The sequence below is a fragment of the Hymenobacter sp. DG25A genome (genome assembly GCF_001280305.1).
GTDB lineage: Bacteria > Bacteroidota > Bacteroidia > Cytophagales > Hymenobacteraceae > Hymenobacter.
The window spans coordinates 865,071-1,095,756 of record NZ_CP012623.1 but is presented as its reverse complement, the minus strand read 5'-3'; the positions used below and the strand labels follow the sequence as shown (position 1 = coordinate 1,095,756).

Below are 230,686 nucleotides of genomic sequence, written 5' to 3'. Positions count from 1 at the left end.
CTTCTTCCAGCATTTGCGGGGTTACTTCTACCGTGAATACCCCAAAGGGCTCCACCTTCTGCACGCCCACCAGCAGAAACCGCTCGGCCTGCAGGGCATCGGAATAAAAGGCGGCCTGCCGGTCGTAATCATAACCGGTGCAGGTAGCCCGGAAGTGCTCATAGTCGCGGGCCATGGTGGTTTTAAAATCCACGATGGTGTAGGGCTGGTGCGGCTGGTCTACTACCAGATCAGCGCGCAGCTTGCAGAGCGTGCCGGTGGTGGGCTCCGTGAACAGGCAGCTGGGCTCGGGAATGCCGGCTTCCAGCAGCTGGCGCAGGGCCGGCTGCATTTTCACGCCTTCCACCAGCCACCACACCAGGGTATCGTTAATGCCCGGCTCGCCGGGCACATAGTCTTCGGGCTCCAGCAGGGCGGTATGAAAGGCGGTGCCAAAACTCAGGGCGCCGTTATTGCTAAGAGTGCGGGGCAGGCGGCCATTCAGCGCATCGCGCAGGCGCGAGAGGTCAGAGTTGGCGATGGCCGGCAGGGCCCGGTAGTCGTCATAGGGTACACGCAGCAGGTCGGGGCGGCGGTTCTCGGGATAGGTATCAGTCACGGAATTCAAACAGCAATACAACTAAAAAGCTTCCTCCAGCAGCGGCAAAGGTGCCACTAATATTTGGGGCAGCGGCACCGGGGAATTTCTCTCTTGTAACGGCTACAGGAACTGCCGGGCTGCCTCTTTTGCGAAATTATCTTGCCCGGCCAGCCGATATTCAACCAACCTGATCCTGATCTTCTGCCAGTTAGCAGATAGCCCGTGGCCGGCGGCCGGTTTACGGCAGGCCAACTATTTCACCGAGTCCGGGGCCTGCTGCTTTTCGGCGCGGGCCTTTTTCTTCTGCTGCCGCTTGAAGAAGCCCTTCAGCAGGAAGTTGTGCTGCAGGGCTTCCATGCTCTGGTTGAAGCGCGCCGTGCCCTGTTCCAAGTTACCCATAGACTGCTGCAGGCGGCCGGCCATGGTGGTATCTACCAGCAGCGTGCCCAGGGGCCCCTGCCCGGCCTGCACCCGGCGGGTTATGGTGTTCAGGGTGGTGGTCATGGTATCGGCGGTGGCGCTCAGGCGGCTGGCGCGGCCCATGGTATGCTTCATCTGGCCGGCAAACGAGGTATCGGTGAACAAGTAGCCCACCACGCCGCGGCCGCGGCGGGCATCCCGGGCCAGGGTCTGCACGTCGCGGGAGGCCGCATCCATGCGGGCCATGGTGCCTTCTGCGTGCTTCACGGAGGCCCGCAGACTGTTGGCCACTTTTTTGTCGCCAATCAGCTCCCACATGGCGGAGCTGTTGTTGAGCTTGCCCGTCACCTCTTTCATGTCTTCGGTAATGCCCACCAGGTTTTGGTTGGTGCGCTGCAGCGTGTTCAGCATGGCTTCTATGCGGACGGGCTGCCGGGAGCGCAGCTTATCTCCGTTGGCTACGGGCGGGGCCGGCTCGGGCATGGCCGTAATGTTTACGATGGTGTTGCCCATGAGCCCATCTGTGCCGATGGAGGCTATGGCACTTTTCTTGATGAAGGGCTGCACCTCGCGCCGCAGCGACATGCGCACGCGCACGGTGGTATCTCCTACAATATCAATCCCTTCCACCGTACCCACCATAATGCCGGCAAAGCGCACGTTGTTGCCCGTCAGCAGGCCATTTACGGCGCGGAAGTCGGCATTAATGTCCAGGGTATTACTGAACATATTCTGCTTGCGCCCCAGCATATAGAGCAGCAGAATAAGACACACCAGCCCGGCCAGTACAAAGACACCTAGGCGGACGTTGTTGGCGGCGGTTCGCTGGCTCATGGCTATGGGAGGAAAAGAACGGCGAAAAAACAGGTTGAGAAAAGTCAGGTGCGGGGCACTGCCCCCTCAAAGAATTCGTGCACTACCGGGTCTGTGGAGAGGCGCAGCTCCTCGTAGGTGCCTTGCTGGTAGCAGCGGCCATCAACCAGCAGGGCCACGCGGTTGGCCGTGATGCGTACGCAGTTCATATCGTGGGAAATAATGATGGACGAGGTGGTATAGCGGGCCTGCACATCCAGAATCAGCTGGCTTATCTCGCGGGCCGTTACGGGGTCCAGGCCGGTGGTGGGCTCATCGTAGAGAATGATATCGGGCTTGAGGATGAGCGTGCGGGCCAGCCCGATGCGCTTGCGCATACCCCCCGACAGCTCGGCGGGCATCATGTTCTGGGTGTGCTCCAGGCCCACGCTGGCCAGGGCCTCCTCTACCATGGCCTGCTCCTCTTCCCGGGTTTTGTTCATCCAATGGCGGCGCAGCGGGAAAAGCAGGTTTTCGCGCACCGTCATGGAGTCGTACAGAGCATTGCTCTGAAACAGAAAGCCCACCCGGGCGCGCAGCTCATCCAGCTGCTGGTGGTCGAACTCATTGATTTCCTCCCCGAATACCCGAATGCTGCCCGCATCGGGCTGCAGCAGGCCTATGATGCACTTAATCAGCACCGATTTGCCCGAGCCCGACTTGCCCAGCACCACCACGTTTTCGCCGCGGTGCAGCGTCAGGCTGAAATCCCGGAGTACATGGTTGTCGCCGAATGATTTAAAGAGATGCTCCACCTCCAGCACCACTTCGGCCCCGGCCGCTGGGGTGGGCGTTGGTGCTTCCTGTACCTGTGGGCTGGCGGGCTGCATGGCACAGGCTAGTTAAGACCCAGCAGGCCGGTTATCTGCACGGCCAGCAAATCAAGCACAAAGATGACCAGCGACGATACCACCACCGCCGAGTTTGCCGACTGCCCTACGCCTTCGGTGCCTTTCTGGGAATGGTAGCCCTTGTAGCACCCAATTATGCCAATGGCAAAGCCGAAGAAGAAAGTTTTGATGAAAGCCGGCAGCACATCACTGAATTCCAGCCGGTTCAGGATGTTGTTCACGAACAGCGACATGCTGGTTACGCCCTTCATGTTTATGCCGATGTAGGAGGCATACAGGGCAATCAGATCGGCCAGAATCACCAGCACCGGTATCATCAGGGTGGTGGCCATTACCCGCGTGACTACCAGGTATTTAAACGGATTGGTGCCCGATACTTCCATGGCATCAATCTGCTCCGTCACGTTCATGGAGCCCAGCTCGGCGCCAATGCTGGAGCCTATTTTGCCGGCGCAGATGAGGGCCGTGATAATGGGGCCCATTTCGCGGATGATGGACAGCGCTACCATGGCCGGAATCCAGGCCTCGGCGCCAAACTTGGCCATGGTGGGGCGCGCCTGCAGCGTGAGCACAATGCCCATAATAAACCCCGTAATGCCCACCAGCGGCAACGACTTGTAGCCCACTACATAGCACTGATGCAGGAATTCCTGCACCTCGTAGCGCGGCCGAAATCCTTCGCTGAAAAACCGCCCTGTAAACCGGGAAATAGCACCGGCTTCTGCCAAAAACTCGCTGGCCTGCATAGTAGGCGGTTTAGCAATACCCTGTAAGAAAAACTCCTTCTGAACTCATCTAACCAGATGAATACCAGCAAAATATACTTAATACAAAAGACCCTCCGCCTCGCCGCCCAGGTCGGTGCGCTCGTTGGTGGCCTCAGAAACCGGAACATCCACGGCGGGCAACAGCAGCACGGGCACTGTGCTGTGCTCCAACATCTTAGCTGTTACGCTCCTATGAAACAGCTCGCCCAAGTAGCTGCGCTGCCGGGCCAGCAGCACAATAAGCCCGGCCCGGGTAGCATGTGCCGCCTCCAGAATGCCGGCGGAGGCATGCGCATGCTGAAAGCAGCGTAAATCCGCGTGCTGATTCCGGTCTACCAGACCGCTGTTATGCACGGCCTGCAGGGCGGCGGCACAGGCATCATCATCCTCTACTTCAGAAACGTGCGCCACGGTAACCGGGCACCCCAGCTCCGTTAGAAACTGCTGCGCAAAGCGGCCCTTTTCTTCCAGCCGGAAGCCATCCGCATCGGCCGCAATAATAATATGGTGAGGTGGCGCGGTGGCCGTACTGCCAACGGGTACCAGCAGCAAAGGGAAATGGGCGGCCCGCAGCAAATCCAGCGCGGCCCCGCTTACCTGGTCGCCGGAGGCGGCTTCTTCTGTTGGGCGGCCCAGCACAAACAAGGCCGGCTGATAGCGCGCCATCAGGGACTGTGCCATGGTGGGCAGCAGATCGGTGGCCATTTCTACTGTGGCCGGCACCGGAAGCTGGTCTACCAGCTCCCTCATCACCTCGGCCGTGGGGGCTTCGGCATCCAGCTCCGCCTGGCGCCAGTTGTCGCCGGCAAACACATAGGGGTCGAACAGGGACGCGCGCTTTACGTGCAGCAGTACCAGCTGGGCCTGCATCTTATGCGCCAGCCCGGCTGCATACTGCATAGCCTGGTTGGCCGCCGGGTAAAAGTTAGTGAGAACGATGAAGGTGAAGGACATGGCAGAGCAGAAGAAGGAAGCTTACATCAGGAGGCCGGACCGGCAGCAAGAACTCGGGCTCACATAACCGGCAGCACCAATACCGGCACGGGGCTGCGCTGCAACACCTGGGCCGTTACGCTCCGGTGAAACAGGCCACCCAGCAGGCTTCTTTCCCGGGCCATAAGAACCAGCAGCTCGGCCTGGGTATCGGCGGCGGCCTGCAGAATACCGGTGGCCGGGCTGGTATGGTGCACGGTGTACAGGCTATCCGGCGACAAATCCTTTACTAGGTGGTTGTGCCGCAATGAGTTGACGGCGGTGCGGGCGCGGTCATACTGCTCCTCGGTTTCTACGTGCAGCACGGAAAAGGTGGCGCGCAGTGCCTCCCAAAGGGGGTGCATATCCATGGCATTATCCCGGAAGGTAAACGGCTCACCATCGGCGGCCAGCGCTACGCGGGTGGGCGTGCCCGGCATCGGGGAGCCCTCGGGCACCATTAGCAGCGGGTAGCGCAGGTGGCGCAGTACGGGCAGGGCTTGGTCGCCCAGCAGCTGATCCAGGAAATCGGGGGTGGCGGCGCGGCCGCATATCAGCACCAGCGGGTGGTAGCGCGCAATGGCATCGGCCAGGGTTTCGGCCAGGGTGTTCACCGAAAGCTCCACCGCAGCCGGCACAGGCAGCTCTTCCGCCATCTTCTCCAGGGCGTTGCGCGTTTCCCGCTGGCTGCGGATGGCCGCGGCGGCCGGAATCATGACGTACTCCGGATCCAGCAGCACATCCTGATACAGATGCAGCAGCACTACCTTGCTTTGCAGCGGCTGCGCCAGGGCCGCTGCATAAGCCAAGGCCTGCCGCGAGGACTCGGAAAAATCAGTTAGTACTACCAGATTAGGTCCCATATCGAAGAAATAAAAAGGGTAGGAATAATCATTCAGCAGGCAGCAGGGCCGGCTTAATCCGGGGAGGGCAGCACCAGTATAGGCAACATGCTGTCCCGGATAACCTGGGCGGTTACGCTGCGGTGAAACAGGCTTCCCAGCAGGCTGTGCCGCCGGGCAATGAGGACCAGCATATCGGCCCGCAGCTCGGTGCCGGCCTGCAGAATACCTTCCGCTACTGATGGGTACTTCAGCTCGTGTACATCGGCGGAGGTAAGGTCAGAGGCCAGACCGCTGGCGCACACGCTCCACACCGTTTCGCGCGACATAGGTGGCTGCGGATCGGTGGGACTGGTGATGTGCGCTACGGAAAGCCGCGCTCCAAATGCCGCGCGCAGCTTTTCCACCACGCCGGCGTGAGTTCCCAGGGTAAACTCCTGCCCATCTACCGCCAGCAGCAGGTGCGTGGGCGGCTGTACTTCCCAGCCCATGGTGGGCACAATCAGCAACGGGTAGGGCGCCGTGCGCAGCAGGTCCATTACCGTAACGCTGATCAGCTCTGTGGGCGAGGTGGCGGTGCCGGGGCGGCCCAGCACCAGCATCAGCGGGTGGTGATGATGCACGGTATCGGTCACGGCATCGGGCAAAAACTCTTCGGAAATCTCTACTTCGGCCGGCACGGCCAGGGTATTCACCAGCTTGCCCAGGGCCTGCTCCAGCTGCTTCTCACCCTGTGGCGAGTGCTGCCGGCTGTACTCCTCGGGGGAAAGCAGTCCATCGTGGCGCAGGTGTAGCAGTACCAGGTGGGCATGCAGGGGCACGGCCAGCGTGGCCGCATACGACAGGGCGCAGTTAGATACCGCCAGAAAATCGGTTAAAACAACTAAGGAGGCACTCATGGCACGGGAAAGGAAACAAGGAAAGCGCAAGCAAAACCCGGAATAAAACCACCCTGCTACTCCGCTCCGGCGGCTAAGCAACGCAGACACTGCCACCGGCCCAAGGTGGCCCCAACGCGCAAGGTCTGCCCAAGGCAAAACCCTGACAAAACATTGTGAATATCGTTGATTTTATTGTACATTAAGCAAGGTTACCAGCACTAATTTCGCTACACTCTTCGCCCGCTTCCATTCGGGCCATTGGCTATAAAAAGCATGCATCGATTGTGAGTTTCTCCCGGGCCCCAGTTGGCCTTTGCAGCTTTAGGTTATGAAACGCTTTGTTCCACCTTCCTGCCCAGAATGCCCCAGCCGTCATAGTTGCCCCATGTCCTGCTGCCAGCCGGAGGAGTTGGAGATGCTTTCCCTGGTAAAAACGGCACAGGTGTATCAGCGGGGACAGGTTATTTTTCAGGAGAATGGCCGCCCAATGGGGCTGTACTGCATTCATTCGGGCAAGATTAAGGTGATGAAAGTGGGCGGCGATGGTAAGGAGCAGATTATCCGGCTGGCCCGGGAGGGTGATTTGCTGGGGTATCGGGGGCTGCTGGCCGGCAACAGCCACTCCGCCTCGGCGGTGGCGCTGGAAGAGTCGGTGGTGTGCTGCATTCCGCGCGCGGAGTTCTTCCGGTTGATTGAGCAGAATGTGCGCTTTGCCACCTCCCTCATGCAGCTGCTATCCAGAGCCCTGGGCGATGCCGAAGAGCGGATGCTGCACCTGGCCTACAAGCCCGTGCGGGAGCGGCTGGCCGAAGCCCTGCTCCTGCTGGCCCGCACGTATCAGCAGCAAAACCAGGAGCCCGTGAGCATTCCTATTTCCCGCGACGACCTGGCCTCACTGGTGGGTACGGCCAAGGAAACTACTAGCCGGTTTGTGTCGGAATTTCGGGATGAAGGCGTGCTGCAGGCGCGCGGCAGCCTGATTACCATCCTGAACCCGGCCCGCCTGGCCGAGATTTCTACTCGCTACGATTAACCAGACGGGCCTCAGGTTTACCAGGCTCCTATGGCCCTCTTTCCGGGTGGCAAACCACAGCTATCCGCACCGGATGAGGTACGGGCAGCGAGGAGCGCAGGGAACAGGGCGTTTTCATGGAGCGGTACTTCCAGAGAGGTAAAAGCCCGCCGGCCGGCAACCCCAATTTAGCCACGCAGCCAAACCGAAGCAGCCGGGCAAAGCTTGGGGTATAACCAGCTGGTGCTGTGTAACGAAGATGCTTATTCCTTATATATTATGTATTGATAACTATCACCTTACAGCGTGATATTCATCAGCTTTTCCGTTGCCGCCAGCAGCAGAAATTAGGGCCCTGTTTGTATATCTGCCGTGCCCGGGCAGCAGCTGGTTTCTGCTGAGCAGAACCTTTCCGGGTGCAGTTCCACCGCCCCCTACCCATCTGGCGCATGTTGCTCCCCTGGCTTCCTCTTCCACGCATGAACCCGCAGCGCCTGGTTTGCGCGGCCGGCCACCGCCTTTACCGCGCCGGCGAGCCGGCCCGCCATGTGTACTGGCTGGAGCGGGGCACGGTGGGTATCTGGTCCCGGAGCCCGGCGGGGCTGTTCCAGGTGATTTCGGCGCCGGCGCTGCTGGGCAGCGAGCATGTGGTGGCCAGCCGGTGCCGGTACACGGTGCTGGCCCTGCAGCCCTGCCAGCTCACGCTGCTCAGCCAGAATAGCTTCCGCAAACTAACCCGGGAGCACCCGCGGCTGCTCTGCTGGCTGCTCTGCCAGTTCAGCCAGGAAACCCTGCTTACTCTCCCGCACTATGAATAGCCCTGCTCCGCTTCTGCCACCGCCCGTGGTACAGCCCGCTTCCGACCAGCTGCACCTGCGCCGCATGGGCATCGATACCCGCAACGAGCACGTGGTGTTTCTGCGCTCCGATTCGCCGGTATGCCACGCGGAAGGCTTTCAGGCCCTATCGCGCCTGAAGGTGATGGCCAACGGGCACACCATTATTGCCTCCCTGAACACCATTATCGGCAACACGCTGCTGGAGCCGCACGAAGTAGGCGTGTCGGAGGTGGTGTGGGAGCACCTGCACGCCCGCCCCGGCGACGAAGTGCACCTGATGCACTTACCGCCGCTGGAAACCATGCACCGGGTGCGCGCCAAAATGTACGGCCGCCGCCTGCTGCCCGAAGACTACCACGCTATTATGCGTGATATTGCCGCCGAGCGGTATTCCAACGTAGAGCTGGCCGCTTTTGTAACTGCCTGCGTGCGCGACTTCTCCACCGAAGAAACCATTGGCCTCACGCAGGCCATGATTGCGGCCGGGCGGCAGCTGCATTGGCCGGCCCACGTCGTAGCCGATAAGCATTCCATTGGCGGGCTGCCCGGCAACCGCACCACGCCCATTGTAGTGGCTATTGTGGCGGCGGCCGGGCTGCTCATGCCCAAAACATCTTCCCGGGCCATTACCTCGCCGGCCGGCACCGCCGATGCCATGGAAGTGCTAACTTCCGTAAACCTGACGCTGCGCCAGATGCGCCGCGTGGTAGCCCACCACGGCGCCTGCCTGGCCTGGGGCGGGGCCATGCAGTTGAGTCCCGCCGATGATATTCTGATTCGGGTGGAGCGCGCCCTGGATATTGATAGTCCGGCCCAGGTGGTGGCCTCCGTGCTGTCCAAGAAAGTGGCCGCCGGGGCTACCCATGTGGTAATTGATGTACCCGTGGGCCCCACCGCCAAGGTGCGCAGCCTGGAGGAAGCGCAGGATATGGTGGCCCTGTTCCGGCAGGTAGGGCAGGCTGTGGGGCTGAAAGTAGAAGTGATGCTGACCGATGGCAGCCAGCCCGTGGGGCGCGGCATTGGCCCGGCCCTGGAAGCCCGCGACGTGCTGGCCGTGCTCCAGAACAGCCCCGATGCACCGCCGGACCTACGCGAAAAATCCCTGCACCTGGCGGCCACCCTGCTGGAGCTTACCGGGCACGCCGCCGCTGGCACCGGCGCCGCGGAGGCGGCCATGCTGCTTTCCTCGGGCAAAGCCTGGCAGAAGTTTCAGGACATTTGCCAGGCCCAGGGCGGCCTGCACTTTCCTAAGCCTGCGGCGCTGCACTGGGATATGGTAGCCACCCGCCCGGGCCTGGTGCTCACCATTGACAACCGCCGCCTGGCTACGCTGGCCAAGCTGGCCGGTGCCCCCTGGAAGGCCAGCGCCGGTATTGATCTGCACGTGCGGCTGCGCCAGCCGGTGCAGGCCGGGCAGGTGCTGTTTACGCTGTATGCAGAAAGCCCCGGCGAGCTAACCTACGCCCGCGACTATCTGCACGACTCCACAGAACCTATCATTGCCTACTAATGCGGCCGCTGCTACTTGCTCTGCCCGGCAACGAAGCCCTCACCCAAGAGCTGGCCTACCAACTGGGCACCTCCCTGGCCGACTACACCCTGCGCAGCTTCCCCGATGGCGAAACCTATGTGCAGTTGCACACCCCGGTAGCCGGCCGCACGCTGGTGCTGGTGTGCACGCTGGCGCAGCCAAATCCGCAGCTGGTGCCGCTGTATTTTCTGGCTGAAACTGCCCGCGACCTGGGGGCGCGCCGCGTGTATCTGCTGGCGCCTTATTTGGCCTATATGCGGCAGGATGCGCGCTTTCAGCCGGGTGAAGGCATTACCTCCGCCTACTTTGCCCGGCTGCTTTCCGGTTTTCTGGATGGCCTACTGACGGTAGCGCCCCATCTGCACCGCTGGCACCAGCTGCGGGATATTTACTCTATGCCTACCCAGGCCCTGCACGCCACGGGCCCGTTAGCGCAGTATGTACGCATGCAAGTAACCCAGCCGGTTTTAATAGGCCCCGACAGTGAAAGCAAGCAATGGGTAGCGGCCATAGCCCGGGAGGCCGGTTGCCCCTTCCTCGTGCTCAACAAACAGCGCCACGGCGACCGAAGCGTGAAAATAGCCCCGCCGGATGTAGCCCGCTTTCAGCACCACACGCCGGTAGTGGTAGATGACATTATTTCCACGGCGCGCACCATGATAGCCACCGTGCAGCACCTGCGCCGGGCCGGGCTGCCTGCCCCGGTATGCCTGGGCATTCACGCGCTGTTTGTGGGTGCGTCCTATCAGGAGCTGATGGCGGCCGGCGCCGGGCCCGTGGTAACGTGCAACACCGTGCCGCATCCTTCCAACGCCATCAATCTGGCTCCTTTATTAGCGGATGCCTTAGCCAGGCTGCCCGGGTAATTACTCCTCGATAGCGGGCACTATCAGCACGGGAAGCGGGCTTTGCAGCAGCACCTGCGCGGTTACGCTCCGGTGAAACAGCTTTCCCAGAAAGCTACGCGGGCGGGCTACCATCATCACCATATCATAGTCCTCCGGTTTGGCGGCCTGCAGAATGCCCTCGGCGGGGTCGTGGTTGCGAATGGCTTTGGTTTGCACGGGGGCCAGGTCAATGGTGAGGCCGGTCTGGGTTAAGGTATTGAGGGCCCGGGCCGCGGTTTCATTCTGCGTGACAATGTGCAGCACGGTGAGCTCCGCGTGCAGCGCCTTGAAGAGCTGGCGCAGCAGGTCGTTGCAGTCGCCCAGTTGGAAAGAGTCCCCGTCCAGGGCTACCAGCACGCGGCGCGGGCGCTCAGTAGTGGCCACATGGGCCGGCAGCACCAGCATGGGATAGGGCCTGGTCCGTAGAATTTCCAGCGAGGTGGTGGTCACCAGCTCTTCGGGCACATTTTCTACATCAGGGCGGCCCAGCACCAGCAGGCTGGGCTGGTGCTGCTCAATAGCCTCGGCTACCTCCTCTGCCACGCGCCCCTTGCGCACCTCCGTAACGGCGGGCACCGGCAGCTCCTCGGCCAACCGGCTCAGCGCCACCCGCGCCGACTCCTGCGTCTGGCCGGAAACCGCGCCGGTAAAGAACTCGGCATCCAGCAGTGAAGTGCGGCGCACGTGCAGTAAAATCAGATTGGCATGCAGCGCGCTGGCCACATTGGCGGCATAGTCCAAGGCGCGGTTGGCCGCCGGATAAAAATCAGTTAGTACCAGCAGAGAATCAGCCATATGCAGCAGAGAGAAAATGATAACACAAAGAAGGAGGTTTTCCTTCACCCTCAGTATGATAACAAATTAATATATGATGATGAATATCATAGAAATTCCCCTCCCCCACTGCTTACCTTCCGGCGGCCACCTTAGCTGACGCCGGCCTGCGGGCAGTGGCGGACAGGTTAGCCAGGGGCCCATAACCAGCCGCTATGAACGTTAGCATCCAATTCCTGGGCGCCGCCCAAACCGTAACGGGCTCCAAGTATGTCCTCACGTTCAGCCACGGCCCGCTTCAGCAGCAGCTTATGGTAGACTGCGGCCTGTTCCAGGGCCTGAAGGAGCTGCGCCTCCGCAACTGGGATACCCTGCCCATCAGCCCCAGCCAGGTGGATACCCTGGTGCTCACCCACGCCCACATCGACCACAGCGGCTACCTGCCCCGCCTGGTAAAAGAGGGCTTCCGGGGCCGCATTCTCTGCACCGAAGCTACCCGCGACCTGCTGGAAATTATGCTGCTGGACTCCGCCAAGCTGCAGGAGGAAGAAGCCGCCTTTGCCAATGCCAAAGGCTACTCCAAGCATCACCCCGCGCTGCCGCTCTACACCACCGAGGACGTACAGCAGGTGCTACCCCTATTGGTGAGTTGCCCCTATAATATGCCCGTGCAGGCCCTCAACCAGGTTTCCGTGCTCTTCCGGGAGGCGGGTCACATTCTGGGCGCGGCTATTGTGGAGACGCTGGTGCAGGGCGAGCAGCAGGAGAAAAAGCTGGTATTTTCCGGCGACCTGGGCCGCTACGACGACCCCGTAATGTTTGACCCCACCGCTATTACCCAGGCCGATGTGCTGCTGGTAGAATCCACCTACGGCGACCGGAATAACCGCGTGCCGGACCCGGAGGAAGAGCTGGCGGCCGTGGTAAACCAGGCGCTGGGGCGGGGCGGGGTGCTGGTTATTGCGGCCTTTGCCGTGGGCCGCACCCAAACCATGCTGTATTACCTCAAGCGCCTGCGCCAGCAAAACCGGGTGCCCCACGTGCCGGTGTATGTTGATAGCCCCATGGGCATTCGGGTATCGGGGCTGTACCCGCGGTATCCGGGGCAGCACCGGCTGGGCCACGGCAATATTTTTGATTTTGACGGGCTGCGTTTTGTAACTGATGTGCCCGAGTCGAAGAGCCTGAATCTGCTGGAGCAGGGCGCCATCATTATTTCCGCCAGCGGCATGTGCACCGGCGGGCGCATTGTGCACCACCTGCACCACCGCCTGCCCCGCCCCCAGGATACGGTTTTGCTTATCGGCTTTCAGGCCGAGGGCACCCGGGGCCGCCGCCTGCTGGAAGGCGAGCCGCAGATTAAGATGTACGGCGACATGGTGCCCGTGCTCTGCCAGGTGCAGCAGCTCAACGGCTTCTCGGCCCACGCCGACCGCGACGAACTACTGCGCTGGCTGGGAAACTTTGAGCAGGCTCCCAAGCGTACTTTCATTGTGCATGGGGAGCCCCTGAGCTCCGCCGCGCTGGCCCAGGGCATACAGGACCAGCTGGGCTGGCCGGCCCCCATTCAGCCCCGGTACCTGGAAACCTATTCGCTTTTTGAAGGCATTTGATTTCGCTTCCTGCCCCCAGAACGTAGCCGTTGCTCTGCCATGCCTCCTGCTCCCACGTTCATCAGTGACTGCTCCGGCCGGGAGTTTCCCGAGGCCGACCGCATCAGTGGGCGTACCATACGGCAGCCTATTCTGGAGCTTATTCAAAAGGACCAGCCCCATTTTTCCGAGGACGACTACCTGGCCCTGACGGAGCTAAACGAGTACCGGCGCAAGTACATCCAGAATTATCTACTGAAAGAGGTGGGCCAGCTTTCCGAGCTGGAGCAAACCGTGCTCAGCAACCTGCAGGCCCAGGCCACCCTCACCGATAAGCTGGAGGACGACGTAGAGCCCCTGACGCTGGGCCAGCGCCTGGCCGATGGCATGGCTTCGTTTGGCGGGAGCTGGACGTTTATCCTCTCCTTTCTGTTTTTTCTGCTGTGCTGGATTGTGCTGAACGGCTTCTGGATGGCCAACCGCGGCTTCGACCCCTACCCTTTTATTCTGCTGAATCTGCTGCTCTCGTGCGTGGCCGCTATGCAGGCGCCCATTATCATGATGAGCCAGAACCGCCAGGAGGACAAGGACCGGCAGCGCGCCCGCAAAGACTATATGATTAATCTGAAATCGGAGCTGGAAATCCGGATGCTGCACGAAAAGCTGGATCACCTGATTATGCATCAACAGCAGGATATGCTGGAAATTCAGCAGATTCAGGTAGAAATTATGAATGATATCCTGACGAAAATAGAAGGGTCTAAGCTGGTAACCTGACGGCCTTTCCTGCCCTTCTTCTGTTCTTTCTGATGCTATGATACCGGCCAGCGTCCCCACGGCTTCGTTCCCGCCCCCGCCCACTGATTTACAGCAGGGGCTGACCACGGCCGAGGCCCAGCGCCGGCGGCAGCTGCATGGCCCCAATATCCTGTCTGCCAACGTCAATGAGCCCATCTGGCTGCTGGTGTGGCGGCAGTTCCGGAGCCTGACGGTGCTGGTGCTCATTGCCGCGGCCATATTTTCCTGGGTGATGGGCGACATGGCTGAGAGCATAGCTATTGCAGCCGTCGTGCTCATCAATTCCCTTATCGGGCTGGGGCTGGAGTGGCAGGCCCGGGTTTCGATGGCGGCGCTGCACCAGCTGGACGTACCCAAAGCCCGCGTAGTGCGCAACGGGCAGCAGCAAACCATTCCCGCCCCTGACCTCACCATTGGGGATGTGCTGCTGGTAGAAGCCGGCGACATGCTGCCCGCCGATGCCGAGGTACACATAGCCCGGCAGCTCAACGTAAACGAATCGGCCCTGACGGGGGAATCTATGCCGGTAGCCAAGCAGCCCGGGGCCTTGCCTGCTCCCGGCCAGGTAGCCGATGCCCCTACCAGCCTGCTCTACAAAGGCACGGCCGTGGTGAATGGCAACGGCCGCGCTATTGTAACGGGCATTGGCATGAACACCGAGCTGGGCCGCATTGCGCAGCTGGTGCAAACCGCCGGGCGCACCACTACCCCGCTTGAAATCAAAATAAACCAGCTGGCCCGGCAGCTCATTCTGCTTACGCTGGGCCTGGCGCTGCTATACCTGCTGATTGGCCTGCTGCAGGGCCGGGATGCCGTAATGATGGTGAAAATGGCCATTATTCTGGCTATTGCGGCCATTCCGGAGGGCCTTTCCATTGTGGCTACGCTGGCCCTGGCGCATGGCATGCTGCGCCTGGCCCGGCAGCATGTGATTGTGAAGCAGCTGGCGGCAGTGGAAACGCTGGGCAGCACCAGCGTCATCTTCACTGATAAAACCGGCACGCTCACCCATAATCAGATAGCTGTAAACACCATCTGGCTGCCGGCCGGCCGTGCTGAGGTGCACTTCTCCGAAACCCACCCTCTGACCGTAGCCGACGGCAACGAGACTGTGCTCGTCTCACCCCAGTTCAAGCAGCTGCTGCGCGTGGCTGTTTCCTGCAACAATGCCCCCTACGCACCCGGGCAGCGCCCCAAAACGGGCGTGGGCGACCCGGTGGAAATTGCCCTGAATGAGCTGGTCTTCTCCTCATCGCTGCCCGAGCTGAGCGCCTGCCCCCGCCTGGATGAAAAGGCCTTCAGCTCGGAAACCCGCCTGATGGCCACCCTGCACCAGGAGCTGGATGGCCAGTATTTTGTGGCCGTGAAAGGGGCCGCCGAGGACGTTCTGAACCACTGCCGCTACCGCTGGGATGCCGCCGGGCCGCTGCCCCTATCGGAAACCGAAAAGCAGGAGTGGATTGCCCGAGCGGAGCAGCTGGCCCAAACCGGCCTGCGCACCCTGGGCTTTGCCTGTTCCCTGGGCGAAACCCACCCCGGCGCTGATTTTGTGCACAACCTGGCCTGGGTGGGGCTGATTGGCTTTCTGGATCCGCCCCGACTGGAGGTGCTGCCCGCGCTACAGGCCTGCCGGCAGGCAGGCATCCGGGTGATTATGGTAACCGGCGACCACCCGGCCACGGCCCGCACGGTGGCGGCCAAAGTAGGGCTGGTCACCACAGAAGAGCCCGTTGTTGTAAGTGGCCCCACCCTGAAACCCCTTGACCAGCTGACTACGGACGAAAAAGAGGAGTTGTATGAGTGCACCATATTTGCCCGCGTCAGCCCGGCCCAAAAGCTGGATTTGATTACGCTGTACCAGCAGCGTGGCGATATTGTGGGCATGACCGGCGACGGGGTAAATGATGCCCCCGCCCTGCGCAAAGCAGATATTGGCATTGCCATGGGCCTGCGCGGCACGCAGGTAGCCGGGGAGGCTGCGGATATGGTGCTGCAGGATGATGCCTTTGCCTCCATAGTGGCGGCCATTGGGCAGGGGCGCGTTATTTTCGCCAACATCCGCACCTTCATTCTGTACCTGACTTCCTGCAACCTGAGCGAAATTCTGCTGGTGACGGGCGTGGGGCTGCTGCATAAGTCGGTGCCGCTGCTGCCCCTGCAAATTCTGTTTCTGAATATGATTACGGATGTGTTTCCGGCGCTTGCGCTGGCCGTGGGCACGGGCCACCCCCACCTCATGCAGCAGCCTCCGCGCCCCACCCAACTGCCCCTGCTCACCAGCACCGACTGGAAAACCGGCCTGTTGTATGCCGCAGCCCTTATGCTGGGCCCGGTGGCTGTATATTACTACAGCTGGGAGGTGCTCGGGCTTTCGCCGGCGGTGTGCAACAATATTATGTTTTATAGCATGGCCCTGGGCCAGCTGCTGCACGTGTTCAACTTTTCTACTGACCCCCGCAGCTTTTTCCGGTCTGAGGTCACCCGCAACCCATATATCTGGCTGGCCCTAGGCATATGCATGGCCCTGTTTGCGGCCTCTTATTACGTGCCGGCGTTGCGGCGGCTGCTGGCCGTGCAGCCCTTCACCCCCCTGATTGTTGGGCTGATTGTAGCCGCCGGCCTTATCCCCGTGCTGCTGGTGCGGCTGGGGTATGGCCTTCTGGCGCTGGCCAAGCCCGCCAATCCGGATAAAGCAACTTCCTCCTGATGCGGTATCTGTTTTTTTGCCTGCTGGGGTTACTGCTGACTCTGCGCCTGTGTTCCTCATCACCAGGCACCCAGGGGCAGCCAGCAGCCACTACAGAGGCCGCTGCTTCCGCCCACGCCCAGCAGCCCGAGCCGATTGGGCCCTACATTCAGGCCCTGCTGGATACCACGGCCGCCGGCAGCGCCACGGCCGCCGATGCCCGCCTGCACCTGCTGGCCGGCCCGGACGTGCGCCTCTTTTACGCCGATGCCCAACCCGCCTGGACTCTTCCTGCCGACAGCCTGGCCCCGCCGGCCCGTCCGGCCCTGCAGCTCCTGGCCCACGCCGATGACTTTGGCCTGCTCCGCACCGACTACCACTGGCCCCGGCTGCAGGCCCTGCGCGATTCGTTGGCCCGCCACAGCACCGCCCGCCAGCAGGCCCGTCTGGAGCTTTATCTCACCGATGCCCTGCTGCACCTGATGCGCGACCTGCACCGCGGCAAGCTGCATCCCTACACGCTTTCGGCCCGGGAAAAAGCCGCTAAAAAAGCCCTGCCGGTAGCGGATCTATTGCGCCAGGGGGTACAGAATCAGAAGGTGCGGGAAGTGGTAGCAGCCTGCCAGCCCCGCAACCGGGAGTACCGGCAGCTGCAGCGGGCCCTACAGGCCTGGCTGCGGCGCCCGGTTTCCTCAAATCCGGATTCGGCGGCGCTCCAACAAAGCCAGTTCCGGCAGGCAGCAATTAATTTGGAGCGCTGGCGCTGGGGCACCTTCCCCGACTCTGAGTACGTGCTGATTAATCTGCCGGCCTATGAGCTGTATCTGGTGCGGCAGGACAGCCTTCGGCAGCGCCATAAGGTTATTGTAGGCAAGCCTGTTACGCCCTCCCCCACGCTCAGCAGCCGCATCACGTACTTCACCCTTGCCCCCGACTGGCACGTGCCCAACTCCATTGCTACCAAGGAGCTGCTGCCGATGCTGCGCCGAAACCCCGCCTCCTTCGTCAACAACAACTACAGCATTTACACCCGCCAGGGCACGCCCGTCAACCCCTACCGGGTGAATTGGCATCGGGTATCGGCCCAAAATTTCCCGTATACCATCCGGCAGTCGGCGGGCTGTGATAATGCACTGGGCAACATCGTGTTTCGCTTTCCAAGTCCTTATTCCATTTACTTGCATGATACGCCCATGCGTGAAGCGTTTACCTTGCCGGTGCGGGCGCTCAGCCACGGCTGCATCCGGCTGGCGCAGCCCATGCAGTTGGCCGCCTACCTCCTACGCCGCGACGGCAAGTCCGTGCGCCTGCCATCAGAAAGTGAGTGTGCGCGCCAGAATACATCCAAAGACATCTGGCTGCGGCGCTCCATGCCTATCCACGTGCGCTACCTGACCTGCGCCGCCGAGCAGGGCCAGCTGCGCTTTTACCCCGACATCTACCACCGCGACGCCACTATGCTGAAGGCATTCTTTGGACAGTAAATCCAGCAATACGCTGTGTTTGCAGGGCCACAAAAAAGCCCCGGCGGCTGCCGGGGCTTTTTCTATCCTAACGGCGCATTACGCATGCGCTTTTGGTTTATATTCCCTAGAAATGGGTGGTAGAGTAGTGCTCATCAATGGCCATATCCATGGCTTGCTTGAAAGAAGCCAGGAGCTTGCTGCGCTCCGCATCGGGCATGTTCTGGAGCACATGCTCAAAGGTGGTGCGGTACACGTGGGCCATGAAATTTGCGCCGTAGGTGGCGAAAAAATCGTCGTGAATTTTATTGAAGGATATCTTTTCCGCCGATGAGATGGATAGCGAAAGTGCCAGCCATTCTTTGGCGTTATTAGCCAGGCTGAATTGTAGGTCTTTGTCCATGAAGGCTACAGAGTGATGGGTGTATGCTTAGCGGGCCCGGCGATAGGGCCGGAAGGTAGAGGGCTCGAAAGGAGGAATAAGGGAGCCCTGGCCGCCGTGGGCAGCATAAAACTGCTGGATGGCGCCTTCCAGGGCGGGGAGGTCGTTCAGAGGCACTGTGGCAAACACATCCTGTGGGTTTAGCGGGGCCGTGAGGTTGCTCAGGCGGCAGCTGTCGATGCCCAAGGGATGCTCAATGAACAGCGAAGTGCCATCCTGAGCCAGGTAGTCGTGCTGGTAGCGCCAGGCCCGGTTGAAATCAGGGCGGCTGTTATTGCGACCCTGGTCGGTGGGCGTAAAGCCAAGGCTACGCAGGTAGGTATCGGTCATGGGAATCGGAAAAAGAAATCAGAGAGAAGAAGCTGGTTCAGCAGCCCAGTTGACCTGCCGGAGCAGGACGCGGAATTCGGCCTCAGAAGCCACCCGGCCCTGGAAGCTGTAGAGCATCTGGCCGTTCACCACTTCCAGCAGCGTGAGCTCGTCATCATCATACAGCACAATGGTTTCCTGCCCGCAGGCACTGTCACGACTGTAGCGCGCCTGGCGGGGTGGGGCACTGTAGGAAGAAAAGCCAAGCGCCTGCAGTAGCTCGGCAGATGGCTGATAGTAAGAAGGCATAGGGGAAGGCCCGTGAATGGGGCGCACAGCCAGTGGGCCATGCGGTAAGCTAAGCGGTGCAAGGCGGTAGCGCTGCAAAAGAAGTAGAGCGGCCCTGCTACGGCCGGTACTTCAGGTAAGAGATGCCGGGCGGGTTAAGTTCATTCGTGGCCCGGACGGAAAAAGCAAAGACACTCTTTGTCAGGCTGATAACACCCCCGCTCAAGAAACGCTTTTTTACTCACATAAAGTGGTAGCAGGGCACTATTGGCTCAAATATACCAAACTCTATCTGTAGGCAGGGAAACGGCTACGGAATTACCCACCAAAATGCCGCTTTCCCCGGTTATAACCGTGATGCTGCTGCCCAGCAGGCTTATATTAATTTCGGAATAGCTGCCAAAGAATTTAACCCCGGTTACGGTGCCATTTACTCCGTTTCGGGCATCAGGAGCCAGCTTTACATCCTCGGGGCGCACGAGCAGTTGCCTGCCTTTTTTGGGCCTTGCCCCGAGCGGTTGGGTTAATGCCTTCAGCAGCGGCCCCGTCAGCAGATTGTAGTCGCCGAAAAGGGCGGCGGCGTAGGCGGAAACCGGCTGCTGGTAAATCTGGGCCGGGGTGCCCCGCTGGATAAGCTTCCCGGCCTGCATCACCAGAATTTCATCGGCCCAGGAAAGGGTATCCAGGGGGTCGTGAGAAATTAAGGTGCAGGTGATGCTCAGCTCTTCGGCTATATCCCGGATAACCGATTTTAAAACCTGCTTGTGCCCCAGGTCCAGGTTGGAGAAAGGCTCATCCAGCAAAAGCATTTTAGGCGAGGTGAGCAGCAGCCGGGCCAGGGCAATGCGCTGCCGCTCGCCCCCCGAAAGCTGGTTGGTTTGCCGCTGCGCCAGGTGGCGAATGCGGCAAATGTCATACAGCCTATCCAGCTCTTCCACCGAGAGCTTGTTGGCATAGCGCAGCACCTGCTCTACCCGCAGAAACTTAGGCAGCTCAAACTGCTGCGACAAATAGGCCACGCCCGGCGTGCCCGGCACCAGCTTTTCCGTAGGCCCTTTTACCCGGTTCTCCTCCAGCCACACCTCTCCAGCCGTGGGCTGCACCAGCCCGGCAATAGTTTGCAACAGGGTACTTTTCCCCGAGCCCGTTTCGCCGGCAATGGCTATTTTCTGGAACTGCTGCTGCGTGAAGCTGATATTCTGCAGCACCGCATTTCCACGCTCCTGCAGGGTTATTCCGGAAACTTCTAAAAAACGCATATAGGCAGGTGGAGTGGCAGGCAGAAGGCAGGGTGCCCGGCCCATCAGAAAGCAAAGTTCTGCAATACGCCAGGAGCCGGACGGCAGGCAAAGATACGGGCCTTACTCCGCCGTTGTGCCTTGCGGGGCATACACCAGCACATACGCAGGCGGAATATTCAGCAGCACGTGGGCATTGCTGAGCAACTGAAAGAAGCGCGCAAACAGCTTTTTATTGCGCAGGGAATACTGGAAGAGAATGAGCCGGCCCGCGGGCCGCAGCGCTTGTCTGGTATCCTCCAGAATACGCCAGCCCAGGCGCCGGGGCAGCGAGGAAAACGGCAGACCACACACCACATAGTCGGCGGGTGGCAGGCTTAGCTGCTGCAAATATTCGGAGGTTTTATCGGCGGAGCCGTGGATGATGTGCACGTGGGCATGGCCGGCGTAGCGCTGCTGCAAAAGCGTGCAGAACCGGCGGTTTACTTCTATCAGCACAATGGCCGTTTCGGGCTGGCGGCGCTGCATCAGCACATCGGTAAAAACACCCGTCCCGGGTCCGTATTCCACAATACAGCGGGCACGGGTAAAATCTATCGGCTCCATTACTTTCTCCGTCAGCTCGCGGGAGCTGGGCACCATGGAGCCTACTGTAGCCGGGTTGCGGAAGAACTCTTCCAGAAAGGAGGACATAGAATAGCTTTAAGCAGGGAAACGAATAATTTCGGATAGAGGAAAACAGCGGCTTCTCGCCAGTTGCAAAGGGCTGTGGTTTGTGATTTTGGCTTAGTTTGCTTTGCCGATAAACCCCTCCAGATACGGCGCCGTCCGGCTGTCCTTCGATTTTGACACGACAGCCGGCGTTCCGGCTATTACTACCTGCCCGCCTTCGTCGCCGGCGCCGGGGCCCATGTCCAGCACCCAGTCGCTGCCGGCTACCACGCGCATGTCGTGCTCCACTACGATGACGGTATTACCGGCATCTACCAGTCCGTTGAGCTGAGTGAGCAGTTTCTCTACATCAGAGGGGTGCAGGCCGGTGGTGGGCTCATCGAGGACGTAGAGCGAGTTGCCGCGCTGGGCCTTTTGCAGCTCCGTGGCCAGCTTAATGCGCTGGGCTTCCCCGCCGGAAAGCTCGGTAGCGGGCTGGCCCAGGCGTAGATAGCCCAGGCCCACTTCCCGCAGCACGGTGAGGGCGCGGTGCACGGCGGGCTCCTCGCGGAAGAATGCCCAGGCAGCATCTACCGTCAGGCCCAGCACCTCGGCAATGTTTTTATCCTGGTAGGTGATTTCCAGGGTTTTGGCGTTGTAGCGCGCGCCGTGGCACACGGGGCAGGGCGCGTACACGCTGGGCAGAAACAGCAGCTCCACCATCACAAAGCCTTCGCCTTGGCAATTCTCGCAGCGGCCTTTGGCCACGTTAAAGGAAAAGCGGCCAGCATCGTAGCGGCGTTTTTTAGCCGCGGGCGTGGCTGCGAACAGCCGCCGCACATGGTCGAACAGGCCGGTATAGGTTGCCATGTTGGAGCGCGGCGTGCGCCCAATGGGCTTCTGGTCTACGCGCACCAGACGCTTGATGTGCTCCATGCCCCCGGCAATCTCCCCGCCGGTTGCAATGGGCGCGGCTCGTTCCAGCGGGTCGCCTTCCTCCTCTTCCGTGGGCAGTTGATGCCCGAGGTGCTCCGCCACCAGCTCTACCAGCACCTGGCTAACCAGGCTGGACTTGCCGGAGCCCGACACGCCCGTGACGGTGGTGAACACGCCCAGCGGAAATTCCACGTTCAGGCCCTGCAGGTTGTTGCGCGTTACGCCCTGCAGCCGGAGCCAGCCGTTTGGCTGGCGCGCCGGGTTCTCCGGCCGGGTTTCTTCATTAAATAAATAACGGCGCGTCTGCGAGGCAGCTACGGCTGCCAGCCCGGCGGGCGGGCCGCTGTAGAGGATTTCGCCGCCCAGCTCGCCGGCCGCGGGGCCTACATCTACCAGCCAATCGGCCTGCCGCACTACGTCCAGGTTATGCTCTACCACGAACAGGGAATTGCCGGCCTTTTTCAAGCCGGCCAGTGCCTTCAGCAGGGCGGCAGTATCGGAAGGATGCAGGCCTGCCGAGGGCTCATCGAGCACATATACTACCCCAAAAAGGTTGGAATACAGCTGGGTGGCCAGGCGCAGCCGCTGCAGCTCCCCCGGCGACAACGTAGGCGTGCTGCGCTCCAGGGAAAGATACCCCAGCCCCAGATCCAGCAGCACCGAGAGGCGGGCGCACAAATCCTCAGCAATGCGCTGCGCTACAATCACCTGCTCGGGGTGCTCCGCGTTGTGCTTTTTGCTGCCGGTGTTGGAGCCATCGGCATAAGGCTTGAGCAGCGCGGCCATCCGCTTCAGCGGCAACCCGGACATATCGGCAATGTCCAGCCCTGCAAACGTAACGGCCAACGACTCCGGCCGCAGGCGCTTGCCGTGGCAGGTGGGGCAGGCGGTGCTCAGCATGTACTGCAGGGCCCGTTTTTTCATGAGCGGGCTTTGCGTGGTGGCAAAGGTGTGCAGCACGTGCCGCCGCACGCCCGTGAAGGTGCCCATGTAGTTTGGCGGCTCCCGGCGCTTGAGGGCGCGCTGGGTTTCGGCGGGCGTGTAGCCGGGGTACACCGGCACCACGGGCTGCTCTTCGGTGAACAGAATCCAGTCGCGCTGCTCCTGGGGTAGTTCCTGCCAGGGGCGGTCAATGTCGTAGCCGAGCGTTACCAGGATGTCGCGCTGGTTCTGGCCGCCCCAGGCCTGGGGCCACGCCGCAATGGCCCGCTCCCGGATGGTGAGCGTGGGGTCGGGCACCATGGTTTCTTCCGTCACTTCGTAGATGCGTCCCAGACCGTGGCAGGTGGGGCAGGCGCCTTCCGGTGTATTAGGCGAGAAGCCTTCGGCATACACAATACTCTGGCCCGCCGGATAATTGCCTGCCCGCGAGTACAGCATGCGTACCAGGTTGGAAAGCGTGGTAACAGAGCCGACCGAAGAACGCGTGGTAGGGGTGCCGCGCTGCTGCTGCAAAGCCACCGCCGGCGGAAGACCCTCAATGGATTCCACTTCCGGCACGGCCATCTGATGAAACAGCCGCCGCGCGTACGGCGACACCGACTCCAGATACCGCCGCTGCGCCTCGGCGTAGAGCGTACCAAACGCCAAGGAGGATTTGCCGGAACCCGACACGCCTGTAAACACCACCAGCGCATCGCGCGGAATGTCTACATCAATGTTGCGGAGGTTGTGCTCCCGGGCCCCACGCACGCGCACAAAGCCAGATAAAGGGTGGTCCGGAAGGTCAGCAGCAGAAGTCGCCATGAAGTAGCAGAAGTTCAGGTTGGATGCAACAGCATACGTAACTGCATTCCGCGCTGCCTATTCTGCTTCAAAAAATTAGCCGCAAGGCCCGTAAAAACCGGCGGTTTCTGCGCCTTGTTTTTCTCATCCCACTAATCCGCTATGCGTTCCTGCGCCTGCTTTTTCTGCTGATGCAGGGCACGCTCGATGCGCTGATCAGGCACCAGCCAGATGAAGGCTACCAGCACGTAAAAGAAACCTCCGGCCCACGCATTCCAGAAGCTGGCGCCAATGCCAAGGCAATAGAGTATTGCCGTAGCCTTGCCTTTCAGGTCGCGCCCAATGGCATAAGCCAGCACGGAATTAGGCCCTTCTGATTTTATAATGCTGTACTGCAGGATAAAGTAGGCAATGGCCGACATCAGGAGCACAAAGCCGTAGGCGGCCATGGGCACTTGGGCAAAATGATTTTCTCCCACCCAGCCGGTTGAAAACGGAATCAGGGAAAGCCAGAATAGCAGATGCAGGTTGGCCCACAGCGTGCGGCCGCTGATTATGTTGGTCCCCATGAGCATCATGTGATGGTTATTCCAGTAAATGCCCACGTAGATAAAGCTCAGTACATAGCTCAGAAATACGAGCAGTAACGGCACCAACGCAGTGAAATCCTGCCCGTGCGGCACCTTAATTTCCAGCACCATAATGGTGATAATGATGGCCAGTACTCCATCACTGAAGGCTTCGAGTCGTCCTTTATGCATAGGGGTCCGCGTTGGTAGTAAATTTGAAAAGTTATAAGAAACCATTGCCCACTTACAAACCAGAGCATCTTCTCACTCTTTTCTTCCATATGCCTTGGCCGAAGACAGTGAGAATGGCATAAGGATAGCTAATTTTGAAGGATAACGGCATTCCTGCTTTCGGTTATTATGAGGTTTTTGCTGACGTTGGTTCTGGCCCTATGCTGCGTGAAGCTGCAGGCGCAAGACCCAGCGGATCTGCGCGAGTATATCAGTCCCTACGCGGGGTACCGGCTGGCTTATCCGGCAGGTTGGCAGGTGCGTTCCAGCGAAGATCTGCTGACGGTGGATTTCTGGGCGCCAAAGTCCCCGCTTGCTACCCCCGTGCTGGTGGAGCTGCGCATTCGGCCGGTTCCGGAGCGGCAGAAGGATATTAACCTTCTCAACCACGGCCAGCTGGACTCCCTGTGGCTGGTTATTCGCAGCTACCCTCAGGTGCGGCTTTTTGAATTGCACCAGCGGGATGCTGGCAGCTTCCAGGAGATTCGCTACGATTATTCCTACAAAGTTTCCCTCACGGACACGGTGCGCACCCGCGTCATCGGGCGGCGGGTATGGCGGGGCGGGTATGAGTTTCGGTTGGAATACCGGGCTCTGGCCAGCTATACCCGGCAGTACTACGCTGTAGGAAAGCAGCTGCTCAATTCCTTCGCGCTGCTGCCGGCCGGCCTGCCCAGCAGGCGCTACGCCGAGCAAACCTGCGACGACAAGATGTATGGCATTGCAGCCCTGCAAGTGCAGGACGGGCTGTGGGAAGATGACTGCCGCACCATTCACGAGTTTTCCGTGCAGGACCCTTCTGAGGCACCCAAGATTCATCGGCAGGTGCTGCCTTTTCAGTCCTACGCCCTGGCTAAGGGTTTCGATAACTGTCTGTATTCGGTCACGAAGGCGCCCACCAACGCGCCCGAATATGTTTACCGCTACGACCCGGCGGCGCAGGAAGGCCGCTACACCGCCTGGCAGCTCCCGGCCCAGGGCCCCGAAAACATCTGGATTTCTGCCGCCACCGATGAGCGCGGCGACCTGCTGTTCATCACCTCTGATGCCAGCAAGCTGGTGAAAGTGAGCCCGACGGATAATACCGTGACGATGGTGTGGGAAAAGGACCCCGTGCGCCAGGCTGCTTACTATCCGGCCATTGGGTTTGCGGGCGCGGGAACACATGCTAATTTCTGTATTGATGACACCCAGACCCTCTACCAGATTTATAGCACCGATGGCGCCCTGCTGCGGGTAAATCTGGCTACTAAACAGCCAGCCCCCGACCTGCTGCCGATGGACGGCCTTCCGGAGCAGGGCGGCTACAGTGACCTGCTGCTGCAATACGACGTGGACGGCAACCGGGTGTTCTACCTGGCCGGCCCCAAAGCCCTGTACCAGGCCGACCAGAGCAAACGCCAGGCTACCCGCGTGCGGCGCGGCGTGTATACAGATCTGGCCGGCTGCAATCTGTTCCGCACGGCGCCGCGGCCCGCGCCTGCTTCCTCCATTCCGCCCACCACCTGGCGGGGTCGTGTGCTTGATGCCGTCACGTATCAGCCCCTGCCCCAGGCCCGGCTGCAACTGCTGCAGGACAGTAGCCCTCTGCCGTTGCCCCTCACGCCCGAGGGGGCTTTTCTGGTTTCGGCCCGGCCCGGCAAGGACTACACCGTACGCGCCCATCTGGAGGGCTATGTGCTAACCGATTCCCTGTATACGCCCCGTTCCGGCCCTTACGGGCAGGATATTCTGCTGCAGCCCTTGTCCGTGGGCACTACACTGCGCCTGGAAAAAGTTCAGTTTGAGCAGGGCAAAGCCGTGCTGCTCCCCGCCTCCTACCCTGATCTGGAATACCTGCTGGCCCTGCTCCTGAAATACCCGCAGCTAACCATTGAGCTGCGCGGGCACACCGATAATATAGGCGACCCGCAGAAAAACATCCAGCTAAGTGAGCAGCGGGTGGAGGTGGTAAAAGGCTACCTCGTGAGTCATGGTATTTCGGCAGACCGTATCACGGGCATTGGCCTGGGTGGCGCCGAGCCGATTGCCAGCAACGCGCAGGAAGCCACCCGCCAGCTTAACCGCCGGGTAGAGTTTAGAGTAACAGGAATGCAGAAGGGTGATAAAAAGAAGTGAAGGGCAGGGTAAGCAGTTATCACATCGAGAGCAATACACACATTCGGCCTACGTGCTAAAATTGACCACCGCGTAGCAACGCCAGGAGTAGCAAGACTCCCACTATGATGGTGGAAAGCGTTGCGCCGCAAAGACTCACAATCGTAATCAGCCGCCAGAGCCAGCACCACAGGCTGCCCTGCAGGCTGAGTATTTTTGCTATCCGGTTTGCCGTTTGAGCCACCAGCCACGGCACCAAAAACGCGCAAATTGCCAGCAGAACCACCAATACCGGCTCTGCCCTGGGCGTGTTGGGCCATACTTCTTTCAATAACAGAAGATTCAGGAAGCACCCTATCCCCACCACTACCGCCCACCAGAGCAGTACTGGCACCAACCGAAGCACCCGCCCTGCAAAATTCAGTAGCCGTTCCATAATAGCTTTATAAGCGAGCCAGCAGCTTCGTGCCGCCCGGCGACCAGACTACCATCAGCAGAAAGAACAACCCCAGCAGGATACCCACCACGCCGCCTGCCACGGGCAGAACGCCGGTGAGCAGGCGCCGTTGGCGCTCGTGGGCGGAAGCACCCCGCTCCTGCCAAGTGAGCATGAAGGCCAGGAGCACAATGCCGCCCACACAGGCCAGCAGCACCAGCAAGCTAAAAGCGACTTGCAGCAACATGGTTCTGGGCCTGGCGGGTTAAAGGATGCTGTGGTTCGAAAAAGCGGGCGGCCTGCCAATCGGCCCAGGTACAGCTGGGCCAGTGGCGGCGGGCTTCCAGCGCCCGGAACGCCTGGATTCGTTGCGTCAGCAGCTGCCCCGCTGTTTCCGGCGCCATGGGTTGCCACTTGCCGTATTCGTCTTCCGTCGTAAGATGCCGCCCGGCCAGGGTATGGGCACGTAGGGCCAATTCCGGCAGCACCCGGTCGGGCATATCAAGCAGAAACCCATAGTCCACCCGCTGAAACCGGGGCTGCAGATTGAAGCGCACCATCCAGATTTCCCAGTTGCCGCCCGCCAGCAGCAACAGCACCGCATAAGCGGCCAGCGCATTCAGCCGCACCAGCGCGTAAGCGGAGCGCCGCTGCCAGATTTTGAGCAGAATAGTGGCCAGCCCAAACAAAGTCAGCAGCAGAAACCCGTACACACCAATGCGCTTGTAGGCCAGCCCACTGTGCTGGATATAGTAGTAGTTGCGCAGCGCCACCGAGATGGCCAGCACGGCATTTTGCAGCACCCAGATAGTGGCCCCCACCCGCAGCGCCCGCAGGCCGGGCTGGTAGAAATTGAGGTTGCGGCGGAAAAACCACAGCAGAATACCCATGGCTACCAGAATGCTAAGAATCAGCACATAGGTCCCTTCGTGCACAAACTGTGTCAGGTCGAACCCCGGCGCAGGGTGAAAGCCAAACCATATCCAGTTGATGTCAATGGCATTAACAACCAGCAGCAGCAGATTCACCAGCGCCAGCAGCCCCAGGGCCATCAGGTATTCCTTGCGCAAATCAAGCGGGCGAAATGTGCGGGTCCCAAAATCAGGCTGCCGCACGGCAAAAGAGGCCACGCGGTTGCGCTGCCGCAGCACAAACTCCCCCAGGCGCGACTCCCGATCGGCCAGATAATGCACCGGAATAATAAACAGGCAGCCGGCCGTGAGGACGAGTCCCAACAGGAAGAACAGCAGGTGCGGCACCGAAAGCTGCTCAAACAACACGTTCAAGGCCTCACCCAACGCCGTCCACAGCTGATTGGTCAGCGCGCTGTAGCGAGGGTTGGCCACCGCAAACAGCACGTGGAAGATGCCCAGGGCCGCGAGAGGCAACAGCAGCAGACGGCAGTAGTACCACAGCCTGTTCAGGCTACTCTCCATATTAGCGGGCACTCGCAGGAGCTGCAGCATGCGCTCCACCGCGGGAAACAGGTTGTATAAGCCAGTCAATAAAGCAAACAGCACCAGCTTCAGGTGCGGCTGGTTCATGTACCCCAGCCAGATGGCTAACGAGGCCACGCACGCCAGTCGGGCGGCCCCTGAGCCATACACCGCCACCATCACCGCACTAAACAATGTGCCTAGCAACGACACCCAGAAATACCCCGAGCGCCACACGGCCGCGTGCCGGGGCGTGCCCGCCAGCACCGCCCCTACTACAAACACCGTGTAAAGCAATAGGCTCAGGGCGGCACGCTCCTGCCAGAACAGTACATCAAACAGAATGGCCCCCACGGGCAGCAACAGCTTCTGCACCAGGGTCAGCGGAAACAAGGAAATTGCTGCCCTGTGGGGCCGTAGTGGGACGGATGAGGCAATGGTATTCATAGTGGTGGGAATGGGTGTTATATAATTTAAAAGAACTTTGAATTACAAAGTTTAAACGCAAAAAAAAGGTCACGACTGACCGCGCAACAATTTTTCCAGCGCATTGAGATGCTCCTGAAAGGCCGTTTTTCCTGCTTTTGATACGGTATAAGTGGTATTGGGCTTCTTCCCCACAAACTGCTTGGACACCTCCACATAGCCGGCTTTTTCCAGGGCCCCTACGTGGCTGGCCAGGTTGCCGTCGGTGAGGTCCAGCGCCTCTTTCAGCTCATTGAAGCTCACGGCATCGTTTGCCAGGAGCACAGCCATCACGCCCAACCGTACTCGATTGTCGAAAGCCTTGTTCAGCGTATGAATGACGTGTTTCACAGGGCTGGTTGTGAAGCGCGTTCATAGCGGTTGTACATAAGCAGCCCGTAGCCAATGTGGCCCAGCCCAAACCCCGCCGCAAAGAAGATAAGTCCCCAGCCCGGCAACAACAGGGCCAGTAGCCCCAGCGCCAGTTGGGTAAGCCCTAACAGCCGGATTTCGTCCAGCGTGTACTTGCTGGCGTTCAGCAGGGCCAAGCCATAAAAAATCAGCATCCCGGGCACTACAAAGGAAGCCGCGCCGCGCAGGTACAGAGCCAGGCAAAACAAACCGCCCACCACCAGCGGCACTGCCAGGCTCAGCAACAACCGCCGGGCTGGCGCATCCCACAGCGGGCGCCCATCGTGCGCGGCCCGTCGCCGAGTGAAATACCAAGCCACCCCCAACGTAAGGCAAATAACCACCACCGCCAAACCCAATAGAAAAGGCAGCGCTTGCAGGCGCTCTTCCGCCGAGGCATCTACTAACCGCAGAAACCCTTCCGGGCCGTATTGTTGCTGCAGGTAGAAATGTCCCACCCCTGCTCCCACCAGGGCCACAATACCAGCCCCTACCCCAGATAAGCCACTGAGGGAGAGAAAACGCGAAGAACGCTCCATGATGGCACGAATCTCCGTGAGTTGGGCAAGCGGGTCAGTAGCAGGCTTCATATCTTTCAGAGCACTTTGTAATGCAAAGCAAGTGAATAATTACTGTTTTCCAATTCTGGCTGTAAAAATGTTCTGGGGATATAGGAAAGATAAGCCGCTATAATTTGGCCGCTGCCAGCCCCGTTTAATAGAAAACAGATAGTGCTATGGCAGCGTTTTGTATGCTTTCCCACTGTGTCCGGCTTAGCTGGACTACCTCAGTCTATAGGAGCCCTGACCTAAGCCGCTTGTTTGACTCTAGTACCCAACTTTAACCGCAGTTTAGTGCGCCAACCGGTCCGAAACGCTTCCGCATAGCGCTTAAACCAAAGGTTCTTTACTCGTTTGTAAGTGATACGATTCGCCCTAACGGAAATTCTTGCCTGACATACGCAAAGGATCCGTAACAATGCCGTAGCTTTGCCCCATGCTTCAACCAAAAAACTTGTTGATGAAGCGCGGGACCCTGCTCTTCAGGAAACCGCGAGTGGACCGGAAGGTCTTCGCTACCATCGGTTTTCCCGATTTTGCCTTTGGCATTTCCGTTGTTTTTTCTGGGTTTTGCCCCGCCACCGTTTCGGATTCCGAAACGGTTTTTTTATGTCCATCGAGTTCGTCGGCTGCCGCCCATTCACAGGTCAAATGGACGCCTACATTCTCACCGCCAACCGTGGCGGCTGCCGCCAGCTCCTCAGCCCAGACCGGTAGCCAGTTTCTCCCTTATGGGTAGTGGCAGATAAGACTTTACACTGTTTGTTTTAGCTAGACGACCTCACTTTTCCTCCACTCCGGTATGGCACGTAAAGACCTGCTCGACATTGCATCCCTTCACCGCGAGGAAATCGAGTTCTTGCTCGACCAATCCACGTCCTTTAAAAAATTGTTCACCCGCTCGGTGAAGAAAATCCCCGCCCTCGAGGGCAAGTCTGTGCTCATGCTGTTCTACGAGGCCAGCACCCGGACGCACTCCTCCTTCGAGGTCGCCGCCAAACGCCTCTCGGCGGAGGTGACGAACTTCGACGTCGCCCACTCCTCCATCACCAAGGGCGAGTCGGTGCGCGAGACGATTGAGACGCTGCAGGCCATGCGCACCGACTACATCGTCGTCCGCCATGGTCACCCCGGCCTGCCCGCCATGATAGCCCGCCAAACCACGGCATCGGTCATCAATGCCGGCGACGGGGCGCACGAGCACCCCACCCAGGCTCTGCTGGACGCCTTCACCATCAAGGAAAAATTTCCCGACCCCCGGGGCAAAAAAGTCCTTATCATCGGGGATATTCTCCACTCCCGTGTCGCGCGCTCCACCAGCACCCTGCTGCAAAAGCTGGGCGTTGAGGTAGCTTACCTGGGGCCGGGCTCATTGGTGCCCAAGTATGTTCCGGAAAGCATCCGCCGCTTCACCGACTATGAGGCGGCCATGGCCTGGGCGCCCGATGTGGTGTACCTGCTCCGCGTGCAACTGGAGCGTCAGGACGTGCAGTTTTTCCCCAGCGTCCGCGAATACCACCGGGTATACGGCATCACCACCGCCCGGCTGGCGGAAATCCGCGACCGGGGCCTCTACATCATGCACCCGGGCCCCGTGAACCGGGGGGTTGAGCTGTGCGACGCCGTCATGGACTACGAGCGCAGCCTCATCACCAACCAGGTCGAAAATGGCATCTCCATCCGCATGGCCGTGCTCGACTGGCTCACGCCGGGCGGGGACTTCCCGCGGCAGGAATCGTATGCCGCGCGGCAGCGAGCTGGTTCAACGGTGATTATGCCTTAAATACAGAACGTGGCGGCTGTTTCCGCTCGTGTACTTTCTTCTTCAACAGCCCGAATACCTACACCACTTGCCGGTTTACAGCAATCTTCCACCCATGCTCCTCCTCCAAAACGTCCGCATCGCCTCCGAAAATTCACCCGTGCTTGTCGAGAGTGATGTTCTGATTGTCGAAGGAATAATCCAGCAAATCGGCAAAAGCCTAGCCATTCCCGAGGGGGGCCGCGTCATCGACGCGCGCGGCCGGGTTCTGATGCCGGCCATGTTTGATGCTCACGTCCATTTCCGTGCCCCGGGATTTGAGAACAAGGAAACCATCACCACAGGGAGCGAAGCGGCTATCAATGGCGGCATTACCGGCGTGGTCATGATGCCCAACACCCGCCCCGCTCTCGACTCTGCTACCGCGGTGGCCACCGTGCTGGAAAATGCAAAGGACCGATCCCGCATTCCGGTGTACACCTCCGGCTGCGTCACCAAGAACCGCGAGGGCAAGGAGCTGGCGGAAATCGAGGGCATGCGCGGACTCGGGGTGAAAATGCTCACTGACGACGGAGATACCACCGCCGACCCGGCGGTGCTGCTGCGGGCCATGCAGTACGCCACCGAGTTTGGGATGTTTTTCGCCAGCCACTGCGAGGTACCGGAGTTGGCCGGGCCGCGCGCCCTGAACGAAGGGGTGATGAGCTATCGGCTCGGCATCAAGGGCTCGCCGGCTTGCGCGGAGGAAATCATCATCGACCGCGACATCCGCCTGGCCCGGGCGGCGGGCGCGCACGTGCACATCCAGCACGTTTCGAGCAAGCTTGGCATGGAAACCATCCGCTGGTGGAAATCGCGCGGCGATGTAAAGGTGACGGCGGAAGTGATGCCGCACCACCTGCTGTTCACCGACGAGCACATCGGGGACTACGACACGAACTACAAGATGAACCCGCCGCTGCGGACGCAGGTCGATTGTGATGCGCTGCTGGAAGGGCTCAAGGAAGGCGTCTTCGACATCATTGCCACGGACCACGCGCCGCACACGCCGTTCGAAAAAGCCCAGGATTTCATCAGCGCGCCCAATGGCATCACCGGCCTGGATACGGCCCTGGTGTCGCTCTATCACTTCTTCGTCGAGCCTGGAAAATTCGGGTGGGACCTGGTGGTGAAGCGCTATTCGGCGGAGCCCCGTCGCCTGATGGGCCTGCCGGTAGCTGCCATCGAAGTCGGCCAGCAAGTCAACTGTGTCTTATTCGATACCGAAGCGGAAACAACCTTCACGAAGGAATTCATGAAATCCAAATCCCAGAATACGCCCTTCATTGACCAGACGCTGAAAGGCCGGGTAGACCTGGTGATTTTAGGTACGGAAATCCTGCTGGAGCGTTAATAGAACGCGGCTTCTAGCCCGCGACCCCGCCCCAAATCACGTTTTTTCGACCACCCGGGGCTGCCCAGCCCACTCTACAAGGCCCACCATGAGTACCCTTACCACCTCCGACACCCCCACCTCCCCGGGCAAGCCACTGGTTGGCGTTGTGATGGGCTCCAGCAGCGACTGGACCACCATGCAGCATACCGTGCAGATGCTCGCGCACTTTGGCGTGGCGCACGAAGCGCGTGTAGTGTCGGCCCACCGCATGCCCGACGACTTGTTTGCCTACGCTGAACAAGCCGGCCCGCGCGGCTTGCAAGTCATTATCGCCGGTGCCGGGGGCGCCGCCCACCTGCCAGGCATGCTGGCAGCCAAAACCACGCTGCCCGTGCTGGGGGTACCAGTGGCCAGTCGCCATTTGCAGGGGGTAGACTCCCTGCACAGCATCGTGCAAATGCCCAAAGGGGTGCCCGTCGCCACGTTTGCTATTGGCGACGCCGGAGCGGCCAATGCCGCGCTGTTCGCCGTCAGCCTGCTGGCCTTGCACGATCCGGGCCTGGCGACCAGGCTGCAGGCGTTTCGCGCCGAACAAACCGAAGCTGCTCGCGCCATGACGCTGCCCGTATGAAGGAAGGTATTCACATTGCAGCCATGACCCCGGTTTTCCCGGGCAGTGAAGACGCCGCGGGCCAGCCAGCCACCCTGGGGGTGATGGGGGGCGGCCAGCTGGGCCGCATGTTTGTGCATGCCGCTCAGCGCCTGGGTTACTTCACCGCCGTGCTGGATCCGGACGCGCAAAGCCCGGCCGGGCGGGTGAGTCACTACCACATCCAGACTGACTACAACGACCCGGCGGGGCTGTCGCAGCTGGCCCAGCTGTGCCAGGCCATCACCACCGAGTTTGAAAATGTGCCGGCCCAGTCCCTGCAAACGCTGGCGCTGACCCGGCCCGTGGCGCCGGGCGCGGCCGTGGTGGGGATTGCCCAAAACCGCATCGAGGAAAAAGCCCACTTCGCGGCCTGCGCTGACCTCTCGGGGGTGGGTTGCGCGCCCTATGCGGTGATTGAAACGCCCGCCCAGCTGCAGGCCATTCAGGCCGACCGGGCGGATTTGCTGCCCGGCATCCTGAAAACCGCGCGTATGGGCTACGACGGCAAGGGCCAGGTCCGCGTCAGGACCGCCGGTGAGCTGACAGCCGCCTGGGCGGAGTTAGGCAGCGTCGCCTGCGTGCTGGAAAAGATGCTGCCGCTAACCGCCGAGTGTTCGGTGCTAGTGGCGCGCGGTTGGGACGGGCAGGTCGTCAGCTTCGCCCCCCAGCGCAACGTGCACGTCGATGGAATTTTGGCCGTGACCCATGCATACGAAGGGAATATGCCGTCCGCCCTGGCAATCAGGGCCCGCGAGGCGGCCGTTTCCATCGCGCATCATCTCAGCTATGTCGGGGTACTATGCGTCGAGTTTTTTGTGGTGGACGACGGCAGTGCACACGGCGGACTGGTAGTCAATGAAATGGCCCCGCGCCCGCACAACAGCGGCCACTACACCCTGGACGCCTGTGACGCGTCGCAGTTTGACCTGCAGGTGCATGCCATGGCGGGCTTGCCCTTGCCGCCGCCGCGCCAGCATTCCCCGGCCATCATGCTCAACCTGCTGGGCGAGGTGTGGTTTGACGCCCGCGGGCAACGGCAGGAGCCGGACTGGACCGCCGTACTGAGCCTGCCCGGCACGCACCTGCACCTGTACGGCAAGCTGGAGGCGCGCGCAGGCCGCAAGATGGGCCACCTGACCATCACCGGCCCGGATGTGGCCAGTGTCAAAACCGTGGCGCGGCACGCCGCGAGTCTGCTCGGCTTGCCGGGGCTAGACGCCATCTAGAGGCTATTAATCATTTCCAGTCGTACAGCCCTGGCTCCCCTCTTCACCATGTCGCGCATCAAGCGAGGAAAGGGGGCCGGGTGTGAGGCGAACCAACAGAACATGACCCAAACAGTAAAACTCATTCTGGAAGACGGCACCGAACTCGAGGGCCAATCGTTCGGGGCCTTTACCTCGGCCGCGGGCGAGGTGGTGTTCAGCACGGCCATGACCGGCTACCCGGAAAACCTGACCGACCCCTCCTTTGCCGGCCAGATTCTGGTGCTCACCTACCCGATGGTCGGCAACTACGGCGTGCCCGGCGAGGAGCTCTACGAGTCGATTTCCCGGATCTTCGAGTCGGACAAGGTGCACATTGCCGGCCTGGTCGTCAACTACTACTCCCAGGAGCACAGCCACTGGAACGCGGCCAAGAGCCTGGGCGACTGGCTCAAAGAGTATAACATCCCCGGCATCTTCGGCGTCGATACCCGCATGCTCACCAAGAAGCTGCGGGAGAAAGGCGCGATGCTGGGCAAAATTGTAGCGGAGGAAGATGTGCCCTTCCACGACCCCAACCTCGATAACCTGGTGGCCCAGGTCAGCCCCACCCAGGTCACCCGCTACGGCCACGGCCAGCATAAAATCGTGCTGGTGGACTGCGGCACCAAGACCAACATCATCCGCTGCTTTCTCGAGCGCGACGTGGAGCTCATCCGCGTGCCCTGGGACTACGACTTCACCACCCTGGAATACGACGGCCTGTTCCTCAGCAACGGCCCGGGCGACCCGAAGATGTGCACCGCTACCATCCAGCATCTGCAGCAAGCCCTGCAGCAGGACAAGCCCATCTTCGGCATCTGCCTGGGCTCCCAGCTCATGGGCCTGGCCGCGGGCGGGGACACGTTCAAGCTCAAGTACGGCCACCGCAGCCATAACCAGCCCGTCAGGCTCACCGGCACGCAGCACTGCTACATCACCAGCCAGAACCACGGCTTCGCCGTCGACCCGGCCACGCTGCCGGCCGAGTGGCGCGTGCTGTTCGAGAACCTGAACGACGGCACCTGCGAAGGCATCCGGCACGTGTCGAAACCGTTTTTTTCGACGCAGTTTCACCCTGAAGCCGCCGGCGGCCCCCAGGACACGGAGTTTCTGTTCGATGACTTCCTGAAGGCAGTGGCCGAGTATAAAGCCGGTAAATAGCCGCTCTAACAGGCCGGTCGAATTTTTTAAAGATTAGTCTTCTGCTCCCAAAAAAGCATGGGGCAAACCCCACGCGCACCTAGCATGAACAAACCCACCAAAGTGCTTATCCTCGGTTCCGGCGCGCTGAAAATCGGCGAGGCCGGCGAGTTCGACTACTCCGGCTCGCAGGCCCTCAAGGCGCTCAAAGAGGAAGGCATCCGCACCATCCTGATCAACCCCAACATTGCCACCGTGCAGACCTCGGAGGGCCTGGCCGACGACGTGTACTTTCTGCCCGTGACGCCCTACTTCGTGGAGGAAGTCATCAAAAAGGAGCAGCCCGACGGCATTCTGGTGGCCTTTGGCGGGCAGACGGCGCTGAACTGCGCCGTGGCCCTGTACCGGGCCGGCGTGTTCGAGCAGTACAACGTGCGCGTGCTGGGCACGCCCGTGCAGAGCATCATCGACACGGAGGACCGGGACATCTTCAAGGAAAAGCTCGCGCAGATTGGCGTGCTCTCGGCCCGCAGCGTGGCCGTCACGACGCTGGAGGACGCGCTGGCCGCCGGTGCGCAGATCGGTTTCCCCATTATCGTGCGGGCCGCCTTTGCCCTGGGCGGGCTGGGCAGCGGCTTTGCCAATAACTTGGATGAGCTGCGGGCCCTGGCCCAGAAAGCCTTCACCACCTCGGACCAGATTCTGGTGGAGGAGTCGCTGAAGGGCTGGAAGGAAGTGGAGTACGAAGTGGTGCGCGATGCCTATGATAACTGCATCACGGTCTGCAACATGGAGAACTTCGACCCTATCGGCATTCACACCGGGGAGAGCATCGTGGTGGCCCCCTCGCAGACGCTCTCCAACCGGGAGTACCACAAGCTGCGCCGCATTGGCATTCAGACCATCCGCCACCTGGGCATCGTGGGCGAGTGCAACATCCAGTACGCGCTGGACCCGAAATCCGAGGACTACCGCGTCATTGAGGTGAATGCGCGCCTCTCGCGCTCCTCGGCCCTGGCCTCCAAAGCCACGGGCTACCCGCTGGCCTTCGTGGCGGCCAAGCTCAGCCTGGGCTACTCACTGGCCGAGCTCAAGAACAGCGTGACGCAGACCACCTCGGCCTTCTTTGAGCCGGCCCTGGACTACGTGGTGGTGAAGCTGCCGCGCTGGGATCTGGGCAAGTTCGCGGGCGTGAACCGGCAGATCGGCTCGGCCATGAAGAGCGTGGGCGAGGTGATGGCCATCGGCAAAAGCTTCGAGGAAGCCATCCAGAAAGGCCTGCGCATGCTCGACACGGGCAAGCGCGGCTTCGTAGCCAACCGCCCGGAGGACGAGCTGGATAATGCCGCCATCGACCAGCTGCTCAGCGAGCCCAACGAGGAGCGCATCTTCGCCATCAATCATGCTTTCGAGGCGGGCTACACCTTGGACCAGGTGCATGCGCTGACGAAGATTGACCACTGGTTTCTGCAGCGCCTGTCCACCATCTTTGAGCTGGGCCAAAAGCTGGCCGAAGGCCGTACCAACGGCGGCCTCGACGGGCTGGACACCGCGCTGCTGCGCGACGTCAAAAAAGCCGGCTTCTCGGATCAGCAAATAGCGGTCAAACTCTTAGGCGAAGGCGACGTGAAAGCCGATGAGCTGCGCGTGCGCGCCCGCCGCAAGGCCCTGGGTGTGCTGCCCGTCATCAAGCAGATTGACACGCTGGCGGCCGAGTTCCCGGCCCAGACCAACTACCTCTACACCACCTACCACGGCACGGAACACGACCTGGCGCCGGAAACCGACCAGTCCGTGCTGGTGCTGGGCTCGGGCGTGTACCGCATCGGCTCCTCCGTGGAGTTTGACTGGTGCGGGGTGCAGGCCGTGCAGACGGCGGCGGCCGAAGGCTACAAAACCATTCTCATCAACTACAACCCCGAAACCGTCTCCACCGACTACGACGTCTCCGACCGGCTCTACTTTGAGGAGCTGAGCTTTGAGCGGGTCATGGACATTCTGGACTTCGAGCAGCCCAATGGCGTGATTCTGAGTACGGGCGGGCAGATTCCCAACAACCTGGCCACCCGCCTGGCCGACGCGCAGGCCCCCATCCTGGGCACCAGCGCGGCCATGATTGACCAGGCCGAAAACCGCCACAAGTTCTCCTCCATCCTGGATGAGCTGGGCATTGCCCAGCCCCGCTGGCAGGAGCTGACCTCGCTGCAGGCCATGCTGGCCTTCGTGGGTGAGGTGGGCTACCCCGTGCTGATCCGGCCCAGCTACGTGCTCTCAGGCGCGGCCATGAATGTGGTGTCCAATGCCTTCGAGCTGGAAGAATTCCTCAAAGCTGCGAAGCAGGTCAGTGCCGAGTACCCGGTGGTGGTCTCCGAGTTCATCCAGGAGGCCAAGGAAATCGAGCTGGACGCGGTAGCTGATAAGGGCGAGATTGTCTCGTACGCCATTTCCGAGCACGTGGAGTTTGCCGGCGTGCACTCCGGCGACGCGACCATGTACTACCCGCCCCAGCGCGTGTACGTGGGCACGGTGCGCAAGCTCAAAATCATTGCCGAGAAGATTGCGAAACGGTTTGAAATCAGCGGGCCCTTCAACATCCAGTTCCTGGAGAAAAACCGCGAAATCCGCGTCATTGAGTGCAACATCCGCGCCTCGCGCTCCTTCCCCTTCGTGAGCAAGGTCTCGGGCCACAACCTGATTCAGAAGGCCACGCAGGTGCTGCTGGGCAAGAAGGTCACGCGCGACGCCAGCGAGCTGGTCTACGACCTGCCCTTCGTGGGGGTAAAGGCCCCGCAGTTCTCCTTCACCCGCCTGCCCGGCGCCGACCCGGTGCTGCGCGTGGACATGACCAGCACGGGCGAGGTGGGCTGCCTGGGCGACACGGCCGAGGAGGCCCTGCTCAAGGCCATGCTCAGCGTGGGCTATAAGATTCCGCAAAAGTCGGTGCTGATGTCCAGCGGCCCGCTGCTCTCCAAGCTGGTGCTGCTGGACTCGGCCCGCCTGCTGGTGCAGCAGGGCTTCGTGCTCTACGCCACGGGGGGCACGCACCGCTTCCTGGCCGAGCACCAGGTGCCCAGCACGCTGGTCTTCTGGCCCGACGAGCGGCAGGAACCCAACGTGCTGACCTGTCTGAAGGAGAAGAAGATTGAGCTGGTGCTCAACATCCCCAAGAACCTGAGCAAGGGCGAGCTGGACAACGACTACACCATCCGCCGCACGGCCGTGGACTTCGGCATTCCGCTGCTGACCAACGCGAGGCTGGCCAAGGCCTTCATTCAGGCCTTCTGCACCCTGGACATGCAGGACCTGAAGATCAAAAGCTGGAAGGAATATAAGGCCATGTAAGGCAAAGCTTCTACTTCGCGTATCGTTGCACCATCATGCGTAGTGCCGACTTGCCCGAGCGCTGGAAACGGAAGCTCCAGGAATATCTGATTGCAAAAACAAGCAGTGAGAGCTTGTTAAAATTTAGGACTTCTAAATGCTTGCTCCGCTCAAGAGGCCTGTGAAAAACAGCTTTTTTTCACAGGTCTCTTGAGCTGGTGTGCAGATTGAGGTTGTCTAGGAATGGAGGAAAGAAGAAGGACACATATTTCTTCTGTTGTGGCAGCAAAACCCAGCGGGACGTCGTCCGACAAAGGGCGTAAATACGACGAGGCTTTTAAGGCGGAGACCCTGCACTTGGCCGGCGAGAGCCGCAGCAAGCCGTGTCCCGGCAGTTGGGCAGCAGCCCTAAACTACTCTACTGCTATCAGCAGGCCCAGATGGTGGCCTAAGTGGGCAGTATAGAAGTGTCCCGCGACACGGAGGTGCGTGCCCGCTTCCAAAGGACTGAGTAGGAGCTCGGTATTTTAATAAAACCTTGGTCATATTCGCCCAGCCAACCCTCTTCCCTACCCACTAAATAAAAAACCCTCTCAGCGTGATGCTAAGAGGGTTTGTGTGATCCCGCTGGGATTCGAACCCAGGACCCATACATTAAAAGTGTATTGCTCTACCAGCTGAGCTACAGAATCCTTTACTTTGCAATCGGCGTGTGTTATTCGCTGATTGTGGCACAAAAGTAGAGGGCCGATCCTTATCCTGCAAACGTTTTGCTCAAAAAAACTCACTTTTTTTTATTTCTGGGCCTGTTTTTCTGCCAAACCGTTCTGGCCCAAAACGATAGCAAAGCCCTTATAAAAGCAGATTCCTTGTTTGAGGTGGGTGCATTGCTGCCTGCCTACAAGCTCTACCGTCAAACCCTGCGCCAGGGCCAGCAGCACAGCCCCCGGTTGCTGGTGCGCATGGCCTACATTCAGGAGCAAATAGGCCATTACCCGGCTGCGCTGTACTACTTAAATGTATTGCAGACGCATGCTCCCTCGCAGGCTACCTGGAATAAAATGGTGGAGTTAGCCCAAAACAACCGCCTCGATGGCTATACTGCTTCCTGGCCCCAGCGCTTACTGATTCCTTTCCGGCGCTATTACAACCAGCTTCTACAGGCCGCCTTTATAGTAGCGGTGGTAGCGGGCACTGTTCTTCTGATTCGGTTGCTGAAGCGGCGCCGTATTGTGCGGGAATGGTGGGTGCTTTATGGTATGTACCTGCTGCTGGCTGGGGTGTTGCTCAATCTGCTTCGCCCGGAAAAAGTGGGGCTGGTGTGTCAGCCGCGGGCGGCTCTGATGAGTGGCCCCGCCGCTGGGGCCAACTGGCTGACGGTGGTAGCAGCCGGCGACCGGCTGCAGGTAGAAGGCGTGCAGGATATCTGGTATCAGGTAGAATGGCATGGGCGCACCGCCTTTATCCGGAAGCAGAACCTCTTATTGGTTGAATAAAGCTTATGCCAGTGCAAGGAAGGACTAGCCCCCTTGTGTATGTGCTATATAGTCCTAGCGACAGGCTACCTGGAAGTAGGCTTAAGCAGAAACCCGACCAACCCAGGCAGAAAGCTACTGCGGGGCTGGTCGGGTTTTTCAATATGGGATTTGAAGGCTATTACGGTTCGGAACTCTTAGCGCAGCGGTGAATCTTTTTCTTTGCGGAAATGATTCAGCACCAGCTTATCGGTGAGTCCGGGCATCCATTTGTTCAGAAAAACGGTGAGTTTGCCCTGGCTGGTGAGCACCATGTCGCGGCGGCGGTGCTGCACGGCTTTCAGGATATGAGCTGCTACTTCCTCGCTGCTCATGATATTGCCCTCATCCAGCGGCGACTCCCCCTGCTGGGAGCCATCGGCGGCCAGGGCCACGTTGCGGATGTTGGAGGAGGTGAAACCCGGGCAGGCCACCAGCACGTGCACGCCCTGCGGCAGCAGCTCCGTGCGGAGCGCTTCCAAGAAACCCTGCATAGCAAACTTGGAAGCCGAGTACCCTGTGCGCCCGGGCAGGCCGCGGTAGCCGGCAATGCTGCTGATGCCTACAATAGAACCTTTGGTAGCCACAATATGCGGCAGCGCAAACTTGGTGGTGTATACCGTGCCGAAGAAGTTGGTCTGCATCAACTGCCGGATTACGTCCAGGTCGGCATCCTGAAACAGGGCCCGCATAGAAATGCCGGCGTTATTCAGCAATACATCCAGGCGGCCAAAAGCGGCAATGGTTTCCTCTACTGCCCGGCGCGAGTCTTCTTCGTTGCCCACATCGGCGCGCACGGTGCGGTGCTCAATGCCCTGGCGCTGCAGCTCAGCGCTGGTTTCCCGCAGGCGGGCTTCATTACGGCCCGTGATAACCACTTTGGCGCCGGCCTGGCCGAACACCTCGGCACAGGCGCGGCCGATACCTGAGGTACCACCGGTAATCAGTACAACTTTTCCTTTCATAGGGTCTTAGCAGAATTCAGGCCCCAGTTCAGCAGGCCGGGAAAGGCAAAACTACGGTTTTTCTAAGCGCGGCTACGCCATCTTGTCCTCCACAAAATCCGCATCGCCTCGTAAATCCGGTCAAATCCGTGGTTACCTTTGCGCTTGTGAGGAAATCAGTAAAAAACATCCCCGCGGAGCTGCTTCGCGAAGTCGAAATCACCGACATGGTGGCCGAAGGCAAGTGCCTGGTGCGCCGCGAGAATCTGGTCATTTTTGTAACCCAAGTGGCCCCCGGCGACGTGGTAGACCTGCGGGTAACCAAAGCCAAAAAGAACTTTCTGGAAGCCGTGCCTACGCACTTCCATAAATACTCTGAGCTGCGCGTGCAGCCTTTCTGCGAGCATTTTGGCACCTGCGGTGGCTGCAAGTGGCAGCACCTGGGCTACGAAACCCAGCTTAAATTCAAGCACCAGCAGGTTACTGATACCCTGCAGCGTATTGGCAAAGTGGAGCTGCCCGAGATTCAGCCCATTCTCCCCTCTCCGGCCCAGACGTATTACCGCAACAAGCTGGAATACACCTTCAGTCACAACGGCTGGCTCACCAATGAGCAGATTGCCAGCGGCCACGACTACGACCGGCGCGTGCTGGGCTTCCACACGCCTGCCCGCTTCGATAAGATTCTGGACGTGAACCACTGCTGGCTGCAGCCCGACCCCAGCAACCAGATCCGGCTGGCCGTGCGCGACTACGCCCACGAGCACGACCTGCCCTTTAATAACCTGGTTACGCAGGAGGGCTTCCTGCGCAACCTCATCATTCGCACGGCCAATTCCGGTGACCTGATGGTGATTCTGCAGTGCTACTACGCCCACGACGCGCTGTTTCCGCTGCTGGATTACATCTACGAGCGGTTCCCGCAAATCACCTCCCTCAACTACGTCCTCAACGACAAGGGCAACGAAACCTTCCACGACCTGGACGTGGTGTGCTACAAAGGCGAGCCGTACATCCATGAGGAAATGGAAGGCCTGCGCTTCCGTGTGGGCCCAAAATCCTTCTACCAGACCAATTCCGAAGGCGCCTACAACCTCTACAAAGTCACCCGCGACTTCGCCCAGCTCACCGGCTCGGAGCTGGTGTATGACCTCTACACCGGCGCCGGTACCATTGCGAACTTTGTGGCCCGTCAGGCCCGGCACGTAGTGGGCGTGGAATATGTGGAGTCAGCCGTAAAGGATGCTTACATCAACTCCGAAATCAACGGCACCACCAACACCGAGTTTTACGCCGGCGACATGAAGGACGTGCTCAACGCCGAGTTCATTCAGCAGCACGGCCGCCCCGATGTCATTATCACCGACCCGCCCCGCGCCGGCATGCATCCCGACGTAGTGGCCCGCCTGCTCGAAATGCGCGCCCCCCGCATCGTGTATGTCAGCTGCAACCCCGGCACCCAAGCCCGGGATTTGGAACTGCTGGATGATGCGTATAAAGTGACGAAAGTGCAGCCCGTGGATATGTTCCCACACACCCACCATGTGGAGAATGTGGTATTGCTGGAGTTGAGGTAGGTTTGCAGGAACTTTATGTCTTACAAAGCACCCGTTTTCTGGAAGCTCTTTTTTGGAATGTTATTCACTATAATCCTTTGCTTTAGCACATTATATCGAAACCAAAAACAAAAGGTCGACTTCCTTCATCTGACAAGTAGGCTAACTTACATATCTAATTCATTACCTATACAAGGTCATTTAAAATTAGACGATGAGCCAGTACGCTACTTGAAAATTGAGGCTTATCCTAAATACTTCAAATTATTTGTTGGCGAAGATATTGACGGTTCGAAACCAAATTTTCAACAAGTTGACAGGCTTAAAACTGGCGATATTATCACTATCTACTATGACGAAAATCTATTAAGCAGTGATAAGAATGTTTCTCGTTTAGCCTATTTCATTGACAAAGATGGCAAGCCCTACTTTATCCGGGGCAAACAGAATACTATGGGCTACTACTTAATTGGCATTTGCTTATCTGTAATTGCCATTTCGTACTTGTTAAAGAAAGCTGGCAGAATAGCATAAACTCACATGGACTACACCAACGACCCCGAACTGAACGGCAAGTACCTCGGCACCATCACCAAGGATTTTGCTACCGTTTCCGATACGCTGAGCGAGGCGTCCTCGCAGATCCGCAAGCGGGATATTTCCAAGTACCCCATCTTCGTGTTTGCCCGCCAGGAGGTGCCGCTGGGCGGCCTGCTGGTGAATGCCGACGAGCTGAACCTGGAGTGGCACGTTTTCGCCAGCTACCTGGAGTTGTTTGTGCAGCAGGGCATCGTGGGCCAGGAGGGTGTTGAAGCCTTCCAAAGCACCTACCGCGACGCGGATGAATACTGCTGCCTGTTCGTGCTGGATGAGGAGTTCACCAACTTCGTGTACATCCCCTACCCGGAAGACTAAATCACGGATTTGTCGGATGTAGAACGGATTCGGCGGATTTTGTGGACGATTACTTTTCATCAAAAAAGCCTCGCAAACTGCGAGGCTTTTTTGATAGTCTGACCCGGTGTTAAATTAGTTTAACTCTATGCAAATCAGTTGAATATAAAGCCAGTAAAATCCGTCCAATATGAGGTCTACTAAATCCGCCGAATCCGTTCTACATCCGATAAATCCGTGATTTAGAAGTGCTGCCAGCCTTGGGCGCGCAGGGGCACCGGCTGACCGGCTTTGGTAATGAGGTTAGCGCCTTCGCTCTTGTCTACCATGTGGCCGATGATGGTGATATCGGGGTGGTTTTTGAGCTTGTCGTGGGCGGAGAGCGGTACAGTGAATAGTAGTTCGTAGTCCTCGCCGCCGTTAAGCATACACATAATGGGGTCGAGGTTGAATTCCTCGGCTACTTCCAGCGTGGGGTTGGCAATGGGCAGGTTCTCGGAGAAGATGCGGGCACCGGTGCCGCTGGCCTGGCAGAGGTGCAGGGTTTCAGAGGCCAGTCCATCGGATATATCAATCATGCTGGTGGGCACCACGCCCAGGTCGCGCAGTTCGTGGATGATGTCCATGCGGGCTTCGGGGCGGAGCTGGCGCTGCAGCACGTAGGGATATTTGCTGAGCTCAGGCTGGGTTTCGGGGTCGGCCTGCCAGGCTTGCTTTTCGCGCTCCAGCACCTGCAGGCCCAGGAAAGCACCGCCCAGGTCGCCGGTTACGCACAGCAGGTCGTTGGGGCCGGCACCGCTGCGGCGCACCGCTTTACCATGTTCCACCTGCCCCAAAGCAGTAATGTTGATAGTAAGTCCACCCCGGCTGGCCGTAGTGTCGCCGCCCACCAAGTCCACATTATAAGCTTCACAGGCCAGGCGCATGCCTTCATACAGCTCCTCAATAGCCTCCACCGAAAAACGGGCACCAATAGAAATCGACACCACAATTTGCGTGGGCGTGGCGTTCATAGCGGCAATATCCGACACATTCACGGCCACCGCTTTATAGCCTACATGCTTCAGCGGACAGAATGTGAGGTCGAAGTGGATGCCTTCTACCAGCATATCCGTGCTCACCACCACGTCGTGGTTAGCGGCCGGGGCAATAATGGCGGCATCATCCCCAATTCCTAAAACCGTGCTGGGCTGATGGAGCGTGATGGTATTCTGAATGCGGTGAATAAGACCGAACTCCCCTACTTTATCGAGTGGCGTGATGTCGCTCATGGAATCTAAATGAATGAGGATGCAAAAGTACGATTGTCTACGGGCTGGCCGAAATACGGGTAGAAGTTCGTGTTAAGCTATAGGCAGAATGTCATGTCGAGCGAAGTCGAGGCATCTCGCGTGCTGATGTTGCCAAAGTAATTGTCATGCTGAGCGCAGCCGAAGCATCTCGCTAGTGTGGTATTTAGTAATGCAACGTCAGCACGCGAGATGTCTCGACTTCGCTCGACATGACGTTCTATAGATATCCTTGTTTCCAAGGACTAGCACCGGCAACAATCGTTTGCTAACGAACGTTAGGAACCATATCTTTGTTGAACCCATATGGAACCGGCTACTCTCTCCCGCAAAGCACAGATTGACCAGACCGCTACGGCGCTGTTTCGGTCGCGGGGCTTTGCGGCTACCAGCATGCGGGAGTTGGCATCGGCTTTAGGTATTGAAGCAGGCAGTATTTACTCTCATATTCGGAGCAAAGAGGAGATTTTGAACCGTATTTGCTTCCGACTGGCGGATGCTTTTTTTGCCGGATTCGAAGCATCGACTTACGACAAAGCGCAAACGATTGCAGAGCAGCTGCGCCGGGCCATTGAAAGCCATGTGCGCGTGCTTACCCAGGACGTGGCCGCTTCGGCGGTGTTTCTGCACGAGTGGCGCCACCTCTCGGAGCCGGCTCGCACGGAGTTTCTCACCCTGCGCGAGCGGTACGAAGCTTGTTTTCGCGAGTTAATTCAGCAGGGCCTTACTACTGGAGAGCTGCATGCTCCCGATGCCGGCTTTGCCACGCTTACGCTTCTGGCCAGCCTGAACTGGCTGTCTACCTGGTACAAACCCAACGGCAAACTCAGCCCCGATGACATAGCACACCGCCTGGCGGAACAGCTGTTGCGCGGACTGGCCGGCCCCACCCAATAATTTACTTCCCACCATTTACCCCAGCGCATTATGTACGGCGGAGGAAACACTTTTGAAGCACCGGTTAAGGCCGATGGCTTAGAAAACGAAGACCCGATTCTGTTGGCCGAATTTGAGGCACGCATTGCCCGGGGCGAGAAGATTGAGCCCTCGGACTGGATGCCGGCCCTGTACCGCAAGCAGCTCATCCGTATGATTGAGCAGCACGCACACTCGGAAATTATTGGCTCCCTGCCCGAAGGCACCTGGATTACCCGCGCGCCCGGCTTCCGCCGCAAAATGGCCCAGATGGCCAAAGTGCAGGATGAGGTAGGCCACGCCCAGCTGCTGTACTCGGCCGCCGAGACCCTGGGTAAAACCCGGGAGCAGATGTTGTCTGACCTCATCAACGGCAAGTCGAAGTACAGCAACGTCTTCAACTACCCTACTCCTACCTGGGCCGATTCCAACGTTATTTCCTGGCTGATTGACGCCGGCGCCATCGTAAACCAGCTGGCCAACGCCAAGGGCAGCTACGGCCCTTACTGCCGGGCCCTGGACCGGATTTGCGCCGAAGAAGCTTTCCACCTGAAGTATGGCCACGATGCCGTAACGCACATGGCCACCGGCACGCCCACCCAGCGCCGCATGATGCAGGAGGCCCTAAACCGCTGGTGGCCCGCCATCATGACGTTCTTCGGCCCCGCCGACAAAATGAGCACGCACACGGAAATCCTGATGCGTTGGAAGGTGAAGATGGCCACCAACGACGACTGCCGCCAGCAGTTCCTGGATATGTACGTGCCCAAAATCTGGGAGCTGGGCCTCACCCTGCCCGACCCCAACCTGCACAAAAACGAAGAAACCGGCCAGTGGGAATTCACCGAACCCGACTGGGAGGACTTCAAGCGCGTGATTAACGGCGACGGCCCCTGCAACAAGGAGCGCCTGGCCGTGCGCCGTGCCGCCGAAGAAAACGGGGCCTGGGTACGCCGCGCCCTGCTCTCGCCCCAGGCCAAATATGTAAAGCCGCTGGCTTAACCCGCAGGCAGCTCTTTAAAGCGTTGAAATATGGGTTCTGAGTTGTAGAGCAAGCGTCCCACCCCGCCCCACCCCTCGGCATTCAGAATTCATATTTCATAATTTTCCCTCCCGTGCTCCATTCCCTCGATCCGCGCATTAACCGTTTGGGTTTGCCGGATGCTCCCCCGCCCCCACCCGATAAGGCTCTGCTGGACCAGTTTGAGACCTACGAAGTCTTTCACCAGAAAAAGGAAGGCACTGCCTACGTGTATGTAGGCCCGGTGCACGCGCCCTCGGCTGATGTAGCCTTTCTCTTCGCCAAGGAGCAGTACAGCCGCCGCTTTCCCTGCACGGGCATGTGGGTAGTACCCACCGCTAGCATTCAGTTGACTGGCTATGTCAACGACACGGAATCGGTTTACGACACGCTGCCCGCCGACCGGGGTGAGGTTCCGGCAAACGTTCCTTCTGAGGAAGCGCAGGATGCCGCCGCGTTTGCGGCCGGCGAGGAAGACTTCGACATCTTCCACCTGAAAAAGCGCGGCAAAGCGCACACACATGCAGGCAAGGTACGCGCCACTACGCCCGGCCAGGCGCTGCAGGTAGCCAAGGCAGTATTTGGTGAGCAGCGCCCCGTGGTAAACGTGTGGGTTGTGCGCTCTGCTGATGTGCTGCACTCCGAGGAAGAAGACAAGGATATGTGGGCCACCAACCCGGAGAAAAAATACCGCGAAGCCATGGCTTACCGCGTGCAGGACCGCATTGAGCGCTTCAAACAAGAACAACAGCAAAACGCCCCCCAAGCCTGAACGTCGTGAACCAAGCCGCCCTCAAAGACCTCCTGTACCGCCTCGCCGACGACCAGCTGATTCTGGGTCACCGCAACTCCGAATGGAATGGCCTGGGCCCCATCTTGGAGGAAGACATTGCCTTTTCCTCCATGGCACAGGATAAGCTGGGCCATAGCCTGCAGATGTACCTGCTGCTGAACCAGTTGGGCGAAGCAGAGCCGGATACGGTGGCTTTTACCCGCAACGCGCCCCAATTCCATTGCTGCCAGTTGGTAGAGTTGCCTATCGGCGAGTATGATTTCAGCCTGATCCGGCACTTTCTCTATGACCATGCCGAGCTGCTGCGCTTTGAGGCCCTGGGCCAGAGCAGCTACGAGCCCCTGGCCCAGGTTGCCCGCAAGCTGAAAGGTGAGCTGAAATACCACGTACTGCACGCCAATACCTGGGTAAAGCGCCTGGGCGCCAGCACCGACGAAGCCATTGAGCGCCTGCAGCAGTCCCTGGACTACACGCTGCCCTATGCGCTGGGTCTGTTCGAGAAAACAGAGCAGGAAGACGCCATCATAGCCGAAGGTATTTTTATTGGCGAAGATGCCCTGAAGGCCCGTTGGGAAGAAAGCATCCGGGCTATCCTAAGCCAGACTGCCTTACAAATGCCCGACATGCGCACCCTAACACCTGTGTATGGCGGCCGCACCGGAGAGCACACCGAATACCTACAGCCCCTGCTGGACGAAATGGCCGAAGTATTCCGCCTCGACCCAACAGCTGACTGGTAAGCTATTGGCAGTCATGTCGAGCGCAGCCGAGACATCTCGCTAGTGTGGTATACCCAGATAACGAAGCGGTAGAGATGCTTCGACAGGCTCAGCATGACAAGTAGCATTACAACATCAGCACGCGAGATGTCTCGGCTGCGCTCGACATGACGTCTACGTGTTTCTAAGCCTTCTAAAGTGCAACTCCCATGGACAAGCCCACGATACTGACCTGGCTGGAAGAAGTGAAGGACCCCGAAATACCGGTCCTTTCCCTGGTAGACTTGGGCGTTATTCGGGACGTGGTGCTGCAGGAAAACGGTGGCGTATTGGTGAAGATGACCCCCACCTTCTCCGGCTGCCCGGCCATGGACTATATGCAGCGCGACGTGGAGCGGGTGTTGCATGCGCACGGCATAGAGGATGTGCAGATAGAAATGAGTTTCGAGGAGCCCTGGAATACCAACATGGTGAGCGAGAAGGGCCGGTTGGCCCTGAAGAACTTTGGGCTGGCTCCGCCGCCGGTGTATAATCAAGTGCTGGATCTGGATATTCTGGAATACGCTACCTGCCCTTACTGCAACGGTCAGAACACGGAAATGCGCACGCCCTTTGGCGCCACGCTTTGCCGCTCCATGCACTACTGCCACAATTGCCGGCAGATGTTTGAGCAGTTTAAGCCCTTATAATTTTATTCGCCGTTATCTCACTATTTCGCCGTTTGCGGCGTTATTGCTGTCATGAAAAAAATCCTGCCGCTGGCCCTATTCCTGCTCATGGCCGGCCTCGATGCCTGTAACCGCACACCTGCACCAATTGATCCGGCCTCGCCGGCAGCAGCCAAAGCCCAACTTAGTGTGCTGCAAGACACGGTAGAAGCCCGCTGGACGGAAATGATTACCAGCGACAACGCCAAGCATAGCGCCACCCGCCAGGTTATCCGGGAACTGGAAGGCCAGCCCGGCTCCGACCGCACCCTGCTGAAAGGGCTTTTGAAAGCCAACAACCGCCTGAAAGGTCTGCGCTATGATCAGCAAAGCATGCAGGAGTCTGCGCGGATTGATGCCTATGATGCCGCGCAGGATTCGGTGTTGCGGGCAGTATACGCCGTAGCCATGCCGGAAGCGGGGCAGAAAAGCGAGTTGGTGCGCAACCTCACCGAAGGCATTCAGCAATACGATGCAGAAGTAGTAGCGTACCGACTGCGCTACGACCAGGCCGCCAAACGCTTCAACGACTACCTTCAGGTTCATCAACCTGAGCTAACCCAACTGGGTGGCAAATACACCAAGTTGAAACCCCTACCGCTGTTCACCATTCAGCAATAAATCATCAGGCTAAAACATACCAATGCCCTGCTTCCGGCAAATAAGCTGGAGGCAGGGCATTGCTATGCAACCTTATGGCTATGCAGTAAATCTTCTATATAGATAAACCGCACTTACCTATAGCAACATGCATACTTTACTCCGCCCTCTGCTGCTCTTAACGTTAGCCGCTACCCTCTTGGCCAGCTGTAACCATGAGGAGGCCATTCCCGATTGCTCCACCCCAGTAACCGTGCGCGACCTGACCGGGTTAGACGGCTGCCGCATGGTACTGGAGCTAAGCAATGGAAAGCGCCTGGAGCCCCTGGGTCCGGTCTGGCAGGCCTACACTCCACATGATGGGGAGAAGCTGTATATAGCCTATGAACTGGAGTCGGCCGTTAGTATTTGCATGGTGGGCGAAACGGTACGTCTAACCTGTATCCAGCCGGTTTCACCATCTGATCAGAACTAGGGTTTGCACCGTTTTACTCATTAAAAAAGCCGCTGTAGTAATACAGCGGCTTTTTTAATATCAAGGAATTAAAGGCTAAAGCTTGGCCATTTCATCGTGCACAAAATCAGCCAACGTACGCAGGTACTCCGTGCTGAAATCAAAGCGAATGCCGGCGGCGGCATATATCTCCCCGATGGGGGCTGTGTAGCCCAGAGCTAAGGCGCGTTTGTAGGCTGCCAATCCCTGTTGCGGGTTCTGGCGGAAGTTGCGCCACACCGCTATGGCACCCAGCTGGGCCATGGCATATTCTATGTAGTAGAACGGCACTTCGTAGAGGTGCAGCTGCTTTTGCCAGAGGTACGGCTTATACTTCTCCAGGCCCTGCCAGCTGACGGTACGCTGGTTGAACTCATTGAAGATGGTAATCCAGCTCTGGTGCCGCTCCTGCTCCGAGTGCTGCGGATTCTCATACACCCAGTGCTGAAACTTATCGATAGTGGCTACCCAGGGGAAGGTTTCCAGCACGCTTTCCAGGTGCGTTTTCTTGGCCCGGCGCAGCTCCTCCGGGTCGGAGAAAAACACGTCCCAGTGGTCCATGCTCATCAGCTCCATGCTCATCGAAGCCAGCTCAGCTACTTCGGATGGCGGATGCTTGTCCGCCGACAGCGGCAGGCGCCGCGTGAGGAAGCTATGCACCGCGTGGCCACCCTCGTGCAGCATCGTCACCACATCGCGCAGCGAAGACGTAGCATTCATGAAAATGAAGGGCACGCCGGTTTCATCCAGCGGGTAGTTGTAGCCGCCCGGCGCTTTTCCTTTGCGCGACTCCAGATCCAGGTTGCCCATCTGGCGCATGGTGCGCAGACAGTCGCTCAGGAAGGGGTCGAGGCGCTCGAATACGGTAATGGTTTTCTCCAGCAGCTCTTCGCCGGTTTCAAACGGGTGCAGCGGCGCTTTGCCGCTCACGTCCACATCCAAATCCCAGGGGCGCAACTCCGGCAGGGCCAGATCCTGACGGCGGGCCAGGTCCAGATCATCAATCAGCGGCACTACGGTTTCGCGGATGGCCTGGTGGAAATGCTTGCAGTCCTGCGGGGTGTAGTCGAAGCGGCCCAGGGCCGCGAACATGTAGTCGCGGAAGTTGGGGAAGTCGGCGTTGAGAGCCATCTGGTGGCGTAGCTGCACCAGCTCCGTGAAGAGCGTATCCAGAGGCACCGCATCCTGCAGGCGGCGCTCCTGCACGGCCCGGTAAGCCTCCTCGCGCACGGCGCGGTTGGGATTCTTCAGCCGGTCGGCGGCGCGGGGCAGGGTCATTTCTTCCCCATCCAGCGTTACCGTCATGGCGCCCACGGTGGCGGCATACTGCTGCTGCTTGGTGCTGATTTCGGTTTTGAGCGGAATGTTTGCCTCGCGGTAGATTGCCAAGGCCTGGCGCACGGAGCGGATAAACACGCGGTAGCGCTGCTGATCCAGCTGCCCCAGATATTCCGAGGCCATCATCTTTTCGTTGAGGGCGTGGTCGTAGGGCGCTACTTTGGGCTCAATCTCGCTTACAAAGTATTGGAACGCCTCCGCCCGGCCGGCATCCTGCGTGTCGCAGGTCATGCGAATATAGCGCCAGGCCATGTCCTCGCTCAGCACGCTTTCCAGCTCGCTCCTATCCAGCAGCCAGCGTTCCAGCTCGGCAGCAGAATGCAGGGCCCGTTCTCGCAGCTCAATAAAATAAGGCTCGAGGGTAGCCCAGTCACTTACCAGAAAACTCTCGGGCAAGTAATGACGGGGTGGGCGCTGGGTATCGGTAGCCAGGGCGGCTTCGGAGGTGTGTACCATTGCAAAAGAGTTTTCGCGGAAGAATACCCTATGGGAAAATTAGCCGATTTCGATTACAACGTCACTGGTAAGGGGGTGACCCACGCATACCAGTACATAACCTTGTTTCATTTCGGCGTCAGATAATCCTTCGCGCTCATCCAAATGTACTTTGCCGGACAGGCATTTCCCACGACAAGCCGTACATAAACCGGCCTGGCAGGAATAAGGCAAGTCAATATCCTGATCCAGAGCCGCTTCCAGAATAGTTTGATTGGCGGCTACAGCTACGGAGTACTCCGATCCTTCATACTGAATGGTAACGGTCCGGGGCTGATTAGCATCATCTTCAGGAGCTACTGAAACATCTCCGTGCCCGTTGGGCTGGTTGGCGGCTACTTCACTGGAGTCGGCGGCGGCCATGAAGCTTTCCCGGTGAATGTTGGCGGCCGGCACGCCCAGCAGCTCCAGAGCCGCTTTGGCCTCCAACATCATGCCATCAGGGCCACAAAGGAAATACTCGGCCTGCTCGGCCGGGAACTGGTGGCGCTGCTCCAGAATACGCAGCAGCATGGTGCGGTTGAGGCGCCCTGTATGCTGGTGCGCCGCTACGGGCTGCTTGGGCTGGGTGTAAATATGCTCTACCTGTAGGCGGCCGGCATAGCGGGCTTCCAGCTGCGCCAGCTGCTGCCGGAAAATAACAGATTCCTCATTGCGGTTGCCATACACCAGCAGCACGTGGCTCTGGGGCTCCTCCTGAAGCACGGCTTTCAGCATGCTCATGAGAGGCGTAATACCGCTGCCGGCCCCTACCAGCACCAACGAGCGGGCCGTTTTAGCGCCGGTTTTGAGCGTAAAATTGCCCAATGGAGCCATTACCTCCATTTGCTGGCCTACCTTCACCGTGTCCAGCAGATAGTTGCTGACCAGCCCTCCGGGCACCCGCTTTACCGTAACCGAGAGACGCGGCGCTTCGTTAGGCGTGCTGCTAAGCGAATACGAGCGGCGTTCTTTCTTTCCTCCGGCACCACAAGGCAGAATCAGGGTCAGAAACTGACCCGGCTGACAAGCAATGTTTTGGCGCTCAGGATGCTCTAGGTGGATGGTAACGGCGTCGGGGGTTTCCTGGGTGAGTTCAACGACGTTAAGGGTAAGGTAAGGAGAGCTCATTCGGGTGGTGAACTGACTAAAAAAAGGTTTACGTAGACTGAGAGCCCACGGATTTTAAGCGGGCTGCAAAGTACGGGATTCTGCACCGTTCGTTTTAGCTTGGTGCCCGCATTTTACACTGGTACATCTCCAAATTTTACATCTCCCGGGCTTCGGCCGCACTTTCTTCCATTTATGTCTGCACTTGCTCAGCTGCTGGAACGCCATCAGCACGAATTTGGTCCGGTACTCCCCGTTGATCTGAATGCCCCCGAAGTCACCCATCTGGATTTTACCGCCGCTAATCCGGTAGTAGCTCAGGCCGACCTGCGCGACACTGCTTCTTTTGAAGAGCTGGTGCAACAGCTCCTGGCTGAAAAAGACGCGGCCATCGGGGTAGGTGGCTACCTGGAGGATCGGGTGATATACCGCCGGAGCCCGGAGTTGTTTGGTGATGCTGCCCGGCCCCGCTCCCTGCATCTGGGCGTAGATATCTGGCTGCGGGCCGGAACGCCCGTGCTGGCCCCACTGGATGCCGTGGTGCATAGTGTGGAAGACAACGAAGGCTTTGGCAACTACGGCCCTACCGTGATTCTGCAACATCAGCTGGAAGACACTACCTTCTATACCCTCTACGGCCACCTGACCCGCCGGGAAACTGCGCTGCTGCGCCCCGGCATGACGGTGGAACAGGGCGTAGCCTTCACCGAAGTGGGTCCCGCGCCCGAAAACGGCGACTGGCCGCCGCACCTGCACTTTCAGATCATTGCCGATATGCAGGACTACGTAGGCGACTACCCCGGCGTGGCGCTACCCGAAGAGCGGGAAAAGTATGCAGCGCTCTGCCCCGACCCTAACCTGATTCTCCAGAGCCAGTGGCTTTAAGTAAACATTCCACTAACAACCAAGCAAAAACAAAGGACCTTCTCCTGCTGAAACAAGTCGTTGCTACGACAGGCGTTTCAGCAGGAGAAGGTCCTTCGTTTTAGTAAGAAGGGCAGCTTACTCAGTTAGTCAAACTTGATGGCGACAACCGGCTTGATGCGGGAAATCAGGAAGGTAGGAATGAGTACGGCCAGCAGGGACATCAGGAACGTAGCCACGTTCAGGAGCACAATGATGAGCGGGTCCCAGTGAATCGGCACCCGATCCATGTAGTAGTTCTCGGGGTCGAGGGGGATAATGTGGAAGAAATACTGAATGGCGCAGAATCCCAGGCCAATGAGGTTGCCATAGAGAATGCCTTTGATGGTCAGATTCAGGCCCCGGAAAAAGAACATGCTCCGGATCTGGTTATCGGTGGCCCCAATGGCCTTCAGCACGCCAATCATGTTGGTGCGCTCCAGAATCATGATGAAGATGGTGGCTACCATGTTAAAGGTGGCCACAAACACAATCAGCAGCAGGAAAATAACCACGTTACGGTTGAGCAGCTGCAGCCAGTCGAACAGTTGGGCGTATTCTTCCGTGATTTTGTCCAGCTTCAGATCGTAGCGCAGGTTCTCGTACAGCTCATCGGCTACGGGGTCCAGTTGGTTGAAGTCCTTTAGCACCACTTCCATGCCGCCTACCAGGGAGTCGGGCCAGGCATTCAGGTCCCGGATCTGGCGGATGTCGCCGATGACGTAGACTTCATCAAACTCATCCAAACCCGTCTGATAGATGCCGCTCACGGTAAAGCGCCGGATGCGGGGCGGATTCTGAATAAAGTAGAACAGCGCATCATCGCCCACTTTCAGGCGCAGCTTGTCGGCTACTTTGCGGGAAAGCAGAACTTCATCGGAAGCAGCCGTATCAGGGAAGGTAATAAAGCGGCCGGCCACCAGATTCTGGCGCATGAGCGAGGGGCTCTGCCGCTCATCAATGCCTTTCAATACCACGCCCAAAACCTCTTCCCTTGTTTTGATAATGGCCGTTTTCCTAGCGAAAGGCTGCGTGGACTTAATCTGCGGAAAATGCTTTAAGTCTCTCTGCAGCTGCAGATTACCAATAGGCTCTACCTCCAGCGAGTTATTATTGTCGTACTTGCTGATGGTAAGGTGTGCCCCGAACGAGAATATCTTGCTTTGAATCTCGTTTCGGAAACCTTCCAGAATAGCAAACGACACAATCATCACCGCCACCCCAAGGGCAATGCTGATGATTGCTATTTTTGTCACCGTCGAGGTGAAAGACCCCGAATCGGCGCCGTCTATTTTGTGGGATATGTACCGCGCAACATTCACTGCCGTAAAGCTACGCGTCTGTCACCAGTTTTCCAGTTGTCATTTTTCGGATGCACTCCCTCCTTCTTTCCGGCCTCTGTAGCCTCTCCTCGCTGTTTATTTCCGGTTGTGCTACCGCGCCGGTAGTCACCGCTCCCACAACTACCCGCGCGCCAGCGCCCAAATTTCCTGCAACCGCGGTTACTACTGCTGCTGCCCCCCTGCAGGTTGGGGCCGAGCAGTTTGCTAAATACCTTCCCCAGCTGCGCGGCAAGCGCGTGGGGCTGGTGGTCAATCAAACCTCCCGCGTGGGCGCCTCTCACCTGGTAGATACCCTCCTGGCGCAGGGCGTGCAGGTGCGCAGCATTTTTGCGCCGGAGCACGGTTTCCGCGGCGAAGCGGCCGATGGGGCCACCATTAAGGATGGGCGCGATACCCGCAGCGGCCTGCCCGTGCGCTCTTTGTATGGCGCCACCAAAAAGCCCACGCCGGAAATGCTGCAGGACCTGGACGTGCTGGTGTTCGACATTCAGGACGTTGGCGTGCGCTTCTATACTTTCATCAGCACCCTGCATTATGTGATGGAGGCCGCGGCCGAGCAAGGCAAAGAAGTAATAGTGTTAGACCGCCCCAATCCCAACGGGTATTACGTGGATGGTCCCGTGCTGGAGCCCGCCCACAAGTCGTTCGTGGGCATGCACCCCATTCCTATTGTGCATGGGCTGACGGTGGGTGAGCTGGCCCGCATGATAAACGGACAGAAGTGGCTGGCCGGCGGCCGCCAGGCCCGCCTCACGGTAGTGCCGGTAGCGCATTATACCCATGCTACCCGGTACGTGCTGCCCGTGCGCCCCTCGCCCAACCTGCCTACTGCCCGGGCCGTGCAGCTATATCCTTCTGTGTGCTTGTTTGAGGGCACGGATGTGAGCGTAGGCCGTGGTACGGATATGCCGTTTGAAGTCATTGGCAGCCCTATGCAGCCAGCCACGCGGCCCTATCAATTTACGCCCCGTCCTAACGTAGGCTCGCCCTTGCCGCCACAAAACGGCAAGCTGTGCTATGGCCTCAACCTGCACCAGCCAACCGCCGACGACTCCACCGGCTTCACGCTGAAATACCTGCTCGATTTTTACCGTCAGAGCACTGCCAAGGAGAAGTTTTTCGGCAAGTATTTCGAGCAGCTAAGCGGCACGCTGAGTTTGCGCCAACAGATTATAGCCGGCAAATCGGAAGGCGAAATCCGGCAGTCCTGGGAGCCAGCGCTGGGGCAGTATAAGCTGATGCGCAAACAGTATCTGCTCTATCCTGATTTTAAATAACTCTTCCTCTACTGCCCCAAACGGCCATTAAAAACTGTGTTTGGCAGTGTTTAATCAAATGACTGAAAATCCTCTCCGCCTGATTTTTATGGGCACGCCGGAATTTGCGGTGCCCACCTTGGAAGCCTTACTCAGCTGGCCGGGCTGCCGGGTGGTAGCCGTGGTAACAGCCCCCGACAAACCCGCCGGGCGCGGACGGCAGCTGGCCGAGTCGGCGGTGAAACAGGCGGCCGTGCGGCACGGGCTGCCCGTGCTGCAGCCTACTAACCTGAAGTCGCCGGAGTTTCAGGCGGAGCTGCAGGCATTTGCTGCTGATCTGCAGGTGGTGGTAGCTTTCCGGATGCTGCCCGAAGCCGTGTGGAATATGCCGCACCTGGGCTCCATCAATATTCACGCGTCCTTACTGCCGCAATACCGCGGCGCGGCCCCCATCAACTGGGCCCTTATGCACGGCGACACGCAAACCGGCGTCACTTCCTTCTTCCTGCAACACGAAATAGATACCGGCAACCTGATTTTTCAGGATGTGGTGGCCATTGCGCCTTCCGATGATTTTGGCTCTTTGTATGAGAAGCTGAAAGAAGCCGGCGCGGCCCTGGCATTGCGTACCGTGCGGGCTATAGCCTCCGGCACTGCGCCCAGCGTTCCGCAGCAGATTTCGTCGGAATTACGCACCGCCCCCAAAATTCAGAAAGAAACCGGCCGCCTCGATTTCTCGCGCACAGCTCCGGAGCTGGTCAATTGGGTGCGGGGCCTCTCGCCTATCCCCACGGCTTTCACGCAGCTACCGGATGGGCGTACACTAAAGGTATTCCGGGCGGAAGCGCTGGCCGATGAAGACGCCAGCGGCCCGCAACCGTCAACTGCCCCCGGCACCTGGCTCACCGATGGCCGCACCTATCTGCGCGTTCAGACTGCCGATGGCCTCCTGGATTTGCTGGATGTGCAGTTGGAAGGCAAAAAGCGGATGCTGATTGCTGATTTTCTGCGTGGCTTCAACACGGCCGCGCTCAACCCCTCTGCTGTATGATTGAACTTATTGTTGCCGTCGCTGAAAACAACGTCATCGGCCATAACAACCAACTGCTCTGGCACCTGCCCGACGACCTGAAGCACTTTAAGAGGCTTACGCTGGGGCACCCTATTATTATGGGGCGCCGCACGTTTGAAAGCATTGGGCATCCGCTGCCGGGCCGCACCAACATTGTAGTTACCCGCCAAACCGATTGGCAAGCGCCCGGCTGCACTACCGCTTACTCGGTGCCGGAAGCACTGGAAGTAGCCGGAAAGCTGGACGAAGAGGTATTTATTATTGGTGGCGGCGAGGTGTATAAGCAGGCCCTACCGGCCGTGGATGTGATATACCTGACGGAAGTACACCACACTTTTGAAGGAGATACGCACTTCCCGGAGCTGGACCTTGCGGTGTGGCAGGAGGAAACCCGGGAGCGACACGAGCCGGACGAGAAGCATGCCTTCCCCTTTAGCTTTGTAACGCTACGCCGCCGCTAGGCTGCAGCTTAAAACACCACTGTACCACCGGGTACATAAAAACAAGGCAGGCAGCACATTTTACTGCTGAAGGCCAGCTGCAGAAACCGGACATAAAAAAGCCGCCCATGAGGCGGTTTTTTTATGAAAATATCTACCGGTATTCACACTTAACGCAGCAGCACCAGCTTGCCCCAGTCCTTTTTAAAGGCCTTATCACCGGCTGTGCGGCGGCGCTCAAACTGACCAGGCTGATCCATGATAACGCGGTACAGGTAGGTGCCATTGGCCAGTCGGTCACCAAACTCGTCGGTACCATCCCAGGCAAACTGGCTGATGTTGTTGCCGATATGCAAGGGACCCAGCTCAGCCATCATAATTTCGCGCACTACCTTACCCGTCAGCGTCATAATCTGAATCTTCATGTCGCGGGGCAGCTCGGCACCCGTCATAGTGAAGACGAAGCGGGTTTTGTTGGTTACCGGGTTCGGGTAGGGGTAAATATTGGTGATGGTAGAAGCATTGATTACTTCAAACGATACCTCGTACCGCTCTACCGCAGCCTGCGTCCCGTTGACATCGGTGCCCTGTACCTGCAGCTTATATACGCCATCGGCAAGCTTTTCCGGACGATATTCTACCTGCGCGGTGCCTTTGGCGGCGTCAGTCCGGAACGTTACGGCGGGGCTGTTCATGTCAATTCTTTCGGCCACGGTGCCCCCGGGGCGGGTGAGCAGCAGCTGGAAGTTGTTGGGGTCTTTCACCGCCCGCACTTTGTCTTCATCATGGAGCACAGCCGTGATAATTGGCGAGGGCGACACAATGTCTCCGTTCAGGATGTGCTGACCATCGAATGCGACATCCAATGTAGGAGGCAGGTTTTTGTCGGCGGCGTTAAAGGTCAGATCCAGCTGGTTATTGAAATAATAAAGCTCCGGCAGCAGCTTGGGGTTTACATCCACATGCACTGAGGTAGCCCCCGTTAAGCCCGCCACATCTAGCTTAAACAAGTACGTTACGGTGGAATCGGCCTTGAGAATACGGGGTGAGGTGAGAGTTACTTCCGGGCTGACGGTATTGCCGTTGCGCACTGTAGCTACGGCCTTCACTTTATCCGAAAAGTCAAGGGTAGAAACGTTCTGGAAGACAACGGGCACCGTGATAGAACCACTTGCCGCCTGCTTTTCCAGCGTGGCAGCCTCATAGCTACCCGCCGTTGCCAGGTCACGCCGAACCAGTCCTTCGGGGAAGCCCTGATAGGTTACCAGCCATTGTTTGAGTTGCGGCGCCTTCCGGCTTTGCTCGTCCTGCACTTGCAGTTCCAGTTGCAGATAGGGATAATCCTTGGCTGATACTTCGCTTAGATTGAACTGCTTGCCCTGCACTTTCTCATATAGTACCTGGCTGGCACCTTCAGCATTAACCCCCAGCACTTTCAGCGTGTATGTTCCCGTAGCAGTGGTGCTAATTTCGTGGAATAGGGTACCCCAATCCTGCGCCGGACCAATACGGGTGGAGGTTAGCACACCGCTCGTCCCCAGGGTTTTAATGGGTGCGCTCAGCGTTATAACCTGATCATAGCGGGGAGTAGCGCTGGTTAAGTCAGCCATAATTTCCTGCGCCTTACCAGCCGCCAAGCCTTTTTGACCAAGCAATACAAATGGGTCGCTATCCTGCAGGTTATCAATCAGCGCAGAGCCTACCGTTGCGAAAGCCGCTTTGAGCGTAGCCGGGAAGGTGGAGAACTTTACCCGGTTCAGGCTCACTGCCGCTACGTAATAGCCTTCTGGGATATTATTCAAGAAAGTAGTGAGCTGAGTACGGCGGGCAGTGGTGTTTACATCCCCAAAATGGTAATACATATCTGGGTCCTTGCCGCACTGCAGGTAGGGGCCGCCGGCAATATCCATCACCCGCTCCAGCGTAGTAGGATTGAATATGGCAATCAGAATATTGGCCTGATTCGTACCGCAGTTAGCGTTATAAGTTGGTTCATCTCCTACCTGAATTCCGAAAATGGATTTAAAGGTTATGCCGTTGCCGGTAGTGCTGCCCCCCCCACCGGTTTTCAGTGTTAGCGTCTTTTTAATTTCTTCAAACTTCCATTCCGATGCCGGCGCTATTACGCGCAGCCCTTGGGCGTCATTGCGCGCAAACTGCCCATAATGGCTCTGTGACCAGCCTTGGGGGCTATTCTCAATTACCCGGAAAGAGCTGACAGCCCATTCCTGGGTTTCATCACCCTGCGGATCTTTAAAGCGCAAACGCCAGTAATAAACCACGCTGTCTTTGGCAGAGCCGGATAAGGTTGGACGCCATTCTGGCGCTACACTGGCAGTAACACTGGTACGCTGCACAGCCGGGCTGTTGAAGGTGGGAACCGTGTCCAGTTCAAATTCGAAAGCGCGGGGCGCGGCTAAGGGGTCATTGTTCTGCGCTACTAAATGCACTGAATTCGAGGGCACAATGGCAAACTCAATTGGAGAAAGCAAGGTTACGCCGCCTTGCAGGAAGTTGTAGGTGAGAGAAGCCTGATTGTTGCCTTCGTTCAGCTCATCTACTTTGCCCGGATAATCCAACAGGACGGTGAAGCGGTTCTGGCCAAATACGTTGCCGGTGTTGGCAATCTCAACAGTCAGGACGGAGTCGCGGCTGAGTGGGCGGAATACGCGCGTGATAACATCATTGGCCCGACCGTTGGCGGAGGGGTATTCGCGGGTAATGGAAATATGCAGCGAGTCGCGCGTGAGTTTGCCCAGATTACTAGCCCCAATTTTCAACAGGAAAGAGGAGGAAGTAGCCTGCACTTTGGTCTGGCCGGTCACTGGTGCCACTTCTAACCGCGTATCATCGGTGGCATAGTCTGGCTTATCAGGAGCATATAGGGACAACGTAGGATCACCCTGCCAGATGGTATTCATGGCCAGCGACACAGCGTGCGGGTCGCCGGGGAATTGCTCCAGCACCTGCCTGGCTACTTCCCGGAACACCACCGGAATAGGCTTGCCATACCACGCCGGGTCATTGAAAAGTGCTTTGTACAGGTTGTCGCAGTAATAATCCAACTGATGCTCATAACCGAAATCAGAATCAGCCAGAAAGCCAATAGCCCCGCGTTCAGGCGCCAGTGTCCATACTTCTCCCACAGAGTTAGGGGATGCAGAAAAAGCCTGACCGGCTGCGCAGCCATTTATAATGAATACGGGGTATTTGCCTTTGTTATTATAGTTATTGACCGGGTCGTTCGGGTTGCCAACGTTCAAATCAAATACAGTGGGCGAGCCATGGCCGAAATAGGTAATTAGAGAAAGGCCAGCATTTAATTCTGCTGCTATATTAACGAACACCGGAAAACGCTGATAATCCCCTTCAAGTGTTCTAGTAATGGTACGTACTACTTTGCCTCCAAACAGAGGAGCCTCTACCCGCTTCTTGTACTTATTCATATAGGCCAGGAATTGGGCCTGTTGGGCTTTATCCTCCCCCCCCGCCATATGCAATACGTTCTTGCGCCAAGCCTCATTGCCTAAAGCCTCATGTTCCTTCACCTTATTCAGGTAATTCAGTACATCCGTCGAGGTACGGGCTGCTATTCGCCCGGTTGGAATTTTAGCTAGGTAGGAGCCTGTTTCCCAATCAGCTGAGAAGAAAATATCGGATGCCGCCCGCGTAGTGGTAGGTACCAGGTTCTTTTCTGGCAAATTAGCTTCATTCTGCCGGTATAATACTCCGCCACTTCTTTCACCAGGTATCAGCCCACGCCCCAACATTAACATATAGCGGGTGGTATTGGGTGCACCTGCTATAAGCCACTTGGCAAAGTGGCGAATGGCTAGCGGTGAAGTTTCCCCATAGTGAAACTGGTCATAGAGTTGCTGACTGGTGACAACTAGGGTATCATACTTGCCACCAGCTGCTGATGCCCGATATTCAGCATATGCTCTGACCGGATTATTGACTCCCGCAGCAGGCTGCATAAGCACTGGGTGGCTGATAATTAGAAAGCCTACTTTAGCAGGGTCAATTGTACGGAATTCAATTTTTCGAGCTGGACTTGGCACCAATGCTTTGGCGACATCTGCTACTACTAAACTTCTTGTTTGCCCAGTAGCAGCAGGAAATACAAATCCCCGTTTGCTACCACTCAGTGCTTGCCCCTCAATGCGTTCAATAGCCCCTGGATTAGTAATGTCATACCCATGTGTTGTAGCCGGAATACTATCCAGAACATAATAGGCAGGGCCAGCTAGAGTAGAGTCATTTTCGAATGTTACTGAAAGGGAGGTATTCCAACGAGGCAACTGGGGGTAACGCAGACGAAAGAATCCCCATCTAAACCTGTCACCAGGATCTGTAGTCAGACTGTGTATTGAGTAAGTTGATTTAAACTTACCGTTTGTCCCTATATCAGAAGCCTTGACTCCAAGTGTTTGGGTTGACGTTTCAAAGCCCTTGAATTTGATTGAGGTAAGTAGACTAGGCGTAGTACTCCCTTGAGGAAAGAACCTTACATCGGCTGTGTGGGCCACATTTGTACTTCCTACCAGCGCGAAGGTGAGCCTAGGAGATGGCCCAGTACGCACGAAATTGAAAATACTATCCAAGTCAAATCCAATTCCTGGATCCTCTTTGTTGATATCTCCAGACAAATAAGCCTCCCCGGGTTCAGCCCATGAAGCGAATGCTAAAAGCCCATTATCACCAGATAAGTAGCTATTAGTAGGAATTCTCCACCGGCTCTGCCACCAATAGGCATGCGGATTCGAACCCACCTGATTGGACTCAGCCATGCGCTTCCCTGCCGTTCCTGTCTTCCAGGTAAGAAAGTAAGCAGCTGTATCCGAAAACATGCTATAGTACTGATGCGGCTGGTCCTTAGCCTTGAGGTACATATCCCGGTCCAACTGGCCATCATTGCGCTGGCCGTAGAATTCCAGATAAGTAGTCTGATCCAGGGAAGAGGTATTGCCTCCTACATAGATAGCCACTTCCTTGCCGCGCCGGTACAGTTGGAAATCCTGTGGATTGACGCCTGTAATACCGGCCTTGGTCAGATATTGGTAATCCAGATGGTAGATGCCATCGCGCACCACGTTTATCTTATAGTAAGGCTGGCCGGCTACAATCCACTCGTTGCCATAAGGGCCCGACTGAGCGGCAAGCGGTAAGCCAGACAGTAACAAGACCAGCAGGGCGCACCACTGCAAGCTATTACGCCATTTAGTTAACATGTATCGGTGATTCATATAGCAATTGATGAAATGCTCGGCAAAAGGGACTGAGAGTTTTCAGGCAATGGGGTTATTGAAAGCTGTAGCCAAGCGAAACAATAATGGAGTTGGTTTGGGAGCGTTGCCCTACCTTTTCTACTGCTAGGCGTGACAAGGCAACATCTAGGCGCAGGCCGCTGGTAGTAAACCCCACGCCGAGGCTGGGCTGGGCGCGCCATTCTTCCTTGCCGGTGCCCACTGCTTTCACTTTTTGAAAGTTGCTGACCCCACCACGTAAAAAAGCAACATTATGGTAGCCAACTTCCAGGCCCACATGCGGATCCACGCTCACGAAGCTGGTGGAAATGGGAGTATTGCGCTTGCCATCCGTGGTGAGCTCCAGATCTGTAGCGAGCAAGGCCGTGAACTGGCCCGGCAGTTTGATAGTGCGGGCGGCGCCCAATACAAAGCGGGGCAGGGTTACCTCGGCACTGCTTTTAGGTATGGCCAGGGTATCCTGCGTGCTGGTTTTAAACTTCTCGCTGTTGATGGACCACGCCGTAACGGTAGTAGTTATATCCCGGGCCATCAGGCCAAACTGCCAGTCGCCGCGCCGCAGCTGGGCACCGGCATCAACGCCAAAGCCCCAGGCCGTGGCAAAGCTGCCCACATTGCGGTAAATGATTTTACCATTGGCGCCTACCTGCAGGCCCTCCACCATGTCCAGCTTGCGGGCATAGGAAAGCAGCAGCGCATAGTCGGCCACGGAGAAGTAGTTAATACGGTTGTAGTCTATCTGGCCGTACTCGTTTACCAGGGCGCGGGTATCGGCAATATCATCTACCCCTAGGCGGATGATGCTGGCGCCAATAGCGCTGCGCTCATCCAGCGGCATCGAGAAGGCGGCATAGTCGTTTTTCACAATGCCGGAGAAGAGCTCAGAGTGCATGAGCACGGCATCGTACTTGGTTTTCTGCGCCAGCAGGCCGGCCGGGTTCCAATAGCCGGCCGTGGCATCCTGGGCCAGGCTTACCTGCGTGTTGCCCATGGAAAGGGCGCGCCCCCCTACCCCGATGTTCAGAAATTCATTGGCATACTTGGGCGTGCGGTCTTCGCTCTGTGCCAAAGCCGTTGATACCGAGGCCCATCCAAGGCCACTAAAAATCAGAAACCGGGCAAGACGGGAAAAGTGCGGCATAGAGTAAGGGGCAGAGAGGCGTAGAATTCGTTGCACAACGCAAATATCCGGGTAATAGTGCGACTATACTATTAGAAATAAAACAGGCTAAAAAGTGCCCAGGTTCTCAGGTTTCCGGCATTGACAGCAAAGACCTGTAAAACCGGGGGTGATGTTCTAAACCCCTAAGAAACGAGGCCTGCGCATGGTACTAATATAGGAGAAACTGGACTTATTCCAACAAAAATTTATAAAACGCATTATTCCTGAAAAATATTTCTACAAGTACCTTGTGTTGCATAGTACCTTTTACTATCTTTGTCTCATTCTTCATCCACTACCACGCGTCAGCCCTATGAAAGTAGAGAACACCCAAGTGCAGATGCGGAAGGGAATTCTGGAGTTCTGCATCCTGGAAATCATTGCCCGGGGCGAGGTTTACGCTTCCGACATGCTCGAAGAGCTGACGGCGGCCCGCATGATTGTGGTAGAGGGCACCCTCTACCCGCTGCTCACTCGCCTGAAAAATGCCGGTTTGCTGGACTATACCTGGAAAGAATCCACTTCCGGTCCGCCCCGCAAGTATTACACGCTCACGGCCATTGGGCAGGATTTCCTGCACCAGCTGCGCCTGACGTGGGAGGAAATCGAGGATTCTATCCAGATTATCCGCACCCACCCTTCCACCTCCGCCGCCGAATAACGGCCGGCAGTTTCTGACCAGTATTTTCTGAACCGCAGCACCAGATGAAAAAGAACATCAGTATTAACCTGCAGGGCCTGATCTTCCACATTGAGGAAGATGGCTACGAAGTACTCGGCCGCTATCTGGCCGAAGTACGAGCGCACTTCTCGGGCTACCCAGGGCACGATGAAATCGTGTCGGATATTGAGGGGCGTATTGCCGAGCTCTTTGCCGCCCGCCTATCCTCCACCAAGCAGGTGATTACGCTGGGGGATGTAGAAGAAATGACCGCCAAAATGGGCCGCGTCAGTGAGTTTCAGAGTGCCGATGAACTGGATGAGGACGAACTGCACGAGGCCGTAGTAAATGGCCGCATGCCCGCAGCCAGCAATGCCGCAGGCACCACCGCCGAAGAGCCCCATCGCCTCTACCGCGACATGGCTAACCGCAAAATTGCGGGGGTAGCCGCTGGCATTGCCCGCTACTTTTCCATCAATCCGCTGTGGGTACGCCTTATCTTCCTGGCTCTGTTCTTCATCAGACCGCTCGTAATGGGCGTGTTGGATTTCAACGACAATGATTTCCATGTGGAAGGCTTCAACCTCGGGGGCTTTGCCCTTATCACTTACATCGTGCTCTGGATTGCGCTGCCCAAGCGCTACGACCTCACCCCCACTGAGGAGGACCCCACCTTCAAAAAGCTTTATCGGGATACCGACAACGGCAAAATAGGCGGTGTTTCGGCGGGCCTGGCAGCCTACTTTAAGTACGATGTGGTGTTGTTCCGCCTGCTGTTTGTGCTTGGCATCTTCGTAGGCTTTGGTATTCCGCTCTATATTATTCTCTGGATTCTACTGCCGGAGGCCAAAACGGCCTCCGACAGACTCCGGATGCGCGGTGATGCCGTAACGCTTTCGGGCATTGACACCAACCTGCGCAACCAGGCCTTTGAGGCGGGCGCTACCACAGGCACCAACCGCCCGGTAGGTACCTTTCTGGAAGAGTTGTTCCGTAACCTGCGTCCTTTATTAAATCTGATTGGCTCCGCTATCCGGATTTTTGTAGCGGTTATGCTGATTATCTTAGGTTTCAGCCTGCTGATTGGCACACTGGTAGGCTTAGGCGCTGGCTTGGGCATTCTGACCTCCGAAAATATTCATCTGGATGGCGTACCGGTATATACCATGTTTGGTGACCTGCCCTGGTGGTTCCTGCTAAGTGCCTTCCTCGCGGCAGCCATTCCCGCCCTGGCCATGTTGCTCACGGGAGTTGGCCTGCTGCTCCGCCGCACCATTCTGCGCCGCTCGGCTGCTCTTACTCTGCTGGGTCTCTGGATGCTGGGTATTGTAGGCTCCGTATTTGGCGGCATTAAAATCAGCAGCAACTACCAGGAAGATGGCGAGCATACTCAGGAAATAAAGTTTCCGACCCTCACCAAAAACCCGGTTAAGTTGGATCTGCACTACGTCAGCCAGGGCCATTTTGCGGGCTCTGAGTTGGTAGCCGCCGACAGTGGCCAGGCCATTAGTGTGCTGCAGGAGGTAACGGCCAAAGGCCCTACCGAAGCGGAGGCTAACCGCACAGCCGCCAGCAGCGTGGTATACCGCATGCGCGCCGCCAACGATTCTACCCTCATCTTCGACAACCATTTCCGGTATGCCCCCGGAGCCCGCCTGCGCGAACAGCATCTGATGCTCACGCTCCGCCTGCCCCGTGGCCGCCAGTACCGCATGACCCGCGAATTTGCCGACTGGCTGGGCAGCGAGTTCTTTGTGAACTCTACCATTCCTTCCGATGTGGAGCGTTACACCTTCCGCATGAACGGCAACCTGCTGGAATGCATCAACTGCCCCGCCAGTGCCCTGGAAAACTTTGATGCGGACGAGGACAATAACAATGAGGGTGATTTTAATGTAAGTGTTGACTCCGATGACGAGGACCGCAACGTGAACATTGAAATAGGCAACCTGGATTTCCCCACCAATCTCGACGCGTACGAGGGCGGCCGCCGCTCCTTCAGCAACAAGGATTTCAGCCAGATAGAAGTAAGCGGTGCTTACCGGGTATATGTGCGCCGCGGCGACACCTATAAGATTGAGGCGGCCGGCAATGAGCGCGACCTGCGCAACCTGCGCGTAGAAACCACTGGCGACCGTGTTTCCATTTTCTCCCGCCGCGGTGGCCTCTTTGGTCTTTCTGATATGAAAGACGCCATTCTCATTCGTATACAGCTACCCACCCTGCGCCACATTGAGCTAAGTGGTGCCAGCTTGGGCGACATAGCCGGTTTCTCCGGCGAGCCCCTGCAAGTAGAGCAAAGCGGCGCCAGCGCGGCCAAGCTGAATGTGAATGTACCCCGCCTGGAGCTGGAGCTGAGCGGCGCCTGCAAAACCGCCGTGCGCGGCGAAGCTCGGGAGCTGAAAGTAGATGAGTCCGGCTTGTGTAGTGTTGAGGCCCTGAATCTGCGGACCAACCGCGCTTCCCTGGACCTTTCCGGTGCCAGCAAGGCCCGGGTGCGTGTGTCAGAACGTCTTCAGGCTGAAGTAACTGGCTCCAGCAACGTATACTATGCCGGCAACCCTAACAGCGTAGAAAAGGATGAATCGGGCGACTCCCACGTACGCCCACTCAATAAGGAGCAAGCGGAATAACTTATTGAAACCTTAATACGCGTTTTCACGAACTACCTAATAATAGCCGCACCTTTGCGGCACTTTTATACGGTTTTACTACTGCCCAAAAAATAAAAGGCCGGCCGGGCAACCCTCGGGCCCCGACCGGCCTCTATTGGCAGGATGAGATTGAGAAAGGGGTCTATTTGGTGAGTGAATGATGACCCTGAGGAAGACCCTTCGCCTTACCGAGCTGCAACAGGAAGGCGAAGGCTTCCTCAAACTCATTCCTGATCTGGCCCTCCAGAATAGCTTCCAGTACCGCCTCCTTTAGTTCGCCCACGGCGCGGGAAGGCTTCAGATTAAACGTCTGCATAATGATTTCGCCCGTGATAACCGGCTTGAAATTGCGCAGATGGTCCTTCTCCTCTACTTCTTTCAGCTTCTCTTCCACCCGCTCGAAGTTGCGCAGATAACGCGCCACGCGCTGGTGGTCTTTGCTGGTTATATCGGCCTTGCAGAGCTGCATCAGGCGGTCAATATCGTCGCCGGTTTCAAACAGCAGGCGGCGTACGGCGGAGTCGGTTACGGTTTCCTTTACCAGCGCAATAGGCCGCAGGTGCAGGCGCACCAGCTTTTGCACCTGGCGCATTTCCTCGCCCAGGGGCAGCTTCAGCTCTGTGAAAATGTGCGGCACCCAACGGGCGCCTTTGTCTTCGTGGCCATGAAACGTCCAGCCCACTTTGGGGTCGTAGCGCTTGGTGGCGGGTTTGGCAATGTCGTGCAGAATGGCGGCCCAGCGTAGCCACAGGTCGCCGCCGGTGGCTACCACATTATCCAGCACCTGCAGGGTGTGATAGAAGTTGTCTTTGTGGGCGTGCTGGCCTACTTTCTCCACGCCGTGCAGCTGTGCCATACGGGGAAAAATCAGCGGCAGCAGTCCGCTATGAAACAGCAGCTTAAACCCATAGCTGGGTTTCGGCGTCATAATAATCTTGTTGAGTTCGTCCGTAATCCGCTCCTGCGATACAATGCGGATGCGCTCCTTATTGCGTGCAATGGCATCAAAGGTTTCCGGCTCAATATCGAAATCAAGCAGAGTGGCAAAGCGCACGGCGCGCATCATGCGCAGCGGGTCGTCGGAGAAGGTAATATCGGGGTCGAGGGGCGTGCGGATGATTTTCCGCTTTAGGTCGCCTATGCCGTCGTAGCGGTCAATCAGAGTACCAAAGTCCTGGGGGTTCAGGCTCAGGCCCAAGGCATTGATGGTGAAGTCTCGGCGGGCCAGGTCTTCTTCCAGCGTGCCGGCCTCCACTTCCGGCTTGCGCGACTCGGCCCGGTAGCTTTCCCGGCGGGCCCCCACAAACTCAATTTCCACCTCCGGCGTGGGCAGCATGGCCGTGCCAAAGTTGCGGAATACCGTTACGCGGGGCTGGGAAGGCAGGCGGCGGCCTACCTCCTGCGCCAGCCGGATACCGTCTCCCACGCACACCACATCTACGTCCTTGCTGGGGCGCTCCAAAGCCAGGTCACGCACAAAGCCCCCGATGACGTAGGCCGGGTAGCCCAGTTCGCCGGCGGCTTGCGCTATTGTCTGGAATAAAGGAAGATCAGGAAGCTGGGGAATTTTCATGGGACAGCAGCAGAGCGCGTAGAAGCTACAAAGGTAACAACTCCCGGCCGGGCCGTTTGTGCTTTCTACTGCTGCTTAGTCGCGCAGCACTTCTAAAGAGCCATCAGCCTGCACGCGCACCACGCGGGAAGGAGCAGCCGTGGTAGAATCATCCTGCCGCCAGTTCACCACATAATCCACCCCTTTTTTCAGCTCCTGTTCTATTTCGGAGAAGGTAGCCGGCGTGGGCTTGCCGCTGAGATTGGCCGAGGTGGAAACCACGCCATGCCCCAGCCGGCGCACAATTTTATGGCTGAACTCATCATCCTTTACCACCCGCAGGCCAATGGTGCCGTCGGGGGCCACTAGGTTTTTGGCTACTATGGGGCTGGCCGGCACTACGTAGGTGGTGGGCTTCTCCTGCTTTTGGATAAGCTCAGATAGGTTGGGCGGCACCACGGAAGCGTACTTGGCAAACATCTGCTCGTCGGCCACCAGCACAATGCTGGGCTTATCCAGAGCCCGCTTTTTCAGGGCATAGAGCTTTTCTACGGCGGGGGGCACTTCGGCGTCGCAACCCAAGCCCCACACGGTATCGGTGGGGTACAGAATAACCTGCTGCAGCAACAGGGCATCTACTGCTGATTCTACTTCCTGAAGGAAAAACTTGCTCATGGCGGGGAGATTAAGAGCGCACACCGACGCGTACCAACATTATATATAAGGACCGGAGGGGACAGAAGTTACAAGCCTGGGGCTTCACCTACTATTTCCTGACACAACTCTACCAATACGCCGGCGGCGCTTTTCGGATGCACAAAACATACTAGCTTATTATCAGCACCCCGCTTGGGCTCCTCATTCAGCAGCGTGAAGCCTTCGGCCCGCAGCCGCGCCATTTCGGCGTAAATGTCTTGCACCTCAAACGCTACGTGGTGAATGCCCTCCCCTTTCTTGCTGAGGTATTTGGTGATGGCGCTTTCCGGGGTGGTGCCGGCCAGCAGCTCAATCTTGGAGCCGCCCACCCGGAAGAAAACCGTGTCAACCCCTTCGCTGGCTACATGCTCCTGCTTATAGGGTGGCGTGCCCAATAAGGCAGTATATAAGGTTGTGGCCGCGGCCAGGTCCTGCACGGCCAGGCCCAGGTGTTCCAGGTTAGTGAACATACTAGTAATTGTGTGGAAGAAGCGGGTACAGCTTGTTTGGAATATGTCTACTTTTGTGCAGCAAAGTAAAACCTGTTTGCCGGTTTCCGTGTTCTACCGGCGAATCATTCTCCGCTGACAACCTATTTAGGCCATGCTTAAATTACCCATTTACCTCGATAATAACGCCACTACTCCCATGGATCCGCGGGTGTTGGAGGCTATGTTGCCCTACATGACTGAAATGTTCGGCAACGCGGCTTCCCGTAACCACGCATTCGGCTGGCAGGCAGAGGAAGCGGTAGATTATTCTCGGGAGCAGATTGCCAAGCTAATCAACTGCGACCCCAAAGAAATCATCTTTACCTCGGGTGCTACCGAGTCTGATAACCTGGGTATCAAAGGTGTATATGAGATGTATGCCCAGCGCGGCAACCATATCATTACCGCTACCACGGAGCATAAAGCCGTACTGGATACGTGCAAGCACCTGGAAAAGCAGGGTGCCCGCGTTACTTATCTACCCGTTAACTCCGAAGGCCTCATCAGCCTGCAGGAGCTAGAAGCGGCCATGACGCCCCAGACCATTCTGGTGTGCATTATGTACGCCAACAACGAAACCGGCACCATTCAGCCCGTCCGCGAAATTGCCGCCATTGCCCACAAGCACGGCGCCCTGTTCATGACGGATGCTACCCAGGCGGTAGGCAAAATTCCGGTAGACGTTATTGCTGACGGCATTGACCTGATGGCCTTCTCGGGCCACAAAATGTACGGCCCCAAAGGCGTAGGTGCATTGTATGTGCGTCGCAAAAACCCACGGGTGAAAGTTACCGCCCAGATGGACGGTGGTGGCCACGAGCGCGGCATGCGTTCCGGTACCCTCAACGTACCCGGCATTGTAGGCCTGGGCAAAGCCGCCGAGCTGTCCCGCCTGGACATGGAGAGCGACAACGCCCGGATTTCTACCATGCGTGACCGGCTTGAAAAAGAGCTGCTTACGCTGGAAGAAAGCTACGTGAATGGCTCGCGCGAGCACCGCCTGCCGCATACCACCAACATCAGCTTTAAGTACGTAGAAGGCGAAGGCCTGATGATGGGCGTGAAAGACTTGGCGGTTTCGTCGGGCTCGGCCTGTACGTCGGCTTCCCTGGAGCCCAGCTACGTGCTGAAGGCCCAGGGCCTGAGCGACGACCTGGCGCACTCTTCCCTGCGCTTTGGCCTGAGCCGCTTTACCACTGATGAGCAGGTTGATTACGCCATTGGCCACGTGATAGAAGCCGTGACCAAGCTCCGCGAAATGTCCCCGCTGTGGGAGATGTTCAAGGAAGGCATCGACCTCGACAAAATTGAGTGGGCCGAACATTAAGAAACCTCAGTTGCCCTTTCCGAGTCGCCAGTATCCGGAATCCATACAAGCAACCATAACATAACTGGCAACCCGCAACTGACAACCAGTAACTGAAAAAAAGCCATGGCTTATTCCGATAAAGTTATCGACCATTACAGCAACCCACGCAACGTAGGCACGCTGGACAAAAGCAAAAAGAACGTAGGTACCGGCCTGGTAGGCGCTCCTGAGTGCGGCGACGTAATGCGCCTGCAGATTGAGGTAGACGAAACCACCAACACCATCACCGACGCCAAATTCAAGACGTTCGGCTGTGGTTCGGCTATTGCTTCCTCTTCCCTGGCTACGGAGTGGCTGAAAGGCAAAACCGTGGACGAGGCCTTGGCCATCGACAACATGGAAATTGTGGAAGAGCTGGCCCTGCCGCCCGTAAAAATCCACTGCTCGGTACTGGCCGAAGATGCCATTAAGTCGGCTATCAACGACTACCGGGTAAAGAATGGTTTGCCTGAGCTGGAAGTAGCCAAGTCACACCATTAATAGGGTATTAGGAACTTAGGGCTTAGTTTTTAGGGCAGTATGGAGAGTTTCCTGCTGCGATGAAACCTAAGCCCTATTACCTAAAACACTAAGACCTACACAATGGAAGTCTCCAACGACGTACACGTAGAAAGTGCCCGTATTCAACGCCAGATAGAAGACCATCTGGGCATGGGGCCGGGCAATCTATTGTTTGAGTTTCGGCAGTTGGATGGGCAGGTACGCCTGGATTTGATAACCGTCAATCCGCGCCACCAGCAAAGCTTCCTGTTCCGCTACGAAGAAGGCTACGATAAGCTGGATGCGTTGCGGAAAATGCTGGCTTACGTACAGCGCTTCCGCGACACCGAAAGCTCCTATACCATTCAGTGGCGTGCCCGCGGCGAAAAAGAGCTACAAACCTCCTACTTCCGGGCCCACAACGCCTATGAAGCCCTGGACAAGCTCTACTACGGCCGCGACCTGAACACCATTACCGTGTTCAGTGTAGTGTTGAATCCTTCTTCTTAATTGATTGTTGATTGAAAGTTACTGGTGTTTAAGAGCCTTTTAGGCAAACGAAACCAGCAACCCATAAGCAGCATACAACCTTCAATAAGCCATGATTACTGTTTCAGATAAAGCCAAGGAAAAAATTGAGCATCTCATTGCTGATGCTCACCTTGACCCTACCTTCCGCCTGCGCGCTTCGGTGGCCGGTGGCGGCTGCTCTGGCCTCTCCTACAAGCTCGACTTCGATAACGAAGTAAAGCCCATGGACCAGGAGTTTGAAGACAAAGGCGTGCGCGTGGTGGTAGATATGAAAAGCTTTCTGTATCTGGCCGGCACTGAGCTTAACTTCTCCGACGGCTTGAATGGAAAAGGCTTTTACTTCGATAACCCCAATGCCTCCCGCACCTGCGGTTGCGGCGAGAGTTTCTCGGTATAATTCTGCTGATCAGAATGCCATAATGCAGAAAGGCCGCTCTTTGGAGCGGCCTTTCTGGTTGTATAGCTCCCTTGCGGAATTCGGCGCAGCTGGAAGATTTATGTAAGGCAGCCATGATCTGAGAAGAATATGGAAGCACGAAAATCCTAAGCATTTTTGAGGCGCCACCTGCTTTTTAAGGAGTCTTTCGCCTCCATTTCTGGTTATTGCTCTATGGAACACTTTGTGCCCCAGCATTCAGTGGTGCGTGCCATCTGGGGGAAAGCCGATACCGTGCTATTCATTTTTGCGGGTGCGGCAGCCGAATTTGCCCTGAATAAGGCCGTAGATTGGCTGTACTTTACCGGGCGCCTGCCCGCCGACCCACTGGCCCGCTTGTTTTCTACCGTTGCCTATGCCCGGCAGATTGTGTTTGCCGAGCGCGCAGGTGCAGAACGGGCCATTGATACCATTGCAGCCATTCATGGCGCCGTGGAAGCCAAGCGCGGCATGGCCATCCCGGACTGGGCCTACCGGGACGTGTTGTTTATGCTGATTGACTATTCCATCCGCTCGTTTGAAGTGCTGGAACGCTCGCTGACAACGACAGAAAAAGAAGACGTTTTCGACGTATTCACCCGCGTGGGTCAGCGCATGGGCATCCAGGAGTTGCCGGCTACATATTCGGACTGGCTTATAGCCCGGCAGCAGCATCTGGCCGCCGACCTGGAAAACAGCGGCTTTACCGTAGACCTGTATCAGCAGTACCGGCGGCACCTGGGGCCCTTGCGGTACTGGCTTCTGCTCCAGGCGCAACGCCTGGTAGTGCCCCCTACGGTAAGCCAACTGCTCCACCTAAGTTCCCGCTCCTGGCTGACTCCTTTGCTGCCTTTGTACCACCAAGCGCAACACCTGCGGGTGGGCCGGTGGGCGAAAGCAGCCCTATTGCCACCCGCTTACAAAGCCCGGATCCTGGCCCTGGATAACTAGCCCGCCCACTCGAACCCTAAAGCCGAAGCGGTAACCTCAGAACGATAAGCCCGACAAGTTTAATTGCCGGGCTTACTCTCACTCTAGGAGCTGCAGGAGAGCGTAGCACTACCGGGCTTGAAGCGCGCCCACTCCGGCCGCTTAGCCGCCAGCTCGTCGTGCTCAGGCTGCTCTGCAAAGGGAGTCTTCAGAACTTGCATAAGCCGGTTGAGTTTCGATAAGTCCCCTATCTCGGCGGCTTCAATGGCCTGTTGTGCCAAGTAATTGCGCAGCACATACTTGGGGTTTGCTGCCAGCATTCCTTCCCGGATAACTTCTCCGGAGGCAGTTTCCTGCCGTAGTCGCTGAGTATAGCGCCGCAGCCAGCCTAATAGCGAGTCATGTACTGCAGATGGATCGGGGGTGTAGGAGGCCTTGTCAATAAGCTCAATGAAGAGTGGCTCTTCATCCTCCATACCGGTCTGTAAGGCTGGGGCTACGTGGGAAAGCTGGCGAAAGAACAGCGTCATGTCCATTTCCGAAGTAGTCAGCGCCTGGTACAGATCTTCCAGCAGGGCATTGTCCTCGGGCTGGGTAATGGTAGTAAGGCCCAGCTTGCGGCGCATCATCTCCTGTCGCGTGGCCGTGAAAGTGGTGCGATAATGCTCCAGTGCCTGGTTTAGACTTTCAATAGCGGGCACCAGAGGGGTTAAAGCCCGGCCTAGCTGCACCAGATTCCAAAGCGCCACCTGGGGCTGCTGGGCAAAAGCGTAGCGGTGGTGGCTGAAGTCGGTGGTGTTGGGCGTCCAGGTGGTGTCATAGGGCTCCAGCCAGCCGTAGGGGCCATAGTCAATGGTGAGCCCCAGAATGGACATGTTATCCGTGTTCATCACGCCATGCACAAAGCCCACGGACATCCAGTGCGCCACCATAACGGCCGTGCGGCGGCAGACTTCCTCAAACCACCGCACATATACCGCCTCCGATGGCTCACCCAGTTCCGGGTAGAAGCGACGGATGACGTAGTCGGCGAGGGCACGCAGGTTATCCAGCTCATTAGCGGCCGTCATGAGCTGAAAGTTGCCAAACCGCACGAACGTAGGCGCCACCCGGGCTACAATGGCCCCCGGCTCGGGCTGGGGGTTGCCGTTGTAAAACATGTCGCGCACTACCAGGTCGCCGGTGCTTACCAGGCTTAGGGCCCGTGTGGTAGGCACACCCAGCGCGTGCATAGCCTCGCTGCACAGAAACTCCCGCACAGAGGAGCGCAGAACGGCCCGCCCATCGGCCCGGCGCGAGTAAGGTGTGGGGCCGGCGCCTTTCAACTGAATTTCCCAGGCAGCACCATCCCGGGCAGTGAGCTCACCCAGGGAAATAGCCCGGCCGTCGCCCAGCTGCCCGGCCCAGTTGCCAAACTGGTGCCCGCCATAGCGCGCCGCAAAAGGCTTCATGGTATCGGTTACCAGATTGCCGGCCAGAGCATCTACTGCCGGACTTTGTTCTGGTGGTCGGCTTAAGCCTAAAAAGGCAGCCAACTCCTCTGACCAGGCCAGAAGGCGCGGCTCGCGCACGGGGGTTGGCTTTACCTGCGAATAGCAGTAACCGAGCACTTGCCGGGGCCTGGTATCCGTAGAGATTTCACCAGAAAGCTCCTCCACAAAGGAGTTCTGAAATTGGACCTGATCGAAGTGAGCATCATTCTGCGGCATAAACCAAAATAAGCAGACTTAAAAAATTGCGCTTAGCTGAAGGGTAAACTCTAGTCTAAGAGCTTTTGATTCCGGACTTTCTTAAACCAGAGCATACCCGGTTAGCCATATGGCCCCGGATACTGGCTCATTGCTTTTTCAAGCATTATAAAAAAAGCCCTTCTGCATCTGCAGAAGGGCTTTTTAACAGTAGATGAGAGCTTAATTGGTCTTTACCAATTTATGCGTGGAGTGAACCTGCTGTCCTTCCAGCATCAGCAAATAACTTCCCTGCGGTAACTGGTGCAGATCTATTTGATGAGAGGATGGTACGATAGTGCGGTACACCTCGCGCCCTACCAGGTCGGTGATGATAGCCTGCACACTGCCGTTAGTAGCCGCCATTTCTACGTGCAGCACGTTCTGCACAGGGTTGGGATAAATACCAGCCTGCAATGGCCGGCCCTGCACGGTGCGTACCACGGAGAGCTGCGCGGTACCATCCTGGTCCAACTGCCGTAGACGGTAGTAAGCCAGTCCGCTCAGGGACTTGCCATCGGTGAACTGGTAGCTGTGGTGCGTGGTGGAAGTACCCTGCGCCGCTACCCGGCCAATGGCCTGGAAGGTAAGCCCATCAGCAGAACGCTCAACGAGAAAGGATGCGCTGTTCCGCTCAGAGGCCGTAGCCCATTTGATTTGAACATCTGTTCCCTGGCGCTCGGCGGTGAAGGCAGTTAGCTCCACGGGCAGCGGGTTGATCTTAATATCTGCAATGGTGCTGGCCAGTACAAAGTCGCCGAAAGTGGTAAAATTATCGGAGGTGATGGTGGTGCTGGAATTAGAGCTATGTCCAATATTCTCCCAGGCGCCACTGCCATTCGATTTGGCTACTACCAGCGTTGGGGCACCCGCATCGGTTACTCCATCCTCTGCCGGATCAAACGAGAGAGTGATGTTACCCAGAAACTGCCCGGTCGTTGGCTCTGGAGAAGAGGATACAGTATAATAACGCATCTTCGATACTCGCTTAATATTACTGCCGGCGAAGTTCTGGTTAGCCGGAGCACCATCCTGCTGGGAGGCAGTGTAGGTGGTAGGCTGAGTTTGCGTGGTAATATTCAGGGCCAGAGGGCGGTAAGCGAAGTCCTGGCCTACTGGGAATACAATGCCGCTGGTGGGCGTCGCTACTGCTGAAATATAGCGCTTTACCGGACCATTTACATAACTACTGGCCGAGCCACCACTCACTGTGGCTTTGCGGGAGTTGGTCTGGTATAAGGTCAGGCTATTGGTAGTGGTTGTGTTGATCAATCCGCTGGTCAGGGTCAGGTTGCCTTCGATGTTTACTGCACCGGCTGGCGTAAGCGTACCCTCGTTGTTGATACCGACTTCATAGTAATTACCCGCTGCAATACCGGCATTGTAATAGGTAGCCGTTACGCGACCCACCGTACTGCCCCAGTCACCACCAACCCGAATTCCATCAACCGTCAATGTAGGAGCAGATGCCCCTCCCTGGCGCAGGCCAATACCGCTGAGGCTTGCATATGAATCGATGCCAGTAGCCGTAACTTCGGCCGTTGCGGGTTCTGCAGCGGAGGCACCGGCTTCGTTCATCACGTAAAGCTTCGCCTGATCCAAACCAGAGGCCACCACATCATAGCGCAGCACAAAAAGGTAATTCTGGTTGATAGAGTACGGTGTAGTAGAATATACGATAGGGGTGTTGGAATCACTACCTACCCGCAATCCTACCAAAAAGGTACTTGCCGAAGAGCCAGCCTTTACATAAACCTTTCCACGGGCAGTAGAGGCCGATGGTTCATTGTTAAAGTGCAGGAAATAGTCGCCGGTATTGGTGGCAGTTGATACTCTTACAACGGCCGCAGCATAGAGCGAAGTAGCGCCTGTAGCAGCCGAAAATGCTCGGTGATAATCCATTCCCTCACTCAGCTTTACCCGGCGCGAAGTGGTGGAATCAGTTACACCAAGGGGGTATTGCTGGAAGAAGTTGTTACCTGTAACCACCAGAACAGCGTTGCCTGTGTTATCGGTGGTCCAGTTGTTGTCTTTCAGATCCTGCCCTATTGGGTAGTTAAAGTCATCTTCCAGCCAGAGGCCGCCGGCAATCAGCGCGTCGTCATTTGTCAGAACTAAGGTAGCCGGAGAGCTGACCACCGTCGCGGAGCCGGCATTTATAGCCAGTCCCAGCTTTACTGTTTCGTTGCTTTCATCCGTTTTATCGCCCATCACGGTTACCGTTACGGTTTGGGTTCCGGCCTGCGTGAAGGTCAGCGTCTGGGGAGTAAAGGTATAGTCCGTGCCGGCAGTGGCAGTGCCCGTACCGGCATCGGTGATAGATACTTCCAGCGGCGTGCTGGGCGTATTTACTACCGTTACATTCAGCGTCACAGTTTTAGTGCCGGTGTTGCCTTCGGCTACGGCCACCGTCTGGGGGTTGAAACCCACGTACACATCACAGGTGAGCGGTGCATCCAGGGAAGTAAACACCAGCGGCTTGCTACCACCTGTTGGTGATGCCGTTACGGTTCCACTGGCCCAGGTGCCATCAGCATCAGTAGCCGCGCAGCCCGTTAGTGCGCCAGTTGATAACGCATATTGAGCGATGCGCCGAATACCATTGGCATTATTGTTTGGGGTAAGTACGCCCCAGGCACCGGTTTTACCTTCCACATTAGTAAGGTAGAAGGCAGCATAGTCAGTATTATTAGTGCCTTCACTTTCTACAAATGTGCCCGCCAGGGGGCGGCCGGTTCCGGCCGTATTATCATAGGTAAAAACAAAATTAGAGGACGTGGCAAAAGACTCCCCACTAACGGCGGTGGCCTGTGTACTGGCTGAACCAAGCGTACGAACCTCCACCGATTCCGGGGTTGTCAGGAAATATACCGCGTTGGTACCATCGTAGCCATCATTAAGCACGATGCGCATGTACACCTGGTTTCCGGCATCAAAGGTTGCACTGGCAGTAGGATCCATCACAAACCAACCCGTATATGCCCCACTGGCATCGGTAGTGAAGGTGGAATAGTTACCAGCAGTATTTAAGCTGCGGTTGGTAGCGCGGGTAAAGGTGCCGGCTCCTTTGGGGAATACACTGATGCCTGATCCGGTGCTGGTGGCGCCATCAGAAGCTAACACGGCAGAGTTATAATACCGATAGGTTCTGGAAGGCTCCAGTCCGCTGAGGGTAGTACGATAGGCAAATGGCAGCCGGTCAGTATGCGTGGTGCCTGTACGGCCTACCAGGTATTGTGGCAGCAGCACGGAGGTAACGGTTACATTCTGTACCGGGGTAGCCGATGTATTGGTACCGTCGCTGTAGCCATCACCGTTGGTAACGTAAGCGGTAAAGTTATACGTCGTGAGGTTGGTCAGGCCCGTTACCGTAACGCTGGTGCCGGTGCCATCATATACCACAAACTGGCCAGGGGTAGCCGCAGTGCCTAAGTCGGTTCCACTCCCGAAAACGGAATTGGCCGTGAAAGTACCGGAAGGCTTTACCGTAACGGAATTGTTTGCCCGGGCTATAATTGTTACTTTCTGAAAACAGCTGGTTGGATTAGTCCAGCTTAGCGTTACCTGTTGCGCACCATAGGTAGCAGTGAAAGGCGCTACTTCATTGGTTTTGTAACTCACAATGGTCAGGTCAGTGGTGTTGGCCGTGCCGGTTGTACCATTTGGCGCGGGCGTATCAGCATCAACCCGGATTCGGTAAGTGGTACCGGAAGCAACGGTGCTGGGCAGTTTGGCGGCAATAGTACCGCTGGTAGTGCCTGTGAGAGTGCCAATGGCCGTTTTGGTCACGAAACCGTCCTTGCTCAAGTAGGCCGTAAACTTGGTACCAACTGCAAAGGGACCGTTGCTAACGGAAAAGGGTACGTTAATGGCTACATCGGAAATACCCACGCAGAATGAGGTAGTAGCGGTAGCTCCTACTGCAATGGTGCCGGTAGTAATCGAAGTAGCAGTCGAAATACAGCTTACTGCTGTAGTAGCTGAATTTCGGGGTACAGCTACAGTATTAGCCGTAAAATCAGCCGAGTTATTGTCAGTATCGGTGCAGCCAGCTCCTTTACGGATTACAGCATTTGCATTACCACTTGGTCCTGAAGCAGCGGCAGTACCTTCGAATAGCAGATTTGTTCCACTTCCAAAGCCAACCCGGTCAATCAGATTTCCTGATAGTGTTAGATCTACCCGGCCAGCACTGGCGGCTATACTATACAGGCTCGTCGGCGTAAGGTCAGGGGTTGGTAACTCAGCACCAACAGTTCCACCTGAACCCTCCTTTATCAGATAATATCCGCCGGCTGGAATAGTGCCACTCAGTGCCTGTATTTGGCTACCCGAACCACTAGAAGTGAAGTATTGAACAGAATAGTTGCTGAGGGAAATACTACCAGCACTAACGTTATGTAACTCTATGAAATCGTTCAAATAGGATGCACTTGCATTACCCCCGCCGCCATATACTTGGCTAATCACAAGAGTTGAACTCTGACCCCACACCAACAGCGGAAGCAAAAGCATTACTAACGACAAAAAGAAGCCCCTTACGTGAAGTGAAGGGGCTCTTAAACAATGAAGTAAAAGTGTGTGCATAGGGGCAGTGTGTGAAAAAGAGAAGAACAGGAGCGAATCGGGCCACAAAGATAATGTAACTTCCCCCAGTTCGAAAGCTAATATCCTGTTAATGAATCATTATGAAATGGTTCAAAACAAAGAAAGGCCTCCTGGAAATCCAGGAGGCCTTTCTTAATCAGGTGAAATTGCAGGAGCAACTATTGCTTTACAATTTTCTGAGTAAAGCGCTGGCCACCGTTCACCACGGTAACCACATATATGCCAGGCTTAAGGCTATTCATATTCAGACGGCCTTCAGTTGAAAGGGTCTTGGTGAACTGCACACGGCCAGTGAGGTCAGATACAGTAACTACAGCACCTTTTGTATTACCTGGCAGCTGAATCATCAGCTGGTCACGCACTGGGTTAGGATACATGGCCACCCCACCGTTGCCTACATTGTTCACAGTGACTACGCCTGAATAAGCAAACTTACCATCTGTGTCAACCTGCTTCAGGCGGTAGTAGGAAACACCTACCAAAGGCTGTGCATCAACAGAAGCATACTCATGACGGGTAGTGGTATTGCCTTGGCCTGCTACTGACTGTAGCTTCTGGAAGTTGATACCATCTGCGGAACGCTCTACTTCAAACGCTTTGCTGTTCTTCTCCGAAGCCGTAACCCAGTTCAGATCCACCCGCTTATTGTTCAGTTTAGCCGTGAAGTTGGCCAGCTGAACAGGCAGAATTACCGGGTTGCCGGGAATAATGTAGCCAGGAATTGGCGAGAAGTCCGTGGGCGTTTTGAAGTTATAAGCAACACCGTTAATGGCATTCTGACCGGGGTTGTTGGCATTGTAGTCAAACACATAAACGTAGTATGTTTTGGCAGCATCCAGACCTGTGAAGGTAGCTACAGTGCCGGAACCGCTTGCTACAACATAGAAGCCTGGGCTAATCTGGTCACCTGTCTGGTAGCCATTAGAGCCTGGGTTATAGGCAATACCATCTTTAGGATTATCCTGAGGCGGCAGCAACGTTGATTTTTCGCTGATAACTACCAAGCGGAAGCGGCCGAACCCATTTGCTTCGTAAGAGTCGCCATCATAAGCAGGAATGTATGTTACCGTCGCGCCAGTAAAATCTGTGCTGCGTACAGCCTTGTACTCTGTTTGCTTGGTAGGCTCAATGGCCAAAGCCCAGCCTTTCAAACGGTCATCCAGTACTTTATAGATCTGGTTACCATTTGAATCCGTGGTGTACAGTTCCGTGCTCTTATAGCGAACTTCTGCTACTGGCAAGCCAACGCGGGTAGGCACAAAGCGAACATAAATTTTTCTGTCTACAGAGTAGGTAGTAGCGCTTGGCTGTACATCAATGAAGGTATGGAAGTCATCCTCAGCACCTGATAGTGAGATTTCAAACTGCTGCTTGTTTGTAGTGTTATAATTAGCAGGATCTTCATCCGGTGAAACTGAAATACGGATGATTTCACGTGCCCGCAAGGCCGTCAATGTCAATTCCCGAATTTCCGATTTCTGGTTAATGACGATTGGAGTCTTAAAATCGAGAAGTGAAGCAGGAGTTATGCTCAAGAAAGGACGGCTATTACCGACTACTGTTACGTTTACGGTGGTAGCAGGCTGACTTACATGGCTAATATCCCGGCTTTCCAGGTCAGCAACTATTGGCAGGTAACGCACATATACGCGAGTAGGGGCAACTGCTCCTGCTGCGTTAGGCGTCAATGAGAAGGATTTGAAGCCATTTGAAGCAACATCCTGAGTGAAGAGCGAATCAAGCGCAATCTGGAAGTTATTGGGTGCTGTAATAACTATCGGGCGCACTAGGAATTCGCCAGTCACTTTATAAGAGCGCGACTCAGATGGCTGGCCCGGAACTGTAGAGAAGATTGGAAGCTTGCTGGCACCCAAAGCAGTAACCGACGACTGGGCTGAAGTACCGCTCGTGAAAGGGTTGTTTGCCAGAACACGTACTACCTTAGATGGCAGAGTTGTATTGGTAACAGACACTGTGATGTTATGATCAAAAGCACCCTGTGAAACTGAACGCAGACGTACTTCGATAATAGTCTCTGCAACTTGGCCATTTATAGGATTGATGTCAATGGGGTTGTTGCTAAAAGCAGCACCACTGTCCTTAATCCGAAATTGAATGCTAGTATTATCTACAACCAAATGAATAGGATTGTTGGTTGCCAGATTACCACCACTCACACTGAAGTACAAGGACTGAGCCGAGCCAGTACCTGATACGTCGCCAAAATTGATAGTGGTTGGATCAACAGTGAAGTAAGGCTGGGTGTTCTGCAACCCTTTTCCACTCAAAGCTGCAACCAGTGAAGTTGCACCAGTAGATGATACTGTGAGGTTGCCTGTGCTGTTACCAGTACTGGTAGGCTTGAAGCGTACCTGAATAGTAGTTGCTACAGTACCTGTGGCAGACTTAGCTAAGGAAAGAGTGCTACCATAAATATTAGTAGCTGGATCCAGAATTAGGTACTCGCCATTGCTGGATGTAACCGTAACATTACCGGTCAAATTCTGACCTGTCACATTAAAAGTAGCATCCGAGGACACGGATCCAATTTCAGTATTATCAAAAGTATAAGAGCTAGGGGTTATACTTAATACTGGTGCTAGAGCAATTCCACGTCCACTTATATTAAAAGTACGTGAGGTTGCGCCCGGAGACGAAACAATAATCTGGCCAGTGTATAGCTTTGCTTCAGTTGGAGAGAATCGGACTATTACAGAACCACTTGCATTACCACCATTATTAGCATTAACAGTTACCGAACTGCTGTATGACCCTATGTTATTAGCATTGGTGAAATTAGCAACAGCAAAGACACCTCCCGTAACAGAAACCGTTACGTTACCTGTTAGGTCTTGCCCATCTACATTTACCCGAACTCTAATGGCCGGCGAACTATTATCATAAACAGTGCTACTTCCAACTTCAGTATTTGCAAAAGTAGGATTAGTTGTTGTAGTAATTGATGAGCCCGAAAGATCCTGCGCCTGAACAATAGCAGGCAACGCAAATAAGACCAGGAAGAACATCCATAAGGCAGCCCATTGGACTGGCTTTGGGGTACGCATGTACGTGTGTTTCATATGAAAAATGGAAAGTGCAGAATGAAAGTTTTTATTATCAATGGATTATTGACCTATACCGCTCGAGCCAACAGGTAAATTTACGGACAAATCGGTTTTACGTTGTTTGATTTTTTATACATATTTTATCACTATTTCAACCAACATCAAGACCCAACATGCATTTAAGAATTGGACGCAATTTCGCATATTTCATGCCAATATCCCGGCATTGTATCAAAAAAATAGACTCATTCTGATCTTTTAAAGCCAGTACCTTACCTAAGGCCCATTTTGGCTTGCAGACAGGAAGCAGTCAGTAATAGTTCCCGCTGCTTCAAATATTCGCTATATTGTATTTAACAAAGTTGTCTTATTACTCAAGAAATATCTGTTTTTGCACTCATAAGACTTCCTGTATATATAAGCCCTTATGTTTATGTATATATTCCTATCACATTTTATATATCTATTTTTATAAAATCATTCTTCTCAATTCAATTTATAACTGGATTTATATATAAACGGAATTCTACTTAATGGGTTATTTACTTGGCTCCTAATGTTTGCTATAAACCACTTCACCCCGAAGCCCAGAACCTAATTGGTTCTGGGCTTCGGGGTGAAGTGGGCACTTAAAACTAACTATCCTCTACTACTTCCAGTCTGGATGGTCCGCATTATCGAAGAGCTTAGTGCGGGCGGCACCGTTTTCTTCACTGCCTACGGTCCACACCTCGGGCGGAGTCTGGCCATCGTTGGCCTGGTTAATAAAAATGACGGATGCGCCATCGGGGGAAAAGCGTGGCTCCATATCGTTGGTCCCCGCTTGCTTGCCGGTAGAGAGGTCTACTAAGTTGGTACCATCCAGCTTCATCTTATAGATGTGGGTATTCAACTGCCGACCTGCATTGGATTCAAATCCGGCAGCGTCGTGCGTATACAGCATTTCTGTACCGTCTATACTGAAAGAGGGCGAATCGACACGGCCGGGCAGATTTTTAACCACGAGGCGGGGGCTGGTTCCATCGGCATTGTAGAGGTATATCTCCGAGTCGTAGGGCTTGGCTCCAATGGTTTGCACCAGCAACAGGTTGCCTTGCACGGTCCAGTCGCACTGACGGAAGTGGCGGCCGGCGGGAGCCGTTGCCAGTAGCGTAAGGCCGGTACCGTCGCGGTTGATGCGGTAGAGCTGGTCGTAATGGCTATAGACAAGTTGCGCGCCATCCGGCGACCAGCAATAGCCGATGCCGCTGTTCTGGTAGCCTTCTACTGAGAGCATGGTGATGCGGCGCTGCCCGGACCCATCCCGGTTCATAGTGTAAAGCTGGTATTGGCCGGTTTCGTTGGAGGTGTAGGCTATTTTGTCGCGGGTGGGGCTAATCTGGGGGGCGGTTTCAGTGAAGGCAGCAGTGGTGAGGCGCTGCAAAGTGCTGCCATCGGCATTAGCCGAATAGATATCCGTGTTTCCCTCTACCGTGCGGGCAAATACGTAGCGGTTTAACGGAAAAGAAGCCGTCCGAAACGACCAGACTTCACTGCGCGCTGTCAAGCCGTCCTGGTCGCGGGCCGTAATCTGCCAGAAATAAGCCGTGTTATACTTGAGGTTATTGACGGTATAAAACGTGTCCCGGATAGAAGTTGCCAGGATATTGCGGTCGGTGGAGTTGCCTTCGTACAGCAATACATCATAGCGCAGACTGTCGCCTTTGTCGGGGTCTTTGCCCTGCCAGCGGAGCGTAAGAGAAACGGGCTGATCAACGGCGCCGGGAGCGGGCGAAGGGTTGAAAGGCGCATTAGGTCCCTGATTCGAAACGGCGTGCTCCAGCGCCAGGGTTACTTCCGTAAGCTGCTCCTCTCCTACTGTAATACTGCTGGTTTCTCCCTTATACCCTATTTTATGGGCTGAGATGGAATACTTGCCGGCCGCAATGTTGGGCAGTGAAAAGCGGCCTTCTTCATCAGTAGCAAAGGAGGAAGTGGCGGGATTGGTGGTGATGATGACGTTGGCCAGGGGTGTATTGTCACTCGCATCTAATACCACGCCCTCTACCGAGCCATATAAAGTGGGGGTAATCGTGTCTTCCTTGCAGCCTGATAGCAACAAAACAACAAGCAGAAGCCATAGCCAGGGTTGCCGGCCAGGGAGGAAACGAAGCATAAGCATAGGGCGGACGGTGGGAAGAAGCGGCAGGCAGAACCAGATGGTCAGGCCTTATCGCCCGGCGGAGGCAGGAGAATACCGGAGCGAGTCATCGGAGATGGGCGAGCCTTGGTCGTCGAGCAGGCGCAGCCACACCTGGTAGGCGTCCTGGGGCCCGGCCATAATAGTGGTTTTGGAAAGAATAATATCCTGCTCCGCCGGAACCAGCATGCGCCCCGCCTGAGCATTGTGTGAGGAGCCGGATGAGCCACGCCGGTCGGTGCGCAACTCGTAGCGCACCCACACCGGCACCGGGCTGGCGTTGTGGCAATGGCCCAGAATAACCAGGAATTTCCCTTCCTTTCGCATCTCCACTTTTGCTTCGCAGGAAGAAGGATTAGAATTGCCATTGCGGCGCGGTATTGCCGTACCCAGAATTGGCTGAAACAGGACCCCAAATGCGGCCAAAGGAAGAACAGAAAGTCTCATAGCTGATAACAGTAGAAGTAGTAAATACAGAATTCAGAAAATCATACCAGTACCCAGAACCGGGCAACGCGGCAGCCTGGGCCAGTGGCCATTAAGGTACCGCCTGCCCCTGCACAATGGTCATGCGGATGCCATTGCCGCGTTGGTGCACCTCATAGCCCCGATTGGTAGAAGTAGTTTCTACCTGGCGCAGCTCATTACCAACGCCATCCTGCTGAATTACATAGCGTTGGTCGTTGCCCTGCACCTGCTGCTGCACCAGGTTATCTTCTCCATTCTGCTGAATCAGGCTTTCCAGGTTTTCACCTCGCAGCTCCGATTCTGCCACGTTACCCGTACCGCGCTGCTGCACAGTAGTGCGCAGCCCATTGCCCTGCTGGCTTACTTGGGTAATATTGGCGGCGCCGGCCTGCTCAATCATCACCAGATTTGATGCACCGCCAGCACCATAGCGCTGTGTTGCCGTTGCTTCGTTGGCAGCGCCATGTTGCATAATAATAGCCTGATCCTGAGATGCCGCTGGCATAACAGGTGCCGCGGCATTGGTTATTTCCAGGGCCAGACGCTGCTCCATGGCAGCAGCTCCCTGCGCCCTGGCAGAGCTGAAAAAGGCCGGTAGAATAAGCCCCAAAATGAAGGGCATAACTTGAAAAGGTATTTTCATAGCGTAGAAGCGCGTGAAAGCAGCGTTTAAGAATAAAGCAAGATTATGTTGTTTTTATAGCGGGTAAGAGTGGTTCAATTATAGAGTTGAGTTTACGATTATCCACTTATAAAAACAAATTATTAGCAAATAAATTATACTATTCACCTCCTACATGTGTCTACGGCCAGTACAGGATGACATCAGCAGCAATTAGTAGGGGTGGTCCTGCTTCACTACGGCAGAGTTGCTACTGCCCTCCTGTTGCATGTCACTAACATTACCCAAGGAGCCTTGCTGGGTAATGGCGCTGTTACTATTGCCCAACTGCGTTTGGGTGGCAACGTTTCCGCTCCTATCCTGATCAATAGCGACGTAGTTCTTATCCCCGGCCTGGTACTGCACCGTTTGGTTTTCCACGCCGTCCTGCGCAATAGTCGCGGTGTTTTTGTTTCCATATTGTATCTGGACAGCGGAGTTAAGGAAACCTAGCTGGGAAATGGCCGCGGTGTTCTGGTTACCTATCTGCCACTGACCCGTGTAGTTGCCATCACCGTACTGGGTGGTGGTTACCGTATTGTGGTTCCCGAACTGATACTGCGCGGCAAAATGGTCGAAGCGGGCCTGGCTGATGCTGGCGGTATTCTGGTTGCCATACTGCACTTGCGTAGCCCAGCTGCCTAAGCTAAAGGTGTTTGACTGGGAAATACCGGCTGCATTATGGTCGCCCATCTGAAACTGTCCAGCGTAGCTACTGGCACCGCTCTGGTATACCTGGGCCGAGTTACTTTCGCCTTCCTGAAAGGCTTCCGTCTGGTTCTCCCGCCCTTCCTGCACCTGGGAGGCCACGTTTTTATTCCCTATCTGCTGAATAAAGGCGTCATTCAGGGTTCCGCTTTGCTGCTGCGAAGCACTATTGCTATTCCCCGTTTGCCCGATGTAGGCCGTTTGGGCAGACCCGGTCTGGACAATAGAGGAGGTATTCAGGTTGCCTGTCTGCTCTACTTCATTGGAATTTACCTGGGCGTGGGCTGCAGCGGCAGCAAGCATACAGGCTGCAAATACGGGTAGCTTTTTCATGGCATATACGGGTATAGGAAATAGTAAGAAGAAGAAGTTTATTCCATTTATTATAAGAATAGTGAATATACATAAAAAAATTATCCTACCCTACATACCAATAGGTATGCGGGGTAGGATATACTGGTTACGGTTGAGGTTAGGTATAAGCGGGAAGCAACGGGTGGAATTGGGTGAATAAGAGCGATTTGCCGTTATCCAGCCACCGTATCGGGCTTATACCCAGGGCCGCTTAGGGATGGTCCTGATGCACAATGGCGGAGTTGCCATTGCCAACCTGAAGCACCGTGCTCACCTGGCCATAAGAGCCTTGCTTGGTAATGGCGCTGTTGCCATCACCCAACTGCAGTTGGGTAGCATAGTGGTACCCATCATCATCCTGATCAATATGGGCATAGTTGTCATCACCGGCCTGTGCCTGACCAGCAAAGCTCTCTTCCCCTTCCTGAGAAATTTCGGCCGTGTTGCGGTTGCCACTCTGCAGTTGAATAGCCTCGTTCAGAATTCCATCCTGCACAATAGAAGCTGAGTTGCGGCGGCCTTCCTGCATCTGGATGGCATAGTTGCCCCCACCGGACTGGTCTACCGTAGCCTCGTTGCGGTACCCGGACTGGTATTGCTCAGAGCTGTTCAACAAGCCATACTGTGTGGAAGAGGCCATATTATGGCCACCGGATTGCTCCTGATACGCACCGTTTAACAGACCTACCTGCTCTACTGAGGCTTCGTTGCGGTGACCATCCTGATTTTGCACGGAATAGTTACCTCCACCTGCCTGAGTGGCTTCGGCCATATTACGCCGGCCAATCTGATCCTGATACGCCGTGTTGGCTACCCCAACCTGCAGAATACTAGCTTCGTTACGCCGGCCTTCCTGCATCTGAGATGCCTCGTTTTCCTCACCTAGTTGTACAATATAGGCTTCGTTATGCCGGCCATATTGTGCTTGAGAAGCTTTGTTATCATATCCTCCTTGGCCTATATATGCTTCATTCCTATAACCTGCCTGATCAACAGTGGCCTCGTTCATATCACCATACTGCTCCACAGCACTGCTGTTCTCCTGAGCAAAGGCTCCTCCGGCCGTAAATACTAAAGCAACAATTAGATTTAGCTTTTTCATCGTTTGTTTTGTTTTGGGTAGACTGAGATAACAAAAAGGACTATTCCCTCCGGAGGAATAGTCCAAATATATGTTTATAAAATTATAAATCAAGTGCAATTTATCTTTTTATTATAAATTTTTATTCGTTTTATTATAGGTTTATTTTACTTCTTCGGTGTTGCTTGGCTTTTAACCCGATTTAAGGTTCCTCCAATGTAGAAGGTGACTCCTCCCAGAGCGCCCCAGTAATAGTCATTATACTTTCCCTGTTTGGTATCATCCAGATTATCAGATAGTACATAGTGCGAGTTCAGCACGGCGCTCAGGCCTACCCTGTTTGTGAGCATATATTCCATGCCCACGCCGGCTACCAGATGCGGCAGGTAGTTGGATCCTTTACTTATCGTCCGGCGCTCCAGAGCATCTTTCACAATAAACCCAGCGCCGGCCAGCAGATAAGGCGTGTACTTGTCGCGCGGGAGTAAGCGGTATAAGCCACATAGCTCGGCGTAGTACAGGGTTTGCTTGTAATAGTCAGACGCAGCCAGCTGGCTTTGGCCGATGTTCACGGCTACGGAGAACTTATTATCCAGGGGTCCCGTGTAGCGCAGGGTTACTTCGGCGCCGGGGCGGGTAAGAGCCCCTTTATAGTCGCCGGCATAGCGCTGCCCACCCACCAGCAGCCCCGCGCCCAGGTGGCCGCGCCGGTCAGATAAGGTGCGGTCCAGGAAGTCGATGTTCAGGTTTTCTTTTTTCTCATTCAGGTACGCCTGCAGAGCCGGGCCGTTCTGGTCTTGGGGGTTGCGCGTGCTCCAGAGCCCCTCATGGATGCCTTCCAGAATCAGAGACTGGACTGATTTCTCAATGGCATCTTTCACGGCCATTTCGGTGGGCTCATTGTAGGTAAAGCCGGTTTCGGTTTCCAGCAGGCGCTTAAACTTGACAAACCGGAACAAGCTGGCATCTACCTGCTGCGAGAGAATGGTCTTGGTGGTGTACACCGTTTTCAGAATCTTACCATTGCTGGTAGATATGGCGCGCAGGTATACCGTTACGCGGTCCTGGCGGTACTGCCCGGAGGCACCGGCGCCAAAGTAGCGCAGGCCGGCTCCCCCCGTAATGACGTTGGCATCATAGGAAATAATACCGCCTTCCAGCAGCACGCCCGCAAACAGCAGGGGCGGCAGCAGCGGCTGCTGCTGTTTGCCGCCACCCTGGTCGGAGTATTCGGCCCGGCTGGAGCGAATGATTTTCCGCTCGTTGAGCAGGTTGCCCAGGTTTTCCCGCTCAATAGGATCAAACCACTGCGACTCTTCCAGTGCCCGCAACAGAATAGAAGTAGCGCCCTGGGTTAGGGCTGTAGAAAAGCTGGAGCCGTTGGCTGAGGGTTTATACTGCCCGGTCTGATCCCGAAACTTATACACGGCCACCACCACCCGCTGCTGGGCCGCCGGCAGAGATTTAAAATCACTGTTGGCACGCAGCTCAGCCCCCAGCCGGGCCGGGGTAGAGGCAAAGGGTTGGTGAAAATAAGGCGCACAGCTGGCCAGCAAGCCCACCCCGACCATTAGGCCAGTGCGCAGCCACCGCATTAGATAAGTCATAGAATAGAAGGAGAAGGCCAGGGTTTAATAGAAGGGAATCACCACCGTGGTTTGGTCGCCGGTGCCGGTGTCGGTTACCTGCACTGAAACCCCATCAGAGCTGGGGGCAACCACAATTTCATATACCCCAATGATGTAAGTGCCTTCCTGCAGCTCCGACTCGCCGAACTGGGAGGCTACCAGCTTGCGCGCCAGGTTACTAAGAATCTGCTGGTTCAGATTCTCCTCAAAGTCCTTCAGCGGGTCGCGCTCAAACCCTTTCCGCTGGTCCTGGTCTTCCAGCTTGTTCTGCGACTGGGCCGAGCTCAGCAGCCAGGAATAGTTGAAAGTATTGCCGCCCCCAAAAGCAGGGTTCTTGGGCTCATAAATTAGGTCCTGGGCCTGCACCAGCTGTTGACTACCCAGAAATAGCAACGAGCCAACCAGCCAAAGACGCCATGTAAAGAAGTTTTTCATAGGGGGAAGCAATAGCGTCAGAAACAATTCCTTTAGTAAATACCGTTGCCCACCTGGTCGGCGTGCTCTTCCAGCTGGCTTTGCGTCACCAGCTGATTGACCAGATATTCCTGCGCCACTGCTACGGCACTAAAGGCGCTGGCTTCTATCTGGTCGAACTTGGGCTGAATGGGCATCTCCAGGAGGTCGGTATCATTAATCTGCACCGATATCATGGCGCCCAGGCCCCGGGAAGGCTTTTCGCGGATTACAATCATAAAATCATTGGCACCCGCCGGGGCTTCCCATTGGGCATAGAACACGTCGTAGAAGTCGTGGCCAACTTTGCTGATGGTTTGGTCTACCACCATGCTGCCTACTTCCAGGCCGGCCATTCGTTTGGCATGGGTACTATCGGCGGGCAAAGGCAATTCCTGCCTGGTTGCCGGGGCTTCTTTAGGCGTAGCGGGCACTTTTTCCTGGGCCTGCGCCGGGTGCTGCAGGTACATCAGTCCGGCCAGGCTGCTCAGGGCCATGGTCCAGGGGCGCCACCACAGAGGTGGGAGAACCGGCTTGGTAGCTTTAGTGGTGGATTTAGCCATAGGAGTAGAGAATACTAAGGGATAATCCTTCTGCCTTTCAAAGGACAAAAGCAATAAACTCAATAGCTGTAACTGGCCCCACTGGCTATTTCCAGTAGCTTATCCAGCCCCTAAACCTAGTTATTTAAACTAATAATGCAAAATTATTTTGGTATTATTATATTAATCCAATACACTAAAGCCTTGCATGCATTCTATTCAATAGAATATTATTTAAATCATATCTACACAGCAAACGCAAGAAGCACTCATAGACATATGGTTGCCTATGGGTGCTTTGGCTCTTTTATGGCGCTACTCCCACAATGGATAGTGCTCCAGCTGAACTTCCTGCCCAAAGAAGATGCGGGTGCTCTGCTCAAATGAGCTGGTAAAGTCCGACACATAGAAATGATGTACCGGCGCCGGCCCTCCGGCCTTGGCGGCCAGATGGTTTTCCTTGAGGTAGTGCCGCACGTGCTCTGCTACCACATCAGAAGCATCCAGCACATCTGCTTTCCCCTGGTAAAAATCGGCTATCTGCTCCTTAATCAGCGGATAGTGGGTGCAGGCCAGCACCAAGGCCTCAATGTTTTCCAGCACGGGGTTGGTGAGGTACGTGCGGATGATGTTATCAGAAATGGTATTGTTGAAGAAGCCTTCCTCAATCATGGGAACCAGCAGCGGCGTGGCCAGGGAGTGCAGGTCTACGTTCACATCCAGGTCGTCTATCTTTTTGCGGTAGACGTTGCTGTTCACGGTTTGCTTGGTACCAATGAGGCCCACCGTGCGGTTGGCGTAAGTAGCTCCTACATGGGCCACAATGGGGTCTATTACATTCAGCACCCGCGCCTTGCTACCCACATATTCCCGCACCAACTCATAAGCCGCCGCCGAGGCTGAGTTGCAGGCAATAAGAATCACCTTGCAATGCTGCTTGAGCAGTAAGTCGCAGATTTTCACGGAGTAGGCCTGAATGGCGGCCGTACTTTTGTCGCCGTACGGCAGGTGGGCCGTGTCGCCGAAGTAAACGAGGCGCTCATGCGGGAGCACGCGGCTAACGGCGCGGGCCACGGTCAGGCCGCCAATGCCACTATCAAAAAGCCCGATGGGACAGGCGCTGAGGTCGGGAGCAGATGATGCCATAGGGCCGCAAGGTAGCGCTTTTCAGTGGCCGGCATCCGCGGAAACGCACCGCCGGATGCTGATATTTTTAGCAAAATACTATCTTAGCCCACCATTCCATTCGAAAATACTGTCCATGAGTACCATCCTGGAAGAAATTGACCGCGCCCTGGCCGCCTTCGATTCCCATCTTGGGCGCCCCATTGCCATTGAGCTGGGCGAGCGGAAATACACACAGCTAGTACTCGATGTGGCTTACCTGCACCGCGACGGGGGCGAGCTGACCACCAACACCGGCCGCCCCCTGGCCTATAAGGGGCTGGAGATTCTGCGGGACGAGCTGAATATGGACCGGGTGCAGGTGATCTGAAAGCTGAGGTAGTGAGAGGGGTACTCGGCTGGTGATACTGGCAGGGTTTAAAGGGTAAAACGCACCATTACACCACTTCACAATTTCACCTCTCGTACCTTTGTGGTATGAATTTGCTTTCTGCTGAGAATCTCTCCAAAAATTACACCGACCGGTGGCTGTTTAAAGACTTAAACTTTGGCTTGCAACAGGGCCAGCGGGTGGCCTTCGTGGGCATCAATGGCACCGGCAAAACCACGTTGCTGCGCATTCTGGCGGGCCTGGAAACGCCTGACACCGGCCTGGTCAGCACCCGCAAGGGCATCCGGGTTACGTACCTGGGCCAGCAGCCCGTGTTTGATGAATCCCTGACGGTGGAAGAAACCATCTTCGCCAGCCAGAACGATACGCTCAAGGCCATTCAGGAGTACGAGCACGTCGTAAACGACCCCAACCACAAATCCGACGACCTGCAGCGCGTGCTGGAGCGCATGGATTCCCTCAACGCCTGGGACTACGAAGCGCAGGTGCAGCAAATCCTGGCCCGCCTGGGCATTCTGGGCGAGCTGCTGACGCGCAACGTGAGCCAGCTTTCCGGCGGGCAGCGCAAGCGCGTAGCCTTGGCCCGCGTGCTGATTGAGGAGCCCGATGTGCTGCTGCTGGACGAACCTACCAACCATCTGGACCTGGCCACCATTGAGTGGCTGGAAAACCGCCTGTCCTCCCCCACCCTCACCCTGCTGATGGTGACCCACGACCGCTACTTCCTAGACAAAGTGGCAAACGAAATTGTGGAGCTGGACAAAGGCAACATGTACCGCTACCAGGGCAACTACGCCTACTTTGTGGAGAAGAAGGCTGACCGCGAAATGCGCGAATCCGTGGAAGTAGAAAAGGCCCGGCAGCTGTTCAAAAAGGAGCTGGACTGGATGCGCCGCATGCCCCAGGCCCGTGGTACCAAGCAAAAAGCCCGCATCGATGCCTTCTACGTAACCAAGGAGAAGGCCAGCACCAACCTGAGCAAGCAGCAGATTGAGCTAAGCGTAAAAACCACCCGCCAGGGCGGCAAAATCATTGAAGCCAGCCACCTGAACAAGCAGTTTGGGGGTAATGTGGTGCTGGATGACTTCAGCTACGTGTTCAAAAAGAAGGACCGCATTGGGCTGGTAGGCCCCAACGGCGCCGGCAAATCCACGCTGCTGAACATGCTCACGGGCAAGCTGCAGCCCGATTCCGGCACCATTGATGTGGGCCAGACCACCGTGTTTGGCTACTACACCCAAACAGAGCTGGAGTTCGACCCCGAGCAGCGCGTGATTGACATTGTAAAGGAAGTGGCCGAAGTGGTGGAGCTGGCCAACGGCGACGTGCTCACGGCCAGTCAGTTCCTGAACCTGTTCCTGTTTCCGCCGGCCCAGCAGTATACGCTGGTCAACAAGCTGAGCGGGGGCGAAAAGCGCCGTTTGCAGCTGCTGCGGGTGCTCATCAAAAACCCCAACTTCCTGATTCTTGACGAGCCAACCAACGACCTGGACCTGGCCACGCTCAACATTCTGGAAGACTTCCTACTGCACTTCACCGGCTGTCTGCTCATCGTGAGCCACGACCGGTACTTCCTCGACCACCTGGCCGAGCACCTGTTTGTGCTGGAGCCCGGCGGAGCCGTCCTGAACTTCCCCGGCAACTACACCGACTACCGCGAGTGGCTGGCAGAAAAGGAGGCCGATACCGCAGCCAGCGAAGCCCAAAAGGCGCAGAAAGCAGTGGCCGCCCCGGCGCCTAAGCCCGTGTCCGTGGCTGCTCCCGTTGAAGCGGCTCCTGCCAAGCGTAAAGCTTCTTTCACCGAGAAAAAGGAGTACGATAACCTGGAAAAGGAGCTCGCGCAGCTGGAAACTCAAAAGCAGCAGTTCATCGAAAAGCTGAACTCCGGCGCCGGCTCGCACCAGGAACTGGCCGACTGGGCGGCCCAGCTCAAGCGCACCGATGCGGAGCTGGACGCCAAAGGCGAGCGGTGGCTGGAACTGGCTGATCTGCTATAACCCTCGCTTATCTTAACAAACACAAAAAGGCCGCTGCATATGCAGCGGCCTTTTTGTGTTCTATTCTTAAAAATCAGATAAGCTCTAACTCCTCAGGAAGCTGGAGTTCACCCGCGGCGGTAGCTTCAAAAGGCCACGTCCGAAGAATGCCTTCTACAGGCACTGGCGCAAAAATGTGCGGGAAATATTCCTGGCGGCTTTCGGCCCACTCCCGCTCTACCAGAATGCCAGCGGCGGCCAGGGCAGCCTCTTCAATTTCCAGCAGAACCAAGTCTTCGCGCCCCAGGTAATAGCGGCGTGCGGTTTCCAGAATCTGGTGGCGCTCGGAGGCGTGAATAAAGCCTTCGGCCTCCAGATCAAAGCTGGCGAAAAAGCCGGTTTCCCGGGCCTGCTGCCAGTCAGAAGATTCCGCTATGCGGTAGAGCATGGGTTTATGCCGTCCAGACTTCTTTGCGTACTTTCTTGCCTACTGACAGGATGATGCGCGTGGGGTTGGGCACCAGCACCAGGCGGGCTTCCTTGCCGGGGAATTCATCTGAGTCAACCCAAACGCCTTCTTTATGCGAAGGTAGGTAGTCGGTGTCGCCGCCAATGTCGTTGGGCAGGTAGGCGGTGGGCAGCAGCACGTCGGTATCGGGGCACAGCTTCTCGTGCACTTTCTCCAGTACTTCCTCCAGGTAAGGGCCGTATTCGTCGTTGAAGTCGTCTTCGAGGTCGTGCAGCTCTTCCTCAATATCATCGTAGCGCGGGTTGTCGTAGGAGAGCTTGTGCAGCGCCTGCTTCTTCTCGATCAGGGTAATAAGGGCGCGGTTGAGGTCCTCTTTGTTCATAGCCACAGACATAGTTGGGTTTACTGCAAAGGTGCGTAGGATTCGGGAATTCTGCCGCACAACCCGGGCCAAAAGCGCCGGCCTTTGGTGGGGCCCGTACCTTTCTGCGGAACGTTTTACCACAAACGTGTATTTTTACCCCACACAACTGCATTATCTCCACCCGAACCCACTCTAGCCGTTTCTGCCATGCAAACCATGACCTCGCCGGAAGTGCAGGCCCACCCCGCCCACGATTTCCTCCCCCTCAACGGTACCGACCACGTAGAATTCTACGTGGGCAACGCCAAGCAATCGGCCTACTACTACCAGGCCGCTTTCGGCTATGAGTTGGTGGCCTACGCCGGCCCCGAAACCGGCCTGCGCGACCGTGCCAGCTACGTGCTGCAGCAGGGCAAAATCCGCATCGTCCTCACCACTTCCCTGCTGCCCGATTCCGACATTACCAACCATGTGCGCCAGCACGGCGACGGCGTGAAGGTAATGGCCCTGTGGGTGGATGACGCCCGCAAATCATTCGAGGAAACCACCAAGCGCGGCGCCAAGCCTGCCTTCGAGCCCTACTCCATTTCCGATGAGTTTGGTGAAGTAACCCTCGCCGGCATTTACACCTACGGCGAAACCATTCACACTTTTGTGGAGCGCAGCAAGTACAGCGGGCCTTTCCTGCCCGGCTTCGTGGCTAAGAAAAGCCTGGTACCGCAGGGTGCCCCCGTCGGCCTGCTCCATATTGACCATTGCGTAGGCAATGTGGGCTGGGGCGAGATGAACCAGTGGGTGAAATTCTACGAGGACGTAATGGGCTTTAAGCTGCTGATTACCTTCGATGATGATGACATCAGCACGGAGTATTCGGCCCTGATGTCGAAGGTGGTCAGCAATGGCAACGGCTACGTGAAGTTCCCCATCAACGAGCCAGCCGAAGGCAAGAGAAAGTCGCAGATTGAGGAGTACCTCGATTACTACCACTCGGCCGGCGTGCAGCACATTGCTATTGCCACTAATGATATTCGCCACACCGTGAGCGAGCTGCGCCGCCGCGGCGTGGAGTTCCTCTCGGTGCCCGCCACGTACTACGACGACCTGCTGGACCGCATCGGCCACATCGACGAAGACATGGAATCGGTGAAGGAGCTGAATCTGCTGGTAGACCGCGACGAAGAAGGCTACCTGCTGCAGATCTTCACCAAACCCGTAGAAGACCGCCCCACTGTATTCTATGAAATCATTCAGCGCAAAGGCGCCAAGAGCTTCGGCAAAGGCAACTTCAAGGCACTGTTTGAAGCCATTGAGCGCGAGCAGGCGCTGCGCGGCAACCTGTAACACCAGAGCTAAAAAACACGTCTGTCATCCTGAGCCCCGCGAAGGACCTTGTCACGTCGAAACGAGTTGTCACAACCAGTATCGTTCTGACGTAATAAGGTTCTTCGCGGGGCTCAGGATGACAGATTTTTTCTGATGTTTACCCTCTTCCCTGACTCTCTCCTATTCTCCCCTATTTATGGCCTTAACACCCAGCGTTCAGCAGAAAATAAACACGTGGCTAAACGGCAGCTACGATGCCGAAACCAAAGCCAACATCCAGCAGCTTCTTGATACTGACCAGGAAGAGGCGCTGAACGATGCATTTTACCGGGACCTGGAGTTTGGCACCGGCGGCCTGCGCGGTATTATGGGCGCGGGCTCCAACCGCATGAACCGCTACACGCTGGGCATGGCCACACAGGGCCTGTGCAACTACCTGCTGAAATCGTTTCGCGGCCAGGATATTAAGGTGGCGCTGGCCCACGACTCGCGCAACAACAGCCGCGAGTTTGCGCGCATTGCGGCCGGCATTTTTTCCGCCAATGATATTACAGTGTATCTGTTTGAGGATCTGCGGCCCACGCCCGAGCTTTCCTTCGCCATCCGGCACCTGGGCTGCCAGAGCGGCTGCGTAATTACCGCCTCGCACAACCCCAAGGAGTACAACGGCTACAAAGTGTACTGGAATGATGGCGCGCAGGTGGTAGCCCCGCACGATGCCAACATTATCAACGAAGTAAACGCCATTCAGAGCGTGGACGAGGTGCATTTCAAGCCCGTAGAGTCGCGCATTCATATAATTGGCGCCGAGCTGGATGCCGCCTACTTGGCCAAGGTAAAAGAGCTCAGCATCAACCCCGAGGCTATTCAGCGCCAGCACGATTTAAAAATTGTGTACACGCCGCTGCACGGCACGGGCATAACCATGGTTCCCAAGGCGCTGGCACAGTTGGGCTTTACCAACGTGCACATTGTAGATGCCCAGGCCACGCCGGATGGCAACTTCCCCACGGTGCTCTCCCCCAACCCCGAGGAAAAAGTAGCCATGCAAATGGCCCTCGACCAGGCAAAAGCCATTGATGCGGATCTGGTGCTGGCCACCGACCCCGACGCGGACCGTGTGGGCATTGGCGTAAAAAACACCGACGGTGAATGGGTATTGGTAAACGGCAACCAGACGGCCGCCCTGCTCACCCACTACCTGCTCTCGGCCCGCCATAAGGCCGGCAAAATGACGGATAAGGATTTCATCGTCTACACCATTGTAACCAGCGACGTGCTGGGCGACGTGGCCCGGGCCTACGACGTGAAAGCCTACCAGACGCTGACCGGCTTCAAGTACATTGCCGGCATCATTCGTGACCTGGAGGGCGAGGCCAACTACATCGGCGGCGGCGAGGAAAGCTACGGCTACATGATAGGTGACTTTGTGCGCGACAAAGATGCCATTTCCGCCTGCGCCCTGCTGGCCGAAATGGCCGCCGTGGCCAAAGACAATGGCCACACCCTGTATCAGGAAATGATGCAGATGTACGCCACCTACGGCTTCTACAAGGAAAACCTCATTTCCCTGACCAAAAAAGGCCAGCGCGGTGCCGAGGATATTCAGGAAATGATGCGCGACCTGCGCGCCACCCCCCCCGCACCATTGCCGGCCTGCAGGTAGTAGAGTTGCGCGACTACAAAACCGGTATCATCCGCAACCTGCAAACCGACCAAGAAACCACCACCGGTCTGGAAAGCTCCAACGTGCTCCAGTTTATTCTGGAAGACGGCAGCAAAATCTCGGCCCGCCCTTCCGGCACCGAGCCCAAAATCAAGTTCTACTTCAGCGTGAAGCAACCCCTGAAATCAGTAGTGGATTTCAAGCTGGCGGAGAAATTAGCCGATGAGAAAATAGCGGCTATCATTGAGGATATGCAGTTGAAATAGGATTTCTTTGCATCATGACGAAAGACCGGGTCATTGGCCCGGTCTTTTTTTTATGCTTGTCTCATATCCTTTGTTTGAATTCATTTTACTCTACTTTCTCTTCCCACTATATGATTCGATTTTACGGCTTCATATTAACCTTATTTTGTAGCCTATCTGCTTATGGACAGGGATTACCAGGCTATATTATTACCATGCAGGGAGACACAATACGTGGTGATGTGGCGGAGAAAAGCGGCCAGCGTCTCTACTTATACACATCCTCTGAAAATCAACCTAAGATCCTGGAAGCAGATCAGGTTCTTGGGTATGGACTAGAGGGAAATGTTCCCATTTTTAGCAGAAGGGTGAGAATGGGGTCTGGGTCTATTGTCTCTTGCTTTGTGCTGCCACAGCAAATTGGGCCCGCTAGCCTCTATTCATTTGCAAACGACTTTGGTATGCTGTTACTCCCTGCGGCCACTGATACCCTTTATGAACTGACTGCTACGAACTGGCATGTAGTGCTAAATAAATACCTCCGCGCTTGCCCCACGCTTCAGCACACCAGCTCCGAAATATTGGCGCTATCCTTCTCAGAGGCTAACATGCAAAAAGTATTGACCCAGTATAACCAGTGCATAGAGCCAGATTGGAAACCACAGTATCAGTCAAATAAATCGGCATGGAAACAAGCAATAGGAGTCAGCACTAATGCTCTTCGGGTTCCACTTGGGGAAGAAGGCTTTTATGGCCAAAAACCTTCCGGATGGGGTGGACAATTCGGTGTGGAGTGGCTGGCTTTTCGGGCTAGTGGCCTTCAAACCATAGTTAAATTAGATTACAGCGCCCTTTTCGAGTCTACGCCTCCTTATCAGGTTATAAGCAATGGAGGAACTAGTATAGATATAGAAGAAAGGTTACGTGCACGATTACAGTTTCTTTCAGCAACTCTTCTCATTGGAAAGCAAATTTGGCCTGCCCGCCGTCCTAATTTAATTGTGGGCGGTGGTACAGGTATTGATTTAATTTCATTGGGAGAGGTAGAAACGGAACAAAGGGCGCTTGGGAGCACAGCTTCGTTTAAAGTTGTTTCAACTTCCAATAACCCAGGAGAATTAAGATTTCACCTGGACGCCTATGCAGGTGTAAGCATACCTCTGTCACCCCGACGAGAGGTACGATTAAATGCTGTGTATCGGCACTATATACCCGATTTTGGTCTTCCAGGTATTCAGTTAGCCTATTATTGGACTCTGCAATAGGTGGGTTTACTCTCTCTTTCTCTCCTGCTTCGTCCCCAAAATCAGCAGCACCAAGAACAGAAAACCGGTAATGCCTAGGCTCCACCACGTGAGCACCGGAATCCCATTCACGTAGCGCATTTCCGGGGAGTAATGCCCCAACAGGCTTAGCCCGGAAAACAGTAGAAACGCCACCGCAATCAGGGCAATGATGGTGCGGGATACCAGCTGGTCGGCTTTTCGCAGGAGTAGTTGGTAGCCGCTGAGTTCTACCCGTACGCGCAGGTCGCCGCGGGAGATTTTGCGCACAATCTGGCGCAAGTCAGCCGGCAGGGTTTGGATGAGCGCCAGCAGTTGGGTGCCGGTGTACTGGGCTTCGCTGAGGATGTTTTCCGGCGAATACTGTTCGGCCATGATGCGCGCCCCGTAGGGCCGCACAAACTCAAAGGTGTTGAAGGACGGATGCAGCACTTTGCCAATGCCTTCCAGAATCACCAAAGCCCGCAGAATCAGAAACACCGCGCCCGGCACCTGCAGCTTATACTTGTAGATAATGCCCTGCAGACAATCGGCCAGGTCACTCATGCTCATCTCCTTCACATCCAGCGTGGCGAAGTCCTCAATCAGGTCGTTGAGGTCCGCCTCGAAGGCGCGCATGTCGGGAATGTCGCTGGTGATGGACAGGCGGCGAAAGTTCAGGGCCATGGCGCGCGGATCCTGCTGAGCCATGCTGATAAACACGCCCGCAAAGGCATATTTCTGCTGCTTGGTGAGCTTGCCCACCATCCCAAAGTCGATGAGCACCAGGGTGCCATCGGGGCGCACCAGCACGTTGCCGGGGTGCGGGTCGGCGTGGAAGCGGCCAAACTCGAATATCTGGGTGAGGTAGATATCCATGCCGGTTTCGGCTACCTTCTCAGGGTTGAGATTCCAGGCTTTCAGCTGGGCTTTATCCGTGATTTTGCAGCCGCTTACGTATTCAATCACCAGCACGCGGGAGGTGCTTAGCTCCCGGAAGGGCTTGGGAATGTAGAACGTCTCGTAGTCGGCGTAGAGCTTGCGGAACTGGTCCATGCTGCGGGCCTCGGAGGTGTAGTCCATCTCCTTCATCATGCTCCGCTCAAAAGCATCCACAATGTCCTGGGGGTTGGAGAGGCCATGCTTGCGCAGGAAGCCACCGGTAAGGCGCACCAGCTCGTGGAGCAGGCTCAGGTCGGTGCGCACTTTTTCCTGCACGTTGGGGCGCTGCACTTTCACCACCACCTCCTCGCCGGTGTACAGGCGGGCGCGGTGCACCTGCCCAATGCTGGCCGAGCCCAGCGTGACCTCATCAAACTCGCTGAACAGCTCTTCTACCGGCTTGCCCAGCTCCTGCTCAATAATCTGGCGGGCAATGCGCACATCAAACGGGGGCACATTGCTCTGCAGCTTTTCAAACTCATCAATCAGCCCCTGCGGAAGCAGGTCGGCGCGGTTGCTCAGAGCCTGGGCCAGCTTAATAAAGGTGGGGCCCAACTCCTCAATAATCATCCGGACACGCTCCCAGCGCGTGGTTTCAAACACGGCCTGCTCAGAGTTACGCCAGGACAGGCGCTGTTTCTGCGGCACCAGGCGGCGCAACGGCGTGGTGGTCACCACATCGGCAAACCCGTAGCGCACCAGCACCTCCGCTACCTGCCGAATGCGGCCCAGATTTGAAATGGTATTCTTAAACATGCGCGAGGGGCCGGCGTGAGCGAATTGAAACTGCAAAATAGCGACTGAATGCCACTAAAAAGGAAAAAGCCAGTGTCCTCGCAGCGCGGGGAACTGGCTTTTTCTCAGATACTGATCAGTAAACGACTAGGAAGCCGAAGAACCGGTGGAATCGGAAGCTTTAGGGGCGCTTTTGGGGGCCGATTTGGCTGCACCGCCCGCTTTAGAGGCTGAGGCTTTGGGAGCCGCTTTGCTGGCCGATGAGCTGCCGGACTTAGCCGCCGGGCTCTTGGCCGCACCAGCCGTTCTGCTGGCACCCGCAGCTTTAGCGGCAGGCTTAGCGGCCGCGCCGGATTTGCTGCCGGAAGTCGAAGATTTGGAGCCGCCTTTCACCGTGCGCTTCAGCTCTTCCACTTCGCTGCTGGTAGCCAGACCCACGCTCTTCATCATGCGGGAGGTGATGCTGTTGAACTGCTTTTCCAGCTCCTTGCGCTTGGTGTCGGTGTTTTTGCGCAGCTCCTCCATAATCTTCTCCCCCTCCTTCTCCGACAGTTTGCTTTCTTTCACCAGCATATCGATGGTGCTCTGAACCCGGTCACTGGTGAGCGACACGAAGCCGACACCGGCGTTGATGAACTTCTTAAACAGATCTTCCATAAACGGTAGAGGTAGAAAAATGTGGATGAAAACAGCGACGCAACCCGCCCGCCAGTAAAAAGTAGTATGCAAGCCGACTACCTAACACAAACCTACGAAAAGCGCACTATATAGTTGAATATGAGGATAAAGATTTTTTTTCAGACTTTCTCAATGTTTTTTCTTCTGTTTAACCCTATCAGCAATTGGCTAGGCCCATTTTCTAAGCTGCACAGTACTTGTTGCCGCGGATACTTTTACCTTTTTGCGGGCCGCTTCTATCAACCGGGCTGCCTCGGCCTGCGCTACCCAAATGCCCTGCACAAATTCCGCGGCCAGGTCCAGGGCCTGCCGGCCTTCCGGCAAATACCGCCAGAACAGGTGCCACCAGTGTACCAGGCCCTCAAACTGCTGCAGCGTAACGGCTACGCCCGCGGCCTGGGCTTTCTGCACAAAGCATAACCCGTCTTCACAGAGCACTTCGGAATCAGAGAGCTGAATCAGGAGTGGGGGCAAGTCATGCAAAGCAGCTTTGGAAGGCGAGAGCAGCGGGTTTTCCGGCGCGGTGCCGGCCGCGTACATTGCGCCCCAGCTCCGGATTTCAAGGGCCTCCAGTACCTGCGTTTCTTCCCGCCCCAACCGATGCAATGTGCCGGCGGGCAAGGCCAGATCCATCCAGGGAGAAAGGCCGATGGCCGCCGCGGGCTGGGCCTCGCCTGCGTCGCGCAGTGCCAGCAGCAGAGCCAGCGCCAGGCCACCACCGGCTGAGTCACCGGCCACGATGATGTTGTTGGGTTGGAAGCCTTCCTGCAGCAGCCAGCGGTAGGCCATCAGGGCATCCTGGAGGGCGGCCGGGAACGGGTACTCCGGTGCTTTGCGGTAATTGATGCTAAGGGCCGGCATCTGGCAGCGTTGGGCCAGGGCGCCAATCAGGCTGCGGTGCGTGTTGGGCGAGCCAAGCACGTAGCCGCCACCATGCAGATACAGCAAAACCCGATGCGCGGGTGCTCCCTGCGGCCGCAGCCATTCGGCTTCCATGCCTTCAATGGAGATTTCTTCGAGAAATACGTTCCAGGGCAGAAACTGAAAAAGACCACCTAATTCGCTCGCCAGCCGCAGTTTACTTAAAGAAGGACGCTGCCGGGCCAACGGCCCCGTAGCGGCCGTGAGAAACTGCTTCAGCAGTAAATGTTGGGAAGAAGGCATGGCTGGAAACGGTGGGCGATACTATGATAGTTATACGCAGAAAAGGCGCAATAGTGTTAGCTAAAACACTGATTTACAAGAAGAATTTCCTCTTTCATCAACCAAAAAAACTACAACAAGCGCAGGCCGATGTAAGCCTGCTCCTGCGCTTATTGCTTGATGGTATTTCCGCGGTAGCCACGAATGGCAATGGGAATCCAGCCCAGAATGGGAATGAAGAAACTTATGGTGAAGGGGTTGCGCCAGATCATGCGCAGCCAGGCTCCGGGGCTGGTGAGCTTGAGCTGAATATTGCGGCGCCCTTCTTTCACATACTGCCGCTCAAACTCAGTGAATAAGGCGGGCCAGGCAAAGGGCAGGAAGAAAGGGAAATACCGGCGGTTTTCCTTCATGCGCTGCCACAGATCCTTCCAGCGGTATGGTTGCTGGCCGTATTGCTGCACGGCAGCATCCATCTCCGTCTGCATGAGCCGGCGTACCTGCTCGCTCAGGTCCAGATAATCGTCCCGGGTGAGCTCGTCGTGCGATTTGGATGTTAGCTCGTAGGGTTTAATGCGCTTACCCAGCACGTAGGTGAGATTGGCCGGAAAAGCCATGTAGAAACACCAGGGCTGCAGCAGCACCAGCAGCAGGATAGGCCCCAGCGGCAGGAAGGGAATACCTATTTTTTTGGTCAGGCGGTTTATCCAATCCCAGCTATAGGCATAGGGGTTCAGGTATTCGCCGTTGATGGTGTAAAAGGGAACAATATCGGTGCGGTGCTGAATGCCCAGGCGCAGCATGCTGGTGGCCAGGCGCTGCAACTGGTACTTGCGGTTGAAGCCTTTACCAATGCCCGGCACGCCCTCCGGATACAGCATCAGGTTATGCTCCTGGTAGTACATCATCGTCTCAAAATTGAGCGTGGTAGCATCTACGCAGCCGCACTTGCGCCAAAAGTTCTGCACCAGAAACGGGTTCATGAGCGTGGACTTGGAGAGCAGCGGGGCCGAGAGCGGGCGGGGCAGATCATCCGGCTTGGGGAGGCTGCGCATGAGGTGCGCCAGGGCCACCATGGCATCCCATGGGAAAGCCATGCCGGAGTGGTTGGAGGCAAAAATCAGGGGCCGGTCGGGATTGTTGCGCTGCGGAAAGTCCTCGAAGCCAACCAGCCTGGAGCGAAACCACACCCGGTCAAGCAATTGCAGAATGTTCTCATCCAGCTCCCGGGCAAACTCTTCATCAAAGTAATCAGCATAGATATGCTGATTAGCAAGAATGGTGGGCGGCAGCTGGGGCAGCGCAGATGAGGTAGCCGAGGGCATTGGGGGAGAATAGGGCGGAAATGACGGGTAGTAAGGTATGGGTTTTCGCCTAACCCGGCTTATATCTGCCGCCGGAGCCTGACCATAGCGGTATGCAGCTCGCCATCGGGGCGGCGAACTACAAACAGTATGCTGCGCCCGTCGGCTGAATGAAGCAGACGACTGAGCTGGGTTAGGCTGTAGGAGCTGGCAGGCAACAGATTAATGGCTACCAGCTGGTCGCCGGGCTGCAGCTCCGCTTCGGCAGCCGGAGAAGCCGGCTGAATTTTTACCACAATAAATGAGCGAAAATCAGGACCGGTAGCTACCAGATCCAGGCCGCACATATCATGCTCAAAGGGGTCATGATACAGGGAGTTGGGCTTTAGCAACAGTCGGTTGTGTGGATAATCGATAACGAGCGAGAAGCGCTTCAGGAGCTCCAGACCAATGTTGCCGTTGCGGAAGGTTTCTGTACGCAGACGCACATCGGCATCATCAGGAAAAGACGTTAGCAGGTTATTCAAATGATATTTCCCTAGCTGCATGGAGGAAATCCGCCCCATATAACCGTTGATATATCCGCTTAGTCCCCGGCCCAGCTGGGTGCGCAAAACTTTAGGCGGCAGCGTCAGGCGTTTGTCAGAGCCGGTTTCCAAGGAAAGTGCATGCCCGGCCCCAGTGTCCAGAATCAGCTTTAGAGGCAGGGTCAGTGAATCGTGCAGGGTGACGTTGGTTGTAATGTATGCCTTGTCACCCTCCATTTCCAGGGGCAAAGTAGCCCAGCGGCTGCCTCGTGGGTGCTTGTATTTATCAGGATCAAATAATACCAAATGGCCGTCACTAGGCTGCACTTCCACCACAAAACTCCTGAAAATATCTCGGCCCAGAATGCCATGAATAGGCACGCCCACATAGCTGGAAAGGTCCAAGACATCATCCGAAAATACCAGCATGCTCAGTGCGGGGGCCACCACCCCGGGTAGCTCTACCCGAACACTTTCCGTCATGAAGGCTTCCAGTGCGGTTTCTTCACCTACGCCTGCCACCCGAAACCGCTGTCCCTGCGCTAATTGTAGCTGCTGCTGCAACTGCGGATCAGTGATGAGCGAAGTGCCTACCCCGGTATCCAGCATAAAGTTGAACGGACCTTTGCCGTTGAGCTTTGCGCTGAGGATAATAAGGTTGCGCTGCAGGTCAAAAGGTATTTCTACCCGGTGCTTTCGCGCTTTGGTAAATTGAAACGGAGCCGGCTGGCTGAAACCTGATACAGTAAAAAGCACTAACAGAGTACCCAACAACGCGCTGCGCCAACCCCGCAGCAGGCGAGAAGCACGAGAATAGGTGGGTGGAGAGCCAAACATCAGAGCGACATAGATATCGTGTAATATAAGAAAAATGCACTCCTGAATCCAGTCCTTTTATGGGCCTCAGTCCGGCGTTTCCCAGGCACCGCCAGCGGCGTAATGCAGGTACCCGTGCTGAATGTGCAGCGGGCTCGCTACGTTGTTGTGATACAGCTGACCCGTGCCCAGGCCCTGCGGAAAACTACCTACCCCCAGGGTCGCGGTAAGCTGGCTCACGGCATTCAACCCAATATTTGACTCTAGGGCCGATGTAAGCCACCAGCCAATGCCCCGCTCGGTGGCTAGTTTCACCCAATGGCGGGTGGCAGCCACCCCGCCCAGCAGAGTCGGCTTCAGAATAATATACGCCGGCCGCAGGGCATCCAGCAGCTGGGCCTGCGCCTGAGCATCCGCTACGCCAATCAGCTCCTCATCCAGAGCAATGGGTACGGGCGAGGTCTGGCATAGGGCCGCCATGAGGGCCGGCTGCCCCGGCTGCACGGGCTGCTCAATGGAGTGGAGGCTGAACCGGGCCAACTGCTCCAGCCTCTGCGCGGCATTTTCCAAAGTAAAAGCGCCGTTGGCGTCTACCCGGAGAGTAAGCTTTTGGGGGCTGGCTACCGCGCGGATTTCGGCCAGCAATTCCAGCTCCGTGGCAAAATCAAGGCTGCCGATTTTCAGCTTCAGGCAGGAATACCCTTCGGAGAGCTTGCGGCTGATTTGCTCCCGCATAAAAGCGGCATCTCCCATCCAGATAAGGCCATTGATGGGCAGGCCGGCTTCTCCGCGGCTGAAAGCCGTATCAAAAAGAATCCGGCGCCCCCCGTGCTGCCAATCCAGGGTGGCAGTTTCCAGCGCAAAGCGCACGGCCGGCCATTCCGCCCCTACCAGTGCGGGCACGTCTTCCGGGGTAAACGTCTGGTAACCGGCGGCATTAAACCGGCGGCACAGCTCTGCCAGATAATCTTCTATATCAGGGCGAAAGTCGGGGCTGAGGCCAGCCAGCGGGGCCGCTTCTCCTATTCCCTGCAGGCGGGGCTGGTGCTCATCCGAGAGGTGCAGATACCAGGCCATGTGCTCAGTAAGGGCCCCGCGGGAGGTGCGGGCCGGAAAGTTAAACTGCAAAGCACGTCGGGTGTAGCGCAGGTGTAAAGCCATATAGTACTTCGGAGGAAAAGCGGGTATAAAAGACAAATAAAGGTGGGATAGGCCATATCCCCCATCAACCGGCCGGCCCGCTACGTATTTACCATTAACAGTCCGGGTACCCCGGCTTGGTCAGAAAACCCAATACCGACTTCATCAGTTATCGATTTACCTACCTTTCCCGCTCAACTCTACCTCGCCATGCCTGAAGTACTGACTCCTCCTGCCCGCCCCGGCGAAGCCCTGGTAGCTCGCTACGCCCTGGTGCGGGCCCAAACGGAGGCCATTTGCCAGCCGCTGCTGCCCGAGGATACCGTGGTGCAGCCGATGTTGGACGTGAGCCCGCCCAAGTGGCACCTAGCGCATACCACCTGGTTTTTCGAAACGTTCCTGCTGGGCGAGTACCTGCCCGGCTACACCGTGTTTCACCCGGAATACGCTTACCTGTTCAACTCCTATTACAACTCGCTGGGCAGCCGCGTAAACCGCGCCGACCGGGGCACCATTTCCCGCCCGGCCCTTGCCGATGTGTATGCTTACCGCGCCGCCGTGGACGTAGCCATGCGCCACCTGCTGAATACCCACGCCACCGAGCTACCGGACGTATTTTTTGAGCTGTTTGAGCTGGGCCTGCAGCACGAGCAGCAACACCAGGAGTTGCTGCTTACCGATATTAAATACATTCTGAGTACCAGCCCCCTGGCCCCGGCCTACCGGGCAGCACCGGCAAAAACTGCCGAATCTCTGCTGCCTCCGCCGGCCCCCTGGCTGCCGGTGGTGGGCGGCGTCTATACCATTGGCCAACAGGAGTCGGGCTTTTGCTTTGATAATGAGCTGCCCAGTCACCCAACCTACGTAGCTGATTTCAGCCTGCAAAACCGGCTGGTAACCAACGCGGAGTACCTGGCCTTTATGGAAGCCGGCGGCTACAAAGACTTCCGCTTCTGGCTGGGCGAAGGCTGGGACCTGGCGCAGCAGCAAAGCTGGCAGGCGCCGCTCTACTGGGTGCAGCGGCCCGAAGGCTGGTTTCAGTTTACCATGCGCGGCCTGCAGCCCGTGGAAATGGCCGCCCCCGTTACGCATGTGAGCTTTTATGAGGCTGATGCCTACGCCAACTGGGCGGGAGCCCGCCTGCCCACCGAAGCAGAATGGGAAATAGCGGCCCGCCAGTTTGCCCCTACTACGCCCAGCGGCAATTTTCAGGAAAGCGGTTTGTTTCACCCCCGGCCGCTGCCGGCCAATGCCTCGCCCACGGAATGTCATCAGCTGTGGGGCGATGTCTGGGAATGGACCTACTCGGCCTATCACCCCTACCCCGGCTACCACAAAGCCGCCGGGGCGCTGGGCGAGTACAACGGCAAGTTTATGGTTAACCAGCTGGTGCTGCGCGGGGGCTCCTGCGCTACGCCTGCCAGCCATATCCGCCTGAGCTACCGCAACTTTTTCCACGCTGATAAGCGCTGGCAGTTCACCGGCATCCGGCTGGCCCGCTAGTCCGGCTTCCGGTTTTCTTCTGCATTCTTCACTCCTGCTTCATTTATGCCTGCTTCTTCCTCCGCGCCTGCACCTGCTATTGATTCGGCCCTGGCCAACCACGTACGACAAGGCCTGAGCCGTACGCCCAAAACCCTGTCATCGATGTATTTCTACGATGATGAGGGCAGCCGGCTCTTTCAGCAGATTATGCAGCTGCCGGAATACTACCCCACGCGCACCGAGCTGGGCATTTTTACAACGCAGCAGGCCGCTATTACCAAGGCCCTCCGCCCGGCGGGCAACCAGCCGTTCCGGCTGCTGGAGCTGGGCGCCGGCGACGGCCTGAAAACCAAAGTATTGCTGCGGCATTTGCTGGAAGAAAAGGCCCGCTTCACCTATGAGCCGGTTGATATTTCAAGCGGGGCTCTGAGTGGGCTGGCGGAAAGTCTGCAAAAGGAACTCCCCCAGCTGCAGGTTGAGCCAATTGAGGCTGATTATTTCTCGGCCCTGGCGCAGGTACGGCAGGATGCTGCCCCCAAAGCAGTGCTGTTTCTGGGCTCCAACATTGGCAACTTTCTACCCGATGACCGCCAGAAGTTTCTGCAACAGCTTTCCAGTTACCTTGCCCCCGCCGACCGGCTGCTCATCGGCTTTGACCTGCAGAAAGACCCGCGCCTGATCCGGGCGGCCTACGACGACACTCAGGGCGTAACGGCTGCCTTCAACCTGAACCTGCTCACCCGCCTGAACCGGGAACTGGGCGCCGATTTTGACCTGGAACACTGGTCCCACTACACCGATTATGATCCGCTGTACGGTGCCGTGCGATCATTCCTGGTCAGCCGCCGCGCCCAAACCGTGCATTTTGCCGATCTGAACCTGCGCGTGCCTTTTGCCGCCTGGGAAATCATTCATACCGAAAATTCCTACAAATTTACCCGCCCCCAGATCGAGGAGCTGGCCGCCGCCGCCGACCTGCGGGTGGTGTCCTTCTTCACCGATGAGCGGCAGTACTTTGCTGATGTGGTGCTGGCTCCGGTTCAATAAGCCCTACTGAGCACCGCTATGTCTTCTGCTACTGCTGTAATCAGCCTGGCTTCGGGCTACTCTCATTTTCCTACACCGCCATTGGTGCTGGAGTATCTGCAGCCTTATCTGCAGGGCACCAGGCTTCCGGATAGCCCGGCCGCCGGGCTGCCCGAGCTGCGGCATGCTCTGGCCCAGCAGTATGCGCCGGCCCAGATAAATCCGGAACAGGTAGTGGTTACCACCAGCACCAAAACGGCGCTGTTTGCTATCCTCAGGGCCGCGCTTAACCCCGGCGACGAAGTGCTTCTACCAACGCCCAATTGGTTTGGCTTTGATGCCCTGGTAGCCGAAGCCGGAGGAATTTTATGCCCCTTACCCCTCTCTCCCAACGATAACTACACCCTCACGCCTGCCGCGCTGGAAGCGGCCCTGACGCCTCACACCCGGGTTGTCCTGCTCACCAACCCCTGCAACCCGACGGGGCGCATCTACAGCCACCAGGAAATAGAGGCGCTGCTGCACGTTACGCGCCAGCATCCTAACCTACTGGTGGTCAGCGACGAAATCTACAACCTGGTCACCTTTGGCTCTCAGGTGCCTTCTTTGCTCGATTTTCCTGATCCGCATCAGCAACATGTGGTCGTGAATGGGTTTTCCAAGTCGCTGGCGCTTATTAACTGGGGGCTGGGATACCTAGTGGCTCCGCTGGCGCTGGCGCAGGAGTGCGCGCGCTGGCAGCACATTACCAGCGGCGCCGTAGCCAGCCTGAACCAGTTGGCCGGACTGGCCGCCGCCCAGAGCGCCAACACTATTGCTACGGATCTGGTAGCGCAGCTGCAGCCCTTGCGCCAGTTGCTGCTCCGTACTCTGCAGGATATTCCCGGCCTACGCCTGACGCCTAATGAGGGTACGTATTACGCCTTTCCGGATTTACGCGCTTTTCTCGACCCTAGTCTCTCCCCCGAGGCGGCTTCCTGTGCCCTCATCGGCCGGCTGCGGGCCGCGGGTGTGGAGGTGGTGGACGGATCCGGCTGTCATGCACCGGGGTTTGTGCGCATTTCCTGCGCCGTGCCGGAACCGGAGCTGCGCACAGGACTGGCCCGACTGCGGGACGCTTTGCTGACCCAGTAGACCAAGATTTTCGATGAGCGGCCCGCGGCAGGGTTGTACCTTTGCGGCTGATTCGTTTCCTCTGCTGCCATGCCACTTACCGCTATCCGCCCGCACATCAAACCCACCTTATTGCTGGCTTACCCGGTGGTGCTAAGCCAGCTGGGTCACATTATGGTGAGCGTTTGTGATAGTATCATGGTGGGTCAGACGGGGACCATTCCGCTGGCCGCCGTGTCGCTAGGCGTGAGCGTCAGTACCGTGGTTATGGTGTTTGGCTTGGGGCTTTCCATGAGCATTACGCCGCTGGTAGCTACCGCCGATGGGCAGCGGGACATTCCACGCATTGGCCAGCTGCTGATAAATGGGGTGATGCTTTGCACGGTAGCGGGCTTGGTGCTGGCCGCTTTTGGGCTGATTGTCCCCAATTTGCTCCGCTACCTGAATCAGCCGGCGGAGGTGGTGCGCCTGGCGGCACCGTGGGTGCGCGTGCTGTTCGCCTCCATGATTCCGCTGATGATTTTTCAGGGATTTAAGCAGTTTGCCGAAGGGCTTGGCCTCACCCGGCAGGCCATGTTTCTGTCCATTATGGCCAACGTGGTAAATGCCCTGTTGTGCTACGCGCTGATCTTTGGTCATTGGGGCGCCCCGCACATGGGCATGATGGGTGCCGCCTGGGCCACGCTCATTGCGCGGGTGCTGATGGCGGCCCTCATGGCGGTCTACGTTTTACGGGCCGACCGCCTGAAGCCTTACCGCGAAGCCGCAGGCAGCTGGCTCACGGTTTCCAGCGGCACCATGCGCCGGCTATTGGGCCTGGGCATGCCCATTGGGGTGCAGATGATGTTTGAAATGGGCGCCTTCAGCTTCTCGGCCATTATGATTGGCTGGCTAGGCGCCACGGCCCTAGCCGCGCATCAGATTGCCATTAACGTAGCGTCGGTTACCTACATGGCGGCCAGCGGCATTGCGGCGGCGGCCACTATTCGAGTGGGCAACCAGCGCGGCCTGGGCAGCGCCCACAATACCCGGCAGGCCGGCCTTACGGCCTACTTCCTCACCTTTCTCTTCATGAGCACCATGGGCCTGCTGCTGATTCTAGGGCGCCATTTTGTACCCACGCTCTACAACCACGACCCCGCCGTGCTGGCCCAGGCGGCTACGCTGCTGCTGGTGGCCGCCCTATTTCAGGTCTCCGATGGTCTGCAGGTGGTAGGGCTGGGCGCGCTGCGGGGTCTGGAAGATGTGAAAGTGCCCTCAGTGGTAGCCTTGCTGGCTTATTGGGCTATTGCCCTCCCGCTGGGCTATGGGCTGGGCTTCGGACTGAAAATGGGCGCCACCGGGGTATGGATTGGCCTGCTCACCGGACTTACGCTGGTAGCCGGGGTACTTTTGTGGCGTTTTCGCCGACTTAGTGCCTTTGCCGTGAACCAACAAATAGCAATAGCGCGTTAACCAAAAAAGTCCTATTTTTGGTTATGACAAACTTTACGCTCTTCCCCATGCTGGTTTGGTTGTCAGCCCTGCTCCCAACCTCCCAGCAAACCACTCCGGCGCCAGCTACGCTGGAGTGGCAGCCTAACCGCCCCCTGACCTGGACTGATTTTCAGGCCCGACCCACGCTGCCTGCTGAGCTGGCGGCCCTTACTTCTGCTAATCTGGATGTGCGCGTAAACTGCGTTAACTATCAGGTTACAACAACAGTACGGGCCGTTTTCACGCCCAGCGAATCGTGGGTACGTAATGCTTCCAAGGCCAAACCTGAACTGCTGCGACATGAGCAGATTCATTTTGACCTAACAGAATTGCATGCCCGCCGTGTAAGACAGAAGATTACCTTGGCAAAGTTCAATTGCGACCGACTCCAGCCGGCTCTCAATAATTTCACCCGCATTGCTTTCAACGACTGGCGCCGGGAAGAAGCCCGCTACGACATGGAAACCAACCATGGCCTGAATGCGGCCAAGCAGCTGGCCTGGGAACAGAACGTGCAGCAGCGCCTGCAGGAGCTTTCGGCGTTTGCGGCAGCAAACTAAACCTCTCCTTTACTCCACATCATTCGGGTGGCTGGCTGTGTGCCGGTCACCCGTTTTTTGTAACCTGAACCCCGCATTTGGTAGCTTGCCGGCAAAAGCCAGCTATGGATTCTGCTAATCTTATTACCTGGGATGATTTTGCCCGCGTGGATCTGCGCATCGGCACCATTGTGGAGGCGCGCGAATTTCCCGAGGCCCGTAAGCCCGCTTATCAGCTATTAGTAGATCTGGGCCCTGAAATTGGACTGAAGCGGTCCAGCGCCCAGATTACAAGCCGGTATCAGCCTCAGGAGCTGGTGGGCCGGCAGGTGCTGTGCGTGGTGAACTTCCCGCCGCGCCGCATCGGTCCGTTCAGCTCCGAAATACTGGTAACCGGCGTGGCCGATGAGCACGGCGACATTGTGCTGACTACAGTAGATGCTCCCGTCCCGAACGGGGCGCGGCTGGCTTAGCCGACTTCCCCTGAAGCCGCACGCCCCGCAGGTTCAGCGAGTCAATTACCACGTCGTACACCTCCTGCAGGTCTTTGCCGTGGATGCTGTAGTAACGGTACGTTTGCTGGAAGGCCGAATCCGTGGTCTGGTGGCGACGCAGCAGGCTGTCTTTCACCTGTTCAAACAGGGCCACCGAGGAGTCCCGCGAGAGGCGGGCGGCATCCACGCGGCTTTCCATCAGATGCAGCTCTATCAGCAGGTGCGCAAACTCGGGTTTGGACAGCAGCTTTTGCGGCGGTACGGGCTCTTCGGGCCGTTGGCAGGCCGCCAGAAACACACTTAGGGCCACAAGTGCCCGCATGGAGAGACTTTTCACGCTGTAAAGTTAGGAAGATGCGTTAGTTTAGCCGGAATGAATACGCCTGAGGCCACGCCACTACAACAGCTGCTGCGCAAACTACGGCAATTCGAAATCCGGATTCGCCAGGCCGTGGACGCGCAATTGCAGGGCGACTTCCACTCCGTATTCAAAGGCACGGGCCTGGAGTTCGACGATGTGCGCCTATATCAGTACGGCGACGAGGTGCGCGCCATTGACTGGGCCGTTTCCAGCAAAGGCCACGGCACCTTTGTTAAAACCTACAAAGAAGAGCGGGAACAGCAGGTTTTGCTTTTGCTGGATGTCAGCGCGTCCCAGCGTGTGGGCGCCGAAGGCCGGCGCAAGCTGGACGTGGGCCGCGAAATATGCGGCATTCTGGCCCTCACGGCCGCCCGCCAGTCGGCGCAGCTGGGTATTCTGGCTTTTTCCAATCAGAAAGAGCTGTATATGCCGCCGGGCAAAGGCATCCGGCACGCCTATGCCCTCATCAAATCCTTGTTTGATCTGGAGCCCCGCTCGCCCAGCACGGCCGTGGCCGCCGGCATAAAGCAGGCACTGGGACTCCTGAAGCGGCGCACGGTGGTGGTGCTGATTTCTGATTTTATTGATACCGCCTACGAGCGGGAGCTGACCATGCTGGCCCGCAAGCACGACTTGGTGGTGGTACAGCTGTTGGACCGCCGTGAGCGGGAGTTTCCGTCCCTGGGCATTGTGCCCCTGCACGACCAGGAAACCAACCGCACGGTGTGGGTGAATACGTCCTCGGCCACCTTCCGGGCGCGCTACCGGGCCACCTATGAGCAAAACCGTGAGCAGATCAGCCAGATCTGCCGCCGCCACCGCACCGAGTTTTTATCCATCACCACCGACGCCGACTACCTACCGCAGCTAGTCAACCTGTTTCGGCGGCGCAATCAGCGTGGCAACCGTGGGTAAAGTATTTGGCTTACTGTCAGGATGGCTGCTGCTGGGCCTGCCAGCGCTGGCGCAGTCCGATGCGCTGCCCCAAGGGCGTTTTCTGCGCCCCAGCACCCGCGTGGGAGAAATAGTAGAGTATGAGCTCCGCCTGACGCATGCGCCCAGCCTGGAAGTTGTTTTTCCGGACTCAGTGGCTGATTTCAGCCCGTTTGAATACCTGGGCCAGCGCTACTACCCTACCCGCACCCGCCAGGGCCGCAGCCTGGACAGAACTGTATACCGGCTGCGTACCTTTTCCCTGGACTCCGTGCAGCATCTCCGCCTGCCCGTAACCGTGCTGCGCGGCCGCGATACGCTCACGTTGCTTTCTGAGCCCGCTGTGCTGCGGCTGCGGTATACGGCGCCTCAAAACGTACCCGCCCAGCTGCCAGCCCTGCGTCAAACCACTGCCCTGGCCCCGGTACCCGAGCTTTTTAACTACCCTTACTGGCTGGCGGGCCTGGCCAGCGTGCTACTTCTGAGCGGCGGTTTGGTACTGGCCTTCCGCCAGGCCTTGCGCCGCCGGTACCAGCGCTACAAGCTGCGGAAAAACCACGCCTACTTCTTAGCGCAGTATGCGCGCCATATTGAGCGGTTTGAGCTGTCGCGCTCCACCACCAACATGGAGCGGGCCATCACGCTCTGGAAAAACTACCTCACCCTGCTCGAGAGCAACAACCTCAACACCCTCACCACCCGCGAAATTGAAGCGCATTACAACCACGCCCCGTCCGTAAGCACGGCGCTGCGCATCGTGGATCAGGTGATTTATGGCCATATGCTGACCGAGGACACCCAGGAAATTAACCGGGCGTTTGAGTTGCTGCGGCAGTTTGCCGAAGAGCGGTACCAGCTGGCCGATTACCGGGGCCGCTCCCGATATGTGCCTTCATAGTACCCTGAACCCACCGGAGCCGGCCGGCAAAGTGGTTTTTGCGCCCGGTTTGGGCCATATTGCACGCTTGAATGCCATGATGCCTCTTCTCTTTTCGGCCCGCCCTGCATGATGACCTTTCTGGAAGGGCTTCGGTATAGCACGCTCACGGGATATACCTGGGAGTGGGCGCGGGTGCTGCTGTTGCTGCCGCTGGTACCCCTGCTGTTTGGTATCCGGTGGCTGCTGGCGTACCGCAACCGGCGCCGGCTGGGAGTGGCCTTTGTGGCGGGCCGGCTCCGCACCGACTGGAGCGCAGTGCTGCGGTTTCTGCCCGATTTAATGCTGGCCCTCAGCCTTATGTTTGGCCTGCTGGCCCTGGCCCGCCCCCAGCGCACCGATGAGCGGGTGGCGCAGACCGGGGAAGGCATTGATATTCTGCTGGTGCTGGATGTGTCGGGCTCCATGGAGCTGCAGGACCTGCAGCCCAACCGCCTAGAAGCCGCCAAGCGCGTAGCCCGGGAGTTTGTGGATGGCCGCTCCGGCGACCGGATCGGGCTGGTGGCCTTTGCCGGCGATGCGTACTCCCTGGCCCCCCTCACCACCGACTATGACCTGTTGCGCGAAAGCCTGAATGAGCTGCGACTGGGCATGATTGCCAACGATGGCACGGCCATTGGCACAGCCTTGGGCGTAGCCACCAACCGCATGCGCGACTCGCCGAGCAGCACCAAAGTGTGCATTCTGCTTTCTGATGGAGAAAACACGGCCGGCAACCTCGACCCGCTCTTGGCTGCCCAGCTGGCCCATGCCTACGGCCTGCGCCTGTACACCATCGGGCTGGGGCAGGATGGCACCATTCCCTTCGGCACCGATGAGTTTGGCCGCCCCCGCTACGTAGAAACCCGCCTGGATGAAAGCACTATGCGCCAGCTGGCAGCGGCCGGCGGCGGGCAGTTTTTCCGGGCCACCGACACCAAAGTTCTCCGGCAGATTTTCCGGCAGATAGACCGCCTCGAAAAATCCGAAATCCGCCAGACCCGCTTCCGCAATACCCGCGACTACTACCGGTATTACCTCTATTGGTGCGTGGGTTTGTGGGTGCTTTGGCTGGGCCTGAAGAATACTTTTCTTACTAATTCGATGGAAGACTAAGCCAGGTTCCTGTTGTTGAGGTGGCAGGAGGCAGTTACCCCTCACTCCCGTTCACCTTCCATCCAACCTACCTCTAGCCTTCCATCATTCCCTTACATGAGCATAGCCGAAAATATTCAGCAGTTTGAGCAAGAGCTGGCCGGTACCAACTGCCGGCTGGTGGTGGTAACCAAAACCCACCCCGTGGAGCGCCTGCGCGAAGCCTACGCGGCGGGCAGCCGCCTGTTTGGCGAAAACCGGGTGCAGGAAATGGCGGCCAAACAGCCGGAGCTGCCCGCTGATATTGAGTGGCACCTGATTGGGCATCTGCAGACCAACAAGGTAAAGTACATTGCCCCGTTTGTGCACACGGTAGAAAGCATCGACAGCCTGAAGCTGCTGGTAGAGTTGGATAAACAGGCCGCCCGGCATAACCGCGTCATTCATGGCCTGTTGCAGTTTTATATTGCGGAGGAGGAAGCCAAAACTGGCCTTTCGCTGGAAGAAGCTGAGGCTATTCTGCAATCGGCAGAGTATAAAGCCATGCGCCACGTGCAGCTGACCGGGGTGATGGGTGTGGCTACTTTCACGAAGGATGAAGACCAGCTGCGGCGGGAATTTCAGGAGCTGAAAGGCTATTTCGACCTGCTGAAAACCCGCTACTTCGCTGATCAGCCCGCTTTTCGGGAAATATCAATGGGCATGAGCTCCGACTATCGGCTGGCTATTGCTGAAGGCAGCACGCTCATTCGGGTGGGCAGCGCTATTTTTGGGGCCCGCGGGTAGCCTGTTGCCAAGTGTAGCGAGTAGCAAACCTGGCACTCACCAGTCCATATCCGCTAGTCCCATTTGAAAATCGAACCCTCTATAAACTGCTTATGTCTGCTCGTCTGATTCTGCAACTTGCTGCTTTCCTAGGTGCGCTGGGCGTAGGCATTGGCGCGTTTGGCGCGCACGGACTGCGGCCCATGCTGGAAGCCGCCGGCCGCTTCGATACGTTTGAAACCGCTGTGCGCTATCAGTTTTACCACACGCTGGCCCTGGCCGCCGTGGGCGTGTTGCTGGCTGCCCGCCCCGAGCTGCGCGGCCTGGGCCTCACTGCTGGCCTGTGGCTGGGCGGCATGGTGCTGTTCTGCGGCTCCCTTTTCGCGCTGTGCTTTACGGGCTACACCAAGCTGGGCGCCGTGGCCCCTATTGGCGGCCTGCTGTTTATTGCAGGCTGGATTAGCCTGCTGATAGCCGCCCGCCAGCTGTAGTCCTTTCCGCTAGCGCGGCTGGAGCATACCCCCAATTACGACACTGTGCACCGGGTTTTCGCCCAGCCAGTAGGGTATTTCTTCATAGTCGGCTACGTCCAGCACCAGGATATCGGCGCGTTTGCCGGGCTCTAGGCTCCCGATGCTTTCCTGCCGATTGATGGCCCAGGCGGCGTTCAGCGTAACGGCGGCCAGGGCTTCGCGAGGCGTGAGGCCCATATTCAGGCAGGCCACCGACAGCGCTAGCCACAGGTTTTTGCTGGGGCAGGAACCGGGGTTGAAATCAGTGCTGATGGCAATGGGCACTCCTTGCCGAATAAGCTCCCGGCCCGGCGCGTACTGCTGCTGGCGTAGAAACAGCGGCACCAATGGCAGCAGCACCGCTACCGTGTTGCCCGTAGCCGCCACATGGGCCGCATCCTCTGCGGAAAGAAAGTCGCAGTGGTCTACGCTGGTGGCGCCCAGCGCGGCAGCCATGGCACAGCCGCCCAGGTTGTGCAGCTGCTCGGCATGGATTTTCAGCTGAAAGCCCATCTGCTTTGCCTGCGCCAGATACGCCTGCGAATCCATAAGGCTGAAGGCGCCTTCCTCGCAGAAAATATCCACGAACTCGGCCTCGCCCCGCAGCTCCGGCAATACTTCCGCTACCAGATAATCGAGGTAAGCGGCGGGCTGCCCTTTAAACTCCGGCGGCACCACGTGGGCGCCCAGAAACGTGCAAACCACCTGGGCTGGCTGCTGGCGACCGGCTTCGCGGGCCACGCGCACCAGACGCAACTCCGTTTCCTTATCCAGGCCGTAGCCGCTTTTGGCTTCAATTGTAGTTATTCCGTAGCGCCGAAAGCCCTCCAGATGGTGCAGGGCCTGGGTGAGCAGCTCAACTTCCGTGGCGGCCCGGGTGGCCCGCACGGTGCTTAGAATGCCGCCGCCGGAGGCCAGAATATCCAGGTAAGACTCGCCGCGCAGCTTGCGCTGAAACTCATGGGCCCGGTTACCGGCAAACACCAGGTGGGTGTGGCACTCCACCAGCCCGGGCATAACCACGCGCCCGGCCGCATCTATCACGGTGGTTTCTGGTGTTATCTGCCTGGCATCCAGCTCTGCCATGGGGCCCAGGGCTACAATCGTATCCCCGTCACAGGCTATATAAGCATCGGGAATTATCACCCAATCTGCTAGCGCCTCTCTGCTCAGGGGTTGCGGAGCGGCACCGGTTTCGCTGGCAATGGTCAGGAGCTGGCGGCAATTCTGGATGAGAAGCGAAAAGGGCATGGAGAGAAATCGAAAGGAAGATTTGATAATATTATTATATAAAAATTTATTAAAGTCCTATATTTAGCCTCCTAAAGGGTGAGTATAGCAGGTATCGGGAACGGTTGAATTAACCGGGTGCAGGGCAGGAGTTGGAGTAAGTGGACCAGTAAGCGGAGCGCAAAATGAAGAAATTATTACTTACCGTGGCTTTGGCTTTTATTGGCCGCGAGCTACTCGCTCAGCTCCCTACCAATAGCTTTGCCGTTATCTCCCCGTGTCCGGCCAGCGCCGGGAATCCCTCCATCCTGAAGAAGATAAATACGGATGGTACGCTGACCACTGTGGGCACCATCAAGGACGGCGCTACTTCGCTTATTATCAATGCGCTGGGCTATGACAATAACCCGGATGCCAGCCAACGAGCGGCATACGGCATGCAGGTGGTGCAGCCTATCACCATTAATAATTTTCAGACGCCGCCTAACCTCTACAAAATCAACCTGACTACGGCGCAGGCTACCAAAATAGGAGCCATAGCTCCCCCACCAGTTCCCCGGTCCACCTTCACCACCATATACTTAAGCCAGACACTGAATTTTGTGGGCGATGGCAGCCCCTCCTCCACCTACTACGTGGGGGCCGCCACCTTCCGCTACGGGGTGTTTACAGGCCTGATAGATATGGTGAAGCTGTACGTGGGCACGGTGCCCCTGCTCCCGGTGCCCAGCGCGCAGGCTACCTGGCGGGTGCTGGATATTAGCGAGCCTAATACGGCTGCAGTAGTGGAGAATTTCCGCCTGCAGGTGCAGGCATTTATCAGCTCCGGGGGCAGTGGCCCCACGCCGGAGGGCGGCATTCAGGATTGGGTGTACGACCCTTTTTCCGGCAACCTGGTCAGCTACCTGGGGCAGGAATTTAAGTATCTGACCATTAAAAATCCGGGCACTGCTCCCGTTGCTACCACTATTATTATTCCCCCGGCCAACCGGATACCTACCCCCACCGCGCAGGATATCGGCTCTATGTTCACGGATAAAGTGGGCAACATCTACGTGGTAACGGCCAACAGCGGCAGCATTTATCGGGTAGACCGCACCACTGGCTACTATACCGGCCTGGAATATAACGGGAAGTTTGGGTGCTCCCGGGGTGATGCCGTTAGCTTTGCCGGCGCCTTACCGCTGCCGGTTGAGTTGATCAGCTTTTCTGCCCGCCCAGGCACCGGCCAGGTAGAGCTGCAGTGGGAAACCGCTTCCGAAGAAAATATGCGGCAGTTTACCGTGCAGCGCAGCCAGGATGGGCTGGGCTGGACGGCAGTAGCCACGGTTCCGGCCACCAATAACCCGCACGGCGCCCGCTACCAGGCCCGGGATACTGCGCCGCCCACGGGCCAGCTGTTCTACCGGCTGGCCATGGAGGATCTGGATGGCACGCGGGCCTATTCTCCGGTAGAAACCCTAACCTATCAGCCGCAGACGGCCTGGGCGGCTTACCCCAACCCGGCCCACGATTTTCTGGTGGTAGAAGGCGCAGGCAGGGCAAGGGAGGTTCTGCTGCTTAACGGGCTGGGACAGGTAGTGCGGCGGCTTGCGGGGCCGGCACAGCACACCCCGTTGCGCGTGGCTACGGCTGGCCTGCCGGCTGGCTTATATTACCTCACCACTAAAGATGAGGCGGGGCGGCCGTTTTCTCAGAAGATTGAGGTGCGTTAGCGGCTCTGCGCACGATGCACATACCAGCCGTAGGCGTAGTGTCCGGCTATGCCCAGCACTACTACCCATAAGGCCAGAATAATGCCGCCGGCCAGCCAGTTGGGCTTTTTCTCCAGCGCCTCCTCCTGGGCGCGCAGGCGGGCCTGCACCATTACTTCGGCCGGAATCAGGCGGATGCTCAGGGCAATGCAGGCGGGCACAATCAACAGGTCATCCAGGTAGCCCAGCACCGGTATAAAGTCCGGAATCAGGTCGATGGGGCTCATGGCGTAGGCAATGGTAAAACCCATCAGGGCCTTGGCGTACCAGGGAGTGCGGGCATCCTGCGCGGCATAATACAGGGCGTACAGCTCGGCCTTAAGGGCTTTGGCCTGCGCTTTCAGATGAGCAAACATAGAACGGGGGAGCGTGACCGGGGTGGCGATACCTGCGCGGCACAGGTACGGTTGCGGCTCCTACGTACGCGCATCGGCAGAAGATGCCAAGCCCGCTAGCGCGGACGTACTTCCTGCAGGCCGGTCAGGCGGGCAATGGGCCGCAGCACGGCAAAAAGCATCCACCACAGCCAGCGGGCCGGTGCTGCCAGCCGATACTCCTGCCGGTACTCACGCATCAGCAACGCAAACTGCAATAGCGTAGGGTTGCCGGCCGCGGAAACCTGCCCATCCTGCGCCAGTTGAAATACCGAGGTCAGAAACTCCTCGCTGCGCAGGGCGGGCGTGGCGGTCCAGCGCAAAATGGTGGGCAGGTCGGTGGCATTCCACAGGGTGTGGGGCTGGCCGGCCGCAATCAGCAGCTTCTCCCCTTTTTTCAGCACCTGTTCGGTATGGTTTAGCCGCAGGTGCAGCTCCCCCTGCGTTACCTCCAGGCAGGTTTCCTGCAACGGATGGTAGTAAAGCAGCGGCTGAATAGTGCTTTTGGGATAGATGACCTCTATCTCCACCTTTTTACCGCCGGAGTCTTTCGCCGTTTCAATAAAACGAATACTCTGCCCCGTTACCGGGTTTTCGATAACCTTGCCCTTATAAATCATGAAGGTGTATTCTGTTTCTAAATAGTCAACCTATCCAACCCAAACACGGTATTGCTAGCTGCCGGTATCCAATAGTGCGTTGCGGCACAAAGGTAGACCACCTTTTATACCCTAACCACCACATATACATGTGGTTCGACAAGATATAGCAAATCTTTAATAATTTGTTTGAGTGGGAGCCGGATAGCTCAGCTGACTGTGGCCGATGGTGTATTTCCCCGGGCCGGTGACAAACTGCTTTCTTTCCTGTTTGTAGTGTTTTTGGCGTTATTCACCCTCTTTTCTTTCTCTGGATTCTCTGCTATGAAGGCCCTGTTGCTGATAGATATTCAAAACGATTTTGTGCCCGGCGGGGCGCTGGCCGTGCCCGAGGGCGACGCTATTATTCCGCTGGTGAATGCCCTGCAGCCGCAGTTTGAGTTGGTGGTGGCCACCCAGGACTGGCACCCCGGCGGGCACAAAAGCTTTGCCTCCGCACACGCCGGGCAGGCCGTGTTTTCCACCATTGAGCTGCACGGCCAGCCTCAGGTGCTGTGGCCCGACCACTGCGTGCAGGATACTGCCGGCACTGAGTTGCACCCGGCCCTGGATACCCGCCGCATAGAGGCCATTTTCCGCAAAGGCATGAACCCCGAAATTGACAGCTACAGCGGCTTCTATGATAATGGGCACCTGAAGTCAACCGGGCTGGCGCACTACCTGCGCGGCAAAGGCGTAACGCAGGTATACATTGCCGGCCTGGCCGCCGATTATTGCGTTTACTTCACGGCCAAGGATGCCCTGGCCGAAGGCTTTGAAACGGTGGTGCTGGCAGATGCCACCCGGGCTATTTCGGAAGAAGGCTCTGCGCAGGCCACGGCCGATATTATCCGGCGCGGCGGGCAGGTTCTCACCAGCGTAGAGGCCCTGGCCGCCCTGCAGAAAGCGTAGCATGCAGACCACCGCAGATGCTCCCCTGATTCTGACGCTGCAGCTGGATGCGGTTTCCACCGCTTTTTTCAACCAGCTGCGCCTGCAGCATTTCCCGCCCGCGCGCAATTACCTCGCCGCTCACCTCACCCTGTTTCATCATTTACCGGGCGCTGATCTGGGCCTGATTGTCCATCATCTAAAAGCTGAAAGCGCCCGGCTGCAGCCCATTCCGCTGCAGGTAACCGGGGTGCGGTTTCTGGGGCAGGGCGTGGCCTATGCTTTGGAAAGCCCTACCGTAGATGCCCTGCACCGCCGCCTGCAGCTGCACTGGCAAGCCTCCCTCACGGCCCAGGACTTGCAGCGGCGCCGGCCGCACGTTACCATTCAAAACAAGGTGGCGCCCGCCACCGCCCGCGCCTTATTTGAGCAGCTGCAGAGCCAGTTTACTCCCTTTGAGGCTACCGGCACCGGGCTGCGTTTATGGGCCTACCGAGGCGGGCCATGGGAGCTGCTACATTGCTTTGAATTTCAAACAGATGACTCCTCCGGCCATGGCGTTTTGCCGGGACAGGCACCGGCCACAGACTAAATTACCGGAACCCCTTTACCGGCTTTCGTCGTAACCTGTACGCATCGATATTTCCTTATGAGTACTACTGACACCTCCGCACCGCTCACCGCCGATATTGTATTGATTGGGGCGGGCATAATGAGCGCTACTTTGGGCATGATGCTCAAGGAATTGCGCCCCGAGCTAACCATTGCCATTTTTGAGCGCCTGGATGTGGCTGCCGCCGAAAGCTCCGACGCCTGGAACAATGCCGGCACCGGCCACTCCGCCTTCTGCGAGCTGAACTACACCCCGGAGCAGGCCGATGGCAGCATTGATATATCCAAGGCCATTAAAATTGCCGAGCAGTTTGAGCAGTCAAAGCAGTTCTGGGCGTATCTGGCGGAGCAATACCAGGTAAAAGAGCTCACCCGCTTTATCAATCATATTCCCCACATGAGCTTTGTGTGGGGCGATAAAAACGTGGATTTCCTGCGCAAGCGCCACACGGCGCTAATACAGTCGCCGCTGTTCCAGGGTATGCTGTACTCAGAAAACCGCGACGAGCTGGCGCAGTGGATGCCCCTGATTATGGAAGGCCGCGACCCGCAGCAGCCCGTAGCCGCCACCCGAATGGACCTGGGTACCGACGTAAACTTTGGCTCCCTCACCCGCGGCATGTTTACGCTGCTGCAGGCTAAGCCGGGTGTATCCTTCTACTTCCACCACGAGGTGGAAAAGCTCAAGCAGAAAGAAGACGGCCTCTGGCGCATCAAAGCCAAAAACCTGGCTTCTGAGGCCGAAGTGAAGATCCGGGCGCCGTTTGTTTTCATTGGCGCTGGTGGCGGCTCGCTGCCTCTGCTCATCAAATCCGGCATTCCGGAAGGCACGGGCTTTGGCGGCTTCCCGGTAAGCGGGCAGTGGCTGAAGTGCGTGAACCCCGACGTTATAGCCCGCCACCACGCCAAAGTATACGGCAAAGCGGCCGTAGGCTCACCGCCGATGTCGGTGCCGCACCTGGATACGCGGGTTATCAATGGCAAGCAGGAGCTGCTGTTCGGCCCTTATGCGGGCTTCAGCACCAAGTTTCTGAAGCAGGGCTCCTACCTGGACCTGCCCCTGTCCGTGAAGCTCAGCAACATGCGGCCCATGATTATTGCGGGCCTCAAGAACATGTCGCTGACCAAATACCTGATTGACCAGGTGCGCCAGTCGCCGGAAGACCGGCTGGAAGCGCTGCGGGAATATATGCCCACCGCCCAGGGCCCCGATTGGGAGCTGGAAATAGCCGGTCAGCGCGTGCAGGTTATCAAGAAAGACGCCAAGGAAGGCGGGGTGCTGGAATTCGGCACCGAAGTAGTCGCCGCTTCCGATGGCTCTATTGCTGCTCTGCTGGGTGCTTCGCCGGGGGCATCTACGGCCGTCAGCATCATGATTGGCCTCACGCAACGGTGCTTTCCGCAGCAGGCTGCCACGCCGGAATGGCAGGCCAAAATGCGCGAGATGATTCCTTCTTATGGGCAGGAGCTGAACGATAACCCCCAGCTGGTGGAAGAGTTACGGGCGCATACCAGCGCTGTGCTGGGCCTGAACCAGATGCCCGCCGCTGTTCAATAGCAGGAAGCCCGCTTCGCTGCTTTCCCTCACTTTACATGCCGCCACGACTGGTTGTTGTGGCGGCATTCTTGTGTAGAAAATCTATGACTTCTTCGTCGCTGACCTGCTCAAAATCGACGTAAAACTGCCCTACCGCCATAAAGCCCTCCGGCTGCGACAGGCAGACATACTCATCTACCAGCGGCCGGAGCTGGTGGGCGGCATGGGGCGGCGCCACCGGCACGGCTACAATCAGCTTGCCGGGCTGGCTTTTGCGAATAGCCTGCACAATGCTGACCATGGTGTGCCCGGTGGCAATGCCATCATCTACCACAATTACTGTTTTGCCCTTGAGCTTGGTAGGGGTGTGGCCGCCCATGAACAGCCGGAAATTCTCGCGCAGCTTGGCCTGAATGCGCGCTGTTTCTTCTTCAATATATCGCATCGAAATGCCAGCGGCATTTTCATTCACCACTGCCCCATCCAGCGTAACCGAGCCAATGGCATACTCCGGGTTGGCGGGGTGGCCTATTTTTTTGGACAGCGCTACCTCCAGCGGAAAGCCCAACGTCTGCGCTATTACATAGCCCAGGGGCACCCCGCCGCGGGGAATAGCCAGCACAATGCCATCCTGCCCGCGGTACTTGGTCAGCTTTGCAGCCAGTTGGGTTGCAGCATCATGACGGTTCAGGAACATGGCGGGCGGGTTAAGAGGTGGGTTGTGGCACCGGGTGCAGGTATTTGCTGAACCAGTCGGCGGCCAGCTCCGCCACCCGGTTTAGGGCGCCGGGCTCCTCAAACAGGTGCGTGGCGCTGGGAACAATGGCCAGCCGCTTGATGCCGGGCAGAACAGCCAGCGCCTTCTCATTCAGGGCCAGCACCTCCACATCCAGGCCGCCCACAATCAGGAGCGTGGCGGCATGCACGTGGCCCAGGCCGGGGCCGGTAATATCGGGGCGGCCCCCACGGGATACTACCGCGCTGATGCGGTCAGGCAGTATGGCTGCCGCGCCCAGAGCCGAGGCAGCGCCGGTGCTGGCGCCAAAATAGCCAAAGGGCAGGCCGGCGGCCGGCGGCAGCGTATCCAGGAATTTGGTGGCGGCAACCAGCCGTTGGGTCAGCAACGGAATATCAAACCGGTTGGCGTAAATCGTGTCTTCAATTCTGGTGAGCAAATCGAAGAGGAAGGTGCCGATGCCGTGCTGGTGCAGAACGGAGGCTACAAAGTTATTGCGCGAGCTTAGCCGGCTGCTGCCACTGCCGTGGGAGAATATGACCAGGGCACGGGCATTGGTCGGCAGGATCAGCTCTCCCGTCAGCGTGGGCCCATTGGCCGGCACTTCTACCAGCTTATGAAAATCGTACGTCATGTCCGTTTTTGGCCTGCGTATATCCGAAAACCGCGGTTCCTTCGCCCTCTTCCTTTGGCCTGCCGCCCGGTATATAATTTACTGAAAACTCCTGAAACCTAAAAGCATATCCACAATAAGCTGGCCTCCTGCTGAGGAGCAACCGCTTTTTTAATAATAACAGGCTGAGAAGCCGGTTTAGGAAACCGGGGCCGGCAGGGCCGGCAAATACACTTCGGCCAGCATGCACCGGGCGCTGCCGCCCCCAATGGTTTCAATGGTAGGAATAGGCAGCGGCACTAGCTTGCAGTACCGGCCTAGGGCCTCTCGTTGCGCGGGCAGCAGCGCATCAAACGCCTGCTGAGACATGGCCAGCAGTTCAGGACCAGCATCCGGCTGCAGCGTGAGCATGTTGCCGGCAAAGCTGGCTACCTGCGCCAGGGAAATAGGCACCAGCTCGTGGCCGGTAGCCGTAAGCGAGACCACGACCAGAGCCTGCTCCTGGGCATCGGTAATGCTTTCCAGACACACCACGGCAAAGCCGGCGCCAATACACATCATCACGTTAGTGTGGTAGATTTCCTGGTGCCGGGCATCATAAGCATGGAAAGCTACCGGCTGGTACCCCAGGTGGGCGCATACTTCCTGCAGCAAGCCCGCATTGGTGCGGGGCGAGAGGCAGGCGTAGGCCAGGCGGTGCACGTGGTCGAAGATGATGCTGCCGGTACCTTCCAGGAAACGGCCCTGCTGCTCGTGGGCCGAGAAGTCGAGAATTTCTTTGATGGCGAACTGCTGCCCCAGGCTTGCCAGAATATCGGGGCGGCGCTCCGGGCGGCGGTTGGGTGCGCACATGGGGTAAAGCAGCACGCGGCCGTCGGGGTGCAGGGTAAGCCAGTTGTTGGGAAATACGGCATCGGGCTTGGGCGGCACGGCCGTATCCTCAAACACCAGTACCTGCATGCCGTGGGCGCGCAGGGTGGTCACCATGGCATCAAACTCCGCAAAAGCCTGTTCCTGCACCTCTTCGGCACTCAGGCCGGCCATTGTCTGCTGAAAGTAATTGGAGGCGGCCGTTTCCGGGTTGAAGCCAAAACGGGTGGGACGAACGAGGAAAACAGTGCGGGCAGACTGCATAGGAAGCAAGGCCAGAAGTGGGCACAAAGAAAGAAGCTTCCCGGACAAAAGCCGACTATCCGCTTCGCGCTTCTTTTACAGCTGTTGGGTTATCAGCAGGCCCCCGTAGGAATAGCCATTCACATTCAGCCCCTGCATTGGAAGGATGGAAAGGCCGGTGCGGCCGGCAGTTTTGTGCAGCTGCGGCACTACTACCCCTATGGTGGCCCCCAGGGCATAGCCCACCAGGTTATCGGTCAGGAAATGCTTGCCGGCTTCGATGCGGGCGTAGCCTACGGCCGCCGGAATGATGGCCGCGGCACCCCACACCAAAGGCTCGGCCGGGGAGTCGGGGTGGAAATCATGAAATACTTTGGCGGCAAAAAAGGTGGCCGTGGCCGCGTGGGCCGTGTGGCCGGCAAAAAACGAGTTGGTGGCAATGTGGCTCTTACGCTTATTGGCCGGCCCTTCGGGCCCATACAGGAACGGGCGGTTGCGGTATACCGTGCCGGCCGTCATGGTAAAAATGGCCGCCGTGGCACTCATCGATTCCAGATACAAACCGGCCACTTGCCCGAACCGGTCGTGAATGTCAGAGTTAAGGGCCAGCACGCCCGGCGCCACGGCTAATGAGCCATAACAAAGTATGTTACTGGCCAGGATGGCATCCTCATTATAGTTGCCGGCAGCAAACCGGTCCATGCGGGGCAAATCGTTTTTGTCTAACGCGGCCAGCTCGGCATCGGAGCGGCCGTGCTTTTGGGATATGAGGTACAGCCCCAGGCCACTCACCGCGCCCAGGCCCGCGGTAATGGGTGCATCAACTCCAAAGCGGGTATGATACGGGGACCGGGACTGCTGGGCAGTGGCGGCAGGGCTGCCGGCCAGTAGCAGAGAGCCGGAGAGGAAGAGCGTAGCAAGCAGCTTCATAGCGAAAGGGGTTAGCTATGAAGTTGAAACGGGGAAGAATCCGGCGGGGTTGAGGCCTTCTAAACCAGTAGCTTACTTACCAGATCCTGTACCTGTATATGGAGATGCTACGGGCAGAGCGGGCACAAAAAAAGAAGCATGCCCGGGGGCATGCTTCTTTACTTCTTTAAGGAAGTTCGCGTTAATTAAGCGCGACGCACTTTAACAGCGCTCAGACCTTTACGGCCTTCTTCCACTTCGAATTCAACTTTATCGTTGTCACGAATTTCGTCGATGAGGCCCGTTACGTGGACAAATACGTCTTGGCCGGTAGCGGCGTCGTTGATGAAACCAAAGCCTTTGGTTTCATTGAAGAATTTTACGGTTCCTGTTGACATGATGCTTAGGAAAGTGGTGAAAATGAAGCAACTGGCAACGGAACTCTACTATTTTTCAACACGGAAGGAATGGTAGTGACACGAGGCATTTTGCCTTTAACAATGTAAACGTACGCCTTTTTTTGGTCTGCCCGGCTTAAGGAGCAGCGTTAGAAGCCAGCGTCGATAGACATGAGGGTAACGGGCGAGCCTCGCTTTAGGTTCATCCTGTGCCAGGTATAGCCCTTATCTCCTACCCGAATTGGCCTTAATCAGCATCATATAATCCTGAATATCAATATATTATACCTTGTATATTTTAAATCAGATTTTCTGTAAATAATTCACCCGGGCAGCGCTGCACCTGCTCTAAAAAACTTTGGCCAGTACCCAATAATAAAAGTGACAGACAGCACGGCCGGTCTAAAGCTGGCTGCTTTCATCCTCCACGAAGGACTTGAGCATTTCCAGCATGCCCTCTTCCATGGCGGGCAGGTGAGCATCCAAAAAGTTAGTGCGGTAAGGATTAATGTAGCCGGCGATACGCTCAAAGTCTGCCCCCGACAGCGGCTGAAATCCCATGGTCCAGTCCTGAAAGGTGCGCCGCGGAATAGGGCCATCGGAAAGGGTATGCACGCGGGTGTGCCGGTAATCTTCCTGAATTTTGCCGTACACCTGCCGCACGGCCTCCTCCTCTCCTTCCAGCACCTGCACAAAGCTTCCGTTGCCGTACAGCAGCAACCCCGTAATGCCGAGCCGGGCGTTGTTGGCCCGGGCCTGCTGCAGGATAAAGGCGAGGTCGGCGGCTGTTTGCTGCCCCACGGCGCTGCTATGATAAACGATATGATGCATAATCTATAGCCTTTGTTCCGGGTATATGCAGCAGGCAGTCTGACCGGTTTTTGTACCCTCCAAGCTTTTCAGTCCGCCCTTTATAAGGTATCAACCCAAGGCCGAAAAACCTAGCAAAACTGCTCCGGATACTCTGTCCCCCTCTTTCCCTCGCTACGGTTCAGTGCACGGCAAACATAACCGGCGCCTCCTGATAACTGGCAGGCTTACAACTGGTTTACCGGAAAATGATTTTTTTCGGGCGCATCCAACGCCAGCCGCAGACTCAATAGAAAAAGCACCAGCGTTAAGGGCGTGAAAAACCCTTGTTCCACCGGGTTTGTGGACAGCAGATTTCCCACCGTATTCAGCAGGAAGAGGCCGGCCATCAGCCCCAGCAGAATTTGCCCGACGAGGGGCTGCAAGCGCACCCGCAGCAGCCCGGCCCTAAGTGCCACCACGGCCAGCATCAGAATATTCACCAGCACGGATACGGTTTCAAAGCGCACCATCTGCGCTTTATTCTGCAGCCGTCCGCCCCACACCATGGCATAGGGAATAATACCGGCCAGGATCAGCAGATGCATTATGACTACCAAGGCTAGAATCAGCAATAGGCTGCGGACAGCGGCACGCTCAGAAAGAAGCTTTTTCATGTGGAGTAGACAGATAACGGGGCTGGGCCGGCCTCAAGGTAAGCAGACAAGCGCTATATTTTGTAGTGCCTCCCCTGCCCCGCCGGCCCTTCACTTGCCTGATCTGCAAGCAACCAGACACCTCTGTGCGGTCATTCTCAAAAGAAACAGGCATCGGCAGCAACCCTGGCCGCTGGCCTCGGTTATACACTACCATTATTCATTCATCTCAACACTACATGGAATCACTTACCGGGAAAGTAGCACTGGTTACGGGCGCGGGCAAAGGCATTGGCCGGGCCGTGGCTATTGCGCTGGCGCAGGAAGGCGTGCACATGGGCCTGCTGGCCCGCACCGAAAGCCAGCTTAAAGAAGTGGCGAAGGAAATAGGAGCCTTAGGCGTGAAAGCAGCCGTAGTAACCGCCGATGTAGCCAACCGCGAGGCAGTGGAAGCCGCCGTAGCGCAGGTGAAGGCCGAGTTGGGGCCCATTGATATTCTTATCAATAATGCCGGCATTGGCACCTTTGCCAAGCTAGTAGATATGCCGCCCGCAGAGTGGGAGCATATTGTGCAGGTAAACCTGATGGGCACCTACTACGCCACCCGCGCCGTGCTGCCGGACATGATTGCCCGCGAAACCGGCGACATCATTAACATAGCCTCTACAGCCGGCCAGCGCGGCGCCGCTACCACCAGTGCGTACAGCGCCTCCAAGTTCGCTATTCTGGGTCTCACTGAGTCCCTGATGCAGGAAGTGCGCAAGCAGAACATACGAGTATCGGCCCTCACGCCCAGCACCGTGGCTACGGAGCTGGCCATCAGCAACAACCTGACCGATGGCAACCCCGAGAAAGTGATGCAGCCGGAAGACCTGGCCGAGTTCATGATTGCCCAGCTAAAGCTCAACCGCCGCATCTTTATTAAAGAAGCGGGCATGTGGTCTACCAATCCGTAGCAAACCCTTGAGCCATTGCCGGCAAAAGCCGGCCACCGTTTGAGTGACGGTGGCCGGCTTTTCCGTTTCAGCAGGACTTTCCCGGCTTTGGGGCAGTCGGGAAAATGGCTCCGGTTATTTTTTCCGGCAGCACCGGGGGCTTTCGGCTCATCATGAGCTTGTTATGTAAGTTAGAGTTACTGAACTTCTACGGCGTAGCGTAGCCTCATTCCCTGCTCTGTATGGACATCCGCCCCCGCGAACAAGCTGCTAAGTGGCAGCAAAACGCTTTCCGCATCATCTTTGAATCGGATACGCCGGCCGGCCGCGCTTTCGATATTCTCCTGCTGCTGGCCATTGTGCTGAGCGTGCTGGCCGTGATGCTGGAAAGTGTAGCCAGCATTGCGGCCCGGTACGGGCATTATCTGCAGGCCGTGGAATGGTTTTTCACGGCGCTGTTTCTCGTAGAATATATTATTCGGCTGGTGGTGGTGCGGCGGCCGCTCTCCTACGCCCTGAGCTGGCTGGGTATTATTGATTTTCTGGCCATTGCGCCCACCCTGGTGTCCTTGCTGCTGCCGGGCAGCCGCTACCTGCTGGTAATCCGTACGCTGCGGCTGCTGCGAGTATTCCGCATTTTTAAGCTCGGCCGCTTTATGGGCGAGGGCGAGTTTATAGCGGCCGCCCTCAAGGCCAGCCGCTATAAAATACTGGTGTTCCTGACGGCGGTGTTTACCCTGATTATAGTGATAGGCACCCTGATGTATGTGATAGAGGGCGGGCGGCATGGCTTCACCAGTATTCCCATGAGTATTTACTGGGCCATTTTAACCGTGACTACGGTAGGCGGCGGGGATGCTTCGCCCGCAACCGTGCTGGGCCAGAGCCTGGCCTCCGTGCTCATGATTGTGGGCTACGCTATTATAGCCGTACCCACGGGCATCGTCTCAACCCATATGAGCTTATTGGCCCCCGCCTTGGCGAAGTTCAAGCAGCAACGGTGCCACGTGTGCCGGGCTGATGGGCACCGCCCCGACGCCAGGTACTGCTGGCACTGCGGCGAGAAACTTTAAGGGGTGCAGGGAAAGTCCTCCGCCTGGCGTTCAAGTAGTCTCATCCAGACTTTCCCGGCACCAGCCCAACTAAGAGGCTACGGCTTCTCTGAACTTGCGAAGCTCGGCCGTGCGTTGGGCATTTTCGCCGATGGCCGTGCGCACGGCCAGGCGCAGCTCTATTTCATCCATTACAATGGCAGCCATATCCTGCAGCATCAGCTTCTGGGCATCGGTGAGGTAGCGCGGTTTTTGGTCGATGATGCAGAACGTGCCCAGGTTGTGGCCATCGTGGGTAGTGAGCGGGGCCGCGGCATAAAAGCCCAGCCCCAGTTCGCCGACCACCAGCGGGTTGGCCAAAGCACGAGGATCCTGGCGCGCATCCTCTACTATATAAAGCTCATGAGAGAGAACTGCGGAGGAGCACAAGCCGGGCACCCGGTCAATCTGCTGCACCTCTACCCCGTAATGCGACTTAAACCAGATGCGGTCGGTATCGACGAGGCTGATGATGACGATGGGCATGTTGAACACCTTCGCGGCCAGTGCCGTCATGCGGTCAAAGGTGCCATCGGCGGGTGTATCCAGGATATCGTAGCGTTTGAGCGCGGTAATACGGGCGGTTTCCGTTTGTGCGTTATTCATACCAATGGGTGTATAGTGCGGGTTTCATAGCAGGGTTAATATACCAAATCTAAATCTTTCAAACACACAACTAACGGTATATTACTATATGTAAACCCAATATTAAAAGCACTACAGACGAGCTTGTTAGCGGTTAAAAATACGCTTTACAACCCCGGGGCCGCCATTGCGGTGTAGGATTGCCCCAGTAAAAAATAAGCCACCAAAGCTGCTACAAAAACCAGATAAAGGCCGGCTGCCCACCGGCGCGGCGCGCCCAGCAACAGAGCCAGTGAAATGACCGGAATGAGGACGCCCATCAGCAGTGAAACGGCCACGTAGCCCAAGCCCGTAGTCCGGCCCATCTTTTCCAGTACGGTGATGTTGTAGTTGTAAAAATGCTGACCGGCCGCGCCCAGCCGGAAATGCCGCAGCAGAAACAGGAAAACCAGCAGCTGCGCCAACAATACCGGCCAGAACCGTTTATCCCGCCACACTACCAGCAGTATCCAGCTGAGTGGCACCAGCGCGCAGTATACCAGAATATTCAGCTCGGCGTAAGAAAGCCCCGTTGCCTGGCAAGCGAGGAGAAACAAGGCCACAATGCCCTGGAAAAGCTGATTCATACCCGCGGTTAGCCCCTCGCGCCAAAGCCCGCCCGCAGAGCCAATGGCTTAAACAGGTACTTCGGTAAAAGTCAGCCGGTTGCCGAAGGGGTCTATGACTTCCATTTCCAGGGCCCGGGCATTCCAGGCGGGCACGTGCAGGCCGGGGCGGTTGTAGCGGTAATCTTTTGCCAGCAGCTGTTGGTGATACTCGGCCAGCCCCGCAAAGTCAATTACCCGAATCCGGGCGCCGGGGCTACAGTCGCCGTGGTGCTCCGAGAGGTTCAGCGCCACGCCTGCTAACGATACCTGTACATAGGCCGGAGCATTGGTCGGCTGATCGGCCCAGTCTACTGCGAAGCCGAGCCAATCGACGTAGAATTCCAGGGCTTTGGCGTAATCAAAAATGCGCAGAATGGGAACGAGGGTAGGCATAGCGCCCAAAGTAAAGAACTCTTTTTTAAGTGAGCCGGCCGCCGGAATGAATTGAGAAAGGATAAGTTCGGGGAACAAAGGTCTTTTGGCTGGCCCCAATCATAAAGCCGGTGTACAATTTTACAAAAGGCCCTAACTTTTACGGGGGTGCTAAGTTGAACTGGCCAATGGAGCATCAACTCCTCCGCCCCGACAAACAGATATATATCTCAAATTTTTAAAGCTCCGATTTTGGCCGAACCGCAACCCGCGTCTCCCAACACCCTACAAGCAGCACCCGCCACCGTTGTCCTGGCCGGCGCTACCGGCGCCCTGGGCCTGCTGATTGCGCACTTCCTCCGGCAGCGCGGAGCCACTGTGCGGGCGCTGGTGCGCCCGGAATCCAGCGCCACGGCCGAAGCCACTTCATTGCGGCTGCAGGGTGTTTCGGTGGTGGAAGTAGATTACCACAACGTAACGCAGCTGACGCAGGCGTGCGCGGGTGCCAGTTGCGTGGTATCGGCGTTATCCGGGCTGCGCGACGTGATTTTGGACGCGCAGACGCGGCTGCTGGAAGCGGCGGTGGCGGCGGGCGTACCGCGCTTCATTCCCTCCGATTACAGCATCGATTTCACCAAGCTCCCCGAAGGCTCCAACCGCAACCTCGACCTGCGCCGGGAGTTTCAGCGGCACCTGGATAAAGCCCCGATTCAGGCCACTTCCATCCTCAACGGCATGTTTACGGACCTGCTCACGGGCCAGGCTCCGGTTATTCTGTTTGGGCCGAAGCGGGTGGTGTATTGGGGCAATGCCGACCAGCCCCTGGATTTCACTACCATGCAGAACACCGCCGAGTTTACGGCCGCGGCTGCCCTGGATGCCTCCACGCCCCGCTACCTGCGCGTGGCCGGCGAAGTAGCCAGCATCCGCGGGCTGCAAGCGGCCGCCAGTGCGGTAACGGGTCATGAGTTTAAGCTGTTTCGCGTAGGCAGCCTGGGGGCTTTTGGCACCGTCATCAAAATAACTAAAGCCCTTATGCCCGCCAGCAACGACGTATTTCCGCCGTGGCAGGGTATGCAATACCTGCACAACATGTTCAGCGGCCTGCCCAAACTGGAGCCACTGGATAACGCCCGCTACCCGGAAATCCGGTGGACATCGGTGCGGGAGGTGCTGGCGAAAAAGTAACGCCCGCGCGGTTCTTTCACGGCTACTTTTTCTCCCTTGCCCTACTGCATCAAGCATGGATATACCAAAGCTGTGAGCAATTGAAAAGGCCCGCCTGCATCAATTATGCGGGCGGGCCTTTTCAATTGCTCAACAACCTAGTTCTTGCTTACGGCAGGTCGTTATAGGTGCTCACGCGCACGTTAGGCATGTTTCGCAGCAGACGCTGCATCACCATGGTGTGCGCTGAACCTACGGCCACTACCACCCGGCTGGCCCCCTGCTCCCGCGCCTGGCGGACGATATTGTCGCACATGCCCTGGTTACGCAGCTCCCACTGGGCTTTCATAGCGCGCACGGCCTGCGTAGGAAAGCCGGGCGCTGCATAGAGAGGCTCGTCGCCAAAGAAATTCAGCTTATCAGAGAGTGTCCCCATTTCGGGCATATTCATGGCCCGGTAGGTAGCCTCCTGGGTGGCTGGGGCTTCCAGGTAGGCGAAGTACGCTGGCTTGATAGCAGCAATCTGGCGGAAGGTAGCGGCCTGCGCCGTGGTAGAATCCTGCTTGAAGCCGGCCTGCAGGGCAATGTACTGCGTGTAGGCCTCGCTTGACGCTTTATCCCAGGCCGCACTGTAGCGCTGGCAATCCATAGCGTAAATCTGGTCCTGCCCCAGCTCCTGCAGCAACGGGAAGAAAATTTTATGGTACTCGGTGAGCGGGCGCACCATCTTCGCGGCTTTCCGCAGGGAGTCAGCTGAGCCAAATGCCTGTAAGTAATAAGTCTGGTCGGCAGGACTTAGGTTTTTCTTGAAGGTTTCCTCCAGCAGAAAAAGCTGATACTCGGTATTGCCCCGGTCGTAGGTGTAGGCGTAGTGCCGGGCCAGGTCAATGCGCTGGTGATGCAGCTGCGGTTTTTTGCGCAGTTTGCGCCGCGCGGTAGCAGCAGCCTTGGCCGTGAGCGGCGCAGTGGTCAGCGCCTGGCGCTTCATGTATTGCAGGCGCCGCTGGAAAGGCACCCCTACCGATTCGCCGGCTGGCATCTGCCGCGCATCGGCAGCGGTGAGGTACTCCCCAAATACCATGTCAGGACGGTAAACTTTCAGCTTGTCGATAATGGGCCGGTACAGGGAATCGGGCCCGCCGTTGTAGTGCGAAGTTCCCACAATTACTACCTCCAGGGGCTTTTGGGCTGATACCGAGTGGGCCGCTCCGCACAGGACTAACCAAAGGAGAAAAAGACGTTTATGCATGAATAGTGATGATGGGAATGAGATTCTAAACACTAATAATGTGGCAATGATAAGGATATAATTTGCCTCTTACCTCAGTTAGCGTACTTCGCAATACGAGCCTTCCCGCCTCTTATTGCTGGTGAGTCTGTTCACACCTTGCAGGCGCGTAATGAGGAAGATTAATTACGGAGATGCATTGTCCGTAACAGGGCAGCAATCTTTCGGGCTTTTATCTAACACCCCTATCCTTTTACTGAGATAATCGACTACATTTCCGCTACTTATTTCCCTTATCTCATTCTCTATTTATGAAAAAACTACTGCTGGGCTTTATAGTAGCCATTCCATTCCTGACCCAGGCCCAAAGCCCCATTCCCTACACCCTCAAAGGCAAGATTAGCAAGCTCACAGCGCCGGCCAAAATCTACCTGCTGCGCGGAGATTTAGTCATGGATTCCACCACCCTGAAAAATGGGGCGTTTGAATTGAAAGGCACCACTGATGTTCCCAAAGAAGCGGAGCTGGTGTTGCAGCGGGATGGGCGGCTTAAGAATGCCTATTCCGGCTCTACAGATCGGAAGCGGGTGTTTTTGGAGCCAGACCCTATTAAGCTTTCCAGCCCCGATTCCCTGATTAATGCCACCGTAACGGGAGGCACGGCTACCCAGGACTATCTGCGGCTGCAAGCCAGCCTCAAACCGCTAACCAGCAGAATAAAGGCTATAGGAGCCGAGTTTGGGAAGGCCTCGGAGCAGCAGCGGCAGACGCCGGAGTTTCAGGCGCGGATGCAGGCGCAGGGAGAGGCCGTTACGAAAGAATACGCCCAACGCTACCTAGCCTTCATCAAAGCCAACCCCAACTCCTGGGTGAGCCTGGACGCCCTGAGCAATATGCGCATGATGGTGCTGCCGCAATACGCGGAAGTGGCTCCGCTCTACGATGCCTTCAGCCCCGCCCTCAAGAACAGTGTAACGGGCCGGGAGTATGGTAAGCTGGTGCAGGCGTTAAAAGACGTGGCCATTGGCGCGCAGGCACCCAACTTCACCCAGACTACCCCCGACGGCAAAACCGTTTCACTGGCCGACTACCGCGGCAAATACGTGCTGGTAGATTTCTGGGCCTCCTGGTGCGGCCCCTGCCGCGCCGAAAACCCGGCAGTTACCAAGGTGTACCAGGAGTTCAAAGGCCGCAACTTCGACATCCTGGGTGTATCGCTCGACAAAGAAAATGCCCGCGACAAATGGGTAAAGGCTATTGCCGACGACCAACTAACCTGGACGCAGGTTTCGGACCTGAAAGGCTGGCAGAACGAAGTGGCCCAGCGCTACCACGTGCAAAGCATTCCGCAGAACTTCCTGATTGACCCCACCGGCAAAATTGTGGCCGCCAACCTGAGAGGTGCTGATTTGAAGACTACCTTGGCAAAGTTTATTAAGTAAGCCATACTACCTGAAGTAACAGGCATCTACCACACAAAACGGGCCTGCCGAACTGGATTCGGCAGGCCCGTTTTGGTGGGCTGACTATGGTAAGCTACTACAACAATATCCACTTAAACACGATGCCTTGTGCCGCATCGGGTGTCACATCCCGCTGCCGGGATTCGGATTTGGCAGACGCCGGCGGCAGGTAAGGCTGTAGGGTACCATCGGCGGATACCACGCGCAGGTTCTTGTAGGGAATGAAGACGTAGACATAGTCGCCGGACCGGGAATGGGGCATGAAGCCCCGCAAATCTGCCTGGGGTTGCTTTACGAGCAGTGTGGGTAAAAGGGGCCGTCCGCCGCGCACCAACGTTATTTCGGCGGCCGTAACCCGGTAGCTTACCTTCTCCCGGCATTCCGGATCAGACGTGATTTGCAGCCGTATGCCGGGAGCCATGGCGCTGCCCGTGGCGGGTATTTCCACGCCGTTGCGCAAGACCTTTAGTACCGGTTTGGGGCAGCCCCCGGCTTGGGCGGCTGCTACAGAGGCGGTGGTCAGAAAAAGGAGCGGTAGTAATAGGTTTCTTAACATGATAGGAATGGAGATAAACGGTATAAAGTAAGCCGAAATCTGCTTTACCGCAGAAACTCCATTCCCGTAATCTCATCGGATTACAGCACCCCGAAAATGCGCCAGCGGAATAGCACACATTTTCCCGGGCTACGCTCTGGCCAGCTCTGCCGGCTGGGGTGCAGTGTAGGTGCGGTGCAGGGCCAGCGCCGAGCACACCACGCCGGCCGCTACCAGCACCGTCCGGAACCAGTTGGTGGTGCTCCACTCCTGCCACACGTTTTTCAGCATTTGCTGATCCGTGGTGCCCGATTCAAACATGATGGCATTGCGGGGGTAGAAATACTGGAACGTGAGGCCTTCGGCCAGGAAATACAGCAGAAAGGCTCCGATGAGAAACTGACGGGTCTTGCGCCCGCTTGTCCAGAACAGCACCACGCACAGTAGCCCCAGCCCCTGGTTGAGCGGAGAGAATATCCGGAAGAAATTGCCGGGGTTGGAAGCCTTGTAGTACTCCCGGGCCACGTCCATGGAATAGGGAATATTATTTCCCCAGGAGGGCGCGTCTACAATGGAGCTGTAGATGTTGGTGAGCATCAGGCCCGAGGCCACCACGAGCGAGGCGAAAAGGAAGGTGCGTTTCATAGCGGTAGGTTGTTTGTTTCTACAAATATCCTGCGCCCTGAAACCGGGAAATTGTATATATCGGACAACTTTAGTGGAACAGGTGCCCGGGCCGCTGGCTGCGCTGGTGCCGGTAGTGGCCCGGCGGCATATTGGTGTAGTGCCGGAACTCCCGGATAAAGTGCGCCTGATCGTAAAAGCCACTCTCCAGCCCCACATCCGTCAGGCTTTTGTTGGGTTGATGCAGGGCCTGCAGCGCACTCAGGTAGCGCCGGTACCCCAGCAAAGCCTCCGCCGACATGCCAAACAACTCGTGCGCCTTCCGGCTGAGCTGCCGCGGCGAGTAGCAAGCCCGGGCCGCCAGCTCCGTAACCGAGGCCGCGGCCGCCGCACTGCTGAGGTACCCGGAAACCACCGCATCCGACACGGGCACGGCCTTAAGCTGGCGCTGCACCCAGGCCTCTATGAGGGCCCGCCGCCGGGCAAAGGTGCCGGCCTCCGCCAGCTGGCTCGTCAGCGCCTCAAAGTCCGGGCTTAGCAACCGCAGATCGGTAATGCTGTTGAGAAACTCGCCGGCGGGCACCTTCAGCAGCTTTCTGACGGCCAGCGGCGTGAGCTGCACCCCAAACAGCGCCTGCGCTGGTGGCGCCTGCAGCTGCAGCGGCCGGGTGGTAAGCCCACTGATAAAGCACGCAGATGTGGGCTGGGCCTGGGCTTCCGGCCCCACCGCCACCTGCAGGGTGCCTGCAAAGCTGAAAATCAGCTCAATAATTCCTTTCGGCAGAATGGTTTCCTGCCGATGCGCGGGCAAGCCCTCCACCTGCCACATGGCCGTTACGTAGGGCCCCACGCTGGTATGGGCGCAGGCATAGTGCTGGGCTTCCATGAGGTAGTAGGCTAGTGGACTTGGAATATATCTGGTAGCAATTTCAAGTATATAGTGCAATATAAATATAATCAATACCAGAAGTCAATGCCCGGTTAAGATGGCTTTACCCTAACGTAAAGCGCCGCCCACGTTTCCATGGGCGGCGCAAAATTGGTTAGCCGCTGGTGCGGCAAGAGAGGTACAACCTCCCACGTAAGGCCGGGCACGAGCTATACACCCGCGCCAGTTGGGGGTTTCCGGCAGCCGGCTATTGCAGCTTGATGCCTTGCGCCGCCATGGCCTGTTCCTGCTGAGCGTGGTTGGCCAGGTATTCGCCGTGCTGGGCCTCTGTGCGCTCAGTACCCAGGCTAGCCAGGTTCTCGCGCAGCTTGTCGGCGGGCATATCGGCGCCGTACGAGGGGGTGCCGGGCTGCTGCCGCCACGACTGGTGCAGGGTGCCGGCGTCCACGGCGTCGAAGCCTAGTTCCTCTACCAAGGCCATTACTTTCTGCTTGGCGGCGGCATCGTCGCCGGCTACGGGCAGGGAAATGCGGCCGGGCGTGCCGGCGGGCTGGCCCTTCTCCACAATGTGGTGGGCGTAGATGTTGTTGAACACCTTCACCACCGGGCGGCCCAGGTGCTGCTGCACCCATTCGCTTTCAGTCAGGCTGCCGCTTTCCAGCTCCGGCATCTTGCCGTCGCGCAGCATGGGGTAGTAGTTGCTCGTGTCGATAACGGGCACGTCGGCGGCCACGCCCTCGAACAGTTCTTTGGGCAGGTCGGGAATGTTTTTCAGCGGAATGGTTACCACGATGAGGTCACTGCCGTGGCGGGCGGCTTCCTTGGCCGTTACGGGGGTAGCGCCGGTTTTCCGGGCTACGTCCTGCAGCGTCTCGGGGCCGCGGGAGTTGGCAATGTATACTTTATGGCCGAGGCTGGTAAGCCGCACAGCAAGGGCGCTGCCGATGTGGCCGGCGCCAATGATTCCGATGTTCATAGTTGGGATAGTTTGTATGGTTTGCGCGCCGGCACTGCGCCGCCGCAGGTAGCTAAACAGCGGAAGCGGGGATTTGCTTTTTTCTTCTTGGGATGAGTTAGAACGAACAACACCGCCTGAGGTGACTCGGGCGGTGTTGTATAAGTTTGCGGGTGACGAATGGGTAAAAAAGCCCTTTCCTCGAGGCATAAAGTCGCTATGGTGAAAACATGCTAATTTTTTTCTATAAAATTTATATATCCAATCAATCCAGATATATTATTAAATATTAAAATACTTTCATGATAATTTAGGACAGGATTATCATGAGCATAACTGGCATTATTCCGCACATGATTAAATTCGTCTATAATACTAATCGATGATTTCATAATCTTTATTGACATCTTAGATTGTATAACCCCTTTGCCCTCGATAAATTTCACATACTTACCGAACAAGCCATGCAGAGTTTCTTCTTTTTGGTAGGTTAATCCATACTTAGTGCATAAAGTCCTGAAGAATTTTACTAAAAAAGTATACAGTCTATCTAAAGCTGTTTCCGGCATTCCTTGTTCAATAGCCTTTCTAATCAATACTGCCAATCTATTAAAATCTTCATCATCGTTATTAGCTTCTATTGCATCTAACTGCTCAACAAGGGAAGTACCTTGTAACCTATCTACGATTTTACCAGCTTCTTGCAGTGATCTTTCTTCTATGTCGTCGAACGAAGGATGGAGCTCACCTTTACGCACATTAATATACCCAATAAAACCTTCTAGTAATTTACTGACTTGATAATCACTCTCCACTGACCAGAATTCGCGAATCTTCTTTGCTTTAGACCCACCACTCAAACTGTACTTCGCATCATGTATATCCAACTCATTAGTAGAAGCAACAAAGTGCTGCAAAGTATTGTCGTTAAAGTCTAGCACATAACCACTACCCATTTTTAAAATCTTTTCCAATTTTGCTCTTTCAACCACAGTCAAACTCGACATAAATTCAATCTTAAAGACATTAATGAACAAATATTTTTTTCAACAATCTATGTCATGTATTGCGGAAATTATTTGCAGCCCGTGGCGGCGTGATGAAAGGCATCTATACCAGAGCCAATAGTGTGCATACAACACAGAAGTTTATAGCCTTATATTATCCACTTATCCGTTATACAAGACTTCATATGATTCTTCAATGAATCAAGACTTATCCATTCTTTCCCTATTTTTTCCACTTGTTTGCGTAGTGTAAGTTCATCCTGCGCATATACTTTAACCTCACTCCCGGCGTCAAGAGCAGAATTAATTTTTTTTACCAGACTTGGCCGAAATACATTTTTGCTTTCATTATACATCCATGCCAACTGGAATGTACTCGAATACTTACCATATGCTACAACATGGTCATCCTGTAATACTAAGTATATCCCTCCATATTGATGTAGAAAAGCCTCGTTCAGAACTTTGCACTTTACTACGGGAAGCCCTAAGTGAACAGCGCCATTACCTGAAATCAGTTGAAGTATTGGCTTGAAATTGTGTGAACAGAAGTTAATCATCAGGTAAGGTTGACAACGTAATATTATGAGTGCATCAGTGGGATTAGCTTTTACCTACTCCCGCCCCGGAATCTTCACTCCGCGCTCCTCGGCTACCTGCTGAGCCAGCTCATACCCGGCGTCGGCGTGGCGGAAGACGCCCATGCCGGGGTCGGTGGTGAGCACGCGGCGCAGGCGCTCGGCTTTTTCGGGGGTGCCGGTGGCCACGATGACCATGCCCGCGTGGGTGCTGTTGCCGATGCCCACGCCGCCGCCGTTGTGGATGGATACCCAGTCGGCGCCGGAGGCCGTGTTGGCCAGGGCGTTGAGCAGGGGCCAGTCGGCCACGGCGTCGGAGCCGTCCTTCATGCCTTCGGTTTCGCGGTTGGGCGAGGCCACGGAGCCACAGTCGAGGTGGTCGCGGCCGATGACGATGGGGGCCGAGACTTCGCCACGGGCCACCAGGTCGTTGATGACCAGGCCGAACTTTTCCCGCTCGCCGTAGCCCAGCCAGCACACGCGGGCGGGCAACCCAATGAAGGGCACCTTGGCCTGGGCTTTCTCAATCCAGCGGGCCAGCATCTTGTTGTCGGGGAAGGTTTCCAGCAGGGCGCGGTCGATGCGCAGAATGTCCTGCGGGTCGCCGGAGAGGGCGGCCCAGCGGAAGGGGCCTTTGCCCTCGCAGAACAGCGGGCGGATGTAGCCAGGCACGAAACCGGGATACAGGAACTGGCCTTTTTCGTCGCGCACTTTCAGGCCGCCTTTCTCGGCCTGCCCGCGCAGGTTATTGCCATAGTCGAGGGCCACGGCGCCGGCGGCCTGCATATCAATTATGGCCTGGCAGTGCTTTACAATGGCCTGCAGGGCTTGGCGCTTGAACTCCTCGGGGTTGTCCTTGCGCAGCTGCAGTACCTGGTCAATGTCGCCCTCGGGAATGTAGTCCATCAGGTCGTGGGCCGAGGTCTGGTCGGTCACGATGTCGGTCTGGAAGCCGCGCTGCAGCAGCTCGGGCAGCACGGTGGCGGCGTTGCCGGTGAGGCCGATGCTCCAGCCTTTGCGCGCCTGCTTGTACTGCTGGCACAGCTCCAGGGCGTGGCTTAGGTCGCGGGCCTGCTCATCGAGGTAGCCTTCCTGCACCTTCTGCTTTACGCGGGCATCAATAGGCTCTATTACCAGGCACACGCCGTCGTTCATGGTCACGGCCAGCGGCTGGGCGCCGCTCATGCCGCCGAGGCCGGCCGTGACGGTGACGGTGCCGGCCAGCGTGCCGTTGAAGTGCTTGTCGCCCACGGCGGCGAAGGTTTCATACGTACCCTGCAGAATGCCCTGGGTGGCAATGTAAATCCAGGAGCCGGCCGTCATCTGCCCGTACATCATCAGGCCCAGCTTATCCAGCTCATCAAAGTACTCCTGGGTGCTCCAGGCGGGCACCAGGTTGCTGTTGGCAATGAGCACGCGTGGGGCGTGGGCCCAGGTGCGCACCACGCCCACCGCCTTACCCGACTGCACCAGCATGGTTTCGTCGGCTTCCAGGTTTTTGAGGGTGCGCACAATGGTCTGGTACTCCTTCCAGTTGCGGGCCGCGCGGCCGGCGCCGCCGTACACAATCAGCTCATCATACACCAGGCTCACGGCCGGGTCCAGGTTGTTTTCCAGCATGCGCAGGGCGGCTTCGGCCTCCCAGGTTTTGCAGCGCAGGGTGGTGCCGTGCATGGCCTTCACCGTTTCCTCGGGCTTGTACTCGTAGTACATGGGCCGCGTGGCGGGCAGGCTTACTTCCGATGACTGGCTATTGGCTTCGAGGTTGAGCTCGGGGGTTTCCAGGGCAGAGTGTGGCATGGGTGGGGAGTTTGGGGAGTGTGGGGAGCGGCGAAGTTAGAGTTTTTGCCTTTGCCCTGAAGTGCTTTTTACTGGTTACTACGCTTCCTCTTTCCCGTCATCCTGAGCTGGCGAAGGACCTTCTCCCGCTGGAACGAGTGGTTGTTACGCTTGACATTCAGCGGTGAGGAGGTCCTTCGCCCGCTCCGGATGAACGAATAAGCAGAACTGCTGAAAGTCCACCGTTAGAAACCCTAATCCCAGCCCCGGAATCTGCGTATTGCCAGAAGCATACATCTATCAACTGATACCATTATGGAACAGGTAGCCGCTGGCATTACCCAGCTTCGCATTCAGCGTTTCGTGAATCTGTATTTTGTGGAAGCCGGCGAGCCGGGCGAATGGGTGCTGATTGATACCGGCCTGCCGGGCAGCGAAGAAACCATTAAGAAAGCAGCCGCCAAGCTATTTGGGGCCGAAAGCAAGCCCAAAGCCATATTTCTCACGCACGGCCACCTGGACCACGCCGGCTCGGCACTGGCCCTGGCCGAGTATTGGCAGGTGCCCATTCATGCCCACGCGCTGGAGCTGCCGTTCCTCACCGGCCGGGCCGTATACCCGCCCGCCGACCCCACCGTGGGCGGCTCCCTGGCCTTTGTATCCCGGTTTTTCCCACCCCAGTCGTTTCAGTTTGATGGCCACGTGCAGGCGCTGGCCCCCGACCTGCACGAGCCGCCTTTTATGCCCGGCTGGCAGTGCATACACGTACCCGGCCACGCCCCGGGTCAGGTAGCCTTTTTCCGCCACGAAGACGCCACCCTGCTGGGGGCCGATGCCTTTGCCACCACCGAGCACGACTCCGTGCCAGCCGTGCTGCTGGGTATTCCACGCATCAGCCGCGCGGGCACACCGTTTAATACTAACTGGCAGCAAACCTGGCAGTCAGTGGCCAAGCTGGCGCACCTGCGGCCCAACGCCATTGCCTGTGGTCATGGCCCGGTTATGCGTGGCCCGCACTTGGCCGATCAGCTGCTGGAGCTTTCCACGCACTTCCCCATTCCCAAGCAGGGCCGTTACGTGCACCACCCCGCCCGCACCGACGAAAACGGCGTGGAATACCTGCCCCCGGCCCCCGCCGATACGCTACCCGTGCAGCTGGCCCTGGTGGGCGGGGTGGCAGCCCTGGTAGCCACGGCCGTGTGGTGGTGGAGCTCTCACCACCGCCGCGTGCGAACCACGCAGCATGAGTGGGCGCTATAACCCAAAAGTAAGGCCCGCCGGAGTGTTCCGGCGGGCCTTACTTTTGGGTTGATCAGATTATGAATTTATCAAATGCTGAAGCTGTACGGTAATTCAAAAAAACTGTCATCCTGAGCCTGCGAAGGACCTTCTCACGCTAGCAAAAGTCGTTGTCACGTTTATCGTTCTTCGGTGAGAAGGTCCTTCGCCAGCTCAGGATGACAAACGATAAAATAATCGTTTCGTGCTGAGTAGAGCCGTGACTGGATTAATTCTTCAGGGTTAGTCAGGCAACATATAAGGGCAGCTTATTGCTGATTGACTTTGATGCCGCCGTTGGTGGTTACGGCCTTTACCGGGGCGCCGCCCTGGCCGAGGCGGGCGGTAATTTCCTTACTCAGCATGCCGGTTTTGGTCACGGGCAGGTCGCCGCTGATGCCGCCTATGTTGGTGCTGGTGTAGAGCTGGGCCGAGTAGTTTTTGGGCAGCTCCCAGGTAATGCCGCCGTTGGTGGTAGATACATCCAGCCCTTTGCCTTCCCACTTAGAGCCGGCCAGTTTAATGTGCAGGCCGCCATTGGTGGTGTTGCCTTTCACGTAGCCCGCCACATTATTCAGGGAGATGCCGCCATTCACCGCGTCAAACTTGATGTTGGACCGCATATCATCGATCTGGATACCGCCATTCACGGTGTTCATGGCCAGGGAAGTCTGGCGGGGCACAAATACCTCATAGCTCACGGCCCAGTTATCCCCCAGCGGGCTGGAAGGGCCTTCGGCGCGCAGCTTGTCGTTTTTAGTGCTGATGCTGATAGCGGCAGCCCGCTTGCGCGCCTCTTCTTCCGACTTAGCCCAGGTAGTTACCTTGGCCCGTACCCGCACATCTTTCCCATCCCAACCGTGTACGGTAATGCCGCCGTTGGCGCGCCCATCAATGGTGAGCGTAGCCGACGAGGCCGGGGCTTCCATGGTCAGGTCGCGGGTTTCGCAGAACTGCTTGTTAGAGCCGGAGGAGTTTTTATCGTGGCAAGTGCTGGTGAAAGCCGGGGCCGTTTGGGCGGTGGCGGATAATGCGGCCAGGCCGAGCAGCAGGGCAATGCAGGTAGTTTTCATAGCAGGCATACAGGTAGTGAAGTAAGACGAAAAAGCCCCGCAGGGAGACTTCGATGCTATAGATTGCAGCGGCCCTGAAATCGTTGCCTGCGCTTATATTTTTATCATAATTTTTATAGGTACGCGAGGATATAGCAACATTTGAGAAGCCTCCGTCTTCCGCTGCTAATGCTTCTGCAGCCGGCTGGCCAGCCCCGTGAGGAAAGCCGTGATAATGGTGGCGGCCAGGCGGGCGGTTTGGTTGTCGCGGTCGAAAATGGGGTTCAGCTCCACTACTTCGAACAGGCGCACAAAAGGGTCTTCGCCAGCTAAAAAAGCGGCTTCCACGGCCTGGTGCGGGGTAAATCCCTCGGCGCTGGGGGCCGACACGGCGGGCGCATAGGCTTCGGCTACTCCGTCTATATCGAAGCTCACGAAAGCCGGGCCGGTGGCGGTGGCCTGGTGCAGGGCTTCCAGCATGGCCGCCTCCATCCCACCCTTCCGCACCTGGGCCAGGGGTACAATATGCGCCATCCAGGCCCGCAGGAACTCAATGTCTTCCAGCGTATTCAGGTTAGAATGCAGGCCCAGTTCCGTGAAGCGCGTGCCGTCCAGCTGGCCTTCGCGCAGCAGCTTGCCAAACGGAGTGCCGCTGCTGATCAGGTCGGGCCGGTGTTTTACATCGGCGTGGGCATCCAGGTTGATGCCGCCCACGGGCTTTCCGCCTTCCGCGTCGAACAGGCCGCGCACGGTGCTGTAGGTGCCATCGTGGGAGCCGCCCAGCACCACTACCAGCGGGTACTGGCGCAGCAGCCCGGCCAGGCGCTGGCGGATGGTTTCGTGGTTGGCGGCGTGGTCGGGGTGGCGCAGGGGCAGGTTGCCGGCATCGGCAATGCGCAGGTTATCCAGGGAGACGTGGTGCTCCAGGTTGTAGGTTTTGTGGTAGCGGCGCAGCTCCCGCCGAATGGCATCGGGGGCACCCACCGCCCCGGCGCGGCCGCCTTCCAGCACGGTACCAAAATCGAGGGGCAGGCCCACGAGGCAGACGTCAGCCTGGGGCAGCTCGTCGGCGGGGCGGATAAGTTCACGGAGGAAAGTGGCCATGCGCCAAATATATCGGGTAAGCCGACTTATAGGGCTTCTCTGCTTTAAAACCAGCAGCACTGCGTGCCCGGGAATAGGTGGTTTCACGCAGCAGCCCGAACAGCTCAACCCCGGCAACCTCCGCTTATGCAATTTCAGCTCTCTACGGGCCGGCGTGCTATCTTTGGATATGATGCGCTCTATCCTCTCCGTTTTAAGTCTACTGCTGGCTTTGTCGGCCACCACGGCCCAAGCCCAGCCGGCGGCCCCCAAAGCCACCCAGTACGTGGCCAGGCCCACGCCTTCTTTCTTTACTACCTATACCTACCTCAGCTATTCTATTTTGGATAAAGCCACCAGCCCGGACCCCATGCCGGCCCGCGGCGTAGGCGGCACGCTCACCCTCCGCCCCGATGGCACCTACCAGAAGCACCTCACGCTGGCCATGAACGGCACTACCATGCCCTTTGACCAGGCGGGCCGCTTTACGTTTGCCGCCAACCACATCAGCTTTTCCTACACCGATAAAAAAGGCCAGCCCCGCACCGATGAGGGCATTTTTCAGCTGCGCAACGGCATGCTCACCATTACCCTGCAGGGCTACCCGGCCACCAACCAGAGTATCTACACGCTGCAGCAGCCATAGTATTTCCGGGCCGGAACAGTTTTCACAATCCCCTTAGCTCCTTAGCTTGTAGCTTATGCAGACTTCCCTTCCTTCTGTGCTTATCACGGGCGTATCGAGCGGCGTAGGGCTGGCCACGGCGCAGGCCTTTCTGCGCCAGGGTTACCGTGTTTTTGGCAGCGTACGGCAGGAGGCAGATGCGGAGCGTTTGCGCACGGAGCTGGGCGAAGCTTTTGTGCCGCTGCTGTTTGATGTGACGGATGCCGCCGCCATTGTGCGGGCCGTGGCGCAGGTGGAGCATGCGCTGGACGGAGAGCCGCTCCGGGGGCTCATTAATAACGCCGGTATAGCGTTTGGCGGCCCCCTGCTCTATCAGCCCATTGACGTCATCCGGCAGCATTTTGAGGTAAATGTGCTGGGTTTGGTGCAGGTTACGCAGGCGTTTCTGCCCATGCTGGGGGCCCGCGAGGGTTTTCAGGGGCAGCCGGGCCGGGTTCTGGTCATTGGGTCGGTAAGTGGGCAGGTAGCCGCGCCGTTTATGGGGGCCTATGTGGGCGCCAAGCATGCCCTGGAAGGCCTTACGGCTTCGTGGCGCAGGGAATTGCAGCTGTTTGGGGTACCCATGGTTCTTATCGGGCTGGGCGTAACACAAACGCCCATCTGGGATAAAGGCATTGATTTAGAGCCGTATCGTGACACGCTGTACCATGCGCCGGCTCAGCGCTTTGTGCGGTTTATTAACCGCACCCGCAAAACGGCCCTCACGCCGGAGTACGTGGCGGCCAGGCTGGTGCACATCATGGAAACGCCGCGCCCCAAGGTGCGCTACACCATTGCCGCCGAGTTGTTTCGGGCCTGGATTGTGCCGCGCCTACTGCCCGCCCGGATGCTGGACCGGCTGCTGGGGCGTAGTTTGGGACTGGCCCCAGCCCGCCCATAGCTTCTGCATTGCGCCTGCCCGGGCTTTCTGCTAACTTGCGCCCCTTTCGGCCCCACCCGTGCCGGTAGGGGCACTCTCCAATTCACCAATTCACCAATTCACCATAGATGGGACGCGCGTTTGAATTCCGCAAAGGCCGCAAAATGAAGCGCTGGGACCGGATGTCCAAGGACTTTACCCGCATCGGGAAGGAAATTGTAATGGCCGTGAAGGAATCGGGACCCAACCCCGATACCAACTCCCGCCTGCGCACGGCCATGCAGAACGCCAAAGGCGTGAACATGCCCAAAGACCGGGTAGATGCGGCCATTAAGCGGGCCAGCAGCCGCGAGGAAAAAGACTACCAGGAAGTGGTATATGAGGGTTATGCCCCCCACGGCGTGGCCATCGTAATTGAAACCGCTACCGACAACCCCACCCGCACGGTAGCCAACGTGCGCATGTATTTCAACCGCGGCAACGGCGCGCTGGGTACGGCCGGTTCTTCCGACTACACCTTCACGCGCAAAGGCGTGTTCAAACTGGCCGCCGAAGGCCTGGACCTGGACGAGCTGGAGCTGGAGCTGATTGACGCCGGCGCCGAAGACGTGTACAAGGCCCAGGACGAGGACGAGCACGGCAACGTGAAGGACCTCATTGTGGTGGAAACGGCCTTCTCCGATTTCGGCATGATGCAGAAAGCCCTCGACGAAAAAGGCCTGCCCGTGCTTTCCTCCCAGCTGCAGCGCGTGCCCAACACCACCGTACACCTGGAAGGCGAAGAGCTGGAAGAGGTGATGAACCTGATTGAAAAGTTTGAAGAGGACGACGACGTGCAGGCCGTGTACCACACGCTGGGCTAGAACTGTCATTCCGAGCGAAGCGAGGAATCTGGGTTAGAGCTACTGTAAGTCTTTACCCAGATTCCTCGCTTCGCTCGGAATGACAAAAAGCGGGCTGCTCCGGTTGGAGCAGCCCGCTTTTTGTTTTGAAGCTGTGCAGGAAGCCCCCTGAACGTCATGCAGAGCGCAAGCGAAGCATCTCGCGTGCTGATGTTGCCAAAGTAATTGTCATGCTGAGCACAGCCGAAGCATCTCGCCCACTTCGTTGCAATGGTATACCACACTAGCGAGATGCTTCGGCTGCGCTCAGCATGACGTTGTTTTTACTCAGTCTGACCGGCTTTTCATGATGTTCTTTTCCAACAGAGTCAGCACGCGAGATGCTTCGCTTGCGCTCTGCATGACCAGATTTTATTCAGCTTCCTAAACACCTTCTTCACCCGCAGGCAACCGCCAGCTCCCCTCCGGCATCTGAAAGCCAAACTCCCTTCCGCCGACTACTTCCTCCCAGCTGCATGCCCTCCAGAATTTACCTTATCCTGCTCTTATTGCTGCTGAGTAGCCTGACGGCCACCGCCCAACAAAAAGAGCTGGCCGCGCTCCTAAAGCAAAAGCAGGTAACCGGCATTCAGCTGGTGTACACGAACAACAACCACGTAAAAAACTACGCCCTCGGGTATCAGCATGCAGATACCCGCCGGGCGCTGACGGCCCGCACTACCATGCAGGCGGCCTCCCTGGGCAAGGTGGTGCTGGCCTACGTGGCCCTGCGCCTGCACGACCGGGGCCTGCTGGCCCTGGACAAGCCCCTGCTCTCCTACTACCCCTATCCGCGCCTGCAAAATGAGCCCCGCGCCGATAAAATCACGGCCCGCATGGTGCTCACGCACTCCAGCGGCCTGCCCAACTGGGCCGAAAACCCACTGGCCGAAAGCTGGAAAACCTCGGCCCTGCACCTGAAATATGCGCCCGACAGCTGCTGGAATTACTCCGGCGATGGCTTCGTGCTGCTGCAAAAAACCCTGGAGCATATTACCGACAGGTCGTGGGAGCAGCTGGCCCGGGAGGAGGTTTTTATTCCCCTGAAAATGCCCAACAGCAGCTATGTATGGCAGCCGCGTTTTGCCATAAATGCCGCCACCGGGCACAACAAGGCAGGAAAGCCCACCGAAATTCGTCGGTTTACGGAGCCCAACGCGGGCTTCAGCCTGCTCACCACCGCCACCGACTATAACCAATTTGTACAGGCCCTTTTGGCGGGCACCGGCCTGCAACCGGCCACGCACCAGTTCCTCCTCCAACCCGCTAGCGCGGCTAACCGCTGCGGCGCCACCCTCACCCCCACCGATGCCGATATTGCCTGGGCGTACGGGCTGGGGCTGGCCAACACTACCCACGGCCCTGCCCTGTGGCACTGGGGGAGTAACGATGATTTCGAAGGCTTTTTCATGGTGTTTCCCGACCGGAAAGAAACCCTGCTGTTCCTGACCAACAGCGGCAACGGGCTGAAAATAGCAGATGACGTATTGCGGCTGTTTTGCGGCCCCGGCAACTATAAGGCCCTGCAATGGCTGGCCGAGGAGAAGTAAACCACCCCGGGCGGAAGCGCTAAGCAGGTCGCCCGGGCAGGCTTTGGGAAGGGCGGGAATTATAGCTAGGTTTATTGCCTGTTCTCATCCCCACCTCCCATGCTAAAAAATCTACTCGCAGGTTCTCTGCTCTGCCTTACAATGGCCTCTGTTTCCTGCACCCCGCAAAAGCAGGAAACCGCTTCTGATTCTACTTTGGCTTCCTATTTCACCAGCCAGGAAACCGGCGTGCAGGATGGCGGCGTGCAGATGATTCCCATTACCACCCCCAAGGGCAAGTTCAACGTCTGGACCAAGCGTTTCGGCAACAACCCTAAAATGAAGGTGCTGCTGCTGAACGGCGGCCCCGGTGCCACGCACGAGTACTTTGAGTGCATGGAAAGCTTCCTGCCCAAAGACGGCATCGAGTTTATTTACTACGACCAGCTGGGCTGCGGCAACTCCGATAACCCCAAGGACACGGCCATGTGGAGCCTGCCGCGCTACGTGGAAGAAGTGGAGCAGGTGCGCAAAGCCCTGAACCTGAACAAGGACAACTTCTACCTGCTGGGCCACAGCTGGGGCGGCATTCTGGCCGCCGAGTACGCCTTCAAATACCAGCAAAACCTGAAAGGTCTCATCATTTCCAACATGATGATGAGCATTCCGGCCTACGGCAAATACGCCGACAACGTGCTGGCCAAGCAGATGAAGCCGGAAGTGCTGAAGGAAATCCGGGAGATTGAAGCCCGCAAGGACTTCCAGAACCCGCGCTACATGGAGTTGCTGATGCCCAACTTCTACGTGGAGCATATCTGCCGCATTCCCCTGGACCAGTGGCCCGAGCCCATTACCCGCTCCTTCAGCAAAATGAATCAGTCCTTGTACGTGACGATGCAGGGCCCCAGCGAGTTTGGCGTATCCGGCAAGCTCCTGAACTGGGACCGGGTGCCCGACCTGCCCAAGCTCTCGGTGCCCGTGCTCAGCATCGGCGGCAAGTACGATACCATGGACCCCGAGCACATGCGTATGGTGGCCCAGAAAGTGCAGAACGGCACTGCTCTCATCTGCCCCAACGGTTCGCACATGAGCTTCTACGACGACCAGCAGACCTATATGGCCGGCCTTACCAAGTTTATTCTGGGCGTGAATAAGGGCGAAAAGAAGGTGCAACTGTAAGCTGAGTCACCCTGATTTTCTATCCCTGCTGCCGTGCCTGCATTACTTATAAGGCAGCCTCCTGACTATAATTTACCCTAAACGCCCAAAACTGCGGCATCAATCTATCTATGGAATCTACTATCGAAACTCCCAAACCCCCGCTGTATTCTGCGCAGGCAATCCGCATGTTTTCCATTCTCTTTAGTGCGGTAGTAGGAGGCGTGCTGACGGCCCAGAACTTCAAAGCGGTTGGGCGCTTCGATGCTGCCCGAAAGGCCTTATGGGGGAGTATTATTTATACCGTTCTTGTGCTCGTAGTGGTTTCCTACCTGCCTGAGCGCGCCAGCAATAGCAGCGCCATTGGAGTAGTGACGGGTTTAATTGGAGGCTTGGCCCTAACGGCTTATTCCGACAAGGTAATTCCGGAAAACGGCGAATTTCCAAAGAAGAAAGTCTGGAAGCCCTTGCTGATTTGCCTGCTCATTTTCGTGCCCCTTATTGCCCTGATAATTTACTTTCTGTCGCTTCAATCGTAAATAATGCCTGTTCCCTATCACTGGCTTTTCTTTCTTGAAAACGATACAACCAGCATCGTCGAGATTAAGCGCACTGATTTACCCGGCGAGCAGAACCCCGATAAGGTGTATCACTGGTTGTTTTTTGAAAAGCAAAGCCATCTGCTGCATAAGCTGGAGTTTGTTTCCATGAACGCCCAGCCCGATTTTCAGGAGCGCACTTTTCAGCAGGGTCAGCTTCGGTTTACCGCCGAGGCAGGCACTTTTACAGATCAGCTAACCGGCCGGCAGCAGGCGCTGCAAGTGGGCCGCCCGGCAGAATTGCCCGAGGATTTAGGCCGCGCCATAGCCGTGTATTTGCAGGCGTTGTAGCGCTACCTCACTTCCGCCGTATCTTTGTGGCTCGCTGCGTGGCTTTGGCTCCGGCGGGCCACGTTGTTTGTGGTCGTTTTCCGTTTCCTTTCCTTGCCCCGAATTCCCAGCAGTATGGCCACTCGTCTCAATAAATACATCAGCGAAAGCGGCATCTGCTCCCGGCGGGAGGCCGACCGCCACATCGAGCAGGGCAACGTGTTCGTGAACGGCAAGCGCGCCAACATCGGCGACCAGGTATCCGGCAAAGCCCGGGTGGTGGTGAACGGCAACGTAATTGAGCCCCGCGCCGAGGAAGATGCCGTGTACATTGCCTACAACAAGCCGCCCGGCATCACTACCACCACCGATACCGGCGTGAAGGACAACATCATCCGGGCCATTAAGCACTCGGTGCGCATCTTCCCCATCGGCCGCCTGGATAAGGAGTCGCAGGGCCTGATTCTGCTGACCAGCAACGGCGACATCGTGAATAAAATCCTCCGCGCTGGCAACAAGCACGAGAAGGAATACATTGTGATGGTGGACAAGCCTATTTCCGACCTCTTTATTGAGAGCATGGCCAATGGCGTGCCCATTATGGGGGTGATGACGCAGAAATGCGAGGTAAAAAAGGAAACCAACTACATCTTCCGCATCACGCTTATTCAGGGCATGAACCGCCAGATCCGGCGCATGTGCGAGCATTTCGGCTACGAGGTGGTGCAGTTGGAGCGTATCCGGGTGATGAACATCAACATCAAAGGCCTGGGCCTGGGCGAGTGGCGGGAGCTAAAGGAAAAGGAGCTGAAAGTACTGTTTGAGATGCTGGAGGACTCCAAAGGCACCGATGACGGCGCCCTGCCCCGCCGCAGGAAATCCACCTCCACCGCCGAGCAGTGGGCCGACCGCCCCAGCCGCAAAACCGCCAAGCCCCGCACCCACGTGCCCGAAGGCGAAGCGCCCCGCGCCGCCCGCAGCAAGCCCGATGCCGGGGCCTGGGTAGAAAAGCCAACGCCTGGCCGCAAGCCGGCCGCGCCTAAAGGTCTGGCCACGGCCGGCCGCTCGGCGGGCTCCGGCCGCCCCACGGGGCCGGTAGGTCCACGCCCGGGCAGTGCCGCCACCGGCAAACCGGGTCGGCCAGCGGCTACCCGGGGTACGGGTGCCGGCCGGAGCACAGGAGCCGGCCGCAGCGCCGCTTCGGCGCCCAAAGGCAAAACCAGCAGCCGGGGCACCCGGGGTGCCGGCCGGAAATAACAAGCAGTAGCGCATGTTGTCGGCCACAACCGGCAGAGAAAAACATATAAATATCAGGCTGATTTAGGCAAAGTCTAAAGGCGTTCTTCACTGAATTTCTATGAAAATCTTCGTCGAAACAGACCGCCTGATTATGCGCGAGCTGCTGCCGGCTGATGCGCCGGGCATGTTCGAGATGGACTCCGACCCTGAGGTACAACGATATCTTGGCAACAAGCCCGTGCTCACTATTGAGCAGAGCCGGGAGCTGATTGCCCTGGTGCGGCAGCAGTACGTTGATAACGGAATTGGCCGCTGGGCCGTGGTGGAGAAAGATACCGGCAACTTTGTGGGGTGGTCGGGGCTAAAGCTGATGGCAGGCCCCACCAATGGCCGCACCAACTATTATGACCTGGGCTACCGATTCCTGCGCCGCTACTGGGGCCAGGGCTATGCCACCGAAACGGCCCGTGCATCCGTGCAGTATGGTTTCAATGTCATGCAACTGCCATTGATTTGTGGCATTGCCGACGTGCAAAATCTGGCGTCTAATCAGGTGCTGCAAAAGGCGGGGCTACGTTTCCAGCAAACCTTCGATCTGGAAGGGGTGCCGCACCACTGGTACCAGCGGGAGCGGCTACCATTAATCCCCTAAATAGAAAAGAGGTCCGTGTCTTACCAGACACGGACCTCTTAATTTACTGCTGTTGCTAGTAAATCCCCATAAGGGTAGCATCACGCCGTTTACTTCACATTCACGAGCACACCCAGATACGCCAGCCGGCCGATTTGCGGGCCACCTATGATTTGGATGTTGTTAGTGTTGAACATGTTGGAAACTCCGGCCTGCAGCGTGGTAGCCAACTTGGGCACCGTGTAGCCCAGGTAGGCATCGGTGGTGCGGTAGGTATGTACCCGGCCGGTAGCGAAGGGCATTTCCTGCGTGTGGCCTTCCACCCAGCGGTAGTTCACGGAGTAGGTCAGGTTGTGCAGCACGGTGCCGCCCACGTTCAGGTTATACTTGTGCTTGGGCGTGTTGAAGAACGTACGGAAACCCGTGGGCAGGTTATCTCTTTCCAGCACGTTAAGGGAGTAGTTGCCGCCCAGGTTCAGGGCTTTGTTGAGGTAGTACGTCAGGCTGAACGTGGCACCCTGCGTACGCACTTCCTGCGCACTGTTGTAAGAAGCAAAGATAATGCGGGCCGGGGAGGCACTGGCATCAGTAAAGCCGGAAGCCAGGCCGGCATTTACCTGCTGGGGCGTGGGCCGCGTGCCATCCACATTGCCTACAAAGGCTACGCCCCCAATGAAGTCGTTGTACCGGCTACGGAAGTAGCTGGCATCCACATACACATTGGGCAGAATAGCTCCTTTGTAGCCTACTTCAAAGGTATTCACGCGCTCCAGGCGCAGCTTATCCAGTGACAGCTCGTAGCCCTGCAGGGACGTACCCGGCATGTACGGCTGACCGGCCGCATTGGTGAAGTTATACCCCTGGAAGCCATTGCCTACGTTGCCCAGCAGAATAAAGGAACCCACGTCGGAACGCAGGTACTGGTCCGTTTGCGAGGGGCTGCGGAACGCCTGGCCGTAGCTGGCGCGGAAGTTATGCTGCTTGCTTTCGCCGAGGGAATACACTGCCGAGGCGCGGGGCGAGAACGAAGCATCAAAGTTTTTGAAGAAATCGACGCGGCCGGCAAACGCCAGCTTCAGGCGCTCATCCAGCAGGGTTTGTGTCAGCTGGCTGTAGGCACCATATTCGTGGTTGGCAATGCGCTTGCCTTCCGTATCAGCAAACAGCTTGCCGTCCGAGCCCAGGCGGTACTCGCGGTAGGCGCCACCCACAATCAGGTCGGTACCGGCATCGGAAAGGTGGAAGCTGCGCTGCGCGCTGATGTCGTTCAGGAAGGAGTTAAAGTTCTGCTGCGCGCCGCGGCCCGGCTGGTCGTCGGTAGAAATCTTGTCGCGCAGGGTAGTAAAGCGGGCATCGGTGCTTTTCACCTGGGTAGCATCGGCGGCACCCTGAGCGGCGGCCTGGGCCTGCTCCACGCTCAGGTTAGCGGCGCGGGCCTGATTATAAGCCTGGTTATAGACGTAGAAGTACTGCTGGTAGTACTTCACGGAGCCACCTTCGGTAGTTGGCGAATTCAGAATCTGGGCGCTGAGCTGCGTTAGCTCATAGCTGTTGCCGGTAAAGTCCTCGGTGGAGTATGCCCGCAGAAAACCCTTAGAGTTCTTCAGCTCGGCGCGGTACTGGTTGGTGCCCAGGCCTTTAATTCGGAAGCGGCTCAGGTTCTGGTAGGTGGAGGTGCCCACGCCGCGCTTGGCTTCCAGGGTCAGCTTCAAGTCGTCCTTAATCAGGTAAGAAACGGCGCCCTGCAGGCGGTAGGAGCGGGTTTTCTGGTCCTTCCCAATGAGCTCCTGCTCTGTAAAGCCGGGCATATACACGGTTTTGCCGTACAGCTCGGGATTCACTTTATAGCCGAAGGCAGGGTTATCCTGGTAGGGCGTGTATACATTGCTCAGCTCCCCGTAGCGGTTTACGGCATCGTAACCGAGGGGTGAGCCGGCCGGGTTCACCGAGGAGCCGGCCGCGGCAAAGTTGCTGGCAATCCAGTCATTGGCTTCAAACGCGCTGGCATTAAGCTTGATAGCCCACTTCTCGCCCAGCTTTTTGGCGTAGCGCAGCTGCCCATCCAGCAGGTTTCGCTCGCCACCGCGCAGGCGCACGCTCAGCCCATCATACACGAAGGGGTCCTTGGAGTTAAAGAGAATTACACCGCTCAGGGCATTAGCCCCATACAGCGCCGAGGCCGGGCCGTGAATAATTTCGATGCTCTCCATGTCCAGCTCCGGAATACCAACGAGGTTGCCAGGGCTTAGATTCAGGGAAGGCAGGGCGGTATCCATGTAATCTACCAGCTGAATCACGCGCTCCGATTTAGCCGTGTTAAAGCCGCGCGTGCTAATGCTGGTGAACAGCATCGACGCCGAGTTAACATCGACGCCGGCCAGCTGGCCCAGGCCCGCCAGCACTTCCGGCGTGCTGATGCGCTCAATCTGCCGGCCCGAAACCTTGTCAATGGTTACCGGCGCGCGCAGGATGTTTTCCTCTACCCGCGAGGCCGAGACTACGGTTTCGTTCAGCAGGTTCACGCTGGGTGCCAGGGTAATGCTCAGCAGGTTATCGGCCTGCGGCAGCTGAATCACCTGAGATTCGTAGCCCACGTAGGCAATAACCAGCTCTATCGGACCTGCTTCAAAAGAAGCATTCAAACTGAACTTGCCTACCTGGTTGGTGCTGGTGCCAATGTAGGTGCCTTTGATGAAGACCGTGGCCCCGGGCAATGGTTCGCCGGTGTTAGTAAGCACGGTGCCGCCCAGGGTTCTTTCAGTGGGGTCGGGAATGGTAGTACTGGTTTTTGGCCTGGTGACCCGGAGGTGGGTCTTGCCGCCGCCGGTAGGCGCGGCAATAAGAGGTGAGGCTTGTAGCAGGGCAGCTACAAGCAAGGCGGAGTAACCTTGTTGCATGGGGCGGTGTGGTATTATAGATCAGTTCACTCCAAAGCTAGGTACAACTACATGCCTAACAATTTGAATTCGTCGAAAAGCCTTTACTGTTAGGCAAACCGGGAAAATCACTCGTTCAACCCGTCTGCACTGCCTCTTTTCAAGTAGTAGTGGCAGCCTTGATATTATATAACTATTTTAATATTCAATTAACGAAATGGCTTGATTGTTCAGTTGCCTCAAATTGGAGAAACGGCGGAATACGCCGGAGATAATCCGCTTCTCATGTATCTTGCCGCCCGCAGCTGCAATGGCCATCCAAAATTGCCGCCGTTAGCTCCTTTTCCACCCTCCTCACCGACCCCAGACACCCATCATGCTCCGTACCGACTGGACCCTCGACGAAGTAAAAGCCATTTATAACCAGCCTGTGCTGGAGCTGGTAACCCAGGCCGCCGCCATTCATGCCCAAACCCAGGCTACCGGCGAAGTTCAGGTATGCACGCTGTTGAGCGTGAAAACCGGCGGCTGTCCCGAGGACTGCGCCTACTGCCCCCAGGCCGCCCGCTACCACACCGGCGTGCAGGCTCATAAGCTCCTCCCCGATGCCGAAGTACTGGCCTCGGCCCAGCGCGCCAAAGACAGCGGCAGCACCCGTTTCTGCATGGGCGCCGCCTGGCGCGAAATCCGCGACAACCGCGACTTTGACCGGGTATTGGGCATGGTAGAGCAGGTAAACGGCTTGGGCCTGGAAGTGTGCTGCACCCTGGGCATGCTGAACGAATACCAGGCCGAGCGCCTGAAGCAGGCCGGCCTCTACGCCTACAACCACAACCTGGACACCAGCCGCGAGAAGTACGACGACATCATCACCACCCGCACCTACGATGACCGGCTAAACACGCTGGAGCACGTGCGCAAAGCCGGTATTTCGGTGTGCTCGGGCGGCATTATTGGCCTTGGCGAAACCGATGAGGACCGCATTGCCATGCTGCACACGCTGGCCACGCTGCCCTCCCACCCGGAGAGTGTGCCCGTGAATGCGCTGGTGCCGGTAGAAGGCACGCCCCTGGCCGACCAGCCCCGCGTGAGCGTGTGGGAAATGCTGCGCATGATTGCCACAGCCCGCATTCTGATGCCGAACACTATGGTACGTCTCTCGGCCGGCCGCCAGGAAATGCCCGTTACCGAGCAGGCCCTCTGCTTCCTGGCCGGCGCCAACTCCATCTTCTCCGGCGAAAAGCTCCTGACTACGCCCAACCCCGATTTCGACGCCGACAAGCAGATGTTCGCGCTGCTGGGCCTCAAGCCCCGCAAGTCGTTCAAAGACGTGCCGGAAGGTGCTATGGTGCTGGGCAAAGAGGCTTCGGTAGAAGCGTAGGCTCATGTTGTTGTAAAAAGGCCGTCCTGCTGAGCGCAGTCGAAGCATCTCGCTAGTGTGGTATACCACTGCAACTTTAGCCCGAGATGCTTCGACTGCGCTCAGCAGGACGGTTACTGTATAGGAGGCGTTTTTGCCCTTGCTAACAACCCATTTACTTTCCTCATGAACCAACTTCGCCTTCTGTTGCTGGCGCTGCTGCTTGCCTGTGCAGGCACCAGCTACGCCGCCAAAGTAGATACCCTGGCTATTCCCAGCGCGGTAATGCACAAAGCCTACCGCGCCAACGTAGTGCTGCCAGCCGCCTACGCCAAGCAGAAGAAGGCCAATTTCCCGGTGCTATACCTGCTACACGGCGCCTACGGTCACTTTTCTGATTGGCTGGCCAAAACGCCCGACCGGCAGCTGGTGCACCGCCTGGCCGATCAATATAACCTCATCATTGTAATGCCCGAGGGGGAAACCTTTGGGTGGTACATCGACAGCCCCGTCAACAAGGAAAGTCAGTTTGAGACCTATATCACGCAGGAAGTCATTCAGAAAGTAGACCAGACCTACCGCACCGTGCGCGACCGGAAAGGCCGGGTGATTACGGGCCTCTCCATGGGGGGCCACGGCGCGCTGTACCTTTCAGCCCGGCACCCCGATTTATTTTGTGCGGCCGGCAGCATGAGCGGAGCCGTAGACATTAACACGGCCAAATGGAAGCTCAATCCGGAAGACGCTAAAAATACCGCCGCCCGGTTTGAGCCCATTTTAGGCCCCGCTGGAGCTTCTCCGGAAAACTATTTGACCAGTTACATGGTGCTACCGCTGGTTGATAAGCTGAAAGCCAATGGCCTTCCGCTTATTATTGATTGTGGGGTGGATGATTTTCTGATCAATACCAACCGTGAGCTACACCAGCGCCTGGTATACAACGGCACTCCGCACGACTACACCGAGCGGCCCGGCGGCCATACCTGGGAATACTGGCAAAACTCCTTACCCTACCACGTGTTATTTCTGCACCAGGTGCTGCAGGCCAATGCGGTTACCATTCCTTCAACCGCGCGTCAGTAGTCCACCATTTTCTGGTTTACTCCAAAAAGGACTGGGCATTCCCGTCCTTTTTTGTTGCTAAGCATCCCGAATAGCTTTCCCCATGCCTCTCTCCCTGCCGCTCCACCAACGCCTGGCCGCTCAGCTCGCACAGCGCGAAGCAGCGGGTACGCGCCGCCATCTCACAGTATCGGCAGGTGATTTGGCAGATTTCAGCTCCAATGACTACCTGGGCCTGAGTCAGCACCCATCCGTGCAGTCCGCGGTGCAACGGGCCGCGACTGAGCCCGCTGGCAGCACCGGCTCCCGCCTCCTCACCGGCAACTCCGCCGCCGCTGAAGCCCTGGAAACCATGCTGGCGCAATTTCACCGCGCCGAAGCTGCGCTGCTGTTCAACTCCGGGTACGGAGCAAATTTGGGTTTCTTTACCGCCGTACCTCGGCGCGGTGACACCATTTTGTATGATGAAGCTTCACACGCCTCGGTAAAAGACGGCATCCGGGGCTCCTTTGCTACCGCCTGGAGCTTCCGCCACAACGACCTCCCGGATCTGGAGAAAAAGCTGGCGCGCGCAACGGGCGCCGTATTCGTGGCCGTGGAGGCGTTATATTCCATGGATGGCGACATGGCCCCGCTCCCGGAGCTGGCCGCCTTTTGCCAACAGCACGGGCTGTATCTGGTAGTAGATGAAGCGCATTCCAACGGCATTTACGGGCCGCAAGGCGAAGGCCTTGTTGTAGAACTAGGGCTGGAAGAAGCAGTTTTTGCCCGCATCCTCACGTTTGGCAAAGCACTCGGCAGCCAGGGCGCTGCCATTGCCGGCCCCGCCGTACTGCGCGACTATCTGCTGAATTTCAGTCGGCCGTTTATCTACACCACGGCCCTGCCCCCACTAACGGTAGCCGGGCTTTTGGCGGCCTATGCGGTCCTGCCAACGCTTTCCGCTGAGCGCCAGCAATTGTTTGCGCTTTCCGACTACCTGAAAACAGCCCTCAATGCCGTGGCAGGCCTGCGGATACCCCAGGAAAGCCACGTGATTCATCCGGTGTTTTTTACCGATAATCCCGGCCCGGCCCGCGTGCGGAAAATTGCGGATCAGGCGCAGCAAGCCGGCTTTGATGTACGCGCCATTGTGTCGCCCACCGTTCCTACTGGCACCGAGCGGCTGCGCTTAATTGTGCATTCATTTAATACGGAGGCAGAGATTGACGGGCTGGCAGCAGTTATCAATAAGCAGATATAAGGAGCAAACGTCAACGCTGAAGATTATGAAAAATCTGCTGGCAATCTGTGGAAGCGCAAGTCAAAATTCCTCCAACCTGGCCGTCCTACAGGCAATAAAGTCATACCTGCCACCACAGTATTCGCTGGATATTATGGAAGAACTGGAGGAGCTGCCGCACTTTGTGCCCGCTCAAACCGACCGCCTGACGCCAGCCGCCGTCGTTGCCTTCCGTCAGGCTGTTAGCGAGGCAGCAGGGGTTATCATTTGCACACCCGAATACATTTTCAGCATTCCGGCGCGGCTGAAAAACGCTTTAGAATGGTGTGTATCCACTACCGTTTTCACTGATAAGCCCGTCGCTCTACTAACAGCCTCCGCCAATGGCCTGCGGGGCCACGAAGAACTAGGGTTGATTATGAAAACCATTGGGGCGCATTATACCGACGATACCATGCTGCTGATTCAGGGAATAAAAGGAAAAGTAAATCAGCAGGGAGAAATAATTGATGAAATCACTCAGACTCAGCTGCGTCATATCACCAGCTCCTTTCTGACTTTACTGTAAACTCCCACCTCGCTGTAGGCTACTAACACGTAACTCCATTTCACAATTTCACCCCCCTTGGAACGTCTTTTCATCACCGGCATCGGCACCGATGTCGGCAAAACCGTAGCCTCAGCCGTCTTAACGGAAGCTTTGCAGGCTGATTACTGGAAACCGGTACAGGCCGGGCTGGAACCTACTACTGATACCGGCACGGTTCGCCGCCTGGTGCAAAACCCAGTCAGCAAGTTCTGGCCGGAGCGTTTTCGGCTGCAGCTGCCGGCCTCGCCCCACGCCGCTGCGGCCGCGGAAGGTCTCACCCTTCAACCTGCCGATTTCCAGCTACCGGACACCACGAACCACCTGATAGTAGAAGGCGCCGGCGGCTTACTGGTACCTCTGGCGCCCGGCTTTCTGATGGCCGATTTACTGCAGCAGTTTGGACTGGAAACCGTGGTGGTTTCGCGCAATTATCTGGGCAGCATCAACCACACCCTACTCACGGTTGAAGCGCTGCAATTGCGCGGCGTACGGGTGCGGGGCCTCCTATTCAACGGCGAGCCAAACCCGGCCACCGAAGACTTTATCAGCCAGCACACCGGCCTGCCCATTATGCCCCGGCTCCTACCGGAGTCCAACATTTCGGCGGCGGTGGTAAGCCGCTACGCGGTGGAATTCCGGGAGTGGTTTAGAAAGTAGCGCGAAGCTCCGGCTTCGGGTACGAGCAACGCGAGTTCCTACGCGTAGGCCCAACATCAGCATATGCCTGCTACTCGCTCTGCTCGTGCGCGAAGCCGGAGCTGCGCGCTACTGGCGCTTCCGGTTACCTTTGTCGCCGACTTCTGTTTACCCCCTATGCCAACGCTTGCTGAACGGGACCACGCCGTACTGTGGCACCCTTACACCCAGATGCAGACTGCCCCCCTGCCCGTGCCCATTGTGCGCGGCGAAGGCAGCTGGCTGATTGCTGAAGATGGCACCCGCTACCTGGATGGTATTTCCTCCTGGTGGGTGAACCTGCACGGGCACGCCCACCCGCACATTGCCCGGCGCGTGAGTGAGCAACTCAACACCCTGGAGCACGTGTTGTTTGCCGGTTTTACGCACCCCACCGCCGTGGAGCTAGCCGAGCAGCTGCTGGAGCTTCTTCCCCGGAATCAGGCCCGGGTCTTTTATTCCGATAATGGCTCTACCGCGGTGGAAGTGGCCCTGAAAATGGTGCTGCAATTCTTCCACAACCAGGGCCAGCCGGAGCGCCGCACTTTCCTCTGCTTCCGCGACTCCTACCACGGCGACACCTTCGGGGCCATGGCCGTGAGCAGCCGCGGGGCCTTCACGCAGCCGTTCTGGCCGTTGCTCTTCGATGTAGAGTTTATAGATGTGCCCACCGTCGGCCGCGAGGCAGAAGTGCTGGCTCAGCTGGATGCAGCCCTCGCCCGCCCGGAAGTAGCCGGCTTTATCTTCGAGCCACTGGTGCTGGGAACCGCGGGTATGGTGATGTACGCGCCGGAGATACTGAGCGAGATGCTGCGCCGCTGCCATCAGCACGGGGTGCTTTGTATTGCCGATGAGGTGATGACGGGCTTTGGCCGCACCGGTCCGCTGTTCGCCAGTGAGCTGCTCACGGAGCAGCCCGATATGATGTGCTTTTCCAAAGGCCTTACCGGCGGCACCTTAGCCATGGGTCTCACCACCTGCGCCGCGCCCATCTACGCCGCTTTCCTGAGCGACGACAAGATGAAGGCCCTTTTCCACGGCCACTCCTACACCGCCAACCCCATAGCCTGCGCCGCCGCCCTGGCCAGCCTGGAATTAACCCGTGCCGACGAATGCACGGCCCAGCGCCAGCGCATTGCCGCCGCACACGCCGCTTTCCGCCAGGAAATAGACGGGGAACCCGGCATCCGGCAGGTACGCCAGCAGGGCACCATTCTGGCCGTGGAGTACGACCCCGGCGAAGGCACCAGCTACTTCAGCCGCCTCCGCGACACCTTCTACCAACTGGCCATCGACAGCCATGTGGTGCTGCGCCCGTTGGGCAATGTAGTGTACCTGCTGCCGCCCTACTGCACCACCAACGAGGAACTGGAGCTGCTGTACGCGGTGCTGCGCCGCATGCGGGAGCTGGTATTAAACCATGTTCCGGCCACCAACCTGCCCGAGTACCTGCATGACTGATTTCCGCATTGTCATCCGGGGCCGGGGCCGCATTTCGGCGCTGGGTACTGATGCGTTAGCCGCGTTTCCGGGGCCGGCTTTCCAGCTTAACGCCGCCGCTGGTTTACCCGTGGCGGTGCTGCCCGAGGCGGCAGAAGCCACCCTGCAGGCCTTGCGCAGCAGTCGCCCCGCCTACCGTGCTCTGGACCGCAGCGTGCTCCTGGCTTTGCAGGCCGCCGGGCAAGCCGTGCAGCAGGCGGGTTGGACGGAGGAAAACCGCCTCCCCACCGCCGTTAGCCTGGGTTCCTCCCGCGGTGCTACTGAGCGGCTGGAAGCCTTCCATGCCGAGTTTTTACGCACGGGCCTGCCACCTACTCCTACCTCCCCGCTCACCACGCTGGGCAACGTGGCCAGCTGGGTAGCCGACAGCCTGGGCGCTACCGGCGGCGCCATTAGCCATAGCAGCACGTGCAGCACAGCACTGCAGGCCTTGGGCAATGCTATGGCGTGGCTGCGCGCCGGCTTGGTGCCCCGCTTTATAGCGGGCGGCACCGAGGCCCCGCTCACGCCCTTCACGCTGGCCCAAATGCAGGCCTTGGGCATCTACTCCGGGGCATCGGCTGATGCGTTTCCGTGCCGGCCCGGGGCGGGCGGGGCCTCTACTTTTGTATTGGGGGAAGGCGCCGCTGTATTTGCACTGGAAGCCGTACCTACTTCTGAGGTGGAGCCGGGCAGCCTGGTGCTGGAAAGCGTAGGGTTTGGGTTTGAGGCCACCGGCACCAAAACCGGCCTTACACCCAACGGTCAGCATTTTCAGCATGCCATGCGGCAAGCCCTGGCTTTGGCGGGGCGCACTACCGTTGAGGTAGATTTAGTCGTGCTGCACAGTCCGGGAACTACCGCGGGTGATGCTGCAGAGCGCCGGGCCCTGGAGGAAGTATTCGGCCCTAATCTGCCGGCCTGCACCTCCAATAAATGGCTGGTAGGCCACACGCTGGGTGCTTCCGGCGCCCTCAGCCTGGATTTTGCCCTGCAAATGCTGGAGGGCCGCTTTGCGCCGGAGCCGCTGCCATTTTCCAGTTGGCTGAATGAGCAACCGGCCTCGGCAAGGATTCGGCGGGTGCTGGTGAATGCCGCCGGCTTTGGCGGTAACGCGGCCTGCGCTCTGGTTTCAGTGGCCGGGTAAAAAGCCTTCTTCCGCAGGCAGCGCATATCCGGGTTCTTCCGTGTTTTTACTCGCCGGTGACTTTCTGCTTTCAACAGGAAAGCAGCACGCTTTGAAATTTGTATAGCAAGAAATGAATTCCGGTTTTACCTTGCTGTATGAAGCTATTCCACTTACTGTTGCCGGTTTCTGTTTTATTGCCGCTCTCGCTGGCTGCCCAAACCGCAACCCCTGCTACCACCGCTGATCCGCTCATCCAGAAAATGGTGGGCGAGGTTTCGGCCAAAAACCTGGAGGCAGACATCCGCAAGCTGGTATCCTTTGGCACGCGCCATACACTGTCGGACACCAAAAGCAAAAAGCGCGGCATTGGCGCGTCCCGGCGCTGGGTAGAAGACGAGTTTAAGCGCTACAGTAAAGCCAGCGGCGGCCGCCTGCAGGTTACCCAGGATACCTTCACCATTAAGCCCGATGGTCGTCGCATCAGCCGCCCGGTGCTCATGGCCAATGTGATGGCTACACTGCCCGGCACTGACCCCACGGATACGCGGGTTATCATTGTGAGCGGGCATATCGACTCTCGGGTTTCGGATGTGATGAATGCTACCGCCGACGCGCCTGGGGCCAACGACGACGGTTCCGGCACGGTAGCCGTGATGGAGTTGGCCCGGATTATGTCGAAGGAAAAGTTTCCCTGCACCCTGGTGTTTGTGGCCGTGCAGGGCGAAGAGCAAGGACTTTATGGCTCTACGCACATGGCCGGGCGGGCTAAAAAGGAGGGCTGGAACCTCATAGCCATGCTCAATAATGATATTATGGGCAACTCCACCGGCCACGACCCCGAAATTAAAGACGCCACCCACCTGCGCGTGTTCAGCGAAGGGGTGCCCGCCAACGAAACGCCCGAGCAGGCCAAGCTGCGCCGCACGCTCAGCAACGAAAACGACTCCCCGTCCCGGGGCCTGGCCCGCTACGCCCAAACCGTAGCCAAGCAGTACCTGCCCCAGCATGAGGTGGTGCTAATATACCGCCCCGACCGTTTCCTGCGCGGCGGCGACCATACGCCGTTTAACCAGCTGGGCTTCACGGCCGTGCGTTTCACGGAAATGAATGAGGACTTCACGCACCAGCACCAGGACCTGCGCACCGAAAACGGCCGCGCTTACGGCGACACGCCCGAAGGCGTAGACTACGACTACCTGCGGAAAAATACGGGCGTAAACCTCTCTACCATGGCCTCGCTGGCACTGGCTCCGGCCGCTCCGGAAAACGTGGGCGTCCTTACCGCCGACCTCACCAACCACACCCAGCTGCAGTGGGAGGCTCCTAAACTGGGCGAGCGGCCCGCCGGCTACTACGTGCTGATGCGCGAAACTAATGCGCCGCAGTGGCAGCAGAAGTTCTTCGTAACCGACACCAAAGCCGACCTGCCCCACAGCAAGGACAACTACATCTTCGGGGTGGTATCGGTTGATGCTGAAGGCCACGAAAGCCTGCCCGGCCTGCCGAAGCCCGTGCGGTAAACTCCCCAACGGAGGACACGCGCCGGGCAGCCCGGCGCTGCCCCACCGCTATCAGCCTGCCCCTCGCCTCTTAATGCAAGACTCCTCCAAACCCCAGTATCCCCTTTACATTAAAGCGCCGCTGGTGATGCTGGGGTTGGCGTTGTTCGTTTTTACGCTGCACCTGGCCGGCAACATTATATTTCCGCTGCTGTTTGCCGCCATTTTTGCCATTTTGCTCCACCCCATCGAGCAGTTCCTGGTTCGGCACAAAGTACCGCAGCTGCTGGCCATCACCATCACGGTGGTGTTGGGCATGGCGGCCCTGCTGGCCCTGTTGTATTTCATCTACATCGAAGCCATTCAGCTCGGCGACCAGTGGCCCCAGTTTAAGGCCAAGCTGCTGCAGACAGCCCAGGAATTCCAGGTCTGGCTGGCGGCGCATTTTGGCATTTCCAATCAGCGTCTGATGGGCTGGCTGCGCGAGGCCGGCAACCGGGCTACGTCCATGGCCGGCGTAGTGGTTACGGCGGTTTCGGGGCTGCTGCTGGTGGCCACGCTGGTGCCGGTCTACGTCTTCCTGCTGATGCTGTACAAGCAGCGCCTCATTGAGTTTCTGACGCAGGTTTTTTCCGGCCGGCGTCAGGACACGAATGTGGCCGAGGTTCTGCGCGAAAGCAAAGCTACCATTCAGAGCTACATGGTTGGGTTGCTGATTGAAGCCAGCATTGTGGCCACGTTCAACACCGTGGCCTTGCTCATCATTGGCGTACCCTATGCCCTGTTGCTGGGGGTAGTGGGGGCGCTGTTGAATTTCATTCCCTACATCGGTGGGCTGGTGGCGGTAGCGCTGCCCATGCTTATGGCCTTTATCAGTACCGATGGCTATGGCTCCGTGCTGGCGGTTTTAGTAGCCTATCTGGTTATTCAATTCATCGATAACCACTACCTGATTCCGCGCATTGTGGCCTCCAAAGTGAAGGTAAATGCGCTGGTGGCCATTGTAGGCGTGCTGGTGGGCAATGCCGTTGGGGGCGTGGCGGGCATGTTTCTGGCCCTGCCGGTTATTGCTATCCTGAAAATCATCTTCGATCGGATTGAGCCTCTGAAACCCTGGGGGATGCTGCTGGGCGACGAAGAAAGCACCCGCACACGCTGGAAAAAGTCCCGGAATTCAGTAGCCCCGCGGCAGGATGGCTAGCCTTCCAACGGCAGCGGCACCGGCTCCAGCTCTTCCTTGCTATTCGACATACCAACGGTGAGCAGGCCGATGGTAGCGCCCATCAAAGCCACAAAAGCAAAGGAAAGCCGCAGGCTGGAAATCTGAGCCAGCAAGCCAATGAGGGGCGGGCCGGCCAGGAAACCAAAGAACCCCACGGTAGACACCAGCGCCAGCGCTATGCCCGGCGACATGCCCTTCACGCGCCCGGCTGCGCTGTAGGTAAGGGGAATAACCGACGACGTACCAAAACCCACCAGCAGAAAGCCCAGCAGCGCCGTGGGCAAACCCGGAAACAGCACCGCTGTGAGCAGGCCCAGGCAGATCAGCGCACTGCTGAGCTGAAGCACCCGCGCCACGCCCAGGTGGCTGGTGAGGTAGTCGGAGCCGAAGCGACCGAGGGCCATGGTGCTCATAAAGGCCACGTAGCCGCTGGTTACCCAGGCTTTATCGGCGTGCACCACCTGCTGGAAATACACCCCGCTCCAATCAAACATACAGCCTTCGCAAAGCAGCCCAAACAAGGCAATGAGGCCCAATCGGAGCAGATAGCCATCGGGCATGCGCAACACCAGGCCGGTGCCCTCCGCGTGCTCCGTTGATTGTGGTAAACTGCCGCGCACTACCAAAAGCAGCAGTACCAGTGCAGCGCTGATACCGGCAAAATGCACCAGCGGGGTTTGCTGCCAGCCCACCAGCCACGCGCCTACCACGCCACCCACAAAGCCGGCCAGGCTCCAGAGACCATGAAAGGAGCCCATAATTACCTTTTCGCCGTAGCCCTTCTGCACTTCCAGGGCCTGGGCATTTACGGAGATATTCAGCAGGTTGCCGCCACTGCCAAACAGCACCAGGCCGGCCGCCAGCGTCCAGGCGGTGGGAGCCCAGCCCAGCAGCGGCAGGGAAAGGGCATACATGGCCGCCGCAATTTGCACTACGCGGCGGCTGCCGTAGGTATCAACCAGCCAGCCGGCCAGCGGCAGCGCCGCTACCGAGCCCACCGGCATGGCCAGCAGCAGCTGCCCCAGCTGCCCTTCAGAAAGGCCCAGGTACAGGCGAATATCCGGAATACGGGAGGCCCAGCTGGCAAAGCACAGGCCGCTCAGAAAAAAAAGCGCGCTAACAGCAGCACGGCTCCTTTGAGGAGTTGTCATAAAAAACGAGGATGCAAGGCCGTGGGAATTTTAGCGAAGCGCCTCCTGGGTTAGAAAAAACAGCTGCAAGTTACGGCAAAGCCCGGCGCGGGTTGTGTAAGGGAGATGATAAGTAAGCCCGTCATGTCGAGCATGTGGCGCATCAAGCCAGGGACCGAGACATCTCGCGTGCTGAGGTTGCCATACTATCTGTCATCCTGAGCCGGCGAAGGACCTTCTCACGGCTGAACGACTAGCGTAACAACGACTCGTTCTAGCGTGATAAGGCCCTTCGCCGGCTCAGCATGACAGGCGAAGCGGGAGAGATGCTTCGGCAGGCTCAGCATGACCGGTTCTTTTTAGGACGTGCTTTTTCCCAACAACCTCAGCACGCGAGATGCTTCGCCTTCGGCTCTGCATGACGTTAAGGCGTTTTCCGATGGGCACGTTTGCATCCTGCCCACCATCATCCCAATTTGCGCCGCCCATTCACTCTCAGCCGTTATGATTTTCCGCGAAGCGCAGGTAGATGATATTCCACAGATTATGACGGTGCGGCTGGCGGTGCGGGAAAACCGGCTTTCCGACCCCAGTCGGGTAACGGCGCAGGATTGTGAGGACTACCTCAAGCGGCGTGGCAAAGGCTGGGTGTGCGAGGTAGCCGGCCAGGTGGTGGGCTTTGCCATTGCTGATTTGCAGGACCACAATATCTGGGCGCTGTTCATCGACCCGGAATTTGCCGCGCAGGGCATTGGCAAACGCCTGCACGATATGATGCTGGATTGGTATTTCCGCCAAACCGCCGAACCCGTCTGGCTCAGCACCGGCCCCAGCACCCGCGCCGAGGAATTCTACCGCTGCCAGGGTTGGCAGGAAACCGGCCGCACCCAGAGCGGAGAAGTACGGTTTGAGATGCGCACTTGGCCAAGCCATACCTTGTAGAATGCAAGTGAAACCCGTCGTGCGCTTTCCAGCCCTGCTTCTCTTCCTTGTGCTGCCTTTCCTCACCCATAACGCCCATGCTCAAGCCAGCAGCCCCCATGCTTTTACCGTAGTGCCGCTGGGCGTGAAAGGCGGCCTCGACGAAAGCAACCTCTCCACCTATCTGGTGGCCCCCACCGGCTCTAACGCCTACGTCTGCCTCGATGCGGGCAGCCTGCAGCAGGGCATTGAAAAAGCCATTGCCAACAAGGTCTTCGCAACTTCTCTCGATACAGTACTTCGGCAATACATCCGCGCCTACCTGCTCTCCCACGCCCACCTCGACCATGTGGCCGGCCTGCTGCTTCATGCTCCCGATGATGCCCCTAAGCCTATTTATGCGCTGCCGGAGTGCATTGCCACGTTGCAAGCCAGCTATTTCAACTGGCAGGCTTGGCCGAATTTTGGGAACGAGGGGGCTAAACCGGCCTTGGGCAAATACCAGTATCAGCGGTTGGTGCCCGGCCAGGAAACCGCCCAGGCCGGCACCGGCATGAGCGTTCGGGCCTTCCCCTTAAGCCATGCTGCCCCCCACCAAAGCGCAGCTTTTTTGCTGAAAAGCCAGAACAGCTACCTGTTGTACCTGGGTGATACGGGCGCGGATAAGCTGGAAAAAACCCACAGCTTGCGGGCGCTCTGGCAGACAATTCAGCCGCTGGTGGTTTCCCGCCAGCTCAAAGCCATTTTCATTGAGGTTTCTTACCCGAACGAGCAGCCTGCCAATCAGCTTTTCGGCCACCTGACGCCTACTTTGTTGCTGCAGGAATTGGCGGTGCTTGGTCAGCTTACCGGCGCGGAAGCGTTGCGGGGTCTTCCGGTTGTTATTACCCACATTAAGCCTACGGCGGGCAATGAAGCGGCCATTAAGAAGCAATTAGATGACGCAAATAAGCTGCAGGTGAAGTTTGTATTTCCGGAGCAGGGGGAGCGGCTGGAGTTTTAATTCTATGGTTTAATACGACCTACGACCTTAGAAACCATTTTGAAAAATTTTCACTCTGTCACCTGCTTTAACGAACCGGTCCGACGAAACCCGGGTATCACACATTGAATCAATAGCAGGATTTATTTAAAGCAAATCAAAATAAAATCTTCTTTTAACTACCTATGATATATTCAAAAACTAGAATAATTGCCTTTATATTTTATATAATATTATTAGCTAGTGCAGTTGTTATCACAATAATATTTTCCGTATTAATTAACGAACATTCATCAACTCAAAAATCGTATTTAGCACCCGCATTATTTTGCCTTTTAGCCGCTGCATTAGCCATATATAGTTTTTTAATTTCTATTAATTCAATTCAAATTGACACCCAAAAAGGTATTATTGTCATCAATAAGTATTTTACAATAAAAACAATTATAAACTCCGGAAATAGCTTAGGCTATAAATCGCATACCCATCAAACCAGATTTAACAGTTATCGAACATTTTTTATACAAACTACAGACGGCACACAATACAGCCTTAATGAATTCCAAATAAAAAACTTCGACCTTATTAAGGAAAATCTCTCTGCCATAATTCCCTACAACGAGGACTTAGATAAAAAAATTTGGCTCCCGGGCGACAAAAGCTCAGCTTGGCTCACGGCTGTACTAATAGCCTTTATCCATTTAACAGTGACCATTTTAGAAATTTAGGCTTTGCACAAAATCAACCGAACCATGAGATTTATATATCCTCTTTTTCTTCTTGGGGCATATCTGGCTGAAGTTCCGGCCCAAGCCCAAACCGTCCACTCCCCTTCCAACAAGCTCACGCTGAATTTCCGCCTGAGCCCGAGCGGGGAGCCGACTTACCAGCTGCAATTCGGCACGAAACCCGTGCTGAAGCCCAGCAAGCTGGGCATGTTGCTGCAGGGCCAGCCGGGCATGGATCAGGGCTTTACTATTGCCCAGACGGATTCCAGTCAGCACGATGATACCTGGACGCCGGTGTGGGGCGAGGTGAAGCAAATCCGCAACCGCTACAAGGAGCTGGCCATCACGCTGGCGCAGGCGGGCCAGGGCGGGCACCGCATGGTGGTGCGCTTCCGCCTCTATGATGACGGCCTGGGCTTCCGCTATGAGTTTCCCGAGCAGCCCGGCCTCACCTACTTCACGGTGCAGCAGGAGAAAACGGAGTTCAACCTCAGCGGCAACCACAAAACCTTCTGGATTCCCGGCGACTACGACTCCAACGAGTACACCTATAAAACCACGCGCCTGAGCGAGATAGATGCCGCCGATGTTACACCCATCCAGGAAAAATCGGCGGCGGACCGCGTGCAGACACCCCTCATGATGAAGGCCGACGACGGGCTGTACCTCAACATTCACGAGGCGGCGCTGGTGAACTACCCGGCCATGATGCTGACCGTAAACCGGCAGACCTTTGGCCTCACCAGTACCCTGGTGCCCAGCGTTACGGGTGCCGCCGCCTATCTGCAAACGCCTGAGCACACGCCCTGGCGCACCATTGTGGTGAGCAACAATGCCCCCGAGGTGCTGGCCAGCAAGCTCATCCTGAACCTCAACGAGCCCACCAAGCTCACCGACACCGGCTGGATTAAGCCCCAGAAAATGGTGGGCGTGTGGTGGGAAATGCACGTCAATAAATCGAGCTGGAACTACTCCGATACCGGCAACCTCAAGCTGGCTGACACCAACTGGAGCCAGCTGAAGCCCAACGGCCACCACGGCGCCAACACTGCCAACGTGAAGCGCTACATCGATTTTGCTGCCAAACACGGCCTGCAAAGCGTGCTGGTAGAAGGCTGGAACGTGGGCTGGGAAGACTGGGCCGGCAACTGGAAAGAAGAGGTGTTCGACTTTGTGACCCCCTACCCCGACTTTAATGTGGCGGAGCTGCAGCAATATGCCGCCAGCAAGGGCATTAAGCTCATCATGCACCACGAAACTTCCGGCTCCGTGACCAACTACGAGCGCCGCCAGGATGAGGCTTTGCGCTTTATGAAGGCGCACGGCTACGATGCCGTGAAAACCGGCTACGTGGGCCGCATTATCCCGCGCGGGGAGCACCACGATGGCCAGTGGATGGTAAACCACTACAACCGCACCGCCGACCACATGGCCCGCCAGCAGATTATGGTAGACATGCACGAATCGGTGCGGCCTACGGGTATGCACCGCACCTACCCCAACTGGCTGGCCAATGAGGCCGCCCGCGGCAACGAGTTCAACGCCTGGAGCGAGGGCAACCCGCCCGAGCACGAAACCATTCTGCCCTTCACCCGCCTCATGGGCGGCCCCATGGACTATACGCCCGGCATCTTCCAGATTCAGCTGGAAAGCTGGAACCCCGAGCGCAATAAAGGCCGGCAGGTGCACACCACCCTCACCAAGCAGCTGGCCCTGTACGTAACCATGTACAGCCCCCTGCAAATGGCCGCCGACCTGCCCGAAGCCTACGAAAAGCACCCCGACGCCTTCCAGTTCATTAAAGATGTAGCTGTGGATTGGGACGACACCCGAATCCTGGCCGCCGAGCCCGGCGACTTTCTCACCATAGCCCGCCAGGCCAAAGGCAAAGACGAGTGGTACCTCGGCGCCATCACCGATGAAAATGCCCGCAACCAAACCGTGAAGCTGGACTTCCTGAAACCCGGCCAGCGCTACGAAGCCACCATCTACGCCGACGGCAAAGGCGCTTCCTGGGACAAAAACCCCATGGCCTACCAGATTCGGAAGCTGAAGGTGAACAGCAAATCAGCGCTGAAGCTGCAACTGGCCGCGGGTGGCGGAACGGCAGTGAGTATTAAGCCGGTGAAGTAGTTTAGAGCACTAAAATAGAACGTCATGCTGAGCGCAGCCGAAGCATCTCGCGTGCTGAGGTTGTGGTGCTAATCAATAGTTACCACACTAGCGAGATGCTTCGGCTACGCTCAGCATGACCGTTTTACATTATCAGTTCTGAAAAAGTAAAGCCTTTATGTACGTCTATATTCTTACCAACCCTATTCGAACTGTGCTCTATATTGGAATGACTAATGACCTGCAGCGTCGGTTGGAAGAACATAACACAGGATTGGGAGAGGCAGGTAAATTTACCGGGCGCTACCAGACTAATCTGTTGACTATTTCGAACTGTGCGCTGACCCAATACAGGCAATAGCACGGGAGAAACAATTGAAGGGATGGGTTCGGGCCATGAAAGAAGCATTAATTCAGGATTTCAACCAAACATGGGTAGCTATTGATCCACTAATCTGGCAAGGATGATATAGTGCAACGAAACCATGCGAGATGCTTCGGCAAGCTCAGCATGACGTTCTGTTTTTACTTTCTACATAAAATTCTTTCCCTCATGGTCGAAGTAACAAAAGAAGGCAGCAACATCCTTTTCAATGTGAAAGGCCTGCACAAGCTCTGGGCATTCAAAAGCCAACTGCAGATACCGGCGGCACATATCCGCAGCGCCCGGCAGGATGCGGAAGCGGTGAAGGGGTGGTGGAAAGGCTGGCGCATGCCCGGCACCAGCATTCCGGGCTTATTTAATGCCGGCACTTTCTTCAAGGATGACCGCCGCATTTTCTGGGACGTGTACCACCAGAAAAAGGCTGTGATTATTGAACTGGAGCACGAGGAGTATGATCAGCTGATTATCGAAGTAGAAAACCCGGAGGCGGTTATTGCTTTGCTTTCCAGCCCACAAACAGCCTAGTCTTTTCCAGATATAAATAACTTAAATCCTATCCACATTAATTACCTGGTTGGGCCTGCGGAAGATTTTTTTCAGCCGAAAGGCACCGAAATTATTCGCAATGCGTTACTTTCGCCTCGAACACTACTTCCCACTCCGGGAAGGCTGATTTTCTGCTGATGCTTTTTGCCTCGTTCCGTCCTATTTCTACTGCTCTGCTGCTGGCTGCTGCCGGGAGTGTGCGTGCGGACGCATCAGCAGCCAAGAAGATGGTCAAAAAACATAAGAAATGCCGCCTGGCATGACCGTCGCCCCTGTTCGAAACTTTCAGCCTTGAACTACCCGCGCCGGTCCTCCCAGACCGGCGCTTTTTTTTGCCCTAACCTGCCTTTCCTTCGTACCTGAGTAAGCACACCTGAATAGCATATGAAAGTCTTAAAGTTTGGCGGTACGTCCGTCGGAACGGCGGAGCGGATGCGCACCGTTGCGGAATTGATTCACGCCAACGACCCGCGCATTGTGGTGCTGTCGGCTATGTCGGGCACTACCAACGCTTTGGTTACCGTGGCCCGTTTGCTGTATGACGGCGAGGTGACGGCGGCCACGGCCCAAACTGAGATTCTGCGCCAGCACTACCTGATGGTAGCCCGCGAGCTGCTGCCCCAGGCCGAGGTGGCCGCGGCCACCATTAGCCAGCTGGATGCCTGCTTCCGGGCCATTTTTGACCTGATGCGCAACCCGCTCACGCCCGTGGGCGAGCGGCTGATTCTGGCCCAAGGCGAGCTACTGAGCACCCAGCTGTTCCACCGCTACGTGACGGATATTCTGGGTCGCGAAGCCGTGCTGCTGCCCGCCCTGGACTTCATGCGCCTGGACAAAGACGAAGAGCCCGACGCCGACTACATTCAGGAGCACCTCACGCAGCTACTGGCTGAGCATTCCGGGCAAAAACTGTTCATCACCCAGGGCTACATCTGCCGCAACGCACAGGGCCTCATCGACAACCTCAAGCGCGGCGGCTCCGACTATTCCGCTTCCTTGATTGGCGCTGCAGCCCGCGTAGAGGAAATCCAGATCTGGACCGACATCGACGGCCTGCACAACAACGACCCACGCGTGGTGAAGGACACGTATCCTATCCGGGAGCTGTCGTTTGATGAGGCTGCCGAGCTGGCGTATTTCGGGGCGAAGATTCTGCACCCCAGCTCTATTCTGCCGGCCCGCCAGCACGGTATTCCGGTGCGGTTGCTGAACACCCTGCAACCCGAAGCGCCCGGCACGCTCATCTCGGCCAAAACCGGCTCGGAAGCTATTAAGGCGGTTGCTGCTAAAGATGGACTGGTGGCCATTAAGGTGCGCAGCAGCCGCATGCTGCTGGCCCACGGTTTCCTGCGCCGCCTGTTTGAAGTATTTGAGCGCTACCGCACGCCTATCGACATGATAACCACCTCAGAAGTGGCCGTGTCGCTCACCATTGATGATTCCTCGCACCTGCCCCAGATTCTGGAAGAGCTGCGCAGCTTCGGCACCGTGGAAACCGATGAAAATCAGACCATTGTTTGTCTGGTAGGCAACTTGATTCAGGAAAACCACGGGGCGGCGTTTAAGGTATTTGAGGCCCTGCAGGATATTCCGCTGCGCATGATCAGCTACGGCGGCTCGCCCAACAACATCAGCATCCTCATTAATACCCCCGATAAACTCCGAGCGCTGACGGCCCTCAATGAAGGCCTATTTCGCCGCAAAGCGGAAGCCGTCGCCTAGCCCTTCTTCCCGCGCTGATTTTACTTGTTCTGGCCGGGGTCAGGCTACAGCTCTGACTCTGGCACACCGCCTCTATTGCTCCAATGGCTTTCACCTTGCCCGCGGGCGTCCTCGACCGCCCCACTCCTTTTTTTTACTATGACCTCTGCCTGTTGGACCAAACCCTGGAGGCGCTGCAGCGCGCTGCCCGGCCGCGGGGTTTCCAGGTGCACTATGCCCTGAAGGCCAACACCAACGGCCCGCTGCTGGCTCACATCCGCGAGCACGGCCTGGGGGCCGACTGCGTGAGCGGCAACGAGGTGCAGCGTGCCCTCTCCGCCGGTTTCAAACCCGACCACATTGTTTTTGCCGGTGTGGGCAAGTCGGATGCGGAAATGAACCTGGCGCTGGCCGCCGATATCTGGTGCTTTAATGCCGAATCAGTAGAAGAGCTGACGGTGCTTAATGAGTTGGCCGGCGCCCAGAACCGCCGCGCCCGCGTGGCCCTGCGCATCAACCCCAACGTGGATGCCTACACGCATCCGCATATCACCACCGGCCTCGACGCGAACAAGTTCGGCATCAACCTATCCGATTTGCCGGCCGTGATTGATCAGTTCGAAACCCTGACCAATCTGGAGCTGATTGGCCTGCACACGCACGTGGGCTCCCAGATTACCAACCTCACGGTGTTTGAAAAGCTCAGCCACAAGCTGAACGAGCTGCAAACCTGGCTGGAAGACCGGGGCCACTTCCTGCCCCACCTCAACGTGGGCGGCGGCCTGGGCATCGACTACCACGCCCCCGACACCAACCCGATTCCGGAGTTTGAGCGCTATTTCCGGGTATTTGAAAAATACCTGGTGCGCCGCCCCAACCAGCAGGTGCACGTAGAGCTGGGCCGCTCCGTGGTAGCGCAATGCGGCTCCCTGGTGAGCAAAGTGCTCTTCGTAAAGCGCAGCCAGCAAACCAATTTCGCCATTCTGGACGCGGGCATGACGGAGCTGATCCGCCCGGCTTTGTACGGCAGCTACCACGCTATTCAAAACCTCACCAGCCAGGGCGAGGCGCAGCCCTATGACGTTGTGGGCCCCATCTGCGAGTCCTCGGACACCTTTGGCCGGCAAGTGCTGCTACCCGAAACCCGCCGCGGCGACATCGTGGTTATCCGCTCCGCCGGGGCGTATGGCGAGGTGATGTCATCCAGTTATAACCTGCGGGAAAAGGCGGAGGCAGTGTATTCGCTGTAAAGCGTGTAAAGGCGTTATTGAGGAGCCTTTAAAACACTCCCTTTAAAAGCCTGTCATCCTGAGCTTGCGAAGGACCTTCTCACTACTGAACGACTTGCGTAACAACGACTCGTTCTTTCGTGAGAAGGTCCTTCGCAAGCTCAGGATGACAGGCTTTTTTTATAGCACTTCTTTAGCAGTTATTACCACCAAATGGTCCACTTGCCCATTTTCTCGTGCTGCTTGAAATAGCGCAGCAGCCACTGCCTTTGGGCGGGCAGCTCGCCTTTTACCAGCAGCACCGGCTGGCGTAGGAGCAGGCTGCCGAGATACGGCTCTTCCTGCGGGTTTTGCAGGTTGATAAGGGTGCGCTTCCAGGTGTCATTCGGCTCGAACTGCGTTTCGCGGGCCAGGGCGTGGTTGCCATCAAAAATGGACACCGGAATCTTTCCCGTCTCAAACGCCAGGGAAGGCAGCAACTCGTTGTAAACCAATACCTGCCGCTGATCCAGGTGCTTTTCCCGCAGAAACTCGGCCAGAGGGCGGCTGCCGTTGAAGGCCAGCTCGTTTTGCTGTAGTAACGGTTTAGCGGCAAGCAGCAGGGTAATGGTGAACAGGCCGGCGGCTACCAGCAGGCGCGGCACTATCCGCACTTCATCCCAGAGCGTGAGCAGCAGCACCATGAGCACCACACCGCCGCCCGCCAGGCCGGCCGTGAGCGTACCGGCTTCAATGGGCAGGCGGCTATCTATGCTGAGAATCGGTAGCAGACAAAGAGCACCTAATAATAATCCCCAGAACGCCAGAAACCCCACATACCAACGGTGCAGAACCGCGTCGGTCAGGCGACCCAGGTAATACACCGTGAGCAGAGCCATACCCGGGAAAATCGGCAGCACGTACAGCAGCAGCTTGGATTTGGAGATAGAGAAGAATACCAGCGGCACCACCACCCAGAAAATAAGCACGTTGCGCCACTGCTGTGGCACCATGCTCCAGCGGGTGCGCACGGCCTGCGTAATCAGCGCCACCGACCACGGCAGACTGGTAGCCGGGGCCAGCAGCAGGTAAAACCACCACGGCTTTGCCCGGTTAAACGTAGCCGCATTGGCAAAGCGGTTTACCGTGTGCTCAAAGAGGAAATACCGCAGGAAAGCCAGGTTTTCGGCCATTAGGTACAGATACCAGCTCAGGCCCACCAGCAGAAACACCACTATGCCAATAACATGGTGGCGCGTGAAAGGCAGCCGGGGCTGCTTCTGTTTAAAATAATGCCCGATAACCACCATCAGCGGCAGCACAAAGCCAACCGGTCCTTTGGTGAGAAAGGCCAGCCCCAGCCCAATCCAAAACAGATACAGCCAGCGTGCGCCGCCCCTATAGTAATAGCGCAGAATACCGTAGGCCGCGGCCAGCTCCAGCATGGCCAGGTAGGCATCGGTGGTAACGTTGAGCGCGGAAATCAGAACAGCGGGCAGGGTTCCGTAAATAATAGCCGCCGCCAGGGCCCGGGCGCGGTCCTGCTGAAACAGCAGCAGGCCCAGGCCATACACCAGCCAAATCTGCAGCAAAACGGCCAGCACCGGCAGCACGCGCACGCCCAGCGCCGTTTCCCCGAACAGCCCTAGCCCGGCGGCAGTCAGCCAATACGTTAACGGAGGCTTATGAAAATGCTGAATCCCCAGCAGGCGCGGGTGCAGCCAGTCCTGGCCCACCAGCATTTCGCGGCCAATTTCGGCGTAGCGGGCCTCGCTGCTTTCCAGCGGCCCCCACACACCCAGCCCAATCAGAAACGACAGCCCCAGGGCCGCCAGAAATAACCAAAGCCAGGTGCGGGAAGTAATGGGCAGCGGCATACGATGAGCAAAATTCAACAACCAATAACGGAGGCGAAGGTAGGGCACCAGGACATTTCAGGCCGAGGTTTTATTTCTAAGGCCCCGGCAACCGCCGTATCTTGCGGCTTGGTAATGGCCTGATTTGTTGTGAACGACCCCGAAATACGCGCCTTGTTGTATCCGCTGCTGCAGAGCGGAATGTACGTGGATGAGCTGCCCACCGGCACCACCCGCGCCGATGTGGTGCACATTACCGAGCACTTTATGCACGGCTACGAGCTGAAAGGCGACGCCGACACCCTGCAGCGCGTGGCCAAACAGCTCCCTTGCTACAGCCAGGCCTACGATTTCGTCACCTTCGTTATCACGGAAAAGCATGTTTTAAAGCTCGTCCCCCTGCTCCCCGAATGGGTGGGTATTCTGGTGGCTTCGGCCGATGGGCTGCAGCTGCACCGCCCCGCCTTGTACAATGCCACCGTGGAGCGCCCCGCCGTGGCGGCTCTGTTGAGGCTGGAAGAAATAAAGCAGTTCCTGCTGGCCCGCGGCCTGGCTGGCGTAAGCACCCTGCGCCGCCGCGAAGTATTGAGCTTTCTGCGCACCACGCAGCTGGTGCCGCTCTCGGAGCTGGCGAAGCATGTGCGCGAGCGACTGATGGGCCGTATGGAAGAACGACTGGCTTTTCGGGCCGAGCGCAAAGCCGAACGGGAGAAACGCCCCGCCCGCAAAAGCCGGCGACCCAAGAAGCGCAAACGCTGATAAAGAATATCAGCTTGTGTAATTACCATTTATTAAGGCACTCGATTCCAAGCTTCATGCTTTCGGTCAAATAGCTGAATAACACCTGCCTGCTGGTCATAATACAACTGAATAATATACTGCTTTTGGGTGCAGCTGGTACACGGATAAGGATCTGTAGCTGCTGCATACATGGGCATTACTTTGCTATACAATTTCCCATTAATATCCAGTGATGTAAACCTGTATGAATTAGGCTCGGGAGGGAAGTTTAGAATGTTGCGGACTAGGCCCCATGTATTATGGTTTGGGTTGATGTTTCCAACATAGGTATCCCAGCGCCCGGCAGCATAGAATCTTCCCTTATCAAAGGGCGGATTTTCTTCCTGAGCTCCGTAAGGTGGTTTCCGTCCAAAAATTAGCTCGCAATAGGCTGCTGAATCCAAACGCTGAATGGTGACTATTGCCTCATCGTAATAGTAATAAGTAGAGTTACCAAAGAATCCACCCCAGCTACTCTTGGAATGGCGCTGTTCATCAATATCTAATACCCTATAGCGCATTTTTTGGCCGGCCTTTTCAAAGGTCCATTCATCTCCCACTTGCATTTGTAACCATAGCCGGTCTTCAGGTTGGAATGTGTAATACGGTTTGCCATCAAAGGCAGGACCTGGAGCTGCTTCTTCCTTTTTACAGGCCGCAAATCCACACACTATAGCTATAAGAAACACCCTCAAGAATAATTTACACATGATTTCTAGGCCCTTCTAATTTGATAAGGAGAGCAACCTAAACCGCTATTGCCTACTTACAAAACGAATTCGGGAGGAAAACCGACTTTTGCCAGCTCTTTTTCAAACCTTTAAAATCCTTGTAACCAGCTATTTTAAGTAGCTCATATTCGACTTCTTATAAACTAATTGTGGGCTGATTGATTCCTAATTGGAGACCATACTTAGCCCGCATATGAAAATTCTGCTCACCGGGGCTACCGGCTACATAGGTCAGCGCCTGCTGCCGCTGCTGGTGGAAGCCGGCCACGAGGTAGTGTGCCTGGTGCGGGATGCCCGCCGCTTCCAGCTGCCCGCCGGGCAACAAAATAACGTTACGGTGGTGGAAGGCGACCTGCTCAAGCCCGAAACGCTGCACACCTTTCCCGCTGATCTGGACGCCGCCTACTACCTGGTGCATTCCATGAGCGGGCACACCAAGGATTTTTTTCGGGCCGAGCAGCAGTCGGCACAGCACTTTGCGGCGGCGCTTAACCAAACGGCAGCCTGCCAGATTATCTACCTCTCCGGCATTGCCAATGACCGGGCCCTGAGCACCCACTTACGCTCCCGCCGGGCCGTGGAAAAAGAGTTGAAAAAGTCGGCCAAAGCGGCGCTGACGGTGCTGCGGGCCAGCATTATCATTGGCTCGGGCTCGGCTTCGTTTGAGATTATCCGGGATTTGGTGGAGAAGCTCCCCGTGATGGTGACGCCCCGCTGGCTGAACTCGCGCTGCCAGCCCATTGGCATTCGGGACGTGATGTCCTACCTCACCGCCGTGCTCAACAACCCGGCCTGCTTAGGGCGCAGCTTTGATATTGGCGGGCCCGATGTGCTCACGTACCGCGAGATGCTGCAGGGGCTGGCGGCCGTGCGCGGCTACCGGCGCTATATTATTACGGTGCCGGTGCTCACGCCGCGCCTGTCTTCCTGGTGGCTGTACCTGGTCACAAAAACTACGTTTTCGCTGGCACAAAGCCTGGTGGAAAGCCTGCGGAATGATACCGTGGCAGACCCCGCCCGCAGTATTCAGGAAGTGATTCCCCATCCGTGCATGTCGTACCGGGAGGCGCTGCAGCTGGCGTTTCAGCGCATTGAGCAAAATGAGGTGCTCAGCAGCTGGAGTGACGCCCTGAGCAGCGGCGTAATGCCCCGCAACTACATGGACCACATTCAGATGCCCCAGCACGGCATGCTCCAGGACCGCCAGACGCTACGCTTCACGCGCGACCCGGAGCAGGTGCGCCGCAACATCTGGCAGATTGGCGGCGACCGTGGCTGGTACAAGGTAGACTGGCTGTGGAAGGTGCGCGGCTTCCTGGATAAGCTGGTGGGCGGCGTGGGACTGCGCCGCGGCCGCCGCTCCCCCACCGACCTGCGCGCCGGCGACCCGCTGGATTTCTGGCGCGTGCTGGTAGCCGACCAGGAAGGCCGCCGCCTGCTGCTCTACGCCGAAATGAAGCTGCCGGGTGAGGCCTGGCTGCAGTTCCGCATTCTGGACAACCCGGATGGTTCGCACACCCTGGAGCAGCTGGCGGCCTTCCGCCCTTACGGCCTGGCCGGGCGCCTGTACTGGTATGCCATGCTGCCGTTTCATGCCGTCATCTTCAAAGGCATGGTGGAGAATATTGTGGAGTATGAGGCCCCGGCCAGGAAGCCGCAACGCGCACCTGGCGTGGACGTTTCCCCATCCGCTAAGCATTAGGCCCTTGATTTCCGGAGCCATCTGATTAATAATATAAGTCTGATTTATTGCATATAAACAACAATCAGCCAAGTATTTATATCACATTTGATTATCTGTATCGAGTCGGAATAGCCGAACTTTTAGAATAGCAATCCACAGCAACTCCCTTATTATTGATTCGGCTTAAAAGCGGGATTTAACGCTTGCAGAAACCTACCATCCGGGGTTGCAGCTGCCTGTATGCTGGTTAAGTCTTGTATCACCGTCTATACTTCTATCCATGGGCCCTGTACCCAGCCTGCTGTGGGCTATTCCTGCTGATCCGCATTTCGATTTTTATACCCTATTCTATGTTCTGGCTTTCACGCTAAACCTGGGCTTGCTGGTTTGGGAGGGGCATCGGCGGGGGTACCCGCTGCGCACCTGGCTGGTGGTGCTGGCCTGCACAACTTTGATGTTTATTATCGGCACCAAGATGCTGGCGTTTACAGGGCCGGAGTGGCGGGGCCTGCTGCTCACCGGGCACTGGCCCGATTCGGAAGCCCGCACGGTGTTGGGCGGCGCGCTGGCCGGCACGCTCACGCTCCTGGCTTTGCGACGCCCCTTTGGCTTTAGCTGGCACGTATTTGATGCCTTTACCTTGCCCATGTGTGCGGCACTTATGGTGCAGTGCGTGGGCTGCACGCTCACGGGCTGCTGCTTTGGCGAGCTGACGCACAGCAGCTGGGGCCTCACCTACCCGCCCGATACTTTGCCGTATCTGTGGCAGGTTTCGCAGGGGCTGCTCCCGGCCGGGGCCGCGCATTCGTTGCCGGTGCATCCTACGCAGCTCTACAGCCTGCTGGCGTGTGCGGCAGTAGGCGGAGTGCTTTTACTGACCCGAAATCGGGCTTGGCCGGGCGGCAGCCGCCGACTACTGCACATGGGGCTGCTCCTGGCGGCCCGGTTCCTGATTGAGTTCTGGCGAAACCCGGCCGGCGAGCAGGTAGGGGCCGCAGAGCACATGCATGGCGGTCTGCTTTTAAAGCAGGTGCAATGGGCGCTTTTACTGTTAGCGCCGCTTTTCTTGCTGGGGTGGGCATTGTTGATTCGTCGGGCGGCACAGCCTGAGCGGGTGCCCGGTAATTATCCGGTGCGCAACCTGTTGGGCGTGGCAGGTATGCTTGTGCTTACTGCCTGGCTAGGGCAATGGGCCCTTACGCTGCCGGAGGTACTGGTAGTGAAAGTAATGCTATTGGCTGTGATTCTGCTGGAGGGTGGTGCATGGTTACTAGGCACACCGCAGGCAGTTCGACCCTTCCGTGTGTCGGTACCGCTGGGACTTGCCTGCACCCTGTTTTTGCTCACCAGTCAAATCCCTGCCGATTCCGCCCAAGCCACCCCGAAAAGCTATTATACCGTGGCGGCGGCCTGGAGTCAGGGCTCCTTTCAGCGGCAGCAAAACACCTATGGGGGCGGTTGTGGCGGCAACAGTGCGCTATTACCTTACCAACATGAGTACACCACTGGCTCGCTGGATGTTTCTAAAACCATCATGCCCAGCTATGATGCTACCGGGAGCCATAAGGCGGAGAAAACCTTTGGCCTGCGCCTCCACCTGGGTAGCGACCAGCAAGTACCCCTATTCGATGATTCGCTACAGATTTCGTCCAGGAAAAAGCACACTTCCCTTTACAGCCTAAACCCCTACATGCAAGGCGACCGGCGGTACTTTGGCGTGGGACTGGGCTTGATGTTTGGTAATCTGGGCTACCACGAGAGGAAATACGGAGATGAAATAAGCCTTGTGGAAATACAAGGCTCCTTACGCTTGGGCCAGCGCCAGTCCGTTTATGCGCAGGCCGACTATAACTTTTTGGGCTATGGCCCCGGCAATCCGCAGCATCGGTTAGGGGTAGGCACCGGATTTGGCGGAACACGCTGGCGCCTGTTAGCGGGTGGCGCACGGGCCAAAGGCTACGAGTTACTACCCGGTACCAGCCGCTGGTCGGGTTTTGCGGAAGCCCGGGGGCAGCTTGCCCCCCACTGGGGAGTAAATGCGTTTGTGCTATTTGGCAATGAGTACCAGCGCCAGGTAGGTATTCAGGTGAGCCGCCGCCTCGGCGAGAAAAGCCGCTAGCCCAGCCGGCGCACCAGCCAAATAATCAGGCTGATCAGCAAGCTCACCAGAAGGATAGAAACCAACGGAACATAAAGCCGAAAGCCCGGCCGCTCCACCCGGATATCACCCGGCAAGCGGCCGAACCAGCTCAGCAGACTTCCGCCGCCCAGCCAGATAAAAGCCCCTAGCACGGCCAGCCCCAGGCCAAGTAATAGAAGAAGTTTGCCGAGTTGGGGAGCCATTGTGTTTGCGTGTGAGTATACCCAATGCGTACGCACACTACCGCAAACGGATACCTCCCCAACCGGCTGCGTGCCCGGCAAAAACAGGCCGCGCTTACTCGGGCTTGGCGTAAAAAGCTGCCAACGAACGGGTATAGAGGCAGTAGTTGATAGGATTCTGCACCTGAAACACGGTTGGTTCCTTGGCGCCGGCGGGCACCAGCATCAGGCTACCCTTGCCATTCACTTTGGCGCGCTCCAACCCCAGCCCTTCGCGGTTGTCGAACTTCACATCCAGGTAGTACAGGTAGGGCGCAATCCAGTTTACATAGCTCATTTTGCTGGCCCCCGACAGGCTACGGATTTCCAGGTCTTTGTAATGCTTGGCAATGGCTTGCTGAAACTCCACCGCGTTCAGCGGCTTGCCTCGTAGCACAGGCATTATGTCCCACTGCCCGTCCAGCAGGACCCACTTTTGCAGATCGGGCAGCCAGGTTTCCAGCAGCACGTGACCGGCGCCGCTCTCTGTAGTTTCCACATCTTTGGTTTTCAGGGCCAGCACCCGTGACTTCAACCCGAAAGCATTCAGGCAGGAAGTGGCCACAATGCCGTATTCCACGCAGCGGAACTGCTTGCCCAGCTTAACTTCTTCCAGAATGGAAATGGCGTCGCTCTTGGTGGGCTGATTGCTGCCGTTGTGGTCCCACTGCTGATGCACCCAGTGCAGCAGGCGCAGGGCACGCTCGGTGTCGTTTTGGGCACCCTGCACCACGGCATCCAAGTTGTACTGCTGGCGCAGCTGGGTGAGGTAAGTGTTGCCGCTGCCAGCCTCGTAGCGGAACGCATACGGCGGGGTCGGGCGCGCCCGCTCAAAACGCAACGGCTCAATGGCAAACGCCGTGGCGCGCAGTTCCGTCAGGGCATAGCGGCCGTCGTCGAGGCGCACGTAGAAGCGTTGGGCACTGCTTGGCTTCAGCGTGTAGCTAATAGAATCCTGATCGGTGCGAAACACCACGGTTTCTTTGCCCGCGTGCAGGGTCAGGTTCAGCACGTCGGGGCTGGCTTCGGAGGCAATGCGCCAGTTGCCTTTTACCCACTCCCGGCCCAGGCGGTAATCAGCCTGGGCCTGGTGCGCCTTAATGACGGGCAGGCCCTGGTAGGTGGTGGATTGAGCAACAGCAGTGCCGCAGGATAGCAGCAGGCCACACAACAAAAGAGGTTTCATGCGGATTATGAAATATAGGTTTATCCGCATAGAGGCATCAACCCCGAAAACCGTTGCCTAGCTGGTCGATTTTTTAGCTTACTCCATAGCCCGCGGCCCCCGAACTAACGGTGTCCCGGCTTTCCCCAATCTCAGCTTACCAACGCTAAAAACACTACCGTAACGCCCACTACAATGAGTACGTACGCCGCCAGCGCCCACCACTCGACCCGCTGCCGGAAGTCATAGGGGAAGCGCTGCCGGATGCGCTGTTGCACCCACACCGAGGCCATAAAGCCGATGAACACCAGTACAAGCGCCACCTGGCTAGGCAGCATCTGCCGGAACATCAGCAGCAAAGCCAACAATGGCAATAATCCCACGAGGTAGCCCAGCAAACGGGCCGTGAATAAGTTGGTAGGCATAATTGGGTGGTTAGTTTTTCTCGAATACCGGCTCAATACGGCCTTCGGCACCTATTTGTAAAGCCGCCTCATAGCGGTTGCCGGTTTTGGAGGACACGAAACCCCGGATAACGCCGGTTTTGCCCTTGCGCAGCAGCTGGTTCATCTGTACTTCGCTCAGGGTTTTGCCGCCCCACTCAAACGGCACCCGGAACTGACAATCCTCCCGGAAGCGCGAGCAGCCCCAGGCGGCTTTCCCTTTCAGCATCTGGCCCAGGCGGCACACCGGGCACGGAATCTGGCCGGGGTCGGTGGCGGTAGTGGGCTTGCTCTCGGCGGCACGGGCCAGCTCCAAGGTGCGCTGGGGCGTGAGGCGGATGGCAGCGTCGAACTTGTTGCCGGCCTCATCCAGGAAGCCTTTCATCACCTGCGTGCGGCCTTTTTTGAGCAGGTCGCCTACCTGCTTATCGGTTATCTTCTTGCCTTCGAACTCCGTGGGCAGGCGGAACAGGCAGTTTTCGCGGAAGCGGGAGCAGCCAAACGCCGACTTGCCGCGCAGCACGTGGCCGCTGCCGCAGGCCGGGCACGTGCCCAGCGCGCCGGGAATAGCCGGGGTGGCCGCCGCTTTGGCCGGGTTAGCTTTAGCAGCCGCCCCGGCTTTCTGGCCGGTCAGGTCCGCCAGCTCGGCTTTGTGAATACTGATGCCGCGGCCGGAGCCGTCCTGCTTTACTTCCAGCACCATTTCCCGCACCAGGCCTTTCAGCTCGTTCAGGAACAGGTCGGAGTCCAGCTGGCCGCCTTCAATCTGGCGCAGCTTCCGCTCCCACTGCCCCGTCAGCTCCGCCGATTTCAGGGTGGGGTTGCGGATAAGACCGATGAGCTCTACGCCGGTAGCGGTGGGCACAATGCGCTTTTTCTCCCGCACAATATAGCCGCGCTTAAAGAGCGTTTCGATGATGGCCGCACGCGTACTGGGCCGCCCGATGCCGTTTTCCTTCATGGCCTGGCGCAGCTCTTCGTCGTCTACGTTGCGGCCGGCGGTTTCCATGCCGCGCAGCAGCATAGCCTCGGTGTACTCGCGCGGGGGCTGGGTTACTTTCTGGTCGAGGCGGGGTTTGTGCGGGCCGCTTTCGCCTTTCTCAAAGGAGGGCAGCACCGTGTTTACCACGTCATCGTCGCCCTCGGTGGCGGCTTTGGGCGTGGCGGGCGCCTGCTGCTCTTCGGGGTTGCCGTACACAATGCGCCAGCCCGGGTTCAGAATCTGGCGGCCGCGCACCCGGAACGGATAACTGGCCGCTTCCGCCAGCACCGTGGTGTTGGACACTTCGCAATCGGGGTAAAAAGCCGCCAGGAAGCGCCGCACGATAATATCGTACACGCTGGATTCCCAGGTAGACAATCCGCCCGCCCCGGCTCCGGTAGGAATAATGGCGTGGTGGTCGGTTACTTTGTTGTTGTTGAAGACCTTGGTGCTCTTCTTGATTTTGCCTGCCAGCAAGGGCTGCGTGAGGCTGTGGTACGCGCCCAGTCCCTTCAGAATACCCGGGATTTTGGGATACTGGTCATCGGGCAGGAAGGTGGTGTCTACGCGCGGATAGCTGACCACTTTCTTCTCGTAGAGGCTCTGCACGGTTTTTAGCGTGTCCTCGGCCGAAAGTCCCAGCTGGTTGTTGCACTGCACCTGCAGGGAGGTAAGGTCGAAGAGGGAAGGCGGCGTTTCCAGCGCTTTCTTGATTTCAACGCCCGTTACGGTAAGCGGCACATCCTTCACGGCGGCCATAGCCACATCAGCCTCTTCCTGACTTACGAAGTAGCCGCGGGCCTTCAGGCGCGCCTTTTCATCGGGCTCATCGTCCTCGGCCTTGCCTTTTTTAGTGGGCGCAACGTGGCTGAACAGCGTGCCCCGGTACTCGGTGCGCAGCACCCAATACGGCTCGGGCTTGAAGTTGCGGATTTCGTGGTAGCGGTCTACCAGCAGGGCCAGCGTGGGGGTTTGCACCCGCCCAATGCTGAGTACCTGGCGCTGGCCGGGCGCGTACTTCAGCGTGAACAGGCGCGTGGCATTCAGGCCCAGAAGCCAGTCGCCGACGGCGCGGCTTTTGCCGGCCTGGTAGAGCTTATCAAACTCGCTGCCTTCGCGCAGGTTGGCAAAACCCTGACGGATAGCTTCTTCCGTGAGGGACGAAATCCAGAGGCGCTTGAAGGGCTTGCGGTATTTGGCCTCCATTAGCACCCAGCGCTGAATTACCTCCCCTTCCTGGCCGGCGTCGCCGCAGTTTATAACTTCCTCGGCGGAGGCCAGGAGGTTTTTGATGACGTTGAACTGGCGCACCACGCCATCATCGCGGCGCATGAGTTTGATGCCGAACGACTCGGGCAGCATGGGCAAATCGTGGATGCTCCAACGCTTCCACTCGGGGCGGTAGTCCTCGGGCTCGCGCAGCTGGCAGAAGTGCCCGAACGTCCAGGTAACCTGGTAGCCGTTGCCCTCAAAATAGCCATCCATTTTGCGGTTGGCGCCTAATACATGGGCAATTTCGCGGGCTACGCTGGGTTTTTCGGCAATGCAGACTTTCACTGAGGACAGATTCTCGCGGATAATGACACTGGGTTTGCGCAGGCAAGCTCAGTGGGGAATCAACAAAGATAACCGGATAAAAAGTCCGTTTAAAGCTTCTGACTAGCCTGCTTTCCGGCGGCGGCAGGCAGATGCCTGACAACGGGCCACAAACAAAAAAACGGCCCGCTTGTGCGGGCCGCTTTTCCTGAAAACCGCCGAAGCGGCTTAGGATTTCTTCTTGTGCTTGGCTTTGATTTTAGCTTCGCCGAGCTTGGTTTTCTGCTTGGAATCCACGTCAGCGGACGGCGACACGTCGGTCTTGGCCGGGGCGGCCGAGGCCTGTGTCATGCTGGCAGCGTCTTTCACCTCACCTACCAAAGCCACCATGGTGTTGCCGGCCGTGGAGTTAGACTCAATGGTCAGGACTTTGTTCTGCATGCCCATCTTGCCCATGCTGTTGAATTTGGCTGTGATGGTACCGGTTTTGCCGGGCATAATGGGCTCACGCGTCCAGTCGGGAGTGGTGCAGCCGCAGCTTACGCCAATGTTGGAAATAACGAGCGGCGCGGTGCCCGTGTTTTTGAACTTGAAGGTGTGGTCTACGATGTCACCCTGCTTGATAACGCCGAAATCGTATTTCATTTCCTCAAACTGAATCAGCGGGCCGGCCACTTTTTCCTGAGCAGGCGCCGTGGTAGCCGTTTGAGCGTGGGCCGCAAAACCGCCCAGCGTGAGCGACAGAGCCAGAACAAGTACTTTTTTCATGACTGGAGATGGTTAGTGAGGTTGATAATCAAAAATAAGCGTTTTGCCGGGCGGGCCAATTATCCTGCCAGTTTTCCGGCCGTTCGTTATGACTTATAAGTTACTGGTTTGTACGCCGCAATGTATATCGGCAGAGCAGAAAGTACAAGTATCTGCTACCGACAGGCTACCATAGATAACGGCTGCTTACTCGGCCAGCATTTTGGGGTTGAAATTCAGGAGAAACAGCTGCTCCGAAGCCCGGGTAACGGCCGTGTACAGCCAGCGGGCAAACTCGGAATTCACCATATCTTCCTTCAGATATCCGTGGTCTACGAAAACGGCCTGCCACTGGCCGCCCTGCGCCTTGTGGCAGGTAAGCGCATAGGCAAACTTCACCTGTAAGGCATTCAGGAAGGGGTCTTTACGCAGGCCGGCGGCCCGGTCTTTTTTCTTTTCCAGGTGGGCGTAGTCGGCGTTGATGGCCTGGTAGAGGGCGTTGCTACGGTCGGCGGGCAGGGCGGGGCTTTCTGTGTGCAGGGTATCCAGCAGCAGCTTTACTTCAATATCGGGCTCGTCGGGGTAGTCTACCAGGCGCACGCGGGCATCGGCAAAGCGGAAGCCGAATTCCTCGGTGCGCCGGATGATTTTGACCACCTGCACAAAGTCACCGTTGGCCAGAAAGCCAATTTCGGAGTCCTTGGGCAGCCAGAAGTAGTTGTTGCGCACCACCATCAGGTAGTCGCCGGACTCTATTTCATCTTCGGCATCGAAGAGGATGCGGCGGATAAACTGGTTGTACTGGTTGGCGTTCTTGTTGGAACGGCAGATGATGGTGGTGTTTTCGTGCCCGTAGTTCTTGTACGCCCAGCGCAGGCCATCCTCCAGCTTGTCGCCGTTCATCTTAAAGATATCGGGGTAGCCTTTGGTGTGAAACTGAATGTTGGGCTGTTCCTCGCGCAGCTCCTCCCGCAGGGTGGTGGCATTCATCAGAATGCCGGAAGCCTCGGCCTGGCGCATTACCTGGCGCAGCTCCACGGAGTTTACGGTGGCCCGGAAACGGTGCGCCAGCAGCTCAGGGTCGAGGGCCGGGGACAGCAGTTGGCCCACGGGCGGCAGCTGGGCAGTATCGCCAATAAGTAGCAAACGGTTGGTAGGCTTTTCGAACACGTAGCCCATCAAATCATCCAGCAGGCCGTTTTCACCGAAGGCTTTTTCATCCGATATCATGGAGGCTTCGTCCACGATGTAGAGCATATCGGTGGTGCGGTTGGGCTGACGCTGGAAGGAAAGCCGCTCGGAAGGCGTGCCGCTGGTTTGGCGGTATATTTTCTTGTGAATGGTGCTGGCCGCTACCCCGGAGTAGGTGCTCATTACCTTGGCCGCGCGGCCGGTGGGCGCCATAAGGGTATACTTGCGCTGGCGGCTGTAGAGCCACTGCACCAGGGCGCTTACCACGGTGGTTTTGCCGGTACCGGCATAGCCCCGCAGCACAAACACTTTGCGGCCCGGCAGCTCATCGCGCAGAAACTCATCCAGCTGAAAAAACAGCGTGGCCTGGTCCTGCGTGGGCTCGAAGGGGAAAAAGTCGCGGACGGAGGGGGTTCTTACGGAGAGCATAGCGGGGAATTCAATGCAACAAAGTTACGCCGGATTCAGGTCCTTCGCTTGCAAAGGATATTGCCCTGCTGCTACCATGTAAATGTTTTTCTGCCACAACCGAAAGCCTTGCTGCAGAATGCGCTTTAACACTTTAGATTCCTGCCGTTTCCATGGCCACTTTTTCTGTGAAGGCCATGGTCCATAGTAAGCATATAAAGTATCAAAAACACGACTACGAACGGGTGCATGATGATCCCCTATAAATTTTACACCCACGCTTGTACTCAGGTCACTAAATAAATTCCAGGCTAGCAGGCACTCTTTAGGAGGTGATTTAGCTGGGTTTTGCATCCATTGCCACACCGCGTCCAGATTCTGCTTTTCGACCTCACTGTTCTCCAGTTGTACTCCTATTGTTTTAGCTAATTCAATAGCCTCAACAGGGGTTGTGAATAATGGGACAAGTCCATTTATATCAGTCCACAGAAACTCTTTATCAACGGTATCTATCCATAAAGTATATAAATCCTTTTTCTGCCACTGCACCCAGCATATATGAGCGTGCGCCTGACGCTTCCTAGCCATTATTATCCAGCAATACTGGCTCAATAACCGCCATAGTAGCCGTGGCCTTGGCAATCAGCAGGTCATCACACCATACCTCGGCCTCGCAGAAATGCAGGCGGCGGCCGGCTTTCAATACCCAGCCTATGGCGCGCAGCTTCTTGCCCACGCCGGGGTGCAGGTAAGTGGTTTTCAGCTCTACCGTTACCATGCCGTGGTTGTCCGGAATAAGCGTAACGCCGGCAAAACCAGCTGCCAGATCGGCCATGGTGGCGGTGAGGCCGCCGTGCACGAAGCCCTTTTGCTGCTGGTGTTGCAAGGCCAGCGTGAGCTCCGCTTCCACGCGGCCCGGCTCTATGTGGGTGAGGTTGGCCCCAATGAGGTGCATAAAGTGCTGGCGCTCCAGCTTACGGCGGATACGGGTTTCGAGCGACTCATGTGCGGCCGCAACGGGGGAAGTAAGTTCATCAGACATGGCTGCAAAGATACCGCCTGGGGAAGGGGTGCACCAAATGCGGGAGTTGCGTACCTTTTGGCCGCGGCCGCAACCCAGCGGGCTTCAGGCTTTCCCACGTATGCAACCCACCGACTTCCTTATACTTGGTGCCCTGGGGCTGGCCCTGGCGGCCTGCAGCGGGTTTCGGGTGTTTGTGCCGCTGCTGGCGGCCAATGTGGCCTACCTTTCCGGCTACCTCTCCCCTTCTCCGGGGTTTGCCTGGCTGGGCACCTGGGTGGCCTTTGCTGTGCTGGCCACGGCCACGCTGGCCGAGATGCTGGCCTATTACGTGCCCGTGGTCGATAACCTACTGGACACGCTTACCACCCCGGCTTCCTTTATTGCCGGCACGCTCCTGATGACCTCCGCTCTACCCGAAATGAGCCCTATGGTGCGCTGGGGGCTGGGCATATTAGTGGGTGGCGGCGCGGCGGGTCTGGTGCAAACCGGCACCGCGCTTTTGCGGGCCGGCTCTACTGCAACCACGGGCGGGCTCGGTAACCCAGTGCTGGCAACCATTGAAAATATACTGGCGGTGGTGGGCTCCCTGCTGGGGCTTTTACTGCCGCTGATAATGGCCGGGCTGACGTTGGTACTGGTGCTGTATCTTGCGGGCCGTATCCGGCGGCGGGTGCGCCGGCCCTCACCTCCGCAGGCGGCGTCTTCGCCACCGGGCCGCTGATCTGACTATCTCCCTATGACACACTCTCCTACTGATCCTTCTGACTCCTTACTGCAAGCCTATACCGGCCAGGTGCGCGTGCGCGTAGGCGGGCTGCTGGTACAGAAAGGCGCCATTCTGCTGGCCGCGCATCGGGGACTGCTGCCCGACAACGTGCCATTCTGGTCGCCGCCCGGCGGAGGCTGGGAGTTTGGCGAAACCATTAGAGAGTGTCTGCGTCGCGAATTTCAGGAGGAAACCGGCATGCGCGTAGAGGTAGGCCGCTTCCTGCATCTGCACGAGTTTATGGACCAGGACCTGCAGGCGCTGGAGCTATTTTTTGAGGTGAAGCCGCTGGACCCCACGGCCACCCCGCGCCTGGGCTCCGACCCGGAGCACGCAGCCGAAGGGCAGGTGCTCACCAGGCTGGCTTTCTTCACCCCCCGGCAGCTGGTTTCTATGCCTGTATTGCAGGTTCACCCGATCCTGCGCCTCATCCTCAGCCCCGATGACGTGTACATCCCCCTGCAGCTGTTTAAATAGCGGTAGCATCCCGCGCCGTAAAAAAACCAAAGCATTGGGATGTAGAAGAGAGGAAGCCGGCATTAAAACCCGCTTTTTCCGCTTTGCTTCGCTACTATCCTGGCCAAAAGGCCCGCGTCTTTCTGTAACTTTAGGGGTCTGATTTTGCCCTAGTCGTCTATTTGCCTGTGTCTGACTCTGTTTCTGCCCTGCCTGTTCCCGCCCTCTCGGGCATTCTGCCCCGCCTGCGCGACGAAACCCTGGACCCGGACAATCTTACGGCTTATAACCTGTACCTCTCGGTAGGCGCGGCCGGCGTGCGCGTGGGGGTGGCCGATGTGCGCCGCAACAAGTTTGTGGTGCTGGAAGACTACTCCCTGCAGCCCGCTACTTCCCTTTCCGGGCAGCTCCAGAGCCTGGCTGCGCAGCACGATTTAGTGGGCCGCACGGGCTGGAACCGGGTACGGCTCTCCGTACAGAACCGGAGCTTCACGCTGCTGCCCAAGCCCCTGTTCCGGACCGGTGATGAAGCCGCCTATCTGCAGCTGCACCACCACGTAGACCCAGCCCATGAAGTGGTGCGCAGCTACACGCACGCTTCCCTAGAAATGGTGAATGTGTTTGCGGCGGAAAAAGCCCTGACCGAGTGGTTTGAGCGCACCTACCCGGCCGGGCAGCTGCTGCACCAGACCAGCGCCCTGCTGCAGGGGCTGGTTCATCAGAGCGACCGGGGCGCCCCCCGCCGCTGCTACCTCAGCATTGGCCACCAGGAGCTCACCGTGGTAGTTATCCGGGACAAGCGGCCGGAGTTCTGTAACGTGTTCAGCTTCACCACCCCCGAAGACCTGATTTACTACACCATTCTGGTGATGCAGGAGTTGCAGCTAAACCCCGACCAGGATGCAGTGATGGTGTGGGGCGACCTGTTCCACGACTCGGCCTTGTTTACGGTGCTGCGCAAGTATATCCGCAACATCCGCTTCGGCAACCGCCCCTTCGATATCGGCTACAGTTACCGCCTGAACGACGTGTTCGAATACCGGTATTTTGAGTTGTTCAGCCTGCACCTTTGCGAATAGATGAGATAGTGAAGGGGGTAGAATGGCAAGAGTCTTGAAGACCAGCCAGTCCCACAACTCACTATTTCACCATCTCACTACCTCCCCTATTATGCGCATAGCCCTGTTCCCCGGCTCCTTCGACCCTTTTACCAACGGCCACCTGGATGTAGTGCGGCGCGGCACCTCCCTCTTCGATAAAATCATCATCGCCATAGGCAACAACAGCAGTAAAAGCCGCTACCTGCCGGTAGAGCAAATGGCCGCCATGATTTCGGAGGTTTTTGCCGATGAGCCCCAGGTGGAAGTGCAGTCCTACAAAGGTTTAACGGCTGATTTTGCCCGCGAAACCGGGGCGCGGTTCCTGCTGCGCGGGCTGCGCAACACCACCGACTTCGAGTACGAAAACACCATTGCCCAGGCCAACCGGCACGTAAATCCGGCGCTGGAAACCGTGTTTCTGATTACCTCGCCCCCGCTGGCCGCCATCAGCAGCACCATTATCCGGGAGATTCACCGCTTTGGCGGCAACGTAGACGATTTTGTGCCTTTCCGCCTGCCCGCGCACCCCCAGGAGGCTCAATAGCCGCTCGGCCACTGCCTGGGCTTAACAGGCCGCAGAAGCCTTAATTCACCGTCTCCTTCCGCTGACTGGGTACAATGCGTACCCCGCGCACCTTGTTGAGCTGGCCGGGCTCCGGAATGGAGAGAACAATGTAATTGGGAGCCGTGGGGCTGAGGTTGCCCAGTTGCATGAGCTCTTCCTCGTTGGTGCCCATCAGCACAATGTCACTCACCTTGCGGGTGCGGGCATTAAACGTAACAATCAGCGTGGAGCCCTGCCGCCGGAAGGTGTTAATCCAGCCTTCGCCTTTGGTGGCGCGCAGTTGGGCGGCGGTGGGGTCGGCGCCTACCACCTCATCGGCGGCTTCTATGGGCGGGCCCAGTTGGCGACGCAGGTAGTCAATGTTATGCTTCACCAGCTCCGGCAGATTAATAGAAGCGCTCTGCGCGGTTTTTGGCTGCGCTTGCAGCGGTGCTTCCGATTCGGAAGGCGTTTGGGAGCGGGAGCAGGCGGCCAGAAAACCCAGCGTTAACCCGGCCAGCAAGAGAGTAGGTACGCGCATAGCGGGCCGGGCTAACTTATTTAACGGGTTCTTTTACGGGCTCTGCTACACCGGCCACCTCACTCAGGTAGTGGCGCACCACCAGCGCAATGGAGGCATATGTATCGGGCAGCACGGCCAGGGCCTCCTGGGGCGTCATCCAGCGCACTTCCTCAATGTACTCCTCGGCCTGGGGCTTCATTAAGGAGTCATCCAGGCAGCGCATGATGTACCAGTTGGTTTTCTTCAGCATTTTGTTGCCGTTGTAGGCGTACGAATGCCAGGTGCTGGGCAGGGCTTCGCCCAGCTCAATCTTGATGTTGCACTCTTCCTCCACCTCGCGCAGCGAGCCTTCGGCCGGGTCTTCATCCTTTTTCAGCTTGCCTTTGGGCAGGTCCCATTTGCCCAGGCGGTAGATCATCAGCACCAAACCATCTTTCACCACCAGGCCGCCGGCGGCCTTGGCAATGCGGAACTGGTCTTTGAGGTGCAGAATGAGGCGCTTTTTTTTCCGCGCCATCAGGGTGAGAGAAGTCAGTTTCTTCAGCTTTTTCACCTCCATCAGCCGCAGCAAACGGTCGAGGAACGCATCGGTCACGTCGCGCACCAGCACGTCGCCTACCAAGTCTTTGGAGGTAAATTCGTCCTCCGCGTTCAGGATAAGGTCGTAGCGGTGCTTGTACACTTTTTCGCTGGTCTTCTTGATGATCAGCGGAATATCATTGATGAAAACGTTCATCGCGGGGTAATGTGGAGGAGGCAAAAAAATCAACTTGGGCACCAGCGTCCGTTGCAAAACACAACATAAATATCGTGAAACGGAAATACCGCCGGCCGGGCAAGATACGAGTTGTATCGGGTTACGTTGCCCTCAGCACTCAACTAGTGTTTACCTTGCCGGCATGAAAAAAATCGGTCTTCTCTCCGATACCCATAGCTACCTGGACGAGCGAATCCTGTATCATTTGCGGGACTGCGACGAAATCTGGCATGCTGGCGACTTTGGCACGGCCGCCGTGGCCGAGGAGCTAGCTATGGTAGCTCCCCTACGGGGCGTATACGGGAACATTGATGGCCGCGACGTGCGCGTGACCCAGCCCTTGGTGCAGGCCTTTGAAATAGAGGGCCTGAGCGTGCTGATGACGCACATTGGCGGCTACCCCGGGCACTACAGCCCCGCTACCCGCCCCCTGCTGCAACAGCACCGGCCGGGCCTGTTTATCAGCGGGCACTCGCATATTTTGAAGGTGATGCCGGACCCTAAGCTGCAGCTGCTACACCTGAACCCTGGCGCGGCCGGCCGGCATGGCTTTCATAAAGTGCGCACGCTGCTACGTTTTCAGGTAGAGGCCGGCCAGGTGCAGCAGCTGCAGGCTATTGAGCTGGGGCCGCGCACTACGGAGCGGTAACAAACGCAAAAAGCGCCTTTCCCATCCAGGAAAGGCGCTTTTCAACAACTATGTATGCCGACCGACACCGGCGGCGGACTTACTTACAGGGCAATTTCCGGCTTAGGGTGCTCACCTTCCTGACCATCAGCGTTAACTGGCTTGGTCACAGCTTCGGCATCGTCAAATGCTTCGGCGTTGGCTTTTACAGTAGCCTTGGCGGTTTTCTCCGACTTAGCAGCAGCGGGTGCAGCAGCACCGCCAGTGAAGCGGGCCTTCAGCTCTTCGATGTCCACGTTCTTCAGAACGGGCGTGAGGAGCAGTTGCTTAATGATGCGCTGCTTGTTGTTTTGACGGGCAATGTTCTTGCGGTGCTTCCGCTTCAGTCGGGTGACGCTCATATCCGGGTCGGTTAAAGTCGTTTTAGTAAAGGAGGGGCAAAAGTAAGTCTTATTTTTGAATCCCGAAACCTCCATCCTCAACTCATTAGCTCCTTTCATGATTGATTTACGCTCCGATACCGTAACCCGCCCCACGTCAGCCATGCTGGAAGCCATGTTTCAGGCCCGGGTGGGCGATGATGTATATGAAGAAGACCCCACGGTAAAAGCGCTTGAAGAAGCCGCTGCCGCCCGGTTTGGTATGGAGGCCGGTCTGTTCTGCCCTTCCGGCACCATGACCAACCAGATTGCCATTAAAGCTCATACGCAGCCTATGTCGGAGGTTATCTGCGAGCAGACTTCCCATATCTACCTCTGGGAAGTGGGTGGTATTGCTTTTCACTCGGGCGCTTCGGTGGCGCTGCTGCCCGGCAACCGGGGCCGCCTCACGGCCGCGCAGGTAGAAGCCGCCATCCGGCCCGATGATAATGTGCATTATCCCATCACCCAGCTTATTTCCCTGGAAAATACCCACAACCGGGGCGGGGGCAGCTGCTATGCACTCCCCGAAATTGAAGCCATTGCGGAGGTTGCCCGGCGCTACGGCATTCCGCTGCACTTGGACGGAGCCCGTATTTTCAACGCGCTGGTAGCCACCGGGCAGGACGCCCGCGAGTACGGCCTCCTGTTCGATACTATTTCCGTGTGCCTTTCCAAAGGGCTGGGGGCCCCTGTGGGCTCCGTGCTGCTGGGCAGCCGCGCGTTCATTCATAAAACCAAGCGCATTCGCAAGGTGATGGGCGGCGGCATGCGGCAGGCCGGCTACTTGGCGGCCGCGGGCCTGTATGCCCTGGAAAACAACGTAGAGCGCCTCGCCGACGACCACCGCCGGGCCCGGCAGTTGGGCGAAACCCTGGCCGCTCAACCGTACGTGGCCGAGGTGCTGCCTGTAGAAACCAACCTGGTTATTTTCCGGTTGCGGGATGAGCAGCCCGCCGGGGCCTTTCTGGAGTATCTGAAACAGAACGGTATCATAGCCTCTTCCTTCGGTCCGCAGATGATTCGCTTTGTCACCCACCTGGATGTGACGGACGAAATGCTGGCCCGCGTTACGGAGGCCCTGGGCAGCCTGCGCTAAGCCCTGAAAGCTACAGGTGGCTACTGCCGTCCCGATACTAATTCCGGCCCGGCAGTAGCCACTTGCGGGCTCCGCAGCAGAATAAGTGCCCCTATGCTGGCGGCCAGCACGGAGCCGCCCAACACGGCCAGCTTGGCTACGTCTACCAGCTCGGGTTGGCGGAAGGAAAGCGTGGCAATGAAAATGGCCATGGTAAAGCCGATTCCGGCCGTAAAACCCAGCCCCAGCATCTGCAGCCAGCTTACGCCCGTAGGCAAGGCCGCCTGCCCGCTGCGCACCAGCAGCCAGGAGCTCAGCCCGATACCCACCGGCTTGCCAATCACCAGCCCCAGCATAATTCCCAGCCCCAGCGGCGACACCAGCTCGACGCCAACGCCGGCCTTAAGCGTAATGGCCGTATTGCACAGGGCAAAAAGCGGCAGAATGCCGTAGGTAACGGGGTTATGCAGCGCATGATAAAGCCGCCGGATATGATGCGACGGAATAGTAAAAGCCAGCAGTACGCCGGCCACCGTAGCATGCACCCCGGACTTGAGCATGCAGTACCACAGCAGAATACCCAGCACGGCAAAGGCCCAAAGCCAGTCTTTACGCCAGCGCCCCAGCAGATACAGGCCTAACACCAAGCCCGCGGCCCCCAATAAATAGGGCACGTACAGCTTATCAGTATAGAAAACAGCTATAACGATAACGGCCAGCAGGTCATCAATAATGGCCAGCGCCGTGAGAAAAACGCGCAGGCCTGCTGGCACCCGGGAGCCCAGCAGGGCCAGGATACCCAGCGAAAACGCAATATCCGTAGCCGTGGGAATGGCCCAGCCTGTGGCGGCGGGCGTGCCGCGGGTAAAATACCAGTGAATCAGGGCCGGCATGGCGGCTCCACCTATGGCGGCCAGGGCGGGCAGCATGGCCTTGCGGGGCTCCGTCAGCTCCCCATCTACCAGCTCGTGCTTGATTTCTAAGCCTACCAGCAGGAAGAAAACAGCCATCAGGCCATCGTTTATCCAGTGACTGATGGACTTCTGCAGAAAGACCGGGCCTATTTCCTGTTCCCAGAAACCGGTATAGGCCGGGGCCACCGCCGTATTGCTGAGTACCAACGACAGGATGGTAGCCCCAATCAGGAGTAAGCCGGCCAGGCGGCCACCTTCTGCCAGCGCCTCTAGTGGAATACCACGCGTAAAAAACTTCATGAGCGCAAATTACTACACCTGCCATAAACCCGGTCGGTGGCCCGCAGGAAAGGCAGCAAGGCCCTACCGGGTGTGGTACTATTTCCTTGTGGAATCTTTTCCTTACTTGCCGGCCAGATGAACCTGTTTATTGTGGGCGATGTGCACGGCTGCTACTACACCTTTTTGGAGGTGCTGCAGCACTGGAAGCCAGCTGAGGAGCTACTGCTTCAGGTGGGTGACCTAGTAGACCGTGGCCGCTTTGCACCGGAAACCGTGCAGGTGGCCCTGGAGCTCAGCGAGAAGCACCCGGACCAGACTGTATTCCTGAAAGGCAACCACGAGGCCGGCCTGCTCCGGCATTATGGCCCCACCGGCCCCTACCCCGGCTGGCTGAGCTGGGGCGGCCTCAGCACCGAGCAGCAGTACCGCCAGCACCGGGATTGGCTGGCCCCGCATCTGGACTGGCTGGCGGAGCGGCCCCTGTTCTGGGAGAATGAGCACGTGCTGGTCAGCCACGCGGGCTTGGCTGATACGCCCAACCCCATGGATGAGGACAACCCCGATGGGATTCTCTGGCGCCGCGGCCCCCTGCGCAATGTGGGCAAGCTGCAGGTCATTGGGCACACCCCCACCACGGGCACCCCGGAGTTTGATGCTACTGCCAATGTGCTGAATATTGACACCGGCGCTTACTATGGGCAGGGCCTCTCGGCGGTGCGCATCAGCGCGGCCGGGCAGCTGCTGGACACCATTTTTGTTTCCACTCACCAGGCCGACGTTGGCTGATTTTAGTTGTTGCTGATGGCTGTTTCTGATCCTATCCACCATCTTTCCCAGGCCGACCCGGTGCTGGCGGGCCTGATTAAACAAGGGCGGCCAATCCGGCCCAGCGCCCACGAGGATTTGTACCTGGCGCTGCTCCGGGCTATTGTGTCCCAGCAGATTTCCACCAAAGCCGCGGCCGCCATCTGGCGCAAGGTGCAGGCCCTGTTTCCGCCCGATGGCTACCCCGAGCCGGCCGCTATCCTGGCCATGTCGGATGAGGATTTGCGGGCGGCAGGCATTTCCCGTCAGAAGGCGGGCTATTTGCGGGCTATTGCCGAGTTTGCCCAGCGCGACCAGCTCAACCACAGCCACCTCAGCCAGCTGGATGCAGACGCCTTTACCCAGCACCTGACCCAGATAAAAGGCGTGGGCCGCTGGACGGCGCAAATGCTCCAGATGTTTGCCCTGGACCAGCCCGACGTATTCCCGGAAGGCGACCTGGGCATTCAAAACGCCATGCGCCGCCACTACGGCCTGGAAGAAACCGGCCGGGCCCTGCACCAGCGCATGACGGCAATTGCCGAGGCCTGGCGCCCCCACCGCACCCTGGCCAGCAAATATCTGTGGCAGTCGTTGGATAATGAGCCCGGCAGCTGACCTACCCGGTTTCTGAACCTGCTTACTTTTTTACGATGGAAAACTATATCTGCGTCACCTGTGGCACTCAGTTTTCAGAAGCAGTGCCTGCCTCCTGCCCTATTTGCCAGGATGAGCGCCAGTACCTGCCCCCGGGCGGCCAGCAGTGGACCACGCTTGCCCGGCTACGCCAGCAGCACCGCAACAGCTTCCGCCGCAAAGAGCCCAACCTGTACGGCATTGGCACCGTGCCCGATTTTGGTATTGGCCAACGGGCCCTGCTAATGCGCACTCCGGCGGGCAATGTGCTCTGGGACTGTATTTCTCTGCTCGATGAGGCCACCATCGATATTATTCAGGGCCTGGGTGGCTTGTCCGCCATTGCCATTTCCCACCCACACTACTACACCACCAACGTGGAGTGGAGCCGCGCTTTCGGCAACGTGCCCGTGTACCTGCACGCCGCCGACCGCCAGTGGGTGATGCGCCCCGACCCAGTGGTGCAGCTCTGGGAAGGCGAAACCCTGCGCTTGCTGGATGACCTGACCCTGATCCGCTGCGGAGGTCATTTTGACGGCGGCACGGTATTGCACTGGCCTGCCGGCGCTGAAGGCCGCGGCGCGCTGCTCACCGGCGACATTATTCAGGTGGTACCCGCGCAGCCTTTTGTGAGCTTTATGTACAGCTACCCCAATCTTTTGCCGCTTTCCGCGGCCAAGGTGCAGCACATTGTAGCAGCCGTGGAGCCATTCGCCTACGACCGGATTTACGGTGCCTGGTGGGGCCGCACCACCATACAAACCGGCGCTAAAGAAGGCGTGCGAAAGTCAGCCGAACGGTATATCCGCCTGCTGGCGGAATAAAGGCGCGGCTTACCGCACTTTGCCGCGCTTCATCATGTAGGCGTATAGCACCTTATCAAACGGCTCCCGGATATCAACGGGCACAAAATCAATCTTAAACTGACCGCAGCGCAGGGCCAGTTCCTGCTCATAGCGGCGCATGGCGGCCTGGTACTGCTCCCGCACCTGGGCGGGCTGCAGCTTGATGGTTTCGCCGGTTTCCACATCCTCAAACAGATAAGGCCGGTCCTGGAAGGCAAAATCCGACTCCGTGGCGCGGTCCATCACGTGGAAAAGCAGCACCTCGTGCTGTTGGTGGCGCAGGTGCTGCAGCGCGGCCAGGGCCTGCGTTTGCTCCTCCGGCGCGCGGCCCAGCATATCACTGAAGATGATGACTAACGAGCGTTTCGGGATTTGCTGCGCGATGGTGTGAATCACGCCGGCCACATCGGTGGGGCGGCGCTGCACGGGGCGCTCCAGAAGCTGCTGCAGGGTGAGCAGCAGCGTGTGGCGGTGGGTGCTGGTGGAGCGCACGGGCGTTTGCAGCTCCACCTGGTCGGCGAAGGTGACGAGGCCCACGGCGTCGCGCTGTTTTTGCAGGAGCGTGGCCAGGGCGGCGGCGCACAGCACCGAAAAACGCAATTTATCGTGGCCGGGGCTGGGGTAGTACATGCTGGGGCTTACATCCAGCAGCAGGTGGCAGCGCAGGTTGGTTTCCTCCTCGTAGCGCTTCACAAAGAGCTTATCGGTGCGGGCAAACACTTTCCAGTCCAGGTGGCGGGTGCTTTCGCCGGGGTTGTAGAGGCGGTGCTCCGAGAATTCGACGGAAAACCCGTGGTAGGGCGACTGATGCAGGCCCGTAATAAAGCCTTCTACCAGCTGCCGGGCCAGAAATTCCAGATTCTCAAAAGAGCGGATAGCGGCTAGGTCGATGGGTTGGGCCATAATGAAGGCATTAAAATCAGTCAAAAGCGAAAGATAGGCAGCCAGAGAATGTTTGCCTTACTTCATCAACGCATAAGCGGCACAAAAGCTGCGTCCGATGCCGCCCGTCGGCTTCCGGCTTACGGGCCTGCTACGGACAAAAGGCAGGGCCTACCGGCGGCTACTGGAAAAGCGCGACTTAAAATTTTTATATCTACAGATAAGTGGTTACTTTGTCCTGAAATTCAAACATCTTAGAATAAATCAACTCTATTGTAGAAACCGTGGAAGACCGTCACGATCAGGAAGAAATCTACTCTCAACGTATTAAAGCAGGCAAGCGCACCTACTTTTTCGACGTGAAAGCCACACGCGGACAGGACTATTATCTCACCATTACGGAGAGCAAACGTAAGCTGCGCGACGACGATACTTTCTCCTACGAGAAACACAAAATCTTCCTATATAAAGAAGATTTCCTCAAGTTTGTAGACGCGCTGCAGGACGCCGTGGACTACGTACGCGAAGAGCTGCTGACCGAGGAAGAAGTAGCCGAGCTGGACCGCCCCCGTCAGTACGAAGGCGACTCGTTCAACCGCAATGAAGACAACTTCTAGTACCGCAGCCTAGCGAAACACACCTTACTCTCTTTTCATTTGCATCCTGCATCTGGCGGCGCGCCCGGTTTCTACCGTGGCGCGCCGCTTTGTTGGGCCTTGGCTGTCCAGTAAGCTGTTTTGCGAAACAGGCAGCAAAGCCGCCCAAAACGCCCTACCTTTGCCCCCGAATTAGGTTAACCGCCTTCTTCACTTATTTGCTTTCAAACACTCAGACATAAAGAAATATGGGTCTTCGCTGCGGAATCGTCGGTTTGCCGAACGTGGGCAAATCCACGCTGTTCAACGCTCTTTCGAACGCCAAGGCCGAATCGGCCAACTATCCGTTCTGCACCATTGAGCCCAATGTGGGCGTAATTACCGTTCCTGATGAGCGCCTACAGATCCTAGAAGCCCTGGTGAACCCCAAGCGCGTGCTGCCCACCATTATTGAGTTTGTGGACATTGCCGGCCTGGTAAAAGGTGCTTCCAAAGGCGAAGGTCTGGGCAATAAATTCCTGGCCAACATCCGCGAGGTGGATGCCATCATTCACGTGGTGCGCTGCTTTGATGACCCCAACATTGTGCACGTGGCCGGCGGCGTAGACCCCGTGTTCGATAAGGACGTTATCGACACGGAGCTGCAGCTGAAGGATCTGGAAAGCATCGATAAGAAGCTGGCCAAATCAGAGCGCAGCGCCAAAGCCGGTGACGCCGTTGCCAAGAAAGAAGTGGTGGTGCTGCAGCGTTTTAAGGCTGCGCTGGAAGCCGGGCAGAATGCCCGCGCCGTAACGGCCAGCGAAGACGAGCTGGAGGCCGTGGCTGATCTGCAGCTGCTCACCATTAAGCCCGTAATCTACGTGGCCAATGTGGACGAGGCCAGCATTGCCACCGATGGCAACAAGCACGTAAATGCCCTGCGGGAGCATGTGAAGGCTGAAAATGCGCAGGTGGTTCTGGTTTCGGCTGCTATTGAAGAGCAGATTGCGGACATGGAAGACCCCGAGGAAAAGGAAATGTTCCTGGGCGAGTACGGCCTCACGGAGTCCGGCCTGAACAAGCTCATCCGGGCCAGCTACGAGCTGCTGAACCTGATTACCTACTTCACCGCCGGCGTGCAGGAAGTACGCGCCTGGACCATCCACCGCGGCGACAAAGCCCCCGCCGCTGCCGGTGTTATCCACTCCGACTTCGAGAAAGGCTTTATCCGCGCCGAGGTGATTAAGCTGGCCGATTACCAGGAATATAAAACCGAAGTTAAAATTAAGGAAGCCGGTAAGATGGCCGTGGAAGGCAAAGAATACGTGGTGCAGGATGGCGACATTATGCACTTCCGCTTTAACGTGTAGTAGGCTTTCGACACAGATTGTCGAAGCATTATAGTACCACAAACGCCCCGCCCGGATGCCGAGCGGGGCGTTTGTGGTATATAGGCTGATACACCGCACTCTTTCCAAACGCCGGGGCACGAATCTTACCCCTACCCATGTCCCGGCCTGGCTATCTGCCGTATAGAACCAGATGTAAGAGTGGCAGGCGCCTTACCTGCCAGGTATCCTTTATCCGAGCTTTCATGGCGGCATCCAAGCATCATTTTCTGGCTGAAACCGGTGGAATGGCCCGCTTTGTGTGGCGCTTTTTCCGGGAGGTGTTTCGTCCGCGCTATGAGGTGCAGGAGTTTCTGTACCAGTGCTATGTGGTGGGCTACCAGTCGTTGCCCCTGGTCAGCATCACGGGTTTTATTATGGGGCTGGTGCTTACGCTGCGCCTCCACCCTACTATGGTCACATTTGGAGCGGAGTCCTGGATTCCGGCCATGGCCGGGCTCACTATCATCCGCGAAGTGGCACCACTGATTTCCGCGTTAATGGTAGCCGGTAAAGTCAGCTCAGATATGGGTGCCGAGCTGGGCGCCATGCGCGTTTCAGAGCAGATTGATGCCATGGAAGTATCGGGCTCCAACCCCTTTAAGTATCTGGTAGTGACGCGGGTACTGGCTACCACCCTTATGATGCCTATACTTTCTATTCTGGCGGCAACTATTGGACTGTATGCGGCATACCTGGGCGTGAACATGCACACAGTAACTCCCCTGCTGATGTTCACGAATGACATTCTGAAGCCTCTCACATTTGGCGACGTGCTGCCGGCCTTACTCAAAACCTTCTTTTTCGGCTTCGCAATTGGCATCATTGGCTGCTATAAGGGCTACTATTGCCAAGAAGGAACCGAAGGTGTGGGCCGTGCCGCCAACTCGGCGGTGGTGGTATCGTCGCTGGTCATTTTCGTCCTGGATTTACTGGCCGTACAAATCAGCAACCTACTGGGCTTTAATTAGCAACCCCCAAGTCCGGGGAAGTTCTTATACCCATTGTAAATAGCTGAGCCCCCGTCGACCCCAAGAGATTCGGGGCCAACGGGGACTCAGCTGTTGATAAGTTACCTTTTACTTGCCCACCACCTTAAACAGCATGCCCGAGGACAGCTTGGTGGAGGTTTTCATACCATTCAGGATAGCCAGCTCCTCGTAGCGCCGGGCAGGAATGCCGTTGGCGGCCAGGGCGCTGGCCAGCGTCTGGCCGGCTTTGGCCGTGCGGATGCGGATGCGCTCTGGGGCTTTTTTGATTTTAGCGGCATCCGTCAGCCGGCGGAAGCCTTTAGCCGTGTTCTGAAACGAAGGGCCATAGGTGCCCAACGTCTGCGGGGCACACAGACCAATAAGGGCATAGATGGTCTTCCCATCCTGAATAAGGTAGCTCAACGTGCTGGCTGTTACGCCCTGCTGCCCTACCTGGTCGCCCTGAATGGCCAGCGCGGGGAAGCTGTTGATAGTGGTGCGGCTGGCCTGCGGCGACTGTAGATTCAGCTGTTTAGCCAGTGCCTGCGCGGCTTCGTCCAGGGAGTTGCCGGGGGCCAGGGTCAGAATCTGAACGGCTTTGCCATTGGGCTCTGCCATCTGAAATTGCTGGGGCGAGTTCTGGCTTTTCCAGCCACGAGGCACCGGAAACTGGAATTTCATTTCGGGGTGGTAAAACACGCTGTTTTCCACGTAGCCCTGGCGCGGGTCCTCGCCATATACCAGGCCATCGATGCGGCGCAGGTACTGGTTCCGGTTCACGGCCAGCTGGCGCCCGCCAACGTTCTGCTTGGCCTGGGCCGCCAGCTTTTTCACTGTGCTGTAGCGGTCGGCGGAGTTGGGGTGAGTGGAGAGGAACGTGGGGATGCTGGCCGCCCCGCTGGCTTGCTCGGTGCGCTGCAGGGTCTGGAAGAAATCAGCCATGTGGGAGGCATCAAACCCGATTTTGGTCGAGTACTTCACACCCAGCTGGTCGGCCTCCGTTTCATCATTGCGGCCATATTTCAGCATGCCCAGGCCTACTACCTGCTGGGCCACACCGCCCACCGACTGCATCAGGCGGGGCGCCACAATAGAGCCCAACAGGAATCCAATTCCTGCCACGGTGCTGCGGGTTTGCTGCTTCTGGCCGTGGTGGGCCGTAATGTGGCCTATTTCGTGGCCCAAAACCCCGGAAAACTGGGCTTCATCATTGAAGTAAGCCAGAATACCGCGTGTGAAATACACGTGGCCATCGGGGGTGGCAAAGGCGTTGATAACGGGAGAATCCAGCACGGTGAAGCCTTTTACATCCGCCGGACGGTCGGAAACGCGGCCCATGGCACTGCCCTTTTCGTCCATAAACTTCTGCAGGGCCGTGTTATTGAGCAGGCCAAACATGGCTACTACCTGTGGGTCGGGCTGGGCGCCCTGTACCGGAGCAGCGGCATGCACGGTGGCGCCCGTGGTGGAAGAGCTTAGCAGCGGCAAAAGTGCCAGTAAAGCACCCACGCTGAGGTTTCGAAAGAAGGACTTTTTCATGGGAGGACAATATTTAGATCTGCCGGAAACTACCGGAGTGCCTGCCAAACGGTACCGGGGCACCATTCAGCAGGCATTTGGCAGGGTATAGACCAAATTCGGGCCAAACCTTTCCGGCTTATTTCTCTACTACTTTAATAAGCGAGCCGGCATTCACCTGCTCGTTCAGCTGCATGCCGTTCAGAATGGCCATTTCTTCCATGCGCTTTTCGGGCACGTTGTAAGTGCGCAGGGCGGCCGCCAGGTTGCTGCGCAGCTTCAGGGTTTTGATGCGCACCCGCTCTGGCTTGCGGTTAAGCTTTTCCGGGTCGGTGAGGCGCTGGAAGGCTTCGGCTACGCTAGTGAACTGGGGTGCGTAGCCGGGGAAGTCGGCCGGGGCCGATACGCCAATGAGGGCGAAGATGGTTTTACCGTCCTGAATAAGGTAAGTGAGCGTGCGCACGCCCGCCACCTGCTGGCCGGTTTGCTGGTCCTGCTGCACCTGGTCGGCTACGAAAGCCATGGCGGGGAAGCCATTGATGGTCGTCTTTTTAGAGTCAGTGGGCTGCAGGCTGAGCTGCTTGGCCAGATTCTGGGCGGCTTCCTCCAGGGAGTTGCCGGGCGCCAGCATCAGCATTTGCAGAGCCTTACCGGCGGGGTCAGCCATTTGGAATTGCTGGGGTGTGTTCTGGTATTTCCAGCCCTGGGGCACCGGAAAGCGGAACTTCAGCTCGGGGTGGTAGAACACGTTGTTTTCCACAAAGCCCTGCTTGGGGTCTTCGCCATACACAATACCGTCAATCATGCGCAGGTACTGGTCGCGGTTGATGGCCAGTTTGGGGTTGCCATTCTTCTGCTTCCAATCGGCGGCCAGCTGTTTTACGGTGTTGTAGCGGTCTTCGGGGTTGGGGTGAGTGCTCAGGAAGTCCGGAATGGCCTCGGCACCGCTCTTGGCCTGCTCCCTGGAAAGGGTCTGGAAGAAATCAGCCATTTGGGAAGCATCATAGCCAATTTTGGAGGAGTACTCCACGCCCAGTCCATCCGACTGCCGCTCATCATCACGCCCAAACTTGAGGAACAGCAGCTGCATGCCCTGCATGGCCTGCTCCCCAAACTGCGCCAGCTTAGGCGAGGCAATCATAGCCCCCATTAAGCCTACCTGCCCAATAATAGCGCTGGTTTGCTGCTTGGCAGAGTGCCGGGCCGTTACGTGGCCAATTTCGTGGCCCAGCACGCCGGCAAACTGTGCCTCGTTGTTGAAGTGGGCCATAATGCCACGCGTGAAATACACGTAGCCGCCGGGAATGGCAAAGGCGTTGATAATGGGCGAATCGACGATGCGGAAGTTGTAGGTCAGCTCGGGGCGGTGCGAGATGGCGCCCATCTGCTTGCCTTTTTCATTGATGAACTTCTGCAGCTTATCATCCGGGTACAGGCCAAACTGGGCTACAACGGCGGGGTCAGACTGCTGGCCCATGGCCAGCTCCTGCCCTTCCGATACCAGCATGACTTCTTTCTTGCCGGTGACGGGGTTGGTGGCGCAGGAATTTAGAAACAGCGCGGCCGCAACCGAGCTGCTTAATAACAAATGACGAATTTTCATGGTGGAGTATTTTGGGAGAGAAGAGCGGAATTGGGGTCCGGGCGGTATCAGGCCTCCTTATAATAGACAAAGGCCATGCCGCAACGGGTAGCCCTTGCAACGCAATGCCCCGGTAGAGGTTGCATCAGGCCGGTTTGGGGCTTTGCTCTTCTGATTTCTCCGCTTCTTCCTGCTCGGCTTCCGCCAGCTGCTGATCCTCCAGCTCCACGGTGGTGGGGCGGCCGTGCCAGCGGTCCAGCCAGTTCATAACGGGCGTGGCCAGCATGCCGTGCACGATGATGGAGGTAAGTACTGTGAAGCCCGTAATGGCCCACAGCTCCCGTATCTGCGGGAAATCAGCCTTAGTAACGGCAAAGGCCAGGTAAAAGAAAGAGCCGATACCCCGGATGCCGAATGTGGAAATAACCAGCCGCTCCGGGAAATTGAGGCGAGAAATGCGGCTGCGCCACAGCGTGAGCATGCCCCCCATAGGCCGCAGCATAAACAAAGCAAACAGCCCCAGCCCTGCACCACGCCAGGTAAGCGGTGCCAGTAACCCCCGCACCAGCGCGCCGCCAAACAGAATCAGAATAACCACGATAAACAGCCGCTCCAGTTGGTCCGTGAATTCGTGCATCTCGGTGTGGTACTCGTGGCTGCGCTCGTGGGCGCGCAGCGTAATGGAGGCTATGAACACGGCCAGGAAGCCGTAGCCGTGCAGCATCTCCGTAACCCCATAGGCTACCAGCGTAACGGACAGCGCCACAAACCCATAGGCTTCCGGGTTGATACGGATGCGGTGGGGCAAGTCAAAAATCAGGTACGACAATATTTTTCCCGCCAACCAGCCGCCAGCTATGCCCGCTCCCACCCGGTACAGCATATCCATCCAGGCCCAGTCCAGCAACCGCTCGGATATAGACGTTGCGGAGGGCAGCAGGGCCAGGGCCAGGTACACAAACGGGAAAGCCAGGCCATCATTCAGGCCGGCTTCACCGGTGAGGGCAAAGCGTACGTTGTCTTCGCGGCCTTCGCCGGGCTTGCCTACCTGCACGTCGCCGGCCAGTACGGGGTCGGTGGGGGCCAGGGTGGCCGCCAGCAGCAGCGCCGAGGCCGGCAGCAGGCCCGCCAGCCGCCAGGCTACTACCATGAAGCCAGCAATGGATACCACCATGAGAATGAGTACCAGCTGCAGGGGCACGCGCCAGCGCCAGAACGAAAACGGCCGGTCAATTTTGAGGCCGGTACCCGTGAGGGCCACAATCACGCACAGCTCCGTGAGGTGCGTGGTGAAAGGCGCGTACCGGACCGGATCCGGGCTGGGCAGGCCCAGGGGCAGGGAATACACCAACGCCCCCAGCCCCACAAACAGAATGGGATAGGAAAGCGGGTATTTGCGAAGCAATGAAGGCAGCCAGGCCACAGCCAGAATGGCCACACCCATTACGACCAACACTAAGTTGTAGATTGACATGCAACGGAGGAGAGGCAGAAATAAGTACTGCTTACGCAAGTGCGCCGTCTTTGGCTGCGACGCAATGCGCGTGGGGAGTGTGTGTTCTAATTTCAAAACCCGATTGGGGTGCCTGCCGTCCGGTACCGGGAAAATGCTATGTTTACCGGGCAGCAGGCAGCAATAGCCCGCAGCCCGGCCCACTATGACGGAAAAGATTCTTGCCTCCCTGCAGGCCCGGCAGCTGGTTTCGGGGGAGCAGGCTTCTGCCATTACAACGTACGAGCAGACCAAGCCCTTTGCACTCTACTATGAGTTGCGGGCTCTGCTCGCGCTGGGCGTCACGCTGCTGAGCACCGGCCTGGGCCTGCTGATCTATCAGCATATTGACAGCATTGGCCATGGCTTTATCGTGGCGGGCATAGCGCTGCTCAGCGCGGGGGCGTTTGCCTACGCCTACCGGAAGCGGCAGCCCTTTACCTGGCAAACCAACCCCGGCATTTCTACCGGCGCCGACTATGCCCTGCTGCTGGCCTGCCTTACCTTTCTCACGCTGGTAGGCTACCTGCAGTACCAGTACAACCTGTTTGGCAGCCGCTACGGCCTGCTGGTGCTTGTACCCACGGTCCTGTTCTTCTACTGTGCTTACCGTTTCGACCACCGCGGGGTGCTCTCCATGGCCATTACCGGTATGGCTGCCTGGGTAGGCGTAACCATTGCTCCCCTTTCGGTCTTTACCCAAAACAACTATGCCCTCCCCCACCTGAGCTATGCCGCGCTTGGGCTGGGCCTGCTGCTGTGCGCCGTGGGGCTGGTATCTACGTACGAAAATCGAAAAAAGCACTTTGCCTACACCTATTTGCTGCTGGGCAGCAATCTGGCTTTGGTAGCGGCTAGTAGCGCTATTTGGCAGGATTCTGCTGAGCTGCGCTTTATCCCCCCGGTGCTGGCCGCTTTACTGATTCTGGGCCTGAGCGGTGGCCTGTACTGGTACGCGCGGCAGAGCCACTCCTACGTTTTTTTGCTGCTGGGGGCGCTATATGGGTATATGGCCTTCACGTATCTTTTCTTCCAGATGGACAGCTCCATCACGATTGGATTAGCCTTGCTGTATTTTCCGCTATCCACAATTGGTGCCCTTCGACTGCTCTTCAATCTGAAAAAGATACTGGGAATCCATGAAAGCAAAAGCGTATAACGAGCATTGGATTTTCAATGGGCTGGTACAACAAGCCGCCCGGCACTGGGGCAAACGCGGCCTGCTGCCAGTTGGACAAGAGAAAGCTATTGCCCAGGCTTTCCCCGATGCACGCTATTCGCCGCACCTGTTTATAAAAATTGCGCTCTTCATCTTCACCTGCATTGGCACTATTGGGGCAGCACTGTTCGTGTCTCTGATGGTTGGCTCCTCCTTGAAGAGTGGCTTTCAGGAAGAACAGGTGTTTATAGCTTGCTCTTTACTATGTGGCTTAGGTGCCTTTTTTTTTCTGGAAGTACTTATTCCTGCTAATCAGCTCTACCGCTCCGGTCCCGATAATGCATTGCTCTACCTTGGCCTGACATTTATAGTGGCAGCACTCTGGCTACTATACAGCATAATACTACCGGGCCCTATGCAATGGGAAGGACTGATAGCCCGCGGGCTGCTGTGGCAACTGCTGCTGCCAATTTGGGTTGTACTGCTGGCAGCCATGATACGCTACGCCGACCCTGTAGTGGCTGCTATAAGCCTGGGAACGTACCTGGGAATTGTGGCTACGTTTACTTTGCAATTCACGCTGGGCAAAGCCCTGCTGCCATTTGTGTTGATGCTGGCCGCCGGTGGCAGCTACTACACCGTAAAGCGCCTCTCTCACCGGCCCGATGCCTTCTACTACCACACAAGCCTGCAGACCGCGAAAGCCCTTTCACTAGCTTGTTTTTACCTGGCCGGCAACTACCTGATTGTCCGCGAAGGCAATGCTCTGCTCAACAACCTGCCGGTTTCCACTCAAATAAGCTTTGCGCCGCTTTTCTACTTTCTCACGGCAGCTATTCCCCTGCTGTATCTCTACACGGGACTGCGGAGCGCCGACCGTATTTTTCTGCACACGGGCCTGTTAGCCGTAGCATTTTCACTCTACACCCTCCGCTTCTACCGGCAGGTGTTGCCCATGGAAACGGCCCTTACCCTGGCCGGCGCAGCGCTGGTTCTATTATCTGGCTGGGCCTTGCGTTACCTACGGCCGGCCCGCCACGGCCTCACCTCCGAACCGGCCGATAGCCCCGCGTTTATTCATCTGAACCTGGAAGCGTTGGCTACAGCGCATCTCACCGAAAACAGCCTAAAAGTACCGGAGCGGGGCTTCCAGTTTGGGGGTGGCTCTTCCGGGGGCGGCGGCGCAGTTGGGGAATATTAAGGAAGTTTAAGAGGCTGGCTATTTGATTCCGGCGCTACGGCCGGCGCCCGTTCACGGCGGTGCGGTGGTAGCCAATCAGTAAATCGGCGCGGGAGCCCGGCGGGCGGTAGTAAACCAGCAGGTCGTACTCGTTTTCGGTTTCCTGGTGGCTGCCTTCAAAATAAGTCTCATTGGGAACGGCCGCGCCGCCTACGGCATAGGAGTAGTTGTAATAGCCCTGTTTGAGCAGCGCGTGGCCGGAGTATTCCTGCTGGGCGGCATCATAAGTCAACTTAAACTCGTCCTTGAGTTGCCAGTCAGACAACGCACCCAGCACGTACACGGGGCCGGGGGCCGCCTGCGGGGCGCGTAGGCGGAAGGTAACGTCCAGATAGTCGGCATTGGTGGCGCCGTTGCCGTAGTCACGGCTCTCAAATACGCGCTGGCCATTTACGTCCTCGTACTGGGTGTAGGCCTGCTCGCGGCGGGTGGCTTCGGGCTGCAGTAGGGCCGCGCGGGGCGTAGCATCAGCATTCAGCTTGGCCACGCCTACGCCCAGGGCCCGGTAGCTGCGCAAATCAACAAAACGGTATTCAGAGAGGCCCGGGAAGGCATTTTCAAAGTTGAAATACTGGTATTCCAACTTCCGCTCCGCATCGCGCACAAAGGTGGGGCGCAGGTTATAATGCGCGTTGTCCCACCGGAAATTCTGGCGCAGCACCACTTTCACTTCCTGCGCCGGATTTACCAGGTTTACGCCCCCATAGCTAATGCCGAAGTTGAGCTGCTGCATGGTGTAGCGCTCCTGCCCGGCTGCCAGCGGCCCGGGCTGCAGGAAGGTCCTCACCTGCTCTTCGTACACCAATACCCGGCGCGAAAGCAACGGGGTGCCCGCTCCATTTTGCACTACCAGCAGATAATTGCCGCTGATCTTCACGCGTGGCAACCGCAGCCGGTAGTGGAAGTACGGCACCCGGGTGTTCACGGAAGTGCGGTAATCCGTCAGGAGAAACTCGTTGATGTCGCTCAGAAACTGAATATCGGTGAGGATGGAGGGCGTCCAGTCTACATTGCAATGCACCAGCTTGGCCGTGAGGCGCTGGCTTTGCTGGCCCAGCACATCAAACTCCAGCACTACAGGCTGCGCCTGGGCCAGCGACACCACCGGCGGCTCAAATACTTCCGTAGGCTGGCCGGAGGCTACGTAGCATTGCACCGACTGCACATCTTTGGAGTAGATATAATCCTGGTAGCGCAGCGCCACCTTAGGCGTTTGCACCGCGCTGCTCTGGCCGGTGCGGGCAGCATTGGGGTCAGTAATGGGCGTACCGAGGGGTACGCAGGCGGTGGCCAGGAAGAGCAGAACGGGCGCGAGACGGTGGTGCATAAGAACGAATGTAATAGGAATAGTAGCGCGAAGCTCCGGCTTCGCGTACGAGCGCAGCGAGTAGCAGGCGTCTGCACAACGCGTAGGAACTCGCGTTGCTCGTACGCGAAGCCGGAGCTTCGCGCTACTTTCGGTATTGTAATTTTATCGGCTTATGGCTAGTTCAGACCTGATTCATTACCGGCGCAATTTGCCCCATATTTTACCACCGGGTGCAAACCTGTTTGTTACTTTTCGTCTGGCTGATTCACTGCCACGTGTTGTGCTTGACCAACTGCGGGATGAATGGAATCTTCTCTCTCAGGAAGATGCTGATGAAAGTGAGGCCTATGCTCGGCAGAAGCGCTACTTTGGCCGGTTTGACCATCTGCTTGATCAGGCCGACCACGGGCCAATCTGGCTTTCAGAACCTACAGTGGCAGAAGCAGTGCGCGAGGCCCTTCACTATTATGATGACCGGGCGTATCGGCTGATTTGTTATTGTGTGATGCCCAACCATGTCCATCTGGTCATTACGCTACCCGATGATGCGCAGCCCCTGGCCCGCACGCTACAATCCATCAAAAGCTATACGGCTGCCAAAGCTAATTTACTGCTACACCGCACTGGCCAGTTCTGGCAGCGGGAAAGCTACGACCACCTGGTGCGTGGTGCTGCCGAAATGGAACGTGTAATAAGCTACGTGCTGGAAAACCCCGTAAAAGCAGGCTTAGTAGATGACTGGCAAATCTGGCCCCATACGTACTGGAAGGAAGAGTAGCGCAAAAATAGTAGCGCGAAGCTCCGGCTTCGCGTACGAGCAACGCGAGTTCCAGGCGTAGGCTGACGCGTGGTTACTCGTTGCACTCGTACGCGAAGCCGGAGCTTCGCGCTACTATCTTAATTGATCTAACTCGGCCTTATATCTCCGCCAGCATTTCCCAACGGTCATTCAGCTGGGCCAGCTCTTTTTTCACCTGCTCAAACTTGAGGGTGGTGTCTTTCAGCTGGGAGGCATTCTGGTAAATCTGGGGGTCGGCTAGCTGGGCTTCGTACTGGGCCAGCTCCTTCTCCCGCTCCTCGATTTTCTTTTCTACCTCGGCCAGCTCACGTAGGGCTTTTTTCTGATCGGGCGAGGGGGTTTTGGCGGGCGAAGCGTCCACCTTTTTCTCCTCTTTGGGCGCGGGCTTGGGGGCAGGGGTCAGCAGGCCGGCTTTCTTGGCGGCTTTCTCCCGGTCTTCCATCCACTGCTCCCACTCGGCGTAGGTACCGGGGTATTCCTTCAGCTGGAAATCCTCGATGTACCAGATTTTGTTGGCCACGTTCTCCACAAAGAAACGGTCGTGGCTGATGACGATGTAGGTACCCTGATACTGGTCCAGGGCCTGGATCAGGATATTCACCGACTGCATGTCCAGGTGGTTGGTCGGTTCGTCGAGCAGCAGGAAGTTGGCTTCCGAAATCAGGGTTTTGGCCAGGGCCACGCGGCTTTTCTCGCCGCCGGATAGCACCTTGATTTTCTTGTATACCTCGTCGCCGGTGAACAGGAAGGAGCCCAGCACCGAGCGCAGCTCCATTTCGGAGCGCTTGGAGCCGGCTTCCACCATTTCCTGCAGAATCTCATTATCGATGCGCAGGCTTTCCAGCTGGTGCTGGGCGTAGAACGACATGATGACGTTGTGGCCCAGCTGGTGGTTGCCGTTGGTGGGCGCCTCCGAGCCGGCCACCAGCCGCATCAGAGTAGATTTACCCTTACCGTTGGCGCCGATGAGGGCAATTTTGTCACCCCGCTCAATGTGCACGTGCGTGTCGCGGAAGATTATTTTCTCGCCGTACTTCTTGCCCACGTGCTCCATGCGCAGAATGTGGCGGCCGGGCGTAACGGTGAAGTTGAACTTGATGTTCACCTTGGCGTCGTCGCCGGCCACGTCCTCAATGCGCTCCAGCTTGTCCAGGGCCTTCACGCGGCTCTGGGCCTGCTTGGCTTTAGAGGCTTTGGCTTTGAAACGCTCAATAAACCGCTCGGCCTGCTTAATCTGGGCCTGCTGGTTTTCAAAAGCGCCTTTCTGAATGGCGTTTCGCTCCTCCTTTTCTTCCAGGTAGAAGCTGTAATTACCGGCGTAAGGCACCAGCTTGCCGCCCGTTACCTCCACCGTGGTGTTGGTGGTGCGGTCTAGGAATTCCCGGTCGTGGGATACAATGATAACGGCGCCTTCGTAACCGGCCAGGTAGTTTTCAATCCACTTAATGGAGGGCAAGTCCAAGTGGTTGGTCGGTTCGTCGAGGAGCAGCAAAGAGGGTTGCTGCAGCAGGATTTTGGCCAGCATCACGCGCATGCGCCAGCCGCCGGAGAATAGCTTCAGGGGCTTCTGCAGCTCCTCCGTGGTAAAGCCCAGACCTTCCAGAATTTCTTCGGTGCGGGCCTGCATAGTGTAGCCGCCCAGCGCCTCAAAACGCTCCTGCAGCGCGGCCAGCTTGTCTACCAAGTCGTCGGTGTAGTTGTTTTCGAACTCCAGCAGCACCTCGTCAATCTTCTTCTGCACGTCCAGCGCCTCGGCGAAGGCCTGCATAGCCACAATCAGGATGGGCTCGTGCGAGTCGTAGGAGAGCAAATCCTGGTTCAGGAAGCCCAGGCTCACGTCCTTGCTCATGGAAATGCTGCCGCCGTCGGGCTTGTACTCGCCCACCAGAATGCGCAGCAGCGTAGATTTACCCCGGCCGTTCAGCCCAATGAGGCCAATCTTATCCTTGGGCTTAATATGAAGGCTGGCCTTGTCGTACAGGGTACGCGAGCCAAAGTGAAAATCGAGGTCAGAAATGGAAATCATCTGCTTTGCGAGGTATCAGGCCGCAAAGGTACGGGTTTGTGAGGAGGGAATTATGGTTTAGTACTATGGTTCGCTTCTGCAGTACCGAGCAAGCACGTCAACGAGTTACTTTGCGCCAATTGTCGCAGTGTTCATGCGGACCAGCAGACTATTACTTACACCTATTACTTCTTTCCGCTTCAGACAAAGCACCTGACTTCATGCGCTATCTATTTATTTCTATGGCACTCACTCTACTTGCCGGCTGCCAAGAGCACTCCTCGACACCACCACTTACTACTGGACTACCAAATCCTGCATCCTCAGGAGCCCCCGATACAGCATCAATCAATCAAACCGTCCGAGGTTTCTACCGCTGGTATGCCAGTATGATCGAGCAAGATCAGACCACGGAATTTCAGCCAATATTCGCAGCCGATACCCGTGGGATGATGACGTTGGATCTTACCCGCTACTTGGCTAATCTCAGACGTCTGCATTTTTCTGAAAAATTAATACAGTCAGAAAAAGACTCTTATAATACCTGTATCAACAATCTGCGCACTATTCCTTTCACTAGGCGCGACTCAGTATTAGCTGACGTTGTGGAGTATGAAAACCGGGATTGTGCGTTTTTCGACTCCTATCGTTGGACAAAAACGATGGATGTATATAATGGCATCCAATTGCTTCAAACGTTAACAGATGGTGACTCTGCCAAAGTTAAAGTCATGATTTATGAAGCTTACCCTGATAGTCAGGGGGTAAAGAAGCGCGTTTGGGAAACGCCTTTTACGGTACAACTGGTCCGCACAAACGAGACTTGGCAAATCGACGACATCCGGTAAACTACAAAGATACTGACGCTTGCCGAGGACGTGAATCCCATTTATTACATGCAACTTTTGACAGACGTAGAAGCAATTATTCACGTTTGAGACGCATATCAACGTACAATTCCCGCATGTACAAATACCTCCTGCCCCTCTCCCTCCTACTCACTTTCACCAGTTGCCGCTCTACGGAGCAGGAATCCGACAATGGCGGCACCACTGAAACCGTACCCGCCGCCGTGAAGGGAGAAGTTTCCACCACTGAAACCGTAGGCGAAACCGGCCGCAACCACGCTTATATCAAGCGCTTTTACCAGGATAAAGGCCGCTACTACGTCACTGCCGACTACATCCAGTTCCTGAATGGCGAAGCAGCCATAGCCGACGCCAAGCGCAAAGGCGACGCTGAGAAAACCATTCAGAATGGCGACACTACCTACGCCATTTTCAACGATTACTACATCGTGAATGACGATGCGCGCCAGCGTACTTTTCCGCTCAGCGAGCAGGCCGTTATCACCATCTGGGACCGTACCGCCGACCTGCGCCAGACTACGATAACGCCTGCCCAATTACAGGCCAGAAACCCGGAGCTGCTCAGCGCCACACCCTTCATCATCGAAACTAAGCAAGGCGTTGTAACCAGCCTGACGGAGCAGTATATTCCCTAGACCAGCCTAGCGGTTGTAAAGCACATCAAAGCGGCCATCCGTTAGCTCGATGGTGCGCCCGGCATTCGTCGATTCGTCCAGGCGGCCTTCAAACGTACCGGAGACGATAGATTGCACGGTGTCTACTTTCGTAATAGTGATGGTAGTAGCTCCGTTGAGCAAACTCTGGTACGCCACCCCGCCGAATTCATTATCAGTGAAGGAAAGCTGATTATTTACGTGCCCGCCGTTGCTTTTTGGCACTGCCAGCCGGGCCGGATATACCCCTGGTCCCCCGAGAGAATCAACCGTAAGTACAAACGCCTGATTTAGGCGGGTGCCGGTGCGGTAGGCACTGATCTGTAAATTCAGCGTCCCATCGGGGTTGCGGTATGCGGAGGCCTCTACCTGGTTATCGGCGCAGCCGTAGATGCCGCACACCCGGCCGCCCGGTACCCACACCCCACCAAACACCCGAAACCCCAGCGTTTCGGCGCCGGTAGTGGTAGCCGTCGGTAACTCAGACTTGGGGTCAGCGCCTGATTTCTTGCAGCTTTGGAAGGGCAGTGCAGCAAGCAGAACAAGGTAAGGCAGGATTTTCATAGCGTTGGTTTGTACCCAGATGCCCGCTGTTCCCATACCCTACGAAGTAAACGCAGCATATGGGAACAGCAGGCGCAGGCTATCATTTCTGCGGCTCAGCACTTTCGGAGTGCGCAAATACTGCCATGATATATGCATCGCAGAAAAACAGGGCTACACTAGCCCACAAACGGCTTGCGGAACTCTGGCGCCACCCGCTTTTTAGATGCCTGCTCATAGGCATACGCCAGCGTCAGCAGCTCCGGCTCCTGCCAGGCGCCGGCCACAAACGACAGCCCAACCGGCAAGCCGTGGGCGTGGCCCATGGGCACGGTAATGTGCGGATAACCAGCCATGGCGGCCGGGCCGGAAAAGCCCGGACCGGGCCAGTAGTCGCCGTTTACCAGGTCGATGCAGGGCGCGGGGGCGTTGGTAATGCCGATAATGGCCGTGAGTTTGTTATCGCGCAGGATAGAATCCAGGGCCTTGCGGGAACCGTTCTGCGACTTGCTGAGGGCGGCTTTGTATTTGGGGCTATCCAGACCGTCCAGCTTCTCTGAGGCTTCCAGAATTTCCTGCTGGAAGAAAGGCATGGATTTGTCCTTGTTCTGCTTGTTGAAGGCAATAACATCGGCCAGGGTTTTCACGGGAGCCCCGGCAGTGGCCAGGTACTTGTTTACGCCGTCTTTGAACTCATACAAGAGCACGTCGTACTCGGCGGAACCCAGCGGATCGGTCTGCTTTTGCACTTCTACTTCTACCACGGTGGCGCCCTGCGCTTTCAGGAACTCTACGGCTTCTTTCAGCAGCGCTACGGCATCATTGGTGCCGGTCAGGTGGCTTTTCTCTACCCCGATGCGCTTGCCTTTCAGGCCGTTGGCATCCAGGAATTTGGTGTAGTCGGCCTGCAGCTTGCCGGCGCTTTGCTGGGTTATGGGGTCGGCGGCATCGGGGCCGGCCACGGCGGAGAGCAGGATGGCCGCGTCGCGCACGGTGCGCGTCATGGGGCCAGCCGTATCCTGGCTGGCGGAAATGGGGATGATGCCTGTGCGGCTGAGCAGGCCCACCGTAGGCTTAATACCCACCAGACCACTGCAGGAGGACGGCGACACCACGGAGCCGTCGGTTTCGGTGCCGATGGCTACGACGCAGAGGTTAGCGGAGGCCGCCGCGCCCGAGCCGGCGCTGGATCCGCTGGGGGTGCGGTCAAGAATATACGGGTTGCGGGTTTGACCACCCACGGCGCTCCAGCCGCTGGTAGAGCGCGTGGAGCGGAAGTTAGCCCACTCGCTCAGGTTGGTTTTGCCCAGAATCACGGCCCCGGCTTCGCGCAGCTTCTTAATGATGAAGGCATCCTGCGAGGCTTTGTGGCCGGCCAGTGCCAGAGCACCGGCGGTGGTGGGCTGCTGGTCAGCGGTGTTGATGTTGTCTTTCACCAGCACCGGAATGCCGTGCAGAGGGCCACGTACTTTGCCGTTTTTACGCTCCTGATCCATCTGATCAGCAATTTTGAGCGCATCGGGGTTGGTGATGAGCACGGAGCGGAGCGTGGGGCCGCTGCGGTCAATGTCCTCAATGCGCTTCAGGTACAGCTCCGTAATGCCCCGCGAGGTGAGCTGGCCGCTGCCCATTTTCTCCTGCAGGTCGTTGATGGTGACTTCCTGTAATTCAAAACTATCGGCGGCGTTGTCAGCCGCGTCGGGGGCGCCGGCCTTTTTTTCTTTGGTTTCCGGGGCGCAGGCACCAAGGGAGAAAGTGGAAAGGGCCACACTAGCCAGGCCGCTATTACGCAGAAATATTCTTCGGTTCATTGGTCGATTTTTGCTGGTAAGTTAGCCCGGCAGATTGGACTTTTCCAGCTTTTTAGCAGGAATTAAAGTTACCGGAATAATCCGCTGCTCCGTTGCTTTCTACTAGCGCGTGGGCAGGCTACCGGCGGCACTATCCGCCACCGATTTGGGACGGCTGCGTTGGCACTTCTCGCCGCAGTATTTCACTTCATCCCAACAGGCCCGCCATTTCTTGCGGTATGCAAAAGGGCGGCCGCAGGTGACACACAATTTGGTGGGCAGGTCGTTCTTATTCCGGGCTTTGGGCATGGTTATTCACCTGTGGTTTTATCTTCCTGGCCAACCACCGTGGGCTGCCTGCAGGGCATAACAAGGCATACAGGCCTTTTGATGGCAGGCTCCGCTGTTGCCTTTACTTACTACTCTCCAACGATACCCGCTTCTTTTCTATCGGCTGGCCTCCCTGGCCTATGGCGGGCATTGTTTCCGGCGCGGGAATGGCCTCGCTCATCTTTTTGGCCAGCTTGCCGGGCACGCCCATGCTGTTCAGCATGCCGCTGACCAGCCCCTGCTGCCAGATAGCAAATACCGACATCCGCAGGTTGCGGCTGGATTGGATAGTGCCGGGCTTCAGCGTTTCATGACCCTGGCGGGGGTTATTGTCCCGGATAACCAGTCCGTTGACCACCTTGGAGCCGGCTTTAGTAAGGAGCGTGGGGTGAGCCTCCCCGCCTTTCAGGGATAAAAATTCCACTTTCAAATCAGAGTAAGCCGCTTTCATAGTGCCCTGCACGCCCTGGCGGTCTACCACCATGGTGAAATCGACCTGCTTTACCTGCCCGCTGGAAAACCTGAGCGAGCGGGAAGACTCCGTAATGGAGTTCAGAATACTGAACGGAGCCGGGCCAAACGAGCCGGTTATGCGGTGGCGGCCGTTGGGCTGCAGCAGGGGCACAGAGGCCGTGGCACGCACAAAGCTGCGGCGCTGAAACCACGCACTGGCCTGCACAAGGGCGGGCTGCGCGGCGCGGCGGGAGCCAACTATAGTATTAAGGTTGCGGATAGTCCCATTAAGCTGAGTAACGCTGGTACGGGCGGGCTGCGGGCTGCGCAGGGCCCGGTACACAAAAAACAAATTGCCTTTCTGCAGCTGCAGCAGCCGGATATCCAGGGGGAAGGGCAGCTCTTTTAATTTCTCGGGCGTTACCAGAGAGGGTTCCGGGCTGATGGGGTAACGCCCGTCGCCGGACAGGTGCAGCAAGGGATTCTGCACCACCACCTTCCGGGCCTGCACCACGCCCTGATGCTGCAGGGCGGCAAAATCAAGACCGGAGGCGCGCATTTCCGGCACCTGCACTGTAATGTGCGATACCTGATGGCCTTTGCGCCTAGCCATAGCCGCCAATGACATGGTGGGCGCCAGTTTGGTACGGGTGAGCCTGAGCTGCTGCTGCTCGGTGCTCAGCCGCAGGCCCTGGTATGTCATCTTATAATAAGGCGCCTCAATAGCTACCGAGCCGGGACCGGTACTGAGTTGCCAGGACCGGGCATACAGCACCCGGGCGGTATTGCGGGCACTGGCCGCATCAATCCGGATGGCCTTGCCCTGCAGCCAAACATTGGCAGCCTGCGGGGCCAGATCCAGGCCTTTTACCCGCACATTGGCCCGCACCACCACCAGTCTTTGCAGCGAAACCCGGGTAAGCCAGGGTTGCAGCAGCTGGTGCATGGGTGGGGGCAGCACGCGCGGGGCAACTACTGCCAGCTCGGGGCCCGTGAGCCGCAGCGTATCGGCCTGAAACTGCTGCCGGGTTAGCCGGGCGGCCTGCAGCCCCGTGAGTATCAGCTGGGGCAGCTGCAGCGCTACCCGGGCAGCACGGCTCTGCTGGTTGCTGATGGGCTGCAGGGGAGCCAGTCGCACAGAATCGATCCGCAGCTGCTGGGTTTGGGAGGAGAACTGAGTAAGGGCTGCCTGCAGCCGATGCCCGCCCCCGCGGGCCTGCAGGCCGGCCAGCTGCAGGGCTATGCGGGCCGCATACCCAATGCGCTGCGTATCGGCCGCGCCGGCCCGACTCAGGAGGATATCCTGGGCCGAAAAGTCGCCTTGCCTGAAGCGTATATAGTCCTGCCGGCTGACTTGGTAGGCCAGCTGAACCCGTTGCAACCCCAGGTAGCCCAGCCGCAGCCCCGGCACCCGCTTTGGCAAACGGGTATACAGCGGCTGGGCGGCCTGTTCCGGCGTAGGCCAGGCGGCCGATTTCAGCCGCACCGCGCTAATCAGCAAACTATCTACCGGCACTTCCTGCCGGCGTAGTATCTGCCAAAGGCCTACTCCTGCCACGCGCACGCGGCCTACATCCAGCGTGAGGGCGGGCAGCTTGCTTGCCACGGCAGAGCGGGTGCGCAGCTGAATGCCCTGCACCTCCAGCACGCCATGCCACAAGCTGGTACGCAGGGAGTTGATATGCAGCTGGTAGCGGCCGTGGGTGCGGGCGGCTACTTCCTGCTCGGCTTTGCGGCGCAACCAGGGGTCTAAGGCCAGCAGCAGCACACCCACCAGCACTGCCAAAGCCACCAGAATCAGCCCCAGCCATTGCCACCAGGCCCAGCGGCGCGGCTCCACCGGCCGGGGCGTGGGGGAGGCTTTCAGAGATACAGACGCAGAATCAAACACAAAGAATAGACCGGCGATAGAGAGAAAACGGAGCCACGGCATCATCTAGCAGCGGCAGGTAATCAACGAAAGGAAAGCCTGAAGGTTTGCACCCAGCACATTACGTTGCCAATTGCCCGGATGCTGTGCCTCTCCAGACGACGCTAATACCAAGTGAAGCGGAGCCGGCCGGGCAATGCCACCTTAGTGGCTACGTGGTAACGCCTACCTTAGCGGCTCTGGCAGCGCTCGGCTGGTGCATTTTGGGCCCGGAAGCGGTGATGGAGAATGGGAGAAACCGGCCCTGGTGCAAACCGCCGCCATTTTTTCTTCTCCGGGCACCGCGCCTGGTCGTATGTAGGTAATAATTGAAGGCTTCCGGCAGCCGATTTACGCTTCCGGAAGTTTTATTTATTAGACGCGCTGCTTGCTGCCTTGTGGTTGCTTTTATAGATTGTTGAATTCTGTGTATGCTTCGAATCTAATGGCCATTTCAGCCCCAACTCCCCGGCACGGAAGCCGCTCAAAACAGGCTCCGGCAGTTCCCTCTTCTGCCCCCAACCGTCCGATGCTTGCCATTACTTCCCTGCTCAATCCGCAAAGCGCGGCCCGCATCAATGCCATCATCAAAAGCCTGGAAGTGGAGTTTGGGCTGGATGATGTGCAGGCCACGCCCGACCCTCACATTACCTATCAGCTGGCGGGGGTGCGCAAGTTGTCGCTGCTGAAAGCGGTGCTGCAGGACGTAGCCCGCCATACGCAGCCCTTTTCGGCCTTCACTACCGGCCTGGGGGTGTTTCCGGGCCCTAACCCGGTTATTTACATTCCGGTGCTGCGCTGCGATGCGCTCAACGACCTGCACCGGCGCATCTTAAAAGCCACGGCGCCTCTCTGCCTGCGCACCGATAAGTTCAGCGGGCCCGACTGCTGGCTACCGCATATCTCCCTGGCCCTGCACGATACCACCCCTGATTTGCTGGGCCCCGTGCTGCAGTACCTCAATCAGCAAACCTTTAACATGCGCCTCACCCTTAATAACCTTACCATTCTGCGGCAGGAAGGCGACTTATTTGTGCAGGAAAAAAACTTCTCTTTTGCCGGGCACAAGCAGCATATAGCGCCGCAGCTGTTTTAATTCCGGGCGATGTCGGCAGAATTTGCCGCCCGGCTGCGGTATTCTGCCCCTCCCCTCCGACCTTTACCCGCTCCAACCACCTTACTTTTCTCTATGTATCAAATCGTACTTCTCCTGCACTCCTGGACGCGCTGGCTGGTGCTCATTTTTGGCCTGATTGCCATTTTCCGCGCTTTTGGCGGCTGGCAGGGCCGCCGCCCCTGGGTGAAAGCCGATAACAGCATAGGCGCCTCCTTTGTGGGCTCTATGCACCTGCAGCTGCTCCTGGGCCTGATTTTGTACGTTACCGGCCCCCTCGGTATGAAAGCTTTTGAAGCGGGCAGCGCCGTTATGAAAGACCCCGGCGGGCGTTTCTGGGCCGTGGAGCACCTGGTAGGTATGCTGCTGGCCGTCATCTGCGCGCAGGTAGGCCGTACGCTCTCCAAAAAAGCTTCCGACCCCGTGCTGAAGCACAAGAAAGCCTTCACCTGGTTTCTGATTGCGCTGCTGCTGGTGCTGGTAATGATTCCCTGGGGCATCTGGAACCCCATGCGCCCTCTTTTCCGCTTTTAGTAAATAGTATATTTCACTGCCGCTTACTAAGAGTTCTGCCAGCTTTAGCTGTGCAGAACTCTTTTGTTTTTCAGGTAATTGTGTTATAAATACATCCAAAAATATACTTTGTAAGATATATTACCCATTTATAATTATAAGCAATGTCCCTATCTTTAGCACCCCCGTATACAGCAGTACATTCCTGCTGCCAAGTATCTCTTGTAGCTTCTTTTTTAACTCGTGCCAGTCTCTCTATCCATCATGGTTACTAAATCCCGGTATTCTCCCGAGGAGTTCCAGCAACACATGGTTGTGCGCATCAGGGAGCTGGAAGAACACAAGGATGCGCGTTCCTATACGCTTATGTTAGCAGCGCTGCGCCAAAGCCTGCAGGAAATGCAGCGCGAAACCAGCCACTTTACCCGTACTAAATCTGCCTGACCGGGTAGATTATTTATACAAAAAAGGGCCCGCTACCAGAGGTAATGGGCCCTTTTCTTTTACGATTAGTCTTAGAGTGCGTATCCTCCGGAGGCTTCTATGCGCTGCGCATTTACCCAACGGGCATCTTCAGAGCACAGAAAGGCCACAATGCCGCCAATGTCTTCGGGCTCGCCAATGCGGCCCAAGGCCGTTTGGGAGGCCATATAGCCTTCCAACTGCGGGTGCGCCTGGCGGGCGGCCGCTGTAAAATCGGTTTTAATGATGCCCGGCGCCACTACATTGGCCCGAATTCCGCGGCTGCCCAGCTCCTTGGCCAGGTAGCGGGTCAGGATTTCTACGGCGCCTTTCATGGAGGCATACGCCGCATAGCCGGGGGCCGTGAAGCGGGCCAGCCCAGTGGAGAAATTCACAATGCCGCCGCCATCAGCCAGCAAGGGCAGCAGGTTCTGGGTCAGAAAGTACACGCCTTTAAAGTGCACATTCATTAGGTGGTCGAAAGACTCTTCCGTGGTTTGCGCAAAGGGCGAAGGAGCATCGTGGCCGGCATTGTTCACCAGGAAATCAAAGGTGTCACGGTTCCACTTCTGCTGCAGATGTTGGCCTATGGCTTCCTTGAAAGCCGGAAAAGTGGCGCTTTGGCTCACATCAAGCGGCAAGGCAACGGCCTGGCGGCCCAGGGCTTCTATTTCGGCTACTACAGCCTGGGCTTCTGCTGCTTTGTTCCGGTACGTCAGGATGAGGTCGTGGCCGGCCTGGGCCAGGCGGAGGGCGGTGTTTTTGCCTAGTCCGCGGCTGGCGCCGGTTACGAGGGCTATTTTGTTTGTGCTCATGGTTTTCAGGGGTTAATCTGGAAGCACAAAGGTGGCTGGTTGTGCGGCCTTAAGTATGGTGAGAAGCTCCGTTTAAATGGTGACAGTTTCCGTTTTTCCGGCACGCTGCGCTTCCCACACTTCTTCCCGGTATTGCTTGGGGGTAGTGCCGGCAAAGCGCTTGAAGAACTTGGTGAAGTTGGACGGATCGTAGGTGAGGCGGGCAGCTATTTCGGCCACCGACAGCGCGGGGTTTTGCAACAGCCGCTGCGCCACTTCCAGAATGCGCTGCTCAAAAAAATGGCAGGGCGAGTGGCCGGTGGTAAGCTTTATGGTATTGCTCAGGTGCGTGGGGTGAATGTGCAGCCGGTCGGCCAGGTCGCGCACTTCCAGCATTTCGGTGGCGCGGCCGGCTTCTACGTCGGCCACATGCTGGTCTACTTCGCGTAGAAACTCGGCGGTTATTTCGTGCTGGCGCGCGAGGATTTTCTTGGGGATGGGCGTGGGCATGAATAAACGTGAGACGATTGCGAGTTGATATTTATTGCTAACCCTATGCTTAGGTGAAGGTTAGAATTCCATACAGGAGAATAGGCTACCGATGTTTCAGGTTCTATTTTGTCCCTGCAGAATTGTAAAGGATATTGAGGCAATCTTTTCTATACCTCATTTACAAAAACATTTATGGGATTCTTTTCTGCAGTAATGGGTAACGCAGGCGTTGCGCAACCAAGTGAGTTAAATCAGGAATACGGCATTCTTCTCGCCGACGGAGAAACTATTGAAATCGGCTTTAAGCTGCTACGCGACGTTTTCATTTTTACTAACAAACGCCTTATTCTAGTTGATAAGCAAGGACTGACCGGGAAGAAAATTGATTACCTCTCAGTAGCTTATAAAAGTATTTCCCGCTTCGGTATTGAAACAGCTGGACACCTTGACCTTGATGCGGAATTGAAGATCTGGGTATCCAGTGAAGTTCAGCCTAGTATCAGCCGCAAATTCAACAAACAGGTTAATATCTATGATCTGCAAAGAGTTTTAGCACAACATGTGTTAGGCTAACCTATAAACAGGAAAATATAAAAAGCCCGCCGCTGAATTCAGCGGCGGGCTTTTTACTTAGCAGCTTCCGGCAGCAATTACTGCCCCAGCACCATGGCAAACACCAGCGGCGCTACAATAGTAGCGTCCGACTCGATGATGAACTTGGGCGTGTCCTGGCCCAGCTTACCCCAGGTGATTTTCTCGTTCGGCACGGCACCGGAGTAGGAGCCGTAGGAGGTAGTGGAGTCCGAAATCTGGCAGAAGTAGCCCCACAGCGGCACCGAGGTGCGGCCCAGGTCCTGGTGCAGCATGGGCACCACACAGATGGGGAAGTCGCCGGCAATGCCGCCGCCAATCTGGAAAAAGCCTACTTTGCTTTGCTCGGTAGCCTGCTCGGTGTACCAGCCGGCCAGGTATATCATGTACTCAATGCCCGTGCGCACGGTGTGCACGTTCTTGATATCACCGCTGATAACGTGGCCCGCGAAGATGTTACCCAGCGTGCTGTCTTCCCAACCGGGGCAGATGATGGGCAGGTTTTTCTCGGCAGCCGCCAGCATCCAGGAGTCTTTAGGATCAATCTGGTAGTACTGCTCCAGCTCGCCCGACTTCAGAATCTGGTAGAAGAACTCGTGGGGGAAGTACTGTTCGCCGGCCTTATCGGCCTTTTCCCAGAACTTCAATACCGAGTGCTCCAGGCGGCGCATAGCCTCTTCCTCAGGAATGCAGGTGTCGGTTACGCGGTTCATGTGGCGCTCCAGCAGGGCCTGCTCGTCGGCGGGGGTCAGGTCGCGGTAGTTGGGTACCCGCTCGTAGAAGTCGTGGGCTACCAGGTTAAAGATATCCTCTTCCAGGTTGGCACCGGTGCAGCTGATGATCTGCACTTTGTCCTGCCGAATCAGCTCGGCCAGTTGAATGCCCATTTCGGCGGTGCTCATGGCGCCGGCCAGGGTAATCATCATCTTGCCACCCTCGGCCAGGTGCTTGTTGTAGCCTTCGGCGGCATCAATCAGGGCAGCGGCGTTGAAGTGGCGGTAATGGTGCTTGAGGAAGTTCGTTACGTTCATCGAATCGTGGTTTCAGTAGTTTTTAGGTATGCGGTGTACAATCAAGTTACAGCCCGGAATCGTTCAATACGGGTGCGCTATATCAAAGATTCTGAATAGGGCACAATTGCGGCTGGGTTGCTCACAAAGGAAGTGGGTTATGTTTTGTGTATTCCTTCTTTTTGCAGAAAGGCGGTAATGCACTCCACATAAAGGTCGCCGTAGGTAAGCCTGGTAACGGGCTGGCGCGATAACACCATAAAGCCCGTTGTGTGGCCGCCCTCATAGGTAACCAACTCTCTATGCCGGCTTTTCTGTGCTACCAGATCATAGCTATCGGCTAAGGTAGTAATCTGGTCTGCCCTGGCAGCGAATACCAGCATAGGGCATTTAATTTTTGGCAGCAACCTGGGATACTGCCTAGCTGCCGCAGGCAAAAGCACCTCTTTGTTCTTTTGCAGCATAA

The 230,686-nt window shown here is 57.3% G+C and carries 214 protein-coding genes, 1 tRNA gene and 3 pseudogenes (2 of these 218 only partly in view); 112 read left to right on the top strand and 106 right to left on the bottom strand.

The window, feature by feature from the left end; all coding sequences use genetic code 11:
* From AM218_RS04690 to AM218_RS04660, 7 genes are all read right to left on the bottom strand, one after another.
* Positions 1-598, bottom strand: partial view of a PD-(D/E)XK nuclease-like domain-containing protein gene (locus tag AM218_RS04690; RefSeq protein WP_157547524.1) — the 5' portion only. Its footprint begins 119 nt before the window's first position; the window shows 598 of its 717 coding nt (coding positions 1-598); its start codon is at positions 596-598; its stop codon lies off the left edge, out of view.
* A gap of 234 nt (positions 599-832) precedes the next feature.
* Positions 833-1,834, bottom strand: a complete 1,002-nt coding sequence (locus AM218_RS04685; protein WP_054412313.1) for an MlaD family protein — start codon at positions 1,832-1,834, stop codon at positions 833-835.
* Between the two features lie 44 nt (positions 1,835-1,878).
* Positions 1,879-2,682, bottom strand: a complete 804-nt coding sequence (locus tag AM218_RS04680; RefSeq protein ID WP_054412310.1) for an ABC transporter ATP-binding protein — start codon at positions 2,680-2,682, stop codon at positions 1,879-1,881.
* 8 nt (positions 2,683-2,690) lie between these two features.
* Positions 2,691-3,449, bottom strand: a complete 759-nt coding sequence (locus AM218_RS04675) for an MlaE family ABC transporter permease (RefSeq protein WP_054412308.1) — start codon at positions 3,447-3,449, stop codon at positions 2,691-2,693.
* Positions 3,450-3,527: 78 nt separating this feature from the next.
* Entirely contained in the window at positions 3,528-4,424 is an 897-nt protein-coding gene (locus tag AM218_RS04670) for a universal stress protein (protein WP_054412306.1), read from the bottom strand.
* 59 nt (positions 4,425-4,483) lie between these two features.
* Positions 4,484-5,305 carry a universal stress protein gene (locus AM218_RS04665; protein ID WP_054412304.1) on the bottom strand — a complete coding sequence of 274 codons (822 nt, stop codon included), beginning with the start codon at positions 5,303-5,305 and terminating at the stop codon, positions 4,484-4,486.
* A gap of 53 nt (positions 5,306-5,358) precedes the next feature.
* Positions 5,359-6,183, bottom strand: a complete 825-nt coding sequence (locus tag AM218_RS04660) for a universal stress protein (RefSeq protein ID WP_054412302.1) — start codon at positions 6,181-6,183, stop codon at positions 5,359-5,361.
* Between the two features lie 367 nt (positions 6,184-6,550).
* Here AM218_RS04660 and AM218_RS04655 point away from each other — a divergent pair, with 367 nt between their 5' ends.
* The 4 genes from AM218_RS04655 to AM218_RS04640 all read left to right on the top strand — a co-directional run bounded on the left by AM218_RS04655 (position 6,551) and on the right by AM218_RS04640 (position 10,413).
* A complete protein-coding gene (locus AM218_RS04655) occupies positions 6,551-7,198 on the top strand; it encodes a Crp/Fnr family transcriptional regulator (RefSeq protein ID WP_054412300.1) in 648 nt (215 codons plus the stop codon).
* Between the two features lie 458 nt (positions 7,199-7,656).
* Positions 7,657-7,995 carry a cyclic nucleotide-binding domain-containing protein gene (locus AM218_RS04650; RefSeq protein ID WP_054412298.1) on the top strand — a complete coding sequence of 113 codons (339 nt, stop codon included), beginning with the start codon at positions 7,657-7,659 and terminating at the stop codon, positions 7,993-7,995.
* The gene (locus tag AM218_RS04645) at positions 7,988-9,526 is read left to right on the top strand and encodes a thymidine phosphorylase family protein (RefSeq protein ID WP_054412296.1); all 1,539 of its coding nucleotides are present in this window, start codon (positions 7,988-7,990) and stop codon (positions 9,524-9,526) included. Before AM218_RS04650 ends, AM218_RS04645 begins: the two co-directional genes overlap by 8 nt.
* Positions 9,526-10,413, top strand: coding sequence for a ribose-phosphate pyrophosphokinase (locus AM218_RS04640; protein WP_054412295.1), 888 nt, complete (start codon positions 9,526-9,528; stop codon positions 10,411-10,413). Before AM218_RS04645 ends, AM218_RS04640 begins: the two co-directional genes overlap by 1 nt.
* Here the strand turns inward: AM218_RS04640 and AM218_RS04635 are convergent, their stop codons facing one another.
* A complete protein-coding gene (locus AM218_RS04635) occupies positions 10,414-11,229 on the bottom strand; it encodes a universal stress protein (RefSeq protein WP_054412293.1) in 816 nt (271 codons plus the stop codon).
* 194 nt (positions 11,230-11,423) lie between these two features.
* Here AM218_RS04635 and AM218_RS04630 point away from each other — a divergent pair, with 194 nt between their 5' ends.
* Genes AM218_RS04630 through AM218_RS04615 form a run of 4 tightly spaced genes read left to right on the top strand, consistent with a single transcriptional unit; the run spans position 11,424 to position 17,768 of the window.
* Positions 11,424-12,821, top strand: a complete 1,398-nt coding sequence (locus AM218_RS04630; protein ID WP_054412290.1) for an MBL fold metallo-hydrolase RNA specificity domain-containing protein — start codon at positions 11,424-11,426, stop codon at positions 12,819-12,821.
* A 39-nt stretch (positions 12,822-12,860) separates the two neighbouring features.
* Positions 12,861-13,577, top strand: a complete 717-nt coding sequence (locus AM218_RS04625; protein WP_054412288.1) for a DUF1003 domain-containing protein — start codon at positions 12,861-12,863, stop codon at positions 13,575-13,577.
* Between the two features lie 37 nt (positions 13,578-13,614).
* The gene (locus tag AM218_RS04620; RefSeq protein ID WP_054412286.1) at positions 13,615-16,305 is read left to right on the top strand and encodes a cation-translocating P-type ATPase; all 2,691 of its coding nucleotides are present in this window, start codon (positions 13,615-13,617) and stop codon (positions 16,303-16,305) included.
* On the top strand, positions 16,305-17,768 hold the full coding sequence (locus tag AM218_RS04615) for a L,D-transpeptidase scaffold domain-containing protein (RefSeq protein WP_054412283.1): 1,464 nt from the start codon (positions 16,305-16,307) through the stop codon (positions 17,766-17,768). Before AM218_RS04620 ends, AM218_RS04615 begins: the two co-directional genes overlap by 1 nt.
* A gap of 106 nt (positions 17,769-17,874) precedes the next feature.
* Here the strand turns inward: AM218_RS04615 and AM218_RS04610 are convergent, their stop codons facing one another.
* From AM218_RS04610 to AM218_RS04580, 7 genes are all read right to left on the bottom strand, one after another.
* Entirely contained in the window at positions 17,875-18,150 is a 276-nt protein-coding gene (locus AM218_RS04610; RefSeq protein ID WP_054412278.1) for a hypothetical protein, read from the bottom strand.
* A 27-nt stretch (positions 18,151-18,177) separates the two neighbouring features.
* Positions 18,178-18,519, bottom strand: a complete 342-nt coding sequence (locus AM218_RS04605) for a hypothetical protein (protein WP_054412276.1) — start codon at positions 18,517-18,519, stop codon at positions 18,178-18,180.
* Between the two features lie 18 nt (positions 18,520-18,537).
* Positions 18,538-18,807: a hypothetical protein gene (locus AM218_RS04600; RefSeq protein WP_054412273.1), complete on the bottom strand. Its 270-nt coding sequence runs from the start codon at positions 18,805-18,807 to the stop codon at positions 18,538-18,540.
* A gap of 251 nt (positions 18,808-19,058) precedes the next feature.
* On the bottom strand, positions 19,059-20,045 hold the full coding sequence (locus AM218_RS04595; RefSeq protein ID WP_054412270.1) for an ABC transporter ATP-binding protein: 987 nt from the start codon (positions 20,043-20,045) through the stop codon (positions 19,059-19,061).
* Positions 20,046-20,147: 102 nt separating this feature from the next.
* Positions 20,148-20,717, bottom strand: coding sequence for a class I SAM-dependent methyltransferase (locus AM218_RS04590; protein ID WP_054412267.1), 570 nt, complete (start codon positions 20,715-20,717; stop codon positions 20,148-20,150).
* A 93-nt stretch (positions 20,718-20,810) separates the two neighbouring features.
* Positions 20,811-23,357, bottom strand: coding sequence for an excinuclease ABC subunit UvrA (uvrA, locus tag AM218_RS04585; RefSeq protein WP_054412264.1), 2,547 nt, complete (start codon positions 23,355-23,357; stop codon positions 20,811-20,813).
* 131 nt (positions 23,358-23,488) lie between these two features.
* Entirely contained in the window at positions 23,489-24,097 is a 609-nt protein-coding gene (locus AM218_RS04580) for a TMEM175 family protein (RefSeq protein WP_054412262.1), read from the bottom strand.
* A 168-nt stretch (positions 24,098-24,265) separates the two neighbouring features.
* Between AM218_RS04580 and AM218_RS04575 the strand changes: the two genes are divergently transcribed.
* Positions 24,266-26,254, top strand: a complete 1,989-nt coding sequence (locus tag AM218_RS04575; protein ID WP_082318068.1) for an OmpA family protein — start codon at positions 24,266-24,268, stop codon at positions 26,252-26,254.
* 55 nt (positions 26,255-26,309) lie between these two features.
* Here the strand turns inward: AM218_RS04575 and AM218_RS04570 are convergent, their stop codons facing one another.
* The 5 genes from AM218_RS04570 to AM218_RS04550 form a co-directional block, all read right to left on the bottom strand.
* Positions 26,310-26,669 carry a hypothetical protein gene (locus tag AM218_RS04570; RefSeq protein WP_054412257.1) on the bottom strand — a complete coding sequence of 120 codons (360 nt, stop codon included), beginning with the start codon at positions 26,667-26,669 and terminating at the stop codon, positions 26,310-26,312.
* A gap of 7 nt (positions 26,670-26,676) precedes the next feature.
* Positions 26,677-26,916, bottom strand: a complete 240-nt coding sequence (locus tag AM218_RS04565) for a hypothetical protein (RefSeq protein WP_157547522.1) — start codon at positions 26,914-26,916, stop codon at positions 26,677-26,679.
* Positions 26,894-28,498: a DUF4153 domain-containing protein gene (locus AM218_RS04560; RefSeq protein ID WP_054412251.1), complete on the bottom strand. Its 1,605-nt coding sequence runs from the start codon at positions 28,496-28,498 to the stop codon at positions 26,894-26,896. The genes AM218_RS04565 and AM218_RS04560 overlap by 23 nt, the downstream gene beginning before the upstream one ends.
* Before the next feature lie 123 nt (positions 28,499-28,621).
* Positions 28,622-28,921: a winged helix-turn-helix domain-containing protein gene (locus AM218_RS04555; RefSeq protein WP_071843695.1), complete on the bottom strand. Its 300-nt coding sequence runs from the start codon at positions 28,919-28,921 to the stop codon at positions 28,622-28,624.
* Entirely contained in the window at positions 28,918-29,571 is a 654-nt protein-coding gene (locus AM218_RS04550) for a hypothetical protein (RefSeq protein WP_054412249.1), read from the bottom strand. Before AM218_RS04550 ends, AM218_RS04555 begins: the two co-directional genes overlap by 4 nt.
* A gap of 772 nt (positions 29,572-30,343) precedes the next feature.
* Here AM218_RS04550 and AM218_RS04540 point away from each other — a divergent pair.
* From AM218_RS04540 to carB, 6 genes are all read left to right on the top strand, one after another.
* Positions 30,344-31,324: an aspartate carbamoyltransferase catalytic subunit gene (locus tag AM218_RS04540; RefSeq protein ID WP_082318066.1), complete on the top strand. Its 981-nt coding sequence runs from the start codon at positions 30,344-30,346 to the stop codon at positions 31,322-31,324.
* Positions 31,325-31,418: 94 nt separating this feature from the next.
* Positions 31,419-32,696 carry a dihydroorotase gene (locus AM218_RS04535; protein WP_054412245.1) on the top strand — a complete coding sequence of 426 codons (1,278 nt, stop codon included), beginning with the start codon at positions 31,419-31,421 and terminating at the stop codon, positions 32,694-32,696.
* A gap of 88 nt (positions 32,697-32,784) precedes the next feature.
* Complete coding sequence (gene purE / locus AM218_RS04530; protein ID WP_054412243.1) at positions 32,785-33,309, top strand: 5-(carboxyamino)imidazole ribonucleotide mutase; 525 nt, start codon at positions 32,785-32,787, stop codon at positions 33,307-33,309.
* Entirely contained in the window at positions 33,306-34,556 is a 1,251-nt protein-coding gene (locus AM218_RS04525; protein ID WP_082318065.1) for a 5-(carboxyamino)imidazole ribonucleotide synthase, read from the top strand. Before purE ends, AM218_RS04525 begins: the two co-directional genes overlap by 4 nt.
* A 102-nt stretch (positions 34,557-34,658) precedes the next feature.
* Positions 34,659-35,738: a glutamine-hydrolyzing carbamoyl-phosphate synthase small subunit gene (gene carA / locus AM218_RS04520; protein WP_054412240.1), complete on the top strand. Its 1,080-nt coding sequence runs from the start codon at positions 34,659-34,661 to the stop codon at positions 35,736-35,738.
* An 84-nt stretch (positions 35,739-35,822) separates the two neighbouring features.
* The gene (gene carB, locus AM218_RS04515; protein WP_054412237.1) at positions 35,823-39,059 is read left to right on the top strand and encodes a carbamoyl-phosphate synthase (glutamine-hydrolyzing) large subunit; all 3,237 of its coding nucleotides are present in this window, start codon (positions 35,823-35,825) and stop codon (positions 39,057-39,059) included.
* 598 nt (positions 39,060-39,657) lie between these two features.
* Here the strand turns inward: carB and AM218_RS04510 are convergent.
* Positions 39,658-39,730 (bottom strand) — tRNA-Lys (locus tag AM218_RS04510).
* A 78-nt stretch (positions 39,731-39,808) separates the two neighbouring features.
* On the opposite strand from AM218_RS04510, the gene AM218_RS04505 reads away from it, so the two are divergent.
* Positions 39,809-40,534: an SH3 domain-containing protein gene (locus AM218_RS04505; RefSeq protein WP_054412235.1), complete on the top strand. Its 726-nt coding sequence runs from the start codon at positions 39,809-39,811 to the stop codon at positions 40,532-40,534.
* 176 nt (positions 40,535-40,710) lie between these two features.
* Here the strand turns inward: AM218_RS04505 and AM218_RS04500 are convergent, their stop codons facing one another.
* The gene (locus tag AM218_RS04500) at positions 40,711-41,517 is read right to left on the bottom strand and encodes an SDR family oxidoreductase (RefSeq protein ID WP_054412232.1); all 807 of its coding nucleotides are present in this window, start codon (positions 41,515-41,517) and stop codon (positions 40,711-40,713) included.
* Positions 41,518-41,663: 146 nt separating this feature from the next.
* Between AM218_RS04500 and rlmD the strand changes: the two genes are divergently transcribed.
* The 3 genes from rlmD to AM218_RS04485 are packed head-to-tail and all read left to right on the top strand — an operon-like array spanning position 41,664 to position 43,967.
* Positions 41,664-43,073, top strand: a complete 1,410-nt coding sequence (gene rlmD, locus AM218_RS04495; protein WP_054415285.1) for a 23S rRNA (uracil(1939)-C(5))-methyltransferase RlmD — start codon at positions 41,664-41,666, stop codon at positions 43,071-43,073.
* A gap of 15 nt (positions 43,074-43,088) precedes the next feature.
* Positions 43,089-43,586, top strand: coding sequence for a hypothetical protein (locus tag AM218_RS04490; RefSeq protein ID WP_054412231.1), 498 nt, complete (start codon positions 43,089-43,091; stop codon positions 43,584-43,586).
* Positions 43,587-43,592: 6 nt separating this feature from the next.
* Entirely contained in the window at positions 43,593-43,967 is a 375-nt protein-coding gene (locus AM218_RS04485) for a hypothetical protein (RefSeq protein WP_054412229.1), read from the top strand.
* Positions 43,968-44,188: 221 nt separating this feature from the next.
* On the opposite strand, the gene thiL is transcribed toward AM218_RS04485, so the two are convergent.
* Positions 44,189-45,217, bottom strand: coding sequence for a thiamine-phosphate kinase (thiL, locus tag AM218_RS04480; RefSeq protein ID WP_054412227.1), 1,029 nt, complete (start codon positions 45,215-45,217; stop codon positions 44,189-44,191).
* A 324-nt stretch (positions 45,218-45,541) separates the two neighbouring features.
* On the opposite strand from thiL, the gene AM218_RS04475 reads away from it, so the two are divergent.
* The 7 genes from AM218_RS04475 to AM218_RS04445 all read left to right on the top strand — a co-directional run bounded on the left by AM218_RS04475 (position 45,542) and on the right by AM218_RS04445 (position 50,465).
* On the top strand, positions 45,542-46,132 hold the full coding sequence (locus AM218_RS04475) for a TetR/AcrR family transcriptional regulator (protein ID WP_054412225.1): 591 nt from the start codon (positions 45,542-45,544) through the stop codon (positions 46,130-46,132).
* A gap of 30 nt (positions 46,133-46,162) precedes the next feature.
* A complete protein-coding gene (gene paaA / locus AM218_RS04470) occupies positions 46,163-47,152 on the top strand; it encodes a 1,2-phenylacetyl-CoA epoxidase subunit PaaA (protein ID WP_044514143.1) in 990 nt (329 codons plus the stop codon).
* A gap of 113 nt (positions 47,153-47,265) precedes the next feature.
* Entirely contained in the window at positions 47,266-47,943 is a 678-nt protein-coding gene (locus tag AM218_RS04465; protein WP_054412223.1) for a phenylacetic acid degradation b, read from the top strand.
* Positions 47,944-47,948: 5 nt separating this feature from the next.
* Complete coding sequence (paaC, locus tag AM218_RS04460) at positions 47,949-48,704, top strand: 1,2-phenylacetyl-CoA epoxidase subunit PaaC (protein WP_054412221.1); 756 nt, start codon at positions 47,949-47,951, stop codon at positions 48,702-48,704.
* A 188-nt stretch (positions 48,705-48,892) separates the two neighbouring features.
* Positions 48,893-49,372, top strand: coding sequence for a 1,2-phenylacetyl-CoA epoxidase subunit PaaD (gene paaD / locus AM218_RS04455; RefSeq protein WP_054412219.1), 480 nt, complete (start codon positions 48,893-48,895; stop codon positions 49,370-49,372).
* 51 nt (positions 49,373-49,423) lie between these two features.
* A complete protein-coding gene (locus tag AM218_RS04450) occupies positions 49,424-50,011 on the top strand; it encodes a hypothetical protein (protein WP_054412217.1) in 588 nt (195 codons plus the stop codon).
* Positions 50,012-50,138: 127 nt separating this feature from the next.
* A complete protein-coding gene (locus AM218_RS04445; RefSeq protein WP_157547521.1) occupies positions 50,139-50,465 on the top strand; it encodes a hypothetical protein in 327 nt (108 codons plus the stop codon).
* Between the two features lie 75 nt (positions 50,466-50,540).
* On the opposite strand, the gene AM218_RS04440 is transcribed toward AM218_RS04445, so the two are convergent.
* Both AM218_RS04440 and AM218_RS04435 read right to left on the bottom strand, forming a co-directional pair.
* Positions 50,541-52,277: a M3 family oligoendopeptidase gene (locus tag AM218_RS04440; protein WP_054412213.1), complete on the bottom strand. Its 1,737-nt coding sequence runs from the start codon at positions 52,275-52,277 to the stop codon at positions 50,541-50,543.
* 39 nt (positions 52,278-52,316) lie between these two features.
* Positions 52,317-53,426, bottom strand: a complete 1,110-nt coding sequence (locus AM218_RS04435) for a ferredoxin--NADP reductase (RefSeq protein ID WP_054412211.1) — start codon at positions 53,424-53,426, stop codon at positions 52,317-52,319.
* A gap of 174 nt (positions 53,427-53,600) precedes the next feature.
* On the opposite strand from AM218_RS04435, the gene AM218_RS04430 reads away from it, so the two are divergent.
* Positions 53,601-54,290, top strand: a complete 690-nt coding sequence (locus AM218_RS04430; RefSeq protein ID WP_054412209.1) for a peptidoglycan DD-metalloendopeptidase family protein — start codon at positions 53,601-53,603, stop codon at positions 54,288-54,290.
* A 125-nt stretch (positions 54,291-54,415) separates the two neighbouring features.
* Here AM218_RS04430 and AM218_RS04425 read toward each other — a convergent pair whose 3' ends face one another.
* Positions 54,416-55,564 carry an ABC transporter permease gene (locus tag AM218_RS04425; RefSeq protein ID WP_231717545.1) on the bottom strand — a complete coding sequence of 383 codons (1,149 nt, stop codon included), beginning with the start codon at positions 55,562-55,564 and terminating at the stop codon, positions 54,416-54,418.
* A 116-nt stretch (positions 55,565-55,680) separates the two neighbouring features.
* Between AM218_RS04425 and AM218_RS04420 the strand changes: the two genes are divergently transcribed.
* From AM218_RS04420 to AM218_RS04410, 3 genes are read left to right on the top strand one after another with little or no spacing between them, the layout of a single operon-like run.
* Complete coding sequence (locus AM218_RS04420; RefSeq protein ID WP_054412205.1) at positions 55,681-56,928, top strand: exo-beta-N-acetylmuramidase NamZ family protein; 1,248 nt, start codon at positions 55,681-55,683, stop codon at positions 56,926-56,928.
* A gap of 58 nt (positions 56,929-56,986) precedes the next feature.
* On the top strand, positions 56,987-57,958 hold the full coding sequence (fmt, locus tag AM218_RS04415) for a methionyl-tRNA formyltransferase (RefSeq protein ID WP_054412202.1): 972 nt from the start codon (positions 56,987-56,989) through the stop codon (positions 57,956-57,958).
* Positions 57,955-58,440 carry a dihydrofolate reductase gene (locus tag AM218_RS04410; RefSeq protein ID WP_054412200.1) on the top strand — a complete coding sequence of 162 codons (486 nt, stop codon included), beginning with the start codon at positions 57,955-57,957 and terminating at the stop codon, positions 58,438-58,440. Before fmt ends, AM218_RS04410 begins: the two co-directional genes overlap by 4 nt.
* Positions 58,441-58,589: 149 nt before the next feature.
* Here AM218_RS04410 and porU2 read toward each other — a convergent pair whose 3' ends face one another.
* Together porU2 and AM218_RS04395 are read right to left on the bottom strand one after the other, a co-directional pair.
* Positions 58,590-63,650 (bottom strand): putative type IX secretion system sortase PorU2, encoded by a 5,061-nt coding sequence (porU2, locus tag AM218_RS04405; protein WP_502213743.1) that lies wholly within the window; start codon positions 63,648-63,650, stop codon positions 58,590-58,592.
* Positions 63,651-63,720: 70 nt separating this feature from the next.
* Positions 63,721-64,827: a putative type IX sorting system protein PorV2 gene (locus AM218_RS04395; protein ID WP_071843692.1), complete on the bottom strand. Its 1,107-nt coding sequence runs from the start codon at positions 64,825-64,827 to the stop codon at positions 63,721-63,723.
* A gap of 334 nt (positions 64,828-65,161) precedes the next feature.
* Between AM218_RS04395 and AM218_RS04390 the strand changes: the two genes are divergently transcribed.
* Positions 65,162-65,509: a PadR family transcriptional regulator gene (locus AM218_RS04390; RefSeq protein WP_054412194.1), complete on the top strand. Its 348-nt coding sequence runs from the start codon at positions 65,162-65,164 to the stop codon at positions 65,507-65,509.
* Positions 65,510-65,553: 44 nt separating this feature from the next.
* Positions 65,554-68,142 carry a PspC domain-containing protein gene (locus AM218_RS04385; RefSeq protein WP_054412193.1) on the top strand — a complete coding sequence of 863 codons (2,589 nt, stop codon included), beginning with the start codon at positions 65,554-65,556 and terminating at the stop codon, positions 68,140-68,142.
* A gap of 163 nt (positions 68,143-68,305) precedes the next feature.
* Here the strand turns inward: AM218_RS04385 and AM218_RS04380 are convergent, their stop codons facing one another.
* The 3 genes from AM218_RS04380 to mce form a co-directional block, all read right to left on the bottom strand.
* Positions 68,306-69,736 carry a CCA tRNA nucleotidyltransferase gene (locus tag AM218_RS04380; RefSeq protein ID WP_054412191.1) on the bottom strand — a complete coding sequence of 477 codons (1,431 nt, stop codon included), beginning with the start codon at positions 69,734-69,736 and terminating at the stop codon, positions 68,306-68,308.
* Positions 69,737-69,811: 75 nt separating this feature from the next.
* Complete coding sequence (locus AM218_RS04375) at positions 69,812-70,390, bottom strand: L-threonylcarbamoyladenylate synthase (RefSeq protein ID WP_054412189.1); 579 nt, start codon at positions 70,388-70,390, stop codon at positions 69,812-69,814.
* A gap of 68 nt (positions 70,391-70,458) precedes the next feature.
* The gene (mce, locus tag AM218_RS04370; protein WP_054412187.1) at positions 70,459-70,881 is read right to left on the bottom strand and encodes a methylmalonyl-CoA epimerase; all 423 of its coding nucleotides are present in this window, start codon (positions 70,879-70,881) and stop codon (positions 70,459-70,461) included.
* Between the two features lie 133 nt (positions 70,882-71,014).
* Here mce and AM218_RS04365 point away from each other — a divergent pair, with 133 nt between their 5' ends.
* The 5 genes from AM218_RS04365 to AM218_RS04345 all read left to right on the top strand — a co-directional run bounded on the left by AM218_RS04365 (position 71,015) and on the right by AM218_RS04345 (position 74,648).
* Entirely contained in the window at positions 71,015-72,229 is a 1,215-nt protein-coding gene (locus tag AM218_RS04365) for an IscS subfamily cysteine desulfurase (protein ID WP_054412185.1), read from the top strand.
* Between the two features lie 105 nt (positions 72,230-72,334).
* The gene (gene iscU, locus AM218_RS04360) at positions 72,335-72,751 is read left to right on the top strand and encodes a Fe-S cluster assembly scaffold IscU (protein ID WP_054412183.1); all 417 of its coding nucleotides are present in this window, start codon (positions 72,335-72,337) and stop codon (positions 72,749-72,751) included.
* Positions 72,752-72,853: 102 nt separating this feature from the next.
* A complete protein-coding gene (locus AM218_RS04355) occupies positions 72,854-73,261 on the top strand; it encodes a hypothetical protein (RefSeq protein ID WP_054412181.1) in 408 nt (135 codons plus the stop codon).
* Between the two features lie 91 nt (positions 73,262-73,352).
* Entirely contained in the window at positions 73,353-73,679 is a 327-nt protein-coding gene (locus AM218_RS04350) for a HesB/IscA family protein (RefSeq protein WP_054412179.1), read from the top strand.
* Positions 73,680-73,892: 213 nt separating this feature from the next.
* On the top strand, positions 73,893-74,648 hold the full coding sequence (locus tag AM218_RS04345) for an oxygenase MpaB family protein (protein WP_054412177.1): 756 nt from the start codon (positions 73,893-73,895) through the stop codon (positions 74,646-74,648).
* 83 nt (positions 74,649-74,731) lie between these two features.
* On the opposite strand, the gene AM218_RS04340 is transcribed toward AM218_RS04345, so the two are convergent.
* The 14 genes and pseudogenes from AM218_RS04340 to murI all read right to left on the bottom strand — a co-directional run bounded on the left by AM218_RS04340 (position 74,732) and on the right by murI (position 93,247).
* Positions 74,732-76,336 carry a protein adenylyltransferase SelO gene (locus AM218_RS04340; protein ID WP_054412175.1) on the bottom strand — a complete coding sequence of 535 codons (1,605 nt, stop codon included), beginning with the start codon at positions 76,334-76,336 and terminating at the stop codon, positions 74,732-74,734.
* A 201-nt stretch (positions 76,337-76,537) separates the two neighbouring features.
* Complete coding sequence (locus tag AM218_RS04335; protein WP_054412173.1) at positions 76,538-80,245, bottom strand: T9SS type A sorting domain-containing protein; 3,708 nt, start codon at positions 80,243-80,245, stop codon at positions 76,538-76,540.
* Between the two features lie 255 nt (positions 80,246-80,500).
* Positions 80,501-80,869 (bottom strand): annotated as a pseudogene (locus AM218_RS17195) (lamin tail domain-containing protein); the annotation flags it as partial.
* Between the two features lie 251 nt (positions 80,870-81,120).
* Positions 81,121-84,042 (bottom strand): T9SS type A sorting domain-containing protein, encoded by a 2,922-nt coding sequence (locus tag AM218_RS16475; RefSeq protein ID WP_082318062.1) that lies wholly within the window; start codon positions 84,040-84,042, stop codon positions 81,121-81,123.
* Positions 84,043-84,676: 634 nt separating this feature from the next.
* Positions 84,677-86,128 (bottom strand): carboxypeptidase-like regulatory domain-containing protein, encoded by a 1,452-nt coding sequence (locus AM218_RS04325; RefSeq protein WP_197274016.1) that lies wholly within the window; start codon positions 86,126-86,128, stop codon positions 84,677-84,679.
* A 108-nt stretch (positions 86,129-86,236) separates the two neighbouring features.
* Positions 86,237-86,653: a curli-like amyloid fiber formation chaperone CsgH gene (gene csgH, locus AM218_RS04320; RefSeq protein ID WP_157547520.1), complete on the bottom strand. Its 417-nt coding sequence runs from the start codon at positions 86,651-86,653 to the stop codon at positions 86,237-86,239.
* A 91-nt stretch (positions 86,654-86,744) separates the two neighbouring features.
* Positions 86,745-87,296, bottom strand: coding sequence for a hypothetical protein (locus AM218_RS04315; RefSeq protein WP_157547519.1), 552 nt, complete (start codon positions 87,294-87,296; stop codon positions 86,745-86,747).
* A gap of 213 nt (positions 87,297-87,509) precedes the next feature.
* Entirely contained in the window at positions 87,510-88,346 is an 837-nt protein-coding gene (locus AM218_RS04310; RefSeq protein ID WP_054412163.1) for a hypothetical protein, read from the bottom strand.
* A gap of 262 nt (positions 88,347-88,608) precedes the next feature.
* On the bottom strand, positions 88,609-89,256 hold the full coding sequence (locus tag AM218_RS04300) for a hypothetical protein (protein WP_231717544.1): 648 nt from the start codon (positions 89,254-89,256) through the stop codon (positions 88,609-88,611).
* Between the two features lie 81 nt (positions 89,257-89,337).
* A pseudogene (locus tag AM218_RS17190) lies at positions 89,338-89,499 on the bottom strand (hypothetical protein); the annotation flags it as partial.
* 146 nt (positions 89,500-89,645) lie between these two features.
* Entirely contained in the window at positions 89,646-91,085 is a 1,440-nt protein-coding gene (locus AM218_RS04295; protein WP_157547518.1) for a CsgG/HfaB family protein, read from the bottom strand.
* A 24-nt stretch (positions 91,086-91,109) separates the two neighbouring features.
* A complete protein-coding gene (locus tag AM218_RS04290; RefSeq protein ID WP_054412155.1) occupies positions 91,110-91,541 on the bottom strand; it encodes a curli production assembly/transport component CsgF in 432 nt (143 codons plus the stop codon).
* A 32-nt stretch (positions 91,542-91,573) separates the two neighbouring features.
* On the bottom strand, positions 91,574-92,122 hold the full coding sequence (locus AM218_RS04285; RefSeq protein WP_054412153.1) for a CsgE family curli-type amyloid fiber assembly protein: 549 nt from the start codon (positions 92,120-92,122) through the stop codon (positions 91,574-91,576).
* A 294-nt stretch (positions 92,123-92,416) separates the two neighbouring features.
* Positions 92,417-93,247 (bottom strand): glutamate racemase, encoded by an 831-nt coding sequence (gene murI / locus AM218_RS04280; protein ID WP_054412152.1) that lies wholly within the window; start codon positions 93,245-93,247, stop codon positions 92,417-92,419.
* Positions 93,248-93,362: 115 nt separating this feature from the next.
* Here murI and AM218_RS04275 point away from each other — a divergent pair, with 115 nt between their 5' ends.
* Together AM218_RS04275 and AM218_RS04270 are read left to right on the top strand one after the other, a co-directional pair.
* Positions 93,363-93,596 (top strand): hypothetical protein, encoded by a 234-nt coding sequence (locus AM218_RS04275; protein ID WP_054412150.1) that lies wholly within the window; start codon positions 93,363-93,365, stop codon positions 93,594-93,596.
* 107 nt (positions 93,597-93,703) lie between these two features.
* Entirely contained in the window at positions 93,704-95,614 is a 1,911-nt protein-coding gene (locus AM218_RS04270) for an ABC-F family ATP-binding cassette domain-containing protein (RefSeq protein ID WP_054412149.1), read from the top strand.
* Between the two features lie 73 nt (positions 95,615-95,687).
* On the opposite strand, the gene AM218_RS04265 is transcribed toward AM218_RS04270, so the two are convergent.
* On the bottom strand, positions 95,688-96,041 hold the full coding sequence (locus AM218_RS04265; RefSeq protein WP_054412147.1) for a DUF952 domain-containing protein: 354 nt from the start codon (positions 96,039-96,041) through the stop codon (positions 95,688-95,690).
* A gap of 4 nt (positions 96,042-96,045) precedes the next feature.
* Entirely contained in the window at positions 96,046-96,444 is a 399-nt protein-coding gene (locus AM218_RS04260; protein ID WP_054415280.1) for a hypothetical protein, read from the bottom strand.
* 189 nt (positions 96,445-96,633) lie between these two features.
* On the opposite strand from AM218_RS04260, the gene hppD reads away from it, so the two are divergent.
* From hppD to AM218_RS16690, 3 genes and pseudogenes are all read left to right on the top strand, one after another.
* A complete protein-coding gene (gene hppD, locus AM218_RS04255; RefSeq protein ID WP_082318059.1) occupies positions 96,634-97,767 on the top strand; it encodes a 4-hydroxyphenylpyruvate dioxygenase in 1,134 nt (377 codons plus the stop codon).
* Between the two features lie 178 nt (positions 97,768-97,945).
* Positions 97,946-99,681, top strand: a pseudogene (locus AM218_RS04250) (phospho-sugar mutase).
* A gap of 110 nt (positions 99,682-99,791) precedes the next feature.
* On the top strand, positions 99,792-100,925 hold the full coding sequence (locus AM218_RS16690) for a hypothetical protein (RefSeq protein ID WP_157547517.1): 1,134 nt from the start codon (positions 99,792-99,794) through the stop codon (positions 100,923-100,925).
* Between the two features lie 6 nt (positions 100,926-100,931).
* Here the strand turns inward: AM218_RS16690 and AM218_RS04245 are convergent, their stop codons facing one another.
* The 6 genes from AM218_RS04245 to AM218_RS04220 all read right to left on the bottom strand — a co-directional run bounded on the left by AM218_RS04245 (position 100,932) and on the right by AM218_RS04220 (position 108,228).
* Positions 100,932-102,656: an ABC1 kinase family protein gene (locus tag AM218_RS04245; RefSeq protein ID WP_231717543.1), complete on the bottom strand. Its 1,725-nt coding sequence runs from the start codon at positions 102,654-102,656 to the stop codon at positions 100,932-100,934.
* Between the two features lie 90 nt (positions 102,657-102,746).
* Entirely contained in the window at positions 102,747-103,256 is a 510-nt protein-coding gene (locus AM218_RS04240; RefSeq protein WP_054412144.1) for a phasin family protein, read from the bottom strand.
* 189 nt (positions 103,257-103,445) lie between these two features.
* Positions 103,446-104,441, bottom strand: coding sequence for an alpha/beta hydrolase (locus AM218_RS04235; RefSeq protein WP_054412142.1), 996 nt, complete (start codon positions 104,439-104,441; stop codon positions 103,446-103,448).
* A 149-nt stretch (positions 104,442-104,590) separates the two neighbouring features.
* Positions 104,591-105,745 (bottom strand): lysophospholipid acyltransferase family protein, encoded by a 1,155-nt coding sequence (locus AM218_RS04230; RefSeq protein ID WP_054412141.1) that lies wholly within the window; start codon positions 105,743-105,745, stop codon positions 104,591-104,593.
* 59 nt (positions 105,746-105,804) lie between these two features.
* Positions 105,805-107,007 (bottom strand): aspartyl protease family protein, encoded by a 1,203-nt coding sequence (locus AM218_RS04225; protein ID WP_197274015.1) that lies wholly within the window; start codon positions 107,005-107,007, stop codon positions 105,805-105,807.
* Positions 107,008-107,154: 147 nt separating this feature from the next.
* Positions 107,155-108,228 carry an o-succinylbenzoate synthase gene (locus AM218_RS04220; protein ID WP_054412136.1) on the bottom strand — a complete coding sequence of 358 codons (1,074 nt, stop codon included), beginning with the start codon at positions 108,226-108,228 and terminating at the stop codon, positions 107,155-107,157.
* A 189-nt stretch (positions 108,229-108,417) separates the two neighbouring features.
* On the opposite strand from AM218_RS04220, the gene egtB reads away from it, so the two are divergent.
* The 6 genes from egtB (at position 108,418) to AM218_RS04190 (ending at position 114,319) form a co-directional block, all read left to right on the top strand.
* Positions 108,418-109,710: an ergothioneine biosynthesis protein EgtB gene (gene egtB, locus AM218_RS04215; RefSeq protein ID WP_054412134.1), complete on the top strand. Its 1,293-nt coding sequence runs from the start codon at positions 108,418-108,420 to the stop codon at positions 109,708-109,710.
* A 45-nt stretch (positions 109,711-109,755) separates the two neighbouring features.
* Complete coding sequence (gene egtD / locus AM218_RS04210; protein ID WP_054412132.1) at positions 109,756-110,739, top strand: L-histidine N(alpha)-methyltransferase; 984 nt, start codon at positions 109,756-109,758, stop codon at positions 110,737-110,739.
* 18 nt (positions 110,740-110,757) lie between these two features.
* The gene (locus tag AM218_RS04205; protein WP_054412130.1) at positions 110,758-111,852 is read left to right on the top strand and encodes a pyridoxal phosphate-dependent aminotransferase; all 1,095 of its coding nucleotides are present in this window, start codon (positions 110,758-110,760) and stop codon (positions 111,850-111,852) included.
* Positions 111,853-111,921: 69 nt separating this feature from the next.
* Entirely contained in the window at positions 111,922-113,286 is a 1,365-nt protein-coding gene (locus AM218_RS04200; RefSeq protein WP_054412128.1) for an MATE family efflux transporter, read from the top strand.
* A gap of 23 nt (positions 113,287-113,309) precedes the next feature.
* Entirely contained in the window at positions 113,310-113,867 is a 558-nt protein-coding gene (locus AM218_RS04195) for a DUF922 domain-containing protein (RefSeq protein WP_082318057.1), read from the top strand.
* 104 nt (positions 113,868-113,971) lie between these two features.
* Positions 113,972-114,319, top strand: coding sequence for a tRNA-binding protein (locus AM218_RS04190; RefSeq protein WP_054412124.1), 348 nt, complete (start codon positions 113,972-113,974; stop codon positions 114,317-114,319).
* Here the strand turns inward: AM218_RS04190 and AM218_RS04185 are convergent.
* Positions 114,276-114,677: a DUF4296 domain-containing protein gene (locus AM218_RS04185; protein ID WP_157547516.1), complete on the bottom strand. Its 402-nt coding sequence runs from the start codon at positions 114,675-114,677 to the stop codon at positions 114,276-114,278. The genes AM218_RS04190 and AM218_RS04185 overlap by 44 nt on opposite strands.
* Before the next feature lie 36 nt (positions 114,678-114,713).
* On the opposite strand from AM218_RS04185, the gene AM218_RS04180 reads away from it, so the two are divergent.
* The 5 genes from AM218_RS04180 to AM218_RS04160 all read left to right on the top strand — a co-directional run bounded on the left by AM218_RS04180 (position 114,714) and on the right by AM218_RS04160 (position 118,901).
* A complete protein-coding gene (locus tag AM218_RS04180) occupies positions 114,714-115,616 on the top strand; it encodes a DUF58 domain-containing protein (RefSeq protein ID WP_054412120.1) in 903 nt (300 codons plus the stop codon).
* Positions 115,609-116,532, top strand: coding sequence for a hypothetical protein (locus AM218_RS04175; protein ID WP_157547515.1), 924 nt, complete (start codon positions 115,609-115,611; stop codon positions 116,530-116,532). The genes AM218_RS04180 and AM218_RS04175 overlap by 8 nt, the downstream gene beginning before the upstream one ends.
* A 108-nt stretch (positions 116,533-116,640) precedes the next feature.
* Positions 116,641-117,666, top strand: a complete 1,026-nt coding sequence (locus AM218_RS04170) for a vWA domain-containing protein (protein WP_054412115.1) — start codon at positions 116,641-116,643, stop codon at positions 117,664-117,666.
* Between the two features lie 96 nt (positions 117,667-117,762).
* On the top strand, positions 117,763-118,431 hold the full coding sequence (locus AM218_RS04165; RefSeq protein ID WP_054412113.1) for a YggS family pyridoxal phosphate-dependent enzyme: 669 nt from the start codon (positions 117,763-117,765) through the stop codon (positions 118,429-118,431).
* A 92-nt stretch (positions 118,432-118,523) separates the two neighbouring features.
* Positions 118,524-118,901, top strand: a complete 378-nt coding sequence (locus AM218_RS04160) for a DUF423 domain-containing protein (protein ID WP_054412111.1) — start codon at positions 118,524-118,526, stop codon at positions 118,899-118,901.
* Positions 118,902-118,910: 9 nt separating this feature from the next.
* Here AM218_RS04160 and hutI read toward each other — a convergent pair whose 3' ends face one another.
* On the bottom strand, positions 118,911-120,173 hold the full coding sequence (gene hutI, locus AM218_RS04155) for an imidazolonepropionase (RefSeq protein WP_054412108.1): 1,263 nt from the start codon (positions 120,171-120,173) through the stop codon (positions 118,911-118,913).
* A gap of 164 nt (positions 120,174-120,337) precedes the next feature.
* Here hutI and AM218_RS04150 point away from each other — a divergent pair, with 164 nt between their 5' ends.
* Complete coding sequence (locus AM218_RS04150) at positions 120,338-121,867, top strand: T9SS type A sorting domain-containing protein (protein WP_054412106.1); 1,530 nt, start codon at positions 120,338-120,340, stop codon at positions 121,865-121,867.
* Here the strand turns inward: AM218_RS04150 and AM218_RS04145 are convergent.
* Together AM218_RS04145 and AM218_RS04140 are read right to left on the bottom strand one after the other, a co-directional pair.
* Positions 121,864-122,262, bottom strand: coding sequence for a YkvA family protein (locus tag AM218_RS04145; RefSeq protein WP_054412105.1), 399 nt, complete (start codon positions 122,260-122,262; stop codon positions 121,864-121,866). The genes AM218_RS04150 and AM218_RS04145 overlap by 4 nt on opposite strands.
* Before the next feature lie 95 nt (positions 122,263-122,357).
* On the bottom strand, positions 122,358-122,900 hold the full coding sequence (locus AM218_RS04140; RefSeq protein WP_054412103.1) for a cupin domain-containing protein: 543 nt from the start codon (positions 122,898-122,900) through the stop codon (positions 122,358-122,360).
* Between the two features lie 303 nt (positions 122,901-123,203).
* Here AM218_RS04140 and pncA point away from each other — a divergent pair, with 303 nt between their 5' ends.
* The 3 genes from pncA to AM218_RS04125 are packed head-to-tail and all read left to right on the top strand — an operon-like array spanning position 123,204 to position 125,979.
* Positions 123,204-123,830 (top strand): bifunctional nicotinamidase/pyrazinamidase, encoded by a 627-nt coding sequence (gene pncA, locus AM218_RS04135; RefSeq protein ID WP_054415275.1) that lies wholly within the window; start codon positions 123,204-123,206, stop codon positions 123,828-123,830.
* Position 123,831: 1 nt separating this feature from the next.
* Complete coding sequence (locus AM218_RS04130) at positions 123,832-124,401, top strand: 2'-5' RNA ligase family protein (RefSeq protein WP_054412100.1); 570 nt, start codon at positions 123,832-123,834, stop codon at positions 124,399-124,401.
* 57 nt (positions 124,402-124,458) lie between these two features.
* On the top strand, positions 124,459-125,979 hold the full coding sequence (locus tag AM218_RS04125) for a malate:quinone oxidoreductase (protein WP_054412098.1): 1,521 nt from the start codon (positions 124,459-124,461) through the stop codon (positions 125,977-125,979).
* Between the two features lie 31 nt (positions 125,980-126,010).
* Here the strand turns inward: AM218_RS04125 and AM218_RS04120 are convergent, their stop codons facing one another.
* The 7 genes from AM218_RS04120 to AM218_RS04090 form a co-directional block, all read right to left on the bottom strand.
* On the bottom strand, positions 126,011-126,655 hold the full coding sequence (locus AM218_RS04120; protein ID WP_054412096.1) for a phosphoribosyltransferase: 645 nt from the start codon (positions 126,653-126,655) through the stop codon (positions 126,011-126,013).
* Positions 126,656-126,665: 10 nt separating this feature from the next.
* The gene (locus AM218_RS04115; protein ID WP_054412094.1) at positions 126,666-127,328 is read right to left on the bottom strand and encodes a dienelactone hydrolase family protein; all 663 of its coding nucleotides are present in this window, start codon (positions 127,326-127,328) and stop codon (positions 126,666-126,668) included.
* A 177-nt stretch (positions 127,329-127,505) separates the two neighbouring features.
* The gene (ctlX, locus tag AM218_RS04110) at positions 127,506-128,441 is read right to left on the bottom strand and encodes a citrulline utilization hydrolase CtlX (protein WP_054412092.1); all 936 of its coding nucleotides are present in this window, start codon (positions 128,439-128,441) and stop codon (positions 127,506-127,508) included.
* A 75-nt stretch (positions 128,442-128,516) separates the two neighbouring features.
* Entirely contained in the window at positions 128,517-129,350 is an 834-nt protein-coding gene (locus AM218_RS04105; RefSeq protein ID WP_054412090.1) for a phosphatase PAP2 family protein, read from the bottom strand.
* A gap of 185 nt (positions 129,351-129,535) precedes the next feature.
* The gene (locus AM218_RS04100) at positions 129,536-129,727 is read right to left on the bottom strand and encodes a cold-shock protein (protein WP_044514260.1); all 192 of its coding nucleotides are present in this window, start codon (positions 129,725-129,727) and stop codon (positions 129,536-129,538) included.
* A gap of 402 nt (positions 129,728-130,129) precedes the next feature.
* Positions 130,130-130,558, bottom strand: a complete 429-nt coding sequence (locus tag AM218_RS04095; protein ID WP_054412088.1) for a BLUF domain-containing protein — start codon at positions 130,556-130,558, stop codon at positions 130,130-130,132.
* Between the two features lie 206 nt (positions 130,559-130,764).
* Positions 130,765-131,193 (bottom strand): hypothetical protein, encoded by a 429-nt coding sequence (locus AM218_RS04090; RefSeq protein WP_071843689.1) that lies wholly within the window; start codon positions 131,191-131,193, stop codon positions 130,765-130,767.
* A gap of 218 nt (positions 131,194-131,411) precedes the next feature.
* Between AM218_RS04090 and AM218_RS04085 the strand changes: the two genes are divergently transcribed.
* Both AM218_RS04085 and AM218_RS04080 read left to right on the top strand, forming a co-directional pair.
* Positions 131,412-132,128, top strand: a complete 717-nt coding sequence (locus tag AM218_RS04085) for a 3-ketoacyl-ACP reductase (protein WP_054412084.1) — start codon at positions 131,412-131,414, stop codon at positions 132,126-132,128.
* 221 nt (positions 132,129-132,349) lie between these two features.
* The gene (locus AM218_RS04080) at positions 132,350-133,180 is read left to right on the top strand and encodes an ion transporter (protein WP_054412082.1); all 831 of its coding nucleotides are present in this window, start codon (positions 132,350-132,352) and stop codon (positions 133,178-133,180) included.
* Positions 133,181-133,249: 69 nt separating this feature from the next.
* Here the strand turns inward: AM218_RS04080 and AM218_RS04075 are convergent, their stop codons facing one another.
* From AM218_RS04075 to AM218_RS04065, 3 genes are all read right to left on the bottom strand, one after another.
* Positions 133,250-133,804, bottom strand: a complete 555-nt coding sequence (locus tag AM218_RS04075) for a GAF domain-containing protein (protein WP_054412080.1) — start codon at positions 133,802-133,804, stop codon at positions 133,250-133,252.
* A 146-nt stretch (positions 133,805-133,950) separates the two neighbouring features.
* Positions 133,951-134,409 (bottom strand): hypothetical protein, encoded by a 459-nt coding sequence (locus AM218_RS04070; protein WP_054412079.1) that lies wholly within the window; start codon positions 134,407-134,409, stop codon positions 133,951-133,953.
* Positions 134,410-134,457: 48 nt separating this feature from the next.
* Positions 134,458-134,823 (bottom strand): glyoxalase superfamily protein, encoded by a 366-nt coding sequence (locus AM218_RS04065; protein WP_054415273.1) that lies wholly within the window; start codon positions 134,821-134,823, stop codon positions 134,458-134,460.
* A gap of 231 nt (positions 134,824-135,054) precedes the next feature.
* Between AM218_RS04065 and AM218_RS04060 the strand changes: the two genes are divergently transcribed.
* Positions 135,055-135,990, top strand: a complete 936-nt coding sequence (locus AM218_RS04060) for an NmrA family NAD(P)-binding protein (RefSeq protein WP_231717542.1) — start codon at positions 135,055-135,057, stop codon at positions 135,988-135,990.
* Positions 135,991-136,138: 148 nt separating this feature from the next.
* On the opposite strand, the gene AM218_RS04055 is transcribed toward AM218_RS04060, so the two are convergent.
* Positions 136,139-137,218: a DUF5694 domain-containing protein gene (locus AM218_RS04055; RefSeq protein WP_157547514.1), complete on the bottom strand. Its 1,080-nt coding sequence runs from the start codon at positions 137,216-137,218 to the stop codon at positions 136,139-136,141.
* 290 nt (positions 137,219-137,508) lie between these two features.
* Between AM218_RS04055 and AM218_RS04050 the strand changes: the two genes are divergently transcribed.
* The gene (locus AM218_RS04050; protein ID WP_054412075.1) at positions 137,509-138,639 is read left to right on the top strand and encodes a TlpA disulfide reductase family protein; all 1,131 of its coding nucleotides are present in this window, start codon (positions 137,509-137,511) and stop codon (positions 138,637-138,639) included.
* A 97-nt stretch (positions 138,640-138,736) separates the two neighbouring features.
* Here AM218_RS04050 and AM218_RS04045 read toward each other — a convergent pair whose 3' ends face one another.
* From AM218_RS04045 to hutU, 6 genes are all read right to left on the bottom strand, one after another.
* Positions 138,737-139,216 (bottom strand): hypothetical protein, encoded by a 480-nt coding sequence (locus AM218_RS04045; RefSeq protein ID WP_157547513.1) that lies wholly within the window; start codon positions 139,214-139,216, stop codon positions 138,737-138,739.
* 129 nt (positions 139,217-139,345) lie between these two features.
* Positions 139,346-139,840: an anthrone oxygenase family protein gene (locus AM218_RS04040; protein ID WP_054412073.1), complete on the bottom strand. Its 495-nt coding sequence runs from the start codon at positions 139,838-139,840 to the stop codon at positions 139,346-139,348.
* A gap of 70 nt (positions 139,841-139,910) precedes the next feature.
* Entirely contained in the window at positions 139,911-140,705 is a 795-nt protein-coding gene (locus tag AM218_RS04035) for a helix-turn-helix transcriptional regulator (protein WP_054412072.1), read from the bottom strand.
* Between the two features lie 250 nt (positions 140,706-140,955).
* Complete coding sequence (locus AM218_RS04030; protein WP_197274014.1) at positions 140,956-141,873, bottom strand: NADPH-dependent F420 reductase; 918 nt, start codon at positions 141,871-141,873, stop codon at positions 140,956-140,958.
* A 23-nt stretch (positions 141,874-141,896) separates the two neighbouring features.
* The gene (locus AM218_RS04025) at positions 141,897-142,655 is read right to left on the bottom strand and encodes an abortive infection family protein (protein WP_231717585.1); all 759 of its coding nucleotides are present in this window, start codon (positions 142,653-142,655) and stop codon (positions 141,897-141,899) included.
* A gap of 629 nt (positions 142,656-143,284) precedes the next feature.
* The gene (gene hutU / locus AM218_RS04015; protein WP_197274012.1) at positions 143,285-145,048 is read right to left on the bottom strand and encodes a urocanate hydratase; all 1,764 of its coding nucleotides are present in this window, start codon (positions 145,046-145,048) and stop codon (positions 143,285-143,287) included.
* Positions 145,049-145,342: 294 nt separating this feature from the next.
* Between hutU and AM218_RS04010 the strand changes: the two genes are divergently transcribed.
* Positions 145,343-146,287, top strand: a complete 945-nt coding sequence (locus AM218_RS04010) for an MBL fold metallo-hydrolase (protein ID WP_054412064.1) — start codon at positions 145,343-145,345, stop codon at positions 146,285-146,287.
* A gap of 287 nt (positions 146,288-146,574) precedes the next feature.
* Here the strand turns inward: AM218_RS04010 and AM218_RS04005 are convergent, their stop codons facing one another.
* Together AM218_RS04005 and AM218_RS04000 are read right to left on the bottom strand one after the other, a co-directional pair.
* Positions 146,575-147,378, bottom strand: coding sequence for a DUF4097 family beta strand repeat-containing protein (locus AM218_RS04005; protein ID WP_054412062.1), 804 nt, complete (start codon positions 147,376-147,378; stop codon positions 146,575-146,577).
* Between the two features lie 165 nt (positions 147,379-147,543).
* Positions 147,544-148,461 carry an arginase family protein gene (locus AM218_RS04000; protein WP_054412060.1) on the bottom strand — a complete coding sequence of 306 codons (918 nt, stop codon included), beginning with the start codon at positions 148,459-148,461 and terminating at the stop codon, positions 147,544-147,546.
* A gap of 169 nt (positions 148,462-148,630) precedes the next feature.
* Between AM218_RS04000 and AM218_RS03995 the strand changes: the two genes are divergently transcribed.
* The 9 genes from AM218_RS03995 (at position 148,631) to AM218_RS03955 (ending at position 156,312) form a co-directional block, all read left to right on the top strand.
* Positions 148,631-149,086, top strand: coding sequence for a hypothetical protein (locus AM218_RS03995; protein WP_054412058.1), 456 nt, complete (start codon positions 148,631-148,633; stop codon positions 149,084-149,086).
* 55 nt (positions 149,087-149,141) lie between these two features.
* A complete protein-coding gene (locus tag AM218_RS03990) occupies positions 149,142-150,005 on the top strand; it encodes an SDR family NAD(P)-dependent oxidoreductase (RefSeq protein ID WP_054412056.1) in 864 nt (287 codons plus the stop codon).
* 107 nt (positions 150,006-150,112) lie between these two features.
* Positions 150,113-150,847 carry a YebC/PmpR family DNA-binding transcriptional regulator gene (locus AM218_RS03985; protein WP_054412054.1) on the top strand — a complete coding sequence of 245 codons (735 nt, stop codon included), beginning with the start codon at positions 150,113-150,115 and terminating at the stop codon, positions 150,845-150,847.
* Positions 150,848-151,341: 494 nt separating this feature from the next.
* On the top strand, positions 151,342-152,415 hold the full coding sequence (locus tag AM218_RS03980) for a serine hydrolase domain-containing protein (RefSeq protein WP_082318056.1): 1,074 nt from the start codon (positions 151,342-151,344) through the stop codon (positions 152,413-152,415).
* 141 nt (positions 152,416-152,556) lie between these two features.
* Positions 152,557-153,573, top strand: coding sequence for a proline iminopeptidase-family hydrolase (locus AM218_RS03975; protein WP_231717541.1), 1,017 nt, complete (start codon positions 152,557-152,559; stop codon positions 153,571-153,573).
* Between the two features lie 110 nt (positions 153,574-153,683).
* Entirely contained in the window at positions 153,684-154,091 is a 408-nt protein-coding gene (locus tag AM218_RS03970; protein ID WP_054412048.1) for a hypothetical protein, read from the top strand.
* A 3-nt stretch (positions 154,092-154,094) separates the two neighbouring features.
* Positions 154,095-154,442, top strand: a complete 348-nt coding sequence (locus tag AM218_RS03965) for a hypothetical protein (protein ID WP_054412046.1) — start codon at positions 154,095-154,097, stop codon at positions 154,440-154,442.
* 114 nt (positions 154,443-154,556) lie between these two features.
* On the top strand, positions 154,557-155,678 hold the full coding sequence (gene rluF, locus AM218_RS03960; protein ID WP_071843688.1) for a 23S rRNA pseudouridine(2604) synthase RluF: 1,122 nt from the start codon (positions 154,557-154,559) through the stop codon (positions 155,676-155,678).
* Between the two features lie 100 nt (positions 155,679-155,778).
* Positions 155,779-156,312 carry a GNAT family N-acetyltransferase gene (locus AM218_RS03955; protein ID WP_054412044.1) on the top strand — a complete coding sequence of 178 codons (534 nt, stop codon included), beginning with the start codon at positions 155,779-155,781 and terminating at the stop codon, positions 156,310-156,312.
* An 89-nt stretch (positions 156,313-156,401) separates the two neighbouring features.
* Here AM218_RS03955 and AM218_RS03950 read toward each other — a convergent pair whose 3' ends face one another.
* Positions 156,402-159,188: a TonB-dependent receptor gene (locus AM218_RS03950; protein WP_082318055.1), complete on the bottom strand. Its 2,787-nt coding sequence runs from the start codon at positions 159,186-159,188 to the stop codon at positions 156,402-156,404.
* Positions 159,189-159,543: 355 nt separating this feature from the next.
* Between AM218_RS03950 and bioB the strand changes: the two genes are divergently transcribed.
* The 9 genes from bioB (at position 159,544) to AM218_RS03905 (ending at position 169,383) form a co-directional block, all read left to right on the top strand.
* Positions 159,544-160,548 carry a biotin synthase BioB gene (gene bioB, locus AM218_RS03945; protein WP_054412040.1) on the top strand — a complete coding sequence of 335 codons (1,005 nt, stop codon included), beginning with the start codon at positions 159,544-159,546 and terminating at the stop codon, positions 160,546-160,548.
* 165 nt (positions 160,549-160,713) lie between these two features.
* A complete protein-coding gene (locus AM218_RS03940; RefSeq protein ID WP_054412038.1) occupies positions 160,714-161,610 on the top strand; it encodes an alpha/beta hydrolase in 897 nt (298 codons plus the stop codon).
* Between the two features lie 82 nt (positions 161,611-161,692).
* The gene (locus AM218_RS03935; RefSeq protein WP_054412030.1) at positions 161,693-162,832 is read left to right on the top strand and encodes an aminotransferase class I/II-fold pyridoxal phosphate-dependent enzyme; all 1,140 of its coding nucleotides are present in this window, start codon (positions 161,693-161,695) and stop codon (positions 162,830-162,832) included.
* Positions 162,833-162,857: 25 nt separating this feature from the next.
* Positions 162,858-163,379 carry an NADPH-dependent FMN reductase gene (locus tag AM218_RS03930; protein ID WP_054412029.1) on the top strand — a complete coding sequence of 174 codons (522 nt, stop codon included), beginning with the start codon at positions 162,858-162,860 and terminating at the stop codon, positions 163,377-163,379.
* A gap of 57 nt (positions 163,380-163,436) precedes the next feature.
* Entirely contained in the window at positions 163,437-164,057 is a 621-nt protein-coding gene (bioD, locus tag AM218_RS03925) for a dethiobiotin synthase (RefSeq protein ID WP_054412028.1), read from the top strand.
* 156 nt (positions 164,058-164,213) lie between these two features.
* The gene (gene bioA / locus AM218_RS03920) at positions 164,214-165,536 is read left to right on the top strand and encodes an adenosylmethionine--8-amino-7-oxononanoate transaminase (protein ID WP_054412026.1); all 1,323 of its coding nucleotides are present in this window, start codon (positions 164,214-164,216) and stop codon (positions 165,534-165,536) included.
* The gene (locus AM218_RS03915) at positions 165,529-166,701 is read left to right on the top strand and encodes a beta-ketoacyl synthase N-terminal-like domain-containing protein (protein WP_054412024.1); all 1,173 of its coding nucleotides are present in this window, start codon (positions 165,529-165,531) and stop codon (positions 166,699-166,701) included. Before bioA ends, AM218_RS03915 begins: the two co-directional genes overlap by 8 nt.
* Before the next feature lie 137 nt (positions 166,702-166,838).
* Entirely contained in the window at positions 166,839-168,203 is a 1,365-nt protein-coding gene (locus AM218_RS03910; protein ID WP_054412021.1) for a M20/M25/M40 family metallo-hydrolase, read from the top strand.
* A 73-nt stretch (positions 168,204-168,276) separates the two neighbouring features.
* Positions 168,277-169,383, top strand: coding sequence for an AI-2E family transporter (locus AM218_RS03905; protein ID WP_054412020.1), 1,107 nt, complete (start codon positions 168,277-168,279; stop codon positions 169,381-169,383).
* Here the strand turns inward: AM218_RS03905 and AM218_RS03900 are convergent.
* Positions 169,380-170,555 (bottom strand): MFS transporter, encoded by a 1,176-nt coding sequence (locus tag AM218_RS03900; protein WP_054412019.1) that lies wholly within the window; start codon positions 170,553-170,555, stop codon positions 169,380-169,382. The genes AM218_RS03905 and AM218_RS03900 overlap by 4 nt on opposite strands.
* A 345-nt stretch (positions 170,556-170,900) precedes the next feature.
* On the opposite strand from AM218_RS03900, the gene AM218_RS03895 reads away from it, so the two are divergent.
* From AM218_RS03895 to lysA, 8 genes are all read left to right on the top strand, one after another.
* On the top strand, positions 170,901-171,476 hold the full coding sequence (locus AM218_RS03895; protein ID WP_231717540.1) for a GNAT family N-acetyltransferase: 576 nt from the start codon (positions 170,901-170,903) through the stop codon (positions 171,474-171,476).
* Position 171,477: 1 nt separating this feature from the next.
* Entirely contained in the window at positions 171,478-172,458 is a 981-nt protein-coding gene (locus tag AM218_RS03890) for an MBL fold metallo-hydrolase (RefSeq protein ID WP_054412017.1), read from the top strand.
* 164 nt (positions 172,459-172,622) lie between these two features.
* Positions 172,623-173,165, top strand: a complete 543-nt coding sequence (locus AM218_RS03885; RefSeq protein ID WP_054412016.1) for a hypothetical protein — start codon at positions 172,623-172,625, stop codon at positions 173,163-173,165.
* Between the two features lie 24 nt (positions 173,166-173,189).
* Positions 173,190-175,298, top strand: coding sequence for a glycoside hydrolase family 97 protein (locus tag AM218_RS03880; RefSeq protein ID WP_054412015.1), 2,109 nt, complete (start codon positions 173,190-173,192; stop codon positions 175,296-175,298).
* 157 nt (positions 175,299-175,455) lie between these two features.
* Positions 175,456-175,638: a GIY-YIG nuclease family protein gene (locus tag AM218_RS17165; protein WP_316937429.1), complete on the top strand. Its 183-nt coding sequence runs from the start codon at positions 175,456-175,458 to the stop codon at positions 175,636-175,638.
* A gap of 192 nt (positions 175,639-175,830) precedes the next feature.
* Entirely contained in the window at positions 175,831-176,187 is a 357-nt protein-coding gene (locus tag AM218_RS03875) for a hypothetical protein (RefSeq protein WP_054412014.1), read from the top strand.
* Positions 176,188-176,592: 405 nt separating this feature from the next.
* Positions 176,593-177,930, top strand: a complete 1,338-nt coding sequence (locus tag AM218_RS03870) for an aspartate kinase (protein WP_054412013.1) — start codon at positions 176,593-176,595, stop codon at positions 177,928-177,930.
* An 83-nt stretch (positions 177,931-178,013) separates the two neighbouring features.
* Positions 178,014-179,159 (top strand): diaminopimelate decarboxylase, encoded by a 1,146-nt coding sequence (lysA, locus tag AM218_RS03865; RefSeq protein WP_054412012.1) that lies wholly within the window; start codon positions 178,014-178,016, stop codon positions 179,157-179,159.
* 182 nt (positions 179,160-179,341) lie between these two features.
* Here the strand turns inward: lysA and AM218_RS03860 are convergent, their stop codons facing one another.
* Positions 179,342-180,994: an ArnT family glycosyltransferase gene (locus tag AM218_RS03860; protein ID WP_054412011.1), complete on the bottom strand. Its 1,653-nt coding sequence runs from the start codon at positions 180,992-180,994 to the stop codon at positions 179,342-179,344.
* A gap of 129 nt (positions 180,995-181,123) precedes the next feature.
* Here AM218_RS03860 and AM218_RS03855 point away from each other — a divergent pair, with 129 nt between their 5' ends.
* Positions 181,124-181,732 carry a sce7726 family protein gene (locus tag AM218_RS03855; protein WP_157547511.1) on the top strand — a complete coding sequence of 203 codons (609 nt, stop codon included), beginning with the start codon at positions 181,124-181,126 and terminating at the stop codon, positions 181,730-181,732.
* A 32-nt stretch (positions 181,733-181,764) separates the two neighbouring features.
* On the opposite strand, the gene AM218_RS03850 is transcribed toward AM218_RS03855, so the two are convergent.
* Positions 181,765-182,463, bottom strand: coding sequence for a hypothetical protein (locus AM218_RS03850; protein WP_157547510.1), 699 nt, complete (start codon positions 182,461-182,463; stop codon positions 181,765-181,767).
* A 214-nt stretch (positions 182,464-182,677) separates the two neighbouring features.
* Here AM218_RS03850 and AM218_RS03845 point away from each other — a divergent pair, with 214 nt between their 5' ends.
* Both AM218_RS03845 and AM218_RS03840 read left to right on the top strand, forming a co-directional pair.
* A complete protein-coding gene (locus tag AM218_RS03845) occupies positions 182,678-184,186 on the top strand; it encodes an SDR family oxidoreductase (RefSeq protein ID WP_054412008.1) in 1,509 nt (502 codons plus the stop codon).
* A gap of 262 nt (positions 184,187-184,448) precedes the next feature.
* Positions 184,449-186,287: a prolipoprotein diacylglyceryl transferase family protein gene (locus tag AM218_RS03840; protein WP_054412006.1), complete on the top strand. Its 1,839-nt coding sequence runs from the start codon at positions 184,449-184,451 to the stop codon at positions 186,285-186,287.
* On the opposite strand, the gene AM218_RS03835 is transcribed toward AM218_RS03840, so the two are convergent.
* The 8 genes from AM218_RS03835 to AM218_RS03800 form a co-directional block, all read right to left on the bottom strand.
* Positions 186,284-186,511: a DUF2905 family protein gene (locus AM218_RS03835; RefSeq protein WP_054412005.1), complete on the bottom strand. Its 228-nt coding sequence runs from the start codon at positions 186,509-186,511 to the stop codon at positions 186,284-186,286. The genes AM218_RS03840 and AM218_RS03835 overlap by 4 nt on opposite strands.
* 94 nt (positions 186,512-186,605) lie before the next feature.
* Positions 186,606-187,715 (bottom strand): transglutaminase domain-containing protein, encoded by a 1,110-nt coding sequence (locus AM218_RS03830; protein ID WP_054412004.1) that lies wholly within the window; start codon positions 187,713-187,715, stop codon positions 186,606-186,608.
* Positions 187,716-187,846: 131 nt separating this feature from the next.
* Complete coding sequence (locus tag AM218_RS03825; protein WP_157547509.1) at positions 187,847-188,119, bottom strand: hypothetical protein; 273 nt, start codon at positions 188,117-188,119, stop codon at positions 187,847-187,849.
* A gap of 10 nt (positions 188,120-188,129) precedes the next feature.
* Positions 188,130-190,676, bottom strand: a complete 2,547-nt coding sequence (locus AM218_RS03820; protein ID WP_054412001.1) for a type IA DNA topoisomerase — start codon at positions 190,674-190,676, stop codon at positions 188,130-188,132.
* 207 nt (positions 190,677-190,883) lie between these two features.
* On the bottom strand, positions 190,884-191,423 hold the full coding sequence (locus tag AM218_RS03815) for a DUF1573 domain-containing protein (protein ID WP_071843687.1): 540 nt from the start codon (positions 191,421-191,423) through the stop codon (positions 190,884-190,886).
* 186 nt (positions 191,424-191,609) lie between these two features.
* Positions 191,610-193,022 carry an ATP-dependent DNA helicase gene (locus tag AM218_RS03810; protein WP_054411999.1) on the bottom strand — a complete coding sequence of 471 codons (1,413 nt, stop codon included), beginning with the start codon at positions 193,020-193,022 and terminating at the stop codon, positions 191,610-191,612.
* Positions 193,023-193,046: 24 nt separating this feature from the next.
* Positions 193,047-193,589, bottom strand: a complete 543-nt coding sequence (locus AM218_RS03805; RefSeq protein ID WP_054411996.1) for a hypothetical protein — start codon at positions 193,587-193,589, stop codon at positions 193,047-193,049.
* Complete coding sequence (locus AM218_RS03800; RefSeq protein ID WP_054411991.1) at positions 193,582-194,043, bottom strand: PaaI family thioesterase; 462 nt, start codon at positions 194,041-194,043, stop codon at positions 193,582-193,584. The genes AM218_RS03805 and AM218_RS03800 overlap by 8 nt, the downstream gene beginning before the upstream one ends.
* A gap of 100 nt (positions 194,044-194,143) precedes the next feature.
* On the opposite strand from AM218_RS03800, the gene AM218_RS03795 reads away from it, so the two are divergent.
* The 4 genes from AM218_RS03795 to coaD all read left to right on the top strand — a co-directional run bounded on the left by AM218_RS03795 (position 194,144) and on the right by coaD (position 196,891).
* Complete coding sequence (locus AM218_RS03795; RefSeq protein WP_054411990.1) at positions 194,144-194,746, top strand: DUF4126 domain-containing protein; 603 nt, start codon at positions 194,144-194,146, stop codon at positions 194,744-194,746.
* A gap of 15 nt (positions 194,747-194,761) precedes the next feature.
* On the top strand, positions 194,762-195,268 hold the full coding sequence (locus tag AM218_RS03790) for an NUDIX domain-containing protein (RefSeq protein WP_054411984.1): 507 nt from the start codon (positions 194,762-194,764) through the stop codon (positions 195,266-195,268).
* A gap of 167 nt (positions 195,269-195,435) precedes the next feature.
* Complete coding sequence (locus AM218_RS03785; protein ID WP_054411982.1) at positions 195,436-196,326, top strand: DUF3822 family protein; 891 nt, start codon at positions 195,436-195,438, stop codon at positions 196,324-196,326.
* Between the two features lie 88 nt (positions 196,327-196,414).
* Positions 196,415-196,891 (top strand): pantetheine-phosphate adenylyltransferase, encoded by a 477-nt coding sequence (gene coaD / locus AM218_RS03780; RefSeq protein ID WP_054415265.1) that lies wholly within the window; start codon positions 196,415-196,417, stop codon positions 196,889-196,891.
* Between the two features lie 40 nt (positions 196,892-196,931).
* Here the strand turns inward: coaD and AM218_RS03775 are convergent, their stop codons facing one another.
* Both AM218_RS03775 and AM218_RS03770 read right to left on the bottom strand, forming a co-directional pair.
* Positions 196,932-197,432, bottom strand: a complete 501-nt coding sequence (locus tag AM218_RS03775) for a hypothetical protein (RefSeq protein ID WP_054411980.1) — start codon at positions 197,430-197,432, stop codon at positions 196,932-196,934.
* Positions 197,433-197,448: 16 nt separating this feature from the next.
* Positions 197,449-198,150 (bottom strand): NUDIX hydrolase, encoded by a 702-nt coding sequence (locus tag AM218_RS03770; RefSeq protein WP_054411978.1) that lies wholly within the window; start codon positions 198,148-198,150, stop codon positions 197,449-197,451.
* Between the two features lie 163 nt (positions 198,151-198,313).
* Here AM218_RS03770 and AM218_RS03765 point away from each other — a divergent pair, with 163 nt between their 5' ends.
* Positions 198,314-198,820 (top strand): metallophosphoesterase family protein, encoded by a 507-nt coding sequence (locus AM218_RS03765; protein ID WP_054411975.1) that lies wholly within the window; start codon positions 198,314-198,316, stop codon positions 198,818-198,820.
* 83 nt (positions 198,821-198,903) lie between these two features.
* On the opposite strand, the gene AM218_RS03760 is transcribed toward AM218_RS03765, so the two are convergent.
* Positions 198,904-199,200 (bottom strand): hypothetical protein, encoded by a 297-nt coding sequence (locus tag AM218_RS03760; protein WP_054411973.1) that lies wholly within the window; start codon positions 199,198-199,200, stop codon positions 198,904-198,906.
* Between the two features lie 97 nt (positions 199,201-199,297).
* On the opposite strand from AM218_RS03760, the gene ltaE reads away from it, so the two are divergent.
* A complete protein-coding gene (ltaE, locus tag AM218_RS03755; protein ID WP_054411971.1) occupies positions 199,298-200,317 on the top strand; it encodes a low-specificity L-threonine aldolase in 1,020 nt (339 codons plus the stop codon).
* Positions 200,318-200,337: 20 nt separating this feature from the next.
* On the opposite strand, the gene nhaA is transcribed toward ltaE, so the two are convergent.
* Positions 200,338-201,510 (bottom strand): Na+/H+ antiporter NhaA, encoded by a 1,173-nt coding sequence (nhaA, locus tag AM218_RS03750; protein WP_054411970.1) that lies wholly within the window; start codon positions 201,508-201,510, stop codon positions 200,338-200,340.
* Between the two features lie 117 nt (positions 201,511-201,627).
* Between nhaA and AM218_RS03745 the strand changes: the two genes are divergently transcribed.
* The 3 genes from AM218_RS03745 to AM218_RS03735 are packed head-to-tail and all read left to right on the top strand — an operon-like array spanning position 201,628 to position 203,756.
* Positions 201,628-202,278, top strand: a complete 651-nt coding sequence (locus tag AM218_RS03745; RefSeq protein WP_054411969.1) for a metallophosphoesterase family protein — start codon at positions 201,628-201,630, stop codon at positions 202,276-202,278.
* 15 nt (positions 202,279-202,293) lie between these two features.
* The gene (locus AM218_RS03740; RefSeq protein WP_054415263.1) at positions 202,294-202,914 is read left to right on the top strand and encodes a DNA-3-methyladenine glycosylase family protein; all 621 of its coding nucleotides are present in this window, start codon (positions 202,294-202,296) and stop codon (positions 202,912-202,914) included.
* A 35-nt stretch (positions 202,915-202,949) separates the two neighbouring features.
* The gene (locus tag AM218_RS03735; protein WP_054411968.1) at positions 202,950-203,756 is read left to right on the top strand and encodes an MBL fold metallo-hydrolase; all 807 of its coding nucleotides are present in this window, start codon (positions 202,950-202,952) and stop codon (positions 203,754-203,756) included.
* A gap of 9 nt (positions 203,757-203,765) precedes the next feature.
* Here AM218_RS03735 and AM218_RS03730 read toward each other — a convergent pair whose 3' ends face one another.
* Entirely contained in the window at positions 203,766-204,680 is a 915-nt protein-coding gene (locus AM218_RS03730; RefSeq protein ID WP_054415262.1) for a DUF58 domain-containing protein, read from the bottom strand.
* A gap of 263 nt (positions 204,681-204,943) precedes the next feature.
* Between AM218_RS03730 and AM218_RS03725 the strand changes: the two genes are divergently transcribed.
* From AM218_RS03725 to AM218_RS03715, 3 genes are all read left to right on the top strand, one after another.
* Positions 204,944-205,276, top strand: a complete 333-nt coding sequence (locus AM218_RS03725) for a DUF3276 family protein (RefSeq protein ID WP_054411966.1) — start codon at positions 204,944-204,946, stop codon at positions 205,274-205,276.
* A 227-nt stretch (positions 205,277-205,503) separates the two neighbouring features.
* Positions 205,504-206,604, top strand: a complete 1,101-nt coding sequence (ychF, locus tag AM218_RS03720) for a redox-regulated ATPase YchF (protein WP_054411965.1) — start codon at positions 205,504-205,506, stop codon at positions 206,602-206,604.
* A gap of 224 nt (positions 206,605-206,828) precedes the next feature.
* Positions 206,829-207,593, top strand: coding sequence for an MlaE family ABC transporter permease (locus AM218_RS03715; RefSeq protein ID WP_054411962.1), 765 nt, complete (start codon positions 206,829-206,831; stop codon positions 207,591-207,593).
* A gap of 108 nt (positions 207,594-207,701) precedes the next feature.
* On the opposite strand, the gene AM218_RS03710 is transcribed toward AM218_RS03715, so the two are convergent.
* From AM218_RS03710 to AM218_RS03700, 3 genes are all read right to left on the bottom strand, one after another.
* Entirely contained in the window at positions 207,702-209,132 is a 1,431-nt protein-coding gene (locus tag AM218_RS03710; protein ID WP_054411960.1) for a M48 family metalloprotease, read from the bottom strand.
* Positions 209,133-209,250: 118 nt separating this feature from the next.
* Entirely contained in the window at positions 209,251-210,714 is a 1,464-nt protein-coding gene (locus AM218_RS03705; RefSeq protein ID WP_054411958.1) for a M48 family metalloprotease, read from the bottom strand.
* Between the two features lie 124 nt (positions 210,715-210,838).
* Positions 210,839-212,167, bottom strand: coding sequence for a cation:proton antiporter (locus AM218_RS03700; protein ID WP_054411957.1), 1,329 nt, complete (start codon positions 212,165-212,167; stop codon positions 210,839-210,841).
* 184 nt (positions 212,168-212,351) lie between these two features.
* On the opposite strand from AM218_RS03700, the gene AM218_RS03695 reads away from it, so the two are divergent.
* Together AM218_RS03695 and AM218_RS03690 are read left to right on the top strand one after the other, a co-directional pair.
* Complete coding sequence (locus AM218_RS03695) at positions 212,352-213,344, top strand: DUF2157 domain-containing protein (protein WP_054411955.1); 993 nt, start codon at positions 212,352-212,354, stop codon at positions 213,342-213,344.
* Positions 213,325-214,545 carry a hypothetical protein gene (locus tag AM218_RS03690; protein WP_054411953.1) on the top strand — a complete coding sequence of 407 codons (1,221 nt, stop codon included), beginning with the start codon at positions 213,325-213,327 and terminating at the stop codon, positions 214,543-214,545. The genes AM218_RS03695 and AM218_RS03690 overlap by 20 nt, the downstream gene beginning before the upstream one ends.
* Positions 214,546-214,579: 34 nt before the next feature.
* Here the strand turns inward: AM218_RS03690 and AM218_RS03685 are convergent, their stop codons facing one another.
* Positions 214,580-215,911, bottom strand: a complete 1,332-nt coding sequence (locus AM218_RS03685; RefSeq protein WP_082318052.1) for a type IX secretion system plug protein — start codon at positions 215,909-215,911, stop codon at positions 214,580-214,582.
* 262 nt (positions 215,912-216,173) lie between these two features.
* Here AM218_RS03685 and AM218_RS16245 point away from each other — a divergent pair, with 262 nt between their 5' ends.
* Positions 216,174-216,671 (top strand): REP-associated tyrosine transposase, encoded by a 498-nt coding sequence (locus tag AM218_RS16245; protein WP_197274011.1) that lies wholly within the window; start codon positions 216,174-216,176, stop codon positions 216,669-216,671.
* Between the two features lie 139 nt (positions 216,672-216,810).
* Here the strand turns inward: AM218_RS16245 and AM218_RS03675 are convergent, their stop codons facing one another.
* On the bottom strand, positions 216,811-218,718 hold the full coding sequence (locus AM218_RS03675) for an ABC-F family ATP-binding cassette domain-containing protein (protein WP_054411950.1): 1,908 nt from the start codon (positions 218,716-218,718) through the stop codon (positions 216,811-216,813).
* Between the two features lie 221 nt (positions 218,719-218,939).
* On the opposite strand from AM218_RS03675, the gene AM218_RS03670 reads away from it, so the two are divergent.
* A complete protein-coding gene (locus AM218_RS03670; RefSeq protein WP_157547508.1) occupies positions 218,940-219,545 on the top strand; it encodes a hypothetical protein in 606 nt (201 codons plus the stop codon).
* Positions 219,546-219,661: 116 nt separating this feature from the next.
* Complete coding sequence (locus AM218_RS03665) at positions 219,662-220,201, top strand: hypothetical protein (RefSeq protein ID WP_054411946.1); 540 nt, start codon at positions 219,662-219,664, stop codon at positions 220,199-220,201.
* 6 nt (positions 220,202-220,207) lie between these two features.
* Here AM218_RS03665 and AM218_RS03660 read toward each other — a convergent pair whose 3' ends face one another.
* The 4 genes from AM218_RS03660 to AM218_RS03645 all read right to left on the bottom strand — a co-directional run bounded on the left by AM218_RS03660 (position 220,208) and on the right by AM218_RS03645 (position 225,226).
* A complete protein-coding gene (locus AM218_RS03660) occupies positions 220,208-220,783 on the bottom strand; it encodes a Riean_0653 family protein (protein ID WP_157547507.1) in 576 nt (191 codons plus the stop codon).
* Between the two features lie 158 nt (positions 220,784-220,941).
* Positions 220,942-222,573, bottom strand: a complete 1,632-nt coding sequence (locus AM218_RS03655) for an amidase (protein WP_054411942.1) — start codon at positions 222,571-222,573, stop codon at positions 220,942-220,944.
* Between the two features lie 102 nt (positions 222,574-222,675).
* On the bottom strand, positions 222,676-222,861 hold the full coding sequence (locus AM218_RS03650) for a DUF2256 domain-containing protein (protein WP_054411940.1): 186 nt from the start codon (positions 222,859-222,861) through the stop codon (positions 222,676-222,678).
* 103 nt (positions 222,862-222,964) lie between these two features.
* Positions 222,965-225,226, bottom strand: a complete 2,262-nt coding sequence (locus AM218_RS03645; RefSeq protein ID WP_157547506.1) for a hypothetical protein — start codon at positions 225,224-225,226, stop codon at positions 222,965-222,967.
* A 547-nt stretch (positions 225,227-225,773) separates the two neighbouring features.
* Here AM218_RS03645 and AM218_RS03640 point away from each other — a divergent pair.
* From AM218_RS03640 to AM218_RS16685, 3 genes are all read left to right on the top strand, one after another.
* Positions 225,774-226,340: a 2'-5' RNA ligase family protein gene (locus AM218_RS03640; protein WP_054411937.1), complete on the top strand. Its 567-nt coding sequence runs from the start codon at positions 225,774-225,776 to the stop codon at positions 226,338-226,340.
* Positions 226,341-226,433: 93 nt separating this feature from the next.
* A complete protein-coding gene (locus AM218_RS03635; RefSeq protein WP_054411935.1) occupies positions 226,434-226,892 on the top strand; it encodes a hypothetical protein in 459 nt (152 codons plus the stop codon).
* Between the two features lie 243 nt (positions 226,893-227,135).
* Positions 227,136-227,315, top strand: a complete 180-nt coding sequence (locus AM218_RS16685) for a hypothetical protein (protein ID WP_157547505.1) — start codon at positions 227,136-227,138, stop codon at positions 227,313-227,315.
* Positions 227,316-227,386: 71 nt separating this feature from the next.
* Here AM218_RS16685 and AM218_RS03630 read toward each other — a convergent pair whose 3' ends face one another.
* Positions 227,387-228,148, bottom strand: coding sequence for an SDR family NAD(P)-dependent oxidoreductase (locus AM218_RS03630; RefSeq protein ID WP_054411933.1), 762 nt, complete (start codon positions 228,146-228,148; stop codon positions 227,387-227,389).
* Between the two features lie 72 nt (positions 228,149-228,220).
* On the bottom strand, positions 228,221-228,637 hold the full coding sequence (locus AM218_RS03625) for a helix-turn-helix domain-containing protein (RefSeq protein WP_054411931.1): 417 nt from the start codon (positions 228,635-228,637) through the stop codon (positions 228,221-228,223).
* A 174-nt stretch (positions 228,638-228,811) separates the two neighbouring features.
* Here AM218_RS03625 and AM218_RS03620 point away from each other — a divergent pair, with 174 nt between their 5' ends.
* Positions 228,812-229,192, top strand: coding sequence for a PH domain-containing protein (locus AM218_RS03620; RefSeq protein ID WP_054411929.1), 381 nt, complete (start codon positions 228,812-228,814; stop codon positions 229,190-229,192).
* A 77-nt stretch (positions 229,193-229,269) separates the two neighbouring features.
* Here AM218_RS03620 and AM218_RS03615 read toward each other — a convergent pair whose 3' ends face one another.
* Complete coding sequence (locus AM218_RS03615; RefSeq protein WP_054411927.1) at positions 229,270-230,241, bottom strand: deoxyhypusine synthase family protein; 972 nt, start codon at positions 230,239-230,241, stop codon at positions 229,270-229,272.
* A gap of 137 nt (positions 230,242-230,378) precedes the next feature.
* Positions 230,379-230,686 carry the 3' portion of an alpha/beta hydrolase gene (locus AM218_RS03610; protein WP_054411926.1) on the bottom strand. Its footprint extends 502 nt past the window's final position, so the window shows 308 of its 810 coding nt (coding positions 503-810); its start codon lies beyond the right edge, outside the window; its stop codon occupies positions 230,379-230,381.

Coding starts and splice junctions, on each gene's coding strand:
- AM218_RS04285 (WP_054412153.1), bottom strand. CDS start 92,122: ATGGCTAAATCCACCACTAAAGCTACCAAGCCGGTTCTCCCACCTCTG.
- AM218_RS04380 (WP_054412191.1), bottom strand. CDS start 69,736: ATGAAAATTCCCCAGCTTCCTGATCTTCCTTTATTCCAGACAATAGCG.
- carA (WP_054412240.1), top strand. CDS start 34,659: ATGACCCAAACAGTAAAACTCATTCTGGAAGACGGCACCGAACTCGAG.
- AM218_RS04205 (WP_054412130.1), top strand. CDS start 110,758: ATGTCTTCTGCTACTGCTGTAATCAGCCTGGCTTCGGGCTACTCTCAT.
- AM218_RS04000 (WP_054412060.1), bottom strand. CDS start 148,461: ATGGCCACTTTCCTCCGTGAACTTATCCGCCCCGCCGACGAGCTGCCC.
- thiL (WP_054412227.1), bottom strand. CDS start 45,217: ATGAGCGACATCACGCCACTCGATAAAGTAGGGGAGTTCGGTCTTATT.
- AM218_RS04200 (WP_054412128.1), top strand. CDS start 111,922: ATGCCACTTACCGCTATCCGCCCGCACATCAAACCCACCTTATTGCTG.
- AM218_RS04310 (WP_054412163.1), bottom strand. CDS start 88,346: ATGCTTGCTGCCGCTGCAGCCCACGCCCAGGTAAATTCCAATGAAGTA.
- AM218_RS03805 (WP_054411996.1), bottom strand. CDS start 193,589: ATGGCTAGGAAGCGTCAGGCGCACGCTCATATATGCTGGGTGCAGTGG.
- AM218_RS04275 (WP_054412150.1), top strand. CDS start 93,363: ATGAGTACCATCCTGGAAGAAATTGACCGCGCCCTGGCCGCCTTCGAT.
- AM218_RS04345 (WP_054412177.1), top strand. CDS start 73,893: ATGGAACACTTTGTGCCCCAGCATTCAGTGGTGCGTGCCATCTGGGGG.
- AM218_RS04045 (WP_157547513.1), bottom strand. CDS start 139,216: ATGTTAAGAAACCTATTACTACCGCTCCTTTTTCTGACCACCGCCTCT.
- AM218_RS03860 (WP_054412011.1), bottom strand. CDS start 180,994: ATGCCGCTGCCCATTACTTCCCGCACCTGGCTTTGGTTATTTCTGGCG.
- AM218_RS04260 (WP_054415280.1), bottom strand. CDS start 96,444: ATGAACAAAGAGGACCTCAACCGCGCCCTTATTACCCTGATCGAGAAG.
- hutI (WP_054412108.1), bottom strand. CDS start 120,173: ATGCCCTTTTCGCTTCTCATCCAGAATTGCCGCCAGCTCCTGACCATT.
- AM218_RS04115 (WP_054412094.1), bottom strand. CDS start 127,328: ATGACGTACGATTTTCATAAGCTGGTAGAAGTGCCGGCCAATGGGCCC.
- AM218_RS03850 (WP_157547510.1), bottom strand. CDS start 182,463: ATGTGTAAATTATTCTTGAGGGTGTTTCTTATAGCTATAGTGTGTGGA.
- AM218_RS16690 (WP_157547517.1), top strand. CDS start 99,792: ATGATTCGATTTTACGGCTTCATATTAACCTTATTTTGTAGCCTATCT.
- AM218_RS03885 (WP_054412016.1), top strand. CDS start 172,623: ATGATATATTCAAAAACTAGAATAATTGCCTTTATATTTTATATAATA.
- hppD (WP_082318059.1), top strand. CDS start 96,634: ATGCAAACCATGACCTCGCCGGAAGTGCAGGCCCACCCCGCCCACGAT.
- AM218_RS04180 (WP_054412120.1), top strand. CDS start 114,714: ATGAATACGCCTGAGGCCACGCCACTACAACAGCTGCTGCGCAAACTA.
- AM218_RS03665 (WP_054411946.1), top strand. CDS start 219,662: ATGTACAAATACCTCCTGCCCCTCTCCCTCCTACTCACTTTCACCAGT.
- fmt (WP_054412202.1), top strand. CDS start 56,987: ATGACTGAAAATCCTCTCCGCCTGATTTTTATGGGCACGCCGGAATTT.
- AM218_RS04490 (WP_054412231.1), top strand. CDS start 43,089: ATGTCTTACAAAGCACCCGTTTTCTGGAAGCTCTTTTTTGGAATGTTA.
- AM218_RS03950 (WP_082318055.1), bottom strand. CDS start 159,188: ATGCAACAAGGTTACTCCGCCTTGCTTGTAGCTGCCCTGCTACAAGCC.
- AM218_RS04010 (WP_054412064.1), top strand. CDS start 145,343: ATGGAACAGGTAGCCGCTGGCATTACCCAGCTTCGCATTCAGCGTTTC.
- AM218_RS04295 (WP_157547518.1), bottom strand. CDS start 91,085: ATGACTTATCTAATGCGGTGGCTGCGCACTGGCCTAATGGTCGGGGTG.
- AM218_RS03955 (WP_054412044.1), top strand. CDS start 155,779: ATGAAAATCTTCGTCGAAACAGACCGCCTGATTATGCGCGAGCTGCTG.
- egtB (WP_054412134.1), top strand. CDS start 108,418: ATGCCTGAAGTACTGACTCCTCCTGCCCGCCCCGGCGAAGCCCTGGTA.
- AM218_RS03745 (WP_054411969.1), top strand. CDS start 201,628: ATGAACCTGTTTATTGTGGGCGATGTGCACGGCTGCTACTACACCTTT.
- hutU (WP_197274012.1), bottom strand. CDS start 145,048: ATGCCACACTCTGCCCTGGAAACCCCCGAGCTCAACCTCGAAGCCAAT.
- AM218_RS04535 (WP_054412245.1), top strand. CDS start 31,419: ATGCTCCTCCTCCAAAACGTCCGCATCGCCTCCGAAAATTCACCCGTG.
- AM218_RS03685 (WP_082318052.1), bottom strand. CDS start 215,911: ATGCACCACCGTCTCGCGCCCGTTCTGCTCTTCCTGGCCACCGCCTGC.
- AM218_RS03730 (WP_054415262.1), bottom strand. CDS start 204,680: ATGGCCCAACCCATCGACCTAGCCGCTATCCGCTCTTTTGAGAATCTG.
- AM218_RS04445 (WP_157547521.1), top strand. CDS start 50,139: ATGCATACTTTACTCCGCCCTCTGCTGCTCTTAACGTTAGCCGCTACC.
- AM218_RS04030 (WP_197274014.1), bottom strand. CDS start 141,873: ATGCCTCGAGGAAAGGGCTTTTTTACCCATTCGTCACCCGCAAACTTA.
- AM218_RS03900 (WP_054412019.1), bottom strand. CDS start 170,555: ATGACAACTCCTCAAAGGAGCCGTGCTGCTGTTAGCGCGCTTTTTTTT.
- AM218_RS04615 (WP_054412283.1), top strand. CDS start 16,305: ATGCGGTATCTGTTTTTTTGCCTGCTGGGGTTACTGCTGACTCTGCGC.
- bioA (WP_054412026.1), top strand. CDS start 164,214: ATGCCAACGCTTGCTGAACGGGACCACGCCGTACTGTGGCACCCTTAC.
- AM218_RS03695 (WP_054411955.1), top strand. CDS start 212,352: ATGACGGAAAAGATTCTTGCCTCCCTGCAGGCCCGGCAGCTGGTTTCG.
- AM218_RS03890 (WP_054412017.1), top strand. CDS start 171,478: ATGCAAGTGAAACCCGTCGTGCGCTTTCCAGCCCTGCTTCTCTTCCTT.
- AM218_RS03875 (WP_054412014.1), top strand. CDS start 175,831: ATGGTCGAAGTAACAAAAGAAGGCAGCAACATCCTTTTCAATGTGAAA.
- AM218_RS03770 (WP_054411978.1), bottom strand. CDS start 198,150: ATGAACGTTTTCATCAATGATATTCCGCTGATCATCAAGAAGACCAGC.
- AM218_RS03980 (WP_082318056.1), top strand. CDS start 151,342: ATGCCCTCCAGAATTTACCTTATCCTGCTCTTATTGCTGCTGAGTAGC.
- purE (WP_054412243.1), top strand. CDS start 32,785: ATGAGTACCCTTACCACCTCCGACACCCCCACCTCCCCGGGCAAGCCA.
- iscU (WP_054412183.1), top strand. CDS start 72,335: ATGGCTTATTCCGATAAAGTTATCGACCATTACAGCAACCCACGCAAC.
- AM218_RS03615 (WP_054411927.1), bottom strand. CDS start 230,241: ATGAACGTAACGAACTTCCTCAAGCACCATTACCGCCACTTCAACGCC.
- AM218_RS03765 (WP_054411975.1), top strand. CDS start 198,314: ATGAAAAAAATCGGTCTTCTCTCCGATACCCATAGCTACCTGGACGAG.
- AM218_RS04685 (WP_054412313.1), bottom strand. CDS start 1,834: ATGAGCCAGCGAACCGCCGCCAACAACGTCCGCCTAGGTGTCTTTGTA.
- AM218_RS04270 (WP_054412149.1), top strand. CDS start 93,704: ATGAATTTGCTTTCTGCTGAGAATCTCTCCAAAAATTACACCGACCGG.
- AM218_RS04525 (WP_082318065.1), top strand. CDS start 33,306: ATGAAGGAAGGTATTCACATTGCAGCCATGACCCCGGTTTTCCCGGGC.
- AM218_RS03930 (WP_054412029.1), top strand. CDS start 162,858: ATGAAAAATCTGCTGGCAATCTGTGGAAGCGCAAGTCAAAATTCCTCC.
- AM218_RS04085 (WP_054412084.1), top strand. CDS start 131,412: ATGGAATCACTTACCGGGAAAGTAGCACTGGTTACGGGCGCGGGCAAA.
- AM218_RS17165 (WP_316937429.1), top strand. CDS start 175,456: ATGTACGTCTATATTCTTACCAACCCTATTCGAACTGTGCTCTATATT.
- AM218_RS03985 (WP_054412054.1), top strand. CDS start 150,113: ATGGGACGCGCGTTTGAATTCCGCAAAGGCCGCAAAATGAAGCGCTGG.
- AM218_RS04290 (WP_054412155.1), bottom strand. CDS start 91,541: ATGAAAAACTTCTTTACATGGCGTCTTTGGCTGGTTGGCTCGTTGCTA.
- AM218_RS03795 (WP_054411990.1), top strand. CDS start 194,144: ATGCAACCCACCGACTTCCTTATACTTGGTGCCCTGGGGCTGGCCCTG.
- AM218_RS03880 (WP_054412015.1), top strand. CDS start 173,190: ATGAGATTTATATATCCTCTTTTTCTTCTTGGGGCATATCTGGCTGAA.
- AM218_RS03620 (WP_054411929.1), top strand. CDS start 228,812: ATGGGATTCTTTTCTGCAGTAATGGGTAACGCAGGCGTTGCGCAACCA.
- AM218_RS03670 (WP_157547508.1), top strand. CDS start 218,940: ATGGCACTCACTCTACTTGCCGGCTGCCAAGAGCACTCCTCGACACCA.
- AM218_RS04600 (WP_054412273.1), bottom strand. CDS start 18,807: ATGCCTTCTTACTATCAGCCATCTGCCGAGCTACTGCAGGCGCTTGGC.
- AM218_RS04410 (WP_054412200.1), top strand. CDS start 57,955: ATGATTGAACTTATTGTTGCCGTCGCTGAAAACAACGTCATCGGCCAT.
- AM218_RS04420 (WP_054412205.1), top strand. CDS start 55,681: ATGCACTCCCTCCTTCTTTCCGGCCTCTGTAGCCTCTCCTCGCTGTTT.
- AM218_RS04680 (WP_054412310.1), bottom strand. CDS start 2,682: ATGCAGCCCGCCAGCCCACAGGTACAGGAAGCACCAACGCCCACCCCA.
- carB (WP_054412237.1), top strand. CDS start 35,823: ATGAACAAACCCACCAAAGTGCTTATCCTCGGTTCCGGCGCGCTGAAA.
- AM218_RS03715 (WP_054411962.1), top strand. CDS start 206,829: ATGGCGGCATCCAAGCATCATTTTCTGGCTGAAACCGGTGGAATGGCC.
- AM218_RS04070 (WP_054412079.1), bottom strand. CDS start 134,409: ATGAATCAGCTTTTCCAGGGCATTGTGGCCTTGTTTCTCCTCGCTTGC.
- AM218_RS03655 (WP_054411942.1), bottom strand. CDS start 222,573: ATGAACCGAAGAATATTTCTGCGTAATAGCGGCCTGGCTAGTGTGGCC.
- AM218_RS03625 (WP_054411931.1), bottom strand. CDS start 228,637: ATGCCCACGCCCATCCCCAAGAAAATCCTCGCGCGCCAGCACGAAATA.
- AM218_RS04485 (WP_054412229.1), top strand. CDS start 43,593: ATGGACTACACCAACGACCCCGAACTGAACGGCAAGTACCTCGGCACC.
- AM218_RS16685 (WP_157547505.1), top strand. CDS start 227,136: ATGGTTACTAAATCCCGGTATTCTCCCGAGGAGTTCCAGCAACACATG.
- AM218_RS04640 (WP_054412295.1), top strand. CDS start 9,526: ATGCGGCCGCTGCTACTTGCTCTGCCCGGCAACGAAGCCCTCACCCAA.
- AM218_RS04395 (WP_071843692.1), bottom strand. CDS start 64,827: ATGCCGCACTTTTCCCGTCTTGCCCGGTTTCTGATTTTTAGTGGCCTT.
- AM218_RS04610 (WP_054412278.1), bottom strand. CDS start 18,150: ATGGACAAAGACCTACAATTCAGCCTGGCTAATAACGCCAAAGAATGG.
- AM218_RS04440 (WP_054412213.1), bottom strand. CDS start 52,277: ATGGTACACACCTCCGAAGCCGCCCTGGCTACCGATACCCAGCGCCCA.
- AM218_RS04635 (WP_054412293.1), bottom strand. CDS start 11,229: ATGGCTGATTCTCTGCTGGTACTAACTGATTTTTATCCGGCGGCCAAC.
- AM218_RS03940 (WP_054412038.1), top strand. CDS start 160,714: ATGAACCAACTTCGCCTTCTGTTGCTGGCGCTGCTGCTTGCCTGTGCA.
- AM218_RS04660 (WP_054412302.1), bottom strand. CDS start 6,183: ATGAGTGCCTCCTTAGTTGTTTTAACCGATTTTCTGGCGGTATCTAAC.
- AM218_RS04065 (WP_054415273.1), bottom strand. CDS start 134,823: ATGCCTACCCTCGTTCCCATTCTGCGCATTTTTGATTACGCCAAAGCC.
- AM218_RS04645 (WP_054412296.1), top strand. CDS start 7,988: ATGAATAGCCCTGCTCCGCTTCTGCCACCGCCCGTGGTACAGCCCGCT.
- pncA (WP_054415275.1), top strand. CDS start 123,204: ATGAAGGCCCTGTTGCTGATAGATATTCAAAACGATTTTGTGCCCGGC.
- AM218_RS03800 (WP_054411991.1), bottom strand. CDS start 194,043: ATGTCTGATGAACTTACTTCCCCCGTTGCGGCCGCACATGAGTCGCTC.
- nhaA (WP_054411970.1), bottom strand. CDS start 201,510: ATGAAGTTTTTTACGCGTGGTATTCCACTAGAGGCGCTGGCAGAAGGT.
- AM218_RS03700 (WP_054411957.1), bottom strand. CDS start 212,167: ATGTCAATCTACAACTTAGTGTTGGTCGTAATGGGTGTGGCCATTCTG.
- AM218_RS03995 (WP_054412058.1), top strand. CDS start 148,631: ATGATGCGCTCTATCCTCTCCGTTTTAAGTCTACTGCTGGCTTTGTCG.
- AM218_RS03650 (WP_054411940.1), bottom strand. CDS start 222,861: ATGCCCAAAGCCCGGAATAAGAACGACCTGCCCACCAAATTGTGTGTC.
- AM218_RS04580 (WP_054412262.1), bottom strand. CDS start 24,097: ATGCATAAAGGACGACTCGAAGCCTTCAGTGATGGAGTACTGGCCATC.
- AM218_RS04540 (WP_082318066.1), top strand. CDS start 30,344: ATGGCACGTAAAGACCTGCTCGACATTGCATCCCTTCACCGCGAGGAA.
- AM218_RS04670 (WP_054412306.1), bottom strand. CDS start 4,424: ATGTCCTTCACCTTCATCGTTCTCACTAACTTTTACCCGGCGGCCAAC.
- AM218_RS03735 (WP_054411968.1), top strand. CDS start 202,950: ATGGAAAACTATATCTGCGTCACCTGTGGCACTCAGTTTTCAGAAGCA.
- AM218_RS04430 (WP_054412209.1), top strand. CDS start 53,601: ATGTCTGCACTTGCTCAGCTGCTGGAACGCCATCAGCACGAATTTGGT.
- AM218_RS04190 (WP_054412124.1), top strand. CDS start 113,972: ATGGATTCTGCTAATCTTATTACCTGGGATGATTTTGCCCGCGTGGAT.
- AM218_RS04390 (WP_054412194.1), top strand. CDS start 65,162: ATGAAAGTAGAGAACACCCAAGTGCAGATGCGGAAGGGAATTCTGGAG.
- AM218_RS03975 (WP_231717541.1), top strand. CDS start 152,557: ATGGCCTCTGTTTCCTGCACCCCGCAAAAGCAGGAAACCGCTTCTGAT.
- ychF (WP_054411965.1), top strand. CDS start 205,504: ATGGGTCTTCGCTGCGGAATCGTCGGTTTGCCGAACGTGGGCAAATCC.
- AM218_RS04195 (WP_082318057.1), top strand. CDS start 113,310: ATGACAAACTTTACGCTCTTCCCCATGCTGGTTTGGTTGTCAGCCCTG.
- AM218_RS04650 (WP_054412298.1), top strand. CDS start 7,657: ATGAACCCGCAGCGCCTGGTTTGCGCGGCCGGCCACCGCCTTTACCGC.
- AM218_RS03910 (WP_054412021.1), top strand. CDS start 166,839: ATGAAGCTATTCCACTTACTGTTGCCGGTTTCTGTTTTATTGCCGCTC.
- AM218_RS04655 (WP_054412300.1), top strand. CDS start 6,551: ATGTCCTGCTGCCAGCCGGAGGAGTTGGAGATGCTTTCCCTGGTAAAA.
- AM218_RS04050 (WP_054412075.1), top strand. CDS start 137,509: ATGAAAAAACTACTGCTGGGCTTTATAGTAGCCATTCCATTCCTGACC.
- AM218_RS03835 (WP_054412005.1), bottom strand. CDS start 186,511: ATGGCTCCCCAACTCGGCAAACTTCTTCTATTACTTGGCCTGGGGCTG.
- AM218_RS03825 (WP_157547509.1), bottom strand. CDS start 188,119: ATGCCTACCAACTTATTCACGGCCCGTTTGCTGGGCTACCTCGTGGGA.
- AM218_RS03815 (WP_071843687.1), bottom strand. CDS start 191,423: ATGAAAAAAGTACTTGTTCTGGCTCTGTCGCTCACGCTGGGCGGTTTT.
- AM218_RS04090 (WP_071843689.1), bottom strand. CDS start 131,193: ATGAAAAAGCTTCTTTCTGAGCGTGCCGCTGTCCGCAGCCTATTGCTG.
- AM218_RS04130 (WP_054412100.1), top strand. CDS start 123,832: ATGCAGACCACCGCAGATGCTCCCCTGATTCTGACGCTGCAGCTGGAT.
- AM218_RS03840 (WP_054412006.1), top strand. CDS start 184,449: ATGGGCCCTGTACCCAGCCTGCTGTGGGCTATTCCTGCTGATCCGCAT.
- AM218_RS04120 (WP_054412096.1), bottom strand. CDS start 126,655: ATGTTCCTGAACCGTCATGATGCTGCAACCCAACTGGCTGCAAAGCTG.
- murI (WP_054412152.1), bottom strand. CDS start 93,247: ATGGCATCATCTGCTCCCGACCTCAGCGCCTGTCCCATCGGGCTTTTT.
- rluF (WP_071843688.1), top strand. CDS start 154,557: ATGGCCACTCGTCTCAATAAATACATCAGCGAAAGCGGCATCTGCTCC.
- AM218_RS04625 (WP_054412288.1), top strand. CDS start 12,861: ATGCCTCCTGCTCCCACGTTCATCAGTGACTGCTCCGGCCGGGAGTTT.
- AM218_RS03830 (WP_054412004.1), bottom strand. CDS start 187,715: ATGAAACCTCTTTTGTTGTGTGGCCTGCTGCTATCCTGCGGCACTGCT.
- AM218_RS04145 (WP_054412105.1), bottom strand. CDS start 122,262: ATGTTTGCTCATCTGAAAGCGCAGGCCAAAGCCCTTAAGGCCGAGCTG.
- AM218_RS16475 (WP_082318062.1), bottom strand. CDS start 84,042: ATGAAACACACGTACATGCGTACCCCAAAGCCAGTCCAATGGGCTGCC.
- bioB (WP_054412040.1), top strand. CDS start 159,544: ATGCTCCGTACCGACTGGACCCTCGACGAAGTAAAAGCCATTTATAAC.
- AM218_RS04450 (WP_054412217.1), top strand. CDS start 49,424: ATGAAAAAAATCCTGCCGCTGGCCCTATTCCTGCTCATGGCCGGCCTC.
- AM218_RS04385 (WP_054412193.1), top strand. CDS start 65,554: ATGAAAAAGAACATCAGTATTAACCTGCAGGGCCTGATCTTCCACATT.
- AM218_RS04100 (WP_044514260.1), bottom strand. CDS start 129,727: ATGTCAACAGGAACCGTAAAATTCTTCAATGAAACCAAAGGCTTTGGT.
- AM218_RS03740 (WP_054415263.1), top strand. CDS start 202,294: ATGGCTGTTTCTGATCCTATCCACCATCTTTCCCAGGCCGACCCGGTG.
- AM218_RS03810 (WP_054411999.1), bottom strand. CDS start 193,022: ATGCTCTCCGTAAGAACCCCCTCCGTCCGCGACTTTTTCCCCTTCGAG.
- AM218_RS04055 (WP_157547514.1), bottom strand. CDS start 137,218: ATGCATAAACGTCTTTTTCTCCTTTGGTTAGTCCTGTGCGGAGCGGCC.
- AM218_RS03935 (WP_054412030.1), top strand. CDS start 161,693: ATGCCTCTCTCCCTGCCGCTCCACCAACGCCTGGCCGCTCAGCTCGCA.
- AM218_RS04150 (WP_054412106.1), top strand. CDS start 120,338: ATGAAGAAATTATTACTTACCGTGGCTTTGGCTTTTATTGGCCGCGAG.
- AM218_RS04165 (WP_054412113.1), top strand. CDS start 117,763: ATGAGCATAGCCGAAAATATTCAGCAGTTTGAGCAAGAGCTGGCCGGT.
- AM218_RS04170 (WP_054412115.1), top strand. CDS start 116,641: ATGATGACCTTTCTGGAAGGGCTTCGGTATAGCACGCTCACGGGATAT.
- AM218_RS04550 (WP_054412249.1), bottom strand. CDS start 29,571: ATGAAGCCTGCTACTGACCCGCTTGCCCAACTCACGGAGATTCGTGCC.
- AM218_RS04590 (WP_054412267.1), bottom strand. CDS start 20,717: ATGTCCTCCTTTCTGGAAGAGTTCTTCCGCAACCCGGCTACAGTAGGC.
- AM218_RS03710 (WP_054411960.1), bottom strand. CDS start 209,132: ATGAAAAAGTCCTTCTTTCGAAACCTCAGCGTGGGTGCTTTACTGGCA.
- AM218_RS04595 (WP_054412270.1), bottom strand. CDS start 20,045: ATGCGTTTTTTAGAAGTTTCCGGAATAACCCTGCAGGAGCGTGGAAAT.
- AM218_RS04630 (WP_054412290.1), top strand. CDS start 11,424: ATGAACGTTAGCATCCAATTCCTGGGCGCCGCCCAAACCGTAACGGGC.
- AM218_RS04235 (WP_054412142.1), bottom strand. CDS start 104,441: ATGCCTTCTTCCCAACATTTACTGCTGAAGCAGTTTCTCACGGCCGCT.
- AM218_RS03965 (WP_054412046.1), top strand. CDS start 154,095: ATGCCTGTTCCCTATCACTGGCTTTTCTTTCTTGAAAACGATACAACC.
- AM218_RS04300 (WP_231717544.1), bottom strand. CDS start 89,256: ATGCAGGAAGGCCGGCGTAACGAAGCTAGTATTCTGCAGGTTGGGGTA.
- AM218_RS03970 (WP_054412048.1), top strand. CDS start 153,684: ATGGAATCTACTATCGAAACTCCCAAACCCCCGCTGTATTCTGCGCAG.
- AM218_RS04355 (WP_054412181.1), top strand. CDS start 72,854: ATGGAAGTCTCCAACGACGTACACGTAGAAAGTGCCCGTATTCAACGC.
- AM218_RS03760 (WP_054411973.1), bottom strand. CDS start 199,200: ATGAGCGTCACCCGACTGAAGCGGAAGCACCGCAAGAACATTGCCCGT.
- AM218_RS04220 (WP_054412136.1), bottom strand. CDS start 108,228: ATGGCTTTACACCTGCGCTACACCCGACGTGCTTTGCAGTTTAACTTT.
- AM218_RS04240 (WP_054412144.1), bottom strand. CDS start 103,256: ATGGAAGATCTGTTTAAGAAGTTCATCAACGCCGGTGTCGGCTTCGTG.
- AM218_RS04075 (WP_054412080.1), bottom strand. CDS start 133,804: ATGAATAACGCACAAACGGAAACCGCCCGTATTACCGCGCTCAAACGC.
- ltaE (WP_054411971.1), top strand. CDS start 199,298: ATGATTGATTTACGCTCCGATACCGTAACCCGCCCCACGTCAGCCATG.
- paaA (WP_044514143.1), top strand. CDS start 46,163: ATGTACGGCGGAGGAAACACTTTTGAAGCACCGGTTAAGGCCGATGGC.
- AM218_RS04605 (WP_054412276.1), bottom strand. CDS start 18,519: ATGACCGATACCTACCTGCGTAGCCTTGGCTTTACGCCCACCGACCAG.
- AM218_RS04095 (WP_054412088.1), bottom strand. CDS start 130,558: ATGCATCATATCGTTTATCATAGCAGCGCCGTGGGGCAGCAAACAGCC.
- AM218_RS03630 (WP_054411933.1), bottom strand. CDS start 228,148: ATGAGCACAAACAAAATAGCCCTCGTAACCGGCGCCAGCCGCGGACTA.
- AM218_RS03705 (WP_054411958.1), bottom strand. CDS start 210,714: ATGAAAATTCGTCATTTGTTATTAAGCAGCTCGGTTGCGGCCGCGCTG.
- AM218_RS04035 (WP_054412072.1), bottom strand. CDS start 140,705: ATGGAAGCCCAGCACTATGCCTGCGCCCATACCAGCGTGGGGCCCTAC.
- lysA (WP_054412012.1), top strand. CDS start 178,014: ATGGCTTTCACCTTGCCCGCGGGCGTCCTCGACCGCCCCACTCCTTTT.
- AM218_RS04105 (WP_054412090.1), bottom strand. CDS start 129,350: ATGAAGCTGCTTGCTACGCTCTTCCTCTCCGGCTCTCTGCTACTGGCC.
- AM218_RS03675 (WP_054411950.1), bottom strand. CDS start 218,718: ATGATTTCCATTTCTGACCTCGATTTTCACTTTGGCTCGCGTACCCTG.
- AM218_RS04375 (WP_054412189.1), bottom strand. CDS start 70,390: ATGAGCAAGTTTTTCCTTCAGGAAGTAGAATCAGCAGTAGATGCCCTG.
- AM218_RS03905 (WP_054412020.1), top strand. CDS start 168,277: ATGCAAGACTCCTCCAAACCCCAGTATCCCCTTTACATTAAAGCGCCG.
- AM218_RS04500 (WP_054412232.1), bottom strand. CDS start 41,517: ATGAAAGGAAAAGTTGTACTGATTACCGGTGGTACCTCAGGTATCGGC.
- AM218_RS03690 (WP_054411953.1), top strand. CDS start 213,325: ATGAAAGCAAAAGCGTATAACGAGCATTGGATTTTCAATGGGCTGGTA.
- AM218_RS03775 (WP_054411980.1), bottom strand. CDS start 197,432: ATGCGCGTACCTACTCTCTTGCTGGCCGGGTTAACGCTGGGTTTTCTG.
- AM218_RS04475 (WP_054412225.1), top strand. CDS start 45,542: ATGGAACCGGCTACTCTCTCCCGCAAAGCACAGATTGACCAGACCGCT.
- uvrA (WP_054412264.1), bottom strand. CDS start 23,357: ATGGCGACTTCTGCTGCTGACCTTCCGGACCACCCTTTATCTGGCTTT.
- AM218_RS04230 (WP_054412141.1), bottom strand. CDS start 105,745: ATGCCCTCGGCTACCTCATCTGCGCTGCCCCAGCTGCCGCCCACCATT.
- AM218_RS03990 (WP_054412056.1), top strand. CDS start 149,142: ATGCAGACTTCCCTTCCTTCTGTGCTTATCACGGGCGTATCGAGCGGC.
- AM218_RS03845 (WP_054412008.1), top strand. CDS start 182,678: ATGAAAATTCTGCTCACCGGGGCTACCGGCTACATAGGTCAGCGCCTG.
- AM218_RS04125 (WP_054412098.1), top strand. CDS start 124,459: ATGAGTACTACTGACACCTCCGCACCGCTCACCGCCGATATTGTATTG.
- AM218_RS04080 (WP_054412082.1), top strand. CDS start 132,350: ATGGACATCCGCCCCCGCGAACAAGCTGCTAAGTGGCAGCAAAACGCT.
- AM218_RS03790 (WP_054411984.1), top strand. CDS start 194,762: ATGACACACTCTCCTACTGATCCTTCTGACTCCTTACTGCAAGCCTAT.
- AM218_RS03660 (WP_157547507.1), bottom strand. CDS start 220,783: ATGAAAATCCTGCCTTACCTTGTTCTGCTTGCTGCACTGCCCTTCCAA.
- AM218_RS04435 (WP_054412211.1), bottom strand. CDS start 53,426: ATGAGCTCTCCTTACCTTACCCTTAACGTCGTTGAACTCACCCAGGAA.
- ctlX (WP_054412092.1), bottom strand. CDS start 128,441: ATGCAGTCTGCCCGCACTGTTTTCCTCGTTCGTCCCACCCGTTTTGGC.
- AM218_RS04675 (WP_054412308.1), bottom strand. CDS start 3,449: ATGCAGGCCAGCGAGTTTTTGGCAGAAGCCGGTGCTATTTCCCGGTTT.
- AM218_RS04350 (WP_054412179.1), top strand. CDS start 73,353: ATGATTACTGTTTCAGATAAAGCCAAGGAAAAAATTGAGCATCTCATT.
- AM218_RS03640 (WP_054411937.1), top strand. CDS start 225,774: ATGCTTGCCATTACTTCCCTGCTCAATCCGCAAAGCGCGGCCCGCATC.
- AM218_RS04040 (WP_054412073.1), bottom strand. CDS start 139,840: ATGAAACGCACCTTCCTTTTCGCCTCGCTCGTGGTGGCCTCGGGCCTG.
- AM218_RS04665 (WP_054412304.1), bottom strand. CDS start 5,305: ATGGGACCTAATCTGGTAGTACTAACTGATTTTTCCGAGTCCTCGCGG.
- paaD (WP_054412219.1), top strand. CDS start 48,893: ATGGACAAGCCCACGATACTGACCTGGCTGGAAGAAGTGAAGGACCCC.
- porU2 (WP_502213743.1), bottom strand. CDS start 63,650: ATGTTAACTAAATGGCGTAATAGCTTGCAGTGGTGCGCCCTGCTGGTC.
- AM218_RS04160 (WP_054412111.1), top strand. CDS start 118,524: ATGTCTGCTCGTCTGATTCTGCAACTTGCTGCTTTCCTAGGTGCGCTG.
- csgH (WP_157547520.1), bottom strand. CDS start 86,653: ATGAGACTTTCTGTTCTTCCTTTGGCCGCATTTGGGGTCCTGTTTCAG.
- AM218_RS04140 (WP_054412103.1), bottom strand. CDS start 122,900: ATGATTTATAAGGGCAAGGTTATCGAAAACCCGGTAACGGGGCAGAGT.
- egtD (WP_054412132.1), top strand. CDS start 109,756: ATGCCTGCTTCTTCCTCCGCGCCTGCACCTGCTATTGATTCGGCCCTG.
- AM218_RS04315 (WP_157547519.1), bottom strand. CDS start 87,296: ATGCCCTTCATTTTGGGGCTTATTCTACCGGCCTTTTTCAGCTCTGCC.
- AM218_RS04265 (WP_054412147.1), bottom strand. CDS start 96,041: ATGCTCTACCGCATAGCGGAATCTTCTGACTGGCAGCAGGCCCGGGAA.
- AM218_RS03870 (WP_054412013.1), top strand. CDS start 176,593: ATGAAAGTCTTAAAGTTTGGCGGTACGTCCGTCGGAACGGCGGAGCGG.
- AM218_RS04340 (WP_054412175.1), bottom strand. CDS start 76,336: ATGCCGCAGAATGATGCTCACTTCGATCAGGTCCAATTTCAGAACTCC.
- AM218_RS04005 (WP_054412062.1), bottom strand. CDS start 147,378: ATGAAAACTACCTGCATTGCCCTGCTGCTCGGCCTGGCCGCATTATCC.
- AM218_RS03635 (WP_054411935.1), top strand. CDS start 226,434: ATGTATCAAATCGTACTTCTCCTGCACTCCTGGACGCGCTGGCTGGTG.
- AM218_RS04365 (WP_054412185.1), top strand. CDS start 71,015: ATGCTTAAATTACCCATTTACCTCGATAATAACGCCACTACTCCCATG.
- AM218_RS04570 (WP_054412257.1), bottom strand. CDS start 26,669: ATGGAACGGCTACTGAATTTTGCAGGGCGGGTGCTTCGGTTGGTGCCA.
- mce (WP_054412187.1), bottom strand. CDS start 70,881: ATGTTCACTAACCTGGAACACCTGGGCCTGGCCGTGCAGGACCTGGCC.
- AM218_RS04575 (WP_082318068.1), top strand. CDS start 24,266: ATGAGGTTTTTGCTGACGTTGGTTCTGGCCCTATGCTGCGTGAAGCTG.
- AM218_RS04620 (WP_054412286.1), top strand. CDS start 13,615: ATGATACCGGCCAGCGTCCCCACGGCTTCGTTCCCGCCCCCGCCCACT.
- AM218_RS04565 (WP_157547522.1), bottom strand. CDS start 26,916: ATGTTGCTGCAAGTCGCTTTTAGCTTGCTGGTGCTGCTGGCCTGTGTG.
- AM218_RS03915 (WP_054412024.1), top strand. CDS start 165,529: ATGACTGATTTCCGCATTGTCATCCGGGGCCGGGGCCGCATTTCGGCG.